The following is a 225,963-nucleotide window of genomic DNA, read 5'->3' as shown; positions in this document are numbered from 1 at the left end:
GAAAGTAGGCAGTGGCCAACGCCGCCTGGCCGCCGCCGATAATCAGAACATCCACTGAGGCTTGCGGGGGCATGCTGTCGCTCCTGGGTTGCTCGCGTGAGGTGAGTGCCGAGTGGTGAAGATATGCGGTTTACAACATATATGGTTTTAAATATATTCGCCAAACCGAATTTGCAGGCGCTGTTGTGATGACATTGAAAACCCGCGTGTTGTTCCTCTGCGTGGCCAACGCCGCCCGGTCGCAAATGGCCGAGGCGCTGTTGCGTCATACCGACCCTGAAGGCTATGAGGTGTGCAGTGCGGGTACCCAGCCCAGTGCGGTCGACCCGCGTGCGCGCTTGGCGCTGGAGCAGTTGGGCGTCAGCACGGACGGCCTGCACAGCAAAGCACTGGAGCAGTTCGACGGCCAGCAGTTCGACTACGTGATCACCCTCTGCGACAAGTCCGCCTTTGAGTGCAGCACCTTGCCCGGTGCCGGTGAATACATCGCCTGGGATTTTGAGGACCCGGCCAGCAGCTCGCAGAAGGATGCCTATACGCACTGCCTGCAGCAGATCCACGAGCGCATCAAGATGTTCGTGTTGGTCAAAAGCAAGGCCAGCGCGCCGGTGCAGATGTTGGCGCCGGTCACCCTGTTCAAATGCCTGGCCGACGACACCCGCGCGCGCATGACCCAGCTCATCGTGCAAGAGGGGGAGCTGTGCGTGTGCGAGCTGACCGCCGCCCTGCAGGAAAGCCAGCCGAAAATCTCCCGCCACTTGGCGCAACTGCGCAGCAGCGGCTTGTTGCAGGACCGCCGCGCCGGGCAATGGGTGTACTACCGCCTGCATCCGCACCTGCCAGCCTGGGTTCGGCAGACCCTGGCGCAAGTGCTCACTGCAAATGATCCGCAACTGGCCGAAGACCGCCTGCGCCTGCACAGCATGCGCGACCGCCCGGACCGCGCTGCCCTGTGCGGTTGAGCCGCCTTTTTCAGAGAAAGCCCATGACCTCCGAACTGCCGAATATTGACCCCGAACTGCTGGACATTCCGACCCCGGACAAGCTGGTGCAGCCCGCCGTCACTCATAAACCGCGCATCCTGCTGCTGTATGGCTCCAACCGCGCGCGCTCCTACAGCCGCCTGTTGACCGAGGAGGCCGCGCGCCTGCTTGAGCAGTTCGGCGCCGACACGCGGATCTTCAACCCCAGCGGCCTGCCGCTGCCGGACGACGCCCCTGAGGATCACCCCAAAGTGCAGGAGCTGCGCGACTTGGTGCTGTGGAGCGAGGGCATGGTCTGGTGCTCGCCGGAACGCCATGGCGCGATGACCGGGGTATTCAAATCGCAGATCGACTGGATCCCCCTGAGCATGGGCGCGGTGCGTCCGACCCAGGGCAAAACCCTGGCGCTGATGCAGGTATCCGGCGGCTCGCAATCGTTCAATGCCCTGAACCAGATGCGCGTGCTGGGCCGTTGGATGCGCATGTTCACCATCCCCAATCAGTCGTCGGTGGCCAAGGCCTTTCTGGAATTTGATGAGGCCGGGCGGATGAACCCCTCGGCTTATTACGACCGCGTGGTGGACGTGATGGAGGAACTGGTCAAGTTCACCCTGCTGCTGCGCGGTCAGGCGGACTATTTGGTTGACCGTTATTCCGAGCGCAAGGAATCGGCTGAGCAGCTGAGCAAACGGGTCAATCAGGCTTCCATTTAATTCTCAGGATCAATCCGTATGTCCCATCCCTTTGATGTTCTCAGCATTGCCAATCGCCCCGGCCGTTTGATCTTCACACCGTGCCCGGGCACCAAGGACAGCAGCCTCGACAGCGCCTTGAGCAGCCTGAAACAAGCTGGCGCCGATGCCGTACTGACCCTGATGCCCTACGCCGAGCTGGCGCAGAACGGCGCCAGCGAGTTGCCCGCGCTTTGCGCCGCGCAAGGTTTGCTCTGGTTGCATCTACCGGTGGCCGATGAGCAGGTGCCGCAGGCGGATTTCGACGCCGCCTGGCCGGTGGCCATGGCGCAGATGGCTGAGTTGCTGGCGGCCGACAAGGCCATCGCCATCCACTGCAAGGGTGGCTCCGGACGCACCGGGCTGATTGCTGCGCGCATCCTGATCGAGCTGGGTATTGAGCGCAGCGAGGCCATCAGCCTGGTGCAGGTGCTGCGGCCGAAAGCCATTAAGCATCCGGCCCATGCGGGCTGGATCGCCCAGTACGGCAACTGAGGTGAGCATGCTCAACACCCTGGGCCTGTTTGCCCTCACGGCCCTGGCCGAAATCATCGGTTGCTACCTGCCGTACCTGTGGCTCAAGCAGGGCAAAAGCATCTGGCTGCTGGTGCCGGCCGCCGCCGCCCTGGCGCTGTTCGCCTGGCTGCTGACCTTGCACCCGACCGCTGCCGGGCGGGTGTATGCCGCCTATGGTGGGGTTTATGTGGCCACCGCCATTGTCTGGCTATGGCTGGTGGACGGTATTCGCCCGAGCCATTGGGATTTGCTGGGAGCCGGGGTAGCCCTGTTGGGCATGGGCATCATTATGTTTGCGCCGCGTAGCGCCTGACACTTTCTAGAGGGAGTTCACTTATGGCTATCAAGGTAGGTATCAACGGTTTTGGTCGTATCGGTCGCCTGGCGCTGCGCGCTGCATGGAGCTGGCCGGAGTTCGAGTTTGTGCAGATCAACGACCCGGCCGGTGACGCCGCGACTCACGCCCATCTGCTCAACTTTGACTCGGTGCATGGCCGCTGGAATAGCGAGGCGAGCAGCGAGGGCGAGTGCATCCTGATCGACGGCAAACGCATTCAGGTCACGGCCAACAAGACCATCGACGATACCGACTGGAGCGGCTGCGATCTGGTGATCGAGGCCAGCGGCAAAATGAAAACCGTCGCCGTGCTGCAAGGCTATCTGGATCAAGGCGTCAAGCGCGTGGTGGTCTGCGCGCCGGTCAAAGAGCCGGGCGCGCTGAATATTGTTATGGGCGTCAACCAGCAGCTGTTCGACCCAGCGCAGCACCGCATCGTTACGGCGGCGTCTTGCACCACCAACTGCCTGGCCCCGGTGGTTAAGGTGATCCACGAAAACCTTGGCATCCGCCATGGCTCGATCACGACCATCCACGACCTGACCAACACCCAGAGCATCCTCGATCAACCGCACAAAGACCTGCGCCGTGCGCGGGCTTCGGGTATGAGCTTGATCCCCACCAGCACCGGCTCGGCGACGGCGATTGCCGAGATATTCCCCGAACTGCGCGGCAAGCTGAACGGCCACGCCGTGCGCGTACCGCTGGCCAACGCTTCGCTGACCGACTGCGTGTTTGAAGTGGAACGCGCGACCACGGTTGAGGAGGTCAACGCGCTGCTCAAGGCCGCCGCTGCTGGCCCGCTGGCTGGGATTCTCGGCTATGAGGAACGGCCACTGGTGTCCATCGACTACCGCACCGACCCGCGCTCGTCGATTATCGATGCGCTGTCAACCATGGTGGTCAACGGCACTCAAGTGAAGCTCTACGCCTGGTACGACAACGAATGGGGCTACGCCAACCGCGCGGTGGAGTTGGCGCGAATGGTCGGCGCCGCCGATTGACCCGTAGGGCGAGCCTCGCCAAACCGCGTAGGGTGGATGGCGCTTTATCCATCCACCGGCAGTGATGGTGGATGAAAAAGACGTCATCCACCCTACGGCTGAGAATCGCTCTGCATCTGTGGGAGGGGCTTTAGCCGCGACTTGCCTCAACTGCTGTCGCGGCTAAAACGGAATGCCGCCCAGTCCTTCCCAAGGTCTACATAGGATTCGTTATGCACGCCTTATCCCGCTTGGCCCCAGACGTGCGCCAATACCTATTGGTAACCGGCAACTACTGGGCCTTTACCCTCACCGACGGCGCCCTGCGCATGTTGGTGGTGCTGCATTTTCACAGCCTCGGTTACACACCGCTGCAGATTGCTGCGCTGTTTTTGTTCTACGAGATTTTCGGCGTGGTCACCAATCTGGTCGGCGGCTACCTGGGCGCGCGACTGGGGCTTAATCGCACCATGAATATCGGCCTGGGTTTGCAGGTGGCGGCGTTGCTGATGCTCACTGTGCCCGCGGCCTGGCTGACGATTCCCTGGGTGATGGGCGCGCAGGCACTGTCCGGTATCGCCAAAGACCTGAACAAGATGAGCGCGAAAAGCTCGATCAAGTTGCTGGTGCCGGATAGCCAGCAAGGCACGCTGTACAAGTGGGTGGCGATCCTGACCGGCTCGAAGAATGCGCTCAAGGGCGTGGGCTTCTTTATGGGCGGTGCGTTGCTGGCGCTGCTCGGCTTCACTGGCGCGGTATTGGCCATGGCGGCTGTGCTGGCGCTGATCTGGCTGGCCAGCGTGGTGCTGCTGAAAAAAGACTTGGGTAAGGCCAAGGCCAAACCAAAGTTCCGCGACATGCTGTCCAAGAGCCGGGCGATCAACCTGCTTTCAGCGGCGCGGCTGTTTCTGTTCGGCGCGCGCGATGTGTGGTTTGTCGTGGCGCTACCGGTGTACCTGTCCAGTGTCTTGGGCTGGGATTTCTGGATGGTCGGCGGCTTTCTGGCGACCTGGGTGATTGGCTACGGCATGGTGCAGGCGTTTGCCCCATCCATTACCAGCAAGGCCAGCGGCCAGTTACCGGATGGCCGCGCCGCGTTTGCCTGGGCCGCCGTGCTGGCCGGTGTGCCAGCACTGATTGCCTTGGGCATGGGCAGTGCTTGGCCTGTGCAGTGGGTGCTGATCGGCGGGTTGCTGGTATTCGGTGCCGTGTTTGCGGTGAACTCCTCGCTGCACAGCTACCTGATTGTCAGCTACGCCAAGGCCGACGGCGTGTCGCTGGATGTCGGCTTCTATTACATGTCCAACGCCGCCGGTCGGCTGCTCGGCACGCTGCTCTCGGGCTGGGTCTATCAGGCTTATGGCCTTGAGGCCTGCCTGTGGATTTCTTCGGCGTTTGTCCTGCTGGCGGCGTTGATTTCCATTGGGCTGCCTCGGCATCCTAGGGATGCCGACCGGTAGGTTGGGTTGAGGCGCGCAGCGCAGAAGCCCAACGGCGCGTGGCAATCTTTGTTGGGCTTCGCTGCGCTCAACGCCAACCTACCCCGGCCATAGCACTCAATGAGTATCGATATTTTCCACGTCGCATAGCGGCTTCATGAGGGCAACAATAAGCGCAAGTTTGTGCAAGAACAGCCGGGTCGATCAGGCGCAGACTCCTGAGCATTCAAAGGGAGTCTGTTGATGAATCTGTCGCTCTATCTGTTGACCGTGCTGATCTGGGGCACCACCTGGATCGCCCTCAAGCTGCAACTGGGTGAGGTGGCGATTGCCGCGTCCATCGCCTATCGCTTTGCCCTGGCCTCGCTGGTGCTGTTCGCCATCCTGCTGCTCAGCGGTCGTCTGCAGAAGCTCGATAAGCGCGGCCAACTGATTTGCCTGGTGCAGGGGCTGTGTCTGTTCTGCCTGAACTTTATGTGTTTCTACACCGCCAGCCAGTGGATCCCCAGCGGCCTGGTGGCGGTGATTTTCTCCACCGCCACGCTGTGGAATGCGATCAACGCGCGGCTGTTCTTTAAACAGCAGATCGCTGCCAATGTGCTGGCCGGTGGTGCGCTGGGCCTCGGCGGGTTGGCGTTATTGTTTTGGCCGGAATTGGCCGGGCATGAGGCCAGCCATGAAACCCTACTCGGCATCGGCCTGGCGTTGCTCGGTACGCTGTTTTTCTCTGCCGGTAATATGCTTTCCAGCCTGCAGCAGAAGGCCGGGCTCAAGCCGCTGACCACCAATGCCTGGGGCATGTTGTATGGCGCGTTGATGCTGGTGGCGATCTGCCTGGTCAGCGGTACGCCGTTTAGCTTTGAGTGGAACAGCCGTTACATCGGCAGCCTGCTGTACCTGGCGATTCCCGGTTCGGTGATTGGCTTTACCGCCTACCTGACCCTGGTCGGGCGCATGGGTCCGGAGCGCGCGGCCTACTGCACCGTGCTGTTCCCGGTGGTGGCGCTGAATATCTCGGTGTTTGCCGAGGGCTACCAGTGGACCGCGCCTGCGCTGTTCGGCCTGCTGCTGGTAATGCTGGGTAACGTGCTGGTATTCCGTAAACCCAAAGCCATACCGATGGCCTTGGCGCGCGAGGCGTAGGGTGCGTTCGCAAGGCTGGAGATTGATGTGGGAGGGGCTTTAGCCGCGACTCAGGCGCTAAAGCTGTCGCGGCTAAAGCCCCTCCCACAAAGCGTTCAAAATAACCCCAACTGCCCACCGATCAGCGTGGCGAAATCATCTTCAACAAACGGCAGGATGGCGTCGGCCACCGGTTGCAGTTGGCGGGTCAGGTAGTGGTCGTAGTCGATGGCGGCGTTGCGTGCTTCCAGCGGTTGCGGGCCGGCGGTGGTGATCACGTAGCTGATCCAGCCGCCGCGCTGGTATTGCAGCGGGCGGCCGTGGGCGGCGTTGAACTCGTCGGCCAGGCGCGCGGCGCGCACATGGGGCGGTACGTTGCGTTCGTAATCGGTGAGCAGGCGGCGCAGGCGTTTGCGGTAGACCAGTTGTTCATCCAGCTCGCCGTTCAGGGTGCGCTCGACGTAGTCACGCACATAGTCCTGATAGGGTTGGCCGAGAAAGATGCGTTCGTACAGCTCGCGTTGAAATTGCTGGGCCAGCGGCGACCAGTCGCTGCGCACGGTTTCCAGGCCTTTGTAGACCATCTTGTGGCCACCGTCAGCCTGGGTGATCAGCCCGGCGTAGCGCTTCTTGCTGCCTTCCTCGGTGCCGCGAATGGTCGGCATCAGAAAGCGCCGGTAATGGGTTTCAAACTGCAGTTCCAAGGCGCTTTCCAGGCCGTATTCATCACGCAAGTGATCGCGCCACCAGGCATTCACCTTGGCCACCAGCGCACGGCCGATCTGTGCGGCGTCCTCTTCAGCATGCGGGCGCTTGAGCCAGACAAAGGTGGAGTCGGTGTCGCCGTAGATCACCGCATAGCCCTCGGCCTCTATCAGCGCGCGGGTGCGGGCCATGATCTCGTGGCCGCGCAGGGTGATGGAGGAAGCCAGGCGCGTGTCGAAGAAGCGGCAACCGCTGGAACCGAGCACGCCGTAGAAGGCGTTCATGATGATCTTCAGCGCCTGCGACAACGGCGCGTTGTGCTCGCGTTTGGCCGCCTCACGGCCCTGCCATACGCGCTCGACAATCGCCGGCAGGCAATGCTGCGTGCGCGAGAAGCGTGCACCACGAAAGCCCGGCACCGAATGCGCGTCATCCGGCTGGCGCAGGCCCTCGATCAGCCCCACCGGGTCGATCAGAAAGCTGCGGATAATCGACGGGTACAGGCTCTTGTAATCCAGCACCAGCACCGACTCATACAGCCCCGGCTGCGACTCCATAACAAAGCCGCCGGGGCTGGCTTGCGGCGGGTTATCGCCGAGGTTCGGCGCAACAAAACCGCGACGGTGCATCAGCGGCATATACAGGTGTTCGAAGGCCGCCACCGAGCCGCCGCTGCGGTCGGCGGGCAGGCCGGTGACCGTGGCGCGCTCCAGCAGGAAGTCGAGGATCGCGGTTTTGCCGAAGATGCGGGTGACCAGCTCGCAGTCGCGCAGGTTGTAGCGTGCCAGAGCGGGTTTGTCCTCGCGGAACATGCGGTCGATTTCGTCCATGCGCTGGTAGGGCGTTGAAATATCCTTGCCCTCACCGAGCAGGCTTTGCGCGACGTTTTCCAGGCTGAACGAGGGAAAGCTCCAGGTCGCCGAACGCAGCGCCTCGATGCCGTCGATGATCAAGCGACCGGCGGCGTCGGCAAAGAAGTGACCGTTGCCGCTGCCATGCTCGCGCCACTGCATCTCGCTGCCATCGCGGCCCAAGCGCAGGGGGATGGCCAGGTTACGCGCGTGTTCGTGCAGCACACGCAAGTCGAACTGCACTAGGTTCCAGCCGATGATCGCGTCCGGGTCATGTGCGGCCATCCATTGGTTCAGGCATTCGAGCAGCTCGCCACGGCTGGCGCAGTAGTGCAGCTGGAAATCCACATCTAGCCGCTGCTCCGGCGTACGGCCGAGCATGTACACGTTGCGCTGGCCGCAGCCTTCAATGGCAATGGAGTACAGCTCGCCGAAGGCATTGGTTTCGATATCCAGCGAGGCCAGTTTGAGGGTGGGGCGGTAACCCTCGCAGGGCTTGATCTGCGTCTCCAGCAGCAGAGCTGGATTGGTCGCATCGGGCGTGCCGGTGAACTGCACGGGAGCGGTGATAAAACGCTCCATCAGGTAGCGCTCGGGCGGTCGCACATCGGCTTCGTACACGTCCAGACCGGCGCGGCGCAGTTGTTTGTCGAGGTCCATCAAGGTGCGGTGCTGTTGGCAATACAGGCCGAGCACCGGGCGCTGGTGAAAGTCCTTGAGGCTTAGCGGGCGCAACTCAACGCCGCGCTCGTTTTTCAGCACTGCTTCGGCCTGTTCGCGTTGCACAGCGGGGATAAAGGCCACCGAGGTTTGCAGTGGCAGGCGCAGCAGGCGCGGGCCGTTGTCGGTGGCCAACCAGAACTCCACCTGCGTGCCGGCCGGCGTATCACGCCAGTGTCGGGTCAGCAGAAAGCCCTGTTGTAACTTCACCCTGTTGCTCTCAAAGCCATTTTTGATCGGGCAATTCTACGCAGGCTTTTATCTGTATGCCTATACAGTTGTTGTGCGGCTGCCAAGCGGGCACAGACAAATCAACTATTCCGAGTAAAATGCTCGGCCTGATTGACTGCCCGATAGCGAAACCATGTCCCTGCCCAAGCACCACCTCGAACTGCTGAGCCCCGCGCGCGATACCGCCATTGCTAAAGAGGCCATCCTGCATGGCGCCGATGCCGTGTACATCGGCGGCCCTGGTTTCGGTGCGCGGCACAACGCCAGCAACAGCGTGGCGGATATCGCCGAGCTGGTGCAGTTTGCCCACCTGTTCCATGCGCGGGTGTTCGTCACCCTCAACACCATCCTGCATGAGGATGAACTGGAGCCGGCGCGGCAGATGATCTGGCAGCTCTACGAGGCGGGCATTGATGCGCTGATCGTGCAGGACATGGGCGTGATGGAAATGGATCTGCCGCCCATCGAGATCCATGCCAGCACCCAGTGCGACATCCGCACCCTGGAAAAAGCTCGCTTCCTCGACAACGCCGGCTTCTCCCAGTTGGTGCTGGCCCGCGAGCTGAACCTGGAAGAAATCGGCAACATTTGCCGCAACGTCGATTCGGCGGTCGAGTTCTTTATCCACGGTGCGCTATGTGTGGCGTTCTCCGGGCAGTGCAACATCTCCCACGCGCAAACCGGGCGCAGCGCCAACCGCGGTGACTGCTCGCAAGCCTGCCGTCTGCCGTACACCCTGAAAGACGATCAGGGCCGCGTGGTGGCGTTTGATAAGCACCTGCTGTCGATGAAGGACAACAACCAGACCGACAACCTGATTTATCTGGTCGATGCTGGCGTGCGCTCGTTCAAGATCGAAGGGCGCTACAAAGACATGAGCTACGTGAAGAACATCACCGCGCACTACCGCCGCGAGCTGGATGCGATTCTCGAACAGCGCCCGCACCTGGCCCGCGCCGCCAGCGGTCGCACCGAGCACTTCTTCACCCCGGACACCGACAAAACCTTCCACCGCGGCAGCACGGATTACTTCGTCAGCGACCGTAAAGTGGACATCGGCGCATTCGATTCGCCGACCTTTACCGGCTTGGCGGTGGGTTATATCGAGAAGGTGAACAAGCGCGACCTGATCGCCGTGACCGACACGCCGCTGTCCAACGGTGATGGCCTGAACGTGCTGATCAAGCGCGAAGTGGTGGGCTTTCGCAGCAACATCTGCGAACTCAAAGGCGAGTTTGAAGAAGACGGCGAGAAGCGCTACCGCTACCGCGTCGAGCCTAATGAAATGCCCGAAGCCATGCACCGCGCGCGCCCGCAGCAGCCGCTCAACCGCAATCTCGACCACAACTGGCAGCAGGCCCTGCAAAAAACTTCGGCCGAGCGCCGTGTTGCGGTGAACTGGCAGCTGGCCGTGCAGGGCGATCAGTTGAATGTGAGCGTCACCAGTGAGGAGGGCATCAGCGCCCGCGTCAGCCTGGTTGGGCCGTTTGCCGCCGCCAAGGACGCCGAGCAAGCCCGCGAGCAACTGGCCGATGGCTTGAGCAAACTGGGCACCACGATTTACTACAGCAGTGGCGCGCAGATTGACTGTGAGGCGGTGCCGTTTATCCCCGGCTCGCAACTCAAGGCCCTGCGCCGCGAAGCCATCGAAGCCCTGACCCAAGCCCGCGTCGCCGCTCACCCGCGCGGCGGGCGCAAACCGGTTAGCGTGCCGCCGCCGGTGTACCCAGAATCGCACCTGACCTTCCTCGCCAACGTCTACAACGACAAAGCGCGCACTTTCTACAAGCGTTACGGTGTGCAACTGATCGACGCCGCCTACGAGGCCCATGAAGAGGCGGGCGATGTGCCGGTGATGATCACCAAGCACTGCCTGCGATTCTCCTTCAACCTGTGCCCCAAGCAGGCCAAGGGCGTGACCGGCGTACGCACCAAGGTCTCGGACATGCAGCTGATCCATCAGGACGAAGTGCTGACCCTGAAGTTCGACTGCAAGCCGTGCGAGATGCACATCATCGGCAAGATGAAGGGCCATATCCTGCATCAGCCACAACCGGGCAGCGCGGCAAGCATGGGCGGCGCGGTGGGCTATATCACCCCGGATGATTTGCTGAAGACCATCAAGCGTTAAGGCGGATCGATCGCGGTTGCGGGTGGACAAGCTTCGCGTTGTCCACCCAACTCATGTCCCGCGTAGGGTTTCAGCGTATGGGCTGTGGCGTGCGCTTAGTCTTTGCACTTGGCCAGCACCAGCCACGCCAGTAGCGGGTAGCAAAAATAGTGCAGCCCGAAGATCACCAACCCCATCGGACCGGGTTCATCTTTTAGCCACATCAGGCCGAGCAAACCTAAGTACAGCAGCGCGAGGATGCCGCCATACAGCGCGAGCAGCCGCCGGCGCTCATTGGGCAGTGGGCGCCGGTTATGTTGCCAGTGGAACCACAACGCCATGCCGCCTGCCACGATCGCGGCGACCAGCAGGGTCGTCACCACGCCGGGGAGTTTGGCGAAGGTGCGCAGCAGCAGGTTGAGTACACTGACCGCCACCACGCCGCCGATTGCCAGGTGGCGGATTGCTAAAGGGTTGCGGTTTTCTTCGGGCATGGGCAAGGCTTCCTAAAGGCTGCGATTAAGGCCGAAGCGTTTTTTTAAAATACCTTGCAGCAGGCCTTTGGGCAGCAGAGCGGCCATCAGCGGCAGGGCGCGGCTGCCGTTGCCGATGCGCACTAGGAGGGGGCGCGATGTGCTTTGCACGGCTGCCAGCACATTGCGGGCGAAGTGGTTGGCGGGGGTGGGGTTGTCTTGCGAGGCGTTAGCGCGGGCGCGGATGCCGTCGCGGATGGGCCACCAGGGCGAGGCTTCATCGATCAGCTGTTCGGCTTGCTGGCTGGCCTGGGCGCCGAAGCTGGAGGCAATCGCGCCGGGTTGCACTTCCATCACCTCAATGGCGAAGGGCGCCAACTCCATGCGCAGGGCATCGGTCAGCGCGTGCACGGCGGCTTTGGAGGCGCAGTAAGCGCCGGCAAACGGGGTGACCAGCACGCCAGAGACGCTGCCGATATTCACCACCAGGCCTTTGTTCTGGCGCAGCAGCGGGAACAGTGCGCGGGTCACGCCGATCAGCGAGAACACGTTGGTTTCAAACTGCTTGCGCATGGCCTCAACGCCGCCATCGAGCAGTGGCCCCATGGCGCCGTAGCCGGCGTTGTTGATCAGCACATCCAGGCCGCCGATCTCAGCTTTCAGGCGTTCGGCCAGTTGGCCCAAGCCCTGACCATCGTTGACGTCCAGTTGCACCGCGTTAAAGCCTGCTGCGCTGAGGGCCGCCACATCCTCGGCTTTACGCGCTGTGGCCCAAACCTGATAACCGGCTTGCTGGAACACATCAGCCAGGGCGCGGCCAATGCCGCTGGAACATCCGGTGATCAAAACACTGGGTTGGCTCATGTGGGTTTCCTTCTTCCTTGTTCTTATAGAGAGGGCTTAGCGGTTGAAACGGCCCTGCAGGCGCTCGGCGCGAAACTCCAGGGTACTGGCACGATAGCCGCTGCGCAGAGTGGGCAGCGGCAGGCAGGTTTGCCAATCGGCGCCAGGCAGTAATTCACCGGGGCCGCTATAACGCGGGGCTTCGTAGAGGCGTTCGGCGAGGTTGACGCTGTCGCCAGGGCGGTAGGCGGCGATCTGCCACTGCAGCTCAAGCAGGGCGGCGTCACTGCCGTTCTTCAAGGCCAGGGCCAGCGGACGATCCGCCGGGCAGCTGCCCGGGGCGTAGTCGAGGCGTAATTCCAGGCGGGCGAGGTCGCGGTTGTCGCGGCTTTCCTGCCACAGCACCCAGCTGGCCACCAGGCCCAGCCCGACCAGTGCGGCCAGCGAAACCGGCAGGGCTTTGCTTGGGTAGCGGGTCAGCAGGATCAGCCAGCTCAGTACCAGGATTACGCCAATCAGCATCACTCAGGCCTCGGGGTCGTCACGCAGGAACACCAGACTATCAGTCTTGGAGTGCTCCGCCGAAAAACGATAGCCCTGGTAGTTGAAGTCTTTAAGACCGGCCGGGTCGCTCAGGCGCTCCTTGATTACGTAGCGCGCCATCAGGCCACGGGCTTTTTTCGCGTAGAAGCTGATGATCTTGTACTGGCCGTTTTTCAGGTCCTTGAACTCGGTATTGATCAGCCGCGCATTCAGCGCTTTGCGTTTCACCGCGCTGAAGTACTCATTGGAGGCCAGGTTGAGCAGGACGTTGTCGCCCTGGGCGTCGAGCGCGTCGTTGAGCCAGCCGCTGATGCGTTCACCCCAGAAGTCATAGAGGGTGTTGCCGCGCGCGTTGGCCAGTTTAGTGCCCATTTCCAGGCGATAGGGTTGCATTAAATCCAGCGGGCGCAGCACGCCATACAGGCCCGATAGCATGCGCAGGTGCTGTTGGGCAAAGTCGAAATCGGCTTCGCTGAAGTCGTCGGCATTCAGGCCGGTGTACACATCACCTTTGAAGGCCAGCAGTGCCTGCTTGGCGTTTTCCGGGGTAAAAGCGGGTTGCCAGCTGCCAAAGCGCGCGGCGTTGAGGCCGGCGAGTTTGTCTGACAGGTGCATCAATTCAGCGATTTGCGCTGGGCTGAAATCGCGCAGCTGATCAATCAACAGTTGAGCATGCTCAAGGTGCTGCGGCTGGGTGAAGTATGGGGTGGCCGGTGGCGTTTCGTAATCAAGGGTCTTGGCGGGGGAAATCACCATCAACATAAGCTGTGCTCCTGAAAGTCTGCGCCGATTCTAACAGGCCGTTGCCAAACTACCTCGGCTTGGGCGTTTGGCATTCAGCCAGGCGGCCTCGGCTATTTTCAAGGCAATTGGAAGGTTCAGGGGCGCTGGCGCTGCGGGGTGTTAAGGGGTGTTGCGGCCCAATGGCCTTGGTTGCCAAGCGGGTGCTTATCAACCAAGGCGCGCATGGCAGGGCCGACGCGTGGTGTCGCCAGCCGCGTGGGCTGGCGTGGCTGGTTAAACGCTGACCAGGCTGATGGCAGTCGCTTGGCTGCGCCCGTAAACATCATCCAGACGGCGAATGTCGTCTTCACCCAGGTAGCTGCCGGACTGCACTTCGATGATCTCCAGGGGGATTTTGCCGGGGTTGCTCAGGCGATGCACTGAGGTCATGGGGATGTAGGTCGACTGGTTTTCGGTGAGCAGAAACACCTTGTCATCGCAGGTCACCTCGGCGGTGCCAGACACCACAATCCAGTGTTCGGCGCGGTGATGGTGCATCTGCAGCGACAGGGTGGCGCCGGGGTTGACCGAGATGTGCTTAACCTGGAAGCGCCCGCCCATGTCCACCGAGTCGTAGGAGCCCCACGGGCGATAGACCTGGCAGTGATTCTGGGTTTCGCTGCGGCCCAGGGCGTCGAGTTGGTTGACCACTTGCTTGACCTCTTGCACGCGGTCCTTGTGCACGATCATGGTGGCGTCTTTGGTTTCCACCACCACAATGTTGTCCAAGCCGATGACCGAGACCAGTTTGCCGTTGCCGTGCACCAGGCAGTTGTGGCTGTCGTGCACCACCACGTCACCGGACAGCACGTTGCCGCAGGCGTCTTTGGCATGTACGTCCCAGATCGATGACCAGCTGCCGACATCGTTCCAGCCGGCATTCAGCGGCACCACACAGGCGCGGGTGGTTTTTTCCATCACCGTGTAGTCGATCGAGTTGTCAGGGCAGCAAGCGAAGGTGGCCGCGTCGATATTGACGGTGTCGCCTTCAATGCGGCTGCGCTCCAGGGCCAGCAGGCAGGTGTCGTAGATGTCGGTGTCGTACTTCTTCAATTCTTCCAGGTAGCGGCTGGCGCGAAACAGGAACATGCCGCTGTTCCAGAAGTAATCACCGGACTCAACGAACGCACGGGCGCGCGCTTCATCGGGTTTCTCGACAAAGCTCTGCACCCGCACCACGCCTCGCGGCAGGCTGTCATCCGGCATCGAGCGGATGTAGCCATAGCCGGTTTCCGGGCGGCTGGCGGGAATGCCGAACAGCACCATTTCGCCGTTTTCGGCTGCCTTGCGGGCCTGTTGCAGGGCGGCTTCGAAGGCGGCTTGGTTTTCCATGACGTGGTCAGCGGGGAGTACCAGCAGCAGTTCGTCGCGGCCTTCAGCGAGCAGCTTCATCGCGGCGATCGCTACAGCTGGCGCGGTGTTACGGCCAAAGGGCTCAAGCAGAATGGCCTGGGTTTCCAGCTTCTGCGTTTTCAGCTGCTCTTGAACGATAAAGCGGTGTTCCTGGTTGCACACCAGCACCGGGGCCTGCATGCCGTCGAAGCGCAAGCGCTTGAGGGTTTGCTGGAACAGGGTGTCGGTGCCGGTGAGAGCAAGAAACTGCTTGGGATAATGCTTGCGCGAAAGCGGCCAGAGTCGCGAACCGCTGCCGCCTGAGAGGATTACCGGGATCATAGGGTGAGCTCCATTAATATCCGTTTAAGGCTGTATCCCGTCGCCCTGCGCAACGGATGTAGCGCAGGGCGAAAATGCAAAGGGCTGTCACTCAAGGCAGTTGCTCGGAAAATAGCTGGGTTACGTCTCCCCCCAGCCGGTAGGTGGTTAACGGTTGCAGGGAGCGACGCCAGGCGTCGGTGGCCGGCGAGCAGGTGTACAGCGCGCAGTAAGGCTCCAGCCAAGCGAAGCGGCTGTTGTCTTGCAGGTCATCCAGGGTTTGCGGGTAGCCGGCTTTGGCGCTGAATAGCTGAGGGTCTTTAAGGCCGGCTTCCAGGCGTTGCGCCATGCGTTGCAGCGCACCGTTGTTGTCTTCACGCAGGTCGAGGTGATTGGCCTGGGCGAAGGCCGCCACCATCAGCAGTGGGCCCATGGCGTAGTTGTGGTAAGCCAGGGCGCGGGTTTGCCGTGACAGTTCCAGGGGCAGGTAGCCATCTTTGTCGACCTGGCTCATGCCCTGGCGGTATTGGCTGACAGACCAGTCAAAAAGATCGCGGCGGTCGAGCACCACGGCGCTGGCCATCACTGACCAGGCGGCCCAGTACTGGTGGTTATTGCGCCGCGCCATGGGTTGCGCGTTCCAGTCCAGCACCACCTGGTCGGCCAGTTTGCCCAGCCATTTTTCGATGGTGCGTGCTTCGCTGGAGTACTGTTCAAGCGGTTGCGAGCGGGAGAATTTAAGCCGTAGATAAGCCCCGGCAACACTGCCCAGTGCCCATTTGCGCACCGATTTTCCGGTGTGGTTATACGAGGTGCTGAGCAGCGCATCGGCCTCGGCCCAATCGTTCAACCAACGGATGACGCAGGCCAGGTCGTCCGGCTGGCCTGTGTCCAGGTAGCGGCCAACCAGCTTGTTTACGCCGTTTTCCAGCAGGCGCACGTTGTCGGTCAGCTCGCGGTAGCGCTGCGCCGCCTTGGGGTTGACCTGATCGCGGGCGCTATCTGAGCCAGCATATTTGCTGGGGAACTGCAGCTTGCCGGTGTAGGGCTGCGGGCGAGTAGGGCAGGCGCGGGGCTTATCTTGCACCTGCGCCACGGCGCGCAAATAGCCCGGCGGCGGCTGCAGGCTGGGCGCTGCGCAACCGGTGAGCAAAAGCACCAGGGCCGCGCCGCTGGCGAGGGCGGCGCGGAGAAACCAGGCGGGCGATAAAACAGCGCTGCTCTGGCGCATGATCAGTTGGCCGTCTGCGCACTTTTCACCCAGGTCGCAACCAGGTTGCTGCCGCTCCCCGTGACGTACAGGCAAACCAATTGCCCGCGTTCGAGCACCAGGGGCTCAAGGTCGCTGATTTTGCGGGTGCCGGAAAACAGCGCCAGGCGCACCTTGAGCGGGTTGATCTCGCGCTCGCCGCTGGCCTTGCCGGCTACCGGGGTGATGACATCGGTTTTACCGTCTGCAGTTTTTAGCGTAAGCGGGCTGTCCGAAAGATTTTGCAGGCGCAGCAGGGCTTTTTGCTTGCCGCTGAACGGTGGCTCGTCACGCAATTGGAGCGCGCCGCCAGGCAGTTGCACCAGGGTGTAGTACTGCTCGCCGGCCAGTTTGACGGGGAGCGTTTTGCTGCCCGTGCTCAGGCTATAACTGCCAGCCGGTAGGTAGCTGAAATCGCTGCTGTCGCGGCTGCCGATATCGTTCAGGCTGACCGTGCCCACGCGCACATCAAGGCTTTGCGTGTCGGCATTGAAGGCCCGCACAAACGCCGAGCCTGGCGGCGCGCTGGGTTCATAGAGCGCGGCTTCATCAGCCAGAACGGCGCCGGCCACCAGGCTGAGCAATAGTGCGCTGAGCGCGCGGCGGTAAGGGACAGTGTGCAGGTTCATAAGTTATCTCCTTGTGTGCGGATAGAGGTGTGCATCGTCATTGCGCAGCACCACGGGTGCCGGTCGCGACATGCGCCAGGCGTGGGGCGCCGCCGCTGTCTTTGGCTTGCTTTAAGCGCTGCAGCCAGGCGGCATCGAAACTGGACAGGTCGCTGGGCAGCAGCAGGTAACGCTCCGGAAACTCCCAGATGACCAGGCGCAAATCAGCGTTTTGCGCCGGGTCGCGTTGCAGCAGGCGCAGCATCGGTACCAGCGGGCCGTGGCCGTCTTCGGCGAAGTTCAGCAGGTCGCTGCCCAGGGCCTGTTTCAGCGCCCCGGCAAAGTTCCATTTCGGGTTGGCGCTGTAGCTGGTGCCCACCAGGGCCAAGTGGCTCGGCTGCGCGTCGAACAACGCGGCGGCGCTGCTGTCGTCCTGGCCCTCGGCGAGGGCGGTTTGGCGTTGTTGCAGTTGCTCGCTGGGCGGTTGCAGGCCGGCGAAGTAGGGCTCCAGGGGCAGGAAGCTGAGCAGGTCGCCTTTGTGCGTCAGGGTTTTGCCGGGCGCGGTGACAAAGCGCTCAGCGCCGGGTTGCAGGCTGCCGCGCTCGAACAGGTAGGCGGCCAGGCTTTGCGCCGCGACTTCAGCACCATAGGGCGTCCAGTGGGTGTCGGTGCGCAGGAATACCGGTGCGCGCCGCTTGGCTTGGTGCCAGGCCGGCAGCAGGTCGGGCCCCGGCAAATGCTCATGCTGCATGCGCGCCAGCGCCTCGGCGTAGAGTTGGCTGTGTGCGGCCACCGGGCGTGCGCTGCCGAGTTTTTCCGGGTACAGGCGGGCTTTGGCGGGCAACAGCAGCAGCACCAGTTCGATGTCGCGGCGTTTGAGTTCGGCCTGTACGGCCTCGATCAGCGCCCAGTTGTCCTGCACTTGATGGGGCAGGGCGGCGGGCTTGAATTCCTCGTCGGTAAACAGCCAGTCGCTGCGGCCGACCACCACCCCGGGGCGGCCCTCATCGAACAGGCTGTAGTCGATAGCCGCCCACAGGTTGGTGCCGAAGGCCTTGAGCGGGAAGGTTTGGTCGTAGTGTTTCTCGAAGGCCTGCGCCAGCTGGCCGCTGAGCACCGGGGTGTTCTTGGCCGCTGAGAAGCTCAGCAGCGCCGGCAGCGAGCTGAGTGCCAAGCCCAGTAAGAGCAGGATAAAGGCCAGGCTGTAGCCGATCGTGGCGGTTCTGTTCACGTCGCCTCCTCAGAATTGGAAGTAAAGAAAGGGCGAGAAGCTCTGCGCCGAGAGTTTCAGTACCGAGAGCAGGAACAGCAGCAGCAGGCCCACGCGCAGCGCCAGCGCGCGGTAATCCAGCACCGCGATGCCGCTGCTGTGTTGCACCTGGCTGAGGCTGCTGAGGCTTGCACTCCATTTGCCCGGCTCGCGGGGGTAGAACTGGCGCAGGCCAAACCAGGCCATCACCCCGTAAGCCAGGATCAGGGTGGTGACCTGCAGGCTGGTGAGCTGTGCGCTGTTGAGTTCCGACAGGCGCCAGGCGCTGCTGCTCAAGAGGTCGGGGCTGAACATGGCGCTGTACATACGCCAGGCAATGTCGAGGTTTTCCGCACGAAAGATCACCCAGCCGAGCACCACCAGAAAGAAGGTGAAGATCCATTTCAGCGGGTTGAGCACCTTGGGCGCGGCGTCGACATTGAACAGCCGCTCAATGGCCAGCCACATGCCGTGCCAGGCGCCCCAGATCAGAAAGGTCCAGTTGGCGCCGTGCCAGAAGCCGCCGAGCAGCATGGTCAGAAACAGGTTGCGGTAGGTCTGCAGGGTGCTGCCCCGGTTGCCGCCCATGCTGATGTAGAGGTAATCGCGCAGCCAGGTGGACAGGCTGATGTGCCAGCGCCGCCAGAACTCGGTGATCGACTGGCTGATATAGGGCTGGCGGAAGTTCTCCATAAAGCGAAAGCCCATCATCAGGCCCAGGCCGATGGCCATGTCGCTGTAACCGGAGAAGTCGAAATACAGCTGCGCGGTATAGGCCAGGGCGCCGAGCCAGGCATCGCCGGTGCTGGGGTTGGCCAGGGCGAAGCAGCGGTCAGCGATGGGTGCCAGGGTGTCGGCGATAAACACCTTTTTGACGAAGCCTTGCATAAAGCGGCTGGCGCCTTCGCTGAACTTGTCGTAGCTGTGCGTACGGTCGCTGAACTGGTCGACCAGGTCCTTGTAGCGCAGCACTGGGCCGGCAATCAGCTGCGGGAACAGGGCGATAAAAGCGGCGAAGTCGATGGGGTGGGTGGTGGCCTCGACGTCACCGCGATACACGTCGATCAGGTAGCTGAGCGACTGGAAGATGTAGAAGGAAATGCCAATCGGCAGCAGCACCGAGGTTAGAACGAAAGGCTCAAACCCCATGCCCTGCAGCGCGGTGTTGATATTGGCTACGCCGAAGTTGGCGTACTTGAAATAACCCAACACCCCGAGGTTGCCCACCACCCCCAGCAACATCCAGTGCTGGGAGCGGCGGGTGCGCACACCGGCATTGCCTATGCGCAGGCCCAGCCAGTAGTTGAAGGCCGTCACGCCGATAAACAGGGCAAGGAAGTCCACCCGCCACCAGGCATAAAAGGCGTAGCTGGCGAGCAGCAATAGCAGGTTGCGGTAACGGTTGGCGCACAGGTAATACAGGCCGAGAAACCCCGGCAAAAACAAAAACAAAAACACGTTGGAGGAGAAAACCATGGCGCTGCGCCTTCCTTGAATGGGTGACGGCCCTGATCACTCAGGGCCGGCCGCGTGCCTCGGGCCTAGTCGGCTTGCGCCGTTTGGTTGGCGGGGTGGCGCGTGCAGAGGGTGGCTTCAACCTTGAGCCCGGCGGGCATATCCGCAGGCACCTCAATTTCCATCGAGAGCAGGGTTTGCCCGGCCCATTCGGGGTCGTCACGCAGGCCGAAAACAAAGCGCCCGTCGGGCTCTACCTGCTGGTTGCGGGAAATCAGCAGATTTTCCCGGGAGCCGCTCATGTACCAAAGCGAGCTGCGCAGCTCCATGACATTGGCCTGGCTAAACTGCACATCCACCAGATAGTCCTTGCTGCGCAAGGGCAGGTCTTGGCTGTTGATCAGCACCTCGTTGCGGCCAGGATGCAGGGCGACCTTGTTGCTCAGCGCGGCGGGGGTAGCGCGGCAGCCGTCGGCCAGCATCGGCATGATCTGGCGGTAGAACAGCGGCATGGAGATGTCGTAGTAGCTGGTGATTTCCCAGATCAAAATCTTCGGCGGGTTGTCCTGAAAATCCTGGCTGCCGAGGTACTGCAGCATGGCGCTGTGAAAGCCGCCGCCACTGATCGAGCGGTTGTCCACATCCACCCCGGCCTTCTCCTTGAGGAAGCCACCGAAGTTGTATTGCGGCGCACTGAAGCTGGTGCCGGCCAGGATCACGTCGGCGACGTCGGCGTCGCCGAACAGGTCGCTGCTTTCTTCCTTGGGTTCGGTGACGAAGCGGGTGACGAACTGGTTGGCGTAGTTGTAGCCGCAGATTTTGCCGAAGGCCTGGTTCAGCGAGCCGATCTTGTTGTTCTGGCCCTCGCTACGGCTGACAAATTCTTTGCGTGGGATGGTCTTGAACAGAGAAGACTTACGCAGTTCCGCCGCCACCAACTCGGCGGTGAACGCGGCCCCGTGAGGGGTCCAGTGGTGGTCACGTTTGAAGAAGAAGGGCTGCTTGGTATCGCCGTGTTGTTCCAGCAGCGGGGTCAGGTCGGGCACCTTGATGCCGATGCTGCGCATGCGCTCCACCACCTGCAGGTAGTTGTTTTTGGCCAGTTGCAGGTCGAAGCCTTGGCGCGTTTGCGGGCTGAGCATGTCCGCATTGATCATGCCGCGCGTGGGGATGTACACCACCATCAGCTCGACGCCGCGCTTGGCCAGGCCGTCGCGCAGCCGCTGCAGGTGCTTGTAACCGTCGGCGCTGGTGCCCATCTGGGTCATCAGGTCGGTGCGGGTGCGGAACAGCCAGTCATCTTGGCCCTGCACCAGTTTGTTGAACTCGTTCATGTCGCCGTCGTAGGTGGCGTCTTCCAGGGCCTGCGGGCAAATGTTGCAGCACGGCTCAATGCTGTAGGTCGGCGGCTCAGCCGCCTGGACGCTGTTCTGCAGGCTGATAGCAAGGCCAAGGACGGCCAGCGTGGCGCTGGGCTTGATGAGCGATAGGCGGGTCATCGGGAATTCCTCATTTATCACGTTGTGCCAACTTGGCTGCGGGCACGACCAGCACCGCTTTGTTTTGCCGCAGCATCAGGTCGAGGATTTTTAGCTTGCCCTCGGCCAATGCGCCGAACATGCCGACGCCGCTGGGTTTGCTCGGCATCAACATTTGCAGGCGATAAAGCTTCACGCTCAGCGGCGCGACCACCGAGATGTCCCCGGACTGGTTGCCAATCAGGCTGCCGCCGACTACCTCGAGCGACAGCTTCATTTCAAAGGGGTCGAGTTGCAGGTCGCGGTCGGTGCCGTTGAGGTCTTTGACATGGCCGTAAATACCGAGCAGGCCGTTGGCCATGGCGATGTTTTCGTAGAGGTCAACGTTCTGGCTGTTGCGCACGCGGATGCCGTGGCGGCCATTGTTGAACGCGCGGTTGCCCCACAGCAGGTTGTCGCCGCTTTCGTAGATGGTGATGCCGTCAGATTTGTTGCCGTAGGTCTCGTTGTAGGCAATCACGTTGTTGCGGCTGATGCGGTCGATGACGATGCCGGACAGCTCGTTGTCGTAGCTGCGGTTGTTGAAGATCCAGCTGTCGTTGACCTCGCGCGAGATGATGATGCCGTGCTTCTGCACCGTGCCGTAGGCGATGTTCTCGGCAATGATCAGCCGGCGCGAACGGTCGTGTGGGTCGATGCCGTAGACCAGGTTGTTGCGGTAGGTATTGCCGCGCAGCACCACGTCGTCGGCCTCGTAGCAATAGAAGCCGTACCACATGTCATCGAACATCGAGTCGATCAGCCAGCCGGTAGGGTGGGCGCGCTGCATGATCGGGTGCATGGCCGGGCTGTACTGCGAAATGGACACGCCGTAGGACTTGCTCGCGGTGTAGCCGAGGCTGGAAATCACGCTGTTGACGATGTACGTCTCGGTGCCGCCCCAGGAATTGAGGAAGGGCCGGAACTGGCCTTTTTTGTGGTACCAGTCCTGCTGGTTGTCCTGTTCGCGCCAGGCGGTCAGGCGGCTGTCAGTGATAAACAATTTGCCGTCGTTGATCAGAAAGGCGCCGTGGTCGCTGGACAGGCGCAGGTCCTTGGTGTGTTTGTCGATATGCAGGGTCGCGCCCGGGTTGACCAGGATCGGCCGGCGCGCCAGGTACACCCCGGGCTCTGTTTGCTCGAAGTACTTGGCCGGCAGTTGGCGCGCCAGGTCGGCGGGGGTGACATAACCGCCGTCGATGACGATGACCTGAGGCATCTCACCCTGGCGCTTGACCCACACGCGCAGGCGTTCATCGCCACCGGTGAACTCGACCAGCGGGTTGAGCCCGATCATGCGCTGCATGCCCGCGCGGCCTGTGGGGCTGGTGTGAATCTTGGCGTTCACCGCCTCAGCGTTGTAGGGCGCCAAGTCCGGCAGTTGCGGCGGCGCCTGGCGTAGCTCGTCTATCGGTGTGCTCGACACCTCATAGCTCTGCAGGGCTGGTGTGGCAGCCTGCAAGGCCTGCGAGCTCAACAGGCCGCTGAGCAGGGTCAGTACCAGGCCGATGCGGGTTCTTGCGCTCTTGCTATGTAGATACATGCTCTTCACCTCCTGGATGCGCTTCATGCTGTTCAGTAGCGCCACACAACATCGACGACCGCGCGGTACATGCTTGAATCGCTGTTGCTGGCGAAGGCATCACCGGGGAAGAACACCCCACCGCGAAACCGCACCAGGGCCGATTGAGCGCCCAGCCAGCCCAACTGGGCCGGCATTTGGCCCTTGTTGAAGTAACGGGTGAAAACCAGATCGACTTCCTGGCCGAGGTCTTTTTCCCCTGGCTGCAGTTCGGCTTGCAGGCCGTTGGCGCTGGTTTGCTCGGCGTCCACGCGCCAGAAGCGGTGGTAAACCAGGCTGGCGTCGTAGTGCTCATCAATGATCAAACCGGCAAACAGGCTGACCGCCTGCAGGTTGTTCAGCTCGCCGCGATAGGCTTCGCCAAACCGGTTGAGGCTGGCCTTGGTGCCCGTGAAGTTGGAACGGTTGCTCTGCAGGTCGGTTTGCACGAATTGCTCAGAGTCATTCGCGCTGGCGCCCCCACTGGCGCGGCTATAGGTACTGCCGACGCGCCAGTGCTCATCGATATTCCAGCGCAGGCCGAGGTCGACGGCCCAGGCGTTGAGGTCTTGGCTGTTCTGGCCGACCACCAGGCGCTGGTCGCCGACCGTGGTGCTGCGCAGGCTGTCGATTTCACCGCTGAGCCAGGTCGCGCTGGCCCAATAACTAAGCGGGGCCAACGGGCGGGCGCTGTAGAACTCGCCATTGAGTTCGGCGCCAAGCCAGGTCAATTGGCCGTTGTAGGTTTTACTCAGGGTGTCGATGCGCTCGCCGGTGCTGGCCAGGTTGTCGCTGTCATCACTGTGGTGCAGCTTTAACCCCGCCCAGTGACCGGGCTGCCATTGATAGTTGATATCGGCGAGCAGGTGCTGGCGCTCTTCGTCTTGTGGCGCCAGCTCGTCGAGGTCGCTGCGGTAGTCGCTGAAGCGCTGTGCAACGGCCACGTGACCGGTCAGCAAGGTGGTGTCGAAGCGCCAGCGCAGCGCTTCGATATTGTTATCCCACCATAGGCCGTCGTCGCGGCGCAGGCGTTGCCGACCCACACGCAGAGATTCACCGGGGTAAGCAGTGAGGCCGCTGTAGTCGACCCAAAATTCGTGCAGGGCGACAAACTGCTTATCGCGGCTGCGCACGTCGTTGGCGGCGATGTCGCTCTCGCGGGGGTTGGATTCAATCACGTCGGTGGCGAGAAACGCCTCGCCCAGCAGGTAGGCGCTCCAACTGTCTTTCAGGCCATAAACCCAGGGCCGCGCACTGATACCGGCGCCGGTAAAGTCGCCGCCGTCGCGGCTGCCCAGGTCTTGATCATCCAGGGCTTGAGCGGTGAGTTTCATATTGACCCCCGCCGACACACCCGCTGGCAGCGGCGCAGCCATCAGCCAGGGGCTGCTCAGCAGGCTGGCGGTGCAAAGCAATAAAACCGGGATTTGCGGGTGGCGAGTCATAGCGATTCCTGCGCGGAGAGTGCCGCCTGGCTGAGGCTGAGGGGCGGTGTGCCACGGGCCTCAAGCTCGCGGGTGAGCAAGGCCTGGGCCTGAATTTTTTCAGCGGGTTGCAGCTGGCTCCCCAAGCGCTCGACCAACACCTGGCCGTAGGCCAAGCCGTGTTGCTGGGCGAGCAGAGCGAAGCTGTAGGCGTAGACGCGGTTGATCGTCACCCCACGGCCATCGCCGAACAGTTGGGCTAAGGCCTGGTCGGCCGCAATCTCACCGCCGCGTGCGGCGATCAGCAGGTGTTCGAGGGCTTTTTGCGGATCGATTTCACCCAGCTGGCCGCTGCTGTACAGCTTGCCCAGGGCCAAATTCGCCTTGGGTTGATCGGCCGCCGCCAACAGCAGGTAACGTTCGGCGGCTTGTGGGTCGGCGGGGAGCGCGCGGCCTTTGATCAGCACTTGCCCCAGTAGCAGCGCTGCGCGGGTTGAGCCGGCCGCTACACCCTGTTGCAGATAACCGCGTAGCACGCTGTCATCGCCCAGCTCGGGGTACTGCATCAGCAAGGCGCCGAGGCTCTGCCAGGCATCCGGGTAAACCTCAGTGAGGCTTAGGTACAGCGCTTTGGCGTGCTCGGGGTCGGGCTGGCCCAGGCTGCTGTCAGCCAATACTTTAGCCACGGCCTGGAGGCGTTCGGGCGGCACACGGGCAGCGCTGTAGTCGCGTTGCAAGCGCTCCAGCAGGGCCTGTTGTTTGGCCTGGTTAGCCTGGATCTGATAGATGCTGGCCAGCTCGACATAACACTCGCTGACCTGCGCCAACCAGCGTTCGCAGGTGGCCTGGATTTCTTCAAGGTGCTGGTCGTAGTCGCCACGGGCCCGGTACAGCTCGATCTTGCCCAGTTGTGCTTCGCCTATACCTTGGCGTTGCCATGCGCTGAGTTGCTGCTCCAGTGCGGTGCCGCTGAGCTGCTGCGGGTCTTGCAGCTGCACGCGCAGCCAGGGCAGCAGCGCGCTGTGGTCGCCGCTGGCGATGGCCTGACGCAGCAGGCGGGTGGCTTCGGCTCGCTCCTGCGGGCTGTTCACGGGCTTGTTCGCCAGCCATTTCCCCAGGCGCGGCGCGGCCAATGGCGATTGCGTCAGCGCCTGCCGATACAGGGCTTCGCCTTGCGCCTGCTCTTGCGCCGAGGCGCTGCGAATCAGCACATCGGCCAAACCAATTTGCGCATCGACATAGCCGCGCTCGGCCAATGGGCGAAAGTTGGCAGCGGCCGCGCTCAGGTCGCCGCCGGCTTTGGCCTGCTTGCCCAGATCAAGGTCGGGCAAGCTGCCGGCGCAGCCGGTCAGCAGGCCCAACCCCAGCAGTGGCACAAGCAGGGGGCTGGTCCGCTTCATTTGCCAATGGCCATGGTGGTGCGTGTCCACAGGCCGCCCAGCGGCTGGATGCGAACATCCACCGGGCGCTTGGACAGGGCGATGTCCAGCGGCAGTTTAGGGGTGATCATCACGCGGATGTCTGAGGCCAGGCCGCCGTCTTGCAGCGCCATCGAGCTGATCACGCCGCTGCGTGGGGTGTGTTCACCGCCCACCAGGAAGGTGACTTCGGTGCCTGGTTGCAGTTCGTCAAAGGCGCGGTAGGGAAAGCGCGCTTCGACGCTGGCGACGCTGTCCAGCGGCGCTAGGATAAACACCGCAGCGCCTTTGCTGGCCAGTTGGCCATCACCCACCAGTTGCGCCACCACGCGGCATTCGCAAGGGCTGGTCAGGGTGCCCTGAATATTTTTGCTGAACAGGCGCTCGAGGTTTTCCGTGGTCATCTCGCTTTCCGGCAGCACGTTTTTCAGCGCATCGAGCATGCTGGCGGAGAAGCTGGCGATCGGGGCACCCTTGCTGACAACAGCACCGACCTCGACCAGGCTTTGCAGGGTGCCTTCGCGCGGCATCGACACCTCTTGCCCGGCGGTGACAACCTGGGCCGAGTCGGCGTGGGTAATGAAGTAAATGTCATACAACTGGTAGAGCACATAGCTGCACGCGGCCACGCCGACCAGGAACACCAACAGGCTGACGGTGATGGCTTTGATCCGCGAAAACAGGCCGCCGGTGTCGTCCTGCTTACGCCCGCGCGCCTTGGTGAAGTTCTCCCGCTGCAGGGTGTTGAGCAGGTCGCCGACATTGATCAGTTCGCCGCTCATAAAGCTGCTGATGATGTGGCGCAGGGCGGAAATTTCACGTTGGCGCAGGTTGTGAAACTCACAGCCGGCGCGGTTCTCGTCCAAGGAGCGAACCTGGAAGTTGATCGCCATGGAGAAGCCGATACCGTCGACCTCAAACAGCAGTTTGCCTTTGTAGTGTTTGCCCTCGACCAGTTGGCCGTTTTTGGCTTCCAGGCTGAAACCGCCGGCGGATAAATCCAGCAGGGGCAATTCCATGGCTTTGCCATCGGCGTTGAGGAACCGCACCTTGGCTGGCAGCTTGAGGCGGGCGTGTTGGCGCTGGGCCTCGGCCTCATGCACCACGTTGCTGTTGGGGGTGCTGATGCCGCTAACGGGGTTTACGACTGCGCTCATGGTTATTTCCTTGGGTCATAAATGGTCGAACGGGATAGGTAAGGCGGGCACTGCCGCGCCTTCACACCACCCACATCAAGGCAGCTACAAAAACGCTGGCGGCAGAGAAGGTCATGGTTCGTGACGACCAGGTGTTGAACCAGCGCTGAAAGCTCGCCAGATCCCGGTTGAGTTTGGTTTTTTGGCGGGTCCAGGACTGTTGGTCGAGGCGGAAGAACACGTACACCTTCACCATCGCGCCAACGATCTGGTTGTAATAAAGAATCAGCGGGAAGGCCGGGCCAATGCGGTGCCCAGAGGCCAGTAGCAGCAGGGTTAGCAGCAGGCGAGTCAGGCCGATCCAGAACATGTACAGCAGCATGTAAGCGAAGCCGTATTTGAGGGTGGCGATGATCGCCACGCAGGGGCCAAGCAGGCTGGTCCACATGGACAGGCGCTGGTCGAACAGCACCAGGCTGGTAAACCAACCCAGGCGCTTGGTCCCCAGGCTCAGGGCCCGCGCGTTCTGCCGCAGGTTGTTGCCGTACCAGCGGAACATCAGTTTGCGGCTGGCCTTGATAAAGCTCTTTTCCGGTGGGTGCTCGACGGTGTTGATGGCGGCATCCGGCACGTAGAAGGTGTCGTAACCCATGCGCATCAGGCTGAACCAGCTGGATTTGTCATCACCGGTGAGGAACTTGAAGTTACCCAGGCGCCAATGCTGCAAGTGGTCGTTTTCCACGTCGGCGATAAAGCCGGGGTCGGTGATCACCTGGGCGCGGAACACTGACATGCGTCCGGTCAGGGTCAGCACGCGTTTGTTCAGCGCCATGGAACTCATGTTGATGTGGCGTTGGGCGAAGCGCAGCTTGTGCCACTCGCTCATGATGTAGCTGCCACGTACCTCGCAGAACTCGTTGGTGGTGAGCCCGCCGAGGTTATTGAACAGGTGGAAGAAGGGGACGGTTTTACCAATCACGCCGGGGCTGAGCACGGTGTCGCCATCGATGACCGCGACCACTGCACGTTCATCCGGCATGTGCCGGGAAATCGCGCGAAAACCATGGGCCAGGCCGTCACGCTTACCGGTGCCAGGTATGCGCACGAAATCCAGTTTGACCTGGGCGGGCGGGTTGAGCCGGCCCCAGAGGTTTTTGATCAGCAACTCATCGGACAACTCAACGATGGAGCAGACCAAGGTGCAGGGGTAACCGCAGTTGCTGGCCTCTTCAATCACCGAGCGGTAGACCTGGGCGGTGGTCAGCGCATCAATGCGAAAGCTGGTGACCAGCAGGTACACATGGGACGGGTCGGCGGCGCTGCCAAGCCGGTTGACCTTGCGCCGGTAGTGCGGGAACAGCACATAGAGAAACAGCATGCCACGCACGTAATGCAGCGCGCCCATGGAGTAACGCCAGATGCCCACTGCGCCGAGCAACAAGATGAAATCGCGCGACTCAGGGCTGAAGACCGTCGCGGGTAGCGCCAGGGCTAAGGCCATCAGCACTGTCAGGTATAACAGCCAACCGCCGGCCTGGCTAAGGCTCGCTTTGAGCTTGTCCATGGGGTGTCCATCGTTAAGTAGCGACTGGTTAACGCCTGCAGCGCAACACCCGGTGTGGCGCTGCAGGTTCCTTATGGCGCGGTGTTTACCAGCAAATGCCTTCACTGCCGGCGCGTGAGGCCGTGGGCATAAAACCGACCAGATCGACTACGTGTTTGCCAACCAGGGCTTGCTGCGCCAGGGCGGCAAAGCGTCCGTCACCATTGCCGAGAATGATGACCTCGGCGTTATCGACCACTGCGTCGAAGTCGCTGTTGAGCAGCGAGGACACATGCGGGATCTTCGCTTCGATGTATTCCTTGTTCGCCCCGTACACGCGCGCATATTCAACGTTGCTGTCGTAGATGCTCAGGTCAAAACCTTTGCCGATGAGCATCTCGGCCAGCTCCACCAGCGGGCTTTCGCGCAGGTCATCGGTGCCGGCTTTGAAGCTCAAACCGAGCAGGGCCACCTTGCGTTTGTCGTAGCTGGCGATGATGTTGTAGGCGTTCTGCACCTGCACCACGTTGCTGCGCATCAGTGAGCCAATCAGGGGCGCCTCTACGTCGAGGCTGCCGGCGCGGTAGGAGAGGGCGCGCACATCTTTCGGCAGGCAGGAACCGCCGAAGGCAAAGCCGGGCTTCATGTAGTACTTGGACAGGTTGAGTTTGTGGTCCTGGCAGATCACATCCATCACTTCGCGGCCATCCACACCCACGGCCTTGGCGATGTTACCGATCTCGTTGGCAAAGGTGACCTTGGTCGCATGCCAGACGTTGCAGGTGTACTTGATCATCTCGGCCACATCGATGTCCTTGCGGATGATCGGCGCATCAAGCTCCTCGTAGATGCTTTGCAACAGGTCACCGGAGGCCTGGTCCAGCTCGCCGATCACGGTCATGGGCGGGAAGTCATAGTCCTGAATCGCCGTGCTTTCGCGGAGAAACTCCGGGTTTACCGCCACTCCGAAATCGACACCGGCTTTCTTGCCCGAACAGTCTTCAAGGATCGGAATAACCACGTTTTTAACCGTGCCCGGCAGCACGGTACTGCGCACCACCACGGTGTGCCGTTGCGGCTTATTGCGCATGGCCATGCCGATTTCGCGGCACACCCCTTCGATGTAGTTTAATTCCAGGTCGCCGTTCTTTTTACTGGGTGTGCCCACGCAGATAAATGACACTTCACTGGCACTTACGGCCTCGGCCACATCGGTGGTGCCGCGCAAGCGACCACTGGTTTTACCCAGTTGTAATAACGCTTCGAGGCCGGGTTCTACAATGGGCGACTTGCCGCTGTTGATAAGGTCTATTTTAGTGGATGAGATATCCACGCCAATAACATCGTGGCCCCGTGCGGACAAACAACCTGCACAAACAGCGCCGACATAACCTAAGCCGAAAATACTAATTCGCATCGCACTAACCTCGTTTATTTATTACACAATCAGGGCGCGGCTATATGCCGTCGCCAGGGGTAAGCGCATTGCAAAATGCACGAATGCATTAATTTGAGCGTAACTAAGTAGGCACTAATAACAGCGTGCAGGAGGGGCTTATATAAGGCGCGCCCTTATTAAAATTTGGCTGATCGCCACGCGGGCTCTGGCTTGTAGCGAATGCAGTTGTTTACGCCGTAGTACCTATTCCGTTAAGTGACATAAGCTTTTGCCTGGCTAAGTGCGCCCGCACAGAGGGCGGTCTGCGAATTAGCGTTGGGCTGTTCTTCATGCCGCTTAGGCGATGAAGAGATCATTTACCTCGGGTCTGAGTCGTCGGGCTTTCTGATAGTTCCAAGATTAAATTAACTTTTAGAAAATATTTTTTAAATGCCCATAAACAAGGCGCTCGCACAGTAATGGCGCAGCGGGTCCGGGGCGCTTGACGGCACCGGCGGGAAGCAAAAAAGTTAGCAATATCAGTGAGGTGGTTGGCGAGCAAGTTGTTTGGGAGGGTGAATTATTAATTGGCGCCAATAATTAGTGTTGCGCAAATAAATAATTATAAATAAGCAGTCAGATGTTAGTGGTTGGCGTGGTTAGGAAAATAGTGATGGTTATTGTCAGGCAGTAGGACAGCTCAGCAGTTGCCGTTGTGCGCGTGTATTTGCATCAGTGCAGCGCACTGTCACTCAGCCGTCAGGCGTCTCAGCGGTGAGGAGCATGATGCGCTTGACCCCGGTGCCGCCACGGGGTTGTAGTTTGTGTTGGGTTTGTTACTGCTTAATCCTTCAAGGAGTTGCTATGACCGCCTGCAATCACTCGCGCTGGGAACCGTCCCACACCTATCGCCCGCTGGAGACCACCGCTGAACGCCAGGCTTGGCGCGTTACCGCACTGACCGGGGTGACCATGCTGGTGGAGATTGTTGCCGGCTATGCCTTTAACTCCATGGCGCTGCTGGCCGACGGCTGGCATATGGCCTCACATATGTTGGCCATCGGTTTGTCGGCGCTGGCCTATTTGCTGGCGCGGCGTTATGCCAATGATCCACGGTTTGCCTTCGGCACTTGGAAGATCGAGGTGCTGGCGGGGTTCGCCAGTGCTCTGCTGCTGGTTGTGGTGGTGGCGATGCTGGCCTTTGAGTCGGTGTGGCGCTTATGGCAGCCGCAAGTCATTACCTTTGATATGGCGTTGTGGGTGGCGGTGATTGGCCTGGTGGTCAACCTGGTGTCCGCCTGGTTGCTGCGTGATAGCCACGATCATGCACATGGCTCGGTGCATGCTCATGCCGATCACGATCACGATCACGATCACGATCACGATCACGATCATGCCGCGCCGCCTGCGGGGCGGGACCTCAATCGCCACGCCGCCTTTGTCCATGTGCTGGCCGATGCCTTGACCTCGGTGGCGGCTATCCTCGCGCTGGTGGGCGGTATGTTGCTGGGCTGGGACTGGCTCGACCCGCTGATGGGGGTGATAGGCGCGGTGATTATCGCGGTGTGGGCCAAGGGCTTGTTGATTGAAACCGGCAAGGCGCTGCTTGACTGTGAAATGGACCACCCGGTTGTGCAGCGCGTACGTACGGCGCTGGCCCTGGAGGCCGATACTGAGCTGGCGGACCTGCACCTCTGGCGCGTTGGCCGGGCGCAGTTCGCCTGCATCGTCAGTGTGGTGACCCATGGCGATGCTGAGGCGAGTCGTTATAAAGCCAGGCTGGCGGGCATTGCCGAGTTGGTGCATGTGACCGTTGAGGTCAATCGCTGTAAGGCTGAGCGTGAGCGCGCGCAGGGCTGATTGGGAAAAATTAGCGGGCTTGTACGCTGGCGTGACTTTCGACTTTAACGACGACCGCACAGGTCGCCAAGCGCTATTTAGCGGTGCAAAAAATAAACCCTAAAAACCGCAGAAATACGTTTTTCTGTCATCTTTTTTGGAGTATCAAGAAGACGCATCCTTTAAGACCGCCGAACCCTGCAGACAGGTGGCGGCCATTGGCCCTCAGCGTGTTTGCAGTCTTCTCAGCCCAGGCACTGAGAAGTCGGCGGCCCCTATGCGGCGCTCTCGCCCCTGCGCCGCTTGGCTACGACAAGAAGGTGACCGAGTATGGATGATCACGGACGCTCCAAGCCCACCGCCCCAACCCTGTACGCCCTCGACACCAACGTGCTGATTCACGACCCCAACGCGATGCTGAATTTTGAAGAGCACCACGTTGCCATCCCGATGACCGTATTGGAGGAGTTGGACAAACTTAAAACGGGTAAACAGGGCATCGCTGCCGAATGCCGCCAGGCCATTCGTTTGATCGACAAAATCCTCGGTAATGCCAACCCGGAGGAAGTGGAACACGGCGTCCCCATCCAGCGTGACAAAAGCGGCCCGTGCGGCTTTCTGTCCATTCTTATGAGCAAAAGTGCTGCCCCGGTCACCTGGCTGCCGGAAGACCTCAACGACAACAAAATCATCAACCAACTGGTCGAGCTGAAGGTGCGCCGCCCTGGCCTCAATGTGGTGCTGGTGACCAAAGACATCAACATGCGCCTCAAGGCGCGCGCCTGCGGCATTGATTCGGAGGATTACCACACCGACCAACTGGTCGACGATGTATCGCTGTTGTCGCAGGGTTACCACAACATGAGCGGCTCCTTCTGGGACCGCGTCAACAAGGTAGAAACCCGTCAGGACCACGGCCGCACCTGGCACCGCGTGCAGCTCATCGACAACCTGCCAGCGGTGCACGTCAACGAGTTCATCCTCGACGAGCAGGGCTTTGTTGGCTGGATCAAAGGCATCAAGCATGGCGAGTTGCTGCTGCTCGACATGCATCAAGAGCCGCTGATGCACCAAGAAGCCTGGGGGCTGCGCCCACGCGATATTTATCAATCACTGGCGCTGTTTGCCCTGCTTGATCCCGACATCCACTTAGTCAACCTGACCGGTGCGGCCGGCTCCGGTAAAACCATCCTGGCCCTGGCGGCGGCCATTGAGCAGACCATGGTCAGCAAACGCTATCGGCGCATCATCGCTACCCGCAGCGTGCAGGGGCTGGATCAGGAGATCGGCTTTCTGCCCGGCACCGAAGCCGAGAAGATGGAGCCCTGGCTCGGCGCGATTACCGACAACCTTGAAGCCCTGCACATGGAGGACGAGAACACCCACGGCAGCGTCGACTACATCCTGCAAAAGGTGCCGCTGCAGTTCAAATCCCTTAACTACATCCGTGGTCGTAGCTTCCAGCAGAGCCTGATTCTGATCGACGAATGCCAGAACCTCACTCCGCACCAGATGAAAACCATCATCACCCGTGCAGGCAGCGGTTCCAAAGTGGTGTGCCTGGGTAACCTGGCGCAGATCGATACACCTTACCTGTCGGCGCCCAGCTCGGGCCTGACTTACCTGACGGAGCGCTTCAAAGACTTCGAGCATGGCGTGCACATCACCTTGCAAGGCGTGCCGCGTTCGATCCTCGCCGAGTACGCTGAAACTCATATGTAAGCACTGTGATTGCCCTGCAGTGGTCAGCACTGCAGGGCGTTACCGCTGCATGCGTGTGCGAGCTTCACGTCACGCCGCCTCTGCCCACCTGAATCCTTCGGTATTCACAGCTGCCGAAACCTGACCCCTAGGTTTACAATCGCCGGATACCTGTCTGGAGTCTGCCTGTGTTAACCCATCTCGATTCCCAAGGCCGCGCCAATATGGTCGATGTCAGTGACAAAGCCCTGACCATTCGTGAGGCCGTGGCTGAAGCCCTCGTGCGCATGCGCCCAGAAACCCTGCAGATGATTACCCAGGGCGATCACCCCAAGGGTGACGTGTTCGCCGTGGCGCGCATTGCCGGCATTCAGGCCGCGAAAAAGACCAGCGACCTGATCCCGCTCTGCCACCCGCTGATGCTCACCAGCGTCAAAGTTGAGTTGTCGCCCGAAGGTGCGGATGCAGTGCGCATCACTGCGCGCTGCAAACTGACCGGACAAACCGGCGTGGAGATGGAGGCCCTGACCGCTGCCAGCATCGCCGCGCTGACCCTCTACGACATGTGCAAGGCGGTGGACCGTGGCATGGTGATCGAGAGCGTGCGCTTGCTGGAGAAAGTCGGCGGTAAGAGTGGGCACTTTGTAGCAGGGGAAGAAGCATGATCCGCGTACAGTATTTCGCCCGTTATCGCGAAGCGCTCGGCCTGGATGGCGAACAGCTGAGCGGGGCATTTGCCAGCCTCGACCAGCTGCGCCTGCACCTGTTGAGCCGTGGCGGGGTGTGGGAAGTGCTGGCCGAGCAGAGCCTGATGTGCGCGCGCAATCAAGAACTCTGCAGCCTGGATGAACCGCTGGCGGCCGGCGATGACGTGGCGTTCTTTCCTACCGTAACCGGCGGTTGAACCGGTTTTAGTCGCGGCCAAAGCCCCTCCCACAGAGAGTCTCTGCATGAGCATTCGCGTCCAGTCGCAACCCTTCGATCCGGGCGTTGAGCTTAACGCCCTTCATGCCGCCAACCTAGGGGTTGGCGCGGTGGTCAGCTTTGTTGGCTATGTACGCGACTTTAACCAAGGGCGCGAAGTCGGCGGCATGTTCCTCGAACACTTTCCCGGTATGACCGAAAAGGCGCTGGGCAAGATTGCGCAAGAGGCGGCGCAACGCTGGCCGCTGCTGGGGGTTGAGATCATCCACCGTGTCGGCCGGCTGGAGCCGGGCGAGCCGATTGTATTTGTTGGCACCACCAGCGCTCATCGCCAGGCGGCGTTTGATGCCTGCAATTTTGTGATGGACTACCTGAAAACCCGCGCACCGTTCTGGAAGAAAGAAGACACCGCCGAAGGCCCGCGCTGGGTTGAAGGACGTTGCGCGGACCAAGCGGCTGCAGCGCGCTGGCAGCCATCGAGTCGGTTGGGGTAGAACATCATTACATTCTTGCAGCTGGGCCATTTATTAGGCTTCGCTGCACTCAGCGCGAACCTACTACCTTTTGCCGTTTGTGCCTTTCAATCACCATCAGCCTTACTCGCCATGCCCATTACGGCTGTCCTGCATGATTCGCTGCGCCGGCACGCTTAGTTGCGTCAGTACATGCTTGGCGATTGTCGGTCGCAAAAAGTTGACTCGCTCAGCCAGCGGCAGAAAAGCAGGCTAGGTTATCGATTACCACTGCTAGGTCTTCACCGAGCATTTGGTGCCCATTCATAAGTCGATGAAAATCAGCTGCAAGGGCTGCAGGCGCTGATGTGGCTTACGGGTTGATAAGGGGAATGACCCTTGCCGTAGGCCGTTATGTATTTCATCGACTGCCCTTCTGGCTCTAAATACATTTCAGCAAGCGCTGGGAGTCGCGGACTGGGCAATGATTTTTGCTTACAAACATAGCCTGGTGCTATGCGTAACATAATAAATATGCATTTGATAAATGTTTGGCTCGGGCAGATTCTGGTTTCGCGGTGATGACCGATTGGCCATCTAGTGTGGGTTGAAGCAGGCTTGCGGGCTACGGCCAGCTTTACAACGAACTCCGATTCCAGAGGAAAACAATATGAATAAGACTCTCCGCTCTCTACTGCTGTGTGCCAGCTTAAGTGCTTTGCCGTTCGCAGTCGCCCAGGCCGCCGACGGCACTACCTTGCGCCTGGCCACCGAAGGTGCTTACCCACCGTTTAACTACTACACTGCCGACGGCCAGTTGGCCGGTTTCGATATCGAAATTGGCAAGGCCCTGTGCGAGCGCATGCAGGTCAAGTGCAGCCTGGTTGCCCAGGACTGGGACGGTATTATCCCGGCGCTGCTTGGGCGCAAATACGATGTGATCATCGCTTCCATGTTTATCACCGAGGAGCGCCGGCAGAAGGTCGCCTTCAGCGATCCCTATCAGAAGTCAGCGATGACCTTTGTGGTGCCCAAAGATTCCGAACTCAGCGATTTTAGCCCGGCTGCCATGGCTGGTAAGACCATAGGTGCTCAGGGTGCGGCCACCCAGGCTGATTATCTGATGGCCAAGTTCCCCAACTCCGACGTGCGCCTGTATCCGACCCAAGATGCGGTGAATCTGGACCTGGTGTCTGGACGGCTGGATGCCCAGGTCGGTGACATGATCCCCATGCTCGACTGGACTCTGAAGTCCAAGGACGGCAGCTGCTGCCGCCTGGCTGGTGAGCCGATCAGCGATCCCAAGTATGTCGGCGAAGGCGTCGGCATGGCGCTGCGCAAGGAGGACGAGGCGCTACGTCAGCAACTCAATGAGGCCCTGGCCTCGATCATCGCCGATGGCACCTACCAGGCCATCAACGACAAGTTCTTCTCGGTCAACCTGCTGACCCTGGAGCAGTGAGCCCCGCGCTGCTGACCCGTTGAACGAGAAGAGGATCTGTTATGGACTGGCTCACTTACCTGAGCTTTGGAGATGCCGGCTGGGGCGATGAGTTGCTCCAGGGGCTGGGGGTGACCTTGGCCCTGGCGCTGGCGACCCTTCCGCTCGGCCTGTTACTGGGTTTGCTGGTGGCGGCGCTGGCGCTGTTTGGCGGGCGCCCGGCGCGCGCCCTGGCCCTAGCTTTCAGCACCACATTGCGCGGCCTTCCCGAGCTGCTCACCCTGTTTATCATCTATCACGGTGTCGGCATGGGCCTGAACGCCCTGCTGCGCTGGTACAACCCGGCGGCTGGGTATTTGGAACTGAGCCCCTTTATCGCCGGGGTGCTGGCTTTGGGCCTGGTCTTCGCCGCCTATTCCAGCGAGGTTTGGCGCGGCGCCTGGCAGGCCCTGGACGGCGGCCAGCGTGAGGCGGGTCAGGCCATGGGCCTGCGCCGGCTGACCATCTTCCGGGTGATCGAGCTGCCGCAACTGTTACGCCTGGCCCTGCCGGGGCTGGGCAACCTGTGGATCAACCTGCTCAAGGACACCGCCCTGGTCTCGGTGATTGCCCTAAGCGACCTGATGCGCATGGCCAATATCGCAGTCGGCGCGACCAAGAAGCCCTTTCTGTTCTTCCTGGTGGTATGCCTGGCCTACTGGCTGGTGTGCTTGCTCTGCGAATACCTGCTGGGCCGGATGGAGCGTCGCGCCAACCGGGGGCAGCGAATTGGAGGGGCTGCAACATGATGGATATCCTCGCCCGTTTTTCCAGCCAGTTGCTGGCCGGCGCCGGCCTGACCCTGCAACTCACGGTGATCGCCGCTCTGCTGGCCTGCGCCCTGGCGCTGCCCCTGGCTATCGCGCGCTGCAGCGACTGCAGGCTGTTACGCTGGCCAATCCGCTTGTTCGTCTCGTTCTTTCGTGGCACGCCGTTGCTGGCTCAGTTGTTTCTGGTCTATTACGGCTCCGGTCAGTTCCGCGCCGAGCTGAGTCAGCTGGGGCTCTGGTGGTTTTTCCGCGACCCCTACTACTGCGCGCTGCTGACTTTTGTCCTTAATTCCACGGCCTATCAGATCGAGATCCTGCGTGGCGGTCTGCGTGCCGTGCCTTACGGGCAGATCGAGGCGGGCGTGGCCATGGGGCTGTCGCGTTTTAACCAGTATCGCAAGATCATCTTGCCCAATGCCTACCGCATCGCTTTTCCGGCCCTGGGCAACGAGATCATCCTGTTGCTTAAGGGCAGTGCGGTCGTCAGCGTGATCACCCTGTTCGATGTGATGGGGCAGACCCGACGCATCTTCTCGCAGACCTTCGACTTATCCGTGTACCTCTGGGCGGCCGTGCTCTACCTACTGATGACCAGTGCTTTTGTCTGGTTCTGGCGCTGCCTAGAACGCTATCTGACTCGCCACCAGCGCCTGCGCCGTGCGCCGTCCACCCCGTCTTCAGCCGTTACCAAGCGGGTATCCGCCGGAGTTTCCTTATGAGCAACGCTGCCTTGCAGGTGGAAGACCTGTACAAAACCTTCGCCGGCATCGAGGTGCTCAAGGGCGTCTCGCTGACCGCCGAGAAGCACGATGTGATCAGCATCATCGGCTCCAGTGGCTCGGGCAAGAGCACCTTGCTGCGCTGCATGAACCTGCTGGAGTTCCCCGACAGCGGTCGCCTGCGCGTGCACGGCGAGGAGCTGGAGCTGGGCACCAATCGCCGTGGCGTGCGCTCGCGACGCTTTCAGCGGCAGATCGAACGGGTGCGTTCGCGCCTGTCCATGGTCTTCCAGTCGTTCAACCTGTGGTCACACATGACCGTGCTGGAGAACGTGATGCTCGGCCCCTGCCTGGTGCATAAGCGCAACCGCACCGACGTGGAGGCCCAGGCGAAGAAGCTGCTAGCTCGGGTCGGCATGCTGGAGAAATGCCAGATGTATCCCGACTGCCTGTCCGGCGGGCAGAAGCAGCGGGTGGCCATCGCCCGTGCCCTGGCCATGGACCCGGAAGTGATGCTGTTCGACGAGCCCACCTCGGCCCTGGACCCGGAGCTGGTGGGCGAGGTGCTCAAGGTGATCCGCGAGCTAGCCGAGGAGGGCCGCACCATGATCATGGTCACCCACGAAATGCGCTTCGCCCGCGAGGTGTCATCCAAGCTGGTGTACCTGCACCAGGGCCGCATCGAGGAGCAAGGCAGCCCTGAGCAGCTGTTCAACGCCCCGCAATCGGACAATCTGCGCCGCCTGCTGGCCAGCCAGTATTGATGTTCTTCAACTGCCTAGTTTGAGTGAGTAATGCCATGAGCCAAGTTGTCTCCCTGCACCCCTGGAAAAGATCGCAGCACCTGGAAAGCGCCCATAACCAGCTGCTGATCGATGGTGTCAGTGCCATTGAGCTGGTCGAGCGTTACGGCTCGCCGCTGTTCGTCTATTCGCAAAGCCAGCTGCGCAAAAATGCCCGGGATATCCTCGACAACTTCCGTCGCGTGCATACCAACACCCGTGTCTGTTTTGCCAGCAAAGCCTGCGCTAACCTGGCGGTGCTCAAGGTGTTCAAGGACTGCGGCCTGGATCTGGAGGTCAACTCGGGCGGTGAGTTCTACAAGGCGCAGATCGCCGGCTTCGCCCCGGCGCAGATGGTGTTCAACGGTGTGGCCAAGCAGGTGCAGGAGCTGCGCGAGGTGATAGGCGCCGGGATCAAGGCGATCAATGTCGACTCGCTTTCGGAGCTTTCGCGCATTCTTAGCGTGGCCAACGAGCTGGGTCAGCAGGCGCGGGTCAGCCTGCGCATTATCCCGGAGATCCAGGGCGGTGCCGCAGCCGGCTGGCAGACCGGCACATCGACCTCTAAATTCGGCATGACCGCCGCCGAGCAGAGCGAGGCCATCGAGCTGATCCTGGCCCATCCCGCCGCGCTCAAGCTGGTGGGCGTGCATGCCCATATTGGTACCCAGATCACTGATATTGCGGTTTATCAGGCTGAGGCACAGTTCCTGATCGACTATGTGCGTCAGGTGGCCGAGCGACTGCCTTATCCGCTGGAACATCTGAACCTGGGCGGTGGTTTCCCCAAGAACTACAGCAGCGCCGAGGCCAACTTCGACAGCGTGGCGCCGCACTACCGCGCCAATTACCGCACCGAGGTCGACTTCGCCCTGCTTGCCGAGCACCTGATCAAACCGGTGTCGCAGGCCCTGGGTGAGCAGATTGAGCTGATCGTCGAACCGGGGCGCAGCATGGTCAGCGATACGGCCATCCTGCTGACCCGCATCGAGGCCCACAAGCAGCGCCAGGGCCGCCCGGTGTTCTACCTCGACGCTGGCTACAGCGTACTGTTCGACCTGTATAACGGCTGGTACTTCCATATGCTCAACGCTTCCCGCGCCGATGATCGCGACACCCAGCACTGCCGTATGGCCGGGCCGCTGTGCGACAGCAGCGATACTTACTACGACATCGAGGGCGAGGGTGCGGTGGCGGACCTGATCGCCACTGAGCCCGCCCTGGCTCAGCATCGCGCGGTGCTCGAGCAGGTGCTGGTGCATCAACCAAACTTGCGCGAATTGCCGGCGGCCACCGCTCAGGGCGATGTGATCGCACTGCTCGACGTGGGTGCCTATGCTCTGGAGATGATGAGTCAATACTGTGGCCGTCAATCCGCTGCTGCGGTGCTGGTAGATCTGCAGCAGGGCAGCCGGCTGATTCGTCGCCGTGGCGAATACCGCGATCTGCTGGCCCATGATCTGGACTGAAAGCGAGCTTGCGTGCGATAGCCTGAGCGGTGCACTGTTGCCCCCGAACTAGCCGATATGACGGCCTACCTGGGAGAACCACCGATCATGCTGTCGCCCCGCGAGCGCTTGTTGCGCAACCTGGACTGGAACCTGCTGTACACCTTTCTGGTGATCGTCGAGGAAAGCAGCATCACCGGCGCGGCGCGCAAGCTGTCGCTGAGCCAGCCCAGCGTCAGCAACGCCCTCAAACGTCTGGAAGAACACCTGGGCATGCGCCTGATCCAGCGCAAGAAGGGCATGTTCTCCCTGACCGAGCAGGGCTTGCGGGTCTACGAGTACATTTCCTCGGCAGGCAGCATTATCGACAAGATGGCCGAGCAGTACGCTGGCGAGGCCGGTGCTGTGCTCGGCGAGCTGCATATCCAGGTCGCCAGCCATGTCAGCTGCCAACCCTTCGACGACAGCCTAGCGCAGTTCCACAGCCTGTATCCCAATGTGCTTATCAGCCTCAGCTCCCAGCCCAGCGCCGACATTGTTGATGCGGTGGCCAGAGGTAGCCTGCATATCGGTATCAGCAACAAGAAGACCGCTCAGACCGGCCTGCATTTTGATCTGATCGGCTACGAGCAGATGGCCTTCTATTGCGGTCCGCGCCACCCGCTGTTCGGCCGCGACAAGCTGACTGCAGCGGACCTGCGCGGCTTGGCCTATGTCTCCTTCGAGAGCGATCAGCCGGGCGAGGGCCTGAGTGCGGTCAACTCGGTGCGCACCCAGCAGCAGTTCTGGGGGCGCCTGGTGGCGGTGTCGCCTAATGAGGAGGAGGTGCGCCGGTTAATTCTCGCTGGCCTCGGATTCGGCGCCTTGACCGTGGAAGGCGCCAAGCCCTTTGTGACGCAGAAGCTGCTGTTCCAGCTGCCTCCCTACGACGAATTGCCGGTTAACGATGTGTACTTGGTGACCCCGGAAAACCAGCTGCTGACGGATGTAGAGCAGCTATTTATCGGTTTGCTGCGCGAGGCCACTGTCGCGGCGGTGCGGTCGCATTACTTTAAATAGACGACTAATCGTTGGTACGGCTAGCTGAAACGTTATAGCCATTGCTATCAGCTCGATTAAATCGAGCTCAAGCCCTGTGTATGTGTCTGCAAAACGCCCCGTGGGGCTTAACACAGGTACTTTGAGAAACTATCTACGTTGGCAACACTGCGTTAACAACAAGCTCGGAATACTCATGTACTAAATAGAATTGGCTTCTTCGCTCCTTTACCTACCGAACCCACCTTTACAACGGTCTGATAAGCTCGGCGACCGTATTTGCCTGTATGCCGATTTGTTGATGCCTGATGTGATCCCTGTGGAACCGCCCGCCGTCGTCAAACCCTGGTTCGTCTACTTGGTGCGCGCGGCCAACGGTGCGCTGTATTGCGGCATCAGCGACGATCCGCACAAGCGCTTTGCCAAACACCAGAGCGGCAAGGGCGCGCGTTTCTTTTACTCCAGCCCGGCGCAAGCGCTGGTGTATATCGAAGCCTGTGCCGGGAAGGGCGACGCGCTGCGCCGTGAGCGGGCGATCAAGGCCCTGACCAAGGTCGCCAAGGAAGCCTTAGTCGCGGCGGCGCCTGTTATCGCCATGGTTGATAATGCACCATCAGGCTAAGCGGGTAGGCCGTTTGGCCCGACGCGGTTAAGCTGCGCCTCTACCTGAATCCTTGCGGAGCCTGTCATGCACGAGTTGATCCTGCACCATTACCCGACTTCGCCTTTCGCCGAGAAAGCGCGTTTGATGCTCGGTTTCAAACAGCTGTCCTGGCGCTCGGTCATGATCCCGCCGATCATGCCCAAACCTGATCTCACCGCCCTGACGGGCGGCTACCGGAAGACGCCGGTGCTGCAAGTCGGTGCGGACATTTACTGCGATACCGCGCTGATCGCCCGCCGCCTGGAAGCGGAAAAAAGCACCCCGGCGCTGTTCCCTGAAGGTCAGGCGTTTAACGTCGCCTGTTTTGCTCAGTGGGCCGACTCGCAGGTGTTTCTGCATGCGGTCAGCCTGGTTTTCCAGCCAGCATCCATCGCCGCCCGCTTCGGTCAATTGCCGCCGGAGTTTCTCAAGACCTTTATTGCTGACCGCTCGAGCCTGTTCACCGGCGGCCTGGCGGCCCGCGTTCCGCTGGATGTAGCCAAGCACCAGTGGCCGACCCTGATGCTGCGCCTGCAGCAACAGCTTGAGCGCGAGCCGGGTGACTTCCTGTTTGGTGAGCCATCACTGGCTGATATCGCCATGGCGCACTCGCTGTGGTTCCTGCGTGGCACGCCGGTAACGGCGCCGCTGGTCGACGCCTACCCGGCGGTGGCCACCTGGCTGGCGCGGGTACTGGATTTCGGTCACGGCTCGTTCAGCGATATGACGGCAGAAGAGGCGGTGAGCATTGCCCGTGAGGTAACGCCGGCCGCGCTACCGGATGCGGCCCTGGTTGATCCAAATGGCTTTACCATCGGCCAGCAGGTGGCGATTTCCGCCATCGACTACGGCGTGGATGCGGTCGAAGGCGAGTTGGTGTTCAGCGGCAGTGAAGAGCTGATCTTGCGCCGCGAAGACCCGCGTGCCGGCACGGTGCATGTGCACTTCCCGCGTATGGGTTTTGCCATCAAGGCGCTGTAAACCACTCAAGTCGGCGCGCATTGCAAAGGGGCGCGCCGGGTTCAGTACGCGGCCCGCATCGCGTGTGGGTTGAAGCCGTGAATCAGCGTGCCGTTGATATCGATCAGCGGTACGCCACGCCCGCCCAGCGCTTTAAAGGTGGCATGGCCGTTAGTATCCCGCTCTATATCCACTTCCCGATAAGCCACGCCATCGCTTGCCAGTTGTTCGCGAGTCTTGGCGCAATAGCCGCACCACTGCGTGGCATACAGCACCACATCGCCTTGGCGTGACGCTTGTGCTGGCTGCAGCCAATGGCTGACGGTGTCCCAGTGTTGGAACAGCGCCAGGGCACTCAGCAGTAGGATGACGTTCTTCATGGGCGGCTCCTTTGCCAGGTTAATGGGCGGCGACCTAGGCTAAGTGCACGTTAACTCTTCCAGGCTGAACGGCGCTGCGATGTCCGGCCAGTCCAGCTGCAGGCGTTCCAACTCGCGCGCCAGTAAGCTGGCGACCAGCCAATCGCGCAACCAGCGATGATCGGCCGGTATCACATACCAAGGCGCAGCCTCGTGGTGGCTGGCGCTCAGCTGTTCGGCCCAGCGTTGTTGGCGCAGGTCAAACTCTCGGTATGACTCAAGGTCACTGCGGTGCAGCTTCCAGCGCTTATGCGGGCGTTCCAGGCGTTCTTGCAGGCGGATTTCTTGTTCGCCTTTGGACAGGTGCAAAAAACATTTCAGGGGGATGACCTGCCCGGCGAGTAACTGCGCCTCGAACCTGTGGATGGCCTGCCGCCGCGCCGGCAGCTCGTCCGTGCGGCACAGGCCGTCCAGCGGGTCGCTGATCAACCCTTCGTAATAGCTGCGGTTGAACACACCGATCAGGCCCGGCCCAGGTAACTGCTGCTGGTAGCGGCGAAGAAAATCCTGGCGCTGTTCGCCGGCATCGGGTTTTTGAAAGCCGTGGATGCGCACACCTTGGGGATCGAAGCTGTTGATCACCCGGCGGATGAGCCCATCTTTACCGGAGCAGTCGGTGCCTTGCAGGACCAACAACACGGCCTGGCGGCGGTTGGCCCAGAGCATGCGCTGCTGCTGATTGAGCCACGGCCGCAGCGCGTGTAGGGCTTGCTGTGCATCCTGTTTGTTAAGGCCAAAATCACGCGCCGGGTCTTGGCCAAATGGCGCGGTGGGATCACACCGGCAGGCGTCCAGCAGGTTATCCGGCAAGCGCGGCATGCTTAGTTTTTACGGCGTTTGAGTTGGTCGGTCAGCTGCGTTGGCAGGTTACGGATCACTAGGGTGTCGCTGCTTTCGTCGTACTCAATCTTCGAGCCGAGTAGGTGCGCCTCGAAGCTGATCGACAGGCCTTCGGCGCGCCCGGTAAAGCGCTGAAACTGGCTGAGGGTGCGTTTATCCGCCGGAAATTCCGGGGCCATGCCGTAATCCTTGTTGCGGATATGATCAAAGAAGGCCTTGGGCCGTTCTTCGTCGATCAGTCCGGAGAGCTCGTCGAGGGTGATGGGCTCACCTTGTTTGGCCTGGTTTGCGGCGTAGCTGACCAAGGTTTTGGTTTTCTCGCGGGCCTGTTCTTCGGGCAGGTCTTCACTTTCGACGAAGTCACTGAAGGCCTTGAGCAGGGTGCGGGTTTCGCCGGGGCCGTCGACGCCTTCCTGGCAGCCGATAAAGTCGCGGAAGTATTCCGAAACCTTCTTGCCGTTTTTGCCCTTGATAAAGGAAATGTACTGCTTGGAATTGGCGTTGTTGCGCCATTCCGAGATGTTAATCCGCGCGGCCAGGTGCAGCTGACTGAGGTCCAGGTGCTTGGCAGCGGTAACGTCCAGCGTATCGGTAACGGCAACGCCTTCACTGTGGTGCAGCAGGGCGATGGCCAGGTAATCGGTCATGCCTTGTTGGTAGTGGGCGAAGAGCACGTGGCCGCCTGTGGACAGGTTGGATTCTTCCATCAGCTTCTGCAGGTGTTCAACGGCCTGGCGGCTGAACGCGGTGAAATCTTGGCTGTCATCCAGATAACTCTTTAACCAGCCGCTGAACGGGTACGCCCCGGATTCTTCATGGAAGAGCCCCCAGGCTTTGCCCTGCTTGGCGTTATAGCTCTCGTTGAGGTCGGCGAGCATGTTCTCAATGGCCTGGGACGCGCCCAGTTCGCTGTCGCGGGCATGCAGCACCGCGGGCGTGCCATCGGGCTTCTTGTCGATCAGGTGGACGATGCAGTGGCGGATCGGCATAGCGGCCTCGTGGTGCGTAAACGGAAAGCGCGCATCTTACCCGACCTTGGTTGCGGCAGTCGTGCGCCGCTGGTAGGCATGCAGGCGTTCGATCATGTAGCGCAGGTGCATGTGCAGTTCGTACAGCTCGTTGGAGTAGGACAGCGGCACCTCGACCTGCGCCAGTTCGTCTTCGAGTTTTTCCAGGCGCTCGATTTCGGCGGCGATGTCGTTGTCCAGATTGCCTTTGTACAGTTGCTCGTCGATCTCGCGCAGGTATTTGTACCAGCGGTAGATGCGTGCGCGGATGCGCCACTGATAGATCGGGCCGATGGCTTTGATCAGGGGGAACAGCAGCACCAACAGTGGGATGGCGAGGATGATGTAGCGGTCGGCCAGCGAGGCAATGCGGAACGGCAGGTAACGCTGCAGTATCGGCAAGCCCTTGCTGTAGTAGTACTCCGCTTCATCCAGGATTGGCAGCGACAGCGGCGGGCGGGCTGGGTAACTGCCGGCTGGGTCGAGCAGGTTGCCGCTTTTCAGCACGGTCTTGGCCGCTTCAAGGATCAAGGGCGTCAGCGAGGGGTGAAACCCCTCGCCAGCAACCAAGGTGGCGACGGGGCCTAGGGTGGCAATGTCCATATTGGGCGTGTTGTGCGCCAGGTCGAGCATGCCTTCGTTTACCTGCAGGCGGCTCAGGTAAGGCAGGCGCGCCAAGTAGGCATCGATGCGGCGTAGGCCGACTAGGCGGATGTGCGGCGCGGTGGCCAAGCGTTGAATCAGCGCGTTTTCTGCGGGGCCGATAAAAAAGGCAGCATCCAGCGTGCCTTCAATCAGCCTATCGGCGGCGCGGTTGCCGCCGATAGGCTGCCAGCTTGGCGGGTATTGCGCCGGCTCGATACGGTTGGCGGCGAACAGTGCAGCGGTGACCGCTTGAGTGCCACTGTCTGGCGAGCCGACGGCCACGCGCAGCGTCATCAGGTCCCCCAGGCGTGCAAAGCTGACCTTGTCGCCCACGAACAACCACAGCGGCTCGCGGTACATCACGCCAAGTCCGGCGATGTTGCCGCGCGGCTCCTCGGCCAGAGTCAGCTCCTGGCCGCTCTGCACCAGGGCCAATTCCACCTCGCCAGTCACCAGTTTGCTCAGGTTGTCCTGCGAGCCACCACTGGGCACCAGCTCCAGGTCGAAGCCCTGTAACGCCAATTCCGCTTGCAGGCGTTGGCCGAACGCATGGTAGCCACCGCTTGCTGCGCCGGTGGCGATACGCGCGTGCATCGGCGGCGGTGGCGCCGCGAAGTAAAACAGCGCCGCCACCAGCCCCGCCAGCACGGGTACCAGCCAGAGGTTGGTCAGGATCAGAATTTTCAGGTCATTCAGAATGCGCCGCATGGTCAGTCCTTTCAGTCCCTCGCTGAACTGAGGGTAGCTGGAATGGTTGAGCCGTTACATGCCATCGGCGTGTTCAGCGTGGCTCGGCAGTCATGCGCATGCTGCGCTGTTGCTTGAAACGGTCGAGCAAGCCCAGTGCCACCAGCAAGGCCAGGGCATACCAGGCGTCTATCCCCAGCATCAGCAATACCAGGGCGCAGAGCACGGCGCTGAACCCGGCTAGCCAGCGCCAGATGCCCTTTAGCAGCACAACGCCGGCGACCATGCTGAGCAGGTAAATCAGTACAAAATTACCGTTGGCGTAGCGGATCAAGTCATCCACCGTCAGCTTGAGCACATTGGCCAAAATGGCGCACAGAGCGCAGCTGACGACCACCCACAGCAGCGCACGCGCCGGCACGCCGTGGGTATTGCGCTGAGCCAGCGTGGCCGGCAGTTTACCCTCATCGGCCAGGCTCCAAATCAGCCGAGCGAAGCCCTGCATATACACATTCATCGAGGCAAAGCAGGCCAGGTAACCGACGATTGCCGCCAGCCAGCGGGCTTTTTCACCCAGCAACACATCGAGCAGGCGTGGCAGTGAGGCGGCATCTGTTTGTACATCGCCGTAGGCATGAAAACTCAGCACGGCGACCGAGCAGGCCCAATACACCAGGCCCGCCAGCAGCACACCAAACAGCAGGGCCAGAGGGAAGTCGCGTTCAGGGTTCTTGAACTCTTCACCCATGTGGGTAAAGGCCTCAATGCCGACAAAGCACCAAAACATCACCGCCAGCGCGGCCGGCAGTAGGTGCCATGAGCCATTGATTGCCGGCAGCAGCGGCTGGTTGCTGGCGGGTAAATCACCGACCCACCAGATCAGCGCAATGGTGCCAATAATCGCCACGGCGATAGCGCCCTGAATCAACCCGGAGGCTTTCGCCGGTCGTTGGCCGAGCAGCAGGATGGCCACCAGCGTGGCCAGCTGGATGATCAGTGCCTGGTGATGACTGAGGTCGAACAACGCCTGCCAGAAGCCGCTGGCGATACTCAACGCGGCTGGCAACCCCACGGGTAGCACCGCAAGAAACAGCCAGGCACTGATGCGCTCCCAGCGTGGGCCAAAGGCGCGGCCAATCAAGTGCGGAGCGCCGCCCGCATGGGGAAAATGCCGGCCCAGTTGGGCGAAGGTAAAGGCCACCGGCAGCACCAGGGCGATCAGCAGCATCCAGGCCCACAACGAAGCCTCACCGGCAGCGGTGGCAGCCAGCGCCGGGATGACGAAAATACCGGTGCCCAGCAGCGACGTGCTCAGCAGGCCAATGCCCTGCAGTAGGCCCAATTCCTGATTCAGACGGCTCATGTTGTATGCTCTGCGGTTTGATCCGCCATGTTAAATCGCCCACCTGATTCAGGCAGCTGGCGAAACGTCGGCTTTACCCGACGAAATGGCGCCATTGCACGTCATATTGCCTTTTGCCCGAGAGCCCCGCGTGGACAAGTTCGACCAGCAGATACTCGCCCTGTTGCGCGCCGATGCGCGTCTACCCGTTAGCCAGATTGCCCGTGAGATTAACCTGTCGCGCTCGGCAGTCAGCGAGCGCATTCGTCAGCTGGAGCACAGTGGCGTCATCCGCGGTTACCACGCCCAGGTGACGGTGCCGGACGCGCCAGCGATTCAGGTTTATCTGGAGTTGTTCTATCAAGGTGGCCGTTGTGAACACTATGTCGAGCTGATGCGGGTATTCCCCGAGGTGCGTCGCTGCAGCGGTATCAGCGGCGAGACCGATATGTTGGTGTATATCGAAGCGCCTTCGATGCAGCGCTTTAGCGAGGTGCGTGGTGAAATCGAAAACTTCCCCGGCATGCAAAAGGTTAAGACCCATATGGTGGTCAAGGATTGGCAGTTTTGACTCGGCCCATGCGCATCCTGCACACCTCTGACTGGCACCTCGGCCAGCACTTTATGGGCAAGACGCGCCAGGCCGAGCATCAGGCTTTCTGCGCCTGGCTGATTGAGCAGGTGCATGAGCACGCCGTTGAAGCTGTGCTGATTGCCGGCGATATCTTCGACACCGGCGCGCCGCCCAGTTATGCCCGCGAGCAGTACAACCGCTTTATCGTCGCGCTGCGTGCTACGGGCTGTGAACTGGTGGTGCTTGGTGGTAACCATGACTCGGTGGCCATGCTCGGTGAAAGCCAAACCCTGCTGGCGCAACTCGGCACGCGGGTGATTCCAGGTGTTCGTGACGACCTCGCCGAGCAGCTTCTGGTGCTGCACCGCCGTGATGGCGAGCCGGGCGCCATTCTGTGCGCCATCCCCTTTATTCGTCCGCGCGATGTGCTGCTCAGCCAGGCTGGGCAGAGCGCGCAGGACAAACAGCAGTCGCTGCAACAGGCGATCCAGCAGCACTATCAAGACCTCTATGCCCTGGCCGAGGCTAAACGCGAGGCGCTGGGCGGCGGGCTACCGATTATCGCCACCGGCCACCTGACGACCGTGGGGGCCAGTGCCAGTGATTCGGTGCGTGAAATTTATGTCGGCAGCCTGGAGGCTTTTCCCACCAGCGCCTTTCCGCCGGCGGCCTACATCGCCCTCGGGCATATTCACCGCCCGCAGAAGGTCGGCGGCCTTGAGCATATTCGCTATTGCGGCTCGCCGATTGCGCTGAGTTTTGATGAAGCCAAACAGCAGAAGGAAGTGCTGCTGGTGGAGCTGGATGGCAACGGCCTGCGTCAGGTGTCGGCATTGGCTGTGCCGCGTTTTCAGCCGCTGCTGTCGCTGCGCGGCTCGCTGAGCGAGTTGGCGAGCCAGATTCAGCACGCGGCAGAGCAGGGCAGCGCCGAGCAACCGGTCTGGCTGGAAGTGCTGGTAAGCACTGATGATTACCTGAGCGACTTACAGGTGCGGATTGCCGCGCTGTGTGAGGGTTTGCCGGTTGAGGTCTTACGCATCCGCCGCGAGCGCGGTACGGCAACGGCCAGCCTTGCCAGCAGCGCCCGGGAAACGCTGGATGAACTCTCGGTAGATGAGGTGTTTCAGCGCCGCCTGCAACACGAGTCGCTCGATGAGCAGGACGTAACAAACCTACAGGGCCTCTATCGCTCAGTGCTGGCAGGCCTGCAGAGTGAGCGGGAGTGATGTGCCAAACAACCCGGTACGCGCCGCAGAAAAGCCTCAGCCACTTCGTTAATACAGGTGCCAGTTGTCACGTGATCGCGTGTTCTGCATAGGTTGGCTAACGGTTTTATTGGATCACGTTTAATTAATTACAGGCTAGGTGAGACACATGAATCGTCGTAAGAAAATCAAGCAGTTGTTAGCGGCGCACGCCAAAAAGGCGAGTGCCAAGTTAGCGCCGCCAAGCAAGTCCAAATACATTAGCAAGGCTGATCGGTTGAAGCTGGCCGCAGAAGCCACTGAGGAACCAAGCAGTTCAGCGCAGAGCTGATCTCTGTGCTGAGCGCGCCAAATGCCCAGTGCTGGCCGCTGCAGTCAGGGCTGAATTCAACCTGGCCGGCAACGCGTTTCCGCCCCTATGTGGCCTGTTTAGGTATCAGCATCCTGACTACTCCCTCGCTCGCCCAGCGCGGCGAATGTGCCAAAATGGCCGCCCCCAACGGCCTGCGACCCGTGCATGAAAATCCTTAGCCTGCGCCTGAAAAACCTTAATTCGCTAAAGGGCGAGTGGAAGATCGACTTCACCGCTGAGCCTTTCAAGGACAACGGTTTGTTCGCCATCACCGGGCCGACCGGTGCGGGTAAAACCACCTTGCTGGATGCCATTTGCCTGGCGCTGTACCACCGTACGCCGCGCATGAGTTCGGTGTCTGCCAGCGCCAATGAGCTGATGAGCCGGCACACCGCCGACTGCCTGGCCGAGGTGGAGTTTGAGGTAAAGGGCGTTGCCTACCGGGCCTTCTGGAGCCAGCGCCGCGCTCGCGACAAGGCTGATGGTGCGTTGCAGGCGCCCAAGGTCGAGCTGGCCGCCGCCGACGGACAGATACTCACCGATAAGATCAACGAGAAACTGCGCGAAACCGAGCGCCTGACCGGGCTGGATTTTGAGCGTTTCACCAAATCCATGCTGCTGGCCCAAGGTGGTTTCGCCGCCTTTCTCGAAGCCAACGCCAACCAGCGCGCCGAACTGCTGGAGGAACTGACCGGCACCGACATTTACGGGCAGATTTCCCAGCGGGTGTTCGAGCAGACTCGTGAGTTCAAGGTTGAGCTTGATCAATTACGCGCCAAGGCTTCGGGGGTTGAACTGCTCAGCGACGCGCAGCGTATTGACCTGCAAACGCAGGCCGAGCAACTGGCTGTTGATGAAGCAGCGCTCGGCGCACAGCAAACCGAGTTGCAGCGCCAGCGCCGCTGGTGTGAGGACCTGAGCAAAACCCAGGCGCAGTTGCTCGTCAGCCAGCAAGCCGAGCAGGCAGCGCAGGAGGATTTACAACAGGCCCAGCCGCAGCTGGCGCAACTGGCCGCCAGCGAACCGGCCCAGCGTTTACAGCCGCTGCACCATGACTGGCAGCAAGCCCGCCAGAGCCTGACGCAGACCGAACAGGGCTTACAGCACAATGCCGGCGAGCAGCGCCAGGTTGAGCAGGCCATTGCCGAGCACAGCTGGCAGGCGCGGGAATTGAGCGCCGCCCTTCTTGCCGATTGCCAGGCGCAGCGTCAACAACTGGCCGAGCGCCTGCAGCAGTTGCAGCAGCAACTGGCTGCGCAGGCGCAGCATGGTAGTTTGGGTGAGCAGTTGGGCAGCTGGGGGGAGCAGCTTAAGGCGCGCCAGCAACAGGTCGGGGAAATTGCTCAGCTGCAACTGAGTCAACAGCACCTGCAGGAAACCATCGACACCCTGCAGACGCAGCTCGGTCAGCAGGCTGAACAGCTCAGCATTGAGCTGCGTCGCCTGCAGCAGGCCCGGGAGCAGGAAGAGGCTACACAGCAGCAACACAATGTGTTGCTGGCCGGGCGCAGCGAGGCGGCTTTGCGTGAGCGTTGGCAACAGTTGCATATCCAGGGCGGTGTACTGACCCAGCTGGGCGAATTAGCTGCGGCGCAACAGCGTCTTGCCGGTGAGCAAAGCCAGTTAGCCAGCGCACTGACGCTGTTGCGCGAGCAGCATCAAGCCAAGGGCGCCGAAGTGGCGCAGCTGCGCTTGAGTTACAAGGACCTGCAGCAACAGGTACAGGCCCAGGAGAAATTGCTCGAGCAAGAACAGCGCATCCAGGCCCTCGAAACCCATCGTGCTCAGCTGCAACCCGGCGAGGCCTGCCCGCTGTGCGGCTCCGAGGCGCACCCGGCGATCAGCGCCTACCAGGCGCTGGATGTATTTGCGACCAAGGCGTTGCTCACTAGCAAGCGCAATGAGCTTGAGACGCTGACCGAACACGGCCGGCAATTGGCCGGTGAACTGGAAAAATTCGCTGCGCGCTTGGAGCAGCAACAACAGCAATTCGAGCGTGGCCAGCAAACCCAGGCCGAGCAGGGCGAACGCTGGCAGGTGCTCAATGCCCAGCTAGACAAGCCGCTGGCCGATGCCGCCGCGCTGCCTGCGCAACAGGCGCAGCAGAGCAGTGAGTTGCACCAGCTACAGCAGTGCCTTGAGCAGCTGCAACAGCTGAATAGCGACCTTGAGCAGCGCCAGCAAACGCGGCTGAGTGTGCAGCAGCGGTGCAGTGAGCTGGAACAGCAGCAGGCGCTTAACCTCCTGCAACTGCAGCAACGTCAGGAGCAGAGCGAGCAAGGCCAACTGCGACTGCAGCAGTTGCAGCAGCTTGAGGCTGAGCGCACTGCCAGTCTGAGTCAGGCCCTGGCCGAGTTCGGCTATCAGCTGCCGAACGATGCTGGCGCTTGGCTCACTGAGCGCCAGGCCGAGTGGCAGAGTTGGCAGCGCAATCAGCAGCTAAGCCTGGATTTACAGCGTGAACTCAGTGAGCTGGATCATGGCCTGCAGGCTGCCGTTCAGCAGGCCCAACTCTGGCAGCAACGCTGGACTGCGCTGGATCGGGTCGATCAGCTGGCCTTGGCCAAGCCTGCCGATGCGCAGGCGGCCTTGCAGCAAGCGCAGGTTCAGCTGGAAGAGGCGCAGCGCCGTCAGCAGCAGTTGGCCGGTAGTCGTCAGGCGTTGGCCAGCCGCCTGCAGAACGAGCAGGCGCGTCTGCAACAGGCTGAGCAGCAGTGGCTGGCCGCTCTGGCCGCCAGTCCTTTTAAGGCTGAAGCCGACTATCTAGCCGCGCTGCTGGATGAGGCGCAGCGCGTCGCGTTGCAGCAATTGCGCCAGCGCTTGGATAAAGCCTTGAGCGATGCTCAGGCCCTGGCCCGTGCCGCTGCGCAGCAATTGACTGCGCTGCAGGCCAGCCCCGCAACCGCACTTAGCCTTGAGCAACTGGACGAACAACTGCTCGCCCTGAACGTCCAGCTCAAAGCCCTAAGCGAACGCCAGGGCGAAATCCGCGCCCAGCTGCAGGGCGATGATGCGCGCCGCCAAGGCCAGCAAGGCCTGTTTGCCGCGATCAGCGTCAAGCAGGCTGAGTACGATCTGTGGCAGCAACTTAATAGCCTGATCGGCTCGGCTGACGGTGCCAAATACCGCAAATTTGCTCAGGGCCTGACCCTGGACCACCTGGTCTACCTGGCTAATCAGCAACTCGAACGCCTGCATGGTCGCTACCAGTTAGCGCGGCGCAGCAGCGGTGAGCTGGAGTTGGAAGTGCTCGACACCTGGCAGGCTGATGCGGCGCGCGATACCAAAACCCTGTCCGGCGGCGAGAGTTTTCTGGTCAGCCTGGCGCTGGCCTTGGCGCTGTCTGATCTGGTCAGCCATAAAACCAGCATCGACTCGCTGTTCCTCGATGAAGGCTTCGGCACCCTTGATGGCGAAACCCTGGAGGTGGCGCTGGATGCCCTGGATAACCTCAACGCCAGCGGCAAGATGATTGGCGTCATCAGCCACGTTGAGGCGCTCAAGGAGCGCATCCCGGTACAGCTGAAAGTGCACAAAGGCGTCGGCATGGGCTACAGCGGTTTGGATAAGCGCTTTGCCGTTCACCCGCGGGTTAGTTGATTGACACCAGCGCCGCGCATGTTTTGGCTCAGGTGTACATGCGCACTTAAATGACGGGTCTTAATGCTTGGCCCCTGGCAAGCGCTGGCGCATGATCGTGCCTCGCCCTGATGAGTATTCGCGCATGGCCAAGCCTCCTGCTGCACCCCCTTCTGCCTCCGCATTGGGGCGTTTTCTCACCTTGGCCGGTACGGCCACGCGGATCGGCGGCAGTGTGCTGGTGCAGCGCTTGCGCCCGGGACGTGGCGGTATTGATTGGCAGCCGGTAGGCGCGCTGCTAACCGAGGTGTTGGGGGAGATGAAAGGCCCGGTGCTCAAGCTCGGTCAGATGGCGTCGCAGTGGCAAGGTGTGCTGCCTGAGCCGGTGGCCCATGCACTCGGCGCCCTGCAAAACCGTGTGCCGGCGTTGCCTTTCAGCGCCCTGCGCGGGCACTTGCAGCAGGTATATGGTGCTGACCTTGGGCAGTTTTTCCAGCAGATCGATGAGCAGCCCTTTGCCGCCGCCTCGCTGGGGCAGGTGCATCGCGCGGTAGCGGCTGATGGCCGGGCACTGGTGCTCAAGGTGCAATACCCTGGCATCGCGGCGATCTGCCAGGCGGATTTGCGGCAGCTGCGACGCTTGTTGCCGCTGGGGCGGCTGTTCCGGGCGCCGGCCGAGCAACTGGAAGGCTTGCATCAGGAACTGGCAGCGGTGATTGAGGCCGAGCTGGATTACCCGGCGGAAATGCGACGCTTGCAGCACTTTCGTAAGCACTTTGCCGACTGGCCCGGTTTGCGCTTGCCGCAACCCTACGAAGACCTCTGCCGCCCAGGGGTTTTGGCGTTAAGCGAGGAAGTCGGCTTGCCCTTCAGTGAGGTCAGCCAGGCCAGTGCCGAGGTGCGTGAGCGCCTTGCGCTGACCTTGGTGCGCTGGTTGAGCGCCCAGGCATTTGAGTTGGGGCTGCTGCATGCAGACCCGCACCCAGGCAACTTTGCCTACACGGAGGCGGGCGAGTTGGTGGTGTATGACTTCGGCTGTGTGCAAACACTGCCTGCACCGTTACTCGCCGCATATGTGCAAACCTACAAGGCCTTGCAGGCCCGTGATGGCGACCAACTGGAGCGGGCCTTTCAGGCGCTGGGTACGCGCCAACCCAAATCGACCATCCCCTATGGTTTTTACCGTCAGCTGCATGGGTTGCTTGGGCCTTTGCTGCAGCCCGGGGTGCGCTGGGATTTTGCTGCGATGCCATTGCATGAGCAGGTGCAGCGCTTGTTGCCGGATGTGTTGGGGGCGCTCGGCAGCTTGCAGCCGTCGCCCGCCACGTTGTTGGTCAACCGTACGCTGGAAGGGCATTACTGGAACCTCAGCCGCCTTGGCGTGGCCCTACCTGTGGCTGATCTGCTGCAAGGGTCGTTGGCTGCGCGCTGAGGGCTGAATGCCTTAGCGCATGTGTGTCACCGTCACGGCGCGACCCTTCTCGATGCGGGTGAGGAATACCGCACTGGAACCCTGATGGTTGCGGCGTGAAAACGCCACCTTGAAACCACCCAAATCCGCTTCTAGATGCTCCAGAGCGTCGAGGAACGTCTCGCGGGTGGGGTGGCTGCCGGCTTTGCGCAAGGCGTGGATAAAAACCACCGCGCCGATGTAGCCCTCAAGCGAGGCATGGTCAATGTCAGTGCCTTGCATGTCTGCCTGATAAGCCTGCACCAGTGCGCGTGAGGTGTCGTGAGGTGAGGGCACAACTTGGGAGATGTACACCCCATCCGCATCAGGCCCTGCCACGCGGATAAACCGTTCAGAGCCGATAAACGACACGCTGATAAAGCGCGTCTTGAAGTCCAGTGCTTTCGCCTGTTTGATCGCGGCCGCCAGTTGCTTGTACGTGCCGACAAAGAACACCGCTTCCGGCTGAGTGCGCTGCAGCGCCTTGATGGCTTCCGCCACATCCAGCGAGTTGCGCTGAATGCGCGCCTGCGCATAAATCTTCAGGTTGCGCTTGAGCAGAGCACCGTTAAGGCCGCCTTTGACCGACTCGCCGAAGGAGTCATCCTGCATCAGGATGGCCACCTTGCTCAGTTTCAGGTCCTGGGTGAGGCGCTCGACCAGCTGCTCCGTTTCCTCAATGTAGGACGCCCGAATCGTGAAAACCCTGGGTTTTGCCGGCGTGCGCAAGAATTCGGCCCCGGTAAAGGGGAACAGGTAAGGCACTTCTGCGCGCAGGGCAATTGGTAGGGCGGCCCGTGAGGTCGGCGTGCCGACATAACCCAGCAGGGCGAATACCTGCTGCGTGTTCAGCAGCGTGCGGGTGTGCGCGGCCGTGCGGCTGGGTTCATAGCCATCGTCGAGGCTGAGCAGGTTGATGCGCCGACCGTACACGCCGCCTTCGGCATTGATGCGCTTGAAGTAGGCCTGCGCGCCCTTGTGCATGCTTTGCCCCAGGGCTGCGGCAGGACCACTTTGTGCGTTGACCATGCCAAGCCGAATTTCATCGTGGCTTAGCCCTGGTTCTGCGGCAACGGCAGGCAGGCACAGCGCCAAAAGGGCGCTGGTCACAAGGCTGCGCAGCCGCTGTTGAAAGGTCATCGGTATTTTCCTGGCCATGGTTGCTGGTCACGCTCGTGTTGAGTCAGCCATGTTGTATTACGGTGAAAAGGCAAGCGCAGCATGTGAATTTTTAAACACTTTAGCCAGTTGTGAGGTAAAGCCCCAGTGATTAGTTATGGGCGGCAGATGTTGACGGCTCCAGCTGGTACTTGCCTTGTTGCAGGTCATCGAAATAGCGCTGGTAACGCCCGCTGTCACGGTAAAGCTGCAGGCGCTTATTGAAGCGCTCGAGCAGCGCCGGGCTGCCTGCCAGGCTTTTTGGCAGCATCAGATAGCTGAGGTTAACCAGCAGCGGCTTCGGGTGATGGGTGATCTTGGCTTGATCTTCCGCGCTGAAATGGCTGCGCAGTGCGGCATAGCCCACGTTTATCTCCTGTGGGTAGAGCACCACGCGTTCCTTTAATAACTTCTCAAAGTTCTGTTGGTCGCTGGAGACGCGCTCCATCTTCACTTTGTTCTTGGCGAGAAAAGCATCGAACCCTGGCCCGTAGCTGTATTCCAGGCCACCGCCCAAGGTCATGCCGGTGAGGTCATCAAAGCGCTGCCAGCCAAAGGGCAGGCTTTTCAGGTGAAAGAACACAAATTGTTCGTCCAATAACGGCGCGCTGAACAGAAAGTCAGCCTCGCGTTCGGCCTTGTGCATCCACACGGCGCTGGCATCAAAGCGTCCGGCAGCGGCAGAGGAATAGGCGCGCGGCCAGGGCAAAAACTCGAATTTGACGCGATAGCCTTCGTCGGCGAACAGGTCGCTGATCAAGTGGGCGATAACACCGTTATGCTTCAAATCGCTGGCTAGGTAGGGCGGCCAGTCACCCACGCTGATCTTCAATTCGGCTTGTTCGTTGGCCTGTGTGGCTGCTCCCCAGAACAAGCACACCGCAGCGAACAGGATTTTCCACTTCATTGCTGCCCCTTACTGCACGCCATAGTGCCGGTGCGTGTTTGCCCATTGCACAGTAATACCACTGCGCTGCGCTGGATGTAACGCCATTGCGGCTTCATTAAAACGTCATTCTGAGCGTGAACACTAGGGCGGATTTGTTCAATTTATTACTCCTCATACAAGGATAGCTGCGGTGCTACGAATCCCTACGTTGTGTGCGCTGTTTGCCCTGGCGCCATTGGCTGGCGCACTTGAGCTCAAACCCCTGGCGGTCTATCAGAGCGGCTTTGCCGCCGGCACTGAAATTGTCAGTGCACAAGCCTCAAGCATGCGCGTGATTGTCTCCAACAGCGCCGAAGGCTTGGTCGATGTGCTGCAGCTGGACCCGGCCAAGGGGCTGAAGCGTATTGCCCGGCATAACCTGGTACCGGCAGGCACGGGGGAAATCACCTCGGCGATTTTTCATCCCAGTGAAGACCTGTTTGCCGTGTGCATCCGCAACAGTGATGGCCTGAAAAACGGCCGGGTTGAATTGCGTGCCGCGGCCGATGGCACGTTGCTGGGCTCCGTGGAAATTGGCGTCTGGCCGGACAGCCTGGCGTTTTCGCCCAAGGGTGACTTCATCGTGGTGGCCAACGAAGGCGAAGGCTATGTGCGTGACGGCGAGGGTTTCCGCAGCGGTGAAGGCTCAATCAGCCTGATCGACCTGCGTGGCGGCGTGGCGTCGGCCAAGCACAGCCTGATCACCCTGCCGGACCTGAAAGGTGTCGAGGGCGCGACCCAGGCCGAGCACAAGCGCCTGCTGGAGCGGGTGATTGATGGCGAAGAGCTGAAAATCCCCTTCGGCACCCGCCCTGAGCATATCGAGCCGGAATACGTGACCTTCAGCCCAGACGGCGCGCGGGCCTACGTCAGCCTGCAAGAGAACAACGCGATTGCCGTGGTGGATGTGTTGCAGGGCAAACTGGACAAGGTCTTTGGGGTCGGCACCGTGCGCCATGCGGCGGATATCGTCGATGACGGTAAGTATCAGCCGACGGCTGAACTGTACGCTCTGCGCGAGCCGGATGCCCTGGCGGTGAGCGCCGATGGCCGTTACCTGATCAGCGCCGATGAAGGCGATACCGACCCGAAAATCGCCAAAACCAAGGCCGGCTTGCCCAGCGGTGGCGGGCGCACGGTCAGCGTATTTGATGCTATGAGCGGCAAGCTGCTCGGCGATACCGGCAGCCAGCTTGATGATATGGCCGCCCAGGCCGGCGTTTACCCGGATGCGCGCAGCCCGAATAAAGGCAGCGAGCCAGAGGGTGTGGTGAGTTTTGATGCCTTCGGCAAGCGCTTTGTGGTGGCGACCTTGGAGCGCGCGGACTCGCTGGCCCTGATCGATTTGGATCAGCCGACGCAACCCAAGGTGTTACAGGTCATCGGCGCTGACGAGGGTGCAGGTTCCGGCAATCTGGCGCCCGAAGGCCTGGCTCATGTTGAGCACAACGGCCGGCATTTTCTGGTCACTGGCCTGGAGAAAAGCGGCAACGTCGCGCTTTTCGAGTTGCTCAAGTAATAGGCTGTTGCCGGCCAGGCGCGCGGTATGCGCGTCTGGCCGATGCGTCCAGCATGCCGGCCTGTTGCGCCGGCTTTTTATCGCCTGCCATCCCGAGCGGTCACCCTTCGGACCGCCGCCGCACGACGTTGAAGATCGCTTCGGACGCTTTTTTCTTGGCGGCCAGTTCCCCGTCAGCCTTAGGCCCTTTAGAGTGCGGCAGCGCAGTCGTGCGGGTATTAGGGATGGCTGACGCATGACCGTTTGGGTCGTTTCACTTCTGTTTGTATTGACCTACTTGGGCATGGCCGCAGGCGGGATTCGTGGCCTGCGCGGTGGTGGTGTTGCTGGTCAGCGGTGCGCAGTCGCCCAGTGAGGCAGCCAGCCATCTGGATGCCGGTGCGCTGTTGCTGCTGTTGGCGCTGATGCTGATCAGTGCGCAGTTCAATTTCTCCGGGGCGTATGCCTGGCTCAACCCGCAACTCAGCCACTATGCCGAGCAGCCGAATCTGCTGCTATTGGGCGGGGCTGGGCGGCTGGCTGCCGTGGCAGGCGTAACCCGTAGCCCGAAGGGCGACGTTCACTGAGCTATCGCGCTGGCGACCTACGACCAGCGGGTTTTGCGCCAGGCGTGCTGCTGTTCGGGCGTCTGAAAGGTCCAGGCGACGAAGCGGCTCTGCTTCTGGCCCTGGGCCATTTCCACGGTGTGCACCTGCAGCGCGCCGGCCTTCTTCAGTGCGCTGTACACGCCCGGCAGGTTACCCGCCTTGGAAATCAGGCTGCTAAACCACAGCACCTGCTGGCCGACCTCGACACTTTCCTGGATCAGCTGGCTAACAAACGCTGCTTCGCCGCCCTTGCACCACAGCTCCGCCGCCTGGCCGCCGAAATTCAGCACCGGCAGCTTGCGTTTGGGGTCGAGCTTGCCGAGGTTGCGCCATTTACGCTTGCTGCCGCTGCTGGCTTCTTCCGCGCTGGCGTGGAAGGGCGGGTTGCACAGGGTCAGGTCAAAGCGCTCGTCGGCTTGCAGCAGGCCCAGGAAGATATGCGTGCTGTCGCGCTGTTGGCGCAGCTCGATGGCCTCGCTCAAGCCTGGGTTGGCCTGGACGATGGCCTTGGCCGAGGCAATGGCTTCGGCGGCGATGTCTGTGCCGAGAAACTGCCAGGCATATTCGCGGTTCCCCAACAGCGGATAAATGCAGTTGGCGCCCACGCCAATATCCAGCGCGCGCACCTTGGCCCCACGCGGGATCTCGCCGCCATTGCTGGTGGCCAGCAGGTCAGCCAGGTAATGCAGGTAATCGGCGCGGCCGGGGATCGGCGGGCACAGGTAATCCGCCGGAATGTCCCACTGCGCGATGCCATAGAACTGCTTGAGCAGCGCCCGGTTGAACACCTTGACCGCCGCTGGGTTGGCAAAGTCGATGCTCTCATTGCCATAGGGATTGATGATCACGAACGCCGCCAGCTCCGGGCTGGCCTTGATCAGCGCGGGGAAGTCATAGCGCCCCTGGTGGCGATTGCGCGGGTGCAACTGGCCTTTGCCCGCATCGGGTTTTGCTGCCGCCGGTTTGCTCGGTGCAGGGCGCGATGCGGCGGGTTTACGGCTGGGGCGTTTCGGCGGCAGGGACATGGCAGGCGGATCTAGGCTTGGGGCGCGGGATTTTCCCACAGCGCGCGCCAGGCTGCAGGAAAACTCGTCAGTCGATGACCGCCTGCGCCCTACAGCGGGAACAGCACGGGCACCAATGCCACGCTGACCAGCATCACCAGCAAGGTAAAGGGCACGCCCACACGCACAAAATCACTGAAGCGGTACTGCCCCGGCCCCAGCACCAGGGTATTCACCGGTGAGGAGATCGGCGTCATAAATGCCGCCGAGGCCGCCAGCGCGACGGTCATGGCAAAGGGGTAGGGCGAGGCATTCAGCGCCTGAGCAGTGGCGATGGCCACCGGGGCCATCAGCACGGCGGTGGCGGTATTGGAGATAAACAGGCCAATCAGCGCGGTTACCGCAAACAGGCAGGCGAGAATCCCGCGTGGGCTTGCCTCACCGAGCAGGTTCACCAGGCTGTTGACGGCCAAGTCGACCCCGCCGGTTTGTTGCAAGGCCTGGGCGAACGGCAGCATGCCGACGATCAGGATCAGGGTTGGCCAGTGAATGGCGCGGTAGGCGCTGTCCAGGTCGATGCAGCGAAACGCGCCCATCAGCAAGCAGCCGATCAGCGCGGCCATGACATTGGGCAGCAGGCCGCTGAGCATCAGGCCAACCATGACCGCCAGGCTGAGCAGGGCGTAGGGCGCTTTGCGCGCGGCCGGGGCCACTTCGTCCACTTCGGCCGGTAAGCTCAGCACCAGAAAATCGCGACTCAGGCCTTGCAGGCGGTGGATGTCGCGCCAGTTACCGGCCACCAGCAAGGTGTCGGAGGGCTTTAGCTTTTCATCCACCAACAGCCCCTGTAGGGCTTGGCCATGGCGGCGTAAACCGACCACGTTGAGTTTGTATTGGCTGCGAAAACCCAATTCGAGAATGCTTTTGCCAGGCAGTTGCGACTCCGGCGGTAGGGCGATTTCAGCCAGGCCCAGCTGGTGGGCGTGCAGGCTGAAATAGGAGTGCGTCAGGCTCATGGGCTCCAGCCCCAGGCTGCGGTAAGCATCTAGCAGGCCGATGGTTGGGCTGGCGAGGTCCACCAGCAGCACATCGCCGGGCTCCAGCAGGGTGTTGCCGGTGGCCATCAGCAGCAGCGTGCGGAATTTGCGCTGGCGCTCAACCGCGATCACGTTGATGCCGTACTGCTGGCGTAACTCCAGTTCATTCAAGGTCTGGTTGGCCAGCGGTGAGTCCATGCGCACTTTCAGGCGGCGCTCGCGCTCGTTGAGCCGGTAAGCCTGCGCCAGATCGCTCAGGGTCAGGCGTTCGACCTCGGGCTGGCCCGCGCGGGTGCTGTTAGCCAGCCAGTTGCGGGTCAGCAGCATGTAGAGGATGCCCAGCCCCAACACGGCAAGGCCGATCGGGGTGAAGCTAAAGAAGCCAAAGCCGTCCAGGCCCGCACGGCGTAATTCAGCATGGATAACCAGGTTGGGCGGGGTGGCGACCAGGGTCAGCATACCGCTGATCAACCCGGCAAAGGCCAGCGGCATCATCAGGCGGGCTGGGGCGATGCGTAAACGCGCCGCCACTCCGAGCGCCACCGGGATAAAAATGGCGACGACGCCAGTGGAGCTCATAACCGAACCGAGCCCAGCCGCCGCCAGCATCAGCAGGATCAGTAAGCGCGTTTCGCTACTGCCGGCCCGGGCCACCAGCCAGTCGCCCAGGCGGTAAGCGATACCGGTGCGCACCAAGCCGTCACCAATAACAAACAGTGCGGCGATCAAGACCACGCTGGGGTCACTGAACCCGGCCAGGGTCTGCTCAATGCTGAGCACCCCGGTCAGCGGCAGGCCGAGGATCACCAATAGGGCGACCACATCCATGCGCGGCTTATTGAGGATAAACAGGGTGACGGCCGCCAATAGCAGGCCCAGTACCCCTAACAGTTCGTTATTCATACCTGTTCAGCCCTTCAGGGCGCGTGCGGGTTTTACGGGTAACCCAACACCGATTTGATTTGCGCCAGGTTGCGCGCAACCCACTGCGGGTCGATAGGGCCCCAGTCGCGGATTACATAGTGCCCGGCGTTATTGCGCTCGCCGGCTTGTTGGGCAAATTGGCAGTCGATATCCAGTTCCGCCAGGGCGGCGAGGGTGTCCTGGGCGGTGCGCCGCGGCATGCCGGTGGCCTCCATCAGCGCGGGCACGCTGCTGGCGCTGGCGCTGTCGATCAGCCAGGCGACGTACAGGCGGCGGTAGAAGCTGGTTTTGGTTTTGCTGATGTCCATGGCGCGGTGTGCTCCTGTGGTGATGGCCGCGTGCTAATCAAGCGCGCGGCCAGAGCGGGGGTCAGCCCAGCGTTGCAATCGCGATATAGGTCGCGGCGCCGGAGATGTAGCCGAGGAACGCCAGCAGGCTGATCTTCTTCAAGTACCAGATGAAGTTGATCTTCTCCATGCCCATGGCCGCTACCCCGGCAGCAGAACCAATAATCAGGCAGCTGCCGCCAGTGCCCGCGCAGTAGGCAAGCATTTCCCAGAAGGTGCCGTTGACCTGGAAGTTGCTCAGCCACGCGCTGTCTGCGCCGGCCGCTGCCAGGGCTTCCGGGCTTACCAGCGGGTACATTTTCATCGCACCGGCCACCAGCGGCACGTTATCTACCACCGATGACAGCAGGCCGATGGCGATATTGATGGCGTAAACATTACCCAGGCTTTCGCGCAGCAGGGTCGCCGCCTGAGTCAGGTGGCCCGCGGTGGCCAGGCTGGACACCGCCAACAGAATGCCGAGGAAAAACAGCACGCTGGTGGTGTCGATGCGGCGCAGTACCCCGACCACCGACAGCGGGTGTTTGTCTTCATCGTTCTTGCCGCGGTGAATCACTTCAGTCACCACCCAGAGCACGCCCAGGCCAAGCAGGATGCCCATGTAGGGCGGCAGGTGGGTGACGGTTTTGAACACCGGCACGAACACCAGCGCGCCAATGCCGAGAATGAATACCAGGTTGCGCTCAAACGGCGTGGTTGGGTCGCGGCGCTCTTGCTTGGATTGCTTGACGTGCGGGCGCTGAACTTCACCCTTCATGGTCATGCTGAGGATCAGCAGCGGTACCAGCAGGCACACCACGCTTGGGATAAACAGGTTGGCGATAATGCCGCTGGTGGTGACCTGATTGCCGATCCACAACATGGTGGTGGTGACGTCGCCAATCGGCGACCAAGCGCCGCCGGCGTTGGCGGCAATGACCACGATGCCGGCATAGAACCAGCGTTCTTTCTGATCGGCGATCAGTTTGCGCAGCAGCGAAACCATGACGATGGTGGTGGTCAGGTTATCCAGCGCCGCGGAGAGGAAGAAGGTGATCAGTGCGACAGTCCACAGCAGGGTGACGCGCTTGTTGGTGCGGATGCGATCGGTGATGACCTTGAAGCCCTCGTGGGCATCAATCAGCTCAACGATGGTCATCGCGCCCATCAGGAAGAACAGGATTTCGGAAATCTCGCCCAAGTGGTGGCGCAGTTCTGATGTGACATGAGCCCCACTGCCGCTGACCCCGCCTGTGTCTGCCGCCATCAGCGGCAAAATGCTGTCGGCACCCAGCACCAGCAGGGTCCAACAGATCACGGCGGTGAGGATCGCCGATGCCGCTTTGTCGATTTTTAATGGGTGCTCAAGGGCGATGCACAGGTAACCAAAGACAAAGATCAATGCCATTAACGCATACATGGGCAGACTTCCATTTGCAGGGCTTTTTTATTGAGTTAGGGGTGCCAGGGCTTTTATGCGCCGACGAAGATGCCTGAATTGCGCCTAAATTGGCAGGGTATTTATCGCGCTTGCACCCATCCAACGCCTGCGTCGGTGCGTTTGCAGCCGTCAGTTAGTGCTGGCGCCCCCAGTGGCAGCGGTGCTGCGCAGCTGGGGATGCCTTGGCTATTACGCCTGCGACAGGTCGTCGCGTTCGGTGGTGTGCGGCGTTATAGCCTGCGGCGGGAAGATAAAGGCGAGGAACATGGCCAACAGCGGCATCAGCAAGTTGAAGAAGCAATACGGTAAATAGCTCAGGGTGGCCACGCCCAGGGTGGCGGCCATGTAAGCGCCGCAGGTATTCCAGGGCACCAGCACCGAGGTCAGGGTGCCGCCGTCTTCCAGTGCACGCGACAGGTTCACCGGGGCAAGGCCACGTTTGGCGTATTCCGCACGGTACATGCGCCCGGGGAGAACGATGGCGATGTACTGGTCGGCGGTGATGATGTTGCAGCCGATGGTGGCGGTAATGGTGCTGGCGATCAGGCTGCTGGTGGTTTTTGCCAAGTGCAGGGTGCTTTGCAGCAGGCGCTGGAGCAGGCCGAGTTTTTCCAGCACGCCGCCAAAGCACATGGCGCAGATGATCAGCCACACGGTGGTGAGCATGCTGGACATGCCACCCTTGGACAGCAAACCGTCCAGCGCTGGGTTGCCGCTGCTGGATTCATAACCGGCAAACAGCGCGGTCCATACCGTTTTCAGGGGCGCCAGCGCGCCCGCTGCGGGGTCGGCCAGGCGCTGCATGACCTCAGGCTGGAAGACCAGCGCAAACACCGCACCTACCAGCGCCGCCAGGAATACCGCCGGAAAAGCGGCCCACTGACGCACCGCGAGAAACAGTAAAAAAGCGACCGGCAACAGCAGGTGCCAGCCCAGGCTGAACTGGCTTTCCAGGGCCTGCAGCACCTCGGCGATGCGCGCGGTGTCGTGGCTGTCACTGGCCTGCTGGCCGAGCACGAAGAAAATCGTCAGGGCAATCAGCAGCACCGGTACCGTGGTTTGCAGCATGTAGCGGATATGCGCGAACAGATCGGCCCCAGCGGCGGCTGGCGCCAGGTTGGTGGTGTCTGACAGCGGCGACAGTTTGTCGCCAAAGTAGGCCCCGGAGATGATCGCGCCGGCCGTGATGGCCGGGTCCAAGCCCAAGCCAGCGGCCACGCCCATCAAACCGATGCCCAGGGTGCCGGCCACGGTCCAGGAACTGCCGATGGACAGCGCCGTGAGCGCGCAGATCAAGCAGCTGGTGACGTAGAAGTATTCTGCGGAAATCAGCTTGAGGCCGAACCAGATCATGGTTGGCACGGTGCCCGCGAGAATCCAGCTGCCGATCAGCGCACCGACCGCCAGCAGAATCAGGTTGGCCTTCATCGCCATATGAATGCCCGCGAGGATGCCATCCTCAATGTCAGCCCATTTCAGGCCGTTTTTCAGGCCGACCAGGCCGGCAACAAAGGCGGCGCACATCAGGGCGATCTGGTTGGGCCCGCTGGAGGAGCTGTCACCGTAGAGGTAAACGGAAAGGCCCAGCAGCACCACCAGCACGCCAATGGGCAGCAGGGCGTCGAGCAGGGAAGGGGCGCGTGTGTCAGTCATGGGTGTACCGGTCGATCAATTAACCGTGGGAGGGGCTTGGACCGCGAACTTTCTGTTAAAGCGCGCAGCTCAAGCCCCTCCCACAAAAAAATAAACCCGCGCCGATTAGGGCGCGGGCTGCGGGTGTTGCCAGTGGGTCAGAGTGCGGCGATCTTGCCGCGCTGCTCAACCATCTTGCTCAGGGCCTGCTCGGCCTCGGCCAGCTTGGCGCGCTCTTTATCGAGCACCTCGGCCGGGGCCTTGGCGACGAAGCCTTCGTTGGCGAGCTTGCCGCCGACGCGCTGCACTTCACCGGTAAGACGGGCGATTTCCTTATCCAAGCGCGCCAGTTCGGCGTCCTTGTCGATCAGCCCAGCCATTGGCACCAGTACCTGCATCTCGCCCACCAGGGCGGTAGCAGACATTGGCGCTTCTTCGCCGGCTTGCAGCACGCGCACGGTTTCCAGCTTGGCCAGCTTGTTCAGCAGCGGCGCATTGTCGTTGAGGCGACGCAGGTCTTCGGCGCTGGCGTTCTGCAGGATGATGTCGATGCGCTTGGCCATGGAGATTTTCATCTCGCCACGGATCTGCCGCAGACCGAGAATCAGCTGTTTGACCCACTCGATATCGCCTTCTGCAGCGGCATCGATGCGGCTTTCATTGGCCACTGGCCAGGCTTGCAGCATGATGGTTTCACCACTCACGCCAGCCTGGGCCTTGATGCGCTGCCAGATTTCTTCGGTGATAAACGGCATAAACGGGTGGGCCAAACGCAGCGCCACTTCCAGCACGCGAATCAGCGTGCGGCGGGTGCCGCGCTGGCGTTCGATCGGCGCGTTCTCATCCCACAGCACCGGCTTGACCAGCTCCAGGTACCAGGCGCAGTACTCATCCCAGATGAACTCGTACAACGTCTGCGCGGCCAGGTCGAAGCGGAAGGCATCGAGGTGACGGGTGACGTCGGCTTCGGTGCGCTGCAGGGCGGAGATGATCCAGCGGTCCACCGAGGACAGCTCAACTTCTTCGCCGTTGACGCCGCAATCCTGGCCGTCGGTGTTTTCCAGCACGAAGTTGGCGGCGTTCCAGATCTTGTTGCAGAAGTTGCGGTAACCCTCGACGCGGCCCATGTCGAACTTGATGTCGCGACCGGTGGAGGCCAGCGCCAGGTTGGTAAAGCGCAGGGCGTCGGTGCCGTAGGCGGCGATGCCTTCGGGGAACTCGGCGCGGGTCTGCTTGGCGATTTTTTCGGCGAGCTTGGGCTGCATCATGCCGCTGGTGCGCTTCTCCAGCAGTTCATCAAGGGTGATGCCGTCGACGATATCCAACGGGTCAAGCACGTTGCCCTTGGACTTGGACATCTTCTGGCCCTGGCCATCGCGCACCAGACCGTGCACATACACGGTCTTGAACGGGATCTGCCCGGTCAGGTGGGTGGACAGCATGATCATCCGCGCGACCCAGAAGAAGATAATGTCAAAGCCGGTGACCAGCACGTCGGTCGGGTGGAAGGTCTTCAATTCGTCGGTTTGCTGCGGCCAGCCGAGGGTGGAGAAGGTCCACAGGCCTGAGCTGAACCAAGTGTCGAGGACGTCTTCGTCCTGACGCAGGGCGATGTCACCCAGGTTGTGCTGGGCGCGCACTTCCGCCTCGTCGCGGCCGACATAGACGTTGCCGGCCTCGTCGTACCAGGCCGGAATGCGGTGGCCCCACCAGAGCTGGCGGCTGATGCACCAGTCCTGAATGTCACGCATCCAGCTGAAGTACATGTTCTCGTACTGCTTGGGCACGAACTGAATCTCACCGCTTTCGACCACGGCGATGGCTTTTTCGGCCAGCGGCTTGGTGCTGACGTACCACTGGTCCGTCAGCCACGGCTCGATGATGGTGCCGGAGCGGTCGCCTTTTGGAACTTTCAGGGCGTGGGCGTCGATGCTTTCCAGCAGGCCGGCAGCTTCAAAGGCCGCAACGATTTGCTTGCGTGCCTCGAAACGATCCAACCCGGCGAATTGTGCCGGCAGGCTGCCGTCGATGTCGCTGTTGACGCTGCCATCGACATTGAACACTTGGGCCTTGGCCAATACGGCAGCGTTTTTGTCGAAGATATTCAGCAGCGGCAGGTTGTGGCGCTTGCCGACTTCATAGTCGTTGAAGTCGTGGGCCGGGGTGATTTTCACGCAGCCGGTGCCGAACTCAGGGTCGCAGTAATCGTCGGCGATGATCGAGATACGACGGCCAACCAGCGGCAGTTCAACGAAGGTGCCGATCAGGGCCTGATAACGCTCGTCGTTCGGGTTTACCGCAACGGCGCTGTCGCCGAGCATGGTTTCCGGGCGAGTGGTGGCGACGATCAGGTAATCCTTGCCGTCAGCGGTTTTGTTGCCGTCGGCCAGCGGGTAACGCAGGTTCCACAGGCTGCCTTTCTCGTCGTGGTTTTCCACTTCGAGGTCGGAAATGGCGGTGTGGAACTTGGTGTCCCAGTTAACCAGGCGCTTACCGCGGTAGATCAGGCCGTCTTTGTGCAGGCGCACAAAGGCTTCCTTGACCGACTCGGAGAGGCCGTCGTCCATGGTGAAGCGCTCGCGCGACCAGTCCACCGAGCTGCCCAAGCGACGGATCTGCCGGGTGATGGTGCCGCCGGACTGCTCCTTCCATTCCCAGACTTTCTCCAGGAATTTCTCACGGCCCAGGTCGTGACGGCCGATGCCGTCGGCGGCCAGTTGACGCTCAACCACCATTTGCGTGGCAATGCCCGCGTGGTCAGTGCCCGGCTGCCACAGGGTGTTGCGGCCCTGCATGCGGCGGTAACGAATCAGGCAATCCATGATCGAGTTGTTGAAGCCGTGGCCCATGTGCAGGCTGCCGGTGACGTTCGGCGGCGGGATCATGATGGTGTAAGGCTCGCCCGCACCCTGCGGGGCGAAATAGTTATTCGCCTCCCAGTTCTGGTACAGGGTGGTTTCAATGGCGTGCGGCTGGTAGGTCTTGTCCATGCGCGGCGGGACCCTTATGACGGCTAGACGGAAAAGCCGGCAAGTATAGCGGGGATGGCACCCGTGGCGTAAGGCCGGGCGTGGAGCGGCTGACTGGTGGGTGTATGGCTATGACACATCACGCGTAGCCCGGATGTAATCCGGGGTTGTGCATTCCCGGATTGCGCTGGGGCTTATCCGGGCTACTAGCGGCTAACGGCGTGGCGGCAGCAGTCGGGTCAGGCGGGCATCCAGGCGGCGTTTCAGTTCCGCTTCGATTTTCGGCACGAAGTCGTCCAGCACATCCTGCAGGATCAGTTCGGCGGCGGCGCGCAGTTCGCTGTCGAGGCGATTCAACTCGCTGTCGCGGCTGATGCTCTGGCTAACTGTCTCGCGCAGGGTTTGTGCAGTAGGCGCGACGCTTGCGCGAGGTGCCGGCGTGGCGGGCCTTGGCGGTGGTGTGACGATTTCCGAGAGCAGCGGAATGCTGTCCGGGTCGAGCGAGTCAACCAGTAGCGGTGGCTCGATCTGTTCGTCGCCCAGCAACTGGCGAATCGACTCAAGGTCGTTAAGCAGTTGCGCGGGTTTTTGTGGCGGGTTTGGGTTGTCCATGGTGTGCAACTAAAGTTCGACTCGTTTTGGATCATACCCGCGTTGCCGATAGGCGCGGAAATTCTCCCGGCAGGCGGTCAGTAAATCCGGTTCTTGGTTGACGATTTCAATCACGCGACTGAAACCATCCACTTGCGGTGACAGCGTGTTACCGAGGTTGATTAGCACGCCTTCTGGGTTGGTGGGCTCTTCATCCATGCCGATGACGACCGGGGCCAGTGGGTCTTCTTCGTAGAGGTTGTGCGGCACAAAGCTTTCCGCTTTGAAGCGCCACAGCAGCTCATCCGCTTCGTGGCACTGCTGCGCATCACTTCCGCGCAAAAACACCGGCACACCGGCGCGCCAGGCTTTCATTGCCAGCTGACAAGCCGCCCGCAGGCGGTCGCCCGGCATGGCGGTGGACAGTACGTAGAATTCGATTCGGGGCATGGCGGCACGATTTGGCGTTAATTGCAGGAGCGGCTTGCTGACAGGTGCGCAGCTTACCAGTCAATCGCGGCCAAGACCGCTCCTACAATGCGCCTGGAACGTAGAACCTTTTTCGGATCTCGCGGGCTAGAGCGAGACAAGGCGCTACGTTTGCAGGTTTTTAGGCGTTGCTGCGATCCAGCAAGTACTGCGTCAGCATCGGCACGGGTCGGCCGGTTGCGCCTTTGTCCTTGCCGCCGCTGATCCACGCCGTACCGGCGATATCCAAGTGCGCCCAGTGGTACTTCTTGGCGAAGCGCGAGAGGAAGCAGCCGGCGGTGATGGTGCCGGCTTTCGGCCCACCGATGTTGGCGATATCGGCAAATGGGCTGTCGAGCTGTTCTTGGTATTCGTCATACAGCGGCAATTGCCAGGCGCGGTCGTCGGCGCTCAAACCAGCCGTCAGAATCTGCTGCACCAGTTCATCGTTGTTGCCCATCAAGCCGGACACATTGCTGCCCAAGGCGACAATGCAGGCGCCGGTCAGGGTGGCGATATCAATCACGGCTTGCGGCTTGAAGCGTTCGGCATAGGTCAGGGTGTCGCACAGCACCAGGCGGCCTTCGGCGTCGGTGTTGAGGATCTCCACGGTCTGGCCGCTCATGGTGGTGACGATGTCGCCCGGGCGAGTCGCGCCGCCGCTCGGCATGTTCTCGGCGCAGGCCAGCAAGCACACCAGGTTGATCGGCAGTTGCAGTTCCAGTACGGCTTTGAGGGTGCCGAATACGCTGGCCGCACCGCACATGTCGTACTTCATTTCATCCATGCCAGCGGCTGGCTTGATGCTGATGCCGCCGGTGTCGAAGGTGATGCCCTTGCCGACGAGGGCGTAAGGCTTCTCGGATTTTTTGCCGCCCTGGTAATTGAGCACAATCATGCGTGGCGGCTGGTCGCTGCCTTGGGCGACGGCGAGGAATGCGCCCATGCCGAGTTCTTTGAGTTTCTTCTCGTCGTGAATCTCGACCTTGAGGTTTTTGTAGGCTTTGCCCAAGGCTTTGGCTTCTTCAGCCAGGTAGCTCGGGTGGCAGAGGTTGGGCGGCAGGTTGCCCAGGTCTTTGGTGAACGCCATGCCGAGGGCAATGGCTTGGGCGTGGCTGCTGGCGCGCTGGGCGTCGGCCAGATGGTTTTTTTCAGTCAGTAGGGTGATTTTTTTCAGTGCGCCGGCTTCAGCCTTTTGGCTCTTGAAGCGATCAAAGCAGTAACCGGCATCGGCCAGGCATTCCACCATCAGGCGGGTTTTGCCGTAAATGTCGCGGCCTTTGACCGGCAATTCATCCAGCGCCAGAACGGCGTCGCTGCCGCCGAGGTTCTTCAGGCCGCTGTAAACGCTGTTGATCACTTTGCGCAGTTGGCGGTCAGACAGTTCGCTGTCTTTGCCGGTGCCGACCAGCAGTACGCGTTCGGCTTTGAGGTTCGGCAGGTTGTGCGCCAGTAAGGTCTGGCCGAGCTTGCCGGCCAGGTCGCCACGCTTAAGCAGGGCGCTGAGGGCTCCGCTGCTGGCGGTGTCGATGGCTGTGGCCGCGTCACCGAGTGTGTGGCCTTCGCCGACAGGGATAACCAGGGTGGCGGTTTTTAGTGTTTCTGGGCGTGCGCTTTTAACAATAAATTCCATTGCGTGGTGTCCCCAAGACAACGAGTCGCTATTGCAGGATAATGCCGGCTTAATTTTTTCGAGGTTCGCTCGGTGAGCGAGCCGGCAAGCAGTTTGGCTAGTGTGAGCTGAGCCAGCTGAGCCTGACAACCCTGGAGTGTCTGGTTTGATCGTCTTCCGTTATCTGTCTCGTGAAGTGCTGTTGACCCTGAGTGCGGTGAGCGCCGTGCTGTTGGTCATCATTATGAGTGGTCGTTTTATTCGTTATTTGGCCCAGGCGGCGCAGGGGATGCTCGACCCCGGCGTGCTGCTGATGATCATGGCGTACCGCATTCCTGGCTTTCTGCAGCTGATCCTGCCGCTTGCGCTATTCCTCGGCATCCTGCTGGCGTACGGGCGGATGTACCTGGAGAGCGAAATGACCGTGCTCTCGGCCACGGGCATGAGCCAGCAGCGTTTATTTGTTTACAGCCTGGCGCCGGCAGCCCTAGTGGCCGTGCTGGTGGGTTGGCTCAGCATGGGGTTGGCTCCGCAAGGTGTGCAGCATGTGGCGCTGATTCTCAACCAGCAAAGCGCACTGACAGAGTTAGACACCTTGGTGCCGGGGCGCTTTCAGTCGATGAAAAATGGCTCGCGCGTCACCTACACCGAGGACTTGTCTGAGGATCGGGCGTCGTTGGCTGGGGTGTTTATCTCTGAAACCCAGCTGTCGCGCCAGGGCGACAAGGAGCGTGGCATCTCTGTGTTGGTGGCTGAGTCCGGTCGCCAGGAAATTCAGGCTGATGGCAGCCGCTACCTGATTCTGGAAAATGGCTACCGCTACGACGGCAACCCAGGGCAGGCCGATTACCGTGCGATCAAGTACGATACCTACGGCGTACTGCTGCCCAAGCCTGAGGTGGCCACGGATGTGACGGAGCGCGAGGCGATCCCAACGCGTGAGCTGATTGGCAGCGACAACCCGCGCATGCAGTCTGAATTGCAGTGGCGCTTGTCGATCCCCGTGCTGGTGTTTGTGGTCACGTTGCTGGCGGTGCCGCTGTCGCGGGTTAACCCACGGCAAGGGCGCTTCCTCAAGCTGTTGCCGGCCATCCTGCTGTACATGACCTACCTGGCACTGCTGATTGGTGCACGCGGTGCGCTGGACAAAGGCACCCTGCCACCGGCCCTTGGCTTGTGGTGGGTGCATGGGCTGTTCGCCCTGGTTGGCCTGCTGTTGCTGTATTGGGAGCCGCTGCGCTTGCGCTGGGCGGCTCGTCGTGTGGCGCTGGAGGTGGCCCGTGGTTAAGTTGGATCGTTATATCGGCACCCAGGTGTTTGTCGCCATCCTCGCCGTGCTGGGCATCATTGTCGGCCTGGCCCTGCTGTTTGCGTTTATCGATGAGCTGAGCGATGTCGAAGACAGTTACGGCCTGCTCGATGCTCTTGGTTATGTGCTGCTGACCGCGCCGCGGCGTATCTATGAAATGCTGCCGATGGCCGCATTGATTGGGTGCTTGATCGGTCTGGGCTCGCTGGCCAGTAACAGTGAATTGACCATTATGCGCGCTGCTGGCGTGTCAATTGGACGGATTGTCTGGGCGGTGATGAAGCCGATGCTGGTGCTGATGTTGGCCGGCGTGCTGATCGGTGAGTACCTGGCGCCTTACAGTGAGAATAAGGCTCAGGCTAGCCGCGCGATGGCCCAAGGCGGGGGCGAGGCGCAGAGCTCCAAGCACGGTCTGTGGCATCGTCAGGGGCAGGAATATGTGCACATCAACGCCGTGCAACCGGATGGTGTGCTGCTGGGCGTTACCCGCTACCGCTTTGATGAACAGAAACGCATGCAGTCTTCCAGCTTTGCCCGGCGCGCGCAGTACCAGGGCGATCACTGGCAATTGGAAGACGTGGCGACGACGCATTTCCGTGAGCGCAGCAGTGAGGTCATCCAGCAGGCGCAAGAGCGTTGGGATATTGAATTGACCCCGCAGTTACTCGGTACCGTGGTGCTTGCGCCGGATGCATTGTCGATGACCGGGCTGTGGAGCTACATCCACTACCTGGCCGAGCAGGGGTTGAATAACAGCCAGTATTGGCTCTCGTTCTGGACCAAGGTGCTGCAGCCGCTGGTGACGGCTGCGCTGGTGCTGATGGCGATTTCCTTTATCTTCGGTCCGCTGCGCTCGGTAACCCTTGGTCAGCGGGTGTTTACCGGGGTCTTGGTGGGCTTCGTGTTTAAAATCAGTCAGGACCTGCTCGGGCCATCGAGCCTGGTGTTCGGCTTCTCGCCGTTGCTGGCGGTGCTGACCCCGGCCGCTATTTGCGCGCTTGCCGGTGCTTGGCTGCTGCGCCGCGCCGGTTAATTGCGCCATAAAAAGCCGGCGTGCGCACTCTGTGCACGCCGGCTTTTTATGGCCTGCTATCCATAGCGGCCGTCTGCGAGGCACCTCGCAGTGGTGCAGTAATCGTCTTACTTCTTGTGGATATTCTTGGGCAGCTGAATGACCTGGCTTTCTGAGTAGGTGTCATGCCAGCTGCGTTTGTCCTTGTCCCACAGTACCCACAAAAAGCCCAGGCCAAGCAGCAGCCAAGAGCCAATGGCAGCCAGAAAGCGCAGCAGCGCCTGCCACAGGCTGATCGCCGTACCGTCGCGGTTTTGAATGCGCAGGCCCCAGACCTGCATGCCCAGGGTCTGGCCACTGTGGGTCCAGAACTTGGCGAAGAAACCAAACAAGCTGAGAAATAGCAGGGTCGAGAGCAGGGGGTCACCATCCAGGGCGCCGGCGTCAGACATCTGCTTGAGCTGCGCCTCGCCGTAGAAACCCATCAGGATCAGCTTGTAGATAAAGGTCACCACAATCAGCAGGGCGATGCACAGCAGAAAGTCATAAAACATGGCGGCAAGACGGCGGGCCAGTCCGGCGCTGGGGAATTCACCCTGCGGGCGCAGCAGGTGTTTCGGCATAGTCGGCTCTTTACTCGTTCGGCGGGTGGGATGGGCGCTAACAATGCGGCATCAAGGGGCATAAAAAAACCCCTGATGCAGTCATCAGGGGTTCTTCGCGGCGGCGGGTCTACTCCTGGGCTTGAACTTCGTCAGCCTGCATACCTTTTTGGCCCTGCACGGCGATAAAGCTGACCTTTTGTCCTTCTTTCAGGCTCTTAAAGCCGTTGCCCTGGATCGCGCGAAAGTGCACGAACAGGTCTGGGCCACTTTCTGGGGCGATAAAGCCAAAGCCCTTTTCGTCGTTAAACCACTTAACGGTACCGTTTTGGCGATTCGACATAGCGTGTATTTCCTTGAACCTAGAGTTGATGACAGCCGCTACTCAACATGAGGGGCTGATACTGGTTGCAAAGAAGTGTGCGGCGTCGAGCAGGGGAGGCCATATGACTGAAGCGGCTGACGATTTTCAGCTATCTATGCAAACTCAGTGCGAAAACTTTACGCCAACTCTTTGGCTAATTCCAACTCCCGCTAGGGCCCGCCATTGCTGGCAGTGGGACGTTTTGCCTAGCCTCTCCCACGTGTACAGGGAGGCCAGTTAGATGACTGTTCAGGCGTGCTGTTGCTTTGTTTTAGGCAATAAAAAAGGCCTTGATAATCAAGGCCTTTCTCGAGATTTATGGTGCCCGGGGGAGACTCGAACCAAGCGCTACATGCCGCGTTTCTTATGGGGTGGCGTGCTGTGTGGTTTTCTATCTACTCACAAATCTACTCACTATTTTTTTTGTGCCTACCAAAACACGAATTTTGGGGAAGTAAGAAAAAGGTTCCCCCCGTCGTTCGGAGGCAGACAAAGCGCGGACTTTTTATCCTCCCCCTCCCTGGCTGCGAGCGGAGCGGTTTGGACGGGTTTTCGGTTCCGGTTATGCGTTGGGCTGCGGCCAGTGTTTGCGAAGCCTCCAGAGCCACCAGGAACCGGAAGCGGGCAACGCATGAATCACTCGTACATAGTCCGGCGGCGGGGCTCGAATTACCCTCAGGGGCCACCCCCTCCGGGAGTACCTTTTAGGTAGGGGTGTGGCGTGCTACACGGGTAGGCCGCCAAACCCAGTGGGTTAAGGCTGGGTTACTGATGGGTTAGCACTGGGTTTGGTGTGAGCTGGCAGGGCATGGTGGCCATGCTCTGTGCCTTCACCATGCCGTCGGGTGGGTGCGGGCTTTGGTGTAACTCTCGCTATGCGATGGCCTGAGTAATCAGGGGATCACGCGGGCGGCTTAGCTGGTGCCGTGCTGGTCTGGTCTGGTTGTACAGGGCCGGTGTCATCAACGGGGCGGCACCACTCAGGATGCAACAGACGGTAACGCCTCACGTCTTGGCGCGTGCGCTCCAGCAGCTCAGCCAGGGCGGCGGGGTCTAGTCGTGGTGGTGTGGTCTTGGTCATGCGTATGGCCTCCTTGCCTGCTCACTCAGCATAGCAATAGTGAGGCCGGGCGCCACTAGGCATGGGCCTTGGTGCCCGGTGTTGCTGGCGTCACTATGCAGTTAAGTTAACGGTTGGCTAACGCTGGGTTAACGTTAATCCAGCGTTAGCAGGCGCACGGCTGGGCATGTACAGGCGCGGCCTTGGGTTGGCTTTGTTGTCCGATTATCGGGCATCAATCCGGGGCGGGAACCTGATTTGCACGGGGTGCAGATGGTGCCAGCACCGGGCTTGCACTGTGCCCGACTGGTGCCAATGGCCGGGCTGTAATGATGGGAATACCCCGCCTTTTGCCCTATATACATCCTCTCCCCATGTATATGCAGGAAACGGCTATGGCCCACGGCTGGCGGGGCTTATGACTGTTTCGTGAATATGCAGGAAGAAGGGGTTATGGGTTTTATGGAGACGCCACCCCATAACTTTTGGACGTGGGCACTACACAAAAAGGGTAGTGCCCAGGCGGATCAGACCACGCGCAGCTCAGGGGGTAGCGGTGGACCGAACGGCGCACCAGGTGCGAACGGGTCCGGCAGCAGGTGGTCGGGGCAGGCGCGGATAAAGTCCATCATGGTCGCCTGGCAGGCCTGATAAAGCGGCCCGCCCGCGCCCAATCGGTTGCCGTACCCTGCGGCGCTGTCTTCCAAGCGAGCGATATACGCCAGCCCTTGCAGGCTCTCCCCGCCGTCCTCTCTGGCTTGCTCCCGGTGCGCTGGGTTGATGTTCAGCAGGTCGGCCAGCAGGTCAAAGCCAAGCGCGGCGGCGATCCCATCCCTGTCTTGAATGATGGCCTTACCGTAAGCGATCAGCACGCGGCGCAATGCTGCCAACATCTCGGCTTTATGGGCGCTGGCTTGCTGCTCCAGGTCATAGGCTGCCTTGGCCGTGAATGGCAGGTAGCGGCGCAGCTTGCGTGCCTGTCGATACATGGCGCGCCGCTCGGCCTGTATCTGTGCCTTTTGTTGGCAGATGTGGCGTAGGGCGCGGCGGGTGATGGTCAAGGCGTCGCGCTTGGTGGCGTCCGGCTTTTCGGCAACGGCTTCCAGCGTCATCAGTAGGTTTGCGCTCATTGGGCACGGCCTCCGTGTTTGTAATCCGGCGTTTTGCTTGCGACATGCGCGACAACCGCGACAACCCCCGTCATTGCTGGCTTTGAGGTTTGCGACAAGGTTGCGACACGTTGCGACAAATTCAGATCAACAGGGCTTTCGGTAGGTTTGTCGCAACTTGTCGCAAGGCTGTCGCAACTGCTCGAACCTTGCTTTGCGGGCTTTGTCGCGGTTGTCGCAAGTGGGTTGATGGTGAATTGCTTGCCGTCACTGGTCAGCAGTTGGTTGTGGTCAGCCAGCACGGTAAGCAAGGCGTCGCGGTGCTTGGCACTTTTGCGGGCGATGCTCGGCCCCTCGCGCTGAAGCCGGCGGGCGTCGAACGTTTGCCATTGCTTGGCTTGTAACCACTCCAGCAAAGCGGCGGCCTGTTGCAACTTAGGGTTTACCGCTTCGCTGTCGGTGTAGCGCGACCACTCAGCCAGGGAGTGACGCACCAGCACGGCGGCACGGCGTAGGCATTCGCCATCTATCTGCTGTTGCCCTTCAAAGCAGGCAAACACGGCAGCCAGTCGGCGCACCAGTTCACCAGCACGGCCAGCGAAGGGGCGCAGGTTGCCGAACCGGCCCAAGGCGGATTGCTCCCCCTCCACTTCGTTGTAGAACTCGAGCCATTCGGCGGCGGCTTCTGTGTCCAGCTCCAGCACCAGCGGCGAGACTTCCCCCGTCTGCGGGTCTACGGCTTGGGGTGTGGCGCTGATTGCTTCGCAGCGCGCCCAGTAGCGCTGCAAGCGTGGGTCTGCATACGCCTTGCGGCTCAATTGGTCGGCGGTTAAAAAGCGCGTACCCGCCAAGCTGGCAGGGCTGGCGAACAGGAAGCGGGGCAGGAAGCCCTGCCCGCGCAACAGTGGATCATCAAGCGCCGCGGCTACCGTCACGGCCTGAGCCAGCAGATGCACGCTCAGCCGGCGGTTATAGGCAAAGCCTGACCCCTCAGCGTTGCCGTGTGATCGGGTGCGCTCAAAGGTGCCGGTGTCGAACGCTTTAACCAGGCCGCCCAGTGTTGCTGCTCGCGTGTCTGCTTTGAGCGAAGCCCCGCCCAGCACTTGCCCGCCTTCGTCGGTGTCCCAGGACGCAGCAGACGCGCCCCGGATCATGTCGCCCGCGATGCGTTCAAAGGTGGCGTCGCTGTACTGCGTGCGTGGATCGAAGGGCAGCGGGTGTTCTGCATTGAACTGCTCAAGCGCCTTACCCTTCAAACCGCCGGCCATGCTGGTGATTTCATCGCAGGCTTTGCGGTGCTCGGTGCGGGCCTTTTCTTCGGCTTCGTCGGCAGTCTTGAACGCCAGACGCCGGCACTCGCTTTTGCGGTCACCTGAGTCGGCCAGCGTCAGCAGGAACATCGAGCAGGGCATGCCGCTTTGCCGGTGGATATGGGGCGCGTTAACGCGGGTCTGCGCCAGGTATACGCCGGCCCCGATTACGCATTGGCCAGCCAGCGCCAGCGGTGCCTGTACATGCTCGGCAATGGCTTGGGCTGCGTCACGCATAAGCGGCGGCAGTGCCTCCAGGGGGTAAGGCTCAGGTGCTTGTAGATCGGGTAGAAGTGGGCGCGGCTCAGGCGCCAGGGTGCTCCCCCACGCCTCAAGCTGGCGCCGGTTTGCCTCACTCTCTGCGATCAATGCCTGTGCGTGTTCGTCGCTGCGGATCACGTCGGCCAAGTCGGGGTTTTTCTCAAGAATGCTCATTGCACACCCCCGGCCTGTGCTTTGCTGCTGGGTGCGCAGGGCGCTTGATTGGCTTTATTTGGGCAAGCCGAACCCGTCGGCGCACTTGCGCCGTTTTTGATGTGCATGGGGTTACTCCTTGGCCGTCGGGGTGGCGTGCGGCCAGAAACCGGAAGCGCTCAGGAAGGCGCGGCCAGGTTGCTCAGAATCGCGGGCCTCGATCACCAGTCGCTTGATGGTGTCCGTCTGCTGCTCGGCATCGGGGCGTTTGCTGGGTGGCAGGTCGATACGCACGATGCTTACCAGGGCAGCGGGCATGGCGTCACGGACCATGCCGGCCAGCTCGAGGGCAAGGCCGCCCAAGGTCAGCGCGGGCAGTTCGCGGCGGCGTCCGTCGCTGGGGTGGCAGACGGTGACGACGTGGCCGCGGGTCAGGGCTTGGTGTTGGCTTCGGCAGCTCATACGGCACCCCCGGGTTGTTCTTGTGCGTAGTCGAGTTGGGCGGTCAGTTCGCTGGCTTGCTCTGCCAGATGCTCGCGCCAGTCTGAGGCGGCATTAAGCCCCAAGTCTGAAAGGTGCCGGGTATCAAGTAGCCCGCTGCGGATGCCGTCGCTCATATCCGCAAAAGCAGCAGGGTATGCCTTGCGGATAGCTCGAAGGGTGGCGGCCGGCATATCCAGTTGCTCACAGGTCGCTGTAAGTAGGTCGATTGCATCGCTTGCCACGGTAGCAATAGCAGGTGCTTTGCTCATACGGCACCCCCGGCTGCTTCCAGGGCGCGGGCCTTGGCCATGTGGCTGTTGTAGCGGGCAAGGCGAACAGAAAGAGACGAATCAGCGCGCAGGGCGGCAAGGGCCATTGCCTTGTAGGCATCGGCGTGACTGCTGGGTGTGGACGGATTGCGGGCGTGTTTCATGGGTACGGCTCCGTGTGTTTTGGAGCTGCCACGGATCGTCGCCAAACGATTTAGGGTGGCAGCTGTACGCAGGTTGGCGAACCGGGACACACGGAACCCGGCATACCCGAAGGTATCCCACGCACAGCCGCCATAACTCGAAGCGCCAGGCACAAAAAAAGCGCCTGCTTTCGGATGGTGGGCGCTTGTGCGCCGTGTGGTGTTCGAGTCGCCAAACCCGGTCACTGAATTTGCAGTGACAGCCACAAGATAGCGGCGGCGGGTGCGCTTGGCAATGGTCGGGATGTTTTGCGCGCTCATGCTGCGGCCTTCTGCGCCTTGGCGCGGCGGGTAAACATCATGGCCAGCACCTTGTCTGCCTGCTCATGCTGACTTGCTGGCAGGCGGTACCGGGTTACGCCGCACGGGTCGCCCCAGTGGTTGGCGGCCTTTTCCGGTATGTGCTCGAAGGTCAGCCCGTGGTTGCTTTCCAGGGCTGGGATAGTCGAGTTGAGGCAGGTGTCACCGACTTTGCGGGCTGCCTCAAAGCGGTTAAGCGTGTCGAAGTGGCGCAGGTACACCAGGACGCGGGCAATCTTGCTGGGTGCCGCGCGCAGCAGTTCGGCGGGGCAGGTGATATTCTGGCCGTGCGACGGGCTGGCTTCTGCATGTATTGGGAGGCTGGCCTTTTTCATTTAGGCCGCCTTGCGCTGGGCGACCAGCGCGTCACACCAGGCCAGCACATCGGCCTCGATCCAGGCGACCGACTTAGGGCCAAGGGTTACTTGAGCGGGGAAGGTGCCCGCAGCAATACGCCGGTAAATCTCGGACGTGGAAAGGGTGGTCAGGGTTTTAACTTCGGCCAGCTTGATAAAGCGGCGCGGGGTGTTGGTGGTTGCTGCCATGGTCGTGTGCCTCTCGGGCTTTGTTGAACACGATTGGCATTGAATAGGCCGGCGCTCCGTTTTAGTCCTAGTAGGGTCAGGCAAAACCCTAATAGGGTTGCGTTATTCCTTCTGGTCCTGAGCAAAGCGTGTAGCGGCGGCCTCTAGTTTTTTGGCTATCAGGCCTTTGCCGGTGGGCACTTTCGCCCCGATGGTGTCGGCGTATCTTAGGATCAAATCCGCGTCGGCATATGGCTTCTCTAGTCGATACCCGGCCTCGCGTGCCAGCGCATACACCAAACGCTCGAAGCTGGCGCGCTCTCTTGAATCTAGGGGCTTTTTTGTCGTATCGGCGTGCGGCCTGAATATCTGTGCAACCTCGGTCAATTGTTGGCTTAGTGCTGGCAAAGCTCTAATCGCTTGCTCAAGTGTTGTCTCTGCTTTTGCTGTCTTTGCTTCTGCAATCTCTAGCGCTTCGGTCAGCTCGCGGCGAGCTTCGTCGCCAAGCGTGCGGGCGCGCCGCTCCTCGGAGAAGTCCCTAGTTATTTGCTCTATCGCCACCATGTGCTGCTGGTTTTGGTGCTCCAGCGCTTGAATTTTAGCCCCGCGCTTGGCGCTCTCCTGCTCTGCCAATAAGGCGCGCTGCTCGGATGCCTCTAGCTGTTCTGCTGTGCTTTGTTCGCCTGCCTGGCGCTGCTGGGCTTGGTGTAGTGCAAGGCATTCAGGGTCGCTGCCCGACTTGGGAGGCTGGTACTGGGCGGCTGCTTGCGCTCCACCAGTCGGGCGCGGTGCGGGGTGCATTTGTTGCATGCCGGCTGCCGTGCGGGCGCGGGCCTCTGTCTCGATTTCAAGCCGACCTATCCAAGACTTGTCGAAGTACACCGCGCTAGCCCGGGCGCTGCCTACGGTGGTTTCTACCGTGCTTGGCTGTTCCCCGGCGCTGTAGCGCTCAAAGTAAGTCGCCAAGGTGCCAATGGTCAGCGCGCCTGGGCCGGTGGCGCTATCGAATAGGGTAACGGCCACCGCGTGGCTTCCCAGGGGCTGCGCCTCCGGGCCGGTGGTGCGCAGCAGGGCGGCAAGTTCGCGGGCCAAAAAGCGGGGATTAAGCACGCTCGTGGATGACCAGGTATCAATCACTTGATCTAGGCGAGGGCTGCCAAATGGTGGGGGCTGGTTTGGCAATGTAGCCATTCCTGTTTGTGCATACAGTGGTAGTTGTTGGGCGGATGTTAACAGCGTTTGGCGGGGATGCTAGGGCCAGTAGGGCACGGCCTGGCAATTAATGTGGGGCGCTAGCTGCGAGGTGTGTAGCGGGTTTTGATGCTTGGCCTGTGGCTTGCCTTCACCATGCCGGCGGGTGGGTGAACGGCAGGGTGAGTGCCGTTTGCATGCACGCTGATTAGCCAAAAGGCGTTAAGCCTTGCGCTTGATGCTCACTACGTTGGCCCCAGCGCACAGGGCGTCTATCGAATCGGCCCACGCTTGCATCATCTCCCGGCGTTGCTCCAGGTAGGTGGCGTGGTTGTAGGTGTCGCGTATTTCGTCGTCATCACCGTGGGCAAGCTGGCGCTCGATCCAATCCCGGTTATAGCCACGCCCATTAAGTTCGGTGCTCAGCAGGTGGCGGAAGCCGTGGCCGGTTTGCCTGCCTTTGTAGCCGGCGTCAGCCAATGCCTTGTTGATGGTGTTCTCACTCATTGGGCGGCTGGTGTTGTTGCGCCCGGCAAATACCAAGGCATAACCCCCGGTGACTTCTTGAAGCTGGCGCAGGATGGCAACGGCCTGACGTGGCAGTGGCACCGAGTGGTCGCGGCGGGCTTTCATCCGTTCTTTCGGGATTGTCCAGGTAGCGGCGTCTAGATTGAACTCGGCCCAAGGCGCGGCGCGCAATTCGCCAGGGCGCACGGCCGTCAGCACCAGCAGGCGGATGGCTTGCCTTGTAAGTGTGTTGATTTTGGCTGCTTCGATTTTGCCCAGCAGTTCAGGCAGTTCGGCAAAGGTGATGTGCGGGTGGTGGCGCGTTGCTGGGGCGTGCGCTGCGATCACGTCCAGGTCGGTTGCGGGGTTGGCTTCTACTGCCCCCTGTGCCAGGCCAAAGCGGAAAATCTGGCTTAGCCACTGGCGGGTTTTCTTGGCGACGTTGTGCGCGCCCCGTGATTCGATCTTGCGAATAAGTGCGACCAGCTCAGGGCGGGTAATCGCTTGGGCGGGTCGATGGCCTAGGGCGGGCAGCAAATCCGACTCTAGGTAGGCTGCCACTTTATCGGCGGTAGATTTTGCCCAGCGTGGCGAGCGGTAAGCGTGCCACTCACGCGCCAGTTCCTCGAATGTCTGCGCCTCAAGTGCTTGCGCCTGTTTAGTGGCTTGGCGTTCTGCGCCTGGGTCGGTGCCTTCGTCGAGCAGTAAGCGGGCGTCATCACGCTTGCGGCGGGCTGCGGCCAAAGGCACGGCAGGGTAGGCGCCCAAGGAAAGCATTTTAGCTTTGCCGTTGAAGCGGTAGCGGTAGCGCCACAGCTTGGAGCCGGTTGGGGCGACCTCTAAGCACAGGCCGTTGCTGTCGGCTAAGCGATACAGCTTGTCCTTGGGCTTGGCTGTTTTGATTGCGGAATCGGTCAGCGGCATGGAGCCCCCGTTTGAGCCATGCCGGGCGGCGTTTGGCAGCTCAGGTGTGAGTAGATTTATGGGCCAAACTCGATCTACTCACAAATCTACTCACAATCCAGTGGGCTTACAAGGTAACGGTAGGGAGCTGCGGGCAATAAAAAACCGGCTCAAGTGGCCGGTTCTCTAAGGTTTCAGGTCGTTTCGGTACGTCCTGAGATGTTTGTATGGTGCCCCGGGGGAGACTCGAACTCCCACTTCTTTCGAAAACGGATTTTGAATCCGCCGCGTCTACCGGTTCCGCCACCGGGGCACAATGGCGGCGAAGTATAGGGATGGTATTGGCGTTGGTCAATGCTCTTGCGTGTTCAGATTGCACTATTTCCGGTAAGCTTTGCCGCCCTCCTAGACGACCTCACTCTGACCATGCGTGTTGCCGATTTCAATTTCGAGCTGCCAGACGCTCTGATTGCCCGCCACCCTCTTGCCGAACGCCGTGCCAGCCGTCTGCTGGCGCTCGATGGGCCGACGGGTGAGCTGGCGCATAAACAGTTCAGTGATCTGCTGGATTACCTGCGTCCGGGCGACTTGATGGTGTTCAACAATACGCGGGTGATTCCAGCGCGGCTGTTCGGCCAGAAGGCTTCGGGCGGCAAGCTGGAAATTCTGGTCGAGCGCGTGCTGGACGCGCACCGCGTGCTGGCCCATGTGCGTTCGAGTAAGTCGCCCAAGCCGGGTTCGAGCATCCTGATTGACGGCGGTGGCGAGGCCGAGATGGTTGCACGCCGCGATGCATTGTTCGAACTGCGGTTTAACGAAGAAGTGTTGCCGCTGCTGGAGCGCGTTGGGCATATGCCGTTGCCGCCCTATATTGATCGGCCGGATGAGCAGGCTGATCGCGAGCGTTATCAAACGGTGTATGCCGACCGTGCCGGCGCGGTGGCTGCGCCCACGGCTGGACTGCATTTTGATCAGCAGTTGCTCGCGGCAATTACCGAGAAAGGTGTTGAGCAGGCGTTCGTGACCCTGCATGTCGGCGCTGGCACCTTTCAGCCGGTACGGGTCGAGCGCATTGAAGATCACCACATGCACAGCGAATGGCTGGAGGTCAGTCAGGACGTAGTGGATGCAGTGGCTGCTTGCCATGCCCGGGGCGGCCGAGTGATTGCCGTCGGTACCACCAGCGTGCGTTCGCTGGAAAGCGCGGCACGTGATGGCGTGCTTAAAGCCTTCAGCGGTGATACCGACATCTTTATCTACCCCGGCCGACCGCTGCATGTGGTCGATGCGCTGGTGACCAATTTCCATTTGCCGGAATCGACTTTGCTGATGCTAGTGTCGGCGTTTGCCGGTTACCCGGAAACCATGGCGGCCTATCAGGCGGCGATTGCCGGCCAGTATCGTTTTTTCAGTTACGGTGATGCCATGTTTATCACCCGCAACCCCGCACCGCGCGGGCCAGAGGAACAGCTATGACGCGCACGTGCCGCATGTCTTTCGAATTGTTGGCGACCGAGGGCAAGGCGCGCCGTGGTCGGCTGACCTTCCCCCGTGGCGTGGTGGAAACCCCGGCGTTTATGCCAGTGGGCACTTATGGCACGGTCAAGGGCATGCTGCCGCGTGATATTGAGGCGATTGGTGCGCAGATCATCCTCGGCAACACCTTTCACCTGTGGCTGCGTCCCGGTACCGAAGTGATCAAGAAACACGGCGACCTGCATGATTTTATGCAGTGGCAGGGGCCGATTCTTACCGACTCCGGCGGTTTCCAGGTGTTCAGTCTGGGGGCGATGCGCAAGATCAAGGAGGAGGGCGTGTACTTCGCCTCGCCGGTCGATGGCGCCAAGGTGTTTATGGGGCCGGAAGAGTCGATGCAGGTGCAGCGCGACCTGGGTTCCGACATCGTGATGATTTTTGACGAGTGCACGCCCTATCCAGCCGAGTTCGATGTGGCCAAACGCTCGATGGAGTTGTCGCTGCGCTGGGCCAAACGCTCTAAAGAGGCCCATGGTGACAGCACGGCGGCGCTGTTCGGTATCGTCCAGGGCGGCATGCATGAGGAATTGCGCAAAGTTTCTCTGGATGGGTTGGAGCAGATCGGTTTTGACGGTTATGCCATTGGCGGCCTGTCGGTCGGCGAGCCGAAAGACGAGATGATCAAGGTGCTCGATTACCTGCCAGCCCAGCTGCCGGCCGATAAGCCGCGTTACCTGATGGGCGTGGGCAAGCCGGAAGACCTGGTTGAAGGCGTGCGCCGTGGTGTGGACATGTTTGACTGCGTGATGCCGACGCGCAACGCGCGCAACGGCCACCTGTTTGTCGACACCGGTGTACTGAAAATCCGCAATGCCTTCCATAAGCACGACGATTCGCCGCTGGACTCGACCTGCGACTGTTACACCTGCAAACATTTCTCCCGTGCCTATCTGCATCATCTGGATAAATGTGGCGAAATGCTGGGTAGCATGCTCAATACAATCCACAACTTACGGCACTATCAGGTGCTTATGGCTGGTTTGCGCGAGGCTATTCAACAGGGTACATTGGCCGCCTTTGTCGATGCCTTCTATGCCAAGCGCGGGCTACCAACGCCGCCTCTGGATTGATCCCCAACTGTTTAAAGACCCTTGTTACAGGAGTGTTACATGAGCTTTTTTATCCCCGCTGCTTTCGCTGAAGGCGCCGCACCGGCTGCCGGTCCTGCTGGTAGTGGCTTTGAATGGGTGTTTCTGGTCGGCTTTCTGGTCATCTTCTATCTGATGATCTGGCGCCCACAGGCCAAGCGTGCCAAAGAGCACAAGGGCCTGATCAGCGGCCTGCAGAAAGGTGATGAAGTGGTAACCAGCGGCGGTATCGCCGGCAAGGTGTCGAAGGTTTCCGATGACTTCGTGGTAATCGAAGTGTCCGACACCGTCGAGCTGAAGATTCAGAAAGTGGCGATTGCCGCCTCGCTGCCTAAGGGCACGCTGAAAGCGATCTAAGCAACACACCTTTACCATTCGACGGGGCGCTTAATGCGCCCCGCGTCATAACGGGCGGCGTCATGCTCAACAAATTTCCCCTCTGGAAGTACCTGCTGATTCTGGCTGTGCTGGCAATCGGCTTCCTTTATTCCGCGCCCAATCTGTACCCGGATGATCCGGCGATCCAGATCAGTGGCAACAGCTCCGCCATGCGCGTTGAGCAGGCCGATCTGGACCGCGCCAGCCGCGCGCTGGAAGCGGCCGGTATTAGCGTCAAAGCCGTCAGCCTGGCCAATCAGGGCCGTGCCGGCTTGCTGCGTTTGAACAGCGCTGAAGACCAGCTACCCGCCAAAGAGCTGGTACGCAAGGCCTTGAGTGATGAGTTTGTGGTGGCCTTGAACCTGGCGCAAACCACGCCAGATTGGCTGCGCAACTTGGGCGGTAGCCCAATGAAGCTCGGCCTGGACTTGTCCGGTGGCGTGCACTTCCTGATGGAAGTGGACATGGACAAGGCCCTGGATGCGCGGCGCAAGGTTTACGAAGGCGAGGTCAAGAGCCTGCTGCGTAAAGAGCGCGTGCGTTATCGCAGCCTGCCTGAGCAAGAAGGTGCCATTCAGCTGGGTTTTGCCGATGAAGCAACGCTGGAGAAGGCGCAGCAGCTGATTCGTAAAGACTTCACCGATTTCGACATGACCACCGTGCAGCGTGGTGAGCAGCAAGTGCTGCGTCTGGCGCTGACGCAGGCCAAGCTGGTTGAGATTCGCGAATACTCGATCAAGCAAAACCTGACCACCGTGCGTAACCGGGTCAACGAGCTGGGCGTGGCCGAGCCGCTGGTTCAGCGTCAGGGTGCTAACCGCATCGTGGTTGAGCTGCCGGGCGTGCAGGACACCGCCGAGGCTAAGCGTATTCTCGGCAAAACAGCCAACCTGGAATTCCGCCTGGCTGCTGAGCCAGATGCACCCAGGGGCGCGACTGAAAGCTTTGAGTTTCGTCAGGAGGGCCGCCCGCCGGTTCAGCTGGAGCGTGAGCTGATCATCACCGGTGATCAGGTGACCGATGCGCAGGCTAGCTTCGACGAGAACGGCAGCCCGCAGGTCAACATCCGCCTGGACGGCCGTGGTGGCGACCTGATGAGCCGTGCGACCCGCAACAACGTCGGGCGCAGCATGGCGGTGATTTTTATCGAGCAGAAGCCGGTTTCCCGCTACGTGCGTCAGGTGGTCGATGGCGTCGAGAAGGAAGTCGAGCTGCAGACCTTCATCGAAGAGAAGAAGATCATCAGCCTGGCCACTATTCAGTCGCCGCTGGGGAGTCAGTTCCGCATCACCGGCCTGGATGGCCAGGGCGAATCGTCTGAATTGGCCTTGTTGCTGCGTGCCGGTGGCTTGGCTGCGCCGATGTACTTCGCTGAAGAACGCACCATTGGCCCGAGCCTGGGTGCTGACAACATTGCCAAGGGCATCAGTGCGTCGCTGTGGGCGATGCTGTTCGTCTCGCTGTTTATCATCGCCATTTACCGTTTCTTCGGTGTGCTGGCGACCATTGCGCTGGGTCTGAACATGGTGCTGTTACTGGCGCTGATGTCGCTGCTCAGTGCCACGCTGACCCTGCCGGGTATTGCCGGTATCGTGCTGACCATGGGTATGGCGGTAGACGCCAACGTGCTAATTTTCTCGCGTATTCGCGAAGAGATCGCCAATGGCATGTCGATTCAGCGGGCCATTCATGAGGGCTTCGATCGGGCTTACTCGGCGATCGTCGATGCCAACCTGACCACGTTGCTGGTCGGTGGCATCCTGTTTGCCATGGGGACTGGGCCGGTGAAGGGCTTCGCGGTGACCTTGTCGCTGGGCATCATCACGTCGATGTTTACCGCCATTCTGGTGACGCGTTGCATGGTCAACCTGACTTGCGGCGGGCGTGACTTCAAGAAGTTGTGGATTTAAGGGGCTGTGATGAATCGTACGATCAACTTCATGGGGGTGCGCAATATTGCGTTCGCCTTCACCCTGCTGCTGACGGTCTTGGCGCTGGTTAGCCTGTTTACCAAAGGGCTCAATCTGGGGCTGGATTTTACCGGCGGTACGCAAATTGAGCTGAGTTACGAGCAGGCGGCCGACCTCGGTAAAATCCGTGAGCAGCTGGCCGGCGCCGGTTATGCCGACGCTGTGGTGCAGAGCTTTGGTGCGACCACCGATGTGGTGGTGCGCATGCAGGGCGATGATCCGGAGCTGGGCAATAAAGTAGCTGCTGCGCTGCGTCAAACCGGCGAGCAGCTCGAAGTGAAAAAAGTCGAGTTCGTCGGTCCGCAGGTGGGTGAGGAGCTGCGCGATCAGGGTGGGCTTGGCCTGCTGCTGGCCCTCGGCGGCGTGATGCTCTACCTGGCCTTCCGCTTCCAGTGGAAGTTCGGCGTGGGTGCAATCGTCTCGCTGATCCACGACGTGATTGTCACCTTGGGTATTCTCTCGTTCTTCCAGATCACCTTCGACCTGACTGTGATGGCGGCGTTGCTGGCGATTATCGGCTACTCGTTGAACGACACCATTGTGGTATTCGACCGGGTGCGCGAGAACTTCCGCGTGCTGCGTAAGGCGACGTTGATCGACAACATCAACATTTCCACCACGCAAACACTGTTGCGCACCATGGCCACCTCGATCTCTACCTTGTTGGCGATTGCTGCGCTGCTGTTGTTTGCTGGCGACAACCTGTTTGCCTTCTCGGTGGCGTTGTTCGTCGGCGTGAGCGCGGGCACCTACTCGTCGATCTATATCGCCAACGTGGTGCTGGTGTGGCTGGATCTGACGGTCGATGACCTGATTCCGCCGGTTGTGGCCGAAGAGGTTGATGATCGCCCCTAACCTGTGCGCTTCATCGCAAATAGTTAAGTGAGCCGGGCTCGTTTTGAACTTGCCCGGCTTTTTTGTGTTCTAAATCATGAATTAAGGCGCGCTGCGCGCTGAGTAGTGGTTCGAGGAGTTTGGTATGAATAAGTCTTTATTAGTCGGTGCAGTATTGGGCGCAGTGGGTGTCACGGCCGGTGGGGCGGTGGCTACTTATAATGTCGTTACAGCGCCGAAATACGCTGAGGTGCTGGCTGTGAAGCCGGTTAATCAAACCATCAAGACCCCGCGTGAAGTGTGCAAGGACGTGGCTGTGACCCGTCAGGCGCCGGTCAAGGATCAGCATCAGATTGCGGGTACGGCGATTGGTGCGGTGGTTGGCGGCTTGCTGGGTAATCAGGTCGGTGGCGGTAACGGCAAGAAGCTGGCGACAGTCGCCGGTGCTGTTGGCGGTGGTTATGCCGGCAACAAGGCGCAAGAGCATTTGCAGAATCGTGATACTTACACCACCACCGAAACGCGCTGCAGTACGGTGATGGACACCAGCGAGAAGCTGGTGGGGTATGACGTCAAATACGAGCTGGACGGTAAGGTGGGCCAGGTGCGTATGGCCAATGATCCAGGTCAGCGCATTCCCGTGCGTGATGGCCAGCTGGTATTGGTTGAGTAAGTAGTCAGGCAATAAAAAAGCGCCCGAGGGCGCTTTTTTATTGCCTGACCTATTTAGCGCTTCAATGAAGCCGATAGGTGTGGCTGGATGGCCGTCAGTACGGCCTTGAAGCACTTGGTGTTGCCGGCGACGATCTGGCCTTTTTCAAGGAATTCGTGGCTGCCGCTGAAGTCACTGACCAAGCCGCCTGCTTCCTGAATCAGCAGGGCGCCAGCGGCCATGTCCCACTCGGACAGGCCAAACTCCCAGAATGCATCGAAGCGGCCGGTGGCAACGTAGGCCAGGTCTAAGCTTGCTGCTCCGCCGTGGCGCAGACCAGCAGCCTGGCCAACTAAGCTGCGGAACATGCCGATGTAGTTGTCGAGGTTGTCTGTCTGGTTCTCGCTGAACGGGAAGCCGGTGCCGAGCAGGGCGCCTTCCAGGCTCTTGCGATTGCCGACGCGCATACGGCGACCATTCAGTGCAGCGCCACGGCCGCGGCTGGTGGTGAATTCTTCCTGGCGAACCGGGTCGATGACCACTGCATGTTCAAGGCGGCCGCGGTATTTGCAGGCGATGCTCACGGCGTAATGTGGGATGCCGCGAATAAAGTTAGCGCTGCCATCCAGTGCGTCGATGATCCACACATAGTCGGCGCCTTCGCCGCTGCCTGCGCTCAGGCCGCTTTCCTTGCCGAAGATGCCGTGAGTCGGGTAGGCCTTGCGCAGTGCTTGGATAATCAGCTGCTCGGCGGAGCGATTAAGCTCGGTCACATAATCCTTGGCTTCTTTCTCGTCGACCGAGATGACGTCCAAGCGTTCGGTCGAGCGGAAGATCATTTCGCCGGCGCTACGGGCTGCGCGCAGCGCGATATTCAGCATGGGCTGCATGGATGTTCACCTGGGTCGTTAAAGAAAGCCGGCCATTCTAGCAGAAAAGCCCGGCGGTTGAAGTGCAACCTGCGCCTTGCGTGGCGTAAGCTGGGTGGCTTCTGTAAGATTTGCCCCTCTAAGCCTTGTCTGTGAGCGTTTGCGTTGCTGGAAAATATTCGCGTTGTCTTGGTCAATACCAGTCATCCCGGCAATATCGGTGGTGCGGCACGGGCCATGAAAAACATGGGCCTGTCGCAGTTGGTACTGGTAGATCCGCTGGATTTTCCGAGCGCCGAGGCAGTCGCTAGAGCCTCGGGTGCCAGTGATGTGTTGGATGCTGCGCAGGTGGTTGGCACCCTCGAAGAGGCGCTGGTCGGTTGTAGTCTGGTGCTGGGCACCAGTGCGCGGGACCGGCGCATCCCCTGGCCGCTGCTGGACCCGCGTGAATGTGGGGTGGCGGCGTGCGAGCAGGCGCAGCAGGGTGGTGCGGTGGCATTGGTGTTCGGTCGCGAATATGCCGGGCTGACCAATGAAGAGTTACAACGCTGCCATTTTCATGTGCACATCCCATCCGATCCTGGGTTCAGCTCGCTCAATCTGGCGGCTGCTGTGCAGGTGTTGGCTTACGAGGTGCGCATGGCTTGGTTGGCAGCAGAAAACCAGCCAACCAAGATGCTCAAGCTAGAGGCTACCGCCATTCAGAGTTCGCAGCCGGTAACGGCGGATGAGTTGGAGTCGTTCTATGTGCATCTTGAGCAGGCGTTGGTCGAGATCAAGTTTCTCGACCCGGCCAATCCACGGCATTTAATGAGTCGTCTGCGCCGCTTGTACGGGCGCAGCGAGGTGAGCAAGTTGGAAATGAACATCTTGCGCGGCATTTTGACGGAAACCATCAAGGCGGCGCGAAGCGAGCGCCCTGGTCAGGAGAAGGTAGATGTTTGAGCGCATGCGAGAGGATATTCAGAGCGTATTTCATCGCGATCCGGCGGCGCGCAATGCGTTTGAGGTGGTTACGTGCTATCCGGGGCTGCACGCGGTCTGGCTGCATCGCGTAGCGCATGCGTTGTGGGCTAATGGCTGGAAGTGGCTGGCGCGTGTGGTGTCCAATTTCGGGCGCTGGATGACGGGTATTGAAATTCATCCGGGGGCCAAAATCGGACGGCGCTTTTTTATTGATCACGGCATGGGCATTGTGATCGGTGAGACCGCTGAAATTGGTAATGACGTTACCCTTTACCAGGGTGTGACGCTGGGCGGTACCAGCTGGAACAAGGGCAAGCGTCACCCAACGCTGGAGGATGGTGTGGTGGTGGGGGCGGGGGCTAAAGTGCTGGGGCCGTTTACGGTCGGTGCGGGGGCCAAGATTGGCTCCAATGCCGTGGTTACTAAAGCGGTGCCTGCCGGCGCTACGGCGGTCGGTATTCCGGGTCGCGTGATCGTCAAGCCGGATGATGAGCAGGAGGCCAAGCGTCAGGCGATTGCCGAGAAGCTCGGCTTTGATGCTTATGGTGTGAGTCAGGACATGCCGGATCCGGTGGCGCGTGCAATCGGCCAGCTGCTGGATCATCTGCATGCAGTGGACGGTCGTCTCGAGGGGATGTGTGGCGCGCTCAAATCCTTGGGCAGTGACTACTGTGCCAAGGACTTGCCGCAGTTGCGCAACGAGGATTTTGCAGGGATGGTCAAGGATGCCGACAAGCCTGCGGCTTAATGGTGCTGGTGCGTGCGGTTTGCTATGCTGCGCACCCTTCATGACGGCTAATCCCGACTAAAGCGCTAGGTCTTATAGTTGACTTAAATGCTCGGGAATTGCATACTCGCCGCACATTACGCTCACGCGGTAATCCATCATGCGACTCACTACCAAAGGCCGTTACGCCGTCACCGCCATGCTTGATCTGGCGTTGCATGCCCAGCGTGGGCCGGTGTCTCTGGCTGATATTTCCGAGCGCCAAGGTATTTCTCTGTCCTATCTGGAGCAGCTGTTTGCCAAGCTGCGCCGCGGCAATTTGGTCTCCAGCGTGCGCGGTCCGGGCGGTGGTTATCAGCTGTCGCGAGCCATGCAGGGCATTCAAGTGGCTGAAGTAATTGATGCGGTAAATGAATCCGTCGATGCCACGCGTTGCCAAGGGCAGGGTGATTGCCATGCGGGTGATACCTGCCTGACACACCATTTATGGTGTGACCTTAGCCAGCAGATACACGAGTTTCTCAGTGGCATCAGTCTCGCCGACTTGGTGACCCGCCGCGAAGTGCAGGAAGTTGCCCAGCGCCAGGATCAGCGCCGTTGCAATGGCAGGACGCCGTACTTAGACAAGATAGAAGCGTCCGCCGTCGATTGAGTGCAAAGCGCTGGCTAGCTGGCCTGATACCTGATTAGGAGAAAGTTGATGAAGTTGCCAATTTACCTCGATTATTCCGCCACCACGCCGGTTGATCCGCGTGTTGCGCAAAAGATGAGCGAATGCTTGCTGGTTGACGGCAACTTCGGTAACCCGGCGTCGCGCTCCCATGTGTTTGGCTGGAAGGCTGAAGAAGCCGTCGAGAATGCTCGCCGTCAAGTGGCAGATTTGGTCAATGCCGATCCGCGCGAGATTGTCTGGACTTCGGGTGCTACCGAATCCAACAACCTGGCCATTAAAGGCATTGCCGACTTCTACAAGAGCAAAGGTAAGCACCTTATTACCTCGAAGATCGAGCATAAGGCTGTGCTGGACACCATGCGCCAGCTTGAGCGTGAAGGTTTCGAAGTTACCTACATCGAGCCAGGCGAAGACGGCCTGATCACGCCGGCAATGATCGAAGCCGAGTTGCGTGAGGACACTATTCTGGTGTCGGCCATGCATGTGAATAACGAGATCGGCACCATCAACGACATCGCTGCGATTGGCGAGCTGACCCGCTCGCGTGGGGTGTTCTTCCATGTGGACGCCGCGCAATCGACCGGCAAAGTGGCAATCGACCTGCAGTCGCTGAAGGTTGATCTGATGTCCTTCTCCGCGCACAAGACTTATGGTCCTAAAGGTGTTGGTGCGCTGTATGTGTGCCGTAAGCCGCGCGTACGTTTAGAAGCTCAGACCCATGGTGGTGGCCACGAGCGCGGTATGCGTTCCGGTACCCTGGCCACTCACCAGTGCGTCGGTATGGGGGAAGCGTTCCAGATCGCGAAAGAAGAAATGATCCAGGAAAACCAGCGCATTCTGGCTTTGCGTGATCGCTTCTTTAAGCAGGTTGAAGGGTTGGAAGAGCTGTACATCAACGGCAGTATGACCGTCCGTGTTCCGCACAATTTGAACCTCAGCTTTAACTACGTTGAGGGCGAGTCGCTGATCATGGCGCTCAAAGACCTGGCAGTTTCGTCCGGCTCGGCCTGTACCTCGGCTTCGCTAGAGCCCTCCTACGTACTGCGCGCCTTGGGCCGCAATGACGAGTTGGCGCACAGCTCCATTCGCTTTACCTTCGGCCGCTTCACCACGGATGAAGAAGTCGATTACGCCGCGCAGAAAGTCTGCGAGGCAGTCACCAAGCTGCGCGAGTTGTCGCCGCTGTGGGATATGTACAAAGACGGTGTCGACATCTCCAAGATCGAGTGGGCGGCGCACTAAGTAGTCGCCAAGCAAGAGCGACTCTCTGATGAGGAAGGAATACCAGCATGGCTTACAGTGAAAAGGTCATTGACCACTACGAGAACCCGCGCAACGTCGGCAAGATGGACGCGGAAGACCCGAGCGTAGGCACCGGCATGGTCGGTGCGCCGGCTTGTGGTGACGTGATGCGCCTGCAGATCAAGGTCAACGAGCAGGGCGTGATTGAAGACGCCAAGTTCAAGACCTACGGCTGCGGTTCGGCGATTGCTTCTAGCTCCCTTGCTACCGAGTGGATGAAGGGTAAAACCCTGGACGAAGCCGAAACGATCAAAAACACCCAATTGGCCGAGGAATTGGCTCTGCCGCCGGTGAAAATTCACTGCTCAGTCCTCGCGGAAGACGCCATCAAGGCGGCTGTGCGCGACTACAAGCAGAAGAAAGGTTTGCTCTAAGGAGGTGTCGATGGCTATCAGCATGACTGAAGCGGCAGCTCAGCACGTGCGTCGTTCCCTTGACGGGCGCGGCAAAGGTGAGGGCATCCGTTTGGCTGTTCGCACTACCGGCTGTTCTGGCCTGGCTTATGTGCTGGAGTTTGTTGATGAAACCGCCGGCGAAGACCAAGTGTTCGAGAGTCATGGGGTTAAGGTGATCATCGATCCCAAGAGCCTGGTTTACCTCGACGGCACCGAGCTGGACTTCGTCAAAGAAGGGTTGAACGAAGGTTTCAAGTTCAACAATCCAAACGTACGCGGCGAATGTGGCTGCGGCGAAAGCTTCAACATCTGAGGCGCGCGTGGGTAGTCCTTGTCACTTCGCTTTATTTGATCTGCAGCCGGGGTTTCGCCTGGACCCCGAGCTGCTGGCCAGTCGCTACCGCGAACTCGCCCGGCATATCCATCCCGACCGTTTTGCTGACGCTTCCGAGCGCGAGCAGCGGTTGGCGTTGGAGCAGTCTGCCAGCCTCAATGAGGCGTATCGGACCCTGAAGAATGCCCCGCAGCGCGCCCGTTATTTGCTGGCGCTGAGTGGGCCCGAGCTGCCACTGGAAGTGACTGTGCAAGACCCCAGCTTTTTGCTGCAGCAGATGCAGTGGCGCGAAGAGCTCGAAGACCTGCATGACAGTGCCGACCTGGCCGGCGTTGCGCAGTTTAAGCAGCGTCTGAAAGTGGCTCAGGATGAGCTCAATGAATGTTTTGCTGTTTGTTGGGATGATGCGGCGCGGCGTGAAGAGGCCGAGCGCCTGATGCGCCGTATGCAGTTTCTCGACAAGCTTTCTCACGAGGTTCGTCAGCTGGAAGAGCGCCTCGACGATTAACGCTGGTGCGTCCATTGCGGCGTACCTGATACCTAAGCATTGATTAACCATGGCCTTACTGCAGATCGCTGAACCCGGACAAAGCCCCCAGCCACACCAGCGTCGGTTGGCCGTGGGGATTGACCTGGGGACCACCAATTCGCTAGTCGCCGCCGTGCGCAGCGGGCTCTCTGAACCCTTGGCTGATGCAGCTGGGCAGGTCATCCTGCCGTCCGCTGTGCGCTACCACGCGGATCGGGTTGAAGTGGGCGAGTCAGCCAGAGCGGCTGCCTCGACCGATCCGCTCAATACCGTGCTGTCGGTTAAGCGGTTGATGGGGCGTGGTCTGGCTGACGTCAAGCAGCTTGGCGAGCAGCTGCCCTACAACTTTGTCGGCGGTGAGTCGCACATGCCGTTCATTGCAACGGTGCAAGGGCCGAAAAGCCCGGTTGAAGTCTCGGCGGATATTCTCAAGGTGCTGCGTCAGCGTGCTGAGGCGACCCTGGGTGGTGAGCTGGTGGGGGCGGTTATCACCGTGCCGGCTTATTTCGATGATTCGCAGCGCCAGGCCACTAAGGACGCCGCGCGTCTGGCCGGGCTTAATGTGCTGCGTTTGCTTAATGAGCCCACCGCTGCTGCTGTGGCCTATGGCCTGGATCAGCATGCCGAAGGCGTGGTGGCTATTTATGATCTGGGCGGTGGCACCTTCGATATTTCCGTGTTGCGCCTGACCGGCGGTGTGTTCGAAGTGCTTGCCACGGGCGGCGACAGCGCCCTGGGCGGCGATGACTTTGATCATGCCATTGCTGGTTGGATTGTAGAGCAGGCGGGTTTGTCGGCGGATCTCGATCCGGGTGAGCAGCGTTTGTTGTTGCAGGCGGCTTGTGCGGCCAAAGAAGCGCTGACCGAGGCGGCTGTGGTTGCGCTTAACTACGCCGATTGGCAGGGGCAGTTGAGTCGTGAGCAGTTTGATGCACTGATTGAGCCGATGCTGGCGCGTAGCCTCAAGGCCTGCCGCCGTGCGCTGCGTGATGCCGGCATTGAGCTGGAAGAGGTTGAAGCGGTAGTCATGGTCGGCGGTTCCACGCGCGTGCCGCGTGTGCGTCAGGCCGTGGCGGAGTTGTTTATGCGCGAGCCGCTGACCGATATTGATCCGGATCAGGTGGTGGCCATCGGTGCCGCTATCCAGGCGGATGCGCTGGCAGGCAACAAGCGAGGCGACGGCGAAGAGTTGCTGTTGCTGGATGTGATTCCGCTGTCGCTCGGCCTGGAAACCATGGGTGGGTTGATGGAGAAGGTGATTCCGCGCAACACCACCATTCCTGTGGCGCGTGCTCAAGACTTCACCACCTACAAGGATGGCCAAACGGCCATGATGATTCATGTGCTGCAGGGCGAGCGTGAGCTGGTCAGTGACTGTCGATCCCTGGCGCGCTTTGAATTGCGCGGCATTCCGCCGATGGTTGCTGGTGCTGCGAAAATTCGTGTGACCTTTCAGGTGGATGCCGATGGCCTGCTCAGCGTGGCGGCCCTTGAGCTTGGCTCGGGCGTCGAGGCCAGTATTCAGGTTAAGCCGTCCTATGGCCTGACGGATGGCGAAATCGCCCGCATGCTGCAGGATTCTTTCAAGAATGCCGGTGACGACAAGGCGGCGCGCGTGTTGCGTGAGCAGCAGGTCGATGCTCAGCGTTTGCTGGAGGCGGTAGAGGCAGCGCTGTTAGCAGATGGTGAGCGTTTACTGGATGCCGATGAGCGCGTAGCCATTGAGGCGCAAATGCAGCAGTTGCGTGACGTTATGCTGGCCGGCGATGGCTTGGCCATGGAGCAGCAAACCAAACGTTTGACCCAGGTGACTGACGCCTTTGCTGCGCGTCGCCTGGATGCCACGGTCAAGGCTGCACTGGCCGGCCGTAGTCTTGATGAGATTGAGGAATAAGCATGCCGCAGATTATCTTTCTGCCCCACGCCGTGCTCTGCCCGGAGGGTTTGGTGGTCGAAGCAGCGCCGGGTACTTCGGTGCTTGAAGTGGCGCATGAGCACCATATTGAGATTGAGAGCGCCTGTGGCGGCGTCTGCGCCTGCACCACCTGTCACTGCATTATTCGTGAGGGTTTTGCATCGCTGGCCGAAGCTGACGAGCTGGAAGAGGACATGCTAGACAAGGCCTGGGGGCTCGAGGCGCAGTCGCGTTTGTCTTGTCAGGCTATCGTGGGTGAGGACGATCTCACCGTCGAAATCCCTAAGTATTCGCTCAACCACGCCGCCGAAGCGCCGCACTGATTCTAGGAGCTGTTATGACGCTGAAGTGGGCTGATGTTCTGGAAATTGCTATTCAGCTGGCCGAGTCCAAGCCTGAGGTAGACCCGCGTTTCGTTAACTTCGTCGATCTGCACAAGTGGATTCTGGCGCTGCCGGAATTCAGTGATGATCCGACGCGTGGCGGTGAAAAGGTGCTGGAGGCTGTTCAGGCCGCCTGGATCGAAGAGGCTGATTGAGCCCGCCGTACGCTGTTAGGCAATCCCACTAAACCCGCGTATAATTCGCGGGTTTAATTTTTCGCTTTAACCACTGTTTCTGGAGTTTCACATGGCTGTTCAACGCACTTTCTCCATCATCAAGCCTGACGCTGTTGCTAAAAACGTTGTCGGCGAAATCACCAGCCGTTTCGAAAAAGCCGGCCTGCGCGTCGTTGCTTCGAAGATGGTTCAACTGTCCGAGCGCGAAGCTGCTGGCTTCTACGCTGAGCACAGCGAGCGTGGCTTCTTCAAGGATCTGGTCGCATTCATGACCTCCGGTCCGGTTATCGTTCAGGTTCTGGAAGGCGAAAACGCTGTTCTGGCTAACCGTGATCTGATGGGCGCTACCAACCCTAAAGACGCTGCTGCTGGCACCATCCGTGCTGATTTCGCGGTTTCCATCGACGAAAACGCTGTTCACGGTTCTGACTCCGAAGCATCGGCCGCACGCGAAATCGCTTACTTCTTCGCTGCAACTGAAGTTTGCGCTCGTATTCGCTAAGTCGAATTGAGTGAGGGTGAAGCCATGACTACGACGACCGGTAAAATCAATCTGCTGGGTTTAACCCAGGCAGGAATGGAGCAATTCTTCGAGAGTATCGGGGAAAAACGTTTCCGTGCCGGTCAGTTAATGAAGTGGATTCACCACTTTGGTGTCGATGATTTCGATGCCATGAGTAACGTCAGCAAGGCTTTGCGTGAAAAACTCAAGGCCTGTGCTGAAATCCGCGGCCCGGAAGTGGTCAGCGAAGATATTTCCACTGATGGCACGCGCAAGTGGGTCGTGCGTGTGGCGTCAGGCAGCTGTGTTGAAACGGTGTATATCCCCCAGGGCACGCGTGGCACCTTGTGTGTGTCCTCGCAGGCTGGCTGTGCGTTGGATTGCAGCTTCTGCTCAACCGGTAAGCAAGGCTTTAACAGTGATCTGAGCGCTGCTGAAGTGATTGGTCAGGTATGGATTGCCAACAAGTCGTTTGGCAGCATCCCAGCAAAGATCGACCGTGCCATCACCAACGTGGTGATGATGGGCATGGGCGAGCCATTGCTGAACTTTGACAACGTGGTGGCGGCCATGCAGATCATGATGGACGACCTTGGCTATGGCATTTCCAAGCGCAAGGTGACGCTGTCCACCTCGGGTGTGGTGCCGATGATCGATAAGCTGGGCGAGGTGATTGATGTCTCGCTGGCCTTGTCGCTGCATGCGCCGAATGATGAGCTGCGCAACCAACTGGTGCCTATCAACAAGAAGTACCCGCTGGAAATGCTGTTGGCGGCCTGTAAGCGTTACGTCTCGCGCCTCGGTGAAAAGCGTGTACTGACCATCGAATACACCCTGCTCAAGGATGTAAACGATAAGCTTGAGCACGCTGAGGAAATGATCGCACTGCTCAAAGATGTACCTTGCAAGATCAATCTGATTCCGTTTAATCCCTTCCCCCACTCCGGGTATGAGCGGCCCAGCAACAACGCCATTCGCCGTTTCCAGGACCAGCTGCATAAAGCCGGGCACAATGTCACCGTACGCACCACGCGTGGAGAAGATATTGACGCCGCCTGCGGCCAGTTAGTGGGTCAGGTGATGGACCGTACCCGTCGCAGTGAGCGTTATATTGCTGTGCGTGAACTGAGTAGCGAGGCCGAAACACCGAGTGCCGCCGCCAATCAAATTTGAGGGGAGGATACCCATGACCTTGCGAGCCGCGTTAATGCTGTTGGCCGCTAGTCTGTTAGCCGGTTGTGTCACCACCGGCACTGTTGATCCGATGAAAACCGGTAAGGGTCGCGACGAAGCACGCGACGCTTATGTTCAGTTGGGTATTGGTTACCTCCAACAAGGCCAAACTGAGCGCGCCAAGGTGCCGCTGAAAAAAGCCTTGGAACTCGACGCCTCCAGTGCCGATGCACATGCCGCGCTGGCCTTGGTGTTCCAGATAGAAATGGAGCCGAAATTAGCGGACGAACATTTTCGTAAGGCTATTTCGCAGCGTCGTGGCGACGCTCGCTTGCTGAACAACTACGGCAGTTTTTTGTTTGAGCAGAAGCGCTACCAAGAAGCCCTTGAGCAATACACGGGAGCGGCCCAGGACAATCTTTACCCTGAGCGCTCGCGGGTGTTTGAAAACCTCGGTTTGACGTCGCTGCAGTTGAACCAGCGCGAGCAGGCCAAGGCCTATTTCGAGCGCTCCCTGCGCCTGAATAGTCGCCAGCCGCGCGCATTGATGGAAATGGCGCAGCTGTCCTATGAAGACAAACAGTACGTCCCGGCCCGCAGCTACTACGAAGGTTTTTTGACCTTGGCGCCACAGAATGCGCGCAGCTTGTTGTTGGGCGTGCGCTTGGCGAAAATTTTCGAAGAACGTGACAATGCCGCCAGCCTCGGTTTGCAGTTGAAGCGGCTTTATCCGGGTACGCCGGAATATCAGCAATACCTGTCGGAGCAATGATGAAAGCGGCGCATCCTGAAGTGCTAGCAGTTCCCCGTGTCAATCCGGGTGAGACTTTGCGCAAGGCTCGCGAGAGTCGTGGTTGGACGATTGCCGAGGTCGCTGCGCAATTGAATTTGACCCCGCAGCGTTTGGGTCAGGTTGAGCAAGGTGCCTTTGACAAATTACCCGGGCACACTTTTGCCCGCGGTTATGTGCGTGCGTACGCCAAGTTGCTTGAGCTTGATCAGAACCGCCTGGTGCTGGAATTTGATCAGTTCACCGGCAGTGACGCTGCGGGCAGTAACGTACACAGCCTCGGTCGCATCGAGGGGCCGGTGAGCTACTCGCAGCGCATTTTGCGCATCGTCAGTTTCTTATTGTTGTTGGCTCTGGCCGGCTTGAGTTTTCTCTGGTGGCAGGAGAAGGCTGAGCGCCGCGCAGACGATCTGGCTTCGACCAGTCTTGAGCATGTTGAGGTGGACGGTGCTGATGGCACCACTCAGATTCACCCACTCGACGAGCCGGAAGATCAGGCCGTGGATGCTGCACAGCTCGGTGCCGAAACTGCATTGCCCCTTCAGCCTGAGGTTGCTAACGAGCCGGCAGACGCTGCTGTCAGCGAAACAGCCGGCGTGGATGCGCAGCCGCCTGCGCCAGCCTCGACTGTCGTAGCCACTTCAAACCCTGCACCTGCACCTGCAGCGCTCAGCGCGGCGCCGGTTACGCCCGCTGAAGCAGCCCCGGAGCAGGTCGCTTCAGGTGAAGCGCTGGTCGGCCTGACCTTTATTGCCGATTGCTGGACACAACTGACTGACGCCAATGGCAAAGTGCTGTTCAGCGCTCTCAAGCGTAAAGGCGAGAGCCTGCAGCTGGCCGGTAAGGCCCCGCTGGAGTTGCGCTTGGGGTATGCCCGCGGCGTGCAGGTCAGCCTGAATGGTAATCCGGTTGATGTGGCGCCGTTTATCTCCGGCGAGACCGCACGTCTGAAGTTGGGTGGGCAGTAACATGCATGGCGAGTCACCAATCAAACGCCGTATTTCGCGCAAAATTTGGGTAGGGTCTGTACCGGTGGGGGGCGATGCACCTATCTCCGTGCAGAGCATGACCAACAGCGACACCAATGATGTGGCCGCCACTGTGGCGCAGATCCGTCGCCTTGAAGATGCCGGCGCTGACATCGTGCGCGTATCAGTGCCGGATATGGATGCCGCCGAAGCGTTTGGCCGGATTAAGCAGCAGGTCAACGTGCCGCTGGTGGCCGACATCCACTTCGACTACCAGATCGCTCTGCGTGTGGCCGAGCTGGGTGTTGACTGCCTGCGCATCAACCCGGGCAATATCGGTCGTGAAGACCGCGTGCGCGCCGTGGTTGAGGCCGCCCGTAATCGCGGCATCCCGATACGCATCGGCGTCAATGCCGGCTCGTTGGAAAAAGACCTGCAAAAGAAATACGGCGAACCAACGCCCGAAGCCTTGGTGGAGTCCGCCTTACGGCATGTTGAGCACCTTGAGCGGCTGAACTTCCCCGATTTCAAAGTCAGCGTAAAAGCTTCTGATGTGTTTATGGCCGTTGAGGCTTATCGCCTGCTGGCCAAACAGATCGAGCAGCCGCTGCATTTGGGCATCACCGAAGCCGGTGGCCTGCGCTCAGGTACGGTGAAGTCAGCAGTGGGTTTGGGCATGCTCTTGGCTGAAGGCATCGGCGACACCATCCGTATTTCCCTGGCCGCTGATCCAGTGGAAGAGATCAAGGTCGGTTACGACATCCTCAAGTCGCTGCGCCTGCGTTCCCGTGGCATTAACTTCATCGCCTGCCCGAGCTGCTCGCGGCAGAATTTTGATGTGGTGAAAACCATGAACGAGCTGGAACAGCGCGTCGAAGACCTGCTAGTGCCCCTGGATGTGGCGGTGATTGGCTGCGTGGTCAATGGCCCCGGCGAAGCCAAGGAGGCCCATATCGGTCTGACCGGCGGTTCGCCCAACCTGATTTATATCGATGGCAAACCGGCGCTTAAGCTGGGCAATGACAACCTGGTTGATGAGCTGGAAAAGCTGATCCGCCAGAAAGCAGCCGACAAGGTGGCAGCTGACGCCGCTCTGATTCTGCGCAGCTAATACCGTTAAGGAATTGAATTGAGCAAGTCCCTGCAAGCCATTCGTGGCATGAACGATATCCTGCCTGAGCAAACTCCGCTTTGGCGTTACTTTGAAGGCGCTGTGGCCAGTCTGTTGGACGGCTACGGTTATCGGCAGATCCGCATGCCGATCGTTGAATTCACCGAGCTGTTCAAACGCTCGATTGGTGAAGTCACCGACATCGTTGAAAAAGAGATGTACACCTTCGACGACCGTAACGGTGACTCCCTGACTCTGCGTCCGGAAGGCACTGCCGCCTGCGTGCGTGCCGTGCTTGAGCATGGCCTGGCCGGCGGTGGGCAAACCCAGAAACTCTGGTACATCGGCCCGATGTTTCGTCACGAGCGGCCGCAGAAAGGCCGTTATCGTCAGTTTCACCAGATCGGTGTGGAAGTTTTCAATATCGACGGCCCGGATATCGACGCCGAGCTGATTGTGCTGACCTGGCGCCTGTGGGGCCTGTTGGGCATCCGCGATGCCGTAAAGCTGGAACTGAATAGCCTGGGTACCAGTGCCGCGCGTGCGGTGTACCGTGATGCCCTGGTCGAGTTTCTGACTGCGCATGCCGATCAGTTAGATGAAGACAGCCGTCGTCGCATGGGCAGCAACCCGTTGCGCGTACTCGACAGTAAAGTGCCGGAAACCCAAGCCTTGCTGGTCAACGCGCCCAAACTGGCTGATTACCTCGACGAAGAGTCACGCGTTCACTTCGAAGGCCTCAAGGCGCGCCTGGATGCCGCCGGTGTGCCCTATGTAATCAATCCCAAGCTGGTTCGCGGTCTGGATTACTACAGCAAAACGGTGTTTGAGTGGGTAACCGATCAGCTCGGCTCCCAGGGCACTGTTTGTGCGGGTGGTCGTTATGACGGCCTGGTTGAGCAGATGGGCGGTAAGCCGACGCCGGGCGTGGGTTTTGCCATGGGCATCGAACGTTTGGTGCTGTTGCTCGAAACTCTAGGTAAAGTACCGGCTGAAATTGCCCGTACGGTTGACGTATACCTGTGCGCCTTCGGCGAGCCGGCGGAGCTGGCGGCGCTGGCGTTGAGCGAGCGACTGCGTGATCAGCTGCCTAACCTGCGTTTGCAAGTAAATGCCGGCGCGGGAAGTTTTAAAAGTCAGTTCAAGAAAGCAGACAAGAGCGGCGCACTCTATGCCCTGATCTTGGGTGAAGACGAATTGACCCAGCAAGTGGTAGGTTGCAAGCCGCTGCGCGGTCAGGGCGAGCAACAAAGTATTGCCTGGTCGGCATTGGCCGATCACCTGGCGAGCTGCGCCAATCAGGCTTGAGCGTCTGTTAAGTATTTAAGCGAATAGGAGTGTTGGGGTGGTTTCGCGTACTGATGATGAAGAGCTGGCGGTAATCAAAGACTGGTGGCAGAGCAACGGCATGCCTTTGTTGGTCGGTGTGGTGCTGGCACTGGTCGTGGTGTTTGGTTGGCAGGGCTGGCAGAAGTACCAGAGCAATCAGGCCCAGGGTGCTTCGCTGGTTTATCAGCAGCTGTTGGAAGCGGCTCTGGAGCCAAGCGGCAAGCCCGACGCGGTTAAAGTCGCGGAATTGGCAAATACCCTGAAAAATGAATATGCCGGTAGCCATTACGCCCAGTACGGCAGCCTGTTTGTGGCTAAGGTGGCGGTTGAGGCGGGTAAGCTGGACGACGCTGCCAGCGAGCTGCAGGCGATTGTGAACAAGCCGGCCGACGACAGCCTGGCTGAGTTGGCACGTCAGCGCCTGGCGCGTGTGCTGGCTGCGCAAAACAAGGCCGAAGATGCCTTGAAGCTGCTCGATACCCAGGCGGCGCCGGCATTCACTGCCAGCCGTGAAGAACTCAAGGGCGATCTTTTGGTGCAACTCGGCCGTGCCGACGATGCACATGCCGCGTACGAAAAAGCCAAGGCTGCGCTCTCTGAAGACGCCGCTGTCGGTGGTCTGCAAATGAAGCTGGATGATCTGGCGAAAGGGGATGCGTGACGTGATGCGCTGGAAGAATGCCGCACTGCTGGCCTTGGCCGTTTTGGCTGTAGGTTGCAGCAGCAATAGCAAGAAGGAACTGCCACCGGCCGATCTACCTAAGTTCGAGGAAGAGGTTAGCCTGCAGAAAGAATGGAGTCGCTCGATTGGTGAAGGCCAGGGCGAAACCTTCAATATGCTGGTGCCAGCCATCGACGGCGATCAGATTTATGCCGCCGACGTAGAAGGTTTGGTTGTGGCGATGGACCGCATGAGCGGTAAGGTGCTGTGGAAAACGGAGCTGGAATTACCCGTATCAGGTGCCGTTGCTGCCGGTTATGGCTTGGTCGTCGTTGGTACGCTTAAGGGTGAGATCGTCGCTCTCGACACCGTGAGTGGTGAAGAAAAATGGCGTGCCCGCGTGACCAGTGAAGTGCTGGCCGCTCCAGCGCTGAACGGCGATGTGGTGCTGGTGCAGACTCAAGATGATCGTTTGATTGCCTTTGATGCAGTGACTGGTAGCCAGCGCTGGATCTTCGAGAATACGCCGGCTGTTTTGACCTTGCGTGGCACCGGCAGCCCGGTGCTGACCAATCGCTTGGCAATCGCAGGTCTGTCCACCGGCAAAGTGATTGCGCTGGATGCACAGCGCGGCATTCCGGTTTGGGAGCAGCGTGTCGCTGTTCCTCAAGGTCGCTCCGAGTTGGAGCGTGTTGTCGACATCGACGGTGGTCTGCTGCTTTCGGCGGGCACACTTTATGCCGTCAGCTATCAGGGCCGTGTGGCAGCGATGGACCTAGAAAGCGGGCGCACTCTCTGGCAGCGTGAAGCCTCCAGCTCCGTTGGCGTGGCGCAAGGTTATGGCAGCGTTTATGTAAACCTGGCCAGTGGTACTGTTGAAGGTATCGATGAGCGTTCCGCTTCAGCGCTGTGGAGCAACGATGCACTGGCGCGTCGTCAGCTGTCTGCGCCGGAAGTGTTTTCCAGCTATGTGGCGTTCGGTGACCTGGAAGGTTACCTGCATCTAGTGAGTCAGGTGGATGGCCGTTTTGTCGGCCGTACCCGTATCGACAGTGATGGTCTGCGTGCGCGTCCATTGGTGGTCGGTGGCTGGCTGTATGCCTTCGGCAACAGTGGCAAATTGGTGGCTTTGACCATCAAGTAGCCCTCTGTCGCTTTGGTTGGGTTGTACCTCCCTGAGGCTGTGCAACCCAGCCAGCGCAATGAATTCCGGCCGCTGCCCTTGCAGCGGCTTTTGTATTTTCTGAAATAACGAAGTGGAGAGCCTAATGGTTCCCGTAATTGCCCTGGTGGGCCGCCCAAACGTCGGCAAGTCCACCCTGTTTAACCGCTTGACCAAGTCCCGTGACGCGATTGTCGGCGACCTGTCTGGTCTGACCCGTGATCGCCAGTACGGCGAGGCCAAGTGGCAGGGGCGAACCTATATCGTCATCGACACCGGTGGTATTTCCGGTGACGAAGAAGGCATCGACGCGAAGATGGCCGAGCAATCGCTGCAGGCCATCGAAGAAGCAGATGCCGTACTGTTTTTGGTGGATGCCCGTGCCGGTCTGTCTGCCTCCGACCAGATGATTGGTGAGCACCTACGCCGCCGTAACAAGCGCAGTTTTCTGGTGATCAACAAGGTCGATAACATCGATACCGACCTAGCGCGTGCCGAGTTCGCGAGCATGGGCATGGGCGAGTCCCTGCCGATTGCCGGTGCTCACGGTCGGGGTATCACCCAGATGCTTGAGGCCGTGCTGGGCTCCTTCCCCAAGGATGCCACTGAGCCGGAAGAGGGTGAGGAGGACGAGGTCGTTCTCGAAGGTCAGGAAGCCAAGCGCATTCCCGGCCCGAGCGAGAAGGACGGCATCAAGCTGGCCATCATCGGCCGGCCCAACGTCGGTAAGTCGACCCTGGTCAACCGCATGCTCGGCGAAGAGCGGGTGATCGTCTATGACCAAGCCGGCACCACCCGCGACAGCATCTACATCCCGTTCGAGCGTGATGACGAGAAGTACACCCTGATCGACACCGCCGGCGTGCGTCGTCGCGGTAAGATCTTCGAGGCCGTGGAAAAGTTTTCGGTGGTGAAAACCCTGCAGGCGATTCAGGACTCCAACGTTGTGGTGTTCGTCATGGATGCCCGCGAAGGCGTGGTCGATCACGACCTCAACCTGCTTGGCTTCGTATTGGAAAGCGGCCGCGCCCTGGTGATTGCCCTGAACAAATGGGATGGCATGGAGCCGAGCGAGCGCGATTACGTGAAGGTCGAGTTGCAGCGCCGGTTGTTCTTCGTCGACTTTGCCGATATTCACTTTATCTCGGCGCTGCATGGCACGGGCGTGGGCAATCTGTATAAGTCGGTGCAGGCGTCGTTTAAGTCGGCGATCACCCGCTGGCCGACCAACCGTCTGACCCAGATTCTTGAAGACGCCGTGGGCGACCACGCGCCGCCCATGGTCAATAACCGCCGCATCAAGCTGCGTTACGCCCACTTGGGCGGTGCTAACCCGCCGCTGATCGTGATCCACGGTAACCAGGTCGAGTCCGTACCCAAGTCCTATATCCGTTACTTGGAAAACACCTACCGCCGCGTACTTAAGCTGGTCGGTACGCCGATCCGCATCGAGTTCAAAGGTGGCGAGAACCCATACGAGGGCAATAAAAATACCCTTACAGACCGCCAGGTGAACAAGAAGCGCCGCCTGATGACTCACCACAAAAAGGCTGAGAAGAAGCGCAAAGACAAGCGCTAAGCGTGGATTGAAACGCTCTATAAAGGCACCTTTGGGTGCCTTTTGCGTATTCGGGTGATCGGCTATCCTGCGCCTTCACCAGCCGGATGCCGCCTCGATGATCATCAGTAAGTTGCCGAACGTCGGCACCACCATTTTTACCCGCATGTCGCAGCTCGCCGCCGAGACGGGGGCGCTGAATTTGTCCCAGGGCTTCCCTGATTTCGACGGGCCGCAGGCACTGCGTGATGCGGTCGGCCGGCACATTGCCGCCGGGCATAACCAGTACGCGCCGATGACCGGCTTGCAAGCGCTGCGCGAGCAAGTCGCGGCGAAGATTGGCCGATGCTATGGCCGAACCGTCAGCGCTGACAGTGAGGTCACCATCACGCCGGGCGCGACTCAGGCGATTTTTTGCGCGGTACAGGCGCTTATCCGGCCTGGCGATGAGGTGATTGTCTTCGACCCCTGCTACGACAGTTATGAGCCGTCTGTTGAGTTGGCTGGCGGGCGGTGTGTGCATGTGCCGCTGGCCGCGGCGGGTTTCGCCCTTGACTGGCAGCGCCTGCAGGATGCGTTGAGCGCCAAGACCCGGCTGATCATTCTCAATACGCCGCATAACCCCAGCGGTGCGTTGATCTCACGCGCTGAGCTGGACCAGCTCGCCGCGCTGATTCGCGGGCGCGACATCTACTTGATCAGCGATGAGGTCTACGAGCATCTGGTGTTCGATGGCAAGCAACACGTCAGCGTGCTGGCCCATGAGGAGCTGTATCAGCGCGCCTTTGTGGTCAGCTCGTTTGGTAAAACCTATCACGTCACCGGCTGGAAAACCGGCTATGTGGTGGCGCCACCGGCGCTCTCCACTGAACTGCGCAAGGTGCACCAATACGTCAGCTTTTGTGGCGTTACGCCGCTGCAGTGGGCGCTGGCTGACTATATGGCTGAGCATCCTGAACACACCGATCAGTTGCCAGGATTTTACCAGGCCAAGCGCGACCTGTTCTGCGACTTATTGAGCTGCTCGCGTTTTAGTTTTACCCGCGCTGCCGGTACTTTTTTCCAGCTTGTGGACTACTCGGCCATTCGGCCTGACTTGGATGATCGGGCAATGGCTGAGTGGCTGACCCGTGAGCAGGGGGTAGCGGCTATTCCGGTGTCGGTGTTCTATCAGCAGCCGCCTGAGGCGCAGCGTCTGGTGCGCTTTTGCTTCGCCAAACGTGAAGAAACTTTGCGCCAGGCGGCGCAAAAGCTCTGCGCGATCTAAGTGTGCTGCCGGGGTTGGCTTTGTTTAAACCCCACGTCACCTCACAAGGCGTTTATAACCGCCCACAAAAAAGCCCGAACCAGTCGGGCTTTTTTGGGCCTTGTCAGGCGGCGTTTAGCGGCTGATTAGAACACGCTGATCGGGTAATCAACGAAGACGCGTACTTCGTTACCGCCGACGTTGTATTCGCTGGATTTCTGCGACACACGCAGGAACGAGCTGCGCAGTCTAACGCTCAAGTCTTTGGCTGCGCCGCTCTGCACTACGTACTTGAGCTGGTTGAAGATTTCACGCTCGGTGCCGCCAGTGCTGGTGGATGTAGTGATGTTATTACCACGCACGTACGCCACGTTGTAGCTCAGACCGGGGATGCCGAAGCTGCTGAAATCCAGGCCATAACCCAGCTGCCAGCTGCGCTCGTCTTCGGCGTTGAAGTCAGACCAGTAGGAGTTGGCCAAGTAGATGGTATTGCCACCGTCGCCCGGACGGTTGCCGGCGCTCTGGTAGCCGCCGTAGGCATAACCGTAGTTGCTGTCGCCGGTGCTGCGCTGGTGGGCCAGCGTGAAGGAGTGCGCACCCACTGCGTAGATTGCGGCCAGGCTCCAGATTTTGTTGTCTTCACCGGTGGCGTCGATCGCTTCGGCGTAAGACGAATCCAGCTTGGTGCGGTAACCGTTAAAGTCCAGGGTCAGCGACCGCTCGGCTGCCAACGGGAAGACGTAGTTCAGGTTGACGTACTGCTTCTTCAACACGTCTTCAACATCGGAGGCGTACAGCGCGGCGCTGAACTGCTCGCTGAACTGGTAGCTACCGCCCAACACGTTAATCGACTTCAAGCCGCCGCTGTCACGGCTTTCTGCACTTTTACGCGATTCTGCAGTAAAGCGGCCCGCGTTCAGTTCCAGGCCCTCAATCTCGGTGGAGGTGATCAGCGTGCCGGTATAGCTTTCCGGCAGCAGGCGCGAGTTGTCGTGGTTGAGCACCGGCAAGGCCGGCATCTGCTCACCGTAGGTCAGAACAGTGTTGGAGGCGCGGAATTTGACCGCCGCACCGGCTTTGGACAAGTCGTTGGCGGCGCTGCCGCTATCACCCTGCTTGAAGAAGTCGATGCCGCCAGCGCCGGAGCGGCCTTTGCCGCCGTCCAGGCGCAGCGCATACAGCGCGAAGGCATCAACACCGACGCCGATGGTGCCTTCGGTGAACCCTGACGAGAAGATGCCCGTGGCCGATTGACCCCACTCCGCTTTATCCGAGTTCGGCGCGAGGTTCTTGTAATCGCGATTGATATAGGCGTTGCGCAGCAGCACGTTGAGGCTGCTGTCTTCAACAAAACCCTTAGAGGCCGCTTGATCGTTGGCCATGGCGTGCGTGGCACTGAGTATTCCCAGAGCGATCAGCCCCATCCGGTTAGTCAACATGTTGTTTTCCTTGTCATGAGTTGAAGGTGCGCAGTGGGGCGTGTGCAAAAAAATACGCATAGACGCCCCAAACCCATCGAAAAATGCGCTGGGATACGTTTCGCTGGGGGTGCTGTCTGGAGGTGTAGCTGTAGCCACAGGGGCGGCGCGGATCCTAATCGCGCCCTGAGAGCCGTGTCAATTTGATGAAGCGCACAGAAATAAACAGCGGCGGCTGAAGACGAGCCGCCACTGTGTGCCTGGTGCCTTAGGCCGCTTGTTCGGCTGTCTGGCCGAGTGCGCGGTTCAGGGCGCTGAACAAGGCGCGGAAGCTGGCCGTGGTCAGGTTCTCATCAATGCCGACGCCATGCAGCGCGCGCCCACCATTAACGCGCAGCTCGATATAGGCCGCGGCCTTGGCGTGGGTGCCGGCGCCGATGGCGTGCTCGCAGTAGTCCATGATTTCCACGGCGACCGGTAAACCGGCGACCAGGGCTTCCAGCGGGCCTTTGCCGATGCCGCGCCAGTGCTGGCTTTCGCCGGCATTAACGATCTCGACATCAACCGCGCTGGTGCCGTTTTCTTCCTGCAGGCGATGGCCCTTGAGTGCGTAGGGTGCCGTGGCTTGCAGGTACTCAGTGTCGAGCAGTTGGTAGATTTGCATCGCGCTCATTTCCAAGCCAAGGCGGTCGGTCTCGCGTTGCACCACCTGGCTGAATTCAATCTGCATGCGCCGTGGCAGGTTGATGCCGTATTCCTGTTCAAGCAGAAAAGCGATACCGCCTTTGCCGGACTGGCTGTTAACGCGGATCACTGCCTCGTAATCACGACCAATATCGGCCGGGTCAATTGGCAAATAAGGCACTTCCCAAAGCGTACCGTCCTGGCGCTGGGCGAAGCCCTTGCGGATGGCATCCTGGTGCGAACCCGAGAAAGCGGTGTGAACCAAGTCGCCGGCATACGGGTGGCGTGGGTGCACAGGGATCTGGTTGCAGTCTTCAACGACCTTGCGTACGGCGTCGATGTCAGAGAAGTCCAGTTCGGGATTAACGCCCTGGGTGTAAAGGTTCAGCGCCAGGGTTACCAGGCAGACGTTACCGGTACGTTCGCCATTCCCGAACAGGCAGCCTTCAACACGGTCGGCGCCGGCCATCAATGCCAGTTCCGAGGCCGCAACACCAGTGCCACGGTCGTTGTGGGTGTGCACGCTGAGCAGCACGCTGTCGCGTTTATCGACATGGCGGCCGAACCATTCGATCTGGTCGGCGTAGTTATTCGGTGTGGCGCACTCGATGGTCGCTGGCAGGTTGAGGATCAGCTTGTTCGCCGGCGTCGGCTGGAACACCTCGATCACCGCGTTGCACACCTCAACAGCAAAGTCGGTTTCGGTGGAGCTGAACACTTCCGGTGAATACTCGAAGCCCCACTGGGTTTCTGGCGCCGCGTCGGCCAAACGCTTGATGGTTTTGCCGGCGGCTACGGCAATAGCTTTCACCCCGGCTTTATCTTGGTTGAAGACAATTTTGCGGAAGCTCGGCGCGCAGGCGTTGTAGTAGTGGACGATGGCCTTCTTCGCGCCTTTCAGCGACTCGAAAGTGCGCTCGATAAGGTCGTCACGGGCCTGGGTCAGCACCTGGATGGTCACATCATCCGGGATATGGCCGCCTTCGATCAGCTCACGAACGAAGTCGAAATCTGTTTGTGAGGCGGACGGGAAGCCCACTTCGATTTCCTTCAAACCCACGGCCAGCAGGCACTTGAAGAAGCGCATTTTCTTCTCGGCGTCCATTGGTTCGATCAGTGACTGGTTGCCGTCGCGCAAGTCGGTGGACAACCAGATCGGCGCCTTGTCGATAATCTGGTCCGGCCAGGTACGGTCTGCAATCCGGATTGGGGTAAACGGGCGGTACTTCTGCGAAGGGTCTTTGAGCATGCTCATGGGGCAATCCTTTTAGCGCGGCAGCAAGCGGCGAGCCGGGCGCAATATAAAAATAGGGCTGGCGTGGGCGTAACAATTAGCCACGCAGTCGCTGGCTGACCAAGCAGAGGTTGGCGTGTTGGCGCAGCAGAATAAGAGTGTTATGGGTGTTCATGGCGCCAACCCTAATCCCTGAGGTTAAAGCTGGCAACTAATGCGAATAAATTAGTGCTTACAGCCTGTTTGGTGATTTTTAGATTGTTTTTGTGCCTGTAAACAGCGTTGTGCTTGCTACAAATTGCGGGCGGCTGCGGGTGTTGTCGCCTGCGTGCTGCCCATCAAGGCAGTGGGTTTGGCCGCATGCTGTATTTCAGTTCGCGCATGTCCGCCCCGCTGGGATGTTGGAACACCCGCAGGCCGAACTCGGGAGGGATTGCCAGCAAGTGATCGAAAATATCTGACTGGATAGCTTCGTAGCGTGCCCATGCGGTGGTGTTGGTAAAGTTGGCCAGCCACGCCGTGATGATCAGCAGGCTTAGGCCGGTCAGGCTGTAGAAAAGGTTCATGCCGTTCCTCGGGTTGACCGCTCAGCCAGTTAACGCCGTCACCTTAACAAACTAGCCGCTGGCGAACAGCCAGGGTGCTTTGCGTGTTCAGCCTGAATGCTCAGGGCTTAAAGGCACCGATAAAAATCGCTGGGTCGACGCGGGCGTCATTCAGGCTGACGTTCCAGTGCAGGTGCGGCCCGGTGGCGCGGCCAGTCGCGCCGACTTTGCCGAGGATGCCGCCACGGGCAATCTCATCACCGACGTTTACGCCGATGGCCGAGAGGTGGCAGAACATGCTGATTAGGCCTTGGCCGTGGTCGACAAACACGGTTTTGCCATTGAAGAAATAATCGCCAATCAGGATCACCTTGCCCGCCGCCGGTGCTTTGATCGGTGTGCCGCTATTAGCCGCAAAATCCAGCCCAGAGTGCGGGTTGCGTTCCTCGCCGTTGAAGAAGCGGCGCAGGCCGAAGGGGCTGGACAGCGGCCCGTTTACTGGCCTGTCGAACAACAGGTTGCTCGGCTGGCGCGCGCTGAACTGCTGGTAGGCGCGGGTCTGCTCGGCCAGTTCGCGCTCGATGCGGGCCAGGTTCTTGGCGTTCGGATTGACCTGCTGCTGATTCTTGATAGTGATGCGCTGCTCAACATAATGCTTGCTGCCGACCTGAAAGCTCAGCGTCTGGCTGCTGTTGACGCTGACCTGTTGGCTGCCTGGCTGGGCGCTAAGCGGGATGCCGACGATGGCGATCCAGCGTTGCTGATCTTCATGGATCACCAGCACCGGTTTGTTTTGATAGCGCACGCTGGGGGCGCTGGTGGCGGGTCCCAGATCGACTACGGCTACGCCGCCGGGCACCGGCTTGTTAAGCAGCCGGCTGATAAAACCTTCGGCGTGGGCGGGCAGGGCGAGCAACATAATCAGCAGAATCGAGAAAAGGCGCATGAGTAGCCCTTGGTAGGGTGGATGACGCTTTTTCATCCACCGTGTTTGTGGTCAGTCGAGCAGCGACAGCGTAACCGGCTGCACATGGTTGTCTTCGACCCGCACATCCAGCTCGCCGTTTGCGAGGCGCGCCTTCAAACGCTGGCCTGGAAGGGTGTCGGCGGCGTTGCGGATGGCGCGGCCGCGTTCATCCAGCAGAATGCTGTAGCCACGCCCGAGGGTGGCCAGCGGGCTGACCGCGTGCAGCGTTTGCATCTGGCTTTGTAGCTGCAGACGGCGCTGTTTCAGGCCTTCGCGCATGCTGCGTTGCAGGCGCTCGGCGAGGGTCTGCAGGCGTTGATCCAGCAGCTTGAGGTTGCGTTCCGGGTGCAGGCTGAGCAGGCGCGTTTGCAGGTGATTCAGGCGTTCGCTGCGCTGCTGCAACTGGCGCTCGAAGGCGCGGCTCAAGAGCATGTCCAGATCATCGATGCGTTGGGCGTGCTGGCGCAGGCGTTCGCCAGGGTGGCGCAAGCGCCGCTGCAAGCCGTCCAGGCGCATGCGCTCGCGCTCCAAGCGGTGTTGCATACGCAGGTTCAGGCGGCGCTTGAGATTGTGTAGACGCTGCACCAGTTCGCTGCTATCGGGTGCCAGCAGTTCGGCGGCGGCAGAAGGTGTCGGTGCGCGTACATCAGCGACAAAATCGGCGATGGACACATCAGTCTCATGGCCCACGGCACTGACGATGGGCGTGACGCAGGCGGCAATCGCGCGGGCCACCGGCTCTTCGTTAAAGCACCAGAGGTCTTCCAGCGAGCCGCCACCGCGAGCCAGGATCAGCGCATCAAAGCCCCGTGCATCGGCTATGCCAAGGGCACGGACAATCTGCGCTGTGGCCTCGCGGCCCTGCACGGCGGTGGGGATCAAGGTCAGCTCGACCTGCGGTGCGCGGCGACTGAATACGCTAATGATGTCGCGGATCACCGCGCCAGTCGGCGAGCTGATAATGCCGATGCGCTTTGGGTGAGCCGGCAGGGCGACTTTGGCGTCGGCGGCAAACAGCCCCTCGGCACTGAGTTTTTCCTTCAAGGCCTCGAACGCCAGGCGCAGCGCACCATCGCCGGCCGGCTCCACCGCATCAAGAATCAGCTGGTAATCGCCGCGTCCTTCAAACAGCGAAACCTTGCCACGCACCTTCACCGCCAGGCCGTCACGCAGGGCCTGGCGCACCTTGGCGGCGTTCTGCCGAAACAGCGCGCAGCGCACCTGGGCCTGACTATCTTTAAGGGTGAAATAAATGTGCCCAGACGCCGGTTTAGCCAGGTTGGAAATTTCACCTTCGACCCAAATGCCGCCGAATACATCTTCCAGCAGCAAGCGCGCTCGGTTGTTCAGTTGGCTGACGCTGAGCACCTCGCGGTCGAGGTTCAGGCGTTGGAAGGGGTCTTTAATCATGGCCGGCATGATAAAGGCTTTACTCCGCCTGGCCATAGCGGATTGACCTTGACCGCCACGGTCAGCACTTTAAGCTGCGCGCCCCTAGATCCCTGATGCGTTAACCGAGTCCCGTTATGAGCGAGCAACAAGCCATCATCGTGCCGCAAATTTCCAGCTTCCCCGGCCATGAGGCGCGGGCACGGCTGATTGTGCGCTGGCTGGTCAAGCAGAACATCGTCGAAGAGCAGCTTTCAACTTGCGGACGTACCTACAAGCACATGGCCTACGGCATTGCCGCCGGCGCGCGGCGGGTGGTCGAACGCCCTGAGTTGCTGCCATTCGGGCAGGCGGTGCATGGCCTGGAAATTATCTACAAGCGCTGCATCTACACCCCGACGGCCGGTTTTCTTGAGGAGGCGGGCTGCGCCAAATGTCGCAAGGAAGTAGGCGAGGCGCTGTTCGACAGCCTAGAAGAGTGGATGCCAGGACACAGCGATAACTTCACCTGCCCGCGCTGTGGCCATGAGGACGACATTAACGGCTTTCTGTTTCTGCAGCCCTGCGGCTTTTCCAATCTGGGTTTTATCTTCAATAACTGGGCCGATGCTGGCTTCAAGCAAGATTTTCTCGACGAGTTTGCCGCGCGTTTGGGCTATCCGCTGTCACTGGTACGGGTCGACCTGTAGAGCAACCACTCTCATGCGTGAATGCGGAGGTGGGTTTACCAATACTTTGCGTTGAGTGCAGGGGGGCGTCTGAGTATAATGGCGCGCTTCCAATTTTCCCGCTCGGGAGCCCCCGCCATGCTGCGTATCAGTCAAGAAGCTCTTACCTTCGACGACGTTCTACTTATCCCTGGTTATTCCGAAGTTTTGCCGAAGGATGTCAGCCTCAAAACGCGCCTGACCCGTGGCATTGAACTGAATATTCCATTGCTCTCTGCCGCCATGGATACCGTGACTGAGGCCCGTTTGGCGATTGCCATGGCCCAGGAAGGCGGCATCGGCATCATCCACAAGAACATGACCGTCGAGCAGCAAGCTGCCGAAGTGCGCAAGGTCAAGCGCTACGAGTCTGGCGTGGTCAAGGACCCGATCACCATCGAGGCCGACGCAACGGTAGGCGATCTGTTCGACCTGACGCGGCAGAACAATATTTCCGGCGTACCGGTGCTGCACCACGGTGACCTGGTCGGCATCATCACCAGCCGTGACGTGCGCTTTGAAACCAACATGACCTCCACCGTGCGCGACGTGATGACGCCTAAAGAGCGTCTGGTTACGGTCAAGGAAGGCGAAGACACGCAGACCGTGCGCAAGCTGCTGCACAAACACCGCATCGAGCGCGTGTTGATTGTCGACGACCAGTTCCGCCTCAAGGGCATGATGACTGTTAATGACATCGAGAAGGCCAAGGCCTACCCGCTGGCCAGCAAGGACGACCAGGGTCGTCTGCGCGTTGGCGCAGCGGTTGGCACCGGTGCTGATACCGAAGACCGCGTTACCGCGTTGGTGCATGCCGGCGTTGACGTGATCATCGTTGACACCGCCCATGGCCACTCCAAAGGCGTGATCGACCGCGTACGCTGGGTCAAGCAAACCTTCCCGCAGGTGCAAGTCATCGGCGGCAACATCGCCACCGGTGCTGCGGCCCGAGCGCTGGCAGAAGCCGGTGCGGATGCGGTCAAAGTGGGTATCGGCCCAGGCTCGATCTGCACCACGCGTATTGTTGCTGGTGTCGGCGTGCCACAGATCACTGCTGTCGCCAATGTCGCGGCTGCGCTGGTCGGTACCGGTGTGCCGTTGATTGCTGACGGTGGTATTCGTTTCTCCGGTGACCTGTCGAAAGCCATCGTGGCTGGTGCTTCGTGCGTGATGATCGGTTCGATGCTGGCCGGTACTGAAGAAGCGCCCGGTGAAATTGAGCTGTTCCAGGGCCGTTCCTACAAGGCTTACCGCGGCATGGGTTCGCTGGGGGCTATGGCTCAGGCGCAAGGCTCATCGGATCGTTACTTCCAGGACTCCTCCGCGGGCGCCGAAAAATTGGTGCCGGAAGGTATTGAAGGGCGTGTGGCCTATAAAGGCGCCATGGGTGCCATCGTTCATCAGCTAATGGGCGGCCTGCGTGCCTCCATGGGCTATACCGGTTGCGCCACCATAGAAGAGATGCGCAGCAAGCCTGAGTTTGTGCGCATCACCGGCGCGGGCATGGCTGAGTCGCACGTACACGATGTGCAAATTACCAAAGAGGCACCCAACTACCGCGTTGGTTAAAAATCGATTTGACGCTGCTGCGTTTGGCCACGCTGCGTTGGACGGAAGTTCGAAAGGCTCATTTGCTCCGGCAAACGTCGCTCTCTTGCCTCTTCCCAGCTTGCCTGACCTACGCTGACGCCGCGGCAAATTGATTTTGAAGGGATAGAAAAGCACGGGGCTGTTGCTGTTGAAAACGACGGGGCAGCCCCGAGTCATTTGTGAATTACGCTACGAGAGACGGCCATGGCTCATCAAGATATCCACGCTCACCGCATCCTGATTCTGGATTTCGGCTCCCAGTACACCCAGCTGATCGCCCGCCGCGTACGCGAGATCGGCGTTTACTGCGAGTTGCACCCGTTTGACATGAGCGACGATGACATCCGGGCCTTCGCCCCGCGCGGCATCATCCTCGCCGGTGGCCCGGAGTCGGTGCATGAAGCCGGTAGCCCGCGCGCGCCACAAGCGGTGTTCGATCTCGGTGTACCGGTTTTCGGCATCTGCTACGGCATGCAAACCATGGCCGAGCAACTCGGCGGCAAGGTTGAGGGTTCCGAGCTGCGTGAGTTTGGTTACGCCCGCGTTGACGTGGTCGGTAAGAGCCGCCTGCTCGATGGTATCGAAGACCACATCGACGCCGACGGCCTGTTCGGCCTCGACGTGTGGATGAGCCACGGTGACAAGGTCACCAAGATGCCAGCAGACTTTCATGTTCTGGCCAGCACCCCGAGCTGCCCGATTGCCGGCATGTATAACGACGAGCGTTGCTACTACGGCGTGCAGTTCCACCCGGAAGTGACCCACACCAAGCAGGGCGGTCGCATCCTGTCGCGCTTCATTCTCGACATCTGCGAGTGTGAAGCCCTGTGGACGCCGTCGAAGATTGCCGAAGACGCCATCGCCCAAGTGCGCGCTCAGGTCGGTGATGCCAACGTGCTGCTCGGCCTGTCCGGCGGCGTGGATTCCTCGGTGGTTGCGGCGCTGCTGCACAAAGCCATTGGCGATCAACTGACCTGCGTGTTTGTGGATAACGGCTTGCTGCGTTTGCACGAAGGCGAGCAGGTGATGGCCATGTTCGCTGAGAACATGGGCGTCAAGGTGATCCGTGCCAACGCTGAGGCGCAGTTTCTCGACAACCTGGCTGGCGAGAGCGACCCCGAGAAGAAGCGCAAGATCATCGGTCGCACCTTTATCGATGTGTTCGATGCCCAGGCCAGCCAGCTGGATAACATCCAGTTCCTCGCCCAAGGCACCATCTACCCGGACGTGATCGAGTCGGCGGGCGCGAAAAGCGGCAAGGCCCACGTGATCAAGTCGCACCACAACGTCGGCGGCCTGCCGGAAGAAATGAACCTGAAACTGGTCGAGCCGCTGCGCGAACTGTTCAAGGATGAAGTGCGCCGCTTGGGTCTGGAGCTCGGCCTGCCGTACGACATGGTCTACCGTCACCCATTCCCGGGCCCAGGCCTGGGTGTGCGTATCCTCGGTGAAGTGAAGAAGGAGTACGCCGACCTGCTGCGTCGCGCCGACCACATCTTTATTGAAGAGCTGCGCAAGGCCGACTGGTATCACAAGGTCAGCCAGGCCTTCGTGGTGTTCCAGCCGGTGAAATCGGTGGGCGTGGTCGGTGACGGCCGTCGTTACGCCTGGGTTGTCGCCCTGCGCGCGGTGGAGACCGTCGACTTTATGACCGCACGTTGGGCGCACCTGCCTTACGAGCTGCTGGAAACCGTCAGTGGCCGCATCATCAACGAAATTGAAGGCATCTCCCGCGTCACCTATGACGTGTCGAGCAAGCCGCCTGCCACCATCGAGTGGGAGTGATGTAGCCGACAAGGGCAGCGCAAGCTGCCCTTGTCGTATCTGCTGCGGCATTCTGTCCGTCTTTCGGGGTCGTCAGCGCTGTCGCTTAAATGAGAAGATATTGCAATTGGTAGTCCGGATTAACTCCGGATTGATATCTTCCCGGATTGCATCCGGGCTACGGGAATTTCTATGTCCTTTACCCGCAGACAAATGCTGGTTGGTCTAGCAGGCCTTGGTGTCGTCGGCCTCGGTGCCGGCGGCGTGCGTTATTGGCTGGGCCGGCCGGAAAATGTGGTAACCCACGACTATGAAATGATCGCAGCGCCGTTGGATATTGAGCTGGTGCCGGGGCATATCACGCCGGCCTGGGCGTATGGCGGCCAGGCGCCGGGTGTGGAGCTGCGCTGCCGCCAGGGCGAACGCTTGGGGGTGCGCTTCATTAATAAACTGGACGTGCCGACCACGATTCACTGGCACGGTATTCGTCTGCCGCTGGCGATGGACGGCGTGCCTTATGTGTCGCAGGCGCCGGTGCTGCCGGGGGAATACTTCGACTACAACTTCATCACCCCTGATGCCGGTAGCTTCTGGTATCACCCGCACGTCGCCAGCGGCGAGCAGCTGGGTCGCGGCCTGGTTGGCGCGTTGATTGTCGATGAGCGCGAGCCAAGCGGTTTTAAGCATGACCACACGCTCAACCTGAAGAGTTGGCATATCGACGAGCGGGGTGCGTTTACCGAGTTCAGCGTACCGCGTGAGGCGGCGCGTGGCGGCACCCCTGGGCGGCTGAGTACCGTCAATGGCCAGCATGCGCCAACCTTGGATTTGCCGGCCGGGCAGGTGGTGCGCCTGCGCTTGATCAATCTGGATAACACTCTGACCTATCGCCTTAACCTGCCCGGCGCGGATGCGCGTATCTATGCGTTGGACGGCAATCCGGTCGAGCCAAGGCCGCTGGGCAAGGAGTACTGGCTGGGGCCGGGTATGCGCATTGAGCTGGGGTTGAAGGTGCCGGCGGCGGGCAACGAATTGTCGCTGCGTAACGGCCCATTGCGCCTGGCAACCTTGCGCGCACAGCCCAGTGCAGAGGGGGTAAGTGATTGGCCGCCGGCGCTGCCCGCCAACCCGGTGGCCGAGCCTGATCTGGTTAATGCGGAAACCGTCAAATTTAACTTCGAGTGGGCTGGCGCGGTGTCGGTTGGCCTGGACCAGGGCGCGGCGCACAGCTTCTGGCAGATCAACGGCCAGGCCTGGGATATCAATGACAAGACCTGCGCCGATCGGCCGATTGCTCGCCTGCAGCTGGGCAAGAGTTATATCTTCGAGCTGCGCAACCTCAGCCAGTATCAGCACCCGATCCACCTGCACGGCATGACCTTCAAGGTGCTGGCCTCGGACCGCAAGTCGATCATTCCATATTTCACTGACACCTACTTGCTGGGTAAAAACGAGCGCGCGCGTGTCGCGCTGGTCGCCGATAATCCCGGAGTTTGGATGTTTCACTGCCATGTGATCGACCATATGGAAACCGGTCTGATGGCATCAATCGAGGTCGTTTAAGCGTGCGCCAACCCCTGATCATTGATCGCAGCCAGGATCCGCACTTTATGCGTGAGGCCCTGGCCCTGGCCGCCGAAGGGGCGGCCCTGGGCGAGGTTCCAGTCGGCGCGGTGCTGGTGCAGGATGGCCAGATTGTCGGTCGCGGCTTTAACTGCCCGATCTCCACCCATGACCCCAGCGCCCACGCCGAGATGGTGGCGATTCGCGCGGCGGCGCAGGCCGTGAGTAATTATCGCCTGCCGGGTAGCACGCTCTATGTGACGCTTGAGCCATGCAGCATGTGCGCTGGGCTGATTGTGCATTCACGCGTGCAGCGGGTGGTTTACGGTGCCAGTGAGCCTAAGGCGGGCGTGGTGGCCAGTCGTGGTGAGTTTTTCAGTCAGGCCTTTCTCAACCATCGCGTGTTGGTTGAAGGCGGTGTGCTGGCTGATGAGTGTGGTGCTGCGCTGAGCGAGTTCTTCAAGTTGCGCCGCGCAGCGCGCTAAAGCCCCTCCCACCGAGAACGGAAGGTATCGGTCTACAGCGGCGACAGTTCTTCCGGTGGCGGCGTTTTGTTCACCCCCGGTACATGCAGGTTGCTGTCTGCGATCTGCGAGCCTTCCAGCTGCGGCTGGGTTACCCAGGTCAGAATGTCGTAGTAACGGCGGATGTTGCGCACAAAATGCACTGGCTCGCCGCCGCGGGCATAGCCATAACGGGTTTTGCTGTACCACTGTTTTTGTGAAAGGCGCGGTAGGATCTTCTGCACATCCAGCCATTTGTTCGGGTCCAGGCCCTCGACTTCAGTGAGTTTGCGCGCATCTTCCAAGTGCCCGCCGCCGACGTTGTAGGAGGCCAGGGCAAACCAGGTGCGGTCCGGCTCCTGAATGCTCTCCGGCAGTAGGCTTTTCACATAGGTGATGTATTTGGCCCCGCCGTCAATGCTCTGTTTGGGGTTCAGGCGATCCGATACGCCCATGGCCTGGGCTGTACGCAGGGTTAGCATCATCAGCCCGCGTACGCCGGTTTTCGAGGTGGCGGTGGGCTGCCAGAGTGATTCCTGATAACCCATGGCGGCCAGTAGGCGCCAGTCAACCTGGTTGGCCTGGGCGGCTTCGCGGAAGTATTTCTCGTAGCGCGGCAGCCGTTGTTGCAGGTGTTTGGCGAAGGTGTAGGCGCCGACATAACCGAGTACATCGACATGGCCGTAGTAACGATCTTTCAAGCGCTGCAGGCTGCCGTTCTGCTGGGCGCGCTCGATAAAGGCATTCATTTCGTCGAGCAGGCTGCGGTCTTCACCGGGTGCGGTGGCCCATGCCAGGTTTTGTGCATCGCCCAGATCAAAGGCTACGCGCACGTTGGAGAAGTACACCTGGTTCATCGCCAGTTCGTTGGAGTCAACCAGGGTCAGATCGATTTGCCCTTCATCAACCATGCGCAGCAGGTCGACCACTTCAACAGCGGAGGACTCTTCATAGCTCAGCTCAGGCAGTTGCAGCTTGAGCGCTGCCAATTGTTCGGCGTGGCTGCTGCCCTTGAGTACCAGAATGCGTTTGCCGACCAAATCGCTGGTACGGGTCGGGCGTTGCTGGCCGTTGCGGTAGATTATCTGGGGGGTGACTTCGAGGTAGGGCAGGGAGAAGCGTGCATGCTGCTGCCGTCCGTCGCTTTCTACCAGGCCGGCGGCTGCGAGAACCGGGCCGCTGGGTGTGTTCAGGCTGGCGAACAGCTCGTCGAGGTTGTCGGCGGTTTCGATTTTTAGCTCAACGCCCAGGTCGTCGGCAAAGCGTTTTACCAGCTCGTATTCAAAGCCGGTTTCGCCGTTACGGTCCTGGAAGTAGGTGGCCGGGCTGTTACGGGTGATCACCCGCAGTACACCCTCCGCCTGCACGCGTTCGAGTGTGCTGGGTTCTTCAGCACAGCCACCGAGCAGCAGGAGGATTCCGATCACCGATAGCCAGCAGGCGCGGCGCGTGCGGAACGCAGATTGGGCAAACATCGGCGCAGTATACGCAAAGGTTGGGGTGCGCCATATCTCGACAGCGCGTGGCTTCTCTGCTAGCACAACGGCATGGTTTGCCCGCGGTCAGTGGGCGTTTTAGGGGCGTGATCCCTGGCTGATAGAGCCTGGCCATCGCGGGTGCCGTTGGCAGCGCTTTAGGCTAGAATGCACGGCCTCAAAGTACACCCCTTCCCAGAGGCTGTCCCCGATGTTGATCCTGCGCGGCGCTCCCGCCCTATCTGCTTTCCGTCACGGCAAACTGCTTGAGCAACTGACCAGTAAGGTTCCTGCGGTCACCGGTCTGTATGCCGAGTTCGCGCACTTCGCCGAAGTGTCCGGCACTCTTAATGCTGACGAAGAACAGGTATTGGCCCGTTTGCTGAAATATGGCCCGAGTGTGCCGGTGCAGGAGCCAAGCGGCCGCCTGTTTCTGAGCATTCCGCGCTTTGGCACCATCTCTCCGTGGTCGAGCAAGGCCAGCGATATCGCCCGCAACTGCGGCCTGGCGAAGATTCAGCGCATTGAGCGCGGGCTGGCCTATTACGTCAGCGGCGAGCTGAATGCTGCCGAGGCGCAGCAGGTTGCCGGCGTGCTGCATGACCGCATGACCCAGCTGGTGCTGGAAAACTTCGAAGGCGCCGCGGCGCTGTTCAGCCACGCACAGCCTAAGCCGCTGACGGCGGTGGACATCCTCGGGGGCGGCCGCGCAGCGCTGGAAAAAGCCAACGTTGAGCTGGGCCTGGCCCTGGCTGATGACGAAATTGACTACCTGGTGACCAGCTTCAACGGGCTGGGGCGCAACCCCCATGACATCGAGTTGATGATGTTCGCCCAGGCCAACTCCGAGCATTGCCGCCACAAGATCTTCAATGCCAGCTGGGATATTGACGGCCAGAGCCAAGAGAAATCCCTGTTCGGCATGATCAAGAACACCTACCAGATGCACAGCGAAGGCGTGTTGTCCGCGTATAAGGACAACGCCTCGGTGATCGTCGGTAACGTTGCCGGCCGTTTCTTCCCGGACCCGCAAACCCGCCAGTACGGTGCGGTGCAGGAGCAGGTGCATATTTTGATGAAGGTGGAAACCCACAACCACCCGACCGCGATTGCGCCGTTCCCCGGTGCCGCCACCGGTTCGGGCGGTGAAATCCGTGACGAAGGTGCCACCGGGCGTGGTGCCAAGCCGAAGGCGGGTCTGACCGGTTTTACCGTGTCCAACTTGCAGATCCCTGGTTTTGAACAGCCGTGGGAAGTGCCGTACGGCAAACCTGAGCGCATCGTTACCGCGCTGGACATCATGATTGAAGGCCCGCTGGGCGGCGCGGCGTTCAACAACGAATTTGGTCGTCCGGCCCTGACCGGTTATTTCCGCACCTTCGAGCAGGCAATCCAAACGCCGCGCGGTGAAGAAGTTCGCGGTTACCACAAGCCGATCATGCTCGCCGGCGGCATGGGCAACATCCGCGCCGAGCACGTGCAGAAAGCTGAGATCACCGTCGGCGCCAAGCTGATTGTGCTCGGCGGCCCGGCCATGCTGATCGGTCTGGGCGGCGGTGCGGCGTCCTCGATGGCCACCGGCACCAGCTCGGCTGACCTGGACTTTGCTTCGGTGCAGCGCGAAAACCCAGAAATGGAGCGCCGCTGCCAGGAAGTGATCGACCGTTGCTGGCAGCTGGGTGAGCACAACCCCATCGCCTTTATTCACGACGTTGGCGCGGGCGGTATTTCCAACGCCTTCCCTGAGCTGGTCAACGACGGTGGCCGTGGCGGCCGCTTCGAACTGCGCAACGTGCCGAATGACGAGCCGGGCATGGCGCCGCACGAAATCTGGAGCAACGAGTCCCAGGAGCGTTACGTGCTGGCCGTCAGCGCCGTCGATTTCGAGCGTTTCAAGGCCATCTGTGAGCGTGAGCGTTGCCCGTTTGCCGTGGTCGGTGAGGCCACCGAAGAAGCCCACCTGACCGTGACCGACAGCCATTTCGCCAACACCCCGGTAGACATGCCGCTGGAAGTGCTGCTCGGCAAGCCGCCGCGCATGCACCGTTCGGCCGCCCGCGAAGCGGAGCTGGGCGATGATTTTGATGCCAGCACCCTGGCCATCGACGAAGCCGTGACCCGCGTGCTGCATCACCCGGCCGTGGCCAGCAAAAGCTTTTTGATCACCATCGGCGACCGCACCATTACCGGTCTGGTGGCGCGCGACCAGATGGTTGGCCCGTGGCAGGTGCCGGTGGCCGATTGCGCCGTCACCGCCACCAGCTTCGACGTGTACACCGGCGAAGCCATGGCCATGGGCGAGCGCACACCGCTGGCGCTGCTGGATGCGGCGGCGTCCGGGCGTATGGCGATTGGCGAAACCCTGACCAACCTCGCTGCGTCGCGCATCGAGAAGATGTCTGACATCAAGCTGTCCGCCAACTGGATGGCCGCTGGTGGCCATCCGGGTGAAGACGCGCGCCTGTACGACACCGTGAAAGCGGTCGGCATGGAGCTGTGCCCCGAGCTGGGCCTGACCATCCCGGTGGGCAAGGACTCGATGTCGATGAAAACCCAGTGGACGGACGCAGGTACGGACAAGAGCGTCACCTCGCCGCTGTCGCTAGTGGTGACCGGGTTTGCACCGGTCAGCGATATTCGCAAGACCCTGACCCCGCAATTGCGCATGGACAAGGGCGAAACCGACCTGATCCTGATCGACCTCGGTCGCGGCCAAAACCGCCTGGGCGCGTCGATCCTCACCCAGGTGTACGGCAAGCTCGGCAACCAGGCCCCCGATGTGGATGACGCCGAAGACCTCAAGGCCTTCTTCGCGGTGATTCAGGGCCTCAATGCGGACGGTCATATTCTTGCTTACCACGACCGTTCCGACGGTGGCCTGCTGGTGACCGCGCTGGAAATGGCCTTTGCTGGCCACTGCGGTTTGAACCTGTTCCTCGATACCCTGGCCGACAACAGCGCTGAGCTGGCTGGCGTGTTGTTTAACGAAGAGCTGGGCGCGGTGATTCAGGTGCATCAGGACGCCACACCGGACGTGCTGGCGCAGTTCAGCGCTGCGGGCTTGGGTGACTGTGTGGCGGTGATCGGTCAGCCGGTCAACAACGATGACGTGACGATCAACTTCAACGCGAAGCCAGTTTTTGCCGGTAAGCGTCGCCTGCTGCAGCGCCAGTGGGCGCAAACCAGCTACCAGATCCAGCGTCTGCGCGACAACGTGCAGTGCGCCGAGCAAGAGTTCGACACCCTCCTCGACGAGGACAATCCGGGCCTGTCGGCCAAGCTCAGCTTCGACGTCAACCAGGACATCAGCGCGCCGTATATCCGCAAGGGCGTACGTCCGCAAATCGCCGTACTGCGCGAGCAGGGCGTCAACGGTCAGGTGGAAATGGCGGCGGCTTTCGACCGTGCCGGCTTCAGCGCCATCGACGTACACATGAGCGATATTCTCAGCGGCCGCGTCAGCCTGGATGAGTTCAAAGGTCTGGTCGCCTGCGGTGGCTTCTCCTACGGCGACGTGCTCGGCGCTGGTGAAGGCTGGGCCAAGTCGATCCTGTTCAACGCCCGTGCCCGTGATGGCTTCCAGGCCTTCTTCGAGCGTAAGGACAGCTTTGCCCTCGGCGTGTGCAACGGCTGCCAGATGATGAGCAACCTGCACGAGCTGATTCCTGGCACCGAGTTCTGGCCGCATTTCGTGCGCAACCGCTCTGAGCAGTTCGAAGCGCGCGTGGCGATGGTCCAGGTGCAGGAGTCGGCGTCGATCTTCCTGCAGGGCATGGCCGGTTCGCGTATGCCAATCGCCATCGCCCACGGTGAAGGTCATGCCGAGTTCGAGAGTGAGGAAGCCTTGCTCGAAGCCGACTTGTCCGGCTGCGTGGCCATGCGCTTTATCGACAACCACGGCAAGGTCACCGAAACCTACCCGGCGAACCCCAATGGTTCGCCGCGCGGGATCACCGGCCTGACCAGCCGCGACGGCCGCGTGACCATCATGATGCCGCACCCGGAGCGGGTGTTCCGCGCGGTGCAGAACTCCTGGAAGCCAGATGACTGGCAGGAAGACGCCGGCTGGATGCGCATGTTCCGTAACGCCCGCGCGTGGGTGGATTGATCCAGTTGGCGCGGGCTTATGTCGAGTAAGCCTGCGCCGATTTTGCCTGAGGTGCGCCAGGTCAAACCTGGCGATACCTTACTGCTGTGCCGCTGTGGGCGTTCGTCCCAGCTTCCCGATTGTCCCCTTACGTGTCCTGATGCGCTTGAACTGCAACCTGAGCGTGAGCAGTTTCTGCTGCTGTGCCGTTGCGGCCTGTCGCAGCGCCGACCTTACTGTAATGGCAGCCATAACCCGCCGGTAAACAGCTTTAAGGCCCGCTGGCAGCGATTTTGGCGCGGTGTATAGCCTTGCCGATTAAGCGCATAGGTTGAACGCGCCGCCGATTGGCCGGTCATAAATCACCGTGTGATGGCCCGCGCCGATGCCTGTGAAGGCACAAAGCCATTATCATGGCGCATCACGTTTAAGCTGTTTTTTATCAGACCTGCCGGCGGGAACTTCGATGTACAAGTTGTGTTTTTATGTGCCTGAAATCCATCTCGACAGGGTTAAAGAGGCGGTGTTTAACGCCGGTGGTGGCCGCGTCGGTCGCTATGATCAGTGCTGCTGGCAAGTGCTGGGCCAGGGCCAATTTCGCGCGCTGGAAGGCAGCCAGCCGTTTATCGGGCAGCCAGGGCATGTCGAGCAAGTGGCTGAGTGGAAAGTTGAGATGGTGGTGGCTGACGAGTTGATCCATGACGCAGTCAAGGCCTTGAAAAAACACCACCCCTACGAAACACCGGCCTTTGACGTTTGGCGGCTATCAGACATCCCGTTTTGATTTATAAAAAAGGCACCGCTTAGGTGCCTTTTTTGTCGGTAACTGCCTGTTAGCCGCTAGAGCGCACAGGCTTGCCGGCTAAGCGTTTTCCGTCGCGTTGTCACGGCGCTGGATATATTTCCAATCCGCCTCGTCGATATAGATGCCATTCGGCCCGCTGCCGCCTTCCAGGTCGATGGCCACATGGGCCGAGACCTGCGGCTTTACCGAGGCGAGAATCGGCACAAAGCCCAGTTGCAGGCTTGTTTCGATCAGCGCTTGCTGGTTCTTCTCATCGATATCCGCGGCCTCGTCCAGGTAGTAAGGCAAACGCACCTTGCCGGCCTGGTCGCGATCCATCAGGTGTAGCAACAGGTACATATTGGTCAGCGCCTTGATGGTCATGGTGGTGCCGTTGGAGGCGGCACCATCGATATCGGTGTGGATCACCGGCTGGCCATGCACCTTGGTGATCTCGAAGGCCAGTTCGAACAGATCCTTCAAGCCCAGCTGGTTATGGTTGGCCGCAACCAGTCGCGACAGGTAGTCCTTGGCTTCCTCGTTCTTGCTGTCCTGCTCGCTGCTCTGCTGCAGGTCGAACACCGAGAGGGTTTCGCCTTCTTCGTACTGCCCAGCGCTGTGGATAATCTGGTCGATATGCTTGAGCGCGTCCTTGTTCGGTGCGAGGACGATGCGGAAGCTTTCCAGGTTGGACACCTGGCGCTTGTTGATCTCGCGGTTGAACAGCGCCAGTTGATGTTCCAGGTTGTCGTAGTCGCTGCGGATATTGCGCAAGGTGCGAGCGATATCGGTAACCGCAGCGCGACGCGCCTTGGCCAGGGTGATGGCTTCATCCTGGCGGTGGGCGTAGGCGTTGACCAGCAGGTGCAGGCGGCGCTCGACATCGTCTTCGCTGTCGAACTTGGCCACACCTTTCAGGCGCACCTGGGCGTAGAGCGCCTCGATCTGCCCGTCGATACGTTGCAGGCCTTGCCAGGCGTCCTGGTAGTCGTTAAGCAGCGGCAGCAGGTTGTCCAGCGAGTCGTCCACCGGGTCGGTAAACGGCGTGCCGAATGGCAGATCGGCTGGCAGCAGTTGGCGACGGCGCAGGGCGTCTTCCAGGGTGCGCTCCTTAGCTTCCAGATCGGCGAGCTGACGGCCGACCAATTGCAGCTTGGCGGAGAGCTGCTGCACGCGCTCGGTAAAGGCATCGGCGGTGCGCTTGAGTTCGTCTTGGGCGGCTTCTAGCTGGGCCAACTGCTCGAGTTTCTGCGGCTCTTCAACCGTCAGGGTCTGGCTCTTGCGGAAGTCTTCCAGGGCTTTTTGCGCATCCAACACGGCCTTGTAGAACTGCTCGGCCTGGGCCTTGCTCGCGGCGCGGTCGGAGGCGACCGCCTGCTGGGTTTTCAGTTGTTTGTATTCACGCTCCAGACGGTCTTTCTGGTCCCGCAAAGCAGCGCGGTCGGCCAGGGCCTGCAGGGCTGGCGGCTCGATATGCGAGAGGTCGATGGTCAGGCCCGGCACTTCGAAGTGCTCGCCCTTGAAGCCGTCCAAGATGGCTTCGAGGGATTTGACCCAGGCGTCGCCGTCGGTCAGCTGAATGCCTTTCTCACCCAGCGGCAGGCTGAACAGCTGGCCATTGAACAGGCGCATCAGGCGATCGACATCGGCCTGGCTGAATTCTTCGCGCAGGCGTGAATAGCTGTTGTTGTCTGCGTGTTCGAGTTGTTGCTTGACCGACTTTAAGCGCTTCTCCAAGTCGCGCAGGCGCTCATCCAAGTCCTCGGCGGAGAACTGCCGTGACTGCGCCAGTGCGCCGGCCAGTTCGTCGTGGGCATCTTTGGCGACCAGCAGTTGTTCTTCCAGCACCTTGGCGTCGGTGACCAGGGCGAAGCGGTTTTTCAGCACCGACAGCTCACCGAGCCAGCGCTGAATTTCGCTGATTTCGCGCTCCATGCGCATCAGCTCCTGGGTGCCGCCGCGTTGCTCGCGCTGCAAACCGTCTTGCTCGCCACGGTAATGCTCGGCCTGGATCACCAGCTCCTCGCGGCGTGCGCCGGCATAGTCCTGCCAGGTGCCGAGCAGCGAGTCGAGCAGCGGCGAGAGGCGGTGTAATTTGCCGCGCAGCCGCTCGCGTTGGGCCACGCCTGCGGCCAGCGCTTCAATCAGCGGGCCGGCAGTGACGAGGGCCTGGTAATCCTGTTCCATGCGCCGTACATCGCGGAAGGCTTCTTCGGTGGCGGCAATGTAGTCGACGCTGCCTGAACGCAGGCTGTGCTCGAAGGCATCGAGGAACAGCTGCTTAAGCTTGGCCGCAGTGATTTCGCGCATGTGCAGCAGGTTGATAAACAGCGCGCGGAAGGTTTTCAGGCTCTGCTCGCTGGTGGAGCGCAGCGGGATCAGGGTCAGGTCCAGCGGGACCGAGGTGTGCCCGCCGACCAGCAGGCGGCGCAGCTCTTCGGGCTTCAGCTCGTAGGCTTTGATGCCCTCGCGCTCCAGCGCGTTGAACAGCTCGCGCTGGCGCAGGCAGGTGCCGTTCTTCTGGTAGTGCTCCAGGTCCAGGGTGCCTTGGTAGGCGAAGAACTGGTGGCCGAAACCGCCGCCCGGGCCGCGCCCGGCCACGCCGATTACGTGCGGGCCGTGGGGCAGCACGACTTCAACGAGGATGTAGCTGGTGTCGCTGGCGAAGTAGAACTTACGTGACTGCTCCAGGCTGTACTTGCCGAAGCTCATGTCCGACATGCGCGCCAGAATCGGGAATTGCAGGGCGTTGATCGAGGCGGATTTACCCAGGTTGTTGGCGCCGTACACCGACAGCGGGTTTTCCAGCGGGAAAAGGCCAAGGCTGTAGCCAGCAGTGTTCAGTAGGGCGAAGCGGCGGATGCCGTAGCGTTCCTGGCTCATGCATCTTTCTCCTGGGCGGCGCGTTCTTCGGCCATGGCGCGGGCTAGGGCGTCTTCTTCGGATTCGTCATTCTCTGCCTCGCTGAGGCTGATGATCTCGTCTTCGGCCTCATCATCGAGCAGCACCGGCGTGGGCAGCGGCAGGCTGCTGTGCAGCGTGGCGGCCAGGTCACGGTCTTGCTGCACGGAGAGGCACACATCAAGGAAGCGGTGCATGGGCGCGAGAAAGCGGTAAATACCGTTGTCTTCGCTGGCAAAACCCAACTGGGTTAGGCGGCGCATGATTTTTTCTTCCAACTCTTCAACGCTGGTGACTTCGGCCTGCAGGAACAGGTCGCGATATTTTTCCAGCAGCGCTGGCAGCTCATCGCGACCGAGGCTGCCGCCGTCGAGCACGGCCAGCGGGTCGCGGCCCTGGTCAGCGAGGTGTTCGACCAAAATGAAAGTGAACAGCGCCAGGCGCTGGGCGGTCTTGTTGACCTGGGCGCCCATCTGCTCGGGGACGAAATAGTAGAAGCCGCGGCTGTCGCAGGTCAGCTCATAGCCCAGGGCTTTGAACAGGGCGCGGTAGGCGTCCTGCTGGCCGGCCAGCTGGGTGTAAAGCTCCGGGTGGCTGCGGCTGATGTGGTAGCCCTTGAACAGCTCGCGGAAGATCGGGGCGAGCTGGGTCAGTTCTTTCAGGTCGATATTCATAGGGCGGTGGTCCCGGCCGGCTTGATCAGGGCAAAGGAGCTCAGGCTGACCTGATGCTCGCGGGTGAGGTAGTCGCGGCGCTCCAGGCGCTCACGCTGGAAGCGGCCATCGCGCGACAGGCGCGAGAACCAATAGAGCAATTCGTCAGTGCCGCCGTCGGGTTCCTGTTCCAGCAGCCAATCCATCAGGTCCGGCAATGGCAGCGCCTGCTCGCAACGCTCGATCATCTCCCGCGCGGTGCGTGGCGCGCTCGGGGCTTCGCCTTTGCGGCTGGTATGCGCCTTGGGGAACTGCGCCGGTTTGGGTTCGAAACGGGCCAGGGCGTAGACATAGGCCTCGACCTGCGACGCGGTGCCGAGAAAGGTGCTCTGTGGGCGGGTGAACAGCGGCAGGGACGCCTGCGGCACGGCGTCCAGGCCCTTTTTGCGGATCGCCGCCAGGGCCAAGGCTGCGCCACGGGTCACGGCGTTATGCCGGCGCGCTTCCTCGCGCAGCGGCAGCAGCAGCTCGCGGGCGCGGCGCAGGGTTAGCTGGGCGGTGGTTTGCATTTCCAGAATGCGCGCGTGGGTGCGCAGCAGCAGGTCATCATCCACCAGTTGGCCGAGGCGCTGCTGTTCGCCGAGCAGGCGCAGCAGCACATGCTCAACGCGGGATACGCCTTGTTCGAAGGCGCCGTCGGCCGCCACCAGTTGGATCATCGGTTCGACGTATTCGTCCCAGGTGGCCAGTACTTCGGCGTAGCGCTGACGTAGCGGGATCTGCCGGTCGCTGGTTTTGGCGCGGTCAGCCACGGCCACCAGTGCTTGCTCATCGTTGGCCAGTTTCTTCAATACATCGCGTACGCGCATGTCGAGCAAACGCAGCTGGCGGGTCAGGTCGGCGGAGTCGCGGACTTCGAAGGCGTCCTTGATATAGCCGGCCAGTCGCTCCAGATGGCGCAGGTAGGCCTCGATTTCCAGGCACAGGCCCAAGCGGTGTTCGCGGCGCAGGTAGGCGAGAAAGTCGTGAATCTGCGCGTTCAGCTCGAAGCGATTGGGGCTTTTGGCCACCGGCACCAGGATGTCCAGGCGAATCCACTGGTCGAGCAGGGCGGTGATGTCGGTTGGTGTGCTGTCAGGCAGCTGGGTGCTGAGCTGGTTACGCAGCTCCACCAGGCTCAAGGTGCCGCTATCGAAGCGTTCGCACAGCGGCTCCAGCAACGTCCAGTGTTCGGCGAGGGCACGTAATACGCGCTTGGGATCAATCATCGGGGCATCCGCTCCGCGGGCTTTTTGCAAAAAACGCCGATTGTACTGCATGGGCTGGCTAAGGCTTGAATGTCCGTTAGCGGTGGTGGCGAGCAGCCGGTTGTCATGCTGATGTCATCGCCGCTGTGCACTCTGCGGGCACGCGATTTCAACAGCTGGCGCGGTGCGGATTGTGTGGATGGGGCGTTAGTGGTCAGCCAACCGACGAAATATCCCCCTCGCTCTTTCGATATGCGCCGGTTGCCGTCACAATTCGCCCCCACTTTTTGGGGAGGGGTCAGCACTGCTGATTGCCTGCCGGCCGACCTTGCATAGGCATAGAGATGATCAAGACACCTTACTACCTTATCGATAAGCAAAAGCTGCTGGGTAATCTGGAGAAGATCGCCTACGTGCGTGAGCACTCCGGTGCCAAGGCGCTGCTGGCGCTCAAATGCTTCGCCACTTGGTCGGTGTTCGACCTGATGCAGCAATACATGGACGGCACGACCTCATCGTCCCTCTATGAGTTGAAGCTCGGCCGGCAGAAGTTCGCCGGCGAAACCCACGCCTACAGCGTGGCCTGGGCCGATGATGAAATCGAAGAGATGGTCGCCAACTGCGACAAGATCATCTTCAACTCCATTGGCCAGCTTGAACGCTTCGCCGAGGCCACCGAGGGCACCATCCGTGGCCTGCGCGTTAACCCGCAGGTGAGCAGCTCCGATTACCTGCTGGCCGACCCGGCGCGTCCGTTCAGCCGCCTGGGCGAGTGGGATCCGGAAAAGATCGCCGCGGTGATGGATAAGATCAGCGGCTTTATGTTCCACAACAACTGCGAGAACGGCAGCTTCGAGCTGTTCGACCAGATGCTGACCACCATTGAAGAGCGCTTCGGCCACCTGCTGGAACAAGTGGAGTGGGTCAGCCTCGGTGGCGGTATTCACTTCACCGGCGACGACTATCCGCTGGATCAGTTCTGTGCGCGGCTCAAGGCCTTCTCCGAGCGTTTCGGTGTGCAGGTCTATCTGGAACCGGGCGAAGCGGCGATCACCCTGAGCTCCTCGCTGGAAGTCACGGTGCTCGACACCCTCTACAACGGCAAGCACCTGGCCGTGGTCGACAGTTCGATCGAAGCGCACATGCTTGACCTGCTGATCTACCGCCTTAACGCCAAGATGGAACCCTGCAACGGTGAGTACACCTATATGGTGTGCGGCAAGTCCTGCCTGGCCGGTGACATCTTCGGCGAGTACCAATTCGACAAGCCACTGGCCATTGGTGATCGCCTGTCGTTTATCGACGCCGCCGGTTACACCATGGTCAAGAAGAACTGGTTCAACGGCCTGAAAATGCCGTCCATCGTGGTCAAGCAACTCGACGGCAGCGTCGAGGTGGTACGCGAATTTGGCTTTGACGATTACCTGTCGAGCCTGAGCTGATCCGTAGGGTGGACGACGCTTTTCCGTCCACCGCTCTGCAATCACACAGGTGGATGCAAGCAGCGTCATCCACCCTTCGTGTTGTAAACCCGCTACAACTCTCTCAATAACGCAGTACCCAGGAGGTGAAACAATTGAAGAAGAATGTTCTGATCATTGGTGCAGGAGGTGTCGCCAAGGTGGTGGCCCACAAGTGCGCGCAGCACAACGACGAATTGGGTCGCATTGCTATCGCGTCGCGCAACATCTCCAAATGCCAGGCCATCATCGACAGCGTTAACGCCAAGGGCAGTTTGAAACAGCCGGCCAAGATCAAGGCCTTTGCCCTCAATGCGCTGGATATTGAAGCAACCAAAGCACTGATCCGCGAAACCGAATCGCAGATCGTCATCAACGTGGGTTCGGCCTTCCTCAATATGTCGGTGCTGCGCGCCTGTATTGATACTGGCGTGGCCTACCTCGACACGGCCATCCACGAAGAACCGGGCAAGATTTGCGAAACGCCGCCTTGGTACGGTAACTACGAGTGGAAGCACCTGGCCGAATGCCAGGAAAAAGGCGTGACGGCTATCCTCGGCGTCGGTTTCGATCCGGGCGTGGTCAATGCCTACGCTGCACTGGCGCAGCAACAGTACTTCGACAGCATCGAGTCGATCGACATCCTCGACGTCAACGCTGGTTCCCACGGCAAGTACTTCGCCACCAATTTCGACCCGGAAATCAATTTCCGTGAATTCACCGGCCAAGTCTGGAGCTGGCAGAACAGCCAGTGGACCAGCAACAGCATGTTTGAAGTCAAACGCACCGACGACCTGCCGGTAGTCGGCGAACAGAATCTGTACCTGACTGGGCATGACGAAGTGCATTCCCTGTCCAAACACCTGAACGTGCCCAACGTGCGTTTCTGGATGAGCTTCGGCGAGCACTACATCAATGTGTTTACCGTACTGAGAAACCTCGGCCTGCTCTCCGAGCAGCCAGTAAAAACCGCCGAAGGCCTGGAAGTCGTGCCGCTGAAACTGGTCAAAGCCGTACTGCCTGACCCGTCCTCGCTGGCGCCGGGTTATAGCGGTAAGACCTGTATTGGCGATTTGGTCAAAGGCACCAAAGACGACAAGCCAGCCGAGCTGTTTATCTACAACGTCGCCGACCACAAAGATGCGTATGTGGAAACCGACAGCCAGGGTATTTCCTACACCGCTGGCGTACCGCCGGTCGCGGCTGCGCTGTTGGTGGCGCGTGGTGATTGGGATGTGGCGCGCATGGCCAACGTTGAAGAGTTGCCGGCTGAGCCGTTCCTCAAGCTGCTCGATGTCATGGGTCTGCCGACCCGCATCAAAGACGCCAATGGCGACCGTCCGTGGGATCAAGCCCTCTGATTGGCTGTTGCTAGCCGGACTCTAGACCGTAGGATGGGTTGAGCGAAGCGATACCCATCAGCGGTAAAGGCGCTGTCCCAACAAAACGCCCGCCATTTTGGTGGGCGTTTTGCTTTCTGCCGCTTTACCCGCGACATCGCATCCATGTGCGCCGCGCTTCCCGCCTGCGGCATTTCACGCGACAATCAAAACTTATCGACACGCGCCCCAGCGTCGGGTGCGTGCTACGGCGACTCCGTGAGGACACCAGCATGAGCAGCAACGACCGCGTCATTATTTTCGATACCACCCTGCGTGACGGTGAGCAGAGTCCCGGCGCGTCCATGACCGGTGAAGAAAAGCTGCGTATTGCCAAGGCCCTGGAGCGGCTCAAAGTCGATGTCATCGAAGCCGGCTTTGCCATCGCCAGCCCAGGCGACTTTGCCGCGGTCAAGGCGATTGCCGACAGCATCAAAGACAGCACCGTGTGTAGCCTGTCGCGCGCGTTGGACGCTGACATTGACCGCGCCGCTGAAGCGCTCAAAGGGGCCAACTCCGGGCGCATTCATACCTTTATCGCCACCAGCCCGATCCATATGCAGTACAAGCTGCGCATGCAGCCGGATCAGGTGGTTGAGCAGGCCGTGCATGCGATCAAGCGCGCGCGCAACCTGTGCAGCGATGTTGAGTTCTCCTGTGAGGATGCCGGCCGTTCGGAGATTGATTTCCTCTGTCGCATCGTCGAGGCCGCGATCAACGCGGGCGCGCGCACGATCAATATTCCCGATACCGTGGGCTATGCCATTCCGCATCAGTACGCCGAGACCATCCGCCAACTGATCAACCGCGTACCCAACGCCGACAAGGCGGTGTTCTCCGTGCATTGCCACAACGACCTGGGCCTGGCCGTGGCCAACTCGCTGGCCGCTGTGGTGGCTGGTGCGCGCCAGGTGGAGTGCACCATCAACGGTTTGGGCGAGCGGGCCGGTAACGCCGCGCTGGAGGAGATCGTCATGGCGATCAAAACCCGTGAAGACCTGCTCGGTGTGCACACCCGCATCGACACGCCGCATATCCTCAGTGCCTCGCGTTTGGTTTCGGGTATCACCGGTTTCCCGGTGCAGCCGAACAAGGCCATCGTCGGCGCTAATGCCTTCGCTCATGAATCAGGCATTCACCAGGACGGCGTGCTCAAACACCGCGAAACCTACGAAATTATGTCGGCGCAGTCGGTCGGCTGGCACACCAACAAGCTGTCGCTGGGCAAGTTGAGCGGGCGTAACGCCTTCCGCTCGCGCTTGGATGAGCTGGGCATCGTGCTGGCGGGCGAGGCTGAGTTGAACGCGGCGTTCGCCCGCTTCAAAGACCTGGCCGACAAGAAGCACGAGATTTTTGATGAAGACCTGCAGGCCTTGGTCTCTGACACCCTAGCCGAAGAAGCGCCGGAGCATTTCAAGCTAATCACCCTGGACGTGGCCAGTAGAACCGGTGAAGTGCCGCAAGCCCAGGTGGTGGTCAGCGTTGAGGGTGCCGAGCACAACGCCAGCGCTCAGGGTTCGGGGCCGGTGGATGCAATTTTCAAAGCCATTGAATCAATCGCCAGCTCTGAGGCCAGCCTGCAGCTGTATTCGGTTAACGCCATCACCCAGGGCACCGACTCGCAGGGTGAGGTGACTGTGCGGCTGGAGAAGGGGGGGCGCATCGTCAACGGCAACGGCGCGGATACCGATATTCTGGTGGCCTCGGCCAAGGCCTACATCAATGCACTCAACCTGATGCAGGCCGGGCAGAAGGCGCATCCACAGGCGGCTGACGTTTGATTGCAGAACTGCGCCGTCGTGCCTACCTGAGCGCCATGCAGGTGGCCAGTTGGCTGCCGCGCGTGGAGCTGCCGTTTGCCGCGCCCTCACGTCCGGAGCTGTTGCAACCGCTGGAGCCGGAGCCAGAGCCACCCGCAGTTGTGCCCCAGGCGCCGCTTGCCAAACCGGTAGCGGCTTATGAGGCGCCCCCAGCAGCACCCGCTCAGGTCGAGCCGCGTGTGAAGGTCGAAGTACCGCGCCCTGTGCCAGTGGCTCGTACGAATAAGCCGCAAGCAGCTGACCCCAGCGACGAGGCCGCCCCGGCAAAAGTCGCCATCCAACCGCCCCCCCGTTTCGCCCTGCAATTGCTGCGCGCCGGCGCCTGTGCGGTGCTGGTCGAATTACCCACCGGCGAGCCGCTGCAAGGCCGCGACCCGGCCTACTTGCTGCTCAAGGATTTACTGCGCGCCGCCGGCCTGCCGGACAGCCCACAGCTGATTGGCGAGCCGGTGCGCTGGCCGCTGCTGGCGCGCGGGCAGATTGAGCAGGGGCCAAATGCCGCGCTGGAGTTTGTGCAAAGTTTTGTCGGCGCCCGGCTGGAGGAGCAAGAGCCATGCCGCTGCCTGTGGCTAGTCGGCTTGCCGGCCATTCGCTTTGCCGGTGAAGCGGATGCCAACGCCTATAACCGCGAGTTGCAGGTTGAAGGCTTGGGCGCGGCCTGGGCGCTGCCGGGTTTGGAGTTGCTGATGGATGAGCCCGAGCGCAAGCGCGAGCTGTGGCAGGCCATGCGTCGCGTGCGCCAGCGCTGGTTGGCCGACGCGTGATTACACCTTTATCCGGCCGCTTGGCCGAGTGTTCTACTGCTTGCCGAGTCCACCTGAATGAGTGATGCAATCAGCTTCCGCCCGATGACGGCGGCGGATATCGATACGGTGTTAAAAATTGAATACGCCGCCTTCAGCCATCCCTGGACGCGCGGCATCTTCACCGACAGCCTGACCGCCTATAACTGCTGGGTGATGCTAGAGGGCGAGCAGCAAGTCGGCCACGGCGTCATCCAGATCATCATGGACGAAGCCCACCTGCTCAATATCACCGTCAAGGTCGAAAGCCAGGGCCGTGGCTTGGGCCTGAAACTGCTTGAGCACCTGATGCAGCAAGCGCAAGCGCAGGGGGCCAACGACTGTTTTCTTGAAGTGCGTGCCAGCAATCAAGTGGCGTACCGCTTGTACGAGCGCTATGGCTTCAATGAAGTGGGCCGTCGACGTGATTACTACCCGGCTGTTGGCGGGCGCGAAGATGCCTTGGTGATGGTCTGCCCGCTGTTCGACTAGCGTCACCCCAGCGCCTGCCGATTGTGTGGGAAGGGCTTTAGCCACGATTGGCTTTAATGCCTCAGCGTATCGTGCCCCTCGCACCAGGTGCTGACCCGATTGGCTACCTTCAGCGGCGCCATTCACCGCTGACCTGCCGCAGGGCTTGTCGCATACTGGCGCGCGCTGCTTTAGCTGCAGCGGTATTCGGTCCATTGCCCTAAGGATTTGTCATGCGCCTGTCTGCTTCGTTGCTCGCGGTGTTCTGCCTGTTCACCGCCCCTCAGGTCTTCAGTGCCGAACGCAGCTTTACCATTCTGCACACCAACGATTGGCAATCACGCCTGCTCGGCTTTGGCCCCAATAACGAATATTCCCCCGCAACGACGGGTGATGACGACACCGTCGGCGGTGTCGCGCGCCTGGCCACCTTACTTGAACAACGCCGCGCCGCTGCTGGCGAGCAGCCGGTGCTGCTGCTCGATGGTGGCGACTTCAGCATGGGCACGCTGTTTCATACCGTGACCCGCGAAACCGGCGGCGAGCTGCGCCTGATGACTGAACTGGGCTACGACGCCGCAACTTTGGGCAACCACGAATTCGATTTTCGTCCGGCCGGCTTGGCCGCGATGATCAGCTCGGCGCACAAAATCAAAGGCGACGCGCTGATGCCGCTGTTGTCGAGCAACCTTGGCTTTGATCCCGCGCGCAAGGAAGACGACAGCCTGCAGGTGCACTATGAGGCTGGGCGCATTGCGCCGTACAAGTTGATCGATAAGGGCGGTATTCGCTTTGGCCTGTTCGGCCTGCTCGGCAACAACGCCGTGGCGGTGAGCCCGATGATTAAACCGGCGGTGTTTGCCGACCCTGTGGTGACTGCTCAGGCCATGGTCGCCAAGCTGCGTGAAGAGGGCGCCGAGGTGGTGATTCTGCTTTCGCACATGGGCGTGGTGCAGCAGGAGGACGGCAGCTGGCGCGGTGAAGAGGTCGAGCTGGTCGAGCAGGTGCCGGGTATCGATATCGTCGTCGGTGGCCACTCGCACACCGCGCTGGCGCAACCGCTGCTGGTGGGCGGCCGCACGCCGGTGATGCAAGCCGGTTCAGAGATCCAGCACCTCGGCGAGCTGCGCATGCGTTTACCAGCGGACGGTAAGCCGCAGGTTGTCGAGTACCAGCTGCACCCGATCAATGACCAGATTGCCGGCAGCGCCGCGATTACCGCCCAGGTCGAGGACTTCAAGCAAGTGGTCAGCGCGCAGATGCTGGCGCCCAAGGGTTATACCTTCGACCAGCCGCTGGCCAAGGTCGACAAAACCCTGACTCGTGCCCATGACGACCCGATACTCGGCAATCTGGTCACCGACGCGCTGCGCCAGGCCACGGGCAGCGATGTGTCATTCACCGGCAATGGCACCATCCGCGACAACATGATCATGGGGCGGCTGGGCGTACAGGCGGTATCCGATCTGTTTCGCATTGCTCCGCTGGGCGTTGGCGAGTTGGATGATGCGCCGGGTTATCCGCTGATCAAGGTCTACGTCAGTGGGCAGGAGCTGAAGAACCTGCTCGAAGTGCTGCTGCTGGCCTATCAGGTGCGCGAGAGCAAAAGCTATTACCCACGCGTATCGGGCCTGCGGTTTAGCTACAACCCCTGGCGTGTGCCGTTTGATCGGGTCAGCCAGATTGAACTGGGCGACCCGCTCAAGGGCTATACGCCGCTCGACTTAGCCGATCAGCGCCTCTACAGCATCGGCGCCACCAGCTACGTGGGCAGCTTCACCTGGCTGGTCAGCGACCTGACCAAAGGCCTGCTCAGCGTGCAACCCAAGGATGCGCAGGGCCGGCCGCTAACGGCGATCAAGGATGCGATTATCGATGCCGATCCCCAGCAGCCCGGCGTGCAGGAATATAAAGAATGGCAGGGGCTGCTGGACCATATCCGCAACTTGCCCGATCTGGACGGCGATGGCCTGGCTGATATCCCAACCCAGGGCGCGGCCGCCGAGCAGCGCATGCTGCGTGCGCCCAGCCTGCGGCCGGCTGATTTATACCGCTACGCCGGGCCGCTGCAATGGGGCGTGAGTGTGGTGCTGTTGGCGGGCATGCTGCTGATTCTCTGGCTATTGCGCCGCCGCGCCTGAACAAGCCTGCGGCCGCTCGTTTGCTGTGACGGCGGCTACCCCGCGCTTGTCAAAAGCCCCCTGCGCTCCTATGGTGCGCATCGACGAATCCGGGAGTAAAGCATGAGCGATTTACAGCACCTCTTCGACAACAACGCGCGTTGGGCCGAAGCGATCAAAGAGGAAGATCCCGAGTTCTTCGCCAAACTGGCGCAGCAGCAGGTGCCCGAATACCTGTGGATCGGCTGCTCCGATGCGCGGGTGCCGGCCAACGAGATTGTTGGCCTGTTGCCGGGTGATCTGTTTGTTCACCGCAATGTTGCCAACGTGGTGCTGCACACCGACCTCAATTGCCTCTCGGTGATCCAGTACGCAGTGGATGTGCTCAAGGTCAAACACATCCTGGTCACCGGCCACTATGGTTGCGGCGGTGTGCGTGCTTCGATGCAGGACGGTCAGCTTGGTCTGATCGATGGCTGGTTGCGCAGCATTCGTGACCTCTACTACGAGCACCGCGAGCACTTGGCGCAGTTGCCCAGCGAGGAAGAGCAGGTCGATCGCCTGTGTGAGCTCAACGTGATCCAGCAAGTGGCCAACGTCAGCCACACCACCATCGTGCAGAACGCCTGGCATCGTGGGCAGCCGCTGGCGGTGCATGGCTGTATCTACGGCATCAAGGACGGCCGCTGGAAGAACCTCAACGTCACCGTCAGCGGCATGGAGCCGCTGCCACCGCAATACCGCCTGCGCCCCCTCGGCCAGAACTAAGGCATGCAATCTTCTGAACGTTTTGCGCTGGCCGGCCTGCTGCTGGCAACCCTTTGCTGGTCGGGTAACGCCCTGGTCGCACGGGCGTTTGCTGGCGCGATCCCGCCGTTTACCCTGTCATTCTGGCGTTGGAGCCTGGCCCTGGTTCTGTTGTTGCCCTTCGTGGCGAAGCCGCTGTGGCAACACCGTGCAGCACTGAGTGCCGCCGGCTGGCGCTTGCTGGTGCTCGCGGGTGTCGGCATCGCGGGGTTCAACAGCCTGCTGTATGCCGCCGCGCAAACCACGGCAGCGATCAACCTTTCCCTGGTCAATACCTGCCTACCGCTGATGACCTTTATTGGCGCCGGTTTGCTGCTGGGTGAATGGCCGCAACGGCGCGCCTGGTTGGGTATGGCCGTGGCAGCATTTGGTTTGCTGGTGCTGATCAGCAAAGGCAGTTGGGCGAGCATCAGCGGCCTGGCATTCAATCAAGGCGACCTGATCATGCTGCTGGCGGTGGCCGACTGGGCGCTCTACTCATTGCTGCTGCGGCGTTGGTCTGCTCATCTGCTACCTATCCCTCCGTTGGCCCTGCTCGGTATGTTGATGCTGCTGGGCGTGCCGCTGATCCTGCCGCTCTATTTATATGAGTTAGCCCAGGGCGCACGTTTCAGCCTTACACCGGATAACTTTGCCGCCATCGGCTACACGGCGATCTTCGCCTCACTGCTTGCCTATCTGGCCTGGAACCACGCCATCCGCGTACTCGGCGCCGCCAAGGCGGCACTCTCCAACTACCTGATGCCCGTATTTACCGCCGTGCTGGGTTGGCTGCTGCTTGGGGAGGGGTTGCAGAGCTACCACTGGCTTGGCGCTGCACTGATCTTTACCGGTTTGCTGCTGGCCACGCAGAGGCAAGCGAACGCCGCTAGGTAGCGATGTAGTGGGGCATGTGACGTGACTGTTAAGCCTGCTGTGGGTTCCAGCTTTTTGCCGCATCGCTGCTGGTGGCGGGTGTTCTTGAAAAACGGTTAAAATAAAAAAGGGCTTACCTTTCGGTAAACCCTTGTTTTGTTTGGTACGCAGTCATTTGAACTGAATAGGTAAGTGCCTGTTTTTATTGTGTTTTGTTGTCGTGTGTTTTGTTAGGCATACACTAGGGCATACACGGTGCTGGCTGCTGGCCTGCTTTTGGCTCACTTTTGAGCCATCCATAACATGGGGTGAATTAATAAAGACGGACATTCCTACCACCGCCTCAGCTAGAGAAAAAACGGGGCTCCAATTACCCGTGTAGGGTGGCCCCCCTTCCAGAGGACCCGTAAAAGTCGGCCTCAATGTGAGTTTGGCTCACGCACAACAGCGCACCGCCAAGGCTTTGCCCGCTGCTGGCCATACCCCTAACGGGGCGGTGGGGGGAATGCAAACCCGTACCCCTCAATATTTCGGTGTAACTTGTGTAATTGGTGTAATCAAAAGGCTAAAGCCCAGTAATGGCGGGGCTTGCAGCCACATTACACAATTGCATAAAGCGCCATACACCAAGGCAAAACTACACCAATGGTGTAATGGGCTGGGTTATGCGCAGGCAATAAAAAACCGCTGGCGTGATTACACCAGCGGTTGGGTTTAGAGCGGTTGAACGTTATGCGGCTGTCAGCACGTCGAAGCTGATCCCCTCGCTTATCTCCAACACGTAACGCTTATCAATGAATCGATGGCCCCCACCTGGCGACAGTAGAGGCAGGTTCAAATCATCAACAGACCCGTATCGCCAACCGAGTTCCCGCTCTGCTGCATTAACATGAGCGGCAATCGATGCCAGCTCATACGCGGCTTTCTCAAGCCTATCGGCCCACAGGTAGCGGGTGGCCTTTAGCAGCTCACTACGCACCGCCTCAAGCTGCTCGGCTGCTGCATCGATAGCTTGATCGATTGTCAATATCTCGGCTTTAACTGCATCAGCTACAGCCTCTGTAGCCGAATCACCGGCCCGGATTAATGCCAGTGCCGCCGAGGCGGTTTGAAGATCCCCCTGTGCTTTTTTCTCAGCCGCTATCGTTCCACCAACCCTTGCCTTTGCATATTCCCGCGCTGCTGTTTGCTCAGCCTCAACAGCAATACCTAGAGCATTCTGCTGCTCAGCCAACAGGGTTGATAACGTTTCTTTAATACTTTGGCGCTGGGCTTGCAGTGCTGAAAGCTCACTCTGTGCAGTAGCAACCTTTTCACGAGTGCGCCCCATGGTGGCGCTCGCACCGTTTACGCCTTCCTCCCAGTCGGCCAACCGCTCAAGCCGCGCCACTTCCTTCTTGTGGTGGTCAAGCTCAGCCTCTGCCTGTGCTACAGCACCCTCTTCAGCATGAGGATAGGCCGGGCGGGATGACCTGTTGTTGTGGTACTGAAGTGCGGCCAGCTTGGCAATTTCCCGAAGTGGGGCCAGTTGTTCGTTAAGGCTTACAATTGCGTCCTGGTGCTGCTTAATTTGTTTGCGATAGTCATTCATGATGTAACTCCAATTCGATAAAGGGGCTGTTAATTCGTGGGCAGGCCAGGCCCGAAAGCGCCGGCTGTTCTCCCGTTTGAGCGGGCCGCTAAGCGGCCTCGGCTTCGGTTTCACTGGAGAACAAAGCTGCAGCGGCCACCACATAGGCACGCCCACTCGGCATGCCGGGCATGGTCACGACTTGGGCAGCTTTCCCCTTGGGGTCTGGCTGCAAAATGCCGCGCTCGATCAGCTCACGATTAACCGTGCGCAGGTTCATCCCCTTAAACACGTCGTCGCGCCAGGCGGTGGGGAAAAAATAAAAGGTCACAGTCGTGGTCAACACATCGCCGTAGCCGTGATCCAGCGTACGACGAAAGCCCAGGCGGTCAGTGGTACGTGGGGCATGGTCGTCTGTCTTAGCAGCGATACCGTCCCAGCGGGTAAAGCGGCTTTCCCCGGAACGCTCCACCACCAAACGCAGTCGAGTCACGATGGCGTCACCTTCCAAATGCCCAGCGCCACCACGCTCAGCCAGCCACGCAGCAAAGCAAGCCTTAGCCGCTTTATGGGCGGTCGCATCCGGCCAGCCAGTAACGCCCAGCGCCGTTGCAAGTTCGCCAGCAGCGGCAACCAAACCAAAGCGGGCAGCGGCGCGGTGTGCCTGGCCGCTGGCGTTTGCGGGTAACGCTTCGGCTGCGAACCGCTCAGCCGTTTTCCGCAACATGGCGGTGTATGCGAGCAACTTGCCGGGCTCACAAAGGGCCGTTAGGAAGGCCAGCAGCGGCGTGCCGTAAAACTTCTTTACCCGTGCCTGAAGTGCATCCGATAAAGCCGCGCCACCGTCAAAGCCATGCAGGGTATCGAACAGGCCAAAGCCTTGGCCCGCATCGGCGTGCATCGCCAGCATGCGTACTTCCATGCCGGCTTTCAGTTCCCGTCCGGCCTCGGCCATCGTTTCGGCCAGAGTCTTTTCACCGCTCGACACAAACAACAGCCGCCATTCCTGCACTGGCTTGCCTGCTTGGCCACGATCATTGGCGCGTGCCTTGCCGGTGCCATTGCCCAGCATGTAGACGGTTTCACCCACAATGCGCGGGTCGCACTGGCTGATTTCATCCAACACCAGCAGGCCGTCAGAGTGGGCGGCGGCGATACTCTCAAGTGCGTTATCAGTGCTGCGCCATGAGCGCTCAAAGGCGGGCGGGCCATACACAGAACAGGCCACCCGGCCAGTGGTGCTTTTGCCGCTGGAGCTGATCCCGTGGAAGTGAAAGCCGCCCGATTCCTGCCCAAGCAATTGCAGCAGCGGCCCAGCAAAGGCAATGCTGGTGGCAAAGGCTAAGCGATGGTTGCCAATGCAAAGCGCGCCTATCTGCTGCTGCCATTGCTCTAGGGTGCCGGCCTGACTAATCGGCGGTAGCGCCGCACCTGCCTCATAAAAATGCAGGTGCTCGCCACAGTCACCAATCACGCGATCCGGCAACAAATAAGCATCACCATGCCAACCCAAGCGCGTGACCAGGCGCGCGCGTTCGGCACTGTCATAGCCTTGCAGGTAGCTTTGCAAGTCGTTGCGAGAGTTGCGCGCTGCACGCACTGGGGCAAGGCGTAACCCCATGTTTACCAGCGGGCCTAGCACCTCTTTGCCAAAGTCCCCGGCCATGCTGCTGGCCGATATATTCAGGCGTTTTTTGTCGCCGTCTGGGTCGTCAAACTCAACCAGTAACCCCCAGTTACTGCCCTTGGCATCACGGGTGCGGGCCAGTATTTCCAAGCGGGAACACACGTGGCGCGGCTCGCCATCATCGCCGGAATAAAACACCCCATCGGCGGTTACACGAAAGCCGCCTGGCAAGGTTTCGGCTTTCGGCTTGCGGGGGCTTTTGCTGCTGGTGGCGGGCTTCTTCGTTGCCGCTGGTGGCGCAGTAACCGGAGCCAGGGCAAACAGCTCCCCGGTGCGCTCAAGTTCGGCCAGGTGGGCAGGCGTCCAACCCTTAGCCGCAGCATCGGCGGCATCGTCACCATCTGCCCAATCGCCACCAGGTGCGAAGGTCACAGCATCACCGGCCACGCCAGGCCGCTGGCTGAATATGGCCAGCGCCATAACCCGCACAGACGCCGCGCCAAGCTGGCGCAAGCGTTCGGCCAGTGCATCCATGCAAGCCAAACCGGGCGCGTCATTGTCGGGCCACAGCAGCACGTCACGGCCTGCCAGCGGGGCAAAATCTGCCTTCTGCAATGAGTTGGAACCGTTCGGCCAGCAGGTGGCAACGTAGTGGGGCAACAGCACGGCAGCAGCATCGGCGGCTTTCTCACCTTCGCAGACCACCACCGGGTCAGCAGCACGCGCGGCCAGGTGATCGAGGTGCAGCAGCGGGCGCGGTTCCGGCAAGCCTTGCCAACGCCATTGCTCGGCACCGTCGCTGCTGTTTTTGCACCAGGCCAGCGGGGCAAACACCTTGCGCGGCGTGCCGCTTTCATCCGGCCCCAGGTCAAAGCGATACAGCACAAACAGCGGGCGGGCTTCGGCGTCTTTATAAATCCACACCTTTGCCGGCTCGCCGTGCTGGCGATGCTTGGGCGGGCACTTGCGCATCACCTCATCAGGAATGGGCAGCACGGGCACCCACTCCGGTGCCTTAGCCTTGCTGCTGGCCGCAACGGGCACACTGCCTGCCGTGACGTTGAGGAAGTCTGCCAGCTTGTTACAGGCTTCCACGTCCGTGCCGCCTTCCAGGTAGCGCACCAGGTCGATTAGATCCCCGCCCTTTTCGCCGGTCGCGAAGTCGCACCAGGTGCCCTTGGCCAAGCTCACCTTGAAAGAGCCGGCATGCTTGTCGGCGCGGCGTGGGTTGGGGGCGGTGTATTCCTTGCCGCCGTCCGTGACCTTGCCACCTGGCAGCCAGCGCGTCAGCACTTGCGTGATTGCCCGCAGCGCCGCGGCTTTCACCTCGGCAAAGGTTGGGTACTTTGGTTTGTTGTCGGCGCTCATTGCTTACCCTCCAGTTCCGTGGCGGCGCTGAACAGATGCCCACCGGAGTCGGAAACCATTGCGCCTAAGGCAATGACGGCGTGATGCAGAGCATTGATTTCGTCGCTGTTCAGTTCGCTCTCTGCCAGCATCCGGCCAATCCCCTGGAGGCCTATGCCAGCAGCGTTTAGGGCATCGCCATGACGGGCAGCTTCACGCTGAAAGAAAACGGCCTTTGATGGGAGCTTGCTCATTGCGCACCACCTTTGGCCAGGCGGGCCGCTTCAATGCGCAGGTTCTCAGCATCAACATCCAGCATGTTGGCGAAGTCGTCAGCGATATAGCGGCCAGCCCTAGCCACGGCGTCAGCGTCTGCCTTATCAAGCGAGCGCATGGCAGTAAACAGGCCGCTCAAGATGGCCAGCGCATCGCTACCCGCACTTAGTTGAGCCTCACAAGCACGCAGCGTTTCTAGGCGGGTACTCATTGCGCGCCCCCTTTGCGGTTGGCACGTGGCTTTGGGATTTTGGAACGGGACTGCCGTGCCCAGGTGATGACCTCTCCAGCAAACCAGCGTTTTGCTGCTCTGGTGCCAGTCTGGCAAGGTTGCAGCGGCGCGGGGAAGTCGGAGCGGGTCACCACGCGGCGCTCCGTAGTATCCACGGCAAGTTTCAAGTAGCCGGCAATATCTTCAGCCGTCCAAAGCTCATCAGTTGGTGCGACGCTTGGCCGTTGAAGTTGAGCGACTAAGGCAAGCAGGACGCTGCACAGCTCGTTTGTATCTTTCTGGTTATCCATGGTGCGCACCCTCAGTTTCCAAGGCGCGAGCTTTGGCCATGGCAGCGTTGTAGCGGGCCAGGCGGACGGACAGGGACGAATCAGCATGCAGCGCTGCGATGGCGCGGGCCTTCAGCGAGGCGGCGTGCTGTTGAATGGCGGACGGATTGAGGGCGTGCGAGTGCTTCATGGGTACGGCTCCTAGAGTTGAGGAACCGCCACTAATCGTCGCCAAACGATATTGGGTGGCGGCTGTACGCAGGTTGGCGAACCGGGACTCTAGGAACCCGGCATACCCGAGGGTATCCCGCGCACAGCCACCATAAAGCGAAGCAGCAGGCACAAAAAAAGCGCCTGCTTTCAATACGATGGCGCTTGTGCGCCTAGAGTTGATCGGGTCGCCAAACCCGTTCGCTGATTTTGCAGCGACGGCGGCAGAGTAGCGCGGTGTTTTGGGGAACGCAAGCGGCGCTTGCTGAAGGCAAATAGTGGGCATAAGATGGCCTCGCGGGTTAGCTGCTTGGGGTGGCTAAGCTGTATTTTTCACATGACGCCTACGGTTATCCGTGGGCGTTTTTGTTTTCAGTGCACGGTAGGCGGCGGACGCTTGAGCGATAACCAGCCCAGGTACTCACCTTGGCGGGCGCGGTGCTCAAACTCTGCCAGCGCCTCACCTGCCAGCAGTAAGCTGGGGATCAACTGGCTTGCATCGCTCACCTGTGCATCTTCTGGCGGCTCAATGGCGAGCATCGTCCAGGTGCCACCCGGCCAAAGTACAAACATCACCTGTGCGCCTTCGGCTAGGGCACGGTCACGCAGCGCCTTTAGCCCAAACTGGCCACGCCGTTGCAGCTCGCTAAAGCCGGGAAGCGACAGCGCTTCGGGGTTATCTAGAAGGTTGTGTGGCAGGAATATCGGCATCATGCGGCGGCACTCCCGCGCGCAGCGATCCGCGAGCGCACCCATTGCTGTACTTCGCCCAACACCCACGCCACCGGGGCACCACGGGCGGTGCTGTCACTCAACTTCACCGGCAACGGAAAACCGCTTTCTGGCTGGCGCATCAGCTTGTAAATGGTGGGGCGGGCAAGTCCAACGATGGCTTGCACTTCGGGCATGCGAATCAGGGTGGTGGCTGGATCAAGCTGGCCAACAGGTGCCGCGGGCGGTTTGATTGGGCTCACGGTCGCAGCGCTCATACTTCACCACCTTGCCGCTTGCCGGCCTCCAGCCAGGCCATAACATCGGCTTTACGGTAACGAACACGCGAGCCGCATTTAATCCATGCAGGGCCACCCCAGCGCCTGGCGCGCCAGCCGGCGAGCGTGCGGGGCGACATACCGAGAAAATCGGCAACTTGCCCAGTGGTTAATAGATCGGTGTGGGCAGCGCCAAGGGCCGGATGATGGCCTTGGCTGAGCGCTAGCGCGCGGGCGGTGCGGTGGCAGGTGTTCATAGCTGTTTACCTGTACTGGTTTAGACAGGTCGCAAGCTACGGACGCCAAGGGACACCAACTAACAGTTATGTCCCTGTTTTTATATTGGTACGCCCCCGGCGCGCATGATCCTTCTGAGTTGTTTGGTAGACAGCTTTTCGCCGCCCGGCGTGGCTTCTGCCGTTGCGGTTCCGTGCACCTTGGCCACTACATCCTTGGCTGGCGTGCCGCCACTAAGTAATCGCAGTGCAGCCGCGCAAATGCGTTTATCACGGGCCTTAACATCATTGGCTTTAACTTCAGCGGATTGCCGGCCAGGCTTATTTACAGCATCGGCCATTTGTAAGTATTGGCGCGCCTCGCTTAGCAGTTTCGCCACACCTACGCGCGCCTCAGTCTCAGCGTGTGCGCCTTCCTGTCGAAGGTCATCAACCAGGTTGGCAAACTCGGTAGGTGCGTCCGCAGCGATTGATTTAACCAAGCCAGGACGATGGGCGTACAAGTCCGCATCGAAGTCAGCAAACCAGCGCGCCAGCACCTCAAGCGCACGGCAGGCGTGATGCAGTGAAAAGGCCGCAGCGTATTGCGCGCCCGTAATTTTCACAGACGCGCTGTAGCCAATACTCAGGCGTACGGACTCAGCAAGGTCGCCATATCGCTGGAATCGCTGCCTTATGTTGTAGGCGTGCCGTCGCACATCGGCCACCGCCTCAATAGCAACGGGCAACCATTCCCCGTTGCTGCTCTTCTGCCTTTGCCAGCGCTCACGCCCCTGGTGTAACAGCGACAGGGCATCGTCGATAAGGTCAGCGGCATCATCGAACGCACCGAACAAAACGAACTGCTCCAGGTGCTCGACAATCTCCCAGTCTTCAATCTCTAGCGGCGATCCAATATAGAGCCGGCTCATTACTCCCCCCGGCCCCATAGCGGCACAGCCGAACCCGCGCCGGCTTGCGCTGGTGTACGGCAGGCGACACCAAAAACAGAGCGGCCAGCAGGCAGGGACGGGGGCGGTGTAAGCCGAAACAGCGGTTTTTCATTACACCATCGGTGTAGTTTTGCGTTGGTGTATGCGGCTTTATGCAATTGTGTAATGTGGCTGCAACCCCCGCTAATGCTGGCCTGTAGGCTTTTAATTACACCAATTACACAAGTTACACCGGAATTTTGGGGGGGGCGGGTTTGCATGCCTAAACCGCCTTGCCGAAGTTGCCCGCCACCACGTTGCCAGCGGCTAGTTTGTCCAGGTGATCGGCATACCATTGGAGCATGGTGGTGCGTTGTTCCAGGTACTGGGCTTTGTTGTAAATGCCGCGCACACCGGGTGCCTTGTGACTCAACTGGGCTTCGATATGGTCAGCGGTAAAACCATGCTCGTTGAGTATGGTGCTGGCGATATGGCGGAAACCGTGGCCAGTCTGCCGGCCCTCATAACCGAGGCGGCGCAGGGCCATTAGAAACACGGTATCGCTTCGGGGTTTGGTGCGGTCACTGCGGCCAGGGAACAGCAGGGCATAGGCTCCAGTGATCGGGCGCAGTTCTTCCAGCAGGGCAATGGCTTGGCGGCAGAGTGGCACCAGGTGTTCGCGGCCCTTCTTGCGGCCTTTGCGTTCTACCGGGATCGTCCACAGCTTCTTGGTAAAGTCGAACTCTGACCACTGGGCTTCCCGTAGCTCACTGGGGCGGACGGCCAGCAGGGTTAGCAGGCGCAAACCTAGCTGAACATCCTTGGCGTGTGGGTATGACTGAATGGCGCGGAGTAGGGCGGGCAGTTCATCAGCCGAGACGTGGGCGTAGTTCTCGGCCTTACCGGCTGACAGGAACTTATGCACGCCGTCCAATGGGTTGTTCACTGCACGGCCTGTCACACGGGCCAGGTCGTACACGTCCTTGCAGTAGGCGCGTACCCGGCTCATCTGCTCCAGAATGCCTTGCTGCTCCATACCGCGCAGCAGCTCCATCCACTCCATAGACAATATGCCGGTGTACGGGCGCTTGCCGAAGGTGGGGAACACATGGCGTTCAAGTGCACCCATCACCCGCTTGGCGGTGCCAGCGTCCCAGCTGTTGAGGCGAGAGGCATACCACTCCCGTGCCAGGTGCTCAAAGGTGTTATCAGCTGCTGCCTGTTCTTCAGCCTTGCGGGCTTGCTTGCTGGCGAGCGGGTTTTTCCCCTCAGAGGCATCGGCCCTCAGGTCGGCAGCCTTTTGCCTGGCCAGTGAACCACTCACTTCGGGGTAGCCACCCAGGCCAAGCCATGACCACTTGCCGTCTGGCTTCTTGTAGCGCAGTTCCCATGACTTGTTGCCGTTGGGCTTCACCCGGAAATACAGGCCCGCGCCGTCAAGTTCACGGTAGGCCGTGGCCTCAGGCTCTAGGCCGGCAAGGGTGGTATCAGCCAGGGGGCGGCGTTTGATCTCTGAACGCTTCATTTTTGTGTATGCCCTCAGTTCAACTTTTGTTGAAGCATACACAGGGGCATACACGGTGGGAAGGTATAGGGGTAGACAGAGGTGAACAGCCAGATACAAGAAAGCCCGCACTAGGCGGGCTTCTTGGGCTGTTTAGTAGACTGTCAGAGACAGCTATAAACAGGTGTTTGGTGGCTACGCAGGGACTTGAACCCCGGACCCCAGCATTATGAATGCTATGCTCTAACCAGCTGAGCTACGTAGCCGAGTGGCGCGCATTATTCGCGTCTTGCGGGGTTGTGTCAACCCTTGGTTATTAAATTTTATGCGTACGATCAAATGCTTAGGGGGAAACGATAGCTGACGGTTGAATCAAGCGGGTTGACTGGCCGTAAATAACAAAAAAGCACCTCAGGTGCTTTTTTGTTTTGGCGCTTAGCTGGGGTGGGTCGCTACGTTAGCCCGTGCTGTGTGCAGTTTTTTGTAGCTGTCGATAAGGCGCTGGTGCCGGTCGAGGCCTTCCAGCTTGATGCTGGTAGGCGTTAGGCCGAAGAAGCGTACGCTGCCGTTCACTGAGCCTATGGCGGCGTCCATTCGCGCGTTGCCAAACATGCGGCGGAAACTGGCCTCGTAGTCGCCGAGCTCTAGATCGTCATCCAGCTGCACTTCGAGCACCGCGTTGACGGCTTGATAAAACAAGCCGCGCTCGACGGTGTTGTCGTTGTACTGCAAGAACATTTCTACCCGCTCTTTTGCTTCGTCGAAACTTTGCAAGGCGAGATAGATCAGCAGCTTCAGTTCGAGAATCGTCAGCTGACCCCAGGCGGTGTTGTCGTCAAATTCGATGCCGATTAGCGTAGTGATGTCGGTGTAGTCATCCAGTTCGCTGTCTTCTAGGCGCTTGACCAGTGCTTTGAGCTCAGGCTTACCCAAACTGTGCAGGTTCAGAATGTCTTCACGGAAAAACAGCGCTTTGTTGGTGTTGTCCCAGATCAAGTCATCCACTGGATAAATTTCTGAGTAGCCCGGCACCAGAATGCGGCAGGCCGGCGCGCCGAGGTGTTCATACACGGCCATGTAGGCTTCTTTGCCCATGTCTTCAAGAATGGCGAATAGCGCCGCGGCTTCTTCGGCATTGGAATGCTCACCTTGGCCGGAGAAGTCCCACTCAACAAAAGCGTAATCGGGTTTGGCACTGAAAAACCGCCACGAGACGACGCCGCTTGAATCAATAAAGTGCTCCACCGCGTTGTTGGGCTCAGTCACCGCATGGCTGTCAAAGGTGGGCTGAGGCAAGTCATTCAAGCCCTCAAAGCTACGGCCCTGCAGCAGCTCAGTAAGGCTGCGCTCCAGTGCCACTTCAAAGCGTGGATGCGCGCCGAATGAGGCGAAGACGCCGCCGGTGCGTGGGTTCATCAAGGTGACGCACATAACCGGGAATTCGCCGCCCAGCGAAGCGTCTTTCACCAGTACTGGAAAGCCCTGTTCTTCCAAGCCTTGAATACCGGCCAGAATGCCAGGGTATTTCGCCAATACGTCGTCCGGTACATCGGGCAGGGCGATTTCACCTTCTAGGATTTCGCGTTTCACCGCGCGTTCAAAAATTTCCGACAAGCATTGCACCTGGGCTTCGGCCAGGGTGTTGCCGGCGCTCATGCCGTTGCTCAGGAATAGGTTTTCGATCAGGTTGGAAGGGAAGTACACCACCTCGCAGTCTGATTGGCGCACGTAGGGCAGCGAGCAGATACCGCGTTCGATGTTGCCGGAATTGGTGTCGTACAGGTGCGAGCCACGCAACTCGCCGTCGGCGTTGTAAATCGCCAGGCAGTGCTCGTCGAGTATTTCTGCGGGCAGTGCATCTTTAGGGCCGGGCTGGAACCAGCGCTCGTTTGGATAGTGCACAAACGCCGCGTTGGCGATGTCTTCGCCCCAGAACTGGTCGTTATAGAAGAAATTACAATTGAGTCGCTCGATAAACTCGCCGAGCGCCGATGCCAGTGCGCCTTCTTTGGTCGTTCCCTTGCCGTTGGTAAAACACATCGGCGAGTGCGCGTCGCGGATATGCAGCGACCACACGTTAGGGACGATATTGCGCCATGAGGCGATTTCGATCTTCATGCCCAAGCCGGCCAAAATTGCCGACATGTTGGCGATGGTTTGTTCCAATGGCAGGTCTTTGCCGGTGATGTAGGTGCTGGCGGCTGAGGTGGAATCCAGCATCAACAGTGCCTGGGCATTGGCGTCTAGGTTTTCCACCTCCTCAATCACGAACTTCGGCCCGGTTTGCACCACCTTTTTCACTGTGCAGCGGTCGATGGAGCGCAAGATTCCCTGGCGATCTTTGGCCGAGATATCCGCCGGTAACTCGACCTGAATTTTAAAAATCTGGTTGTAGCGGTTTTCCGGGTCAACAATGTTGTTCTGTGACAGGCGGATGTTGTCGGTCGGAATATTGCGCGTATCGCAGTACAGCTTTACAAAGTAGGCCGCGCATAAGGCCGACGAGGCCAGAAAGTAATCGAACGGGCCGGGCGCCGAGCCATCACCCTTGTAACGGATAGGTTGATCGGCGACCACCGTGAAGTCATCGAACTTGGCTTCAAGTCGAAGGTTGTCGAGGAACTTAACCTTAATTTCCATGCGGGATTACCATCATAACGAGCTAAAAAATTTGGCCGTCATTATCTGGTTTTTCTTCCTTGGAAGTCTTGTGCTTCTGCCAATGCCCGCCAACTGGTCGTGCGCCGATTCTTTTCCGCCCTGCGGCTTTATGGGGCTGTTGGGCGAACTCAGCAAGGTATGGCTGTACGTCGCGACGTTGGGCTGCTTAGAGGTTAATTACAGGATTATTCCAGCGCAGCCAGGGAGCCTGAGCGCACAGTTGCCGCGCAGGGCGTATTTTCTGAGGGGCGCTTGGCTTTGTGGCAGTGGGGGCGCTGTTGCAAAGGCAGGCGGATGACCGTGGGCGTCGCAACACGGCTTTTGATTTCCCTAAAATCTACGACAGGGGCGCTCAATTGCTGAGCGCCCCTTAACTCAGAAAAATCAAACGTTGAAGCGGAAGTGCATCACGTCACCGTCTTTGACGATGTAGTCCTTGCCTTCTAGGCGCCATTTGCCGGCTTCTTTTGCACCGGCTTCACCTTTGTATTGGATGAAGTCGTTGTAGGCGATAACTTCGGCGCGGATAAAGCCTTTTTCAAAGTCAGTGTGGATCACGCCAGCAGCCTGTGGCGCGGTGGCGCCGACTTTGACGGTCCAGGCGCGGACTTCTTCGACGCCAGCGGTGAAGTAGGTTTGCAGGTGGAGCATTTCGTAGCCGGCGCGGATAACGCGGTTCAGGCCCGGTTCTTCGAGGCCGAGGGCTTCGAGGAACATGTCTTTCTCTTCACCGTCGTCGAGCTCGGCGATTTCCGCTTCGATCTTGTTGCACACCGGCACCACAATCGCGCCTTCTTCGTCGGCAATAGCGCGCACGACGTCGAGCAGTGGGTTGTTCTCAAAGCCGTCTTCGGCGACGTTGGCGATGTACATCACCGGCTTGGTGGTAAGCAGGTGGAAGCCACGGATCACCGCTTTTTCGTCCGAACTCATGTTCTTCATCAGGCTGCGTGCAGGCTTGGCTTCGGTGAAGTGGTTGATCAGCTGTTCCAGCAGGCCTTTTTGCACAACAGCGTCTTTGTCGCCGCCCTTGGCGTTGCGGGTGACTTTCTGCAGTTGCTTCTCGCAGCTGTCGAGGTCGGCAAAGATCAGTTCCAAGTCGATGATCTCGATGTCGCGCTTGGGGTCGACGCTGTTGGCGACGTGAATGACGTTGTCGTCTTCGAAGCAGCGCACCACGTGAGCGATGGCATCGGTTTCGCGGATGTTGGCGAGGAACTTGTTACCCAGGCCTTCACCTTTCGACGCGCCCGCAACCAGGCCGGCGATATCGACGAATTCCATGGTGGTCGGCAGGATGCGTTTGGGGTTTACGATGGCTGCCAGCGCGGCAAGGCGTGGGTCAGGCATCGCAACGATGCCGCTGTTCGGTTCGATGGTACAGAACGGAAAGTTCTCGGCCGCAATACCGGATTTGGTGAGGGCGTTGAACAGGGTGGACTTGCCGACGTTGGGCAGGCCGACGATGCCGCAGTTGAATCCCATGGTGTGTCCCTCGCGCGAATGGCGGTAAAGAGTTAAGAAGTGGCTTTCTGGCTATGCAGCTTGTGCATCGCCTTGCTCCAGTCGCCTGCGAGTATTTCTGGCAGGACGCCTAAGGCGAAATCAATGCTGGTGTCCAATAGATCCTGTTCGCTGCGGGGTGCGCGGCCCAGGACAAAGTTGGAAACCATGCTGCTGTGCCCCGGATGGCCGATGCCAAGCCGTAGGCGGTAAAAATTATTCTGATTGCCGAGCTGGGCGATGATGTCGCGCAGTCCGTTATGCCCGCCGTGCCCGCCACCCTGTTTGAGTTTGGCGACGCCTGGCGGCATGTCGAGTTCGTCGTGGGCCACCAGAATAGCTTCCGGCGCGATGCGGAAGAAATTCGCCAATGCCGCGACGGCCTGGCCGCTACGGTTCATGAAGGTGGTGGGGATTAGCAGGCGAACATCGCGGCCCTGATGGCTGAACTTGCCCACCAAGCCAAAATATTTTTTGTCGAGACTTAGGTTGATGCGCTGGCTGTCAGCCAGGCGCTCAACGAAAAGGGCCCCTGCATTATGCCGGGTCTGGTCGTATTCGGGGCCGGGGTTACCCAGGCCAACGATCAGTTGTACGGCAGTCATGTCAGGAGCCCTTTTGTGGAAATAGCTCTGCAGAGTCGCCTGCAGAGCTGGTTTCCGACGCGGTGAGGTTTACTCGGCAGCGTCTTCGTCTTTAGCAACGCGCGAGGCGTGGATGTTAGCCACGGCCAGGTCGTTACCGTGAGCCAATGCAACCAGCTCAACGCCTTTCGGCAGTTTCAGGTCGGTCAAGTGAACGATCTGACCCACTTCAACGGCAGCCATGTCGACTTCGATGAATTCAGGCAGGTCTTTCGGCAGGCAGGAAACTTCTACTTCAGCCAGGACGTGGGAAACTTCGCCACCTTGCTGCTTCACACCAACCGAGGTTTCCTGGTTGAGGAAGTGCAGGGGAACGATAGCGGTCAGTTTCTGGCCAGCGACTACGCGAACGAAGTCAGCGTGCAGCACATAGCCTTTGGCTGGATGGCGCTGCAGGGCTTTGATGATTACGCTTTCGTTGCTACCGGCAACGTTCAGGCTCAGCACGTGGCTGTAGGCTGCGTCGTTTTCCAGCAGTTTGGCGAAATCTTTGGCCAGCAGGCTGATCGATTGTGGTGCTTTGTCGCCACCGTAAATTACGGCAGGAACCATGGCAACGTTACGACGCAGGCGGCGGCTCGCACCTTTCCCCAGGTCGGAACGCACTTCAGCATTCAGAGTAAATTCAGCAGTCATTTCACTTCTCCAAAATAACCAAACCGTCCGTTACGCTTGCGACCAGCGACGGGACGGTTGGTTGAAAAGCCCTGCCATTAGGGCTGGGCGTTTGCGTTCAGGGCGTGTGCCGAATTAACGGAACATCGCGCTGATCGATTCTTCATTGCTGATGCGGCGTACCGCTTCAGCGACTACCGGGGCGATATCCAGTTGGCGAATTCGCGTACAGGATTGCGCAGCAGCAGACAGCGGGATGGTGTTAGTTACCACCAGCTCGTCGAGTACAGATTTTTCAATATTTTCGATCGCGCGGCCAGACAACACAGCGTGCGTGGCGTAAGCGAAGACTTTGGAGGCGCCGTGCTCTTTAAGAGCCTTGGCTGCATGGCACAGCGTGCCAGCGGTATCCACCATGTCATCGACCAGGATGCACGTGCGGCCTTCAACATCACCGATGATGTGCATCACTTCGGAGTGGTTGGCCTTCTCGCGGCGTTTGTCGATGATGCCCAGATCAACGCCCAGCGATTTGGCCACAGCGCGTGCACGCACAACGCCGCCGATGTCTGGGGAGACGATCATCAGGTTTTCGAAACGCTGGTCTTCGATGTCATCCACCAGTACGGGGGAGCCGTAGATGTTATCTACCGGAATATCGAAAAAGCCTTGGATTTGATCGGCGTGCAGGTCGACAGTCAAAACCCGGTCGATGCCTACAACGGTGAGCATGTCAGCCACAACTTTGGCGCTAATAGCCACGCGAGCGGAGCGCGGACGGCGATCCTGGCGGGCATAGCCAAAGTAGGGGATAACAGCAGTAATTCGAGTCGCTGAGGAGCGGCGGAAGGCGTCTGCCATCACGACCAGTTCCATCAGGTTGTCATTGGTTGGCGCGCACGTCGGTTGAATCAGGAAAACGTCTTTACCGCGGACATTTTCGTTGATTTCAATCATGATCTCGCCGTCGGAAAACTTACCGACAGAAGCATCACCGAGGGGAATGTGCAGCTGACGTACGATACGTCGCGCCAGATCGGGGTTAGCGTTCCCCGTAAAGACCATCATCTTGGACACGCGCAGTACCTGCCGGCTGAGGGTATACCTGGATGAGTACAGAAAATGGCAGGGGCGGCTGGATTCGAACCAACGCATGCCAGGATCAAAACCTGGTGCCTTACCGCTTGGCGACGCCCCTGTATCTTGTGTAACCGAGTGCATTGAGTTGTTTGCCCGTCATGTGACGGAATGGCAGGGGCGGCTGGATTCGAACCAACGCATGCCAGGATCAAAACCTGGTGCCTTACCGCTTGGCGACGCCCCTACATACAACCCGTTGCTTTTACAACTTACAGCGTAGATTCACTTCTTGACCAATCTTTCAAGCTTGCGGTGCAACATCGAGATGTTACGCCCCTGTGCAATAAAGCTTGGCAAAGTGCCTGGAAGTTGGCGGGCGACTTTATCAGCATCGTCCTCGTTTGGGAAGCTCCCAAACACACAAGCTCCAGTTCCGGTTAATTTCGCTTGAACAAATTTGTTTAGCAAAATCAAAGCATTACGTACTTCTGGGTAACGCTTCTGAACCACCGGTAGGCAGTCATTGTGACCACCCCCCTCAAGAAGGCTGCGAACTTTAATGGGCGGAGTATCCCGTGTCAACTCAGGGTCAGAGAAAATTTCTACTGTACTGACAAGTACTTGCGGAATCGCCACAAGAAACCAGGGTTCGCTCAGGGTGACCGGCTGGAGTTTTTCGCCAACACCTTCAGCAAAAGCTGCATGGCCACGCACGAATACCGGGACGTCGGCACCCAGGCTCAGGCCCATGCTGGCGAGTTGATCTTCGCTGCAGTTCAGTTGCCAGAGGTGGTTGAGGCCCAGCAGGGTGGTGGCGGCATCCGAGCTGCCACCGCCAATGCCACCGCCCATAGGCAGGCGTTTGTCCAGCCAGATGTCCGCGCCCAGTGTGCAGCCCGCCTGCTGTTGCAGCAGGCGCGCAGCGCGCACGATCAAGTTGCTGTCGTGAGGCACGCCGTCGATAGGTGTGTGCAGGTGAATTTGGCCGTCGGTGCGCAGGGCAAAGCCGAGGTCATCGCCGAAGTCGAGAAACTGAAACAGGGTTTGCAGTTCGTGATAACCATCGGCGCGGCGGCCGAGGATATGCAACATCAGGTTGAGCTTGGCCGGTGCCGGCAGAATTAACTCTGCAGCGGCGGGAATGGCTGAGTTGCTCATTGGCCCAACTGGCGCGGTTGCCAGTCCTTGATTACCAGGGTGACCTGTAGATCAAAGCCGCTGAGCTTGATGCGCTCAGGTAGCCAGTAGCCATTTTGTTCGGCATAGCTCAGGTATTCGACCTTCCAGCCATCCTGGCTTAGCTGCGCGAGGTGGCTTTGGCTGTCGAGGGTTAAGCGGCTTTTGCTGTTGGGGGAGGGCAGGCCGCGAATCCACCAAAGCAGGTGTGATACCGGCAGGTTCAGCCCCAGTTGGTCTTGCAGCAGTTGTTCTGGGGACTCGGCTTGGTAGCGGCCTTGATTGGCGACTTCGAGCAAAATCGCGCCGGGTCGACCGGTTAGGCGTGCTGCGCCGCGCCCGAGCGGGCCGGACAGGCGAATGTCGGAGTAATCCTGGCGCTGCAGCCAGAACAGGGTGCCGCTGCCAGAGTCTTTCGGCGCGCGGATGCCCACTTTACCGCTGATCTGCCAGGCATCCATGCTGCTGATCTGCTGTTTGTGCGCCTGCCAGCGTTGTGCATCGCCCTGGCCTTCAAGGGCTTCGCGGGAGGTCAAGCCGGCGCAGCCGGCGAGTAGGGTGATCAGGCTGAAGACGATCAGCTGGCGCGCAAGCATCAAGGTTTCTCTGCTCCGGTCAGGCGCAGCAGGGTGCTGCGCAGAATTTCACTGTCGGGTTGTTGCTTTAATGCCTCACGCCAAATGGCCCGGGCCTCGTCCTGTTTGCCTTGGGCCCACAGCACTTCGCCCAGGTGGGCAGCCACTTCATGGTCGGGGAACTGCTGCAGAGCCAGGCGCAGCAGGCGTTCTGCTTCGTCCAGGTTGCCCAGGCGGTAATTTATCCAGCCGAGGCTATCTAGCACAGCAGGGTCCTGCGGGTTGAGTTGATGCGCTTGTTCAATCAACTGCTTGGCTTCGTCGTAACGCGTGGTGCGGTCAGCCAGGGTGTAGCCGAGGGCATTGAGGGCCATGGCGTTATCCGGCTCGCGCTCAAGAATAAAGCGCAGGTCTTGTTCCAGTAGGGCCAGGTCGTCGCGCTTTTCCGCCAGCATGGCGCGGGTGTAGAGCAGATTGAGGTCTTCCGGAAATTGCTCCAGTGCTTGCTCCATCAGCTGCCAGGCGCGTTCGGTATCTTGCTGCTTGGACCAGGCCTCAGCCTCAATTAAATACAGCTGGATGGCATAGTCCGGTTGGGCTTCACGGGCTTGGCGCAGGCGTTCAGAGGCTTCCTCACCGCGCTGCTGCTTGAAGAGCAGGTCGCTTTGTCGGGCCTGGGCGGGCAGGTAGTCGTTGCCAGGACCGACCAAGGCGTACTCGATCAGGGCGCTGGAGGTGTCGTTGAGTTCTTCATAGGCGCGCGCCAAGTTGTAATGCGCCGCATCTGTGTGGCTGCCGCGTTCGACCAGTTCTTCCAGATAAACAATCGCCTCTCTCCAGGCTTCTGCTTCCAGGCAGACCAGCGCCAGAGAAAACCTTAAGTCGTCGTCATTGGGGTTTTGCTGCAGCAGTGAGGAAAACTCGCTGCGGGCATCGTCCAAGCGGTCTTCGGCTACCAACAGACGGGCGTAAGTCAGGCGCAGGCGTTTGTCGTCTGGGTGCAGCTTGATGGCTTTTTCCAGCAGCGGCAGGGCCTTGTCGTTACGCTCCAGGCTTTGCAGTAAGCGTGCTTGCAGCAGAACCGAAGCGATAGGGCGGGTCTTACTGGGTTGTTGCTCCAGCAGTTCCAGCGCCTCTTCTGGGCGGCCGTCCTGTTGCAGCAACAGGGCTTTGCCAAATTGCAGCTGGTTGTTGTCGGGGTATTTCGCTTGCAGGCGATCGAAGCTCTGCAGCAGGCCGGCGCGGGTGTCCGGGTCGGTTTCGGCGGCGGACAGCGCGAGGAAGTCGAAGTGGGTATCGCCTTGACGCTGCAGGACCTGCTCCATGTAAGTCATGGATTCGTCGTAGCGCCCGGCGCGTGCCAGTTGCACGGCGGCAGCGCGTTGGGCGTCGATATTCTCGGGCGCGGTCTTGGCCCAGAGCAAGCTGGTTTCCAGGGCGGGCTGTTCAGCCCCCAGGTATTCGGCGATACGAAAACCGCGCTCGGCGACGCCGGCATCCTGGGTGGCATTGGCCTGCTCGACATAGTTTTCCAGGGCAATGTCGAAGCGGTTGCGCTGGCCAGCCAGTTCAGCAATCAGTAGCGAGAGCAAGGTTTCTTCGCTAAAGGCGCGATAAACCTGCGGCTGAGCGGCAGCGGCAACAACGGCGGGGTCTTCCACGGGCGGTGTGCCGTCCGGGGTAGAAGGGGCAAAGATCTGGCAGCCACTTAGTAAAGCGGTGGCAGTCAGCAACGCAAAGGATCTGTTCATAAGAAGAGTATGTGGCCAACCTGCGGTTTGGGCATCATGACACAAGCGTTCGGGCAAGCCCATGGGCTGCCATGATCCTGAGTGAGTCGAATAAACCTGACTATTGGGACAATAGTTAGCAGTGGTTGTTCTCGCTTTGCTGAAGTAGGACAATTGCCGGCTTCCACTCCCAGTCAGCGATCGTGCATGGCCTTTATTGCCCTTGGTATCAACCACAAGACCGCCTCGGTGGACGTCCGCGAACGCGTGGCGTTCACTCCCGAGCAGTTGGTTGAGGCCCTGCGTCTGCTGTGTCACAACACCTCCAGCCGGGAAGCGGCGATCCTGTCGACCTGTAATCGCAGTGAGTTGTACCTGGAGCAGGACGAGCTGGCCGCTGACGAAGTGCTGCAATGGCTGGCTGATTATCACCATCTTAGTTTTGACGAGCTGCGCGCTTGCGCCTATGTCCATGCGGATGACGAAGCGGTGCGGCACATGATGCGCGTGGCGTCGGGGCTGGACTCCATGGTTCTGGGCGAGCCGCAGATTCTTGGTCAGATGAAGTCCGCGTTTGCTGTCGCCCGTGAGGCCGGTACGCTCGGCCCACGGCTTGGGCGCTTGTTTCAGGCCACTTTCAGCACCGCAAAAACAGTGCGTACCGATACGGCCATCGGTGAAAACCCGGTATCGGTCGCGTTTGCCGCCGTCAGCCTGGCCAAGCAGATTTTCAGCAACCTGAACCGCAGCCAGGCGCTGCTGATTGGTGCCGGTGAGACCATCAGCCTGGTCGCTCGCCATCTGCACGACCAAGGCATCAAGCGTATTGTCGTGGCCAACCGCACGCTTGAGCGCGCCAGCAGCCTGGCCGAACAGTTCGGCGCGCACGCGGTGTTGCTTTCGGAAATCCCGGATGAGCTGGTCAACAGCGATATCGTGATCAGCTCCACCGCCAGCCAGTTGCCGATCCTCGGTAAGGGGGCTGTCGAGCGGGCGCTGAAACAACGCAAGCACAAGCCGATTTTTATGGTCGACATTGCCGTGCCGCGCGATATTGAGCCGGAAGTTGGCGAGCTGGATGACGTCTACCTGTACACCGTCGATGACCTGCACGAGGTGATTGCGGAAAACCTCAAAAGCCGCCAAGGCGCGGCGCAAGCTGCCGAGGAACTGGTCAGCGTTGGTGCTCAGGACTTTATGCAGCGCCTGCGCGAGTTGGCAGCGGTGGATGTGCTCAAGGCCTATCGTCAGCAGGCTGAGCGCTTACGTGATGAAGAGCTAAACAAGGCCCTGCGTCTGCTCGGTAAAGGCACCTCGGCTGAGGACGTATTGACGCAATTGGCCCGTGGCCTGACCAACAAACTGCTGCATGCGCCCAGTGTGCAGCTGAAAAAATTCTCTGCTGACGGCCGCGTTGACGCGCTGGGCGTGGCCCAAGAACTGTTTGCCCTCGACGAGGGTGCGCTGCCTGCTTCTGTCCATAGCAGTTCGGCACATAAATAAAGGTCTGCAATGAAAGCGTCACTGATCAATAAACTCGACCTGTTGCAGGATCGTTTCGAAGAGTTGACTGCGCTGCTCGGCGATGCCGAAGTGATCAGCAATCAGCCGCAGTTTCGCGCCTATTCCAAGGAATACGCCGAAATTGAGCCGGTTTATCAGGCGTTTAGTGCGTTCCGTAAAGTGCAGAGTGATCTTGAGAGCGCCCAGGCGTTGCTCAAAGACAGCGACCCGGACATGCGCGAAATGGCCGAGGAAGAAGTCGCCGAAGCTAAAGCACAGCTGATTGAGCTGGAGGCCACGCTGCAACGCATGCTGTTGCCCAAAGACCCGAATGACGGCCGTAACGTGTTCCTCGAAGTGCGCGCCGGCACCGGTGGCGACGAGGCAGCGATCTTCTCTGGCGACCTGTTCCGTATGTACTCGCGTTATGCCGAGAAGCAGGGCTGGCGTGTGGAAGTGCTGTCGGCCAGCGAAGGCGAGCATGGCGGCTACAAAGAGGTCATTGCCCGGGTCGAGGGCGACAACGTTTACGGCAAGCTCAAATTCGAGTCCGGCGCCCACCGCGTGCAGCGCGTGCCGGAAACCGAATCCCAAGGCCGTATCCACACCTCGGCGTGCACCGTCGCCGTGCTGCCCGAGCCGGATGAGCAGATGGCCATCGACATCAACCCAGCCGATCTGCGTGTGGACACCTACCGCAGCTCCGGTGCCGGCGGCCAGCACGTTAACACCACGGATTCAGCGATCCGCATCACTCACATTCCCACCGGCACCGTGGTGGAATGTCAGGAAGAACGTTCGCAGCACAAGAACCGCGCCAAGGCCATGGCCTGGCTCGCGGCGAAGCTCAAAGACCAGCAGGAAGCTGCCGCGCACAAGGAAATTTCCGACTCGCGCAAACTGCTGGTGGGCTCCGGTGACCGCTCCGAGCGCATCCGTACTTACAACTTCCCGCAAGGGCGGGTAACCGATCACCGCATCAACCTGACCTTGTATTCGCTCAACGAAGTAATTGCTGGCGGCGTTGAGGCGATCATCGAGCCGCTGCTGGTCGAATACCAAGCCGATCAGCTGGCCGCGCTGGGCGATTGATGCGCCTGTTCGCGTAGCCCGGATGCAATCCGGAAGCGACCGTTGAAGCATGTCCCGGATGCATCCGGGCTACGGAATAAATGCCATGGCCACCATTGAATCTCTGCTCAACGCTGTCGCACTGCCCGACTCGCCCACTCCGTGGCTGGACGCAGAGCTGTTGCTTGCGGACGTTTTGGGTAAACCGCGCAGTTACCTGCACACCTGGCCGGAGCGCGAACTTGAGACCGAGCAGCTTGAGCGTTATCAGGCCGCAATCGTTCGGAGACAGGCCGGTGAGCCGGTGGCCTATATCCTTGGCCAGCAGGGCTTCTGGAGTTTGGAGCTGGAAGTCGCCGCGCATACCCTGATTCCGCGCCCGGACACCGAGTTGCTGGTGGAAACGGCTCTGGCGCTTCTGCCGGCCACACCTGCCGCGTCGCTTGATCTGGGCACCGGCACCGGCGCGATTGCCCTGGCTTTGGCCAGCGAGCGTCCGGCCTGGCGGCTGACTGGTGTGGACCGCGTGCCGGAGGCGGTGGCCTTGGCCGAACGCAATCGCGCACGGCTCAATCTGAACAACGCCAGCTTTATTGCAAGCCACTGGTTTAGCGCTCTGGCCGGGCAGCGTTATCAGCTAATCGTCAGCAACCCGCCGTATATCGCCGCCGATGACCGTCATCTGGCCGAAGGTGATGTGCGCTTCGAGCCGAGCAGCGCGCTGGTGGCGGGCGCGGATGGGCTGGACGATATTCGCCTGATCATTACCCAGGCACCGGAGTATCTTGACGCGGGCGGCTGGCTGCTGCTGGAGCATGGCTTTGATCAGGCGGCGGCGGTGCGTAAGCTGCTCAGCGCGCGTGGCTTTAGCGCAGTAGAAAGCCGGCGTGACCTGGGCGGCCATGAGCGCATCAGTCTGGGACGCTTCGATAATGAGTGATGCCATGAGTGCGCAGGACATGCTGAACGATGAGGAGCTGCTGCGCTACAGCCGGCAGATCCTCCTGCAACAGATCGATATTGCCGGCCAGCTGCGCCTGAAACACAGCCGCGCGCTGATCATCGGCCTTGGCGGCTTGGGCTCGCCGGTGGCGCTGTATCTGGCTGCTGCTGGGGTCGGTGAGTTGCACCTGGCGGATTTCGATACAGTCGACCTGACCAATCTGCAGCGGCAGATTATCCACGACACCGCCAGTATTGGCCTGAGCAAGATCGATTCAGCCAGTCAGCGGTTGTTGGCGCTTAACCCTGAGCTGCGCTTGCATACACATCCCCACGGGCTGGACAGCGATTCCCTGGCTGCAGCCATCGCAGCGGTGAACCTGGTGTTGGACTGCTCGGATAACTTCAGCACCCGCGAGGCGGTCAATGCGGCCTGCGTGGCTGCCAAAGTGCCGCTGGTGAGCGGCGCGGCGATTCGCCTGGAAGGCCAGCTCTCGGTATTCGACCCGCGGCGTGACGACAGCCCGTGCTACCACTGCCTCTATGGTCATGGCAGCGAAGCCGAGCTGACCTGCAGCGAAGCGGGTGTGGTTGGTCCGCTGGTGGGCTTGGTCGGTAGTTTGCAGGCGCTGGAGGCGCTGAAGCTGTTGGCGCAATTTGGCGAACCGCTGGTAGGGCGCCTGCTATTGATCGATGCGCTCGGTAGCCGTTTCCGTGAGCTGCGGGTTAAGCGTGATCCGGGCTGTAGCGTGTGTGGAGTGGCCAGCGGTGAGTAACGCGCCGATTGGCGTATTTGATTCCGGCGTTGGGGGCTTGTCGGTGCTGCGTGAGATTCGCGCGCTGCTGCCCAATGAGTCGCTGCTGTATGTCGCCGACAGCGGCCATGTGCCCTACGGCGAGAAGAGCCCGGAATTTATTCGCGAGCGCTGCCGGGTGTTGGCCGAGTTTCTTCTCGCCCAGGGCGCCAAGGCACTGGTGCTGGCCTGCAATACCGCCACGGTGGCGGGAGTGGCCGAGTTGCGTGAGTTGTATCCACAGCTGCCATTGGTGGGCATGGAGCCGGCGGTCAAACCTGCTGCAGCCGCCACGCAGAGCGGCGTGGTGGGAGTGTTGGCCACCACCGGCACGCTAAAAAGTGCCAAGTTCGCCGCCTTGCTCGACCGTTTTGCAAACGATGTGCGGGTGATTACTCAGCCTTGTCCCGGGTTGGTTGAGCGTATCGAGGCTGGTGAATTGGACAGCACCGCCACCCGAGACCTGCTGCAAGGTTTTGTTGCGCCGCTATTGGCTGAGGGCTGCGACACGTTGATTCTCGGCTGCACCCATTACCCCTTCATCAAGCCGCTGCTGCGCACCTTGTTGCCTGAGTCGGTCAGCTTGATTGATACGGGCGCGGCGGTCGCGCGGCAGGTTCAACGCTTGCTGGCTGAGCGCCATCTGCTGGCGGTGGGTCCTGCGCAGTCTGCGCAGTTTTGGTCCAGCGCCGAACCACAGGCTATGCAGCGGGTGTTACCTCTGCTGTGGGGCGCCTCAGCTAAGGTTTATGCGCTGCAGTAGCGGTTTATCCAGGTAGGCGCTTTCCCCCAGGTTAAATATTTCTATACTGTTTTGCAGCGTTTACGCACGCTCTTATATTCGGTGGAAAAGGATAATTACCATGAGAAAAGTTGTCACCTTGGTCGCGTTTGCAGCCCTTGCGTGGGGAGCGGTCAGTACCGTGCAGGCGGCAGACGTCAGTGTCGCTGTTGGGCAAACGGGCGATTCGACCATGACGTACCGGTTGGGTGCGCAGTTCGATTTCCAGCAGAGCTGGTTTGCCAGTGATGTCGGTCGCTTAACCGGCTATTGGGATGCGGCGTACACCTTTTGGGATGGCGATGAAACGGCTAGCAATCACAGCTTGTCGCTGAGCCCAGTGTTTGTTTACGAGTTTGCCGGCGAGCTCTTCAAGCCCTATATCGAGGCCGGGATTGGCATTGCGGCATTCTCCAGCACTGAAATTGAAGATAACGACCTCGGCTCGTCATTCCAGTTTGAAGACCGTATCGGTTTCGGTGTGCGCTTCGCCGGTCAGGAAGTCGGCGTGCGAGCGCTGCATTACTCCAACGCCGGGATTAAACAGCCCAATGACGGGGTTGAGAGCTATACCCTGCATTACCGCATGAGCTTCTAGTGGGTTGTGGCGTTAGAAAAGAAAACCGGATTGCGATCCGGTTTTTTTATGGCCTGCCATGCATGGCGGCTCCCCCTTCGGGGCCATCGCTGCGCGACGTTAAAAATCGCTCCTGACGATTTTTTGTGTCTGCAGTAAACCGCGCACTCAGCGGTAGATGCTGGTCATGCCCTTGCGTTCGTCCAGGCATTCGGGGGAAGCGGTTTCGAATTCGCGGCAGATCAGCGGGCGCACCTCGTAGATGGTGCAGCGCATGCTGTTGCGGTCCAGCGCGGCGCACCAGCCATCATCAAGGCGCAGCATCACTTCGCCGCCCCAGTCGTCGGTGTCGATATAGCGCGGTGGCACGCCGGTATCGGTAATCAGCATGACTTCCAGCTGGCAGCAGCAGGCAGCGCAGTTGGAGCAACTGACGGCTTCTTCGTTGGGCAACTGGGTATAGGGGATGTTCTCGCTCATGCCACGCAGTTTACGCCATCGATGTGAGTGCAGCGTAGCGGCCGACGCAGTGTGGACTTGCGCAGAAGCATAGGGCTTACGAGGCGATGCCTGTTTGTGCGCTCAGCCAATGTGATCCAACATGCCCTACGCGGATTGGCGGGCCTTCAGGCCCTGTTCGTACTGGCTGCGGTAGAGCTTGGCGAAGCCATGCAGCATCGGCATTACCCCTGCCCAGAGGGCACCGATCAGCAGCAAACTTTGCCAAGTGCCGTAGGGCAGGCCGACGCCGGCAATCTGCGCGCCGCCGTAATAGGACAGCGGGGCGCCAATCGCCCCGAGCAGGCTGCCGCGCCACCAGGGTTGTGCAGTCCAGGCCAGGCAGTGATTGAGGGTAGTGGCCATCAGCAGCCACAGGCAGGCCAGCCACAGCGGGATTAGCGTACGTGGTTCGCCAAAATCGAACACGCCAAGGTTGAGCAAAAAGCTGTCCAGGGCGCTGCCGGCGATAAACACACTGACCAACAGTTTGCCCTCGGCGGCCCAGCTGCTGGTCCATAGCAAATGCACCGCCAGCACCGCTGCGACAATCAGCAGCCACAGGCTGTCGCCGCCGAAGACGCAGGCGAACCAGCCGAGCTGAAACAGCAGGGTGTTGACGATCAACTTAGCCATTGAGGTGTCCCAGTAGTGGTGCAGGGCGTGCCGCCGGTTTGGCCAGCAGCAGCTGCGCAGTGCCAATGGTGCGTTCGAGAAAGCCGCCCTCGCAATAGCACAGGTAGAATTCCCACAGGCGGAAGAAGTAATCGTCGTAGCCTTGCTGCTCCAGCTTGTGTCGCGCATGGCGCAGGTTGTCGTGCCAGATGCGCAGGGTGCGGGCGTAATGCAGGCCGAAGTCTTCCATGTGGTGCAGGTTCATGTCGGTTTTGGCGGTGATGATCTCCAGCATCTTATTCACCGAAGGCAGTGCGCCGCCGGGGAAGATGTAGCGCTGGATAAAGTCGACGGCGCTTTTCGCCTGCTCATAGCGTTGGTCGCGGATAGTGATGGCTTGCAGCAGCATCAGGCCGTCAGGTTTCAGCAGGTTGGCGCATTGCTCGAAATAGGTGGGCAGGAAGCGATGCCCCACGGCTTCGATCATTTCGATCGATACCAGCTTGTCGTACTGCCCGGCCAGGTCGCGGTAGTCCTCCAGCAGCAGGGTGATCTTCCCCTGCAGGCCCTTTTCCTTGATGCGTTCTTCCGTGTACGCGAACTGCTCGCGTGACAGTGTGGTGGTGGTGACTTTGCAGCCATAGTGGGTCGCAGCATAAATCGCCATGCTGCCCCAGCCGGTGCCGATTTCCAGCAAATGGTCACTGGGCTTGAGCGCGAGCTTCTGGCAAATGCGTTCGAGCTTGTTCAGCTGCGCCTGCTCCAGGCTGTCATCGGCACTTTTGAACATGGCCGCGGAGTACATCATGGTCGGGTCGAGGAATTGCTCGAACAGGTCATTGCCCAGGTCGTAGTGGGCGGAAATGTTCTTGCGCGAGCCTTCACGGGTATTACGGTTGAGCCAGTGCAGGCCCTGAATCAGCGGGCGGCCTAGCTTGGCCAGGCCGCTTTCCATGGCGTCGAGTACATCAAGGTTGCTGACAAACATCCGGATCACCGCGGTCAGGTCCGGCGTTGTCCAGTAGCCGTGGATGTAGGCTTCACCCGAGCCGATTGAGCCATTGCCTGCGACCAAGCCCCAAACCGCGCCATCCAGCACCTGGATTTCGGCGCTAAGGCTGGAGTGGGCATCGCCGAACTCCATGCGTTCTTCACCTTCGACGATCACCAACTGGCCATGGCGCAACTGTTTGAGCTGGCGTAGCACCGCCCGCCGCAACAGGCTGGCACCGATGCCGCTGCCGGCGCGCACGGTATGTTTGGCAGAAGCTAGGCTAGAGCTTTTCATGGCGAATGTCCTTTGATGCGGTGCGGGCGACGCGGAAATCACCTTCAGCTGCCCGATGAGTGAACAGGGGAATACGTTTAAGGAACAGGCGCAGCGCTTGCCAGTAGATGCCGGCAACCGTTTTGCCGGTCATCCAAGGGAACTGCAGTAGGTAACGATGCAGGCTGGCACGGGTCAGTTCAGTGCGCTGCAGCGTCAGGGTGGCGTCGAAGACTTTCTCGTCAGCCTGCCAGTCGGCCATGTGGATGCCCAGACGTTCGCCGGCTGGGCTGAAGCTCATGCGGTATTCGAGGTCACGCGGCAGAAACGGCGAGACGTGAAAGGCCTTGGCCACTGCCACATGTTGATGGCCAGTACCTTCGGCGGGCAATACGTAGTGGTAACGCTCGCGAAACGGGGTGTTGCTGACTTCGCAGAGGATCGCCGTCAGGCGGCCATCGGCTTCATAGCAGTAAAAAAAACTCGCCGGGTTGAAGGCCAGGCCCCAGCTGCGCGGCTGGGTCAGCAGGCATATGCGCCCCAGCGGTGTGCGCCCTAAAGCCTCGCCGACGCGTTGGCGTACGGCGTCAATCAAGCGGGTGCCGGCAGCGGTGAACTGCGGCAGGTAGTCGCTCTCGCGAAAGGCAAACGGCGCAAAGCGGCCACGCCCAGCCAGCGGCGACAGTGCGAGCACGGCGTCCTGTTCGGTCAAGTCCAGGTAGAGCAAGCCCATGCGATAGCGGAAGTTGTGCAGGCGCGGCGCAAAGCGCCGGTGCTGCACCCAGCCGCTGTAGAGGGCGCTGTTCATCAGAGCGACTCACCGAATTCGCGGGCTACGCGCAGGGCGCTGACCACGCCGTCTTCATGGAAGCCGTTGGCCCAGTAAGCGCCGCAGAAATAGCTGTTATTGGCGCCCAATAACTCTTCCCAGCGTGCCTGCGCTGCCATGCCCGCCAAGCTGTATTGCGGGTGGGCGTAGGTGTAGCGGGCGAGAATTTTGCTTGGGTCGATAGCGGCAGTCTGGTTCAGGCTGACGCAGAAGGTGGTGTCGCTCTGAATGCCCTGCAGGATATTCATGTCGTAGGTCACCGCCGCTGGCTGGTCAACCGGGCCGCCGAGGCGATAGTTCCAGCTGGCCCAGGCCAAGGGGCGCTTTGGCAGCAGGCGGGTATCGGTGTGCAGCACCACATCGTTGTCGGCATAGGGCAGTGCACCGAGAATTTCCTGTTCGATACGGCTGGGTTCTGCCAACAACGCCAGAGCCTGATCGCTGTGGCAGGCGAAGATCACTTTATCGAATCGCTCACTGCCAGCGCTGCTGTGCACGGTGACGCCCTCGGCATCACGCTCCACTCGGCTCACCGGGCAGTTGAGGCGGATATGTTGCTTGAAGGATTCGGTCAGCGGCGCGACGTAACTGCTGGAGCCGCCCTCGACCACGCACCACTGCGGCCGATCACTGACTGACAGCAGGCCGTGGTTTTTGAAAAAACGCACGAAGAACTGCAGCGGGAAACCGAGCATGTCGTTCAATGACATTGACCAGATCGCCGCACCCATGGGCACGATGTAATGCTGGATAAAGCGTTCGCTGTAGCTATTCGCCTTGAGGTAGTCGCCCAGGGTCATGTCACTGGCGATGCGCTGTTGGTTGAGGTCGTTCAGGGCTTCGCGGTTGAAGCGCAAAATGTCACGGACCATGCCCCAGAATTTGGGTGACAGCAGGTTGCGGCGCTGGGCGAACAGGCTGTTGAGGTTGTGCCCGTTGTATTCCACGCCACTGACTGGGTCACTGACCGAGAAGCTCATCTCGGTGGCTTTGAAACCAACGCCGAGCTGGCTTAGCAGGCGGATAAAGTTCGGGTAGGTCCAGTCGTTGAAGACGATAAAGCCGGTGTCCACCGCATAGGTTTTACCCTCGACCTGAACATCCACGGTGTGAGTGTGCCCGCCGACCCAGTCAGCCGCCTCAAATACCGTGATGTCGTGGTTGCGGTTAAGTAGGTAGGCGCTGGTCAAACCAGCGATACCGCTGCCAATAATGGCAATCTTCATGGGCTGTCCTTAGTCTTTGCTTCAGTGCGCGCCATGCGGGCACCCATGGCCACTTGCAAGCGTTTGGGCAGGTGCCCGAGTAGCTTGAGAATGGCGATGAAGGGGCCGGGAAAGGCGATTTCATAAGGCTGCTGCGCCAGGCGCTCGGCAATATAACGGGCGGCTTTGTCCACCGGCCAGCGCATGGGCATGGGGAAGTCGTTTTTCTGCGTCAGGGGTGTATCAACAAAGCCAGGGCTGACCAGGGTCACAGCAATGTTCTCGGCCCGTAGGTCAATGCGCAGGGTTTCCATAAGGTAGCGCATCGCCGCTTTAGAGGCACCGTAGGCTTCGGCGCGCGGTAACGGCATAAAGGTTACCGAGCTGCCCACGCCGACCAGATGCGGACGGTCGCCTTGGCGCAGTAACGGCAAGGCGGCTTCAATGCAGTAGCTGGCAGAAAATAGATTGGCGCGCATCACGCGCTCAACCATGGCTGCCTCGAAAGCGCTGACTTCGACGTATTCGCACGTGCCAGCATTAAGGATGGCGCAATCCAATGCCCCCCACACTTGCGCGATGTGTTCACCGATGGCGCGCACTTGGACGGCATCACTGAGATCACCTGCCACCACTAAAACCTGCTGCGGGTAACGCTTGGCCAGGGCCTGCAGAGGCTCAATAGTGCGTGCGCTAAGCGCCAGGCGATGGCCTTGTTGCAGCAGTTGTTCGGCCAGGGCGGCACCAATGCCGCTGCTGGCGCCTGTGAGCCAGATACGTCGTGCGTTCGCGTTCATGCCAATCTCCGTTTCAGCCAGCGAATGACCGATCCAAACAACGGTAGATGCTCATAGAGCAGGCTGCCGGCGTCGAAGTAGTCCCGGTGACGGTATACCTTGTCTTGCCACAACAGGTGAGAACAACCTTCCACACGAATCAACTGACCTTTGGCCAGGCGCGGATGGCGGTAGCTCATGGTCCAGCGCAGGTAGCCTTCACCTTCACGCACTTGGTCAAAGCCATAGAAGTCGAATCGAAGCTCACTGACGTTGGCGTACATCTGCGCGAAATAACGCTGCATATTGGCCAGGCCGCGCACTTCATGCAGCGGGTCGCAAAACAGCGCATCGTCACTGTATAGCTGGCCCAGGCGGTCGAGGTTGTCCTTGTTCAGCCCAGCAAAATCCCTGGCGAATTGACGCAGGTAATCACTCACTGTACCTCCTCGCCGGCGAAGTGCGGCAGGCTCTTGAAGGCGGCCAACGCACGGCTGCGGCTTTTGCTGAGGTCGACAATCGGCGCGGGGTAGTCGGCAATACCGAACAGGCCGCCCATGGCTGCGGGGTTGTGAATGTTGTTTTTATTCAGACCGACCAGCTCGGGGAGCCATTGGCGCAGAAAACGACCATCTGGGTCGAACTTTTGTGACTGGCTGAGTGGATTGAAAATGCGGAAATAGGGGGCTGAATCGGTGCCGGTGGAGGAGCTCCACTGCCAGCCACCGTTATTGGCGGCCAGGTCACCGTCGATCAAGTGGCGCATAAAGAAGCTCTCGCCCTCGCGCCAGTCGATCAGCAGGTTTTTGGTCAGGAACATCGCCACGATCATGCGCAGGCGGTTGTGCATCCAGCCGGTGGCCAGCAGTTGACGCATGGCTGCGTCGATAATCGGGAAGCCGGTGCGGCCTTCCTGCCAGGCTCTTAGCTCTTGCGGGGCGTTGCGCCAGGCCACGGCTTCAGTCTCTGCACGGAAAGCGCGGTGCATCGAGACGCGCGGGTAGCCGACCAAGATGTGCTTGTAAAACTCACGCCAAAGCAACTCGTTGATCCAGGTGATCACGCCGACATTGCCGCTGTCGAACTCACCTTGATTGACGGCCAGCGCCGCATGCAGGCACTGGCGCGGCGAGATTACCCCGGCGGCCAGGTAGGCCGAAAGCTGGCTGGTGCCGGGCTGAGCCGGGAAGTCGCGTGCGCTCTGGTAGAAGTCGATCTGCTGCGCCGCGAAATCAGCCAGTCGCCGCTGTGCTTCACCTTCGCCTGCTGGCCAGAGCTGACGCAGCGCCTCGCTGGGCGGAACGAAACCGGCAACCTGCTCAGGCACTGCATCGCTTTCGATCGCTACAGCGGCTTGCGCTTTAGGCGTCGCGATGACTGCCGGCAAGGCCGTGTGCAGTCGCTGATAACACGCTTTACGGAACTGGCTGTAGACCTGGAAATACGTACCGGACTTGGTCAGCACACTGCCAGGTCTGAAGAAGATTTGATCCAGATGGCTATGTAAACTTACCCCTAAATCATCCAGCGCACTGGCCACCGCTTGGTCACGGCGAGTCTCGTGTACGCCATATTCTTCATTGACCTGCACGCTGCCGATCTGCAGCTGCTGACACAACTGCGCGATAACCTGCGGCGCAGCGCTCCAGTCATCGGCATAGCGCACCAGGAGCGGCACATTAAGGGTGGCCAGCTCATTGGCGAGGGTTTTCAGGTTGCGCAGCCAGAAGTCGACTTTGCTCGGGGCATCATCATGCAGCAACCATTGCCCGGGGCTGATCAGGTACAACGCCACGGTCGGGCCGTTGGCCATGGCAGCCGCTAGAGCACTGTTGTCTTGTACGCGCAGGTCGGTACGAAACCAGATCAATTGCAGCATGGAAGGTCTCATCAGCTGTGCAACAAGTTGAGGTCAGTCAGGCTGTGCAAGGCGGCCAGCGGGTCAGCGGCCAAGCTCAGTGCGGCGTTCTGCTGTGCGATGGCTTGCAGTTCATCGGCGTGAATCTGCACGACTTGACCGACCAGCAGGCAGGGGCAGTCATAACCGCCCAGCAGGCGCTGCAGGTGGGTGCTATTAAGTGCCTGGCTGGAATACAGCAGCACTGCGCGCGGCTGAATGTGCTCGACGGCCAGGGCCAGTTCGGGCGGCGATAACGGCCAGTCGAACACTTCTACGGCTACCCCGGCGCTGCTCGCCAGCCAGGCGGTCAACCATAGGCCAGGCGCCATCGGCAGATCGGACACATTGATCAAGAGCAGTGGCGCGCCGCTGGCCTGACGGTTGTTGTGATAAAGGCGAGCGCCGAGCTTGCTGCGCAGCCAGGAGTAGAAGAACACCCGCTCGGCTTGCGCGCCGAACTGGTTACGCCAGCGCAGTTCAAGGTCTGTGAGCAGCGGTAGGAGCAGTTGCTGGCACAGGGTGTGCGGCGGGTAGAGCGCCAGTTCGCTGTTGAAGCATTCGTCCAGGCGACGCTCGTTGAGGTTGCAGATGGTTTCCTGCAATTGCTGGCGCTTGGTTTCCCATTGCGAGCTGGCTTCGGCAAATGCAGGCTGGTTACTGCGCAGCAAACCTTTGACCTGGCTGACTGAGACCCCGCGATTAAGCCAGGTGAGAATCGCCTGGATGCGCGTCACATGCTCATCTGAATACAGGCGGTGACCCTTGGGCGTGCGGTGCGGGACTATCAGGCCGTAACGACGCTCCCATGCGCGCAGGGTGACGGCGTTAACCCCGGTGATACGGGCAACATCGCGAATCGGCATAAAGCCCTGGGCGATGGCCGCCTGGTAATCGTCAGCGGCCGCGCCAGCGGTGTTTGGCTCAAGGCTCATAGGGCGTTACGCAGGCTGAGGTTTTCGGGGTGCGGCTGCAGGTAAACCTGCTGCGCAATGTAGCTGTCCGGGTGGCGGCGGAAGTGATGCTTAAGCAGGGTCATGGGCACGACTAGCGGCACCACGCCATGGCGATATTGACCGATCAATTGCTGCATTTCCTGTTTCTCATCGCCGCTCAGCGCTTGTTTGAGGTAACCGCTGATGTGCTGCAGCACGTTACTGTGGGTGCGGCGGGTGGCACAGCTTTTCAATGCGCTCATCAGCTCGCTGAAATAGCGTGGTGCCAACTCATTAAGGTCATGCTGGCCAAGGTTGCCGAGCATGCGCCCGAGCAGTTTGTACTGCACCGGGTTAGTAGCCATCAGCAGGTATTTGTAGCGCGAGTGGAAGTCGGTCAGGCTTTTGCGGCTCAAACCGTCGCGCAACAACTGTTGCCAGTCGGAGTAGGCAAATACGCGGGTAATGAAGTTCTCACGCAGGACCGGGTCGTTCAGCCGACCATCTTCTTCAACCGGCAGATTGGGGTGTTTGGCGCAGAATGCCTCGGCAAAAATGCCCCGGCCCGGCTCGCTGGGGCGGCCGTTGCTCTGGTAAACCTTGACCCGATGCAGGCCACAAGAGGGCGATTGCTGCATAAAAATGTAGCCGCAAATATCCGTCAGCTCATCGGCCATGCGTTCGCCGTAGGTGGCGAGCGGTTCGGTAACATCCACCTCGCGGTTGACCGTGCCTACGGCGCGCGGTGCTTGCGGGTCGCCGACCAAGCGGATCGGCTCACGCGGGATGCTCATGCCAATACCCACTTCCGGGCAGACCGGCGCGAAGTCGAAGTATTCAGCAAGGGTGCGACTGCACAGGCGTGATTCTTTGTGACCGCCGTTGTAGCGCACCTCGGAACCCAGCAGGCAGGCGCTGATACCCAGTTTTGGTTTGCCAGTGGTGGTTTTTGATAGGTTCATGAGCAACCTCTGATGACGACTTGTACAGATCCTTATGGATGTACAACTTGAATTCATCATAGGTTTTTAATTGTACAAGTCAATATATTTGTACAACTACTGTATGGCTTTGTGTGTGCGACCGTTACGTCCAGCCCATGCGCCATTGTTCCGGGTTTTCCAACACACGCCAGCACAGGCGCTGGCAGCGTTGGTTGAGCACGGCCTGTAACTCGATCTCGAGCACCGTACCGTCTTCGTCGCAGAACAGTTCGGTGACGAGAAAGTGTTTTTCGCGGTTCTGCGGCCGGGTGGCTGTCCACTTCGACAGCAGCAGTTTGCGCGGGTTGAGCCGGTGCTTGGCGGGCGTTGCATGCGCGCTCATTGCAGGTGTTCCAGCAGTCGCCGTGCCGCCTCCTGACCGCTGAGCCAAGCCCCCTCTACACGGCCTGACAGGCACCAGTCGCCGCAGGCGTAGATGCCCAAATCAGCATCAGCCAGTACGCCCCACTGGTGGGCGCTTGCCGGGCGTGCAAAAAGCCAGCGGTGCGCCAGGCTGAATGTTGGCGCTGGTACTGCGCAGCCGATCAGCTCGGCAAATGCGCCCAGTAAATGCTCGGTTACGTCTTCTTTATCCATGTCCAGATTGTGCTTGGTCCACTCGCTGGTGGCGTGCAGCACCCAGGTATCAAGCTGGGTGTCGCGGCCGGGTTTGCTGCGGTTGCGCGCCACCCAGTCGAGGGGGCTGTTTTTTACAAAGCAGCCTTCAACGCGGCTTGCCAGTGGCGTCTCGAACGCCAGGGCGACTGCCCAGGTCGGGTCCATGGCAACGCTGGCGGCGGCGCCTGCCAGTTTCGGTACGCTGGAAAGCAAAGCCGTGGCTTGTGGCGCTGGGGTGGCGACAATCACGTGGCTAAACGGGCCATGGCTGTTGCCCTCGGCATCCTGCAGGTGCCAGTGCTGCTCGCCGCGGAACACTTCAGTGATGCGGCAGGAGAACGTCACGGGTAGGGCGCCGAGCATGGCGCGGGTGATGGCGCTCATCCGTGGGCAGCCCACCCAGCGCACCTGCTCATCCGGCGAGGCCGTGAGTTGGCCGTTGTTGAAGTTGTAAAGGCTGGGCGTCCATTCGGCGACCCAGCCGCGCGTCTGCCACTGCTGCACCACCTCGACAAAGCGCCGGTCGCGGGCAGTAAAGTATTGCGCGCCGAGGTCCAGCGCGCCGGCATCACTGCGCTTGCTGGCCATGCGGCCACCACTGCCGCGGCTCTTGTCAAACAATTGCACTGAGTGACCGGCAGCATGCAGAGCCTGCGCGGCAGAAAGGCCGGCGATGCCGGTACCGATGATGGCGATGGGGCAAAGAGTGGTCATGGTCTACCTCGTGTGTTCAAGCGCTAGGCTACGCTTTAGACAAAAGCTATACAATATTGTTTTTGTGTATAAGCTGTGTGGATGTTGATCCGGTCTTTCTATAGTTAAGACAACCTGTGGCCGGACTGACGCCACAGCAGCGCATAAATCAGCCGGTCGTGCTTATTTATGCAAAGGCTACGTAACAGCCATGCGAGGGTAATCTGATGCACATACTTCTGACTGGCGGTACTGGCTTGATCGGCCGAGCATTGTGCCGGCACTGGTTGCAACAAGGCCATCAGCTGAAGGTGTGGAGCCGTCGTCCTGAGCAGGTTGCGGCCCTGTGTGGCCAAGCAGTGCGCGGCATTGCTCAGCTCGAAGAGTTGGCCGAAGAGCCGCTGGACGCAGTGGTTAACCTGGCTGGCGCACCGATTGCCGATAGGCCCTGGACGCGCAAACGCAAAGCGCTGTTGTGGGCCAGCCGAATTGGCTTGACCGAGCAACTGCTGGATTGGCTGCAACGCCGTGAGCAGAAACCACAGGTGCTGCTCTCCGGCTCAGCGGTAGGCTGGTACGGCGACGGTGGCGAGCGCGAGCTGCATGAAGATTCCCCGCCGGTCAGCGAAGATTTTGCTGCGCAGTTGTGCGGTGCTTGGGAAGAAACCGCTTTGCGTGCCGAGGCGCTGGGCATCCGTGTGGTGTTGCTGCGCACAGGGCTGGTGCTGGCTGCTGATGGTGGTTTTCTGAAACGCTTGCTGCTGCCGTTCAAGCTCGGCTTGGGCGGCCCGCTGGGCAATGGCCGGCAGTGGATGCCGTGGATTCACATCCATGACCAAATCGCCCTGATTGATTTTCTTCTGCAGCAGAAGCACGCCAGCGGTCCCTATAATGCCTGCGCGCCAACGCCTGAACGTAACCGCGCCTTCAGCCAGGCATTGGGCCGCGAGCTGCATCGGCCGGCGTTTATGCCGGCCCCAGCATTTGCTCTGCGCCTCGCGCTAGGGGAATTGGCCGTGCTGCTGCTCGGTGGTCAACGTGCCTTACCAACGCGCTTGCAGGCCGAAGGGTTTAGTTTTCGTTTCACTCACTTGGATGTGGCCCTGGCAGACCTGCTGGGCCAGCCTAATTAGGATTACGCATGACCGATCACGCCTTGTTACTGGTAAACCTTGGCTCACCAGCCTCGACCTCAGTGGCCGATGTGCGGCGCTACCTTAACCAGTTCCTGATGGACCCCTATGTTATTGACGTGCCTTGGCCGCTGCGCCGCCTGATTGTTTCGCTGATCCTGATCAGACGTCCCGCTGCCTCCGCGCACGCCTATGCGTCGATCTGGTGGGACGAGGGCTCGCCGCTGGTGGTGCTGAGCAAGCGTTTACAAGAGGCGATGAAGACATCCTGGAAGCAGGGCCCGGTGGAGCTGGCCATGCGCTACGGCGAGCCATCACTGCAAACGGTACTCACCCGTCTGGCCGCGCAGGGCATCAAACAAGTCACCTTGGCGCCGCTGTATCCGCAGTTTGCCGACAGCACCACCACCACCGTAATTGAGGAAGCGCGGCGGGTGGTGCGTGAGCAGCAATTGCCTATTCGCTTTTCAATTCTGCCCGCGTTTTATGATCAGCCCGAGTACCTCGATGCTCTGGTCGACAGCGCCAAGCCTTACCTGGAGCAGGATTTCGACCACTTGCTGCTGAGTTTTCACGGCCTGCCAGAGCGTCACTTGCACAAGCTCGATCCCACTGGGCACTGCTTGAAAGGTGATGATTGCTGCCGCACGGCTTCGCCTGAAGTGCTGGCTACTTGTTATCGCGCCCAATGCCTGCGCAGCGCCGAGCTGTTTGCCCAGCGCATGGGCCTTAAACCTGAGCAGTGGTCCGTGTCGTTCCAGTCGCGCCTAGGCCGTGCCAAGTGGATTGAACCCTACACTGAGGGCCGCCTCGATGAGCTGGCACAGAAGGGTGTGAAGAAGCTGCTGGTGATGTGCCCGGCCTTTGTTGCCGACTGCATTGAAACCCTGGAAGAAATTGGTGATCGGGGCCGCGAGCAGTTTATCGAAGCCGGCGGCGAGAGCCTGCAGCTGGTGCCGTGCCTGAATGACCACCCAAGCTGGGTAGCGGCGCTAAAAGTTCTCAGCGAGCGTGCGCCGCTGATGCTGTAAGCGAATGCGGCGCAGCGGTCATTCGCTCGAAGGGATGCTGCGCATTCGCCTCACTGATAACACCTAAGGGCGATACTCATCGCCCTCTATCTCGGCCTAAGCTGGCAGTTCTTTCAACCGTCGTGCACCGCACATAACGGTGCCGAGGAGACTGCCAGTGCCTAACAACAATAACGGCTATCCCTCTTCCACCCGCGCCTGGGTGACTGTCGCCATCCTGATGGTGGCGTACGTGCTGTCCTTTATCGACCGGCAGATTCTCAATCTGCTGGTCGGCCCGATCCGCCGTGACTTGATGATCAGTGACACGCAGATGAGCCTGCTGATGGGTTTATCGTTCGCGCTGTTCTACACCGTCTGTGGCATTCCCCTTGGGCGTTTGGCCGACACCAAAAGTCGTCGCGGCCTGATTGCCATCGGTATCATCTTCTGGAGTGCGGCCACCGCCGCGTGTGGCATGGCCAAGCTGTACTGGCAGTTTTTGCTATGCCGCATTGGCGTTGGCGTGGGTGAGGCGGCGTTGTCGCCGGCGGCTTATTCGCTGATTGCCGACAGCTTCCCGGCCGAGCGCCGCGCCACCGCCATCAGCGTGTATTCCATGGGGGTTTACCTCGGGTCCGGTATTGCGTTTTTGCTGGGCGGCCTGGTAATTAAATTTGCCTCGGCGCAGGGCGACGTGGTGTTACCGCTTATTGGTGACGTGCGCCCCTGGCAGTTGATCTTCCTAATTCTCGGCGCGGCCGGTGTGCTGTTCACCTTGCTCATGTTGGCCGTTAAAGAGCCGGTACGGCGTGGCGTGGGTGCCGGCGTGGCGGTGCCGCTGGCCGATGTCGGCCGTTATATCCGGGCTAACCGGCGCACGGTGTTGTGCCATAACTTCGGTTTTGCTGGCCTGGCCTTTGCCGGTTACGGCAGTGCGGCCTGGATCCCGACGTTTTTTATTCGCACCTATGGCTGGGATGCCAGTCAGGTGGGCATCGTTTACGGCAGCATCGTGGCGGTGTTTGGTTGCCTGGGCATCGTCTTCGGCGGCCGCCTGGCAGATTGGATGGCCAAACGTGGCAGCAGCGATGCCAATATGCGCGTCGGCCTGTATGCGGCGGTGGGGGCGGTGCCCTTTGTGTTGGCCTTCCCGTTGATGGATAACGCGCTGTGGGCCGCTGTGCTGATGGCCCCGACCGTGTTTTGCCTGAGCATGCCGTTTGGTGTGGCGCCGGCAGCCATTCAAGAAATCATGCCCAACTCGATGCGCGGTCAGGCCTCAGCGATTTACCTGTTTGTGATCACCTTGATTGGTCTGGGTATCGGCCCGACGGCGGTGGCATTGGTGACTGACTACGTATTCGCCGATGACATGGCGCTGCGTTATTCGTTGCTGATCGTCACCGCGCTAGCCGTACTCAGCTCGATTGTGCTGCTGAGCATGGGGCTTAAACCCTATCGCGAGAGTGTGGTGCGGTTGCAGGGGTGGTCGGCCAACCCTGCCTGACGCGGCGCAAGCATAAAAAAGCCCCGCAGTGCGGGGCTTTTTAGTGGGCGCGGTTTACAGGTCCGGCTCTTCCAGCACGGTCTTGCTGCGCCAGCCTTGGCCACCCGGTAGTACTAGGTTGAGCACGAGGGCGCAGATGGCGCACAGGGAAATGCCGGAGAGGGCGAAGTCGCTGTTGCCGATCACCATGCCGCCGATGCCGAACACCAGGGTCACGGAAACGATGATCAGGTTACGCGCTTCAGATAAATCGACCTGATGACGGATCAAGGTGTTCAAGCCGACCACCGCGATAGAGCCGAACAGCAGGCAGAGAATGCCGCCCATCACAGGCACCGGAATGCTCTGCAGCGCGGTGCCGAACTTGCCGACAAAGGCCAGGCCGATGGCGAAGCAGGCCGCCCAGGTCATGATTTTCGGGTTGTAGTTTTTGGTCAGCATCACCGCGCCGGTCACTTCCGCGTAGGTGGTGTTGGGTGGGCCGCCGAGCAAGCCGGCTGCTGACGTCGCCAGGCCATCGCCCAGCAAGGTGCGGTGCAGGCCGGGCTTCTTGATGAAATCCTTGCCGGTGACGCTACCAATCGCGATCACCCCACCAATGTGCTCAATGGCCGGGGCCAGGGCGACGGGGACGATGTACAAGATCGCGCCCCAATGCAGCTCCGGCGTTACGAACGCGGGCATGGCCAACCAGGGGGCTGCGGCGACTTGGCTGGTGTCGATGACCCCGCAGAGCGCGGCGACGATACAGCCGACGATGATACCGGCCAGGATCGGCACCAGGCGCAGCAAGCCGCGCCCCATCGCCGCGACCAGCACGGTGGTGACCAGTGCTGACATGGAAATCAGCATGGCAATTTCATACGGCACCAGTTGTGCGCTGCCGTCGCCGGCCTTGCCCATGGCCATGTTCACCGCGACAGGTGAAAGCGCCAGACCGATGGAAATGATCACCGGGGCAATCACTACCGGCGGCAGCAAACGGTCGATAAAACCGGCGCCTTTAATCCGCACCACGGCGCTGAGCAGGACATACACCAGGCCGGAAGCAATGATGCCGCCCAGCACCGCCGGCAGGCCAAACTCACCTTTGGCGGCGAGAATTGGCGCGATAAAGGCAAAGCTGGAGGCCAGGAAAACAGGCACCTGGCGCCCGGTTACCAGTTGGAACAGCAGGGTGCCGATGCCGGCGGTAAACAGGGCGACGTTGGGGTCCATGCCGGTGATCAGCGGCATCAGCACCAGCGCGCCAAAGGCCACAAACAGCATTTGCGCGCCAGAAATGCCCTGGCGCCAGAGTGGGTCGTTATATTCGTCCTGCATGCTTAGGCATCCTTCTGCTTGGTGCCAAAGATTTTGTCGCCTGCATCACCGAGGCCAGGAATGATGTAGCCATGCTCATTCAGGCATTGGTCGATAGACGCGGTATAAATCGTGACGTCCGGATGCGCTTGATTCACCGCCTTGATGCCTTCGGGCGCCGCCACCAGCACCATGGCGCGGATCTCCTTGCAGCCGGCTTTTTTCAGCAGGTCGATGGTGGCGACCATCGAGCTGCCGGTCGCCAGCATCGGGTCGATAATCATCGCCAGGCGCTCATTGATTTCCGGCACCAGCTTTTCCAGATACGTGTGCGCCTGCAGCGTTTCTTCATTACGCGCCACACCCACGGCGCTGACCTTAGCGCCGGGAATCAGGCTAAGCACGCCTTCAAGCATGCCGATGCCGGCGCGCAGAATCGGTACCACGGTGATTTTCTTGCCGGAGATTTTTTCCACCTGTACGGTGCCGCACCAGCCTTCAATCTCGTAGTTTTCCAAGGGCAGATCCTTGGTCGCCTCGTAGGTCAGCAGTGCACCGACTTCCTGGGCCAATTCGCGGAAATTCTTGGTGCTGATATCGGCGCGGCGCATCAGGCCGAGTTTGTGACGGATCAGCGGGTGGCGGATCTCGAGGATAGGCATGGGCAGGGGTCTCCGGCAGTACGGGCGAAAATTGGCGCTAGATTAAAGCATTGGCTATGCCTAGTGCTGCGCCAAGATGGCCGAATGTCGCGAAATAGCGGCTAATGTGCGGGTGATTAGCGGCGCAAGTGGACAATTACCGCAATTGGTCTGGCCGCACTTGCTCTGCGCGGTACGGATGCGTACCTTTGCCGGCTTTTATTTTGACGCATCGATCAGCTTTCTGGTCTGAGCGTCCCGCTCCCAAGAGGAAACAGCATGTCCGTCGATCTCGCGCACATCCGCCAAGTCATGGCCGAAGCCGATTGCCTTCACAGCAATGCCGAGGTTGAGGTGGCCATCGACACCATGGCGGCCGCCATCAACAGCGAGATGGCCGACAGCAATCCTGTGGTGTTTTGTGTGATGAACGGCGGGCTTATTTTCTCCGGCAAGTTGCTGCCCAAACTCAACTTCCCGCTGGAATTGTCCTACCTGCACGCCACCCGCTACCGCAATGAAACCAGCGGCGGCGAGCTGTTCTGGAAGGCCAAGCCGGAAATCTCCTTTATTGACCGCGACGTGCTGATCATCGACGACATCCTCGATGAAGGGCACACCCTCGGCGCCATCATCGATTTTTGCCGCCACGCCGGCGCCAAGAACGTGCGCATCGCCGTGCTGGTCGACAAAACCCACGACCGCAAGGCACGCCCTGACCTCAAGGCCGATTACGTGGGCCTGTCCTGCGTTGATCGCTATGTGTTTGGCTATGGCATGGACTACAAAGGCTACTGGCGTAATGCGCCGGGTATCTACGCGGTTAAAGGCCTATAGAGCTGCCTGTGTCGGGTGGTAAAGCGCGAAGCGTTTTCCACCCTATGTGGCTGATTCCTCATCGGCCTTTGGCGCCAACCAGTGCAGCGCTTTCTTTCGCGCTTGGGCCAGGTCGCGTACATAGGCCAGCTGCCCTTCAATGCGGATAATCCCGGCGTGGCGCAGTTGCAGGCGCACCTGTGGCGTCAAGCCGCTCAGTACCAGGCCGACCTGTTGTTCGTGGTAGTCGCGTAGCACGTTGCTCAGTGCGGCAATGGCCGTCATGTCCAGCAGCGGTACGGCGCTGATATCAACAATCACCACCTTTACCTCTGGGCTAAGCCGCCTGAGCACGCTCAGGGCTTTTTCCGCGGCACCAAAGAACAGCGGCCCGCGAATGGCGTAGGCCAGTACGTGTTCCGGGAGGTCATTGAGTGCCTGGTGAAAATGCTTGGGCAACGCAGCGGTATCGGTCAGGTCGCCCATGCGCTTGATAAACAGCCCGGCGGCCAGCAGTAGGCCGACGCCCACCGCCAGCACCATGTCGAACAGCACGGTAAGAATCAGGCAGGTCAGCAGCACCAGCACATCGCTGCGCGGGGCGATGCGCAGGGTGTGGCGCACATGCTGCGGCTCGCTCATGTTCCATGCGACTACCAGCAGCAAAGCGGCCAGCGCCGCCATCGGCAGGTAGCTGAACAACGGTGCGAGAAACAGAATGGCGATCAGCACCACCCCGGCATGGGTAATCGCCGCCAGTGGCGAATAAGCCCCGGCACGCACGTTGGCGGCGCTGCGGGCAATCGCGGCGGTGGCGGTGATGCCGCCGAATAAGGGCGCGACCAGATTACCGATGCCCTGGCCGATCAACTCGCCATTGGGGTCGTGCTTGCTGCCGGTCATGCCATCGGCGACCACCGCGCACAGCAGTGACTCAATCGCCCCGAGCATGGCGATGGCAAACGCCGGTGCAAGCAGTTGGCGGAACAGCTCAAAGCTCACCACCAGCGGTTGGCCATCGGCGCCAGGTAGCTGCCAGGGCCAGATAAAGCTCGGCAGAAACGGCGGTATACCTGGGTGCTCAATGCCATCCAGGCTGTAACTGAAGCGTTCGCCAATAGTCGCCACGGGAATTTGCAGGTGTTCCAACAGCAGCCCGAGCAGCGCGCCAATGCTCAGCGCCACCAAGTGCCCGGGTATTTTCGGCACCCAGCGCGGCCAGATCAGCAGCGTCGCCAGGCACACCAGCGCCACCAAGCAATCGCCCAGTTGCAGGCTAGGCAGGGCGTGGAGTAGGCCGTTGAGCTGCTCGATATAGTTGTTCGGTTGGCTGCTGAGCTTTAGACCGAGCAGATCCTTGATTTGCAGGGTGGCGATGACGATGCCAATACCGGCGGTAAAACCCAGCGTCACTGGGTAGGGGATATATTCGATCAGCCGGCCCGCGCGCATCAGCCCTAGGGCAATCAAGATCAGCCCCGCCATCAGCGTGCACAGCAGCAGGCCGCCCAGGCCGAATTGCTGAGTGATCGGCAGCAGAATCACCACAAACGCGGCGGTTGGCCCGGAGACGTTAAAGCGTGAACCGCCAAACAGGGCGATCAGTGTGCCGGCGACCAACACCGTATACAGGCCGTGCTGCGGCGCCACGCCGACGGCAATCGCCAGGGCCATGGCCAGTGGAATGGCGATGATGCCCACCGTAACGCCAGCGCCCAGGTCGCTGCGCAGGTTTTTCCAGCCGTAGCCGGCGCGCAAGGTTTGGCGCCAGGCGGCGAACAGCGGCGGTAAGGGCAGCGACATAATGACTCCCAAGTGGCTGGGCGCAGTATAAGGGCCGCATGCTGGCAGCCGACTAGACCTAAGTCGGCTGTGCGCCTGCTTCCCTGCGTGCTGAACCGTGCGTTGGCCGGCATGCGTTGAGCCCTTGCCCGCGCCGGAGGTACACTGCTGGCCCCGTGTGGCCTGGTTAGCTGGAGTGAGTGATGCGTAAAGACAAGAAACAGGTGATTGGCGAAGAGATTGGTGACGAGCCGATCAAGCTGTTCCTCAGCGTTGAGCCGGCCGATGCCACGCCGCCGTCGCTGCACAAACTGGTCAAGGCCTACCGTGGCCTGCGCATTGATGACTTCGAGCGCTTTGTCGGCTTCTTTGTCGAAGCCGGCTACGACCTGAATGCTAAAGACGCCCAGGGCAATGACTTTGTCGCGCTGATTCAAGTCCAGCGTTTTGCCGAACCTTACATTGACGTGATCAACGCTGCTCGCGGTTGACCATTCAGTCAGCGTACGCAGCGCTGAGTAAGCCCCACAAAGCCGCGATCTGTTCGCGGCTTTGTCGTTTCTAAAACCCGCTCTACTTTTTGCTGATAATCACGCTAATCAATAGTGCTGGGCTGGGCGAGACGACCGGTCATATTCTTGCCAACATGATTTCCAGCATCCGACTCGACAAGCGTGACCTGATCCTCGCCAAAGGCGCTGAGGTGATGACCCGTCGCGGTTATCACGGTGCCGGTGTGCAGGAGATCGTGCAGGCGGCGGGGGTGCCGAAAGGCTCCTTCTACCACTACTTTGCCAGCAAAGAAGACTTCGCCCTGCAGGCCTTGCAGCACGTCTACCAGCCGCGTCTGGCGCGTTATGCCGAAGCGCTGGCCAATCCTGCATTAAGCCCACGCGAGCGTATCCTCGGTTACTACGCCGAACTGGTGGAGCACTTTGCCCGCCAAGAGCGCCTGGAATACCACTGCTTTATTGGCAGCCTGAGTTTTGAGATGGCCGACCTGTCGCCAACCTTGGGCGCACAGGTGGATGTGATTTTGCAAACCTCGGCGGACATCCTCCAGCGTTGCCTGGAACAGGCGCAGGCCGCCGGTGAACTCGCCGCCGATGAAGATTGCCGCAACCTGGCGAGCTTTATCGCCAACGCCTGGCAGGGCGCGCTGACCCGGCTCAAAGTGGCCAATAACACCCGCGCCCTGACTGATTTTATCCACCGGCTGCAGCGGTTGCTGCAGGCCTGATTCCCCTGTTCTTAACTCATTGCGGTGCTCCGCGCACCCCGAGGAATGATGATGACCGATCCCGTTAAAGCGCTGTTCCAACCCTTTACCTTGGGCAACCTGGAGTTGCCGACCCGTGTGGTCATGGCGCCGATGACCCGCTCCTTTTCCCCGGGTGGCGTGCCGAACAGCAAGGTCATTGAGTACTACCGTCGCCGCGCCGCTGCCGGTGTTGGCTTGATCGTCACCGAAGGCACTACCGTCGGCCACAAAGCCGCTAATGGCTACCCGAACGTGCCACGTTTCTATGGCGAAGACGCCCTGGCCGGCTGGAAGAAGGTGGTAGACGCCGTACACGCTGAAGGCGGTAAGATCGTTCCGCAACTCTGGCACGTGGGCAATGTGCGCAAGCTCGGCACCGAGCCGGATGCCAGCGTTCCAGGCTACGGCCCAAGCGAAAAAATCAAAGACGGCACCGTGGTTGTGCACGGCATGACCCAAGACGACATCAACGAGGTGATCGCCGCCTTCGCCCAAGCGGCTAAAGATGCCCAATCCATTGGCATGGACGGCGTGGAGATCCACGGCGCTCACGGTTATCTGGTCGATCAGTTCTTCTGGGAAGGCAGCAACCAGCGCACAGATGAGTACGGCGGTGATCTGGCCCAGCGCTCGCGCTTTGCCATTGAGCTGATCCAGGCCGTGCGCGCTGCCGTAGGCCCGGACTTCCCGATCATCTTCCGCTTCTCGCAATGGAAGCAGCAGGATTACAGCGCCCGTTTGGTGCAAACCCCGGAAGCGCTGGGTGCCTTCCTCAAGCCGCTGTCGGATGCTGGCGTGGATATTTTCCACTGCTCGACCCGCCGCTTCTGGGAGCCGGAGTTCGAAGGCTCGGACCTCAACCTGGCCGGTTGGACGCGCAAGCTCACCGGCAAGCCGACCATCACCGTCGGCAGCGTCGGCCTGGATGGCGAGTTCCTCCAGTTCATGGTCAACACCGACAAAGTGGCGCAGCCTGCCAGCCTGGAAAACCTGCTGGAGCGTCTGAACAAGCAGGAGTTCGACCTGGTGGCCGTAGGCCGTGCGCTGTTGGTGGACCCGGATTGGGCGGTGAAGGTACGCGATGGCCGCGAGCAGGACATTCTGCCGTTTAGCCGTGAAGCGCTGACCAGCCTGGTCTAAACCCCTGTTTATCGTGTTGCGCCGCACAACGGTGCAACACGCCTCAAGCCCCGGCACATCGGGGCTTTTTTTCGTCTGCAGGTCGCGCACGCAACGTGGTTAAGCCAGCGAGCGAAGCCATGTTGGCTAGTATTGGCAGGGCATCGTCATTAGGAATCGACCATGAAACGTGCTGGGCAAATGACCCTTTCTCTGCTGTTGCTGGTGTTGATCAGCCTGGCGGCCGCCGTGGCCTGGAGCTGGGCGCCGGACCGATCCGTGGCCGAACTCAAGCCGCGCTGGGCTCTGCCGCCCTCTGAGTTTGTCGCCCTCGACGGCATGCTGGTGCACCTGCGCGATCAAGGTCCGCGCGATGATCCCGCGCCGATTGTGCTGCTGCACGGCACCTCGGCCAGCCTGCACACCTGGGAAGGCTGGGTGGCGACGTTGCAGGCTAAACGTCGGGTGATCAGCCTTGATTTACCCGGATTCGGCCTGACCGGGCCATTCCCGAACGGTGATTACCGCATGGCGCACTACAGCGCGTTTCTGGCACGTGTGCTCGATCATCTGCAGGTTGAGCGCGCGGTGCTGGCCGGCAACAGTTTCGGTGGGCAACTGGCCTGGCACTTTGCTTTGGATCATCCGCAGCGCGTGACCCAGCTGGTATTGGTGGACGCCGCCGGTTACCCGCGCAATGCCACCTCGGTGCCCATCGGCTTTCGGTTGGCGCAGATCCCCGCGTTGGCGCCGTTGATGGCTAACCTGCTGCCGCGCGCGCTGATCAAAGCGAGCATTCGCAACGTTTACGGCGACCCGAGCCAGGTCAGCGATGAACTGATTGATCGCTACTACGAGCTGACCCTGCGTGCCGGTAATCGTGAGGCGCTACGCCAGCGGTTTATTCAGGCCGAAATAGGGCAGGGCTACACGCGCATCGCTGAGCTGAATGTGCCCACGCTGATTATCTGGGGCGGCCGCGATACGTTGATTCCAGCAGACAATGCCCAGCGGTTTAATCGCGACATCAAGGGCAGCCGTCTGCTGATGTTTGATACCTTGGGCCATGTGCCGCACGAAGAAGACCCCGCCGCAACTGTTGCGGCTTTGCAGGCTTTTCTCGATTCGCCTGCGCCGTAGCTAAACAACCACGTTGTTTGTTGCAACACCTTTGGTGGGATGACGCGATCCTTTGCCCTTAAACTGCGCTCACTTTCCACCTTACCGTTTTGAGAATGACACCATGACCACGCAATACCTCGACAACCCTCAGCGCTACGGCCTGATTACCCGCGCCCTGCACTGGTCGATGGCACTTGTGCTGGGTTGGCAGTTCCTCACCGCAGTGGTGCGCGTGCTGATGGAAGAGTCCGCGCTGGATGAATTTATGTGGGGCACCCACCGCGCTGCCGGCGTGCTGCTGATGTTGATGGTTGTGCTGCGGCTGCTGTGGGCGTTATTCAACCTCAAGCAGCGCCCGGCTTCGCTCGGGTTGGCGGCCAAGCTGGGGCATGTGGCGCTGTACGGGCTGATGCTGGGCGTACCGTTTTTTGCCTTGCTGCGCCAATACGGCTCAGGCCGTGAACTCATGGTATTCGGCCTGCAACTGATGCCGGGCTTTAGCGGCGAGAAAATTGAGTGGCTGATGCTGCCCGCCAACCTGTTCCACGGCTGGGGCGGCTGGCTGATGCTGGCGCTGATCATTGGCCATGCGCTGATGGTGCTGGTGCACCGCCGCCAGGGGCAGGACATTCTGCCGCGTATGTTGGGTAAATAAGCTTGATGCAGGCGGACGTACTAGGCTCACTGCAGTTACGCTGCGTGGATGCAGCGATGATTGTTGTGCAACAGAGGAAACAAGCCCATGGATGACCATCAAGCGGCATCTTCTCTGCAAGCTGTGTCACGACCGTTGCTCAAGTTGGCCAAGCTTTTGTGCGGCATGCAAACCAGCTTTATCACCCTGATTGACTGGAACAACATGCGCCAGAGCGTGTTGCATTGTGACAGCGACCCGCAATTGCCCATGGCCGAAGGCGTGGTGGTGGATTGGAGCGAGTCGCTGTGCCGGCGCATGTTTTCCGCAGGCAATGTGCAAAGCTGCGCGGTTGACAGCCTGTTTGCCGATACGCCGGGAGCGGCACAGGGCATCAAATCTTTTGTGGTGTTGCCGGTGATGCACGAGCAACGCACCCTGGGCACCTTCTGTGTGGCCAGCCGCGAGCGGGTTGAGTTGGCACCGCAGGTTATTGAGCAGCTGCAGTTGATCGCCGACGCCCTGTCCTATCAGTTTTACCTCGCGCTGGAGCTGCAGGCGCTGCAGCAGATTGATGAAGACCGCCAGCAATTAATTGATGACCTGCACCAACAAGCCGCGACGGACCCGCTGACCGGCCTGCTCAATCGACGTGGCTTCACCCAGCAGTGGCAGCGGGCTCTGGCCACCAGTGCAGCCACAGCAAGCCCGCTGGCGGTGATGCTGATCGACATCGACCACTTCAAAAAACTGAATGACCAGCACGGGCATGAGAGCGGTGACCATGCCCTGGCCAACTTGGCGAAAGCCCTGGGCCGAGTAACCCGCAAGCAGGATATTGTCTGCCGTTTGGGCGGGGATGAGTTTGTCCTGGCCGCCCCTGGGGCCGACAGCAAAGGCCTGCAGCTGCTCGCCCTGCGCTTGCAGCAGGAATTGCAGACGCTGGCTAAGGCGCTTTCCATGCAGATCAGCGTGGGTATCGCCGCCGCCCCCGAGCATCCGCTGGACGACCTGCTGCGCTTGGCCGATCAGGCCTTGTACCGCAGCAAGCAGCAGGGGCGAAACTGCATCAGCATCGCCTGAGCCATCGCGGCTTAGCGGCTGCGTCGACACAAGTCGCCCGCGTGCGGCGTCGCTGAATGGCCTTCCTGCAGCGCACCCTCAACCTGTTAATCAACCGTGGCAGTTCTCGGTGTTTTGGGGTTTTTCTGCCCTGAAGCGAACAGATACATGACCCACCGGTTCTTCGCTTGCGCTGCCTGCGCGTGACTCCTTATAGTCCGCCGGCACTTAAGCGCCCGGCTTGCGTCAGCAGCGGCTGCAAGCAGGGCCTGTTACCGCAATGGTGAGAGGCCATGATCGAAATAAAAAAACTAACCAAGCGTTTTGCGCAGCACACCGCCGTCGATGACCTGTCCTTCAGCGTCAAGCCCGGTGAAGTGCTGGGCTTTCTCGGCCCTAACGGCGCCGGCAAATCCACCACCATGAAGATGCTCACCGGCTTTCTGGCACCGACCTCCGGCAGCGCCAGTATTCTCGGTTTTGATATCCAGAAAGACACCCTCAAAGCACAGCGGCAGATCGGTTATCTGCCAGAAGGCGCGCCGTGCTACGGCGACATGACGGTGCGCAGCTTCCTCGAATTTATCGCGGAAATCCGCGGTTTCAAGGGTGCCGAGAAGCGTGAGCGCGTGGCCAAAGCGGTGTCGCAAGTTGAGCTGGACGCCGTGCTGGAGCAGTCGATTGAGACCCTGTCGAAAGGCTTTAAGCGCCGTGTCGGCCTCGCCCAGGCGATTCTGCATGACCCCAAGGTGCTGATCCTCGACGAACCCACCGATGGCCTCGATCCGAACCAGAAGCACCAGGTGCGCAAGCTGATCCAGAGCCTGGCCCACGACAAGATTGTGATCATCTCCACCCACATCCTCGAAGAAGTCTCGGCGGTGTGCACCCGTGCGGTGGTCATCGCCCATGGCAAGCTGCTGGCCGATGGCACGCCGCTGGAGCTGGAAAGCCGTTCGCGTTATCACCAGGCCGTCACTTTAGTCGCCGCAGAGCCGCTGGATCAGGCCGCACTGGCTGCCTTGCCGGGCGTTGCCGGGGTGGAAGAAAACGCCCTGGAGCACAGCCTGAGCATCCTGGCCAAACCGGGTGAGGTGATCTTCCCGCAGGTCAATGCGCTGATCGCTGCGCGCGGTTGGCAGGTCAAGGAGTTGAATGTCGAACGCGGGCGGTTGGACGAAGTGTTCCGCAGCCTGACCCGTGGGGAGGTGGTATGAGTCAGTTGTCGGTGATCTTCAAGCGCGAGCTGGCGAGCTACTTCGCCACGCCGCTGGCTTACGTATTTATCCTGATCTTCCTGGTGCTGTCCGGGGTGTTCACCTTCTACCTTGGCGGCTTTTTCGAGAGCGGCCAGGCCAGCCTTGCGCCGTTCTTCAACTTCCACCCCTGGTTGTACCTGTTCCTAGTGCCTGCGATTGCCATGCGCCTGTGGGCCGAGGAGCGCAAGAGCGGCACCATCGAGCTGCTGATGACCCTGCCGATCACCCGCTTTGACGCGGTGACCGGCAAGTTCCTCGCTGCCTGGGTGTTTGCTGGTTTGGCGCTGCTGCTGACCTTCCCGATGATCATCACCGTCAACTACCTCGGTGAGCCGGATAACGGCGCGATCATCACCGGCTACATCGGCAGCTGGCTACTGGCCGGGGCTTATCTGGCCATTGGCTCGTGCATGTCGGCACTGGCCAAGAATCAGGTGATCGCCTTTATCCTGGCGGTCAGCGTGTGCTTTCTGTTTATCGTCAGCGGCTTCCCCATGGTGCTCGACGGTTTCAGTGGCTGGGCGCCGCAATGGCTGGTGGATGCCGTGGCGTCGCTGAGCTTCCTGACCCGCTTCGATGCGATCAGCAAGGGCGTGATCGACCTGCGCGACCTGCTGTATTTCCTCACCCTGATTGCGGCCTGGTTGGCGGCGACAGCGGTGGTAATCGACCTGAAGAAAGCTGACTGAGGCCGCCCATGAAAAAGCTGATGGTTTCCAGCGCCGGGCTTGCACTCATTGCCCTGGCGTTTCTCGCTTTCAACCTGTTCTCCAGCATCAGCCTCAGTGGCCTGCGCCTGGATCTGACCGAGCAGAAGCTCTACACCCTCTCCAGCGGCACCGAGCAGATTCTGGCCGAGCTGGACGAGCCGGTGGAGCTGAACTTCTTCTACTCCGACACCGCCACCAAGGATCTGCCGGCGCTGCGCACCTACGCCAAGCGCGTTGAGGAAATGCTCAAGGCCTACCAGCGTGAGGCCGGTGACAAACTCAAGCTGAAGATCATCGACCCGGCGCCGTTCTCCGAGGATGAAGACAAGGCCGCTGAGTTCGGCCTGCAGGGCATTCCGCTGCAGCAGGGCGGTGACTCGATCTACTTCGGTCTGGCCGGCAAGAATGCCGAAGGCCTGACTCAGGTGATCCCGTTCTTCGCCCTGGATCAGGAAGAGTTCCTCGAATACGAACTCAGCCGTCTGGTGCAAAGCCTGGCCAAGCCTGAGCGCCCGGTGGTCGGCGTGCTGGCGGGGCTGCAGGTCAATGGCGGCTTCGACATGATGGCGCGTCAACCGACGCCGGCCTGGATGCTGATCGAAGAAATTCGCCAGTTGTTCCAGATCGAAAGCCTCAAGCGCGATGTTGACCTGATCCCCGAGAAGGTCTCGGTGCTGTTATTGATCCACCCGAAAAACCTACCGCAGCAGACCCTCTATGCCATCGACCAGTTTGTTCTGCGCGGCGGCAAGTTGCTGACCTTTGTTGACCCGTTCAGCGAGGCCGATACCCAGGCCGAGATGCCCGGCGAGATGGTCATCGATAAGGCCTCCGATCTGCCTGAGCTGTTCAAGGCGTGGGGCCTGCGCATGGTGCCGGATCAAGTGCTGGGCGATGGCTCCTACGCCATGTCCGTGGGGATGGGGCAAAGCCAGCGCCCGGTGCGCCATGCCGGCTGGTTGAGCCTGCCGAAAAACGCGCTGGATAAGGACGACATCAGCACCGCGTCACTGGAAACCGTGACCATGGCCACTGCCGGTATCCTTGAGCCGCTGGAAGGCGCGGAAACCCAGTTCACCCCGCTGATTCGCAGCTCGCAGTACGCCATGCCGTTTGATGCCAAACGCTTTGGCATGCTCAGCAACCCGGAAGAACTAATCCGCGAACTGCAACCCACCGGCGAGCGCTACACCCTGGCGGCGCGTATCAGTGGGCCAGCGTCATCGGCTTACCCGGAGGGTATCGAAGGGCAAAAAGACGGCCTCAAGCAAGCGGAGAACATCAACGTGATCGTCGTGGCCGACACCGACATGCTCACCGACCGCATGTGGGTGCAGGTGCAAGACTTCTTCGGCCAGCGCATCCCGCAGCCTTGGGCGGATAACGCTGGGTTTGCGATCAATGCCCTGGACAACCTGGCCGGTTCCGAAGCGCTGATCAGCGTGCGTTCACGCGGTCGTTTCACTCGTCCGTTCGAAGTGGTGGATGCGATCCAGCGTGAGGCCGAGGTGCGCTTCCGCGAGAAGGAGCAAACTCTGCAAGCGCAACTGGCCGATACTGAGCAAAAACTCGCCGCCCTGCAGCAGAGCGATGATCCGAGCAAAGCCCTGGAACTGACCCCTGAGCAGCAAGCGGCGGTGCAGCAGTTTGTGCAGCAGAAACTGGCGATCCGCAAAGAGCTGCGCGATGTGCGCTATCAGCTGAATGCCGATATCGAAGCCTTGGGCGGCACGCTCAAGTTCCTCAATATTGCTCTGGTGCCGCTGCTGCTAACCCTCGGCGTGCTGGCGCTGTGGTTGTGGCGCAGGCGCAAGCACGGCTAATCCCGCCTGTACCTGCAAAGGGCCGCTTGATGCGGCCCTTTGTTTTTCTGTTCTGCCGGTCAGATAATGCCCGCGCGCAACTGCGCCAAGCGGATCGCCGTGACCGATCTAAGCAGTCCTGTTTCCCTGTTTGAGGATTATTAGATGCCCACCATCCTGGTGAAAATATTCGAAGGCCGTTCCGACGAAATCAAACGCGAGTACGCCAAAGCCCTGACCGATGCCTCAACCAACGTGCTTGGCTGCGATGCCGGCGCGGTGGATGTGATCTTCGACGAGGTGAAAAAAAGCGACTGGGCCACTGGCGGTGTGATGTGGTCTGAGCGCGACTAGCGCTAAGCCGGGGATGGCGGCGGCCGTTACACGGTTGGCCCATCCCCGCTGAGCGTTGGGCTTTGCGCCCCTCGGTCGTTTTCCCCCGGTTAAATCTGCGACAATCGTCCCCCTCCTGTTTTCCCCCTTGACCCCACCCCGCGATTACCCGATGACCGAAGCCACGCCCGCCGTTGACCAACTGCTGAAAAACCTCGACCAGACCCTGCTGGGCGATCGTCATCGCCTGCGCCGCCAGCTGCATGAATTGCGCAAGCAGAACCCAGTGGACGAGGCCAAGTTGGCGCAGTGGCTGCAGCGTTTCGAGGCGTCGCGCGCCAAGGTTGAGGCGCGCCGCTTGAGCGTGCCACCGATGCGTTACGACGATGCGCTGCCGATTGCCGCCAAGCGTGATGAAATCAAAGCCGCCATCAGCCAGCACCAAGTGGTGGTGATTGCGGGGGAAACCGGCTCGGGCAAAACCACGCAGTTGCCGAAAATCTGTTTGGAGCTGGGTCGTGGTGTGCATGGCCTGATCGGCCACACCCAGCCGCGGCGCCTGGCCGCGCGCAGTGTGGCCACAAGGGTGGCGGAAGAAATTGGCACGCCGCTGGGCGAGCTGGTCGGCTATCAGGTGCGCTTCGAGGATCAAAGCAACGAGCGCAGCCTGATCAAGCTGATGACTGACGGCATCTTGCTGGCCGAGACCCAGCACGACCGTTACCTGGAAAAGTACGACACCATCATCGTCGACGAAGCCCACGAACGCAGCCTGAACATCGACTTCCTGCTGGGCTTTCTGAAAACCCTGCTGGTGCGTCGCCCTGACCTGAAGCTGATCATCACCTCGGCAACCATCGACTTGCAGCGCTTCTCCGAGCACTTTGGCGGTGCGCCGATTGTCGAGGTGTCCGGCCGCACCTTCCCGGTGGACACCTGGTACCGGCCGTTGGCCGCCGAGCAGGATGAAGACGGCAACCGCGTTGAGGAAGACCTCTCTGTCGATCAGGCGATTCTCGCCACGCTGGATGAAATCAGCGCCTTCGAGAAAAGCGAAGGCAAACGCCCCGGCGATGTGCTGGTGTTCCTGCCCGGTGAGCGCGAGATTCGCGACGCCGCCGAGGTGCTGCGCAAATCCAACCTGCGCCTGACCGAAGTGCTGCCGCTGTATGCGCGGCTGACCCCGGCCGAGCAGCAGAAGATTTTCGCACCCATGGGCGCACGCAAAATAGTGCTGGCCACCAACGTCGCGGAAACCTCGCTGACCGTGCCGGGTATTCGCTATGTGATCGATTCCGGCACCGCGCGCATCAGCCGCTACAGCTACCGCGCCAAGGTGCAACGTTTACCGATTGAGGCCATCAGCCAGGCCAGCGCCAACCAGCGCAAGGGCCGCTGCGGGCGGGTCGAGCCGGGCATCTGCATCCGCCTGTTTAGTGAGGAAGACTTCAACGGTCGCCCGGCTTTTACTGACCCGGAAATCCTGCGCACCAACCTGGCGGCGGTGATTTTGCAGATGCTCCATCTGCGTTTGGGTGAAATCGAGGCTTTTCCCTTTATCGAGCCGCCAGATGGCAAGGCCATCAGCGACGGCTTCAACCTGCTGCAAGAGCTTTCGGCGGTTAATCGCGAGGGCCAACTTACGCCGCTGGGCCGCCAGTTGGCGCGCTTGCCTGTTGATCCTCGGTTAGGCCGCATGGTGCTGGAAGGGGCCAAGCAGGGCAGCCTGGAAGAAATCCTGATTATCGCCAGCGCGCTCTCTGTACAGGATGTGCGCGAGCGCCCGTCCGACCGCCAACAGGCTGCCGACCAGGCCCATGCGCAGTGGAAGGATGTCGATTCCGACTTCGCTGCGCTGATCAACCTCTGGCGCGGCTTTGAAGAACAGCGCCAGGCTTTGGGGTCAAGCGCGCTGCGCAGCTGGTGCCGCAAGAACTTTCTTAACTACCTCAGGCTGCGTGAGTGGCGCGACGCGCATCGCCAACTGGTGCTGATTACCCGTGATTTGCAGCTTTCGCCCAGTAATAAAGCGCCGGGTAGGAGCGAGCTTGCTCGCGATCAGCAATCTGCAGGTCAAGCCGCGATAGCTGCGGATCGCCAACTGTCGGCGGCCCATAAAGAAAAAGAACTGGCCGAAAAAGACCAAGCCGCCCAGCGCGCCAAAGGCTACGCCGCCGTGCACAAAGCGATTCTGGCGGGCCTGCTCAGCCAGATCGGCCAGAAGACCGAAGACGGCGACTACCTCGGCGCACGCCAACGGCGCTTCTGGGTGCATCCGTCTTCGGTGATCGGACGCAAGAAACCCAGCTGGCTGATGGCCGCCGAGCTGGTGGAAACCACCAAGCTGTTCGCGCGCATGGTGGCCAAGATTGAGCCGGACTGGATCGAGCCGCTGGCCGGCCACCTGATCAAGAAAAACCACCTGGAACCGCACTGGGAGAAGAAGCGCGGCCAGGTGGTGGCTTATGAGCAGATCAGCCTCTACGGCCTGATCGTGGTTGGCCGCCGTCCGGTGCATTTCGGCCCTATCGAACCGGTGGTGTGCCGCGAGCTGTTTATCCGCGAGGGCCTGGTCGGTGGCGAGATCAACTCACGCGCCAAGTGCCTGACCGCTAACCGCCAGTTGCTGGAAAAGCTCGACGAGCTGGAAGCCAAGGCCCGCCGCCGCGACATTCTCGCCGACGACGAAACCCTGTTCGCTTACTACGAAGCGCGCCTGCCGGCGAACATCTACCAGAGCGCGACCTTCGACAGTTGGTACAAAAGCGAAAGCGCAAAAAATCCCCAGCTGCTGATCATGCGCGAAGAGGACGTGCTCGCCCGCGACGCCAAGGAAGTCACCGCCGCGCAGTACCCGGACAGCCTACGCCTGGGCGAGCTGACCCTGCCGCTGACGTACCACTTCGAACCCAATCACCCGCGCGACGGCGTGACCCTGCGCGTGCCTGCACCGCTGTTACCGCAACTGCCGCCGGAACGCCTGGAATGGCTGGTGCCCGGCCTGCTGGAGGCTAAATGCATGGCCCTGGTGCGCGGGCTGCCCAAGGCGCTGCGTAAAAATTTTGTGCCGGTGCCGGATTTTGTTGGCGCCGCCCTGGGCAAGATCAGCTTTGCCGACGGCAGCCTGCCCGACGCCCTAGGCCGTGAGCTGACGCGCATGACCGGTACACGCGTCAGTGACGAAGCTTGGGCCGAGTCCGCCGCGCAGCTGGAAGGCCACCTGCGCATGAACATCGAAGTGGTCGACAACCAGGGCAAGCCCTTGGGTGAAGGCCGTGATCTGGCCGAATTGACCGCACGTTTCAGTGAGGCCACCCAGGCCGGCCTGGCCCTGCCAAAAACCGCCAAGAGCCAGCAACCGGTTGAGGCCAAGGCCTTTAGCGAAGTGGCGGCGAAAACCCAGCAGCAGGTCGCCGGCCTGTCCATGACCGTCTACCCGGCGCTGGTGGAGGAGGCGGGGGTGGTCAAGGAAGGGCGTTTCCCGACGCTGGCCGAAGCCGAGTTCCAGCATCGCCGTGCCCTGCAGCGCTTGCTGCTGCAGCAATTGAGCGATCAGGCCAAGTTTCTGCGCGGCAAACTGCCGGGGCTGACCGAACTGGCGTTGCTCTATCGCGACATGGGCCGCGTCGATGCGCTGGTCGAGGATATTCTGCTGGCCAGCCTCGACAGCTGCATCCTCGAAGGTGCTGAGCCGCTGCCGCGCGACGGTGCGGGTCTGGCGGCCCTGGCCGAACGCAAGCGTGGCGACTGGACCGGCGAGGCCGAACGCCTGGCCAAGCTGACCCTGGAAATCCTCAAGCTCTGGCACGGCCTGCAGAAACGCTTCAAAGGCAAGATCGACCTGGCCCAGGCCATGGCACTCAACGACATCAAGCAGCAGCTGAGCAACTTGGTCTATCCCGGCTTCGTCCGCGAAACCCCGGCGCAGTGGCTCAAAGAAGTGCCGCGCTACCTCAAGGCCATTGAGCAACGCCTGGACAAGATCGCCGGCCAGGTGCAGCGCGACCGGGTGTGGAGCGGTGAGCTGGCCGGCTATTGGGAGCAGTACCAGGCGCGCCTGGGCAAACATCGCCAGGAAGGCAAACGCGACCCGCAGCTTGTTTTGTACCGCTGGCTGCTGGAGGAATACCGCGTGTCGCTGTTCGCTCAGCAGCTCGGCACCAAACTGCCGGTTTCGGACAAGCGCCTGAGCAAGCAATGGAGCAGTGTCGAGGCTTAAGCGCGCTGCCGCATCGCTGCGCTGTTGGCCGGTTTGAGTGCGCAGAGGGGCTGCTAGACTGAGCACTCATCCCATCGAGCCCGCGTGAGAGATGATCTTGATTGCAGTCGATGTACGCCGCTCGCCGTTACCGCGCCTCTGCTTATTGCTTGCCCTGCTGCCGGCTTGCGTGCCCGGCCTGGCGCTTGCTGCATGTGAGAAAACCCTGCGCTGGGACGATGATCCGCCCTTCAGTATGGAAGCGGCCGATGGCGGCGTAGTGGGCATTGACGTTGAGATCAACCGTGCGGCGTTGGCCCGCCTGGGCTGCCAGACCAAACTGCGCAAACTGCCCTGGGCACGGGCACTCAAGGAGCTGGAGCTGGGGCGCCTGGATATTTTGCCCGGTGCCTTTCGTCGGCCCGAGCGTGAGGTCTATGCGTATTTCTCCGGCCCGGTGCTGCCACCGTCACGCAACATCCTGTTTATGCATCCGCAGGCCATGCAGCGCTGGCCGGCCACGCGGTTGCTGGAGCTGCAGCACAGCGCGTTTCGCCTGGGTGCGCAGATTAACGTGGCTTACGGCGCAGACTACCAACAGCTGATGAGCGAGCCGCGCTTTGCCGCGCGGGTGTCGATGGTCGCCAATCGCAGCAGCCTCTGGCACATGGCCGCTAAGGGCCGTATCGATGGGGTGATTGCCAACGAGTACACCGGCGCCTACGAAGTTCATCAACTCGGCCTCAGCGAGTGGATCAAGCCCACGGCTGTGGTGGTGTCCAGTGAGGCGGCAGAAGTAGCGTTCAGCAAACGCTCGACCGACGCCCGCTTTGTCCAGGCCTATGCTGATGCGCTGCGCGAATTGGTGGCGAATGGGCGTTATCAGCGGATTGTGCAGCGCTATGTAAAACCCTAGGCACTGCGGTGTAAACCCTGCAAAACGCGGCCTCTGTAGGAGCGGCTTTGGCTGCGTACGTTTACTTTCTACATCCGCTGCCGCTTGATCGCTTTAACGATGAGTTGAGGTCTTTCGCTTGCCCTACAAACCAGTTTTTGCCGATTACTTAGCAGCATTCTCTTGATGGGCGTCCTCGCGCCGTCTGCGCACGCTGGGTTCAAAAACCATCGGCACCCAGGTTGAAAATCACCGTGCGCTATCAGGCCGTTGCCGGTGCAGGTTGTCGTCAACGCTCGGTGCTAACGGCGGCGATAAACAACGTGCCGTGCACGCCCTGCAAGCGCTGTAGAGCCAGGCGATAGCAAAATGCCTTTGCGCGTTAGCGCACCGACACTGTTTCTGTGCGATGCAATGGTTTAGCTCCCGGCTCGCTGCAATCTCGCGCGACGTTGGGTTCAACCGAGATCGCCATGAACACAACAAGCGAACAGAACGCGACATACGGCTCCGTGCGAACGGCCGCCAGCACGCAGCAGCTTTCAGTCAGTGCTGTTTCATGGGGCGCGATATTTGCCGGTGCGGCGGCTGCGGCTGCGTTGTCCCTCATCCTGCTAATCCTTGGCACTGGCTTGGGGCTGTCCTCAATCTCGCCATGGGCCAACGACGGTGTTAGCGCCACTACGTTCGGCGTCAGCACGATTATCTGGATCACCCTGACCCAGCTGCTGTCCGCGGGTATGGGCGGCTACCTGGCCGGTCGTCTGCGCACCAAATGGGTTGAAGTTCACACCGATGAGGTGTTCTTCCGTGATACCGCCCACGGTTTTCTGGCCTGGGCGATCGCCTCGCTGGCCACCGCTACGCTGCTCACCTCGGTGATCGGCGCCATCGTCAACGGTGGTGTACAAGCCGGTGCTTCGGTAGCCGGTGGCGTTGCTACAACCGCCATGGTGGCCACTGCCGGTGGTGTCGCCGCCGGTTCGGAAATGGCGGCTGACGAGGCCAACAGTGGTTCGGTGGGCTACTTCCTCGACACCCTGTTTCGCCGCGACGTAAACGCTATGTCCGCCCCGCAAGGCAATGGCCAAGGCGCTTTGACCTCGCAGCAAGAAACAGCCGTGGCCATGGCCGAAGTCACCCGCATCTTTATGAATTCGATCCGCACCGGCGCCATGCCCGCAGACGATGTCAGCTATGTCGGCCAGGTGGTCGCCCAGCGTACCGGCCTGACGCAGCCCGAAGCCGAACTACGCGTGAGCGAAACCTTCACCCGCGTGCAAACCGCCCTCAATGCAGCCGAAACCAGCGCCCGTGAGGCCGCCGATAGCGCCCGTAAAGCCTCTGCTTATGCTGCGATCTGGTTGTTTGTTTCGCTGCTAATTGGTGCCTTCGTCGCCAGTTTCGCCGCGCCCTATGGCGGCCGTCAGCGCGACGCTTGATCACCCCCTTCACGCCTTAACCGGAGACCACCATGCGCTCACTACTGCTGTTATTTCTCGGGATTCCGATCCCCATCATCATCCTGCTCGCCATCTTTGTGTTCTAGGCATCTGCCGGCCTGGCTGCTTCTCGCGAGGCAGTCGGCCTAAGGATTTCCAGGCACTGACTGCAGTGACATTCACTTAAAGGACTATGCCCATGACTGCTACAGCGAAGAAAACCACAGCACCGACCAGCCCCGCCAAACGCAAGGACGCCACCGCGTTGCTGCGCGCCGATCACAAGCTGGTCAGCGAGCTGTTTGCCGAGTACGAAAAAGCCCGCTCAGTGACCAAGAAAAAGCAGCTGGTCAGCCAGATCTGCACCGAACTCAGCGTGCATGCCCAGGTGGAAGAAGAGATTTTCTACCCGGCGGTAAAACTGGCCTTGAAGGATAAAGAGCTGGTGCCCGAGGCGACCGTCGAGCACGCCACGTTGAAGGATTTGATCGCTCAGGTTGAGGGCATTGAGCCGGACGGCGAGATGTATGACGCCAAGATCAAGGTGCTTTCCGAGTACGTCAAACACCACGTCAAGGAAGAACAAAGCGAAATGTTCCCGAAAGCCAAAGCGGCTGATCTGGACATGCTGGCCCTGGGTGACCAACTCGCCGAGCGTAAAGCTGAGCTTATGGCCGCACGCGGTCAGCGCGTGTAGCTGCCTGGGCGTATAGCCCGTTTTATCCCGATGCAGGAGTCGTTCGTGAATACTCAGAGCCAACCCAGCGCGCCGCTGACGCAGCTGCGCAACATGATGGAGCGTATGTCTGTGGCCACGCTCAGCAGTATTGACGAGCACGGCGCCTTGCTCAGCAGCCGTATGTCGCGCTGGGAAATGGACGACTGTGGTGCATTGTGGTTCTTCACCGACCCACTCTGCCTGCCTGCTGCGCACATGCCGAGCCTCAACCTCACGTTTAGCGATGCGGCGGGTACCCAGCGCGTGTCGCTGTCTGGGCGCGGGGAGTTGTACGCCGAGGACTTGTCCTCAGAGTACCTACTGGGCTCCATCTGGCTGGGGTGTATCAACGCGCCACGAATGGAGGCGCAGGCATCGGCCGATACCCCGGCGTTATTCAAATTCACCCCACAAACAGCGGTTTACTGGCAGGCCGAGCCGAGCCTGGTGGCGCGCCTGCTGGCGCTGCTGGCCTCTGTGTTTGGCACGCAAGTACCGTCGGTAAAACCCGGGCTGCTTTGCGTTGAGCTACCGGCGAGCTGGAAGCTAGACGCCGCCAAGGCCGCCGCATGAGGTTTACTGCGCCGGGGCTTTATCGAGGCGTCAGCAAGTGACCCGCAGGCGCATGACCCTGGTTTTTCTGTAGTCGCTTGATGTGCTCGATCAGCGTTCGCGCGGATTGCGCTAAGCGTGCCCCCCATCGCCGTCCCTATCACGTGGAGTTTGCGCCCTTGCTGTTTGAGGTGAGCGCTCACCACGCTCAATTTTTCAGGAGCATTGCCATGAGCAAGCACACCAACGACGAACCTGCTGTCGCGAACCTGACGGGCCTCAACCCATCCCCAGCTGATGCTAATCGCTCGGAGCAGGCGGCTGCCGTGCTCGCTCAAGAGCCCGGTGATTCGCTGACCACCAACCAGGGGTTGCTGATTAGCGACAACCAAAATTCACTGCGTGCCGGCGAGCGCGGCCCGACGCTGCTGGAAGATCACATCCTGCGCGAAAAAATCATGCACTTTGACCATGAGCGCATCCCCGAGCGCGTGGTGCATGCCCGCGGTGCCGGCGCCCATGGTGTGTTTGAGGTGTATGAGTCGATGAGCGACCTGACCAAGGCCGGCTTTCTGCAAACCCCCGGTGTGCAAACCCCGGTGTTTGTGCGCTTCTCCACCGTGGCCGGCTCGCGCGGCTCGATGGATACGGCCCGCGATGTGCGTGGCTTCTCGGTCAGGTTTTACACCGAAGAAGGCAACTTCGACCTGGTCGGCAACAACATGCCGGTATTTTTCATTCAGGATGCGATCAAGTTTCCCGACCTCGTGCACTCGGTTAAACCCGAGCCGCACAACGAGATCCCGCAGGCGTCGTCCGCCCATGACACCTTCTGGGATTTTATCTCGATGGTGCCGGAAACCAGCCACACGGTGATGTGGCTGATGTCGGACCGCGCCATCCCGCGTAGCTACGCGATGATGGAAGGTTTTGGCGTGCACACCTTCCGTTTTATCGACGCTGCAGGTCATTCAAGCTTCGTCAAATTCCACTGGAAGCCTGTGCTCGGTGTGCACTCGCTGGTGTGGGATGAGGCGGTCAAACTGGCGGGTAAAGACGCCGATTTTCACCGCCGCGATCTGTGGGAATCAATTGACGAGGGGCGTTATCCCGAGTGGGAGCTGGGCGTGCAAATCGTTGCTGAAGCCGACGAGCACATGTTCGATTTCGACCTGCTCGATGCCACTAAATTGATCCCCGAATCCTTAGTGCCGGTGCAGCTAATCGGCAAGCTGACGTTGAATCGCAACCCCGATAATTACTTCGCGGAAACCGAGCAAGTGGCCTTCCACCCAGGCCATCTGGTGCCGGGTATCGACTTCAGCAACGATCCGCTATTGCAGGGTCGGTTGTTTTCCTACACCGACACCCAGCTGTCGCGTTTAGGCAGCCCTAACTTCCATGAACTCCCAATCAACCGGCCTATCGCCGCCGTGGCCAACAACCAGCGCGACGGCCATATGCGCCAGGACATCATCAAAGGCCGCGTCAGCTACGAGCCCAATACTTTGGGCGGCGGTTGCCCGATGCAGCGGCCGTGGGAGCAGGGCGGTTTTGTCAGCCATGCCGAGCCGGTGCAGGGGCCTAAGCTCCGTGCGCGCAGCCCCAGCTTTGCTGACCACTTCTCCCAGCCAGGGTTGTTCTGGCGCAGCCAGGCAGATTGGGAGCAGGCGCATATTGTTGAGGCCTTCTGCTTTGAGCTGGGCAAGGTCAGTGTGCCGGCCATTCGCGAGCGCATGGTGGCCAACCTGACTCAGGTTGACGCTGCACTGGCGCAACGGGTGGCCGATGGCTTGGGCATGGCCGTGCCGCCACCACCGGCCGGCGCCGAACACCTGCCGCGCACGGACAAACCTGATATGGACGCGGCACTGAGCATGGCCATGGCGCGGATTGGCTCGATCAGCGGCCGCAAAGTGGCCGTGCTGGTGGCCAATGATGTCGATGGCACGACCCTCGAAACCCTGCGCACCGCGTTGCTTGCGGCCGGTGCCACGCTGAAAGTGATTGCCCCGCAGCTGGGCGAAATCCGCAGCAGCGCAGGCAAGGTGCTGACGGTGGACCACAGCCTACCGACCGTCGGTTCCGTGCAGTTTGATGCTGTGTATGTGCCGGGCGGCGCCAAGAGCGTGGACGCGCTTTGCAACAATGCCCAGGCTCTGTTGTTCGTCAAAGAGGCCTATAAGCACGGCAAACCGCTCGCGGCCACCGATGACGGTGCAATGCTGATCGACAAAGCGGCACGTTCCAACGGTAACCAGGGCGCCGCCTTCCAGGGCCCAGGGGTGATTACCGCATCCGGCAAGATGGCCAACGGTGATTTTGTTGAACGCTTCCTGACCGCCATTGCCAAGCACCGGGTGACCGAGCGGCCGGATATGGGGGCAATCGTGGCCTAAACAACGGCCGGCGTTTGGGTTGGGTTGCAACCGGTCGCTCCCTCGGCAAATAGGGGCGACCGGTTGATCGGTTTTCAGCCGCGTTGGCTCTACGCGCGGCCCGGTAGAGAGGCCAACGAGTCACTGATGCCGCCGGCTTTCCAGAGGGCTGGTGCACTCAGCTGTTGGTTGCGCTGGCCGTTTGCGTGGCAGCTTTTGCGGTCGCAATTCGCGCGCTCAACTTGAATTTGGCCTGGGCCAGCTCATCACCGGTCAGGGAGGTGACGTCGTTGATCAGCGCTTCAATGTCGGCGAGAAACGCATGGAACTGTTGGGTGATATCTGCAACCGGCGGGCTGCTTTCACCGCGCGCCGTGGGGCCCGCGACGATAGGGCCAACGCCGTCGCCGAGGCTGTTAACCCCGGAATGTCCGGTATGAGTTGGATTGTGCATGGTGACTCCTGTTACCGATCCAAAGGTCGCTTGGCGACATGTGCGCTGTTGCTCGCATGCGAGCCCAACTGGCGAGGTGAACCTGCAACCTGAGCGCAATGCACGCTCACGTCTGTGCGCCAGCAAACGCTGGCGGTTGGCCACAGGTGCACGCTTGGCCTGCGCTGCCGTGGGGTGAGGCTGCGTGCGTAAGCCGGCTGGTTTCAGCGCAACACTCGGCGCAGGGCCTACGCCGAGGTGGGCAAAAGCCGCACGTTTTCTTTAGGGGACTCTTGGCGGCAGTATTTTCCGCAACTACCGCGCGCTCTGTACGCAAACGGACAGAACTCCTAGGCATTTCTCGCCATCATGCAGCCGTGCTGGCAAAAGCCCGTAGGGGCGTGCCGTGCCGTTGCTCAAAGGATGCTATGTCGATCTCCACTGATCCACGCGAAAACCACTTGCTGGCCGCCTTGCCTGGCAAGGATTTAGCGCGCCTGCTGCCTTTTCTGGAACTTACCCCGTTAGCCGTCGGCTCTGTGTTGTATGAGTCCGGAGAGCCTGCGCGTTATTTGTATTTCCCCACCAACGCGATCGTTTCACTGTTGTATGGCGTTGAGGATGGTTCATCGGTTGAGATTGCCATCGTGGGCAATGAAGGTGTGGTTGGCCTGGCCATGTACATGGGCGGCGAAAGCACGCTCAGCCGAGCCATTGTGCAAAGCCCGGGCTTGGCTTACCGCTTGAAGGGGCAGGTGCTTAAACCCCCGGTTGATCATGCCGGCTCATTGCAGCAGTTACTGTTGCGCTACATCCAGGCGTTGCTGACGCAAATGGCTCAGCGCTTGGTGTGCACCCGCGCGCATTCGCTGGACCAGCAACTCTGTCGCTGGTTGCTGCAGTGCTTTGATCGCCTGCCAACCAACACGCTGCAGATGACCCAAGAGTTGATTGCCAGCATGCTCGGGGTGCGCCGTGGCGGCGTTTCTGAAATGGCCGGTAATCTGCAGCGTGCCGGGCTTATCAGCTATCGCCGCGGTTGCATCACACTGCTCGATCGTGAGGGGCTGGAGGCGCGCTCCTGCGAGTGTTATGCGGTGGTGTGCGCCGAGTTTGAGCGCTTGCTGCCACGCGGCCCACACGCCTGGCAGCTCGCGCCCGTGCATTGAGCCTGCCGCACTGAGGTCGTTAGCAGCAGGCTGACCGTTGGGCTGACTCGGCTGTCATTGCCAGGCGGCTTGTGCGTAGCGCCGCTGGATGCGCGCCACCTCGCCTGTGCGGTGCAGCTGTTCCAGGGCGCTGGCCCAGGCCGCTATTTGTTTATCGTCACTGTCGCGGCTAAAGGCGATGTACAACGACGCCCGATAAAGCTCGAGGGGGATCTGCCGCAGCGTGCCAGGGGCGATATCCAGCTGGCGGCTGTAGTAAGCCACCCCGGCTGCGGTGTCGCCAATGATGATGTTGGTGCGTCCGGCCATGAGCATGCGGTAGAGCTGCAGGTTTGCGGTCGCACTTTTGTCGAGGTTGTTGAAGCCCAGCGACTGCATGATCTCGGGGATCAGGCCGGCACTGCGCGTGGTGATCTGCGGTGCTCGCATCAGCTGCTCGAGGGTATTCACCTGCTGCGGCGCATTCGCCAATTGATAAGGGTGAATGGACTCCTCTACAAGCGGCCCCACCCACTTGTACAGCGGCTCGCGCTGCGCGGTGCGAAACAGCGAATACATGATGGTCTTGGGTCGCGTTTGCAGAAGGTGGGTGGCGCGCATGCTGGGCACCACCGTCATCTCAAAGTTATCCCCGGTTAGGACCATGATGGCCCGAACGATCTCCGTGGAGATGCCCGTGAGCTGCTTGCCGTGCAGGTAGTTATAAGGTGCCCATTCTTCGGTCACGACCTGGTAGTGCTCGGCCCGGGCAACCGTGCCCAGCAATAGGTAGAGCAGCGCTGCAGTAAGTGTCAGGTATTTCACAGGTCTGCCTGCTGGGCCGTGAGGTATTCAGGAAGGTATCTGGATAAGACAGCATGAAAAGTATAGGTGCTGACACCCCTACCATCGGCTACAGCTGCGCCGTCTGGCGAGTGTGGTAACGCCGCGCTTGGCGGAAAATCTTCACCGCGCGTACAAACAATAGCTGCAGGTCGAGCGATGAGGCGGGGCAATGGTTATTCGGTTTGCGGCTTCAACCGCTTGGTGCATGAGCCGAGGCAAAAAGTTATCGCGAGAGGTCTAGCACCCCAAGCACCCGACGGGAAATTGAATTCCAGTCGGGGTTGGCGGGGGCTGTTAGCGCAAACGCGTCAGGCATTGCTGCCTGACGCGTTTGAGGTCTTGCGCCTCCATCGCGTTTTTAGCCGCGTGACAGTGGCGGGGTCCGTGGTGGAATCAGGCGCTTAGAGCCGGTCGACTCGAAAGCGGCGGCAAAACGCAGCAGGTTGGAATCATCGTAGGCGCGGCCGGCAAACGTCAGGCCCACAGGCATGCCAATATCGGCCATCACGCCCATCGGCACGGTAACGGTCGGTACGCCCAAGTGCCGGATGGCCAGGTTGCCATTGGCCACCCACACGCCGTTGCTCCAGGCGATATCGGCGGACACCGGGTTGACGTCCGCATCCGCCGGGCCGACATCGGCAACGGTGGGAAACAGCACGGCGTCGAGGCCGAGGTTGTCCATCCAGTCTTCCAGGTCGAGCTTGCGGGTGTGCTCCAGGCCACGCAGGCCGTCGGGCAGGGTTTCGATCTCGTCCCAGTTTTTCAGGCCGCGCTTGGCCATGTTGACGTATTCATCCATGCCGGCGGCCAGGTCGCCCTCACGGTTGGGCAGGGTGCCGGGGTCGTGGGGGAATATCTGCGGGCCATCGACATCGGCCAGGCGGTTGAGTGTGGGGTCACCATTGGCGCGCAGAAAATCATCAAATGCCCAGCCCGAGAGTTCCCACAGTTCGTCATGCAGAAACTCTGGGGTGAGGATGCCGCGGTTGTAAACGGTCGGCGCACCCGGGCGGTCGCCTTCGCAGTTGGACACCAGTGGGAAATCCACCTCAATGACTTCGCCACCGGCGGCTTCGATTGCCTGCCGTGCGTTTTCCCACAGGGCGATGACCGAGGGCCGGGTGTGGATGCGTTGGCCGGTTGGGCCGCCGATGCCCGGGTTATCGCTGGTGCCGGCGGCGTCATCTTTGTTGATAAACATGCGCGGCACGCCAAAGCGTTTACCGGCCAGCGCTGCTGGGCTGGCGGCCAAATCGGCATAAGCAGCGGGGCGCACTGAGCTGACGCTGGGGATAGGCACCCAGGGCTGCAGGCGCCACAGGTCGCCTCGGGTGTCTGGGTCTTCGGCGACCACCACGTCGAGCACTTCCAGCAGGTCGGCCATGGTTCGGGCGTAGGGCACCACCACGTCCATGGTCGGTGTTAGCGGCCAGTTGCCCCGCACCGAAATAACCCCGCGCGATGGCGTGTAGGCGCACAAGCCGTTGTTCGAGGCCGGGCCGCGTCCGCTCGACCAGGTTTCCTCGGCCAAGCCGAAGGCGGAGAAGCTGGCAGCAGTGGCGGTGCCGGCACCGTTGGATGAGCCGGAGGCAAAGGGCGCCGTGAGGTAATCAGCGTTGTAAGGGCTTTCCGCGCGGCCATACACGCCGCGCTGCATGCCGCCATTGGCCATGGGCGGCATATTGGTTTTGCCCAGACAGATGGCCCCAGCGGCGCGTAGCCGCTCGATGGTAAAGGCATCGCGATAGGCGACCAGGTCCTTGAAGGCAGGGCTGCCGGAGGCGGCCGTCAGGCCCTTTACCAGGTAGCTGTCCTTGGCCGTGTAGGGAATGCCATCCAGCGGGCTGAGGCACTCGCCACGGGCGCGGCGCGCATCAGAAGCCTGCGCCTCCTCAAGTGCGGCGGGGTTGGGCACGACCAGTGCATTGAGTTGGGTGGCTGTGGCGGGGCCGTTATAGGCATCGATACGGGCCAGGTAAGCCTGGGTGAGTTCGACGGCTGTGGTCTGGCCGGATTCGAGCGCGGCACGCAGCTCGGCTATGGAAACCTCGGTTACCTCGATCATGCTGTCACCGCTGGTTGTTGAAGGCGAAAGGAAAGGTGTTGGCGGCAGGCTAACGCACTATTACGGCTGTGCAGAAGGTTGTTCATATCGGTTCTCGTGGCGCTAAGCGGTCGCGCTAGGGGCAAACGTCAAGTCGGATAATTACAGCGTGGGCGGATTCTATTTAGCCGCGTGGCGGTGTGGCCAGGCCTTTTATCACCGCTGGGCGGGCAACGAATGCCTGCAGTGCGCGCTGCACATGACTGAAGCGCTCGAACTCAACCAACTCACCCGCCTCGTAAAACCCCACCAGGTTACGCACCCACGGAAAGGTGGCGATATCGGCGATGCTGTAGTCATCACCCATGATCCAGGCGCGGCCTTGCAGGCGTTGCTCAAGTACGCCCAGTAAACGCTGAGCTTCGGCGACGTAGCGGTCGCGCGGGCGTTTATCCGGGTAGTCCTTGCCAGCGAATTTATGGAAGAAGCCCAGCTGGCCAAACATCGGGCCGATGCCGCCCATCTGCCACATCAGCCACTGCAGGGTTTCATAGCGCGTGGCGGCGTCCTGAGCCAATAGCTGGCCGGTTTTTTCCGCCAGGTAGATCAGAATCGCCCCGGACTCAAACAGCGCCAGCGGTTGGCCATTCGGGCCATTGGGGTCGAGGATGGCGGGGATTTTGTTGTTGGGGTTAAGCGAGAGAAATTCGCTGCTGAGCTGGTCGTTGCTGTCGAAGCTGACCAGGTGGGCTTCGTAGGGCAAGCCGATCTCTTCAAGCATGATCGAAACCTTGACCCCATTAGGTGTGGGCAGCGAATAAAGCTGCAGGCGCTCGGGATGTTCAGCGGGCCATTTGTGCGTGATGGGGTAAGCGGATAGGACTGACATGGACGCTCCGAATTGGCTGGCGAAAGCCGCAGGATAGCGGTGATTGGCCATTTGGTCAGGTCAGCGGTTTTTCCCCGCGCGCAGAAATCGGTATGGTTGGTGGATTCAACCCCACAACATGGAGAACACGATGAGCCTGCATGGTGACTACGACAGCCAGAACATCTTTGCCCAGATCATCCGCGGTGAAGCCCCGTGCTACAAATTGTACGAGGACGAGGATGTGCTGGCCTTCCTTGATGTGTTTCCGCAGTCCTACGGTCACACGCTGGTGATTCCCAAGCGTTCGGCGGCGCGCAACCTTCTGGATATCGACAGCGCCAGCCTGGGCAAGGTAATGGCCGTGGTGCAAAAGCTGACCGCTGTGCTGGTGGCTGAATTGTCGCCGGCCGGGGTGCAGGTGGCGCAGTTCAATGGCGCGCCGGCAGGGCAAACGGTATTCCATATTCATGTACACATTATTCCGCGCTATGAAGGCGAGTCGCTGGGCGTGCATGCCGCCGGCAAAGCCGAGCCGGAGCTGCTGGCAGCGTTGCAAGCGCGTCTGGTCAAGCGTATGGCGGGTTGATTTCGCAGCCTTTATCGCCGCACTTGAGCGCGGCCCAGGCTGGGGCAATACTCAAGCCGGTTTCCTGTGTTGATTCCTGCGCCCATGGAGGGCTCCCATGCGATTGATTGGTGCCGTTTTACCGCTGTTGCTGTTGGCCGGCTGTGCGTCCTGGAAGCCTGCGCCAGAAGATGTCAAACCGGTACCCGCTGAGCGGTTGCTGGGCTATCAAGCCGCGCTTGAGCGAGGCGGGCTACTGACGGTCAGTCGTGATGTGGGCGGCATGGGCAGTGGTTGCTACGTGGCGGTTCTGGTTGACCGCAAGGTGGCCGCCCGCATCGGCGTGGGTGAGCAGGTGCGCTTCCAGGTGCCCGGCGGCACGCGAGTGCTCAGCATTGGGATTGATGAAATGGATGACACCCTGTGCGGCATGGGCCGCTTGCGCCGCGAGCTGGCGGTGAAGGTGCAGCCCGGGTCGCAGCAGGATTTCCGCATCATCAGCGATAACCGCAAGGGCTTCGATATCCTGCCGGTGACCGAGTAGAACTCAGATCAGTCTCTCCCTGACGGGCCGGTGCCGGTGAGCATCGGCCCTGTCAGTCCAGCCTGTTTTTGCCTGCGCTCCGTTACCCCTGCCGCATTACTCAGCGATAGCGGGCAAGCAGCGCGTCGAATTCCCCCGCCTGTTTCATCTCCACCATGGCGCGCAGCAAGGCCATGGTGGGGACATCCGGTGCGTCGCGGACCATGCAGAAAACCGCGTCGGCGGCGACTTCGCTGAGTGTGTGGAGCTTCTGCCCCGGTGGTTGATTACGGTTGAACCAGTTCAGCGACAGCTCATTGCTGATGGCGTAGCGGTAGCGCCCGGCGCTCAGTTTGTGCAGTACCTGATCCTGGGTGCGGGCGTCTTCTCGCTGGATCTGCCCGCTGTTGAACAGCGGGTCCAGGCGCGGATAGGTGAAACCAAGGACTGTGCCCAAGCGCTCATTGCGCAGCGCTTCGGGCTGCAGTTGTTCGGCGCGGTTACCCAGCAGCAGGTCACGCTGAGTCATAAAGGGCACGCTCCAGATAAAGCGATAGTGATCGGCAGTGATCCAGTTCGGGCTGACGTAGCAGCGCACATCAATCTCGCCGCTGGCCATTGCGTGCTCTACACGTAGTCCCGGCATCACCCGCATGTCGGCTTTGCGTCCGATCTTGGCGGCCATGCGCTGTTGCAGATCAACCAGAAAGCCTTCCACGGCGCGGCCCTGATCAATGCGAACCATCGGCATGGCCCAGCTGTCGTTGATAGAGAAGCGTATTGTTCGTTCACTGGCCGATATCACGGCACTCAGCGTGGGCAACAGCAGTGTCAGCAGCAATTTAAACACCAGCACAGATCCTTCTGGTCAAGGTGGGTGGCTCAGCGGGTCATCGGTAGGGCCACCCCCATAAGGGCAAAAAGGCCACCGCAGCAGCGATTAAAGCTTTTGCCACTGCGTTGCAGCCAGGGCCGAACACGATGGGCCATGCGCGCCAGCAGGTATTCGACGCTGCCTTCGACCACGGCAAAGGTCAGCGCCATGATGGCGAACTGCAGCCAGAGATCCGCACGCTGGTCGAGAAACTGCGGCAAAAAAGCGCCGAAAAACAGGATCACTTTGGGGTTGGACAGGGCAGACAATAGCCCCTGGCGAAACAGTTTCAGGCCGTTGCTGTCGGCGGCTTTCTCGGCCATGGCCAGATGCAAGGGCGGCGCGCGCCAGAGCTGAATACCGAGCCAGATTAGGTAGGCACCACCCAGCCATTTGAGGAGGGTCAGGGCCTGCGCCGAGGCTTGTAGCAAGGTGCCGATGCCGAGCATCGACAAAGCCATCAACAGGGTAAAACCGAGCACTCCACCACTGACGGTAAACAGGGCTTTGCGGTGGCCATACAGGGCGCCATGGCTGAGCGCGAGTAGGCCGTTGGGGCCTGGCGTCAGCGCCAGGCCAAATGCGGCAGTCACAAATACAAGCCAGGTATGCAGGGCCATAAAACCGATGTCCAGGGCAGAAGGGTGCAGGACTGTACCTGCGAGCCCCTGTTCTTTCATGCCGTGACCCGCTAGTCAAGCGGCTGTGGGCGCTGTTGGGAGGCGGAGTAGTGCTATCAGTGGGCATGCGTGCAGCCATTCAGCGGATTGGCGATGTGGTTACCGCTCGTTCAGCGCCGACACGCAGGCGCTGCCGGGATGTGTCTTGCGCCACGTTGTGAGCATCTTTGCCTCCATAGCCAGCAGGGTGTTGCATTTGCCCTCACGTACTGAGCGGACGCAGGCCCTTTGCCTGTGGCAAACTCTGCGGTTCGTAACAGGCCGTTTCATGGACTGAGTTTGCAGAGCCTGTCAGCCGCTTTTGCCCATGGGCAGCCAGCCCTGGGCCTATTGAATAACTGGCCGCTGCCTGCGGCGAAGAACATGAGGAATGACTGTGCATAACGTCGTGATCAGCGGTACCGGCCTCTATACCCCGGCAAACAGTATTTCCAACGATGAGTTGGTCGAGTCGTTCAACGCCTATGTGCAGCAATTCAATGCCGACAATGCGGCGGCCATTGCCAGCGGTGACATTGAAGCACTGAGCGAATCGAGCAGCGGCTTTATTGAAAAAGCGTCGGGCATCAAGAGCCGCTTTGTCATGGACAAGGCCGGCATTCTTGACCCGCAGCGCATGGCGCCGCGCCTGCCGGAACGCAGCAATAACGAGTGGGGCATCCTGTGCGAAATGGCCGTAGGCGCCGCTAAAGACGCCATGGCCCGTGCCGGCAAAACCGCTGCGGATATTGATGGCGTTATCGTTGCCTGCTCCAACCTGCAGCGTGCTTACCCGGCCGTGGCGATTGAAGTACAGGCTGCGCTGGGCATCCAGGGTTTTGGTTACGACATGAACGTGGCCTGCTCCTCGGCCACTTTCGGCATCCAAGCGGCGGCTAACAGCGTGCAGCTGGGCCAGGCCCGCGCGATTTTGATGGTCAACCCGGAAATCTGCACCGGCCACCTGAACTTCCGTGACCGCGACAGCCACTTTATCTTCGGCGACGCCGCCACCGCGGTGATCATCGAGCGTGCCGACCAGGCCACCTCGAACTACCAGTTCGATATCGTCGGCACCAAACTGATCACCCAGTTCAGCAACAACATCCGCAACAACTTCGGCTTCCTCAACCGCTGTGCGGAAGAGGGTGTTGGTGCACGCGACAAACTGTTCGTCCAGGAAGGCCGGAAGGTGTTCAAGGACGTCTGCCCGATGGTCGCCGAGCTGATTGCCGCGCACCTGGCGGAAAACCAGCTGAACGTCGGCGATGTGAAGCGCTTCTGGCTGCACCAGGCCAACCTCAATATGAACCTGCTGATCGCCCGCAAGCTGCTTGGCCGCGATGCCGAGCCAGGCGAAGCGCCGGTGATTCTCGACACCTACGCCAACACCAGCTCAGCCGGTTCAGTCATCGCCCTGCACAAATACCAGGAAGACCTGCCGAGCGGCGCGCTGGGCGTACTCAGCTCGTTCGGTGCGGGCTACTCGATTGGTAGCGTTATCCTCCGTAAGCATTGATGGACTACCCGGCCGATCAGGCCTTGCTGACTCGTCTGCGTGCAGGCGAGCAAAAGGCCTACCGCGAGCTGGTCGCCACCTATCAAGGGGCGATGCGCGCGGTGGCCTTTGCCATTGTTGGCAGTCGTAATGCCGATGAAGTGGTGCAGGACGCCTGGTTGGCCGTGGTGCGCAGCCTCGATGGTTTTCAGGCACGTTCCAGCCTGAAGACCTGGCTGCTGACCATCACCGCCAACACCGCGAAAACCCGGCTCAAGGGCAATCGCCGCGAAGTGCTGCTCGACGACATTCCCTCGCCCCACGGCAGTGTGGGTGATGAGCGCTTTGGCGCGGATGGCCATTGGCTGCTGGCGCCGCATGCCTGGCATCACGACTCCCCGGAAGCGCTGCTGACCGAGGCCGAATTGCGTGAGTGCCTGGAGAAAACCCTCGCCAGCCTGTCCGAGCTGCAGGGCAGCGTGTTGCACCTGCGTGAGCGTGAAGGCTTGGCATTGGAGGATATCTGTAATCTTTTACAGGTCTCGCTCTCCAATGTGCGGGTGCTGCTGCACCGCGCGCGGCTCAAGGTATTCGCCACCTTGGAGCATTTTGAGGAGACGGGGCAATGCTGAGTTGTAAGGCGCTTGTGGCTCAGTCCAGCGAGTTGATTGATGACCAGTTGGGGCTGCGTCAGCGGTTGTCGCTGCGCCTGCACCTTGCGATTTGTAAGCCCTGTCGGCGGTTTATCCGGCAGATGCGCCTGAGCCAGGCGGTGCTAAGGCAGCTGCCGCCGCTGCAGAGCGCCGAGCTGGATGCCTTGGCCGCCAAGCTGGCGGAGTTGCGGCGCAACCATTCCTAGAAAACTGTTTACGAGCTCGCGAGCTAGAGCCAGGCAAGGCGCTACGTTAGTAACAGCCTCAGGCTGTTTTTAACGCAGGCTGGCCGACGCGCAGCAGGTCGTATGCCCGTTTTATTCGGCTTCTTGCGCGGCCTTTAGCGCCTCATAAGCCGGCGCGGCGTAGATGCCGACTTCCACCGCCAGCTCCATCACCCGCGCCAAGTCAGTGCTGTACACCAGCACGGCTTGCAGCGCGTCATCCAGCGGTTCGCTGAAGTCCAGCAAGACATAACCTTGAGTGTCCGGGCTGAGGCTGGCGAGTTGTACCTGAATGCGATTCAGCGCTTTCAGCGGCTCGACCTTGGCCAGCTGCTTGGCTTTGAGCACAAAGCTCACTTCCGGGCCGAAGGATTCGGTGATCTGCTGGAACAGCGCGTCATAACTGTCCGCCTGGAACAGTACGGTCTCCGGCAGGCTGCCAATCACCATCCACTCGCCCAGTGGGATCGGGAAACTGTCGTCGTAATTGATATCCGGGTTGGCGGCGAGGAACGCCTGCGGGTCGGCGTAGGCCTGGGCGGCCTCATCGGCGATGCGCGCAACCTCTTCCGGCAGCATGCAGCCCGCGCTTATTTTGCTGATGAGTTCTTCGAGCTGGGCTTTCATACGGGACATCCTGCACTAGAAATTAGGCGGGCAAGGATAGCGGTAAACCGTCGCCGAAGCTGCATCTAGCGCCGCTGGTCTGTTGTGTGGGCGGCACCGCGACTTAAGTCGTATGTACGGTAACGTACAGATAAAAATCCAGATAAGAATACTCTAAGGTGTGGAGTCCAGGCTCTGTTGTGACTGCAAAACCCGTCCACAGCACCTAGACCGGAGACAGTGATGTCCGTAATCCCCGCTGCGCAGCAAAATCAATTGCTTGCCGCTTTACCCAAGGACGCGCTGGAGCGTCTGTTGCCGGACCTTGAGTTAGTGTCCTTGCCGCTTGGCATGGTGCTTTACGAGTCAGGCGACACCATGCGGCATGTGTATTTCCCCACCGACTCGATCGTGTCCCTGTTGTATGTCATGGAAAGCGGCGCCTCGGCGGAGATTTCCGTGGTGGGCAATGACGGGATGATCGGCGTAGCGCTGTTTATGGGCGGTGAAAGCACCACCAGCCGGGCGATTGTGCAAAGCGCCGGCAGTGCCTACCGGCTACTCGGCAAGCGCTTTATGGCGGAGTTCAACCGTCACAGCGAGATGCTGTATTTGATGCTGCGTTACAGCCAGGCCTTGATCACTCAAATGGCGCAAACGGCGGTTTGTAACCGCCATCATTCGATTGATCAGCAGCTGTGCCGCTGGATGCTGCTTTCGCTGGACCGCCTGTCCGGCTTAAAGATAGCCATGACGCAAGAGCTGATCGCCAATATGCTCGGCGTGCGTCGTGAGGGCGTGACCGAGGCCGCCGGTAAGCTGCACCGCCTGGGCGTGATTGATTACACCCGCGGCCTGATCACCGTGCTTGACCGCGACAAGCTGGAACGCTTGAGCTGTGAATGCTACGCCGTGGTCAAGCGTGAGACCGATCGATTGATGCCGTGTAAAGCTGGGCATCTTGCGGTTGCCATGCATTAACCGGCTATGCCCCAGCCTTGCGTGCCGCAGCGTACAGAGCGTTGCCAGCCACTCAGGCAGACTGCAACGGCGATAGCGTCAAGCACCGTTGTCGTGCCATCTGTTGGCAAGCGCTGTGCTCGGGACAAGTGAATGTCTGTAAAAGCACCGCTGCATATCCTCAGCCGTTTAATTGAAGGGCTGCCCAGTAAGCAACGCAAACAACTGCTGAAGACGTGCGAACCGGTAGAACTGGTATTCGGCAACGTCTTGTATGAGCCCCACCAGCCGATTCGCCATGTGTATTTCCCATTGGGCGGCTTTATCTCGCTGGTCACCACCCTCGATGGCCATCAGCCCCTGGAAATAGGCTTGATTGGTAATGAAGGCATGCTCGGTGCAACCCTCGCACTGGGCGTGGCGCATGCGCCCATGCGCGCGGTGGTGCAGGGTTCGGGCAGCGCCTTGCGCATCAGCAGCACCGTGTTCAAACAGCAGCTGCTCAAAAGCCCGGCGCTGCTACGCACCCTCAAGCGCTACCTGTATGTGGTGATGACGCAGCTGTCACAGAGCGCCGGCTGCCTGCATTTTCATGAGATCGAACCGCGCCTGGCGCGCTGGCTGCTGATGACCCACGACCGCGCCCATGCCGATCATTTTTACCTGACCCATGAGTTTTTGGCGGACATGCTCGGCGTGCGCCGCAGTGGTGTGTCAATTGCCGCGGCGGCGCTGCAAGAGCGCGGCTTGATCAGTTACAGCCGTGGCGAAATCAGCATGCTCGACCGTGCGGGATTGGAGGGCGTGGCCTGCGAGTGCTATGCCACCCTGGTGGCTGATTACCGCGCCCAGTTCTAGCCAGCGGGCGTGGGCGGCGGTGCCCAGGCTTGAACTGGGCGCCGCGTTGCCGGGCTGCGCTAAAGCGCGCTTACCGCGCTCAGCGTGTTGATTGGCGAGCTGATCCCGCTGCGCAGCAGGTTGGCGAAGTGCTCCACGCTGACCGGGTGGCTGAATAAAAAGCCCTGGCCTTCGCTGCAGTGGTTGTTGCGCAGGAAGTCCAGCTGATCGGTCTGCTCGATACCTTCGGCAATGACCCGCTGTTTCAGGCTGTTGCCCATGGCAATCACCGCGCTGACGATAATGCCGTTGCTGTTGTGAATATCCTGGACAAAGGATTGGTCAATTTTCAGCACATCAATGGGGAACTGGCTGAGGTAACTCAAGCTGGAGTAACCGGTGCCAAAGTCGTCGACGGCCAGCTGCACGCCCAGTGTTTTCAGCTGTTGCAGGATGGCGACACTGGCCTGGGCGTCATGCATCAACACGCCTTCGGTAATTTCCAGCTGCAGGTTTTGCGGCTGCAGCCCGGTGAGTGCCAGGGCGGTGGTCACGCTGCTGACAAAGTCTTTATGGCGGAACTCAAGCGCCGAGATGTTTACGGCAATCGAGTCCAGCTGGTAGCCACAGTTCTCCCAACGTTTGGCTTGGGTGCAGGCTTGCAGCAGCACCCAGCGCCCGAGCGGCACGATCAGGCCGCAGGCTTCGGCAACTGGAATAAAGCGTGCCGGCAGGATCATGCCCCAGGTCGGGTGCTGCCAGCGAATCAGCGCTTCGGCGCTGGTGATCCGCCCGCTGTGCAGGTCCAGCTTGGGCTGGTAATAAAGAATAAATTCGCTGTTATCTAGGGCGGTGCGCAGGTGCGCTTCAATCACTTGGCGCTCCACGGCGCGCACATTCATTTCACTGCGGAAAAACTGGAAGTTGTTCCGACCCTCTTCCTTGGCCTGGTACATCGCGGTGTCAGCGTTCTTGATCAGGTCTTGCGCGTTGCCGGCATCATTGGGGTAGGCGCTGATGCCGATGCTGGCGCTGATATGCAGTTGCTGCTGGGCGATATCAAAGGGTGCAGCCAGGGTTTCAAGGATTTTCTCAGCGGTGCGTGCGGCATCTTCGGCTGAGTGGCTTTGGCTCAGTAACACCACAAACTCGTCGCCGCCCAGGCGACTGACCGTATCAGAGCTGCGCACGCACTCAATCAAGCGCAGCGCCACCGCTTGCAACAGCTGATCGCCGATGCCGTGGCCGAGGGAATCATTGATGTGCTTGAAGTTGTCCAGATCAAGAAACAGCAAGGCCAGGTCGCTGCCGTGCCGCTCGGCCAGGGCAATGGCCTGGGTGATGCGGTCATTGAGCAGGGTGCGGTTGGGCAGGTTGGTCAGGCTGTCATGTTGCGCTTGATGGGCCATTTTTTCGGTCATCGCGTGGGCGGCGGTCATGTCGTGGAAGACCATCACCGCGCCTTTGAGGCGGCCTGCTGAATCATGAATCGGCGCGGCGGAGTCCTCGATGGCGGATTCGCTGTTATCGCGGCGAATCAGGATCGTGCCCGCCGCCAGTAACTTGCAGGTGTCGTCACGCAGCACATGGAAGATGGGGTTATGCACCTGCTCACGGGTTTGCGTGTTGACCAGGCGCATGACGTTATCGATGGGCTGCTTCTGTGCTTCTTCAAGTGACCAGCCTGTCATGCGTTCGGCGGCGGCATTCAGGTAATCAACGTTGCCTTCTAGGTCGGTGCCGATCACGGCGTCACTGATGGAGTTGAGGGTGATGGCCAGGCGCGATTTCTCGACAAACAGGGCTTCTTCAACCGCCTTGCGCAGGATGATATTGCGCAGTGCTTGCGGCACCAGCGCACTGCCGAAATGCCCTTTGGACAGGCTGCCCTGGGCGCCCAGAAGGATCGCGTCCTCGGTTTCTTGGTCGAAGTCCAGATGGCTCAGGGTCATGATCGGGATGCTGGGCGCTTGCGCGAACAGCGCGGAAAACGTCGCCAGGCCCTTGCTGTCTGGTAAGGCCAGGTCCACCAGAATGGCGTCTATTGTCGCTCGCTGGGTGGCTTGCAAGCGCTCTAACGCCAGGCTCAGGCGCGTGACCCATTCGATGCTATAGGGACCGTCGTGGGCATTTTCCAACGCATTTTCGAGAACCGACGCATCGTGGGTGTTACTGGTGATGATAAGAATATGATTGGCCATGTCGCCGAGACTTCCTTGCGAACTTTACGCGGGACTGTGCTGCCCTGCGGTTGCCGATAAGGCGTAAACCGCTGGGCGCGTTTACGCCACTTCTGTTTCAGAAGCGCAGCTTGGGTGGCTGCGGCGCATGAATGCTGGGCTGGGGGTGCGATGGGCCGATCCATGGGTTGGGCGGGCTGCTGGCGGGTTGTTGGCGGGTTGCTGCTGCAGGTTGCAGGGCGGTGGTCAGGAGGCCGCTGCGAGTGCTTTCGGCTGCTGGCGGCGGCGGGGTCGCAGTAATGAATACCGCTGGGGCAAATAGCACCTCGGCCTGTGCCCCCGTGCTGAGTAACAACAGTACCAAGACGCTGTGCTGAACGGCTGAACGTGCGTATGCGAACGTGTGCATGTGATCTCCTCCACGATAGTGAACGTTTGCTAGGCGTCTTTCCTTAAACGCACAACGTCCAGCCATCGCGAATGGCTCACGACATGACGTCGACAACTGCAGTATCGGCGTACGCAGTGGTCATCCCAGGTGGACTGGGAGGATCCCCGCGCATCTATAAGGCAGCTTCCCACGCGGCAAGACGAGGGAGGCGCACTAGCAGATTCGGCGATTGTCAACGCCATGTCTGTTCGTTATCGAACATAGCCCCCTACCGATTAAAGCCGGCCCGGTTAGCCCCAGCAGGCTGCTAGACTGGCACTTTTCGCCGTCCCGCGATTATCTGGAGCCCGTTGTGAACCCGCGTATTCACCCTTTGGCCGGTCAGCCGGCACCTCTTGCATCGTTGACCGACATCGCCGCGCTGCTGGCGGCTTATTACGACCTGACGCCGGACCTCACCGTCGCGGCCCAGCGCGTGGCATTCGGCACTTCCGGGCATCGTGGCAGCTCCCTGGCGCAGAGCTTCAACCAGGCGCATGTGCTGGCGATCAGCCAGGCGATCTGTGATTACCGGGCCGCTCAGTGCATTACTGGGCCGCTGTTTATTGGCGCTGACACCCATGCGCTGTCGGCGCCTGCGCTGGACAGCGCGATTGAAGTGCTGGCGGCCAATGGCGTGCAAACCATGATCTCGGCGGGCGGTGAGTTCACCCCGACGCCAGCGATCAGCCAGGCCATTCTGGTGTACAACCGCGGCCGTAGCCGCATGCTGGCCGATGGCATTGTGATCACCCCCTCGCACAACCCACCCGACAGCGGCGGCTTTAAATACAACCCCAGCAATGGCGGCCCGGCTGACAGCGACATCACCACCTGGGTGCAGAACCGCGCCAACGCGCTGCTCGAAGGCGGCCTGCGTGAGGTCAAGCGCATGCCCCTGGCGCAGGCGCGGCAGGCGGCCAATGTGCAGGAATACGATTACCTCGCCAGCTATGTGAATGACCTGGGCAACGTCATCGACTTCGCGCCGATCCGCGCGGCTGGCCTGCGCCTGGGCGTCGATCCGCTGGGCGGCGCAGGGGTGCATTACTGGGGCCGCATTGCCGAGCAGTACGGCCTTAATCTGCAGGTGGTGAGCGAGATTGTTGATCCGCAGTTCGCCTTTATGAGCCTGGATTGGGACGGACAGATCCGCATGGACCCATCCTCCAGTCATGCCATGCAGCGTCTGATTGGCCTGAAAAACGGCTACGACATCGCCTTTGCCTGCGACACCGACTACGACCGCCACGGCATCGTCGCGCCCAGCGTTGGCTTGCTGCCGGCCAATCATTTTCTCAGCGTGGCTATCGATTACCTGTTCCAGCACCGCCCGCAGTGGAGCGCCACGGCCGCCGTGGGCAAAACCTTGGTCAGCAGCGCGATGATCGACCGTGTTGCTTCACGTTTGGGCCGGCCGCTGCAGGAAGTGCCGGTGGGCTTCAAATGGTTTGCCGGCGGTCTGTTCGATGGCTCCCTCGGTTTTGGCGGTGAAGAAAGCGCCGGCGCGACCTTCCTGCGCCGCGATGGCCAGGTGTGGACCACCGACAAGGACGGCATCGCCCTGGCGCTGTTGGCCGCCGAGATGACCGCCGTGACCGGCCGCGAGCCCGGCGAGTTGTACCAGGGCTTGAGTGATGAGTTCGGTGCGATTTATGCCGACCGCGTTGATGCGCCGGCCAGCCCTGCGCAGAAAAAAGCCCTGAGCCAGCTCTCGCCCGTGCAGATCAGCAACCGCGAGTTGGCGGGCGACGCCATCACCCAGGTGCTCGACAAAGCGCCGGGCAACGGTGCGGCGATTGGCGGCATCAAGGTGATCAGCGAGGGCGGCTGGTTCGCCGCGCGGCCATCGGGCACCGAAGACATCTACAAAATCTACGCCGAGAGCTTTCGCGACGAAGCGCACCTGCAGCGCATTTTCAGTGAAGCGCAGCAGCTTGTGGATGGGGCTTTGGCGGCGCAGTAGGGTTGAACCCGTCGGTTCGATAGCGCACAGACGCTGTCTGTAATGGCGTACAGGATGGTTGAGCGCTTGGGTGCCATTCGGCACCTGCTTTGCGGCGCACAGCAGTGACTCATCCAAGGAGAACGCCATGAGCCTGGGTACTATTTTATTAATCGTGTTGGTGCTGTTACTGATCGGCGCCATACCGGCCTGGCCCCATAGCCGAAGCTGGGGCTACGGGCCTACGGGCGGGTTGGGTGTGGTGGTGATCGTGCTGATCGTGTTACTGCTGCTGGGGCGAATCTGACCCGCTACTGGACGCGCGTTACCGGTTAAACGCTTTATGCACGCAGCGAAGCCCAACAGGCACTGACATGCCGTGTTGGGCTTTGTCGTTTTAGCTCAGAGCATCAGCGGCCCTGGGCGCCCCAGCCGACTTATCGCCGGCTGGGGCGGGGTTACAGCTCCAGGCGTAAGCGATGGGCGCTGCCATCCAGCGGCACCTTTATCAGGCCTTGGCTGCAATCAAGCGGGTGCTCGTCCAGCCAGGCCTGACGAATGCCCTGGCTGCGCCCCGCCGGGTTGCTCAGTTGAATCTGATAATGGCTGTCGCCCAGCTGTATTTGTGCGCTGAAGCCCGGCCAGTCGGCTGGGATGCACGGGTTAACCAGCAGCCATTGCCCCTCACGGCTAATGCCGAGAATCCCCTCAACGCCGGCGCGGTGCATCCAGCCGGCCGCTCCGGTGTACCAGGTCCAGCCGCCACGGCCGACATGCGGCGCGACGGCGTACACGTCGGCGGCCAGCACATAGGGTTCGACCTTATAGCGCTGGCACGCCTCAGGGCTGTTGCCGTGGTTGATCGGATTGACCCGATCAAACAGGGCGAAGGCCTCGTTCCCGGCACCCAGCCGGCAGTACGCCAGAATCGCCCACATGGCGGCATGGCTGTATTGCCCGCCGTTCTCGCGCAGGCCAGGTGGGTAACCCTTGATATAGCCGGGTTCCAGCGGCGTTTGGTCAAACGGCGGGGTAAACAGCAGGGCGATGTTGTCTTCCTCACGAACCAGCTGGCGCTGCAATTCGCCCATGGCCATGTTGGCGCGCAGCGGGTCGGCCCCACCCGAGAGCACCGCCCAGGACTGAGCAATCGAGTCGATCCGGCATTCGCTGTTTGCCGCCGAGCCGAGCCAGGTGCCGTCATCAAAGGTCGCGCGGCGGTACCACTGGCCATCCCAGGCATGCGTGTGCAGCGCCGCTTGGAGTGAGACCGCATGGGCCTGCCAGCGCGCTGCGCGGGCGTTGTCATGCTTTGCGGCATAGGGCGCGAACAGCGCGATGGTGCGCAGCAATAACCAGCCCAGCCACACGCTTTCACCTTTGCCGTGTTCACCCACGCGGTTCATGCCGTCGTTCCAGTCACCGCCGCCCATCAGCGGCAGGCCCAGCTCGCCGGTCAGTTGCAGGCATTGATCCAGGCCTCGGGCGCAGTGCTCGAACAGTGAGGCGGGCGCATCGGCCTGCATCGGCTGGAAGAACGCATCGTGCTCGCCAGCGGCGAGCAGAGGGCCCTCCAGAAAGTCCAACTGCTCATCGAGAATTGCTGCATCGCCGCTGCACTGGATGTATTGCGCGGTGGCGTAGGCCAGCCACACCCGGTCATCGGAGATGCGCGTGCGCACGCCCTGGCCGGAATGCGGCAGCCACCAGTGCTGCACATCGCCTTCAACAAACTGGCGGCTGGCGGCGCGCAGTATGTGCGCGCGGGTCATTGCCGGGCTGGCGAAGGTCAGCGCCATGCCGTCCTGCAATTGGTCGCGAAAACCATAGGCGCCGCTGGCCTGGTAGAAGGCAGAACGCGCCCAGATACGGCACGCCAGGGTTTGGTAGAGCAGCCAGCCATTAAGCATGATGTCCATGGCGCGGCTTGGCGTGTGCACCTGTACGGCGCCAAGCAGCTGTTGCCAGTGCGCTTGCACCTCAGCCAATACGGCGTCCAGGTCGGCCTGGCGATAGCGTTCAATTAACGCACTGGCGTCTTGTTCACTGGCGCATTGGCCGAGCAGCCAGAGCACTTCAGTGCTTTCACCGGGCTGCAGTTCCAGTTGGCATTGCAGCACGGCGCAGGGGTCGAGCCCGGCGCCCAGGCGCCCACTCAGGTTGACCTGTCGCCCCAGCGCCGCGGGCTGCGCCAGGTTGCCGTTGCGCCCGATAAATTCACAGCGGTCGGCCGTCCAGCTGCTTTGCCGGCCACCCAGGTCACTGAATGCGCTACGCCCGGCAAAGGCGATGCTCCAGGGGTTGCGCGCCAGCAGGGCACCGGTGGCGCTGTCCTGGTGGCTGATGATAAACGGCGCGCTGGCCGCCCGGGTTGTGCCCAACACCCACTCGGCATAGGCGCTGACGCTCAGCCGGCGCGGGCGGTCGGAGAGGTTGCGCAGGGTCAGCCGGGAAATTTTGATCGGGTCGTGCAGCGGCACGTACTGCAACAACTCCATTGCGATGCCATCCGCCTGGTGGCTGAAGCTGCTGTAACCAAAACCATGGCGCGCCTCATAGTGACCGCTGTCGCGCAGCGGTTGGGCGGTGGGGCTGAACAGCGCCAGGCTGTCTTCGTCGCGCACATACAGGGCCTCGCCCGGCGGGTCGCTGACTGGGTCGTTGGACCACGGCGTGAGCTGGTTCTCCCGGCTGTTGTCGGCCCAGGTGTAGCCGCTGCCTTCGGCCGAGGCCTGAAAGCCAAACTGCGCGTTGGCAATCACGTTGATCCACGGCGCTGGGGTGTTGCTCCAGCCGTCGAGGTGCACCACGTACTCGCGGCCATCCAGGTCAAACCCGCCCAGGCCGTTGGCGAACTCCAGCGGCGCGGACAGCGGCTGCGCACGCACCACGGCAATGTGTTGGGCGCTGTGACTGCTGGGGCAGGCAGGCACGGGCGGCGGTGTGGGTTCAATCCGCGCCAGCTGTTCGGCCACCGGGCCGCGATGCGCCACCAATACGACGCGGGCGACGGCGTGCAATAGCTCGCGGAAGTGACCACTGAGCAGGTCCGCACGTAAGGCAAACACCGAGCCCTGCGCCAGCTCCATGGCAAAGCGCGGGCGCGACTGGCTGCTGCGCACGGCGGTTTCGATGGCCACCTGTAAGTCCTGCAGGTAAGAGGAGGCGTGCTCGTTAACGATCACCAGGTCCACCGCTAGGCGCTTCATCCGCCAGTACTCGTGGGCGCGCAGCAGTTGCCGCACTTGGCCGATGTCTTCGATGTCGGCGATGCGCAGCAGCACAATCGGTAAATCCCCGGAAATGCCCTGTGACCACAGCCCGGCTTGGCTGCCCAAGCCGCGCAGCAGGCTGCCGGCCGGTGCCCGAAAGCGTGCGTCCGCAAACAAAATGGGAGCCGCCAGGCGCTGAAAGTCGGCGGCTTCGGCGTGGTGCATATCGAGATGGCGCAGCTCCACCTCGGCTTGGGTCCAGGCCAGGGTTTTCGCCCGCTCGAAGGCGCTGCGGTCATGGTGCATGTCGATCATGTCGAGCAGCGCTTCACGGGACGGCGCCACCAGCGTCCAGAACGCCACGCGGGCAATTTTCCCCGGGCCGACCAGCACGCGCTGGCGCAGCGAGAACACCGGGTCGAGCACGGTGCCAACGGTGTTGGACAAGGGCTGGCCTTGGCGAATGACCGCCGCCGCGTGCAGTGCGCAGCTGCGCCCCAGAAAACGCGCGCGATCGGATTCGTACTGCGGCTCGGCGCTCAGCTCACCTTCCACCACGGTGAAGTGCGCGGCCCACAAGGGCGGCTCATTGGCGCTGCGCGGGCGGCGCGTGGCAATCAGCGCGCCAAAAGCAGGCAGGTATTCGGTGACCACAAACAGCTTGGAAAACGCCGGGTGAGCGTTGTCGCTGGCGGCGCTGGCCAGCACCAGTTCGGCGTAAGAGGTCAGCTCGATTTCACGCGCCACACGGCCGCTGTTGGTCAGTGAAACGCGGCGCACTTCGCCGTCATCTTCGCCGGATACCCGTATTTCCAGAACGGTAGTGAGGTTGCCGTCCTGGCGGCTGTAGCTGGCGTAGTCCTCGGCGAACACCACTTCGTTGTAGGGCATGCTGTCGCTGGGCTGCGCGCCGATGGACCAGCGGCTGTCGTTCTGCGTGTCCCAAAAGAAAATGAACGAGCCGAACTGATCACGGCTGCTGTCTTCCTGCCAGCGGGTGATGGCGATGTCGCGCCAGCGGCTGTAACCCGCGCCGCTGGCGGTGAGCATCACGCTGTAACGGCCATTGCTGAGTAAGTGGGTGATGGGTGGGTTGCCGTTGAAGTGGTTAAGCCGGCGATCACTGAGTTGCGCGCTGCTGGCATCTTTAGCGCAGGCGCTGACTTCCTCAGCGCGGGGATGGGCCACGGCAACATTGCGCGGCATGCGTTCCTGCAACAGCAATTCGCAGGCTTTGATCATCGGTTCGCGGTGGAAGCGTTCGCGCATCTGGCCGTCATGCAGGGTGTTGGCAATGGCGATAATGCTCATGCCCTGGTGGTGGGCCATAAAGGTGCGCACGATGGCGAAGGGTTGGTCGTCCGGCAGGCGGGTGGGGGTGAAATCCAGCGCCTCGTAATAGCCATAACGCCCCAGGGCGCCCATCTCGGCCAGGCGTTGGTAGTTGGCCAGCGCGGCCTGCGGATCGACCATGGTGGCTAGCCCGGTGGCGTAGGGTGCTATCACCCGGTTGGCGGACAGCCCGCGCTTGAGGCCCAGGCCCGGTACGCCGAAGTTCGAGTATTGGTAGGTCAGCTCCAGATCGCGCGCGTTGTAGGCCGATTCGGAGATGCCCCAGGGGATGTTCAGCGACTGCCCATACGCCGCCTGACGCTGCACCACCAGGCGGTTGGTTTGCTCCAACAGGCTACCGGCCGGCGCGCGCATCACCAGGGACGGCATCAGGTATTCGAACATCGAGCCGGACCAGGAGATTAGCGCCGAGCCGTTGCCCAGCGGTGTGGCGGTGCGGCCCAGGCGGAACCAGTGACGGGTGCTGACATCGCCTTTGGCAATGGCGAACAGGCTGGCCAGGCGTGCTTCGGAGGCGAGCAGGTCATAGCAGCTGCTGTCGAGGCTGTTGTCGGTCAGGCAAAAGCCAATCGACAGCAGTTTGCGCTCCGGTTCCAGCAGGAATGCAAAATCCATGGCCAGGGCCATGCTGCGCGCTTGCTCGGCAACCGCGCGCAAGTGGTTGTGCAACTCTGCC

The 225,963-nt window shown here is 60.5% G+C and carries 207 protein-coding genes, 4 tRNA genes and 1 pseudogene (2 of these 212 cut by a window edge); 108 read left to right on the top strand and 104 right to left on the bottom strand.

The window, feature by feature from the left end:
- Positions 1-73, bottom strand: partial view of an ArsO family NAD(P)H-dependent flavin-containing monooxygenase gene (locus tag AC0J6G_RS12470; RefSeq protein WP_475248156.1) — the 5' end (the start) only. 1,001 nt of this gene lie to the left of the window's left edge; 73 of the gene's 1,074 nt are visible here — the first part of the coding sequence; it begins with the start codon at positions 71-73; its stop codon lies beyond the left edge, outside the window.
- 115 nt (positions 74-188) lie between these two features.
- Here AC0J6G_RS12470 and AC0J6G_RS12465 point away from each other — a divergent pair, with 115 nt between their 5' ends.
- The 7 genes from AC0J6G_RS12465 (at position 189) to AC0J6G_RS12435 (ending at position 6,132) form a co-directional block, all read left to right on the top strand.
- Positions 189-962, top strand: a complete 774-nt coding sequence (locus AC0J6G_RS12465) for a metalloregulator ArsR/SmtB family transcription factor (RefSeq protein WP_475248154.1) — start codon at positions 189-191, stop codon at positions 960-962.
- Positions 963-985: 23 nt separating this feature from the next.
- Positions 986-1,696, top strand: a complete 711-nt coding sequence (gene arsH, locus AC0J6G_RS12460; RefSeq protein WP_475248152.1) for an arsenical resistance protein ArsH — start codon at positions 986-988, stop codon at positions 1,694-1,696.
- Positions 1,697-1,714: 18 nt separating this feature from the next.
- On the top strand, positions 1,715-2,209 hold the full coding sequence (locus AC0J6G_RS12455; RefSeq protein WP_475248150.1) for a phosphatase domain-containing putative toxin: 495 nt from the start codon (positions 1,715-1,717) through the stop codon (positions 2,207-2,209).
- Positions 2,210-2,216: 7 nt separating this feature from the next.
- Complete coding sequence (locus AC0J6G_RS12450) at positions 2,217-2,543, top strand: YnfA family protein (RefSeq protein WP_475248148.1); 327 nt, start codon at positions 2,217-2,219, stop codon at positions 2,541-2,543.
- Between the two features lie 23 nt (positions 2,544-2,566).
- On the top strand, positions 2,567-3,571 hold the full coding sequence (locus AC0J6G_RS12445; RefSeq protein ID WP_475248146.1) for an ArsJ-associated glyceraldehyde-3-phosphate dehydrogenase: 1,005 nt from the start codon (positions 2,567-2,569) through the stop codon (positions 3,569-3,571).
- 212 nt (positions 3,572-3,783) lie between these two features.
- Complete coding sequence (gene arsJ, locus AC0J6G_RS12440; RefSeq protein ID WP_475248144.1) at positions 3,784-5,010, top strand: organoarsenical effux MFS transporter ArsJ; 1,227 nt, start codon at positions 3,784-3,786, stop codon at positions 5,008-5,010.
- Positions 5,011-5,232: 222 nt separating this feature from the next.
- A complete protein-coding gene (locus AC0J6G_RS12435) occupies positions 5,233-6,132 on the top strand; it encodes a DMT family transporter (protein WP_475248142.1) in 900 nt (299 codons plus the stop codon).
- A gap of 95 nt (positions 6,133-6,227) precedes the next feature.
- Here AC0J6G_RS12435 and AC0J6G_RS12430 read toward each other — a convergent pair whose 3' ends face one another.
- On the bottom strand, positions 6,228-8,597 hold the full coding sequence (locus AC0J6G_RS12430; RefSeq protein ID WP_475248140.1) for a DNA polymerase II: 2,370 nt from the start codon (positions 8,595-8,597) through the stop codon (positions 6,228-6,230).
- Between the two features lie 154 nt (positions 8,598-8,751).
- Here AC0J6G_RS12430 and AC0J6G_RS12425 point away from each other — a divergent pair, with 154 nt between their 5' ends.
- Positions 8,752-10,749 (top strand): peptidase U32 family protein, encoded by a 1,998-nt coding sequence (locus tag AC0J6G_RS12425; RefSeq protein WP_475248138.1) that lies wholly within the window; start codon positions 8,752-8,754, stop codon positions 10,747-10,749.
- A 95-nt stretch (positions 10,750-10,844) separates the two neighbouring features.
- Here AC0J6G_RS12425 and AC0J6G_RS12420 read toward each other — a convergent pair whose 3' ends face one another.
- The 16 genes from AC0J6G_RS12420 to AC0J6G_RS12345 all read right to left on the bottom strand — a co-directional run bounded on the left by AC0J6G_RS12420 (position 10,845) and on the right by AC0J6G_RS12345 (position 29,600).
- Positions 10,845-11,222, bottom strand: a complete 378-nt coding sequence (locus AC0J6G_RS12420; protein ID WP_475248136.1) for a hypothetical protein — start codon at positions 11,220-11,222, stop codon at positions 10,845-10,847.
- Between the two features lie 12 nt (positions 11,223-11,234).
- Positions 11,235-12,065: an SDR family oxidoreductase gene (locus tag AC0J6G_RS12415; RefSeq protein WP_475248134.1), complete on the bottom strand. Its 831-nt coding sequence runs from the start codon at positions 12,063-12,065 to the stop codon at positions 11,235-11,237.
- Between the two features lie 36 nt (positions 12,066-12,101).
- Entirely contained in the window at positions 12,102-12,566 is a 465-nt protein-coding gene (locus tag AC0J6G_RS12410) for a multidrug transporter (protein WP_475248132.1), read from the bottom strand.
- A gap of 3 nt (positions 12,567-12,569) precedes the next feature.
- Positions 12,570-13,349, bottom strand: a complete 780-nt coding sequence (gene yaaA, locus AC0J6G_RS12405) for a peroxide stress protein YaaA (RefSeq protein ID WP_475248130.1) — start codon at positions 13,347-13,349, stop codon at positions 12,570-12,572.
- Between the two features lie 255 nt (positions 13,350-13,604).
- On the bottom strand, positions 13,605-15,044 hold the full coding sequence (locus tag AC0J6G_RS12400) for a mannose-1-phosphate guanylyltransferase/mannose-6-phosphate isomerase (RefSeq protein WP_475248129.1): 1,440 nt from the start codon (positions 15,042-15,044) through the stop codon (positions 13,605-13,607).
- Between the two features lie 91 nt (positions 15,045-15,135).
- A complete protein-coding gene (locus tag AC0J6G_RS12395) occupies positions 15,136-16,254 on the bottom strand; it encodes a mannuronate-specific alginate lyase (protein ID WP_475248127.1) in 1,119 nt (372 codons plus the stop codon).
- A gap of 2 nt (positions 16,255-16,256) precedes the next feature.
- Entirely contained in the window at positions 16,257-16,901 is a 645-nt protein-coding gene (locus AC0J6G_RS12390; RefSeq protein ID WP_475248125.1) for an alginate O-acetyltransferase AlgF, read from the bottom strand.
- Positions 16,902-16,938: 37 nt separating this feature from the next.
- Positions 16,939-18,111: an alginate O-acetyltransferase gene (locus tag AC0J6G_RS12385; RefSeq protein ID WP_475248123.1), complete on the bottom strand. Its 1,173-nt coding sequence runs from the start codon at positions 18,109-18,111 to the stop codon at positions 16,939-16,941.
- 9 nt (positions 18,112-18,120) lie between these two features.
- Positions 18,121-19,605 carry an MBOAT family O-acyltransferase gene (locus AC0J6G_RS12380; RefSeq protein ID WP_475248121.1) on the bottom strand — a complete coding sequence of 495 codons (1,485 nt, stop codon included), beginning with the start codon at positions 19,603-19,605 and terminating at the stop codon, positions 18,121-18,123.
- 65 nt (positions 19,606-19,670) lie between these two features.
- The gene (locus tag AC0J6G_RS12375) at positions 19,671-21,083 is read right to left on the bottom strand and encodes an alginate O-acetyltransferase (protein WP_475248120.1); all 1,413 of its coding nucleotides are present in this window, start codon (positions 21,081-21,083) and stop codon (positions 19,671-19,673) included.
- Between the two features lie 10 nt (positions 21,084-21,093).
- A complete protein-coding gene (gene algG / locus AC0J6G_RS12370) occupies positions 21,094-22,644 on the bottom strand; it encodes a mannuronan 5-epimerase AlgG (RefSeq protein WP_475248118.1) in 1,551 nt (516 codons plus the stop codon).
- A gap of 32 nt (positions 22,645-22,676) precedes the next feature.
- The gene (locus AC0J6G_RS12365; RefSeq protein ID WP_475248117.1) at positions 22,677-24,107 is read right to left on the bottom strand and encodes an alginate export family protein; all 1,431 of its coding nucleotides are present in this window, start codon (positions 24,105-24,107) and stop codon (positions 22,677-22,679) included.
- Complete coding sequence (locus AC0J6G_RS12360) at positions 24,104-25,486, bottom strand: alginate biosynthesis protein AlgK (protein ID WP_475248115.1); 1,383 nt, start codon at positions 25,484-25,486, stop codon at positions 24,104-24,106. The genes AC0J6G_RS12365 and AC0J6G_RS12360 overlap by 4 nt, the downstream gene beginning before the upstream one ends.
- On the bottom strand, positions 25,483-26,661 hold the full coding sequence (locus AC0J6G_RS12355) for a PilZ domain-containing protein (RefSeq protein WP_475248113.1): 1,179 nt from the start codon (positions 26,659-26,661) through the stop codon (positions 25,483-25,485). The genes AC0J6G_RS12360 and AC0J6G_RS12355 overlap by 4 nt, the downstream gene beginning before the upstream one ends.
- Positions 26,662-26,722: 61 nt before the next feature.
- Complete coding sequence (locus AC0J6G_RS12350) at positions 26,723-28,204, bottom strand: glycosyltransferase family 2 protein (protein ID WP_475248111.1); 1,482 nt, start codon at positions 28,202-28,204, stop codon at positions 26,723-26,725.
- A gap of 85 nt (positions 28,205-28,289) precedes the next feature.
- Complete coding sequence (locus tag AC0J6G_RS12345; RefSeq protein WP_475248109.1) at positions 28,290-29,600, bottom strand: nucleotide sugar dehydrogenase; 1,311 nt, start codon at positions 29,598-29,600, stop codon at positions 28,290-28,292.
- An 825-nt stretch (positions 29,601-30,425) separates the two neighbouring features.
- Here AC0J6G_RS12345 and dmeF point away from each other — a divergent pair.
- The 13 genes from dmeF (at position 30,426) to AC0J6G_RS12280 (ending at position 42,338) form a co-directional block, all read left to right on the top strand.
- Positions 30,426-31,421, top strand: a complete 996-nt coding sequence (gene dmeF, locus AC0J6G_RS12340) for a CDF family Co(II)/Ni(II) efflux transporter DmeF (RefSeq protein ID WP_475248106.1) — start codon at positions 30,426-30,428, stop codon at positions 31,419-31,421.
- 309 nt (positions 31,422-31,730) lie between these two features.
- Positions 31,731-33,122, top strand: a complete 1,392-nt coding sequence (locus tag AC0J6G_RS12335) for a PhoH family protein (RefSeq protein WP_475248104.1) — start codon at positions 31,731-31,733, stop codon at positions 33,120-33,122.
- A 167-nt stretch (positions 33,123-33,289) separates the two neighbouring features.
- On the top strand, positions 33,290-33,766 hold the full coding sequence (gene moaC, locus AC0J6G_RS12330) for a cyclic pyranopterin monophosphate synthase MoaC (RefSeq protein ID WP_475248102.1): 477 nt from the start codon (positions 33,290-33,292) through the stop codon (positions 33,764-33,766).
- Positions 33,763-34,005 carry a MoaD/ThiS family protein gene (locus tag AC0J6G_RS12325; protein WP_475248100.1) on the top strand — a complete coding sequence of 81 codons (243 nt, stop codon included), beginning with the start codon at positions 33,763-33,765 and terminating at the stop codon, positions 34,003-34,005. The genes moaC and AC0J6G_RS12325 overlap by 4 nt, the downstream gene beginning before the upstream one ends.
- 46 nt (positions 34,006-34,051) lie before the next feature.
- Complete coding sequence (gene moaE, locus AC0J6G_RS12320) at positions 34,052-34,519, top strand: molybdopterin synthase catalytic subunit MoaE (RefSeq protein WP_475248098.1); 468 nt, start codon at positions 34,052-34,054, stop codon at positions 34,517-34,519.
- A gap of 628 nt (positions 34,520-35,147) precedes the next feature.
- Positions 35,148-35,939 (top strand): ABC transporter substrate-binding protein, encoded by a 792-nt coding sequence (locus tag AC0J6G_RS12315; protein WP_475248096.1) that lies wholly within the window; start codon positions 35,148-35,150, stop codon positions 35,937-35,939.
- A gap of 41 nt (positions 35,940-35,980) precedes the next feature.
- Positions 35,981-36,706, top strand: coding sequence for an ABC transporter permease (locus AC0J6G_RS12310; protein ID WP_475248094.1), 726 nt, complete (start codon positions 35,981-35,983; stop codon positions 36,704-36,706).
- Positions 36,703-37,446, top strand: coding sequence for an ABC transporter permease (locus AC0J6G_RS12305; protein WP_475248092.1), 744 nt, complete (start codon positions 36,703-36,705; stop codon positions 37,444-37,446). Before AC0J6G_RS12310 ends, AC0J6G_RS12305 begins: the two co-directional genes overlap by 4 nt.
- Positions 37,443-38,210: an ATP-binding cassette domain-containing protein gene (locus AC0J6G_RS12300; RefSeq protein ID WP_475248090.1), complete on the top strand. Its 768-nt coding sequence runs from the start codon at positions 37,443-37,445 to the stop codon at positions 38,208-38,210. Before AC0J6G_RS12305 ends, AC0J6G_RS12300 begins: the two co-directional genes overlap by 4 nt.
- A 35-nt stretch (positions 38,211-38,245) precedes the next feature.
- Positions 38,246-39,697, top strand: coding sequence for a diaminopimelate decarboxylase (gene lysA / locus AC0J6G_RS12295; protein ID WP_475248088.1), 1,452 nt, complete (start codon positions 38,246-38,248; stop codon positions 39,695-39,697).
- A gap of 87 nt (positions 39,698-39,784) precedes the next feature.
- Positions 39,785-40,735: a LysR family transcriptional regulator gene (locus tag AC0J6G_RS12290; RefSeq protein ID WP_475248086.1), complete on the top strand. Its 951-nt coding sequence runs from the start codon at positions 39,785-39,787 to the stop codon at positions 40,733-40,735.
- A 280-nt stretch (positions 40,736-41,015) separates the two neighbouring features.
- Positions 41,016-41,336, top strand: coding sequence for a GIY-YIG nuclease family protein (locus AC0J6G_RS12285; protein WP_475248085.1), 321 nt, complete (start codon positions 41,016-41,018; stop codon positions 41,334-41,336).
- 66 nt (positions 41,337-41,402) lie between these two features.
- Entirely contained in the window at positions 41,403-42,338 is a 936-nt protein-coding gene (locus tag AC0J6G_RS12280) for a glutathione S-transferase family protein (RefSeq protein ID WP_475248083.1), read from the top strand.
- A 41-nt stretch (positions 42,339-42,379) separates the two neighbouring features.
- Here AC0J6G_RS12280 and AC0J6G_RS12275 read toward each other — a convergent pair whose 3' ends face one another.
- The 5 genes from AC0J6G_RS12275 to yjeH all read right to left on the bottom strand — a co-directional run bounded on the left by AC0J6G_RS12275 (position 42,380) and on the right by yjeH (position 47,278).
- Positions 42,380-42,697: a glutaredoxin family protein gene (locus AC0J6G_RS12275; protein WP_475248081.1), complete on the bottom strand. Its 318-nt coding sequence runs from the start codon at positions 42,695-42,697 to the stop codon at positions 42,380-42,382.
- A 39-nt stretch (positions 42,698-42,736) separates the two neighbouring features.
- Complete coding sequence (locus AC0J6G_RS12270) at positions 42,737-43,555, bottom strand: polyphosphate kinase 2 family protein (RefSeq protein ID WP_475248079.1); 819 nt, start codon at positions 43,553-43,555, stop codon at positions 42,737-42,739.
- Positions 43,556-43,557: 2 nt separating this feature from the next.
- Complete coding sequence (yejK, locus tag AC0J6G_RS12265; protein WP_475248077.1) at positions 43,558-44,565, bottom strand: nucleoid-associated protein YejK; 1,008 nt, start codon at positions 44,563-44,565, stop codon at positions 43,558-43,560.
- A gap of 36 nt (positions 44,566-44,601) precedes the next feature.
- Positions 44,602-45,936: a TAXI family TRAP transporter solute-binding subunit gene (locus AC0J6G_RS12260; RefSeq protein WP_475248076.1), complete on the bottom strand. Its 1,335-nt coding sequence runs from the start codon at positions 45,934-45,936 to the stop codon at positions 44,602-44,604.
- Between the two features lie 73 nt (positions 45,937-46,009).
- Complete coding sequence (gene yjeH / locus AC0J6G_RS12255) at positions 46,010-47,278, bottom strand: L-methionine/branched-chain amino acid transporter (protein ID WP_475248074.1); 1,269 nt, start codon at positions 47,276-47,278, stop codon at positions 46,010-46,012.
- A gap of 130 nt (positions 47,279-47,408) precedes the next feature.
- Between yjeH and AC0J6G_RS12250 the strand changes: the two genes are divergently transcribed.
- The 5 genes from AC0J6G_RS12250 (at position 47,409) to AC0J6G_RS12230 (ending at position 54,399) form a co-directional block, all read left to right on the top strand.
- A complete protein-coding gene (locus AC0J6G_RS12250) occupies positions 47,409-47,828 on the top strand; it encodes an Lrp/AsnC family transcriptional regulator (RefSeq protein WP_475248072.1) in 420 nt (139 codons plus the stop codon).
- Between the two features lie 8 nt (positions 47,829-47,836).
- Entirely contained in the window at positions 47,837-49,057 is a 1,221-nt protein-coding gene (gene sbcD, locus AC0J6G_RS12245; RefSeq protein ID WP_475253724.1) for an exonuclease subunit SbcD, read from the top strand.
- Positions 49,058-49,205: 148 nt separating this feature from the next.
- Complete coding sequence (locus AC0J6G_RS12240; protein ID WP_475248070.1) at positions 49,206-49,367, top strand: DUF2986 domain-containing protein; 162 nt, start codon at positions 49,206-49,208, stop codon at positions 49,365-49,367.
- 186 nt (positions 49,368-49,553) lie between these two features.
- Positions 49,554-52,988, top strand: coding sequence for an AAA family ATPase (locus AC0J6G_RS12235; protein WP_475248068.1), 3,435 nt, complete (start codon positions 49,554-49,556; stop codon positions 52,986-52,988).
- Positions 52,989-53,079: 91 nt separating this feature from the next.
- On the top strand, positions 53,080-54,399 hold the full coding sequence (locus AC0J6G_RS12230) for an ABC1 kinase family protein (RefSeq protein WP_475248066.1): 1,320 nt from the start codon (positions 53,080-53,082) through the stop codon (positions 54,397-54,399).
- A gap of 12 nt (positions 54,400-54,411) precedes the next feature.
- Here AC0J6G_RS12230 and AC0J6G_RS12225 read toward each other — a convergent pair whose 3' ends face one another.
- Both AC0J6G_RS12225 and AC0J6G_RS12220 read right to left on the bottom strand, forming a co-directional pair.
- Positions 54,412-55,557: an ABC transporter substrate-binding protein gene (locus AC0J6G_RS12225; protein ID WP_475248064.1), complete on the bottom strand. Its 1,146-nt coding sequence runs from the start codon at positions 55,555-55,557 to the stop codon at positions 54,412-54,414.
- 130 nt (positions 55,558-55,687) lie between these two features.
- On the bottom strand, positions 55,688-56,482 hold the full coding sequence (locus AC0J6G_RS12220) for a substrate-binding periplasmic protein (protein WP_475248062.1): 795 nt from the start codon (positions 56,480-56,482) through the stop codon (positions 55,688-55,690).
- A gap of 172 nt (positions 56,483-56,654) precedes the next feature.
- Here AC0J6G_RS12220 and AC0J6G_RS12215 point away from each other — a divergent pair, with 172 nt between their 5' ends.
- Together AC0J6G_RS12215 and AC0J6G_RS12210 are read left to right on the top strand one after the other, a co-directional pair.
- Complete coding sequence (locus tag AC0J6G_RS12215) at positions 56,655-58,022, top strand: choice-of-anchor I domain-containing protein (protein WP_475248060.1); 1,368 nt, start codon at positions 56,655-56,657, stop codon at positions 58,020-58,022.
- 302 nt (positions 58,023-58,324) lie between these two features.
- Complete coding sequence (locus AC0J6G_RS12210) at positions 58,325-58,588, top strand: hypothetical protein (RefSeq protein WP_475248058.1); 264 nt, start codon at positions 58,325-58,327, stop codon at positions 58,586-58,588.
- Positions 58,589-58,605: 17 nt separating this feature from the next.
- Here the strand turns inward: AC0J6G_RS12210 and rlmF are convergent, their stop codons facing one another.
- The 9 genes from rlmF to AC0J6G_RS12165 all read right to left on the bottom strand — a co-directional run bounded on the left by rlmF (position 58,606) and on the right by AC0J6G_RS12165 (position 70,634).
- The gene (gene rlmF, locus AC0J6G_RS12205; protein WP_475248057.1) at positions 58,606-59,634 is read right to left on the bottom strand and encodes a 23S rRNA (adenine(1618)-N(6))-methyltransferase RlmF; all 1,029 of its coding nucleotides are present in this window, start codon (positions 59,632-59,634) and stop codon (positions 58,606-58,608) included.
- 89 nt (positions 59,635-59,723) lie between these two features.
- Positions 59,724-61,553, bottom strand: a complete 1,830-nt coding sequence (locus AC0J6G_RS12200) for an SLC13 family permease (RefSeq protein WP_475248055.1) — start codon at positions 61,551-61,553, stop codon at positions 59,724-59,726.
- 32 nt (positions 61,554-61,585) lie between these two features.
- On the bottom strand, positions 61,586-61,882 hold the full coding sequence (locus tag AC0J6G_RS12195; RefSeq protein WP_475248054.1) for a winged helix-turn-helix domain-containing protein: 297 nt from the start codon (positions 61,880-61,882) through the stop codon (positions 61,586-61,588).
- A gap of 61 nt (positions 61,883-61,943) precedes the next feature.
- Positions 61,944-63,320 carry a sodium:proton antiporter NhaD gene (gene nhaD / locus AC0J6G_RS12190; RefSeq protein WP_475248053.1) on the bottom strand — a complete coding sequence of 459 codons (1,377 nt, stop codon included), beginning with the start codon at positions 63,318-63,320 and terminating at the stop codon, positions 61,944-61,946.
- A 210-nt stretch (positions 63,321-63,530) separates the two neighbouring features.
- On the bottom strand, positions 63,531-64,994 hold the full coding sequence (nhaC, locus tag AC0J6G_RS12185; RefSeq protein ID WP_475248052.1) for a Na+/H+ antiporter NhaC: 1,464 nt from the start codon (positions 64,992-64,994) through the stop codon (positions 63,531-63,533).
- A 137-nt stretch (positions 64,995-65,131) separates the two neighbouring features.
- A complete protein-coding gene (locus AC0J6G_RS12180) occupies positions 65,132-67,963 on the bottom strand; it encodes a valine--tRNA ligase (protein WP_475248051.1) in 2,832 nt (943 codons plus the stop codon).
- Positions 67,964-68,155: 192 nt separating this feature from the next.
- Positions 68,156-68,554, bottom strand: a complete 399-nt coding sequence (locus AC0J6G_RS12175; protein ID WP_475248050.1) for a DNA polymerase III subunit chi — start codon at positions 68,552-68,554, stop codon at positions 68,156-68,158.
- A gap of 9 nt (positions 68,555-68,563) precedes the next feature.
- Entirely contained in the window at positions 68,564-68,983 is a 420-nt protein-coding gene (locus tag AC0J6G_RS12170) for a DNA polymerase III subunit chi (protein WP_475248049.1), read from the bottom strand.
- Positions 68,984-69,143: 160 nt separating this feature from the next.
- The gene (locus tag AC0J6G_RS12165; RefSeq protein ID WP_475248048.1) at positions 69,144-70,634 is read right to left on the bottom strand and encodes a leucyl aminopeptidase; all 1,491 of its coding nucleotides are present in this window, start codon (positions 70,632-70,634) and stop codon (positions 69,144-69,146) included.
- A gap of 145 nt (positions 70,635-70,779) precedes the next feature.
- On the opposite strand from AC0J6G_RS12165, the gene lptF reads away from it, so the two are divergent.
- Both lptF and lptG read left to right on the top strand, forming a co-directional pair.
- Positions 70,780-71,901 (top strand): LPS export ABC transporter permease LptF, encoded by a 1,122-nt coding sequence (lptF, locus tag AC0J6G_RS12160; RefSeq protein ID WP_475248047.1) that lies wholly within the window; start codon positions 70,780-70,782, stop codon positions 71,899-71,901.
- Positions 71,894-72,955, top strand: coding sequence for an LPS export ABC transporter permease LptG (lptG, locus tag AC0J6G_RS12155; protein WP_475248046.1), 1,062 nt, complete (start codon positions 71,894-71,896; stop codon positions 72,953-72,955). The genes lptF and lptG overlap by 8 nt, the downstream gene beginning before the upstream one ends.
- A 107-nt stretch (positions 72,956-73,062) precedes the next feature.
- Here the strand turns inward: lptG and AC0J6G_RS12150 are convergent, their stop codons facing one another.
- The 13 genes from AC0J6G_RS12150 to AC0J6G_RS12090 all read right to left on the bottom strand — a co-directional run bounded on the left by AC0J6G_RS12150 (position 73,063) and on the right by AC0J6G_RS12090 (position 82,486).
- Entirely contained in the window at positions 73,063-73,557 is a 495-nt protein-coding gene (locus tag AC0J6G_RS12150) for an RDD family protein (protein ID WP_475248044.1), read from the bottom strand.
- Positions 73,558-73,666: 109 nt separating this feature from the next.
- The gene (locus AC0J6G_RS12145) at positions 73,667-73,879 is read right to left on the bottom strand and encodes a cold-shock protein (RefSeq protein WP_475248042.1); all 213 of its coding nucleotides are present in this window, start codon (positions 73,877-73,879) and stop codon (positions 73,667-73,669) included.
- 922 nt (positions 73,880-74,801) lie between these two features.
- Positions 74,802-74,981: a hypothetical protein gene (locus tag AC0J6G_RS12140; protein WP_475248040.1), complete on the bottom strand. Its 180-nt coding sequence runs from the start codon at positions 74,979-74,981 to the stop codon at positions 74,802-74,804.
- A 506-nt stretch (positions 74,982-75,487) separates the two neighbouring features.
- The gene (locus tag AC0J6G_RS12135) at positions 75,488-76,090 is read right to left on the bottom strand and encodes a hypothetical protein (protein WP_475248038.1); all 603 of its coding nucleotides are present in this window, start codon (positions 76,088-76,090) and stop codon (positions 75,488-75,490) included.
- Positions 76,087-77,814: a DUF3987 domain-containing protein gene (locus AC0J6G_RS12130; protein WP_475248037.1), complete on the bottom strand. Its 1,728-nt coding sequence runs from the start codon at positions 77,812-77,814 to the stop codon at positions 76,087-76,089. Before AC0J6G_RS12130 ends, AC0J6G_RS12135 begins: the two co-directional genes overlap by 4 nt.
- Before the next feature lie 111 nt (positions 77,815-77,925).
- Positions 77,926-78,255 carry a hypothetical protein gene (locus tag AC0J6G_RS12125; RefSeq protein WP_475248035.1) on the bottom strand — a complete coding sequence of 110 codons (330 nt, stop codon included), beginning with the start codon at positions 78,253-78,255 and terminating at the stop codon, positions 77,926-77,928.
- Positions 78,252-78,545: a hypothetical protein gene (locus AC0J6G_RS12120; RefSeq protein ID WP_475248033.1), complete on the bottom strand. Its 294-nt coding sequence runs from the start codon at positions 78,543-78,545 to the stop codon at positions 78,252-78,254. The genes AC0J6G_RS12125 and AC0J6G_RS12120 overlap by 4 nt, the downstream gene beginning before the upstream one ends.
- The gene (locus tag AC0J6G_RS12115; protein ID WP_475253825.1) at positions 78,542-79,009 is read right to left on the bottom strand and encodes a hypothetical protein; all 468 of its coding nucleotides are present in this window, start codon (positions 79,007-79,009) and stop codon (positions 78,542-78,544) included. Before AC0J6G_RS12115 ends, AC0J6G_RS12120 begins: the two co-directional genes overlap by 4 nt.
- Positions 79,006-79,383, bottom strand: a complete 378-nt coding sequence (locus AC0J6G_RS12110) for a hypothetical protein (protein ID WP_475248032.1) — start codon at positions 79,381-79,383, stop codon at positions 79,006-79,008. Before AC0J6G_RS12110 ends, AC0J6G_RS12115 begins: the two co-directional genes overlap by 4 nt.
- Complete coding sequence (locus AC0J6G_RS12105; protein ID WP_475248030.1) at positions 79,384-79,593, bottom strand: helix-turn-helix transcriptional regulator; 210 nt, start codon at positions 79,591-79,593, stop codon at positions 79,384-79,386.
- Positions 79,594-79,695: 102 nt separating this feature from the next.
- Positions 79,696-80,709 carry a hypothetical protein gene (locus AC0J6G_RS12100; RefSeq protein WP_475248028.1) on the bottom strand — a complete coding sequence of 338 codons (1,014 nt, stop codon included), beginning with the start codon at positions 80,707-80,709 and terminating at the stop codon, positions 79,696-79,698.
- Between the two features lie 276 nt (positions 80,710-80,985).
- Positions 80,986-82,194 carry a tyrosine-type recombinase/integrase gene (locus AC0J6G_RS12095; protein ID WP_475248026.1) on the bottom strand — a complete coding sequence of 403 codons (1,209 nt, stop codon included), beginning with the start codon at positions 82,192-82,194 and terminating at the stop codon, positions 80,986-80,988.
- Positions 82,195-82,401: 207 nt separating this feature from the next.
- Positions 82,402-82,486 (bottom strand) — tRNA-Leu (locus AC0J6G_RS12090).
- 113 nt (positions 82,487-82,599) lie between these two features.
- Between AC0J6G_RS12090 and queA the strand changes: the two genes are divergently transcribed.
- The 6 genes from queA (at position 82,600) to AC0J6G_RS12060 (ending at position 88,652) form a co-directional block, all read left to right on the top strand.
- A complete protein-coding gene (queA, locus tag AC0J6G_RS12085) occupies positions 82,600-83,649 on the top strand; it encodes a tRNA preQ1(34) S-adenosylmethionine ribosyltransferase-isomerase QueA (protein WP_475253722.1) in 1,050 nt (349 codons plus the stop codon).
- A 14-nt stretch (positions 83,650-83,663) separates the two neighbouring features.
- On the top strand, positions 83,664-84,779 hold the full coding sequence (gene tgt / locus AC0J6G_RS12080) for a tRNA guanosine(34) transglycosylase Tgt (protein WP_475253720.1): 1,116 nt from the start codon (positions 83,664-83,666) through the stop codon (positions 84,777-84,779).
- A 39-nt stretch (positions 84,780-84,818) separates the two neighbouring features.
- The gene (gene yajC / locus AC0J6G_RS12075) at positions 84,819-85,154 is read left to right on the top strand and encodes a preprotein translocase subunit YajC (RefSeq protein WP_090248652.1); all 336 of its coding nucleotides are present in this window, start codon (positions 84,819-84,821) and stop codon (positions 85,152-85,154) included.
- Between the two features lie 62 nt (positions 85,155-85,216).
- Entirely contained in the window at positions 85,217-87,085 is a 1,869-nt protein-coding gene (gene secD, locus AC0J6G_RS12070; RefSeq protein WP_475248023.1) for a protein translocase subunit SecD, read from the top strand.
- A 9-nt stretch (positions 87,086-87,094) separates the two neighbouring features.
- Positions 87,095-88,000: a protein translocase subunit SecF gene (gene secF, locus AC0J6G_RS12065; protein ID WP_475248021.1), complete on the top strand. Its 906-nt coding sequence runs from the start codon at positions 87,095-87,097 to the stop codon at positions 87,998-88,000.
- Between the two features lie 124 nt (positions 88,001-88,124).
- On the top strand, positions 88,125-88,652 hold the full coding sequence (locus tag AC0J6G_RS12060) for a glycine zipper 2TM domain-containing protein (protein ID WP_475248019.1): 528 nt from the start codon (positions 88,125-88,127) through the stop codon (positions 88,650-88,652).
- A 53-nt stretch (positions 88,653-88,705) separates the two neighbouring features.
- On the opposite strand, the gene suhB is transcribed toward AC0J6G_RS12060, so the two are convergent.
- Positions 88,706-89,521, bottom strand: a complete 816-nt coding sequence (gene suhB, locus AC0J6G_RS12055; protein WP_475248017.1) for a type III secretion system regulator SuhB — start codon at positions 89,519-89,521, stop codon at positions 88,706-88,708.
- Between the two features lie 144 nt (positions 89,522-89,665).
- On the opposite strand from suhB, the gene trmJ reads away from it, so the two are divergent.
- The 20 genes from trmJ (at position 89,666) to AC0J6G_RS11955 (ending at position 107,421) form a co-directional block, all read left to right on the top strand.
- Positions 89,666-90,445, top strand: a complete 780-nt coding sequence (trmJ, locus tag AC0J6G_RS12050; protein WP_475248015.1) for a tRNA (cytosine(32)/uridine(32)-2'-O)-methyltransferase TrmJ — start codon at positions 89,666-89,668, stop codon at positions 90,443-90,445.
- The gene (cysE, locus tag AC0J6G_RS12045; RefSeq protein ID WP_475248013.1) at positions 90,438-91,214 is read left to right on the top strand and encodes a serine O-acetyltransferase; all 777 of its coding nucleotides are present in this window, start codon (positions 90,438-90,440) and stop codon (positions 91,212-91,214) included. Before trmJ ends, cysE begins: the two co-directional genes overlap by 8 nt.
- A gap of 139 nt (positions 91,215-91,353) precedes the next feature.
- Positions 91,354-91,845 carry a Fe-S cluster assembly transcriptional regulator IscR gene (gene iscR / locus AC0J6G_RS12040; protein ID WP_475248011.1) on the top strand — a complete coding sequence of 164 codons (492 nt, stop codon included), beginning with the start codon at positions 91,354-91,356 and terminating at the stop codon, positions 91,843-91,845.
- Between the two features lie 48 nt (positions 91,846-91,893).
- Positions 91,894-93,108: an IscS subfamily cysteine desulfurase gene (locus tag AC0J6G_RS12035; protein ID WP_475248009.1), complete on the top strand. Its 1,215-nt coding sequence runs from the start codon at positions 91,894-91,896 to the stop codon at positions 93,106-93,108.
- A 47-nt stretch (positions 93,109-93,155) separates the two neighbouring features.
- Positions 93,156-93,542 carry a Fe-S cluster assembly scaffold IscU gene (gene iscU, locus AC0J6G_RS12030; protein WP_090239371.1) on the top strand — a complete coding sequence of 129 codons (387 nt, stop codon included), beginning with the start codon at positions 93,156-93,158 and terminating at the stop codon, positions 93,540-93,542.
- Positions 93,543-93,552: 10 nt separating this feature from the next.
- Positions 93,553-93,876 carry an iron-sulfur cluster assembly protein IscA gene (iscA, locus tag AC0J6G_RS12025; protein ID WP_424483110.1) on the top strand — a complete coding sequence of 108 codons (324 nt, stop codon included), beginning with the start codon at positions 93,553-93,555 and terminating at the stop codon, positions 93,874-93,876.
- Positions 93,877-93,883: 7 nt separating this feature from the next.
- Entirely contained in the window at positions 93,884-94,405 is a 522-nt protein-coding gene (gene hscB, locus AC0J6G_RS12020) for a co-chaperone HscB (RefSeq protein WP_475248006.1), read from the top strand.
- Between the two features lie 49 nt (positions 94,406-94,454).
- Positions 94,455-96,320, top strand: a complete 1,866-nt coding sequence (gene hscA / locus AC0J6G_RS12015) for a Fe-S protein assembly chaperone HscA (RefSeq protein WP_475248004.1) — start codon at positions 94,455-94,457, stop codon at positions 96,318-96,320.
- 2 nt (positions 96,321-96,322) lie between these two features.
- On the top strand, positions 96,323-96,664 hold the full coding sequence (gene fdx, locus AC0J6G_RS12010; RefSeq protein WP_475248002.1) for an ISC system 2Fe-2S type ferredoxin: 342 nt from the start codon (positions 96,323-96,325) through the stop codon (positions 96,662-96,664).
- 14 nt (positions 96,665-96,678) lie between these two features.
- On the top strand, positions 96,679-96,879 hold the full coding sequence (gene iscX, locus AC0J6G_RS12005; RefSeq protein WP_475248000.1) for a Fe-S cluster assembly protein IscX: 201 nt from the start codon (positions 96,679-96,681) through the stop codon (positions 96,877-96,879).
- Positions 96,880-96,970: 91 nt separating this feature from the next.
- Complete coding sequence (gene ndk, locus AC0J6G_RS12000; RefSeq protein ID WP_325508000.1) at positions 96,971-97,402, top strand: nucleoside-diphosphate kinase; 432 nt, start codon at positions 96,971-96,973, stop codon at positions 97,400-97,402.
- A gap of 24 nt (positions 97,403-97,426) precedes the next feature.
- Positions 97,427-98,575, top strand: coding sequence for a dual-specificity RNA methyltransferase RlmN (gene rlmN / locus AC0J6G_RS11995; protein ID WP_475247998.1), 1,149 nt, complete (start codon positions 97,427-97,429; stop codon positions 98,573-98,575).
- 13 nt (positions 98,576-98,588) lie between these two features.
- Positions 98,589-99,347, top strand: coding sequence for a type IV pilus biogenesis/stability protein PilW (gene pilW, locus AC0J6G_RS11990; RefSeq protein WP_475247996.1), 759 nt, complete (start codon positions 98,589-98,591; stop codon positions 99,345-99,347).
- Complete coding sequence (locus AC0J6G_RS11985; RefSeq protein ID WP_475247994.1) at positions 99,347-100,333, top strand: RodZ domain-containing protein; 987 nt, start codon at positions 99,347-99,349, stop codon at positions 100,331-100,333. Before pilW ends, AC0J6G_RS11985 begins: the two co-directional genes overlap by 1 nt.
- Position 100,334: 1 nt before the next feature.
- Positions 100,335-101,444, top strand: a complete 1,110-nt coding sequence (gene ispG / locus AC0J6G_RS11980) for a flavodoxin-dependent (E)-4-hydroxy-3-methylbut-2-enyl-diphosphate synthase (protein WP_475247992.1) — start codon at positions 100,335-100,337, stop codon at positions 101,442-101,444.
- 18 nt (positions 101,445-101,462) lie between these two features.
- On the top strand, positions 101,463-102,752 hold the full coding sequence (hisS, locus tag AC0J6G_RS11975; protein ID WP_475247990.1) for a histidine--tRNA ligase: 1,290 nt from the start codon (positions 101,463-101,465) through the stop codon (positions 102,750-102,752).
- A gap of 100 nt (positions 102,753-102,852) precedes the next feature.
- Positions 102,853-103,434, top strand: coding sequence for a tetratricopeptide repeat protein (locus tag AC0J6G_RS11970; RefSeq protein WP_475253718.1), 582 nt, complete (start codon positions 102,853-102,855; stop codon positions 103,432-103,434).
- Positions 103,427-104,578 carry an outer membrane protein assembly factor BamB gene (bamB, locus tag AC0J6G_RS11965; protein ID WP_475253716.1) on the top strand — a complete coding sequence of 384 codons (1,152 nt, stop codon included), beginning with the start codon at positions 103,427-103,429 and terminating at the stop codon, positions 104,576-104,578. Before AC0J6G_RS11970 ends, bamB begins: the two co-directional genes overlap by 8 nt.
- Positions 104,579-104,702: 124 nt before the next feature.
- Entirely contained in the window at positions 104,703-106,175 is a 1,473-nt protein-coding gene (gene der / locus AC0J6G_RS11960) for a ribosome biogenesis GTPase Der (protein WP_475247988.1), read from the top strand.
- A gap of 97 nt (positions 106,176-106,272) precedes the next feature.
- On the top strand, positions 106,273-107,421 hold the full coding sequence (locus tag AC0J6G_RS11955) for a pyridoxal phosphate-dependent aminotransferase (RefSeq protein ID WP_475247986.1): 1,149 nt from the start codon (positions 106,273-106,275) through the stop codon (positions 107,419-107,421).
- A 125-nt stretch (positions 107,422-107,546) separates the two neighbouring features.
- Here the strand turns inward: AC0J6G_RS11955 and AC0J6G_RS11950 are convergent, their stop codons facing one another.
- The 5 genes and pseudogenes from AC0J6G_RS11950 to xseA form a co-directional block, all read right to left on the bottom strand.
- Positions 107,547-108,839: an OprD family porin gene (locus AC0J6G_RS11950; protein WP_475247984.1), complete on the bottom strand. Its 1,293-nt coding sequence runs from the start codon at positions 108,837-108,839 to the stop codon at positions 107,547-107,549.
- A gap of 247 nt (positions 108,840-109,086) precedes the next feature.
- Positions 109,087-110,757 (bottom strand): 2-isopropylmalate synthase, encoded by a 1,671-nt coding sequence (gene leuA, locus AC0J6G_RS11945; RefSeq protein ID WP_475247983.1) that lies wholly within the window; start codon positions 110,755-110,757, stop codon positions 109,087-109,089.
- A 317-nt stretch (positions 110,758-111,074) separates the two neighbouring features.
- Positions 111,075-111,239, bottom strand: a pseudogene (locus AC0J6G_RS11940) (mechanosensitive ion channel family protein); the annotation flags it as partial.
- 163 nt (positions 111,240-111,402) lie between these two features.
- A complete protein-coding gene (locus AC0J6G_RS11935; protein ID WP_475247981.1) occupies positions 111,403-112,227 on the bottom strand; it encodes a peptidoglycan DD-metalloendopeptidase family protein in 825 nt (274 codons plus the stop codon).
- Between the two features lie 51 nt (positions 112,228-112,278).
- Positions 112,279-113,658 (bottom strand): exodeoxyribonuclease VII large subunit, encoded by a 1,380-nt coding sequence (gene xseA, locus AC0J6G_RS11930; protein WP_475253714.1) that lies wholly within the window; start codon positions 113,656-113,658, stop codon positions 112,279-112,281.
- A 116-nt stretch (positions 113,659-113,774) separates the two neighbouring features.
- On the opposite strand from xseA, the gene AC0J6G_RS11925 reads away from it, so the two are divergent.
- From AC0J6G_RS11925 to tadA, 5 genes are all read left to right on the top strand, one after another.
- Positions 113,775-114,326, top strand: coding sequence for a sugar ABC transporter ATPase (locus AC0J6G_RS11925; protein ID WP_475247979.1), 552 nt, complete (start codon positions 113,775-113,777; stop codon positions 114,324-114,326).
- A gap of 117 nt (positions 114,327-114,443) precedes the next feature.
- Positions 114,444-115,913, top strand: a complete 1,470-nt coding sequence (gene guaB, locus AC0J6G_RS11920) for an IMP dehydrogenase (RefSeq protein ID WP_475247978.1) — start codon at positions 114,444-114,446, stop codon at positions 115,911-115,913.
- A 225-nt stretch (positions 115,914-116,138) separates the two neighbouring features.
- Positions 116,139-117,719 carry a glutamine-hydrolyzing GMP synthase gene (gene guaA / locus AC0J6G_RS11915; RefSeq protein WP_475247976.1) on the top strand — a complete coding sequence of 527 codons (1,581 nt, stop codon included), beginning with the start codon at positions 116,139-116,141 and terminating at the stop codon, positions 117,717-117,719.
- Between the two features lie 171 nt (positions 117,720-117,890).
- The gene (locus tag AC0J6G_RS11910; RefSeq protein ID WP_475247974.1) at positions 117,891-119,261 is read left to right on the top strand and encodes a multicopper oxidase family protein; all 1,371 of its coding nucleotides are present in this window, start codon (positions 117,891-117,893) and stop codon (positions 119,259-119,261) included.
- A 2-nt stretch (positions 119,262-119,263) separates the two neighbouring features.
- Entirely contained in the window at positions 119,264-119,746 is a 483-nt protein-coding gene (tadA, locus tag AC0J6G_RS11905; RefSeq protein ID WP_475247973.1) for a tRNA adenosine(34) deaminase TadA, read from the top strand.
- A 32-nt stretch (positions 119,747-119,778) separates the two neighbouring features.
- Here tadA and mltF read toward each other — a convergent pair whose 3' ends face one another.
- Complete coding sequence (gene mltF / locus AC0J6G_RS11900; RefSeq protein ID WP_475247971.1) at positions 119,779-121,239, bottom strand: membrane-bound lytic murein transglycosylase MltF; 1,461 nt, start codon at positions 121,237-121,239, stop codon at positions 119,779-119,781.
- Between the two features lie 211 nt (positions 121,240-121,450).
- On the opposite strand from mltF, the gene purL reads away from it, so the two are divergent.
- The 3 genes from purL to AC0J6G_RS11885 all read left to right on the top strand — a co-directional run bounded on the left by purL (position 121,451) and on the right by AC0J6G_RS11885 (position 126,110).
- Positions 121,451-125,347, top strand: a complete 3,897-nt coding sequence (gene purL, locus AC0J6G_RS11895; protein ID WP_475247969.1) for a phosphoribosylformylglycinamidine synthase — start codon at positions 121,451-121,453, stop codon at positions 125,345-125,347.
- A gap of 18 nt (positions 125,348-125,365) precedes the next feature.
- Positions 125,366-125,635, top strand: coding sequence for a CDGSH iron-sulfur domain-containing protein (locus AC0J6G_RS11890; protein WP_475247967.1), 270 nt, complete (start codon positions 125,366-125,368; stop codon positions 125,633-125,635).
- Positions 125,636-125,792: 157 nt separating this feature from the next.
- Complete coding sequence (locus AC0J6G_RS11885) at positions 125,793-126,110, top strand: NGG1p interacting factor NIF3 (protein ID WP_475247965.1); 318 nt, start codon at positions 125,793-125,795, stop codon at positions 126,108-126,110.
- A 78-nt stretch (positions 126,111-126,188) separates the two neighbouring features.
- Here AC0J6G_RS11885 and mksF read toward each other — a convergent pair whose 3' ends face one another.
- From mksF to mksB, 3 genes are read right to left on the bottom strand one after another with little or no spacing between them, the layout of a single operon-like run.
- Positions 126,189-128,993 carry an Mks condensin complex protein MksF gene (mksF, locus tag AC0J6G_RS11880; protein ID WP_475247964.1) on the bottom strand — a complete coding sequence of 935 codons (2,805 nt, stop codon included), beginning with the start codon at positions 128,991-128,993 and terminating at the stop codon, positions 126,189-126,191.
- The gene (gene mksE / locus AC0J6G_RS11875) at positions 128,990-129,685 is read right to left on the bottom strand and encodes an Mks condensin complex protein MksE (RefSeq protein WP_475247962.1); all 696 of its coding nucleotides are present in this window, start codon (positions 129,683-129,685) and stop codon (positions 128,990-128,992) included. The genes mksF and mksE overlap by 4 nt, the downstream gene beginning before the upstream one ends.
- The gene (gene mksB, locus AC0J6G_RS11870) at positions 129,682-130,932 is read right to left on the bottom strand and encodes an Mks condensin complex protein MksB (protein WP_475247960.1); all 1,251 of its coding nucleotides are present in this window, start codon (positions 130,930-130,932) and stop codon (positions 129,682-129,684) included. The genes mksE and mksB overlap by 4 nt, the downstream gene beginning before the upstream one ends.
- 323 nt (positions 130,933-131,255) lie before the next feature.
- On the opposite strand from mksB, the gene AC0J6G_RS11865 reads away from it, so the two are divergent.
- From AC0J6G_RS11865 to AC0J6G_RS11830, 8 genes are all read left to right on the top strand, one after another.
- Positions 131,256-132,353, top strand: a complete 1,098-nt coding sequence (locus AC0J6G_RS11865; protein ID WP_397377311.1) for a carboxynorspermidine decarboxylase — start codon at positions 131,256-131,258, stop codon at positions 132,351-132,353.
- A 134-nt stretch (positions 132,354-132,487) separates the two neighbouring features.
- Positions 132,488-133,732, top strand: a complete 1,245-nt coding sequence (locus AC0J6G_RS11860; RefSeq protein ID WP_475247958.1) for a saccharopine dehydrogenase family protein — start codon at positions 132,488-132,490, stop codon at positions 133,730-133,732.
- A gap of 251 nt (positions 133,733-133,983) precedes the next feature.
- Positions 133,984-135,531 (top strand): 2-isopropylmalate synthase, encoded by a 1,548-nt coding sequence (locus AC0J6G_RS11855; protein ID WP_475247956.1) that lies wholly within the window; start codon positions 133,984-133,986, stop codon positions 135,529-135,531.
- Positions 135,528-136,334 carry an energy transducer TonB gene (locus AC0J6G_RS11850; protein ID WP_475247954.1) on the top strand — a complete coding sequence of 269 codons (807 nt, stop codon included), beginning with the start codon at positions 135,528-135,530 and terminating at the stop codon, positions 136,332-136,334. The genes AC0J6G_RS11855 and AC0J6G_RS11850 overlap by 4 nt, the downstream gene beginning before the upstream one ends.
- A 57-nt stretch (positions 136,335-136,391) precedes the next feature.
- Positions 136,392-136,844 (top strand): ribosomal protein S18-alanine N-acetyltransferase, encoded by a 453-nt coding sequence (gene rimI, locus AC0J6G_RS11845; protein ID WP_475247952.1) that lies wholly within the window; start codon positions 136,392-136,394, stop codon positions 136,842-136,844.
- Positions 136,845-137,056: 212 nt separating this feature from the next.
- A complete protein-coding gene (locus AC0J6G_RS11840; protein ID WP_475247950.1) occupies positions 137,057-138,964 on the top strand; it encodes a bifunctional metallophosphatase/5'-nucleotidase in 1,908 nt (635 codons plus the stop codon).
- Positions 138,965-139,066: 102 nt separating this feature from the next.
- Positions 139,067-139,711, top strand: a complete 645-nt coding sequence (gene can / locus AC0J6G_RS11835) for a carbonate dehydratase (RefSeq protein WP_475247948.1) — start codon at positions 139,067-139,069, stop codon at positions 139,709-139,711.
- A 3-nt stretch (positions 139,712-139,714) separates the two neighbouring features.
- A complete protein-coding gene (locus tag AC0J6G_RS11830; protein WP_475247946.1) occupies positions 139,715-140,626 on the top strand; it encodes a DMT family transporter in 912 nt (303 codons plus the stop codon).
- 709 nt (positions 140,627-141,335) lie between these two features.
- Here AC0J6G_RS11830 and AC0J6G_RS11825 read toward each other — a convergent pair.
- The 22 genes from AC0J6G_RS11825 to AC0J6G_RS11720 form a co-directional block, all read right to left on the bottom strand.
- The gene (locus AC0J6G_RS11825; RefSeq protein ID WP_475247944.1) at positions 141,336-142,196 is read right to left on the bottom strand and encodes a hypothetical protein; all 861 of its coding nucleotides are present in this window, start codon (positions 142,194-142,196) and stop codon (positions 141,336-141,338) included.
- Between the two features lie 88 nt (positions 142,197-142,284).
- On the bottom strand, positions 142,285-145,170 hold the full coding sequence (locus AC0J6G_RS11820) for a DUF927 domain-containing protein (RefSeq protein ID WP_475247942.1): 2,886 nt from the start codon (positions 145,168-145,170) through the stop codon (positions 142,285-142,287).
- Positions 145,167-145,403, bottom strand: coding sequence for a hypothetical protein (locus AC0J6G_RS11815; RefSeq protein WP_475247940.1), 237 nt, complete (start codon positions 145,401-145,403; stop codon positions 145,167-145,169). Before AC0J6G_RS11815 ends, AC0J6G_RS11820 begins: the two co-directional genes overlap by 4 nt.
- Positions 145,400-145,636, bottom strand: coding sequence for a hypothetical protein (locus AC0J6G_RS11810; RefSeq protein ID WP_475247938.1), 237 nt, complete (start codon positions 145,634-145,636; stop codon positions 145,400-145,402). Before AC0J6G_RS11810 ends, AC0J6G_RS11815 begins: the two co-directional genes overlap by 4 nt.
- The gene (locus AC0J6G_RS11805; protein WP_475247937.1) at positions 145,633-145,947 is read right to left on the bottom strand and encodes a hypothetical protein; all 315 of its coding nucleotides are present in this window, start codon (positions 145,945-145,947) and stop codon (positions 145,633-145,635) included. The genes AC0J6G_RS11810 and AC0J6G_RS11805 overlap by 4 nt, the downstream gene beginning before the upstream one ends.
- On the bottom strand, positions 145,940-146,116 hold the full coding sequence (locus AC0J6G_RS11800; RefSeq protein WP_475247935.1) for a hypothetical protein: 177 nt from the start codon (positions 146,114-146,116) through the stop codon (positions 145,940-145,942). The genes AC0J6G_RS11805 and AC0J6G_RS11800 overlap by 8 nt, the downstream gene beginning before the upstream one ends.
- Before the next feature lie 392 nt (positions 146,117-146,508).
- Entirely contained in the window at positions 146,509-146,850 is a 342-nt protein-coding gene (locus AC0J6G_RS11795) for a hypothetical protein (RefSeq protein ID WP_475247933.1), read from the bottom strand.
- Positions 146,847-147,125 carry a helix-turn-helix transcriptional regulator gene (locus AC0J6G_RS11790; protein WP_475247931.1) on the bottom strand — a complete coding sequence of 93 codons (279 nt, stop codon included), beginning with the start codon at positions 147,123-147,125 and terminating at the stop codon, positions 146,847-146,849. Before AC0J6G_RS11790 ends, AC0J6G_RS11795 begins: the two co-directional genes overlap by 4 nt.
- Positions 147,122-147,382 carry a helix-turn-helix transcriptional regulator gene (locus AC0J6G_RS11785; RefSeq protein WP_475247929.1) on the bottom strand — a complete coding sequence of 87 codons (261 nt, stop codon included), beginning with the start codon at positions 147,380-147,382 and terminating at the stop codon, positions 147,122-147,124. Before AC0J6G_RS11785 ends, AC0J6G_RS11790 begins: the two co-directional genes overlap by 4 nt.
- Positions 147,383-147,462: 80 nt before the next feature.
- Positions 147,463-148,272: a hypothetical protein gene (locus AC0J6G_RS11780; protein WP_475247927.1), complete on the bottom strand. Its 810-nt coding sequence runs from the start codon at positions 148,270-148,272 to the stop codon at positions 147,463-147,465.
- A 283-nt stretch (positions 148,273-148,555) separates the two neighbouring features.
- Positions 148,556-149,797 carry a tyrosine-type recombinase/integrase gene (locus tag AC0J6G_RS11775; protein ID WP_475247925.1) on the bottom strand — a complete coding sequence of 414 codons (1,242 nt, stop codon included), beginning with the start codon at positions 149,795-149,797 and terminating at the stop codon, positions 148,556-148,558.
- Between the two features lie 168 nt (positions 149,798-149,965).
- A tRNA-Met gene (locus AC0J6G_RS11770) sits at positions 149,966-150,042 on the bottom strand.
- 169 nt (positions 150,043-150,211) lie between these two features.
- A complete protein-coding gene (locus AC0J6G_RS11765; protein ID WP_475247923.1) occupies positions 150,212-152,416 on the bottom strand; it encodes an OsmC domain/YcaO domain-containing protein in 2,205 nt (734 codons plus the stop codon).
- 405 nt (positions 152,417-152,821) lie between these two features.
- Positions 152,822-153,922, bottom strand: coding sequence for a redox-regulated ATPase YchF (gene ychF, locus AC0J6G_RS11760; RefSeq protein WP_475247921.1), 1,101 nt, complete (start codon positions 153,920-153,922; stop codon positions 152,822-152,824).
- A 32-nt stretch (positions 153,923-153,954) separates the two neighbouring features.
- The gene (gene pth, locus AC0J6G_RS11755) at positions 153,955-154,545 is read right to left on the bottom strand and encodes an aminoacyl-tRNA hydrolase (protein WP_475247920.1); all 591 of its coding nucleotides are present in this window, start codon (positions 154,543-154,545) and stop codon (positions 153,955-153,957) included.
- 69 nt (positions 154,546-154,614) lie between these two features.
- Positions 154,615-155,220, bottom strand: coding sequence for a 50S ribosomal protein L25/general stress protein Ctc (locus AC0J6G_RS11750; RefSeq protein ID WP_475247918.1), 606 nt, complete (start codon positions 155,218-155,220; stop codon positions 154,615-154,617).
- 114 nt (positions 155,221-155,334) lie between these two features.
- Positions 155,335-156,276 (bottom strand): ribose-phosphate pyrophosphokinase, encoded by a 942-nt coding sequence (locus tag AC0J6G_RS11745; RefSeq protein ID WP_475247916.1) that lies wholly within the window; start codon positions 156,274-156,276, stop codon positions 155,335-155,337.
- A gap of 46 nt (positions 156,277-156,322) precedes the next feature.
- A tRNA-Gln gene (locus AC0J6G_RS11740) sits at positions 156,323-156,397 on the bottom strand.
- Positions 156,398-156,448: 51 nt separating this feature from the next.
- Positions 156,449-156,523 (bottom strand) — tRNA-Gln (locus tag AC0J6G_RS11735).
- A gap of 38 nt (positions 156,524-156,561) precedes the next feature.
- A complete protein-coding gene (gene ispE / locus AC0J6G_RS11730; protein ID WP_475247914.1) occupies positions 156,562-157,437 on the bottom strand; it encodes a 4-(cytidine 5'-diphospho)-2-C-methyl-D-erythritol kinase in 876 nt (291 codons plus the stop codon).
- Positions 157,434-158,051, bottom strand: coding sequence for a lipoprotein insertase outer membrane protein LolB (gene lolB / locus AC0J6G_RS11725; RefSeq protein ID WP_475247912.1), 618 nt, complete (start codon positions 158,049-158,051; stop codon positions 157,434-157,436). The genes ispE and lolB overlap by 4 nt, the downstream gene beginning before the upstream one ends.
- Entirely contained in the window at positions 158,051-159,781 is a 1,731-nt protein-coding gene (locus AC0J6G_RS11720) for a tetratricopeptide repeat protein (RefSeq protein WP_475247910.1), read from the bottom strand. The genes lolB and AC0J6G_RS11720 overlap by 1 nt, the downstream gene beginning before the upstream one ends.
- A gap of 186 nt (positions 159,782-159,967) precedes the next feature.
- Between AC0J6G_RS11720 and hemA the strand changes: the two genes are divergently transcribed.
- The 6 genes from hemA (at position 159,968) to AC0J6G_RS11690 (ending at position 165,449) form a co-directional block, all read left to right on the top strand.
- Positions 159,968-161,263 carry a glutamyl-tRNA reductase gene (hemA, locus tag AC0J6G_RS11715; protein WP_475247908.1) on the top strand — a complete coding sequence of 432 codons (1,296 nt, stop codon included), beginning with the start codon at positions 159,968-159,970 and terminating at the stop codon, positions 161,261-161,263.
- A 9-nt stretch (positions 161,264-161,272) separates the two neighbouring features.
- Positions 161,273-162,355 carry a peptide chain release factor 1 gene (gene prfA / locus AC0J6G_RS11710; protein WP_475247907.1) on the top strand — a complete coding sequence of 361 codons (1,083 nt, stop codon included), beginning with the start codon at positions 161,273-161,275 and terminating at the stop codon, positions 162,353-162,355.
- 85 nt (positions 162,356-162,440) lie between these two features.
- Positions 162,441-163,274 (top strand): peptide chain release factor N(5)-glutamine methyltransferase, encoded by an 834-nt coding sequence (prmC, locus tag AC0J6G_RS11705; protein ID WP_475247905.1) that lies wholly within the window; start codon positions 162,441-162,443, stop codon positions 163,272-163,274.
- Between the two features lie 19 nt (positions 163,275-163,293).
- The gene (locus tag AC0J6G_RS11700) at positions 163,294-164,052 is read left to right on the top strand and encodes a molybdopterin-synthase adenylyltransferase MoeB (RefSeq protein WP_475253712.1); all 759 of its coding nucleotides are present in this window, start codon (positions 163,294-163,296) and stop codon (positions 164,050-164,052) included.
- Positions 164,045-164,833, top strand: a complete 789-nt coding sequence (gene murI / locus AC0J6G_RS11695; protein ID WP_475247903.1) for a glutamate racemase — start codon at positions 164,045-164,047, stop codon at positions 164,831-164,833. The genes AC0J6G_RS11700 and murI overlap by 8 nt, the downstream gene beginning before the upstream one ends.
- 100 nt (positions 164,834-164,933) lie before the next feature.
- Positions 164,934-165,449 carry an acyloxyacyl hydrolase gene (locus AC0J6G_RS11690; protein ID WP_475247901.1) on the top strand — a complete coding sequence of 172 codons (516 nt, stop codon included), beginning with the start codon at positions 164,934-164,936 and terminating at the stop codon, positions 165,447-165,449.
- A gap of 147 nt (positions 165,450-165,596) precedes the next feature.
- Here AC0J6G_RS11690 and AC0J6G_RS11685 read toward each other — a convergent pair whose 3' ends face one another.
- From AC0J6G_RS11685 to AC0J6G_RS11630, 12 genes are all read right to left on the bottom strand, one after another.
- The gene (locus AC0J6G_RS11685) at positions 165,597-165,908 is read right to left on the bottom strand and encodes a YkgJ family cysteine cluster protein (protein WP_475247899.1); all 312 of its coding nucleotides are present in this window, start codon (positions 165,906-165,908) and stop codon (positions 165,597-165,599) included.
- A 126-nt stretch (positions 165,909-166,034) separates the two neighbouring features.
- Complete coding sequence (locus AC0J6G_RS11680) at positions 166,035-166,562, bottom strand: DUF2878 domain-containing protein (protein ID WP_475247897.1); 528 nt, start codon at positions 166,560-166,562, stop codon at positions 166,035-166,037.
- Positions 166,555-167,829: a class I SAM-dependent methyltransferase gene (locus AC0J6G_RS11675; protein ID WP_475247896.1), complete on the bottom strand. Its 1,275-nt coding sequence runs from the start codon at positions 167,827-167,829 to the stop codon at positions 166,555-166,557. Before AC0J6G_RS11675 ends, AC0J6G_RS11680 begins: the two co-directional genes overlap by 8 nt.
- Complete coding sequence (locus AC0J6G_RS11670; RefSeq protein WP_475247894.1) at positions 167,816-168,616, bottom strand: DUF1365 domain-containing protein; 801 nt, start codon at positions 168,614-168,616, stop codon at positions 167,816-167,818. Before AC0J6G_RS11670 ends, AC0J6G_RS11675 begins: the two co-directional genes overlap by 14 nt.
- Entirely contained in the window at positions 168,616-169,863 is a 1,248-nt protein-coding gene (locus AC0J6G_RS11665; RefSeq protein WP_475247892.1) for an NAD(P)/FAD-dependent oxidoreductase, read from the bottom strand. Before AC0J6G_RS11665 ends, AC0J6G_RS11670 begins: the two co-directional genes overlap by 1 nt.
- On the bottom strand, positions 169,860-170,639 hold the full coding sequence (locus AC0J6G_RS11660; protein ID WP_475247890.1) for an SDR family NAD(P)-dependent oxidoreductase: 780 nt from the start codon (positions 170,637-170,639) through the stop codon (positions 169,860-169,862). Before AC0J6G_RS11660 ends, AC0J6G_RS11665 begins: the two co-directional genes overlap by 4 nt.
- On the bottom strand, positions 170,636-171,058 hold the full coding sequence (locus tag AC0J6G_RS11655; RefSeq protein WP_475247888.1) for a nuclear transport factor 2 family protein: 423 nt from the start codon (positions 171,056-171,058) through the stop codon (positions 170,636-170,638). The genes AC0J6G_RS11660 and AC0J6G_RS11655 overlap by 4 nt, the downstream gene beginning before the upstream one ends.
- On the bottom strand, positions 171,055-172,494 hold the full coding sequence (gene phrB / locus AC0J6G_RS11650) for a deoxyribodipyrimidine photo-lyase (protein WP_475253710.1): 1,440 nt from the start codon (positions 172,492-172,494) through the stop codon (positions 171,055-171,057). The genes AC0J6G_RS11655 and phrB overlap by 4 nt, the downstream gene beginning before the upstream one ends.
- A gap of 14 nt (positions 172,495-172,508) precedes the next feature.
- Positions 172,509-173,450, bottom strand: coding sequence for a MerR family transcriptional regulator (locus tag AC0J6G_RS11645; RefSeq protein ID WP_475247887.1), 942 nt, complete (start codon positions 173,448-173,450; stop codon positions 172,509-172,511).
- Positions 173,447-174,412: a YbgA family protein gene (locus AC0J6G_RS11640; protein WP_475247885.1), complete on the bottom strand. Its 966-nt coding sequence runs from the start codon at positions 174,410-174,412 to the stop codon at positions 173,447-173,449. The genes AC0J6G_RS11645 and AC0J6G_RS11640 overlap by 4 nt, the downstream gene beginning before the upstream one ends.
- A gap of 124 nt (positions 174,413-174,536) precedes the next feature.
- Complete coding sequence (locus tag AC0J6G_RS11635) at positions 174,537-174,776, bottom strand: TIGR02450 family Trp-rich protein (RefSeq protein ID WP_475247883.1); 240 nt, start codon at positions 174,774-174,776, stop codon at positions 174,537-174,539.
- A complete protein-coding gene (locus AC0J6G_RS11630; RefSeq protein ID WP_475247881.1) occupies positions 174,773-175,765 on the bottom strand; it encodes an NAD(P)/FAD-dependent oxidoreductase in 993 nt (330 codons plus the stop codon). The genes AC0J6G_RS11635 and AC0J6G_RS11630 overlap by 4 nt, the downstream gene beginning before the upstream one ends.
- 206 nt (positions 175,766-175,971) lie before the next feature.
- Between AC0J6G_RS11630 and AC0J6G_RS11625 the strand changes: the two genes are divergently transcribed.
- The 3 genes from AC0J6G_RS11625 (at position 175,972) to AC0J6G_RS11615 (ending at position 179,397) form a co-directional block, all read left to right on the top strand.
- Positions 175,972-176,877, top strand: coding sequence for a TIGR01777 family oxidoreductase (locus AC0J6G_RS11625; protein WP_475247879.1), 906 nt, complete (start codon positions 175,972-175,974; stop codon positions 176,875-176,877).
- Between the two features lie 8 nt (positions 176,878-176,885).
- Positions 176,886-177,908, top strand: coding sequence for a ferrochelatase (hemH, locus tag AC0J6G_RS11620; RefSeq protein WP_475247877.1), 1,023 nt, complete (start codon positions 176,886-176,888; stop codon positions 177,906-177,908).
- Between the two features lie 157 nt (positions 177,909-178,065).
- A complete protein-coding gene (locus tag AC0J6G_RS11615; protein WP_475247875.1) occupies positions 178,066-179,397 on the top strand; it encodes a spinster family MFS transporter in 1,332 nt (443 codons plus the stop codon).
- A 54-nt stretch (positions 179,398-179,451) separates the two neighbouring features.
- On the opposite strand, the gene AC0J6G_RS11610 is transcribed toward AC0J6G_RS11615, so the two are convergent.
- Positions 179,452-180,720: a uracil-xanthine permease family protein gene (locus AC0J6G_RS11610; RefSeq protein ID WP_475247873.1), complete on the bottom strand. Its 1,269-nt coding sequence runs from the start codon at positions 180,718-180,720 to the stop codon at positions 179,452-179,454.
- A 2-nt stretch (positions 180,721-180,722) separates the two neighbouring features.
- Positions 180,723-181,361, bottom strand: coding sequence for a uracil phosphoribosyltransferase (upp, locus tag AC0J6G_RS11605; RefSeq protein ID WP_475247872.1), 639 nt, complete (start codon positions 181,359-181,361; stop codon positions 180,723-180,725).
- A gap of 258 nt (positions 181,362-181,619) precedes the next feature.
- Between upp and AC0J6G_RS11600 the strand changes: the two genes are divergently transcribed.
- Positions 181,620-182,177, top strand: coding sequence for a hypoxanthine-guanine phosphoribosyltransferase (locus AC0J6G_RS11600; protein ID WP_475247870.1), 558 nt, complete (start codon positions 181,620-181,622; stop codon positions 182,175-182,177).
- A 42-nt stretch (positions 182,178-182,219) separates the two neighbouring features.
- Here AC0J6G_RS11600 and dauA read toward each other — a convergent pair whose 3' ends face one another.
- Positions 182,220-183,959 (bottom strand): C4-dicarboxylic acid transporter DauA, encoded by a 1,740-nt coding sequence (gene dauA, locus AC0J6G_RS11595; protein WP_475247868.1) that lies wholly within the window; start codon positions 183,957-183,959, stop codon positions 182,220-182,222.
- A gap of 182 nt (positions 183,960-184,141) precedes the next feature.
- Between dauA and AC0J6G_RS11590 the strand changes: the two genes are divergently transcribed.
- From AC0J6G_RS11590 to AC0J6G_RS11515, 16 genes are all read left to right on the top strand, one after another.
- Positions 184,142-184,429: a PA4642 family protein gene (locus AC0J6G_RS11590; RefSeq protein ID WP_475247866.1), complete on the top strand. Its 288-nt coding sequence runs from the start codon at positions 184,142-184,144 to the stop codon at positions 184,427-184,429.
- 158 nt (positions 184,430-184,587) lie between these two features.
- The gene (locus AC0J6G_RS11585) at positions 184,588-185,178 is read left to right on the top strand and encodes a TetR/AcrR family transcriptional regulator (RefSeq protein WP_475253708.1); all 591 of its coding nucleotides are present in this window, start codon (positions 184,588-184,590) and stop codon (positions 185,176-185,178) included.
- Between the two features lie 51 nt (positions 185,179-185,229).
- Positions 185,230-186,339 (top strand): NADH:flavin oxidoreductase, encoded by a 1,110-nt coding sequence (locus AC0J6G_RS11580; RefSeq protein ID WP_475247864.1) that lies wholly within the window; start codon positions 185,230-185,232, stop codon positions 186,337-186,339.
- Positions 186,340-186,501: 162 nt separating this feature from the next.
- Positions 186,502-187,458 (top strand): alpha/beta fold hydrolase, encoded by a 957-nt coding sequence (locus tag AC0J6G_RS11575; protein WP_475247862.1) that lies wholly within the window; start codon positions 186,502-186,504, stop codon positions 187,456-187,458.
- 103 nt (positions 187,459-187,561) lie between these two features.
- Positions 187,562-188,095, top strand: coding sequence for a cytochrome b (locus tag AC0J6G_RS11570; RefSeq protein WP_475247860.1), 534 nt, complete (start codon positions 187,562-187,564; stop codon positions 188,093-188,095).
- Positions 188,096-188,182: 87 nt separating this feature from the next.
- Positions 188,183-189,157: a sensor domain-containing diguanylate cyclase gene (locus AC0J6G_RS11565; protein ID WP_475247858.1), complete on the top strand. Its 975-nt coding sequence runs from the start codon at positions 188,183-188,185 to the stop codon at positions 189,155-189,157.
- Between the two features lie 272 nt (positions 189,158-189,429).
- Positions 189,430-190,353 carry an ABC transporter ATP-binding protein gene (locus AC0J6G_RS11560; protein ID WP_475247856.1) on the top strand — a complete coding sequence of 308 codons (924 nt, stop codon included), beginning with the start codon at positions 189,430-189,432 and terminating at the stop codon, positions 190,351-190,353.
- A complete protein-coding gene (locus AC0J6G_RS11555) occupies positions 190,350-191,084 on the top strand; it encodes an ABC transporter permease subunit (protein ID WP_475247854.1) in 735 nt (244 codons plus the stop codon). Before AC0J6G_RS11560 ends, AC0J6G_RS11555 begins: the two co-directional genes overlap by 4 nt.
- 8 nt (positions 191,085-191,092) lie before the next feature.
- Positions 191,093-192,928 (top strand): GldG family protein, encoded by a 1,836-nt coding sequence (locus tag AC0J6G_RS11550; protein WP_475247852.1) that lies wholly within the window; start codon positions 191,093-191,095, stop codon positions 192,926-192,928.
- A gap of 144 nt (positions 192,929-193,072) precedes the next feature.
- The gene (locus AC0J6G_RS11545) at positions 193,073-193,261 is read left to right on the top strand and encodes a 4-oxalocrotonate tautomerase (RefSeq protein WP_475247850.1); all 189 of its coding nucleotides are present in this window, start codon (positions 193,073-193,075) and stop codon (positions 193,259-193,261) included.
- A gap of 151 nt (positions 193,262-193,412) precedes the next feature.
- A complete protein-coding gene (gene hrpA, locus AC0J6G_RS11540; protein WP_475247848.1) occupies positions 193,413-197,459 on the top strand; it encodes an ATP-dependent RNA helicase HrpA in 4,047 nt (1,348 codons plus the stop codon).
- A 91-nt stretch (positions 197,460-197,550) separates the two neighbouring features.
- Entirely contained in the window at positions 197,551-198,354 is an 804-nt protein-coding gene (locus AC0J6G_RS11535) for a substrate-binding periplasmic protein (protein ID WP_475247846.1), read from the top strand.
- 452 nt (positions 198,355-198,806) lie between these two features.
- Complete coding sequence (locus AC0J6G_RS11530) at positions 198,807-199,775, top strand: hypothetical protein (RefSeq protein WP_475247844.1); 969 nt, start codon at positions 198,807-198,809, stop codon at positions 199,773-199,775.
- A 199-nt stretch (positions 199,776-199,974) separates the two neighbouring features.
- Positions 199,975-200,472 carry a hemerythrin domain-containing protein gene (locus AC0J6G_RS11525; RefSeq protein WP_475247842.1) on the top strand — a complete coding sequence of 166 codons (498 nt, stop codon included), beginning with the start codon at positions 199,975-199,977 and terminating at the stop codon, positions 200,470-200,472.
- Positions 200,473-200,517: 45 nt separating this feature from the next.
- Positions 200,518-201,066 (top strand): pyridoxamine 5'-phosphate oxidase family protein, encoded by a 549-nt coding sequence (locus tag AC0J6G_RS11520; RefSeq protein WP_475247840.1) that lies wholly within the window; start codon positions 200,518-200,520, stop codon positions 201,064-201,066.
- A 209-nt stretch (positions 201,067-201,275) separates the two neighbouring features.
- Positions 201,276-203,444, top strand: a complete 2,169-nt coding sequence (locus AC0J6G_RS11515; protein WP_475247838.1) for a catalase — start codon at positions 201,276-201,278, stop codon at positions 203,442-203,444.
- Between the two features lie 157 nt (positions 203,445-203,601).
- On the opposite strand, the gene AC0J6G_RS11510 is transcribed toward AC0J6G_RS11515, so the two are convergent.
- Positions 203,602-203,877, bottom strand: a complete 276-nt coding sequence (locus AC0J6G_RS11510; protein ID WP_475247836.1) for a DUF883 family protein — start codon at positions 203,875-203,877, stop codon at positions 203,602-203,604.
- A gap of 407 nt (positions 203,878-204,284) precedes the next feature.
- Here AC0J6G_RS11510 and AC0J6G_RS11505 point away from each other — a divergent pair, with 407 nt between their 5' ends.
- The gene (locus AC0J6G_RS11505; protein WP_475247834.1) at positions 204,285-205,025 is read left to right on the top strand and encodes a Crp/Fnr family transcriptional regulator; all 741 of its coding nucleotides are present in this window, start codon (positions 204,285-204,287) and stop codon (positions 205,023-205,025) included.
- A 54-nt stretch (positions 205,026-205,079) separates the two neighbouring features.
- On the opposite strand, the gene AC0J6G_RS11500 is transcribed toward AC0J6G_RS11505, so the two are convergent.
- The 3 genes from AC0J6G_RS11500 to AC0J6G_RS11490 all read right to left on the bottom strand — a co-directional run bounded on the left by AC0J6G_RS11500 (position 205,080) and on the right by AC0J6G_RS11490 (position 208,786).
- Entirely contained in the window at positions 205,080-205,829 is a 750-nt protein-coding gene (locus tag AC0J6G_RS11500; protein WP_475247832.1) for a substrate-binding periplasmic protein, read from the bottom strand.
- 379 nt (positions 205,830-206,208) lie between these two features.
- Positions 206,209-207,918: an amidase gene (locus AC0J6G_RS11495; protein WP_475247830.1), complete on the bottom strand. Its 1,710-nt coding sequence runs from the start codon at positions 207,916-207,918 to the stop codon at positions 206,209-206,211.
- A 163-nt stretch (positions 207,919-208,081) separates the two neighbouring features.
- Positions 208,082-208,786, bottom strand: coding sequence for a glutathione S-transferase N-terminal domain-containing protein (locus AC0J6G_RS11490; protein ID WP_475247828.1), 705 nt, complete (start codon positions 208,784-208,786; stop codon positions 208,082-208,084).
- A 130-nt stretch (positions 208,787-208,916) separates the two neighbouring features.
- On the opposite strand from AC0J6G_RS11490, the gene AC0J6G_RS11485 reads away from it, so the two are divergent.
- Both AC0J6G_RS11485 and AC0J6G_RS11480 read left to right on the top strand, forming a co-directional pair.
- Positions 208,917-209,354, top strand: a complete 438-nt coding sequence (locus AC0J6G_RS11485; RefSeq protein WP_475247826.1) for an HIT family protein — start codon at positions 208,917-208,919, stop codon at positions 209,352-209,354.
- 97 nt (positions 209,355-209,451) lie between these two features.
- Positions 209,452-209,877: a 3-isopropylmalate dehydratase gene (locus AC0J6G_RS11480; protein ID WP_475247824.1), complete on the top strand. Its 426-nt coding sequence runs from the start codon at positions 209,452-209,454 to the stop codon at positions 209,875-209,877.
- Between the two features lie 100 nt (positions 209,878-209,977).
- Here the strand turns inward: AC0J6G_RS11480 and AC0J6G_RS11475 are convergent, their stop codons facing one another.
- Entirely contained in the window at positions 209,978-210,706 is a 729-nt protein-coding gene (locus tag AC0J6G_RS11475) for a substrate-binding periplasmic protein (protein WP_475247822.1), read from the bottom strand.
- Positions 210,707-210,738: 32 nt separating this feature from the next.
- The gene (locus tag AC0J6G_RS11470; RefSeq protein ID WP_475253706.1) at positions 210,739-211,350 is read right to left on the bottom strand and encodes a LysE family translocator; all 612 of its coding nucleotides are present in this window, start codon (positions 211,348-211,350) and stop codon (positions 210,739-210,741) included.
- A gap of 436 nt (positions 211,351-211,786) precedes the next feature.
- Between AC0J6G_RS11470 and AC0J6G_RS11465 the strand changes: the two genes are divergently transcribed.
- From AC0J6G_RS11465 to AC0J6G_RS11455, 3 genes are read left to right on the top strand one after another with little or no spacing between them, the layout of a single operon-like run.
- Positions 211,787-212,908 (top strand): beta-ketoacyl-ACP synthase III, encoded by a 1,122-nt coding sequence (locus AC0J6G_RS11465; protein WP_475253704.1) that lies wholly within the window; start codon positions 211,787-211,789, stop codon positions 212,906-212,908.
- Positions 212,908-213,519, top strand: a complete 612-nt coding sequence (locus tag AC0J6G_RS11460; RefSeq protein WP_475247820.1) for an RNA polymerase sigma factor — start codon at positions 212,908-212,910, stop codon at positions 213,517-213,519. The genes AC0J6G_RS11465 and AC0J6G_RS11460 overlap by 1 nt, the downstream gene beginning before the upstream one ends.
- Entirely contained in the window at positions 213,513-213,746 is a 234-nt protein-coding gene (locus AC0J6G_RS11455; protein WP_475247819.1) for a zf-HC2 domain-containing protein, read from the top strand. Before AC0J6G_RS11460 ends, AC0J6G_RS11455 begins: the two co-directional genes overlap by 7 nt.
- 111 nt (positions 213,747-213,857) lie before the next feature.
- On the opposite strand, the gene AC0J6G_RS11450 is transcribed toward AC0J6G_RS11455, so the two are convergent.
- A complete protein-coding gene (locus AC0J6G_RS11450) occupies positions 213,858-214,391 on the bottom strand; it encodes a hypothetical protein (RefSeq protein WP_475247817.1) in 534 nt (177 codons plus the stop codon).
- A gap of 222 nt (positions 214,392-214,613) precedes the next feature.
- Between AC0J6G_RS11450 and AC0J6G_RS11445 the strand changes: the two genes are divergently transcribed.
- Positions 214,614-215,351, top strand: a complete 738-nt coding sequence (locus tag AC0J6G_RS11445) for a Crp/Fnr family transcriptional regulator (protein WP_475247815.1) — start codon at positions 214,614-214,616, stop codon at positions 215,349-215,351.
- Positions 215,352-215,483: 132 nt separating this feature from the next.
- Positions 215,484-216,188 carry a Crp/Fnr family transcriptional regulator gene (locus AC0J6G_RS11440; protein WP_475247814.1) on the top strand — a complete coding sequence of 235 codons (705 nt, stop codon included), beginning with the start codon at positions 215,484-215,486 and terminating at the stop codon, positions 216,186-216,188.
- 59 nt (positions 216,189-216,247) lie between these two features.
- Here the strand turns inward: AC0J6G_RS11440 and AC0J6G_RS11435 are convergent, their stop codons facing one another.
- Positions 216,248-218,368, bottom strand: coding sequence for a putative bifunctional diguanylate cyclase/phosphodiesterase (locus AC0J6G_RS11435; protein ID WP_475247812.1), 2,121 nt, complete (start codon positions 218,366-218,368; stop codon positions 216,248-216,250).
- A gap of 97 nt (positions 218,369-218,465) precedes the next feature.
- Positions 218,466-218,756: a hypothetical protein gene (locus AC0J6G_RS11430; protein WP_475247811.1), complete on the bottom strand. Its 291-nt coding sequence runs from the start codon at positions 218,754-218,756 to the stop codon at positions 218,466-218,468.
- A gap of 334 nt (positions 218,757-219,090) precedes the next feature.
- Here AC0J6G_RS11430 and pgm point away from each other — a divergent pair, with 334 nt between their 5' ends.
- Positions 219,091-220,743, top strand: coding sequence for a phosphoglucomutase (alpha-D-glucose-1,6-bisphosphate-dependent) (gene pgm, locus AC0J6G_RS11425; protein WP_475247809.1), 1,653 nt, complete (start codon positions 219,091-219,093; stop codon positions 220,741-220,743).
- A gap of 127 nt (positions 220,744-220,870) precedes the next feature.
- Complete coding sequence (locus AC0J6G_RS11420; RefSeq protein ID WP_475247807.1) at positions 220,871-221,029, top strand: DUF3309 family protein; 159 nt, start codon at positions 220,871-220,873, stop codon at positions 221,027-221,029.
- 151 nt (positions 221,030-221,180) lie between these two features.
- On the opposite strand, the gene AC0J6G_RS11415 is transcribed toward AC0J6G_RS11420, so the two are convergent.
- Positions 221,181-225,963: the 3' portion of a GH36-type glycosyl hydrolase domain-containing protein gene (locus AC0J6G_RS11415; protein ID WP_475247805.1), read on the bottom strand. The gene runs 3,728 nt beyond the window's last position; 4,783 of the gene's 8,511 nt are visible here — the last part of the coding sequence; its start codon lies beyond the right edge, outside the window; its stop codon occupies positions 221,181-221,183.

It is taken from the genome of Pseudomonas sp. TS_SC_3, assembly GCF_056156225.1.
The sequence above is the reverse complement of the archived record's forward strand: the minus strand, read 5'-3'. Positions and strand labels throughout refer to the sequence as shown.

What these genes read in the sequence shown, in the direction of transcription:
- cysE (WP_475248013.1), top strand. Translation starts at nt 90,438, where the DNA reads ATGTTTGAGCGCATGCGAGAGGATATTCAGAGCGTATTTCATCGCGAT.
- AC0J6G_RS12150 (WP_475248044.1), bottom strand. Translation starts at nt 73,557, where the DNA reads ATGCCGAAACACCTGCTGCGCCCGCAGGGTGAATTCCCCAGCGCCGGA.
- suhB (WP_475248017.1), bottom strand. Translation starts at nt 89,521, where the DNA reads ATGCAGCCCATGCTGAATATCGCGCTGCGCGCAGCCCGTAGCGCCGGC.
- AC0J6G_RS12400 (WP_475248129.1), bottom strand. Translation starts at nt 15,044, where the DNA reads ATGATCCCGGTAATCCTCTCAGGCGGCAGCGGTTCGCGACTCTGGCCG.
- AC0J6G_RS12390 (WP_475248125.1), bottom strand. Translation starts at nt 16,901, where the DNA reads ATGAACCTGCACACTGTCCCTTACCGCCGCGCGCTCAGCGCACTATTG.
- AC0J6G_RS11815 (WP_475247940.1), bottom strand. Translation starts at nt 145,403, where the DNA reads ATGAGCAAGCTCCCATCAAAGGCCGTTTTCTTTCAGCGTGAAGCTGCC.
- AC0J6G_RS12285 (WP_475248085.1), top strand. Translation starts at nt 41,016, where the DNA reads ATGCCTGATGTGATCCCTGTGGAACCGCCCGCCGTCGTCAAACCCTGG.
- yajC (WP_090248652.1), top strand. Translation starts at nt 84,819, where the DNA reads ATGAGCTTTTTTATCCCCGCTGCTTTCGCTGAAGGCGCCGCACCGGCT.
- hemH (WP_475247877.1), top strand. Translation starts at nt 176,886, where the DNA reads ATGACCGATCACGCCTTGTTACTGGTAAACCTTGGCTCACCAGCCTCG.
- AC0J6G_RS12270 (WP_475248079.1), bottom strand. Translation starts at nt 43,555, where the DNA reads ATGCCGCGCTTGCCGGATAACCTGCTGGACGCCTGCCGGTGTGATCCC.
- AC0J6G_RS12335 (WP_475248104.1), top strand. Translation starts at nt 31,731, where the DNA reads ATGGATGATCACGGACGCTCCAAGCCCACCGCCCCAACCCTGTACGCC.
- AC0J6G_RS11610 (WP_475247873.1), bottom strand. Translation starts at nt 180,720, where the DNA reads ATGCAGGACGAATATAACGACCCACTCTGGCGCCAGGGCATTTCTGGC.
- AC0J6G_RS11985 (WP_475247994.1), top strand. Translation starts at nt 99,347, where the DNA reads ATGAAAGCGGCGCATCCTGAAGTGCTAGCAGTTCCCCGTGTCAATCCG.
- queA (WP_475253722.1), top strand. Translation starts at nt 82,600, where the DNA reads ATGCGTGTTGCCGATTTCAATTTCGAGCTGCCAGACGCTCTGATTGCC.
- AC0J6G_RS12455 (WP_475248150.1), top strand. Translation starts at nt 1,715, where the DNA reads ATGTCCCATCCCTTTGATGTTCTCAGCATTGCCAATCGCCCCGGCCGT.
- AC0J6G_RS12145 (WP_475248042.1), bottom strand. Translation starts at nt 73,879, where the DNA reads ATGTCGAATCGCCAAAACGGTACCGTTAAGTGGTTTAACGACGAAAAG.
- AC0J6G_RS12445 (WP_475248146.1), top strand. Translation starts at nt 2,567, where the DNA reads ATGGCTATCAAGGTAGGTATCAACGGTTTTGGTCGTATCGGTCGCCTG.
- AC0J6G_RS12105 (WP_475248030.1), bottom strand. Translation starts at nt 79,593, where the DNA reads ATGGCAGCAACCACCAACACCCCGCGCCGCTTTATCAAGCTGGCCGAA.
- AC0J6G_RS11890 (WP_475247967.1), top strand. Translation starts at nt 125,366, where the DNA reads ATGTCGAGTAAGCCTGCGCCGATTTTGCCTGAGGTGCGCCAGGTCAAA.
- AC0J6G_RS11505 (WP_475247834.1), top strand. Translation starts at nt 204,285, where the DNA reads ATGTCGATCTCCACTGATCCACGCGAAAACCACTTGCTGGCCGCCTTG.
- ychF (WP_475247921.1), bottom strand. Translation starts at nt 153,922, where the DNA reads ATGGGATTCAACTGCGGCATCGTCGGCCTGCCCAACGTCGGCAAGTCC.
- mksB (WP_475247960.1), bottom strand. Translation starts at nt 130,932, where the DNA reads ATGATTGATCCCAAGCGCGTATTACGTGCCCTCGCCGAACACTGGACG.
- AC0J6G_RS12140 (WP_475248040.1), bottom strand. Translation starts at nt 74,981, where the DNA reads ATGACCAAGACCACACCACCACGACTAGACCCCGCCGCCCTGGCTGAG.
- AC0J6G_RS11420 (WP_475247807.1), top strand. Translation starts at nt 220,871, where the DNA reads ATGAGCCTGGGTACTATTTTATTAATCGTGTTGGTGCTGTTACTGATC.
- AC0J6G_RS12035 (WP_475248009.1), top strand. Translation starts at nt 91,894, where the DNA reads ATGAAGTTGCCAATTTACCTCGATTATTCCGCCACCACGCCGGTTGAT.
- AC0J6G_RS11630 (WP_475247881.1), bottom strand. Translation starts at nt 175,765, where the DNA reads ATGACCACTCTTTGCCCCATCGCCATCATCGGTACCGGCATCGCCGGC.
- AC0J6G_RS12355 (WP_475248113.1), bottom strand. Translation starts at nt 26,661, where the DNA reads ATGAGCGCAGTCGTAAACCCCGTTAGCGGCATCAGCACCCCCAACAGC.
- AC0J6G_RS12325 (WP_475248100.1), top strand. Translation starts at nt 33,763, where the DNA reads ATGATCCGCGTACAGTATTTCGCCCGTTATCGCGAAGCGCTCGGCCTG.
- AC0J6G_RS11685 (WP_475247899.1), bottom strand. Translation starts at nt 165,908, where the DNA reads ATGAGCGAGAACATCCCCTATACCCAGTTGCCCAACGAAGAAGCCGTC.
- rlmF (WP_475248057.1), bottom strand. Translation starts at nt 59,634, where the DNA reads ATGTCCCTGCCGCCGAAACGCCCCAGCCGTAAACCCGCCGCATCGCGC.
- AC0J6G_RS11865 (WP_397377311.1), top strand. Translation starts at nt 131,256, where the DNA reads ATGATCAAGACACCTTACTACCTTATCGATAAGCAAAAGCTGCTGGGT.
- AC0J6G_RS12410 (WP_475248132.1), bottom strand. Translation starts at nt 12,566, where the DNA reads ATGCTGATTGGCGTAATCCTGGTACTGAGCTGGCTGATCCTGCTGACC.
- arsH (WP_475248152.1), top strand. Translation starts at nt 986, where the DNA reads ATGACCTCCGAACTGCCGAATATTGACCCCGAACTGCTGGACATTCCG.
- AC0J6G_RS12380 (WP_475248121.1), bottom strand. Translation starts at nt 19,605, where the DNA reads ATGGTTTTCTCCTCCAACGTGTTTTTGTTTTTGTTTTTGCCGGGGTTT.
- AC0J6G_RS11515 (WP_475247838.1), top strand. Translation starts at nt 201,276, where the DNA reads ATGAGCAAGCACACCAACGACGAACCTGCTGTCGCGAACCTGACGGGC.
- yaaA (WP_475248130.1), bottom strand. Translation starts at nt 13,349, where the DNA reads ATGTTGATGGTGATTTCCCCCGCCAAGACCCTTGATTACGAAACGCCA.
- arsJ (WP_475248144.1), top strand. Translation starts at nt 3,784, where the DNA reads ATGCACGCCTTATCCCGCTTGGCCCCAGACGTGCGCCAATACCTATTG.
- iscA (WP_424483110.1), top strand. Translation starts at nt 93,553, where the DNA reads ATGGCTATCAGCATGACTGAAGCGGCAGCTCAGCACGTGCGTCGTTCC.
- guaA (WP_475247976.1), top strand. Translation starts at nt 116,139, where the DNA reads ATGGCTCATCAAGATATCCACGCTCACCGCATCCTGATTCTGGATTTC.
- guaB (WP_475247978.1), top strand. Translation starts at nt 114,444, where the DNA reads ATGCTGCGTATCAGTCAAGAAGCTCTTACCTTCGACGACGTTCTACTT.
- AC0J6G_RS11825 (WP_475247944.1), bottom strand. Translation starts at nt 142,196, where the DNA reads ATGAATGACTATCGCAAACAAATTAAGCAGCACCAGGACGCAATTGTA.
- prmC (WP_475247905.1), top strand. Translation starts at nt 162,441, where the DNA reads ATGGCCACCATTGAATCTCTGCTCAACGCTGTCGCACTGCCCGACTCG.
- AC0J6G_RS11750 (WP_475247918.1), bottom strand. Translation starts at nt 155,220, where the DNA reads ATGACTGCTGAATTTACTCTGAATGCTGAAGTGCGTTCCGACCTGGGG.
- yejK (WP_475248077.1), bottom strand. Translation starts at nt 44,565, where the DNA reads ATGCCGATCCGCCACTGCATCGTCCACCTGATCGACAAGAAGCCCGAT.
- lysA (WP_475248088.1), top strand. Translation starts at nt 38,246, where the DNA reads ATGAGCCAAGTTGTCTCCCTGCACCCCTGGAAAAGATCGCAGCACCTG.
- der (WP_475247988.1), top strand. Translation starts at nt 104,703, where the DNA reads ATGGTTCCCGTAATTGCCCTGGTGGGCCGCCCAAACGTCGGCAAGTCC.
- algG (WP_475248118.1), bottom strand. Translation starts at nt 22,644, where the DNA reads ATGTATCTACATAGCAAGAGCGCAAGAACCCGCATCGGCCTGGTACTG.
- AC0J6G_RS11925 (WP_475247979.1), top strand. Translation starts at nt 113,775, where the DNA reads ATGAGCGAGCAACAAGCCATCATCGTGCCGCAAATTTCCAGCTTCCCC.
- AC0J6G_RS11785 (WP_475247929.1), bottom strand. Translation starts at nt 147,382, where the DNA reads ATGAACACCTGCCACCGCACCGCCCGCGCGCTAGCGCTCAGCCAAGGC.
- AC0J6G_RS11970 (WP_475253718.1), top strand. Translation starts at nt 102,853, where the DNA reads ATGCCTTTGTTGGTCGGTGTGGTGCTGGCACTGGTCGTGGTGTTTGGT.
- AC0J6G_RS11495 (WP_475247830.1), bottom strand. Translation starts at nt 207,918, where the DNA reads ATGATCGAGGTAACCGAGGTTTCCATAGCCGAGCTGCGTGCCGCGCTC.
- AC0J6G_RS12420 (WP_475248136.1), bottom strand. Translation starts at nt 11,222, where the DNA reads ATGCCCGAAGAAAACCGCAACCCTTTAGCAATCCGCCACCTGGCAATC.
- AC0J6G_RS12230 (WP_475248066.1), top strand. Translation starts at nt 53,080, where the DNA reads ATGATCGTGCCTCGCCCTGATGAGTATTCGCGCATGGCCAAGCCTCCT.
- AC0J6G_RS11950 (WP_475247984.1), bottom strand. Translation starts at nt 108,839, where the DNA reads ATGTTGACTAACCGGATGGGGCTGATCGCTCTGGGAATACTCAGTGCC.
- AC0J6G_RS11955 (WP_475247986.1), top strand. Translation starts at nt 106,273, where the DNA reads ATGATCATCAGTAAGTTGCCGAACGTCGGCACCACCATTTTTACCCGC.
- AC0J6G_RS11645 (WP_475247887.1), bottom strand. Translation starts at nt 173,450, where the DNA reads ATGAGCCTTGAGCCAAACACCGCTGGCGCGGCCGCTGACGATTACCAG.
- purL (WP_475247969.1), top strand. Translation starts at nt 121,451, where the DNA reads ATGTTGATCCTGCGCGGCGCTCCCGCCCTATCTGCTTTCCGTCACGGC.
- AC0J6G_RS11580 (WP_475247864.1), top strand. Translation starts at nt 185,230, where the DNA reads ATGACCGATCCCGTTAAAGCGCTGTTCCAACCCTTTACCTTGGGCAAC.
- AC0J6G_RS11565 (WP_475247858.1), top strand. Translation starts at nt 188,183, where the DNA reads ATGGATGACCATCAAGCGGCATCTTCTCTGCAAGCTGTGTCACGACCG.
- moaE (WP_475248098.1), top strand. Translation starts at nt 34,052, where the DNA reads ATGAGCATTCGCGTCCAGTCGCAACCCTTCGATCCGGGCGTTGAGCTT.
- nhaC (WP_475248052.1), bottom strand. Translation starts at nt 64,994, where the DNA reads ATGACTGACACACGCGCCCCTTCCCTGCTCGACGCCCTGCTGCCCATT.
- AC0J6G_RS12415 (WP_475248134.1), bottom strand. Translation starts at nt 12,065, where the DNA reads ATGAGCCAACCCAGTGTTTTGATCACCGGATGTTCCAGCGGCATTGGC.
- AC0J6G_RS11720 (WP_475247910.1), bottom strand. Translation starts at nt 159,781, where the DNA reads ATGAACAGATCCTTTGCGTTGCTGACTGCCACCGCTTTACTAAGTGGC.
- hemA (WP_475247908.1), top strand. Translation starts at nt 159,968, where the DNA reads ATGGCCTTTATTGCCCTTGGTATCAACCACAAGACCGCCTCGGTGGAC.
- AC0J6G_RS11810 (WP_475247938.1), bottom strand. Translation starts at nt 145,636, where the DNA reads ATGAGTACCCGCCTAGAAACGCTGCGTGCTTGTGAGGCTCAACTAAGT.
- AC0J6G_RS11625 (WP_475247879.1), top strand. Translation starts at nt 175,972, where the DNA reads ATGCACATACTTCTGACTGGCGGTACTGGCTTGATCGGCCGAGCATTG.
- AC0J6G_RS11660 (WP_475247890.1), bottom strand. Translation starts at nt 170,639, where the DNA reads ATGAACGCGAACGCACGACGTATCTGGCTCACAGGCGCCAGCAGCGGC.
- dauA (WP_475247868.1), bottom strand. Translation starts at nt 183,959, where the DNA reads ATGTCGCTGCCCTTACCGCCGCTGTTCGCCGCCTGGCGCCAAACCTTG.
- dmeF (WP_475248106.1), top strand. Translation starts at nt 30,426, where the DNA reads ATGACCGCCTGCAATCACTCGCGCTGGGAACCGTCCCACACCTATCGC.
- AC0J6G_RS11470 (WP_475253706.1), bottom strand. Translation starts at nt 211,350, where the DNA reads ATGGCCCTGCATACCTGGCTTGTATTTGTGACTGCCGCATTTGGCCTG.
- AC0J6G_RS12300 (WP_475248090.1), top strand. Translation starts at nt 37,443, where the DNA reads ATGAGCAACGCTGCCTTGCAGGTGGAAGACCTGTACAAAACCTTCGCC.
- AC0J6G_RS11460 (WP_475247820.1), top strand. Translation starts at nt 212,908, where the DNA reads ATGGACTACCCGGCCGATCAGGCCTTGCTGACTCGTCTGCGTGCAGGC.
- iscR (WP_475248011.1), top strand. Translation starts at nt 91,354, where the DNA reads ATGCGACTCACTACCAAAGGCCGTTACGCCGTCACCGCCATGCTTGAT.
- secF (WP_475248021.1), top strand. Translation starts at nt 87,095, where the DNA reads ATGAATCGTACGATCAACTTCATGGGGGTGCGCAATATTGCGTTCGCC.
- iscU (WP_090239371.1), top strand. Translation starts at nt 93,156, where the DNA reads ATGGCTTACAGTGAAAAGGTCATTGACCACTACGAGAACCCGCGCAAC.
- iscX (WP_475248000.1), top strand. Translation starts at nt 96,679, where the DNA reads ATGACGCTGAAGTGGGCTGATGTTCTGGAAATTGCTATTCAGCTGGCC.
- mksF (WP_475247964.1), bottom strand. Translation starts at nt 128,993, where the DNA reads ATGAGCCAGGAACGCTACGGCATCCGCCGCTTCGCCCTACTGAACACT.
- xseA (WP_475253714.1), bottom strand. Translation starts at nt 113,658, where the DNA reads ATGATTAAAGACCCCTTCCAACGCCTGAACCTCGACCGCGAGGTGCTC.
- AC0J6G_RS11700 (WP_475253712.1), top strand. Translation starts at nt 163,294, where the DNA reads ATGCTGAACGATGAGGAGCTGCTGCGCTACAGCCGGCAGATCCTCCTG.
- yjeH (WP_475248074.1), bottom strand. Translation starts at nt 47,278, where the DNA reads ATGAGCCGTCTGAATCAGGAATTGGGCCTACTGCAGGGCATTGGCCTG.
- AC0J6G_RS11885 (WP_475247965.1), top strand. Translation starts at nt 125,793, where the DNA reads ATGTACAAGTTGTGTTTTTATGTGCCTGAAATCCATCTCGACAGGGTT.
- AC0J6G_RS12260 (WP_475248076.1), bottom strand. Translation starts at nt 45,936, where the DNA reads ATGCGGCGCATTCTGAATGACCTGAAAATTCTGATCCTGACCAACCTC.
- AC0J6G_RS12375 (WP_475248120.1), bottom strand. Translation starts at nt 21,083, where the DNA reads ATGACCCGCCTATCGCTCATCAAGCCCAGCGCCACGCTGGCCGTCCTT.
- AC0J6G_RS11800 (WP_475247935.1), bottom strand. Translation starts at nt 146,116, where the DNA reads ATGAAGCACTCGCACGCCCTCAATCCGTCCGCCATTCAACAGCACGCC.
- AC0J6G_RS12395 (WP_475248127.1), bottom strand. Translation starts at nt 16,254, where the DNA reads ATGCGCCAGAGCAGCGCTGTTTTATCGCCCGCCTGGTTTCTCCGCGCC.
- AC0J6G_RS11780 (WP_475247927.1), bottom strand. Translation starts at nt 148,272, where the DNA reads ATGAGCCGGCTCTATATTGGATCGCCGCTAGAGATTGAAGACTGGGAG.
- AC0J6G_RS12165 (WP_475248048.1), bottom strand. Translation starts at nt 70,634, where the DNA reads ATGGAATTTATTGTTAAAAGCGCACGCCCAGAAACACTAAAAACCGCC.
- AC0J6G_RS11830 (WP_475247946.1), top strand. Translation starts at nt 139,715, where the DNA reads ATGCAATCTTCTGAACGTTTTGCGCTGGCCGGCCTGCTGCTGGCAACC.
- AC0J6G_RS11480 (WP_475247824.1), top strand. Translation starts at nt 209,452, where the DNA reads ATGCGATTGATTGGTGCCGTTTTACCGCTGTTGCTGTTGGCCGGCTGT.
- AC0J6G_RS11775 (WP_475247925.1), bottom strand. Translation starts at nt 149,797, where the DNA reads ATGAAGCGTTCAGAGATCAAACGCCGCCCCCTGGCTGATACCACCCTT.
- bamB (WP_475253716.1), top strand. Translation starts at nt 103,427, where the DNA reads ATGCGTGACGTGATGCGCTGGAAGAATGCCGCACTGCTGGCCTTGGCC.
- AC0J6G_RS11790 (WP_475247931.1), bottom strand. Translation starts at nt 147,125, where the DNA reads ATGAGCGCTGCGACCGTGAGCCCAATCAAACCGCCCGCGGCACCTGTT.
- AC0J6G_RS11600 (WP_475247870.1), top strand. Translation starts at nt 181,620, where the DNA reads ATGTCCGTCGATCTCGCGCACATCCGCCAAGTCATGGCCGAAGCCGAT.
- AC0J6G_RS11555 (WP_475247854.1), top strand. Translation starts at nt 190,350, where the DNA reads ATGAGTCAGTTGTCGGTGATCTTCAAGCGCGAGCTGGCGAGCTACTTC.
- AC0J6G_RS12220 (WP_475248062.1), bottom strand. Translation starts at nt 56,482, where the DNA reads ATGAAGTGGAAAATCCTGTTCGCTGCGGTGTGCTTGTTCTGGGGAGCA.
- AC0J6G_RS11840 (WP_475247950.1), top strand. Translation starts at nt 137,057, where the DNA reads ATGCGCCTGTCTGCTTCGTTGCTCGCGGTGTTCTGCCTGTTCACCGCC.
- AC0J6G_RS12360 (WP_475248115.1), bottom strand. Translation starts at nt 25,486, where the DNA reads ATGAAGCGGACCAGCCCCCTGCTTGTGCCACTGCTGGGGTTGGGCCTG.
- ispG (WP_475247992.1), top strand. Translation starts at nt 100,335, where the DNA reads ATGCATGGCGAGTCACCAATCAAACGCCGTATTTCGCGCAAAATTTGG.
- AC0J6G_RS11435 (WP_475247812.1), bottom strand. Translation starts at nt 218,368, where the DNA reads ATGGCCAATCATATTCTTATCATCACCAGTAACACCCACGATGCGTCG.
- AC0J6G_RS12180 (WP_475248051.1), bottom strand. Translation starts at nt 67,963, where the DNA reads ATGGACAAGACCTACCAGCCGCACGCCATTGAAACCACCCTGTACCAG.
- AC0J6G_RS11820 (WP_475247942.1), bottom strand. Translation starts at nt 145,170, where the DNA reads ATGAGCGCCGACAACAAACCAAAGTACCCAACCTTTGCCGAGGTGAAA.
- ndk (WP_325508000.1), top strand. Translation starts at nt 96,971, where the DNA reads ATGGCTGTTCAACGCACTTTCTCCATCATCAAGCCTGACGCTGTTGCT.
- AC0J6G_RS11640 (WP_475247885.1), bottom strand. Translation starts at nt 174,412, where the DNA reads ATGAACCTATCAAAAACCACCACTGGCAAACCAAAACTGGGTATCAGC.
- ispE (WP_475247914.1), bottom strand. Translation starts at nt 157,437, where the DNA reads ATGAGCAACTCAGCCATTCCCGCCGCTGCAGAGTTAATTCTGCCGGCA.
- AC0J6G_RS12315 (WP_475248096.1), top strand. Translation starts at nt 35,148, where the DNA reads ATGAATAAGACTCTCCGCTCTCTACTGCTGTGTGCCAGCTTAAGTGCT.
- AC0J6G_RS11510 (WP_475247836.1), bottom strand. Translation starts at nt 203,877, where the DNA reads ATGCACAATCCAACTCATACCGGACATTCCGGGGTTAACAGCCTCGGC.
- AC0J6G_RS12095 (WP_475248026.1), bottom strand. Translation starts at nt 82,194, where the DNA reads ATGCCGCTGACCGATTCCGCAATCAAAACAGCCAAGCCCAAGGACAAG.
- AC0J6G_RS11855 (WP_475247956.1), top strand. Translation starts at nt 133,984, where the DNA reads ATGAGCAGCAACGACCGCGTCATTATTTTCGATACCACCCTGCGTGAC.
- AC0J6G_RS12345 (WP_475248109.1), bottom strand. Translation starts at nt 29,600, where the DNA reads ATGCGAATTAGTATTTTCGGCTTAGGTTATGTCGGCGCTGTTTGTGCA.
- mksE (WP_475247962.1), bottom strand. Translation starts at nt 129,685, where the DNA reads ATGAATATCGACCTGAAAGAACTGACCCAGCTCGCCCCGATCTTCCGC.
- AC0J6G_RS12275 (WP_475248081.1), bottom strand. Translation starts at nt 42,697, where the DNA reads ATGAAGAACGTCATCCTACTGCTGAGTGCCCTGGCGCTGTTCCAACAC.
- AC0J6G_RS11450 (WP_475247817.1), bottom strand. Translation starts at nt 214,391, where the DNA reads ATGAAAGCCCAGCTCGAAGAACTCATCAGCAAAATAAGCGCGGGCTGC.
- AC0J6G_RS12425 (WP_475248138.1), top strand. Translation starts at nt 8,752, where the DNA reads ATGTCCCTGCCCAAGCACCACCTCGAACTGCTGAGCCCCGCGCGCGAT.
- AC0J6G_RS11525 (WP_475247842.1), top strand. Translation starts at nt 199,975, where the DNA reads ATGACTGCTACAGCGAAGAAAACCACAGCACCGACCAGCCCCGCCAAA.
- secD (WP_475248023.1), top strand. Translation starts at nt 85,217, where the DNA reads ATGCTCAACAAATTTCCCCTCTGGAAGTACCTGCTGATTCTGGCTGTG.
- rlmN (WP_475247998.1), top strand. Translation starts at nt 97,427, where the DNA reads ATGACTACGACGACCGGTAAAATCAATCTGCTGGGTTTAACCCAGGCA.
- AC0J6G_RS11575 (WP_475247862.1), top strand. Translation starts at nt 186,502, where the DNA reads ATGAAACGTGCTGGGCAAATGACCCTTTCTCTGCTGTTGCTGGTGTTG.
- AC0J6G_RS11455 (WP_475247819.1), top strand. Translation starts at nt 213,513, where the DNA reads ATGCTGAGTTGTAAGGCGCTTGTGGCTCAGTCCAGCGAGTTGATTGAT.
- AC0J6G_RS11690 (WP_475247901.1), top strand. Translation starts at nt 164,934, where the DNA reads ATGAGAAAAGTTGTCACCTTGGTCGCGTTTGCAGCCCTTGCGTGGGGA.
- AC0J6G_RS12225 (WP_475248064.1), bottom strand. Translation starts at nt 55,557, where the DNA reads ATGACCTTTCAACAGCGGCTGCGCAGCCTTGTGACCAGCGCCCTTTTG.
- AC0J6G_RS12365 (WP_475248117.1), bottom strand. Translation starts at nt 24,107, where the DNA reads ATGACTCGCCACCCGCAAATCCCGGTTTTATTGCTTTGCACCGCCAGC.
- can (WP_475247948.1), top strand. Translation starts at nt 139,067, where the DNA reads ATGAGCGATTTACAGCACCTCTTCGACAACAACGCGCGTTGGGCCGAA.
- AC0J6G_RS12135 (WP_475248038.1), bottom strand. Translation starts at nt 76,090, where the DNA reads ATGAGCGCAAACCTACTGATGACGCTGGAAGCCGTTGCCGAAAAGCCG.
- sbcD (WP_475253724.1), top strand. Translation starts at nt 47,837, where the DNA reads ATGCGCATCCTGCACACCTCTGACTGGCACCTCGGCCAGCACTTTATG.
- AC0J6G_RS12195 (WP_475248054.1), bottom strand. Translation starts at nt 61,882, where the DNA reads ATGGACATCAGCAAAACCAAAACCAGCTTCTACCGCCGCCTGTACGTC.
- AC0J6G_RS12280 (WP_475248083.1), top strand. Translation starts at nt 41,403, where the DNA reads ATGCACGAGTTGATCCTGCACCATTACCCGACTTCGCCTTTCGCCGAG.
- rimI (WP_475247952.1), top strand. Translation starts at nt 136,392, where the DNA reads ATGAGTGATGCAATCAGCTTCCGCCCGATGACGGCGGCGGATATCGAT.
- leuA (WP_475247983.1), bottom strand. Translation starts at nt 110,757, where the DNA reads ATGAGCATGCTCAAAGACCCTTCGCAGAAGTACCGCCCGTTTACCCCA.
- AC0J6G_RS12170 (WP_475248049.1), bottom strand. Translation starts at nt 68,983, where the DNA reads ATGCCCCGAATCGAATTCTACGTACTGTCCACCGCCATGCCGGGCGAC.
- AC0J6G_RS11675 (WP_475247896.1), bottom strand. Translation starts at nt 167,829, where the DNA reads ATGAAAAGCTCTAGCCTAGCTTCTGCCAAACATACCGTGCGCGCCGGC.
- tgt (WP_475253720.1), top strand. Translation starts at nt 83,664, where the DNA reads ATGTCTTTCGAATTGTTGGCGACCGAGGGCAAGGCGCGCCGTGGTCGG.
- AC0J6G_RS12435 (WP_475248142.1), top strand. Translation starts at nt 5,233, where the DNA reads ATGAATCTGTCGCTCTATCTGTTGACCGTGCTGATCTGGGGCACCACC.
- AC0J6G_RS11445 (WP_475247815.1), top strand. Translation starts at nt 214,614, where the DNA reads ATGTCCGTAATCCCCGCTGCGCAGCAAAATCAATTGCTTGCCGCTTTA.
- upp (WP_475247872.1), bottom strand. Translation starts at nt 181,361, where the DNA reads ATGCCTATCCTCGAGATCCGCCACCCGCTGATCCGTCACAAACTCGGC.
- AC0J6G_RS11635 (WP_475247883.1), bottom strand. Translation starts at nt 174,776, where the DNA reads ATGAGCGCGCATGCAACGCCCGCCAAGCACCGGCTCAACCCGCGCAAA.
- AC0J6G_RS11535 (WP_475247846.1), top strand. Translation starts at nt 197,551, where the DNA reads ATGATCTTGATTGCAGTCGATGTACGCCGCTCGCCGTTACCGCGCCTC.
- AC0J6G_RS12125 (WP_475248035.1), bottom strand. Translation starts at nt 78,255, where the DNA reads ATGAGCTGCCGAAGCCAACACCAAGCCCTGACCCGCGGCCACGTCGTC.
- AC0J6G_RS12465 (WP_475248154.1), top strand. Translation starts at nt 189, where the DNA reads ATGACATTGAAAACCCGCGTGTTGTTCCTCTGCGTGGCCAACGCCGCC.
- AC0J6G_RS11430 (WP_475247811.1), bottom strand. Translation starts at nt 218,756, where the DNA reads ATGCACACGTTCGCATACGCACGTTCAGCCGTTCAGCACAGCGTCTTG.
- nhaD (WP_475248053.1), bottom strand. Translation starts at nt 63,320, where the DNA reads ATGTATGCGTTAATGGCATTGATCTTTGTCTTTGGTTACCTGTGCATC.
- AC0J6G_RS12235 (WP_475248068.1), top strand. Translation starts at nt 49,554, where the DNA reads ATGAAAATCCTTAGCCTGCGCCTGAAAAACCTTAATTCGCTAAAGGGC.
- AC0J6G_RS11590 (WP_475247866.1), top strand. Translation starts at nt 184,142, where the DNA reads ATGCGTAAAGACAAGAAACAGGTGATTGGCGAAGAGATTGGTGACGAG.
- AC0J6G_RS12115 (WP_475253825.1), bottom strand. Translation starts at nt 79,009, where the DNA reads ATGAGCGCGCAAAACATCCCGACCATTGCCAAGCGCACCCGCCGCCGC.
- pth (WP_475247920.1), bottom strand. Translation starts at nt 154,545, where the DNA reads ATGACTGCCGTACAACTGATCGTTGGCCTGGGTAACCCCGGCCCCGAA.
- AC0J6G_RS12240 (WP_475248070.1), top strand. Translation starts at nt 49,206, where the DNA reads ATGAATCGTCGTAAGAAAATCAAGCAGTTGTTAGCGGCGCACGCCAAA.
- AC0J6G_RS12130 (WP_475248037.1), bottom strand. Translation starts at nt 77,814, where the DNA reads ATGAGCATTCTTGAGAAAAACCCCGACTTGGCCGACGTGATCCGCAGC.
- pilW (WP_475247996.1), top strand. Translation starts at nt 98,589, where the DNA reads ATGACCTTGCGAGCCGCGTTAATGCTGTTGGCCGCTAGTCTGTTAGCC.
- AC0J6G_RS11935 (WP_475247981.1), bottom strand. Translation starts at nt 112,227, where the DNA reads ATGCGCCTTTTCTCGATTCTGCTGATTATGTTGCTCGCCCTGCCCGCC.
- AC0J6G_RS11545 (WP_475247850.1), top strand. Translation starts at nt 193,073, where the DNA reads ATGCCCACCATCCTGGTGAAAATATTCGAAGGCCGTTCCGACGAAATC.
- AC0J6G_RS11570 (WP_475247860.1), top strand. Translation starts at nt 187,562, where the DNA reads ATGACCACGCAATACCTCGACAACCCTCAGCGCTACGGCCTGATTACC.
- fdx (WP_475248002.1), top strand. Translation starts at nt 96,323, where the DNA reads ATGCCGCAGATTATCTTTCTGCCCCACGCCGTGCTCTGCCCGGAGGGT.
- AC0J6G_RS11910 (WP_475247974.1), top strand. Translation starts at nt 117,891, where the DNA reads ATGTCCTTTACCCGCAGACAAATGCTGGTTGGTCTAGCAGGCCTTGGT.
- AC0J6G_RS11665 (WP_475247892.1), bottom strand. Translation starts at nt 169,863, where the DNA reads ATGAAGATTGCCATTATTGGCAGCGGTATCGCTGGTTTGACCAGCGCC.
- hrpA (WP_475247848.1), top strand. Translation starts at nt 193,413, where the DNA reads ATGACCGAAGCCACGCCCGCCGTTGACCAACTGCTGAAAAACCTCGAC.
- hscA (WP_475248004.1), top strand. Translation starts at nt 94,455, where the DNA reads ATGGCCTTACTGCAGATCGCTGAACCCGGACAAAGCCCCCAGCCACAC.
- AC0J6G_RS12350 (WP_475248111.1), bottom strand. Translation starts at nt 28,204, where the DNA reads ATGGACAAGCTCAAAGCGAGCCTTAGCCAGGCCGGCGGTTGGCTGTTA.
- AC0J6G_RS12175 (WP_475248050.1), bottom strand. Translation starts at nt 68,554, where the DNA reads ATGGACAACCCAAACCCGCCACAAAAACCCGCGCAACTGCTTAACGAC.
- AC0J6G_RS11440 (WP_475247814.1), top strand. Translation starts at nt 215,484, where the DNA reads ATGTCTGTAAAAGCACCGCTGCATATCCTCAGCCGTTTAATTGAAGGG.
- AC0J6G_RS11560 (WP_475247856.1), top strand. Translation starts at nt 189,430, where the DNA reads ATGATCGAAATAAAAAAACTAACCAAGCGTTTTGCGCAGCACACCGCC.
- AC0J6G_RS12310 (WP_475248094.1), top strand. Translation starts at nt 35,981, where the DNA reads ATGGACTGGCTCACTTACCTGAGCTTTGGAGATGCCGGCTGGGGCGAT.
- lolB (WP_475247912.1), bottom strand. Translation starts at nt 158,051, where the DNA reads ATGCTTGCGCGCCAGCTGATCGTCTTCAGCCTGATCACCCTACTCGCC.
- AC0J6G_RS11680 (WP_475247897.1), bottom strand. Translation starts at nt 166,562, where the DNA reads ATGGCTAAGTTGATCGTCAACACCCTGCTGTTTCAGCTCGGCTGGTTC.
- AC0J6G_RS11805 (WP_475247937.1), bottom strand. Translation starts at nt 145,947, where the DNA reads ATGGATAACCAGAAAGATACAAACGAGCTGTGCAGCGTCCTGCTTGCC.
- AC0J6G_RS12200 (WP_475248055.1), bottom strand. Translation starts at nt 61,553, where the DNA reads ATGAATAACGAACTGTTAGGGGTACTGGGCCTGCTATTGGCGGCCGTC.
- AC0J6G_RS12290 (WP_475248086.1), top strand. Translation starts at nt 39,785, where the DNA reads ATGCTGTCGCCCCGCGAGCGCTTGTTGCGCAACCTGGACTGGAACCTG.
- AC0J6G_RS11795 (WP_475247933.1), bottom strand. Translation starts at nt 146,850, where the DNA reads ATGATGCCGATATTCCTGCCACACAACCTTCTAGATAACCCCGAAGCG.
- AC0J6G_RS12305 (WP_475248092.1), top strand. Translation starts at nt 36,703, where the DNA reads ATGATGGATATCCTCGCCCGTTTTTCCAGCCAGTTGCTGGCCGGCGCC.
- AC0J6G_RS11765 (WP_475247923.1), bottom strand. Translation starts at nt 152,416, where the DNA reads ATGGAAATTAAGGTTAAGTTCCTCGACAACCTTCGACTTGAAGCCAAG.
- AC0J6G_RS12060 (WP_475248019.1), top strand. Translation starts at nt 88,125, where the DNA reads ATGAATAAGTCTTTATTAGTCGGTGCAGTATTGGGCGCAGTGGGTGTC.
- AC0J6G_RS11485 (WP_475247826.1), top strand. Translation starts at nt 208,917, where the DNA reads ATGAGCCTGCATGGTGACTACGACAGCCAGAACATCTTTGCCCAGATC.
- AC0J6G_RS11670 (WP_475247894.1), bottom strand. Translation starts at nt 168,616, where the DNA reads ATGAACAGCGCCCTCTACAGCGGCTGGGTGCAGCACCGGCGCTTTGCG.
- AC0J6G_RS12450 (WP_475248148.1), top strand. Translation starts at nt 2,217, where the DNA reads ATGCTCAACACCCTGGGCCTGTTTGCCCTCACGGCCCTGGCCGAAATC.
- AC0J6G_RS11490 (WP_475247828.1), bottom strand. Translation starts at nt 208,786, where the DNA reads ATGTCAGTCCTATCCGCTTACCCCATCACGCACAAATGGCCCGCTGAA.
- AC0J6G_RS12120 (WP_475248033.1), bottom strand. Translation starts at nt 78,545, where the DNA reads ATGAGCAAAGCACCTGCTATTGCTACCGTGGCAAGCGATGCAATCGAC.
- mltF (WP_475247971.1), bottom strand. Translation starts at nt 121,239, where the DNA reads ATGTTTGCCCAATCTGCGTTCCGCACGCGCCGCGCCTGCTGGCTATCG.
- AC0J6G_RS11550 (WP_475247852.1), top strand. Translation starts at nt 191,093, where the DNA reads ATGAAAAAGCTGATGGTTTCCAGCGCCGGGCTTGCACTCATTGCCCTG.
- AC0J6G_RS12110 (WP_475248032.1), bottom strand. Translation starts at nt 79,383, where the DNA reads ATGAAAAAGGCCAGCCTCCCAATACATGCAGAAGCCAGCCCGTCGCAC.
- prfA (WP_475247907.1), top strand. Translation starts at nt 161,273, where the DNA reads ATGAAAGCGTCACTGATCAATAAACTCGACCTGTTGCAGGATCGTTTC.
- AC0J6G_RS11530 (WP_475247844.1), top strand. Translation starts at nt 198,807, where the DNA reads ATGAACACAACAAGCGAACAGAACGCGACATACGGCTCCGTGCGAACG.